This is a genomic window from Micromonospora sp. CCTCC AA 2012012 (assembly GCF_040499845.1).
In the GTDB taxonomy this organism is placed as follows: Bacteria; Actinomycetota; Actinomycetes; order Mycobacteriales; family Micromonosporaceae; genus Micromonospora; species Micromonospora mangrovi.
In genome coordinates, this window is the sequence record NZ_CP159342.1 from 6484213 (window position 1) to 6710520 (window position 226308).

The following is a 226308-nucleotide window of genomic DNA, read 5'->3' on the forward strand; positions in this document are numbered from 1 at the left end:
TCGCCGGTGGCGCGCCGCCCCGGCACCGGGGAGCTGGTGGACATCGGCGGCCAGTGGCCGGTGCGGACGGTGAACGAGGCGGTCTCCGCGGCGCTGGGCGAGGAGGTCACCGCCGACACCGAGGTGGCGACCCTGCGCAAGCTCTGCGACGCCGCGCAGGTGCCGTACGACCCGCGCTGGGAGCGCGGTGCGGTGCTGCTGGAGCTCTATGAGCGGCTGGTCGAGGCGCGGACCGAGGTGCCCACGTTCTATCTGGACTTCCCGACCGACGTGTCGCCGCTGACGCGGCAGCACCGGGACGATCCCCGGCTGGCGGAGCGGTGGGACCTGGTGGCGTTCGGGATGGAGCTGGGCACCGCGTACTCGGAGCTGGTGGACCCGACCGAGCAGCGCCGCCGGCTCACCGAGCAGTCCCTGAAGGCGGCGGGCGGTGACGTCGAGGCGATGGAGCTGGACGAGGACTTCCTCACCGCACTGGAGTACGCGATGCCGCCCACGGGGGGCCTCGGGCTGGGCGTGGACCGGCTGGTGATGCTGCTGACCGGCCGGTCCATCCGGGAGACGCTGCCGTTCCCGATGGTCCGCGAGTCGTCGTGACCCGGGTCGGGCCGGCTCGCGTGCTGCCGGTGGTGACCCTCGGGCTGACCGCGCTCCTCTACTCGTCGTGGCTGCTCGGGCCGCTGCTCAACCCGGCCATCGGCCTCGTCGACGGGTACGCCAGCGAGCTGGCCGCCCGCGACCAGCCGTACCACCTGGTCTTCGGCCTGGGTGACCTGGTGGCCGGGACGGTGGCCTCGGCGGTCGGTCTGGTGCTGGCCCGGCGCGACCGGCGGTGGTGGCGGCGGGCCTGGTGGGGGCTGCTCGTCTTCGGCGTGGCGACCGCCATGGACGGGACGGTGAGCGCGATGGACTGCGCCCCCTCGGCGGAGGCGCGCTGCGCCCGGCTGGAGGAGCTGGGCGAGCTCTCCTGGCGGCACGAGTGGCACTCGCTCAGCTCGTCGGTGGCGATCGCCGGTGGGCTGCTGTCGCTGCTCGCCCTGCTGGTGGCCCTGCGCGGGGCCGGCGCGTCGTTCCGGTGGGGGCTGCTGGTGGCGGCGGTGCTGGCGGTCGGCACGGCGGGCACCCTGGTCGAGGTGTGGCACCCGGGCGCGGCGCTCGGCGCCTGGCAGCGGGTGCAGCTCGTCGGCCTGGCCGGGTGGCTGCTCCTCGCGGGCGTCGCCGCGTCCCGGGAGCGGCCGGTTGCGGACGGCCCGTCCCGGGGGTCGGGGAACCGGTGACGGTGGACCGGCCGGTCGTGGTGCTCTGCGCCGGGATGGCCGAGGGCGCCGACACCTGGGACGCCCTGGTGCCGCTGCTGGCCGACACCCACCGGGTGGTCCGCTTCGACCGTCCCGGCCTGGGCGGGTCCGGCCCGGTGGGTCCGCCACCGACGCTGGCCGGCGAGGTGGCGCGGCTCGCCGCGTTGGTCGGGCGGGAGGTGGGGCGGCCGGTGCTGGTGGCGCACTCGGCGGCGGCCCTCCCGGCGGAGGCGTACGCCCGGACGCATCCGGACCGGTTGGCCGGGTTGGTGCTGGTCGACCCGAGCGTGGTGCCGGCGACGCCTGCGGCGGGGCGGTGCCGGGCGCGGCTGGCCCGACGGGTCGCCGCCCACCCGGCGGTGCCCGGCCGGGTCCTCGACCGCACCGGCCTCGCCCGGCTCGGCCCACCGGTCTGGCGGTGGGTACGCCGTCGTCGCGCCACCGACCCGCCGACGTCGGCGCTACGGGCGGCGGGGGAGCGTCGCTACGGGTCGGCGGCGGTGCTGCTGACGGTGCTGGTCGAGTGGTTGGCGTACCCGGCGATGGCCGCCGCCCTGGCGCGGCTGCGGCGGCGGAGCGCACCGCCGGTGGTGCCGGTGGTGGTGCTGACCGCCCTGGCCGACGTGCCCGGTCGGCGGGCGCGGGCCGCCTGGCGGGCCGGGCACGCGGCGCTGGCCCGGTCGTTCCCCGCCGGCCGGCAGGAGCTGCTGCCGGACGCCCGCCACCTGGTGCAGTGGGACGACCCGGAAGCGGTGCGCGCCGCGATCGTGGCCGTCGGGCGTGACACCGGGTCCTAGGCTGGTCGCGTGCCGGGGTTGCTGATGGCGGTGACGGGGCCGTGGGCGTACGCCCTCGCCCAGCTCACCGTGCTGGCCGACCGCCCGGTCGAGGTGCTCGCGGGCGCGGCGGTCGCTGCCGCGCTGCTGCTGGCGACGCTGCTCGCGTTCCGGGTGCGGGGGGTGCCGGGTGCGCCCCGGTCCGGACAGCGGGCCACCGCGCTGCGGGCGCGGGCCCGGGGCCGGCGGGTGCCGCGACAGGTGGATCCGGACGCCGCCGGCCGGCCGCGTCCCCGCGCACCCGGGCTGCGCCCCTCGGCCGCGTAGCGCCCGCCGCGCGGCCGATTCCGTCGTCCTTTCGTCCCGTCGGGACAGGCTGTCCCGGTCGGGACCTCCGGAATCGGACCGAGGGGTCTTCCCATGCTCGCCTTCGCACCACTGCACGCCGCGGTCTCCGCCGCGGGTTCCGTCGTCACCTGGCTCGCCGACACGCTGACCCCGCTGAGCGGCGGGGCGGCCACGGCCGCCGCCATCGTCCTGTTCACCATCGGGGTCCGGCTGCTGATCTCCCCGCTCACCCTCGCGCAGGTCCGGGGCGAGCGGCGGCGTGCGGCGCTCGCCCCGCAGGTACGCGACCTCCAGCGCCGGCACGCCGACGACCCGGCGACCCTCCAGCGGGAGCTGTTCGCGCTCTACCGGCAGGCCGGGGCCAGCCCCGTCGCCGGCTGTCTGCCGGCGCTGCTCCAGGCGCCGTTCTTCCTGGTCATGTACCGGCTCTTCGCCACCGGCGACGGCCATCCCGGGCTGCTGGCGGGCCGGCTGGCGGGGGTGCCGCTGGGCTGGCACCTCGGTGACGGGCTGACCGGTCCGGTGCTGGCGGTGTTCGGGGTGCTGCTGGCGGCGCTGCTCGCCCTGGCCTGGTACTCGTCGCTGCGGGCCCGACGGGCGGCGCGGGCCACCGGCACCCTGGCCGGTACGCCCACCGAGGGGCCGGGGGCGGCCACCCTGGGGTGGCTGGTGCCGCTGCTGCCGTTCACGACGGTGCTCGTCGCGCTGGTGGTGCCGCTGGCGGCGGTGATCTACCTGGTCACCACCACCGCGTGGACGGCGCTGGAGCAGGTGGCGTTGCGCCGGCCGCAGCCCGCACGCATCGACGAACGTTGACAAGTGCCCGCCGGGCGCGTAGAAAACGCTGGCAGAGAGCGCTCTCTCGATCCCGTCCCCGCAGAGAGGCACCCCGATGAGCCCTGTCCCGGCGGCGTCCGCCGCCCCGTCCGTCGTGCCCCGGTCCCGTCGCCGGCTCGCCCTGGCCGCGACCGTGGTCGCCACCACCACCGCACTGGCCGCCGTGTCGATGACCGCACACGCCGCCGTCCCGGCGCCGCCCGCCGGCTGGAACCTGATGTGGAGCGACGACTTCACCGGTGCGGCCGGCACCCTGCCGTCCTCGACCAACTGGATCATCGACACCGGCACCAGCTATCCGGGCGGCCCGGCGAACTGGGGCACCGGCGAGATCCAGACGTACACCTCGAGCACCGCCAACCTCGCCCACGACGGCGCCGGCAACCTGCGGATCACGCCGCTCAAGGACGGCGCCGGGCGGTGGACCTCGGCCCGGATCGAGACGGTCCGTGCCGACTTCAAGCCGCCGGCCGGTGGCGTGCTCGCGATCGAGGGCCGGATCCAGATGCCGAACGTCACCGGGGCGGAGGCGGCCGGCTACTGGCCGGCGTTCTGGTCGCTCGGCTCGCCCTACCGGGGCAACTACCAGAACTGGCCGGGCGTCGGTGAGATCGACGTGATGGAGAACGTCAACGGCCTCAACCAGGTCTGGGGCACGCTGCACTGCGGCGTGGCGCCGGGCGGTCCGTGCAACGAGTTCAACGGCCTGGGCAACACCCGGGCCTGCCCCGGCAGCACCTGCCAGTCCGCGTTCCACACCTACCGCACCGAGTGGGACGCCTCGGTCAGCCCGCAGCAGCTGCGCTGGTACGTCGACGGGCAGCTCTTCCACACCGTCAGCCAGAGCCAGGTCGGCGAGCCGTACTGGACCCAGATGACCGGCCACGGCGGATACTTCCTGCTGCTCAACGTCGCGATGGGCGGGTCGTTCCCGAACGGCGTCGCGGGCTACACCACGCCGACCGCGTCCACCGTCTCCGGCCGGCCGATGCTGGTCGACTACGTGGCGGTCTACCGCAAGGGCGGCGGCACGAGCCCGAGCCCGACCGCCACGACCGCGCCGCCCGGCGGCACCACTGACGCGTACGGGACCATCCAGGCCGAGGCGTTCAGCGCCCAGAACGGGGTGGTCGTCGAGGCGTGCGCCGAGGGCGGGCAGGACATCGGCTACCTGCGCAACGGCGACTGGGCCCGGTACGACAACGTGGACTTCGGCGGCACCCCGCCGCGGGACTTCCTGGCCCGGGTCGCCTCCGGCGCGCCGGCCGGCGTGAGCGGGCTGGTCGAGGTGCGGGTGGACAGCCCGACCGCCACGCCGATCGGCAGCTTCGCCCTCGCCAACACCGGCGGCTGGCAGAGCTGGACCTCGGTGCCGGGCAACGTCGCCGCGGTGACCGGCCGGCACTCGGTCTATCTCACCTTCACCAGCGGCCAGTCCGGCGACTTCGTCAACGTCAACTGGTTCACCTTCCGCCACTGAGGCCGCCGTCCCCAGCCGGGGCTCCCTCTCGCCGCCGTCGGGCGCGGGAGGGAGCCCCGTTCCATTGCCCGCACCCCCTGGACAGAAATAGTTAACAGTCTTAATAATGAGCGCGGACGTCGACGGTTGTGGATGTCCACCCCCCACCACGTCAGGTCCCTGGAGGCCACCGTGACACTCCGCCGTACCCGCGTGGCGACCTTCGCCGCCGCGCTCGCCGCCGCGCTGGTCGCGGCCACCGTCGTGGCCGCGCCACCGGCCTCGGCCGCCACCGCCGCCTTCGTCCGCACCTCCACCTGGAGCAGCGGGTACGAGGCGAAGTTCACCGTCACCAACGACACCGCGGCCGGCATCTCCTCGTGGAACGTCCAGTTCGACCTGCCCGCCGGCAGCGCCGTCGGCTCGTTCTGGGACGCCCAGCTCAGCACCGCCGGTAAGCACGTCACCGCCGTCAACCAGTCCTGGAACGGCACCCTCGCCCCGGGCGCCAGCACCACCTTCGGCTTCATCGTCAGCGGCACCGGCGACCCGACCAACTGCACCGTCAACGGCGGCTCCTGCACCGGCGGCGGTGGGGGCAACCCGTCCGCCCCGGCCACCCCGGGCGGCCTGCGGGTCACCGGCACCACCAGCTCCTCGGTCTCGCTGGCCTGGAACGCCGTCTCCGGCACGGTCACCGGCTACCGGGTCTACGAGGGCGGCACCGTGAAGGCCACCGGCACCGGCACCTCGGCCACCCTCTCCGGCCTGGCCGCCTGCTCGGCGCACAGCTACACCGTCACCGCGTACAACGCCAGTGGCGAGTCGGCGAAGTCGGCGCCGGTGTCGGCGAGCACCACCGGCTGCACCGGCGGCGGCACCGGGGCGATGGCCGCCGCGCCCTACCTCTACCCGGGCTGGGGTGACCCGCCCGCGCCGTCGACCGTGATGGGGGCGACCGGGGTCAAGTGGTTCACCATCGCGTTCGTGCTCTCCGGCGGCGGCTGCACGCCGGCCTGGGACGGCACCGGCCCGCTCGCCGGCAGCACCTGGGCCAGCACCATCGCGGCGGTCCGGGCGGCCGGGGGTGACGTGATCCCGTCGTTCGGCGGCTGGAGCGGCAACAAGCTCGGCCCGAACTGCGCGTCGTCGGCCGCCCTCGCCGGGGCGTACCAACAGGTGATCAACGCGTACGGGCTGAAGGCCATCGACATCGACATCGAGAACAGCGACGAGTTCGAGAACGAGGTGGTCCAGGACCGGATCCTCGGCGCGCTGAAGATCGTCAAGCAGAACAACCCGGGCCTGCGGACGATCGTCACCTTCGGCACCTCGACCACCGGCCCGTCCTACTACGGCACCCGCCTGATCAACCAGGCCGCCGCGCTGGGCGCCAACATCGACACCTTCACGATCATGCCGTTCGACTTCGGCGGCGGCGCGAACATGTACCAGAGCACGGTGAACGCGGCCGAGGGGCTGAAGAACGCGCTGAAGACCGCCTTCGGCTGGTCCGACGCCACCGCGTACGCGCACATGGGCATCTCCGGCATGAACGGCCTCTCCGACCAGCAGGAGCTGACCTCGCCGGCCACCTGGACGCAGATCCGGGACTGGGCCAAGGCCCGGTCGCTGTCCCGGTTCACGTTCTGGTCGGTCAACCGAGACCGGCCCTGCGCGGGCGGGGGAGTGGTCTCCAACTGCTCCGGCATCGCCCAGAACACCTGGGAGTTCACCTCGATCACCGCGCAGTACTGAGCGGCGGCGTCGCGGTCAGCGACCGGCGGTCACCGACTGCCGGTCGCGCCGCGCGCGGCGCTTGCGGATCTTCTTGGCCACCCAGCTGACGATCATGATGCCGAAGACCACGAAGATCGCGTAGTTGAACCAGCTGCTGTACCGGTCGACCTGCTCCCACTGCGAGCCCAGGGCGAAGCCGAGCCCGACGATCAACGCGTTCCACACCCCGCTGCCCAGCGTGGTGAGCAGGACGAACTCGCCCAGCGGCATGCGGTTCGCCCCGGCCGGGATGGAGACCAGACTGCGGACCACCGGCACCACCCGGCCGATCAGCACCGCCCACCGGCCGTGCCGCTCGAACCAGCGGTCGGCCTGCTCCAGGTCGTCCCGGTCCACCAGCGGGATGTGGTCCAACCAGCGCTTCAGCCGCTCCTCACCCAGCGCCGCGCCGAGCCAGTAGAGCACCAGTGCGCCGAGCAGGGAGCCGGCGGTGGCGGCGAGCACGATCAGCACCACGTTGAACCGGCCCTGCGACGACAGGTAACCGGCCATCGCCAGCACGATCTCGCTCGGAATCGGCGGGACGATGCTCTCCAGGGCGACCAGCAGGGCCACCCCGACCGCGCCCAGCGAGTCGATGACGCTCGCCACCCAGCCGGTCAGCCCGGTGAACTGGTGCGGGTCGACGTTCTGGGCGAGGGCCATGAGCTGCCTTTCCGTCGGGTCGGCGGGATCGAACGGTGGTACCCCGGCAGCGGCGGGTCACACCTGCCGGTGACCGGTCCCACTGGTCGGCCGCTCAGTCCCCGGGATGCAGCGCCTCGTCGGCCGGACCGACCCGCCAGCCGGTGAACCGGACCACCAGCCCGCCCCGGCTGGGTGAGCAGCAGAACGGCCCGGCCGACGCCTCGGCCGCCGGGTCCAGCGGGGCGAGCCGGACCAGCCGCCACGGCTGGCCGCCCGCCCGGGCCCGTACGGTCAGCGCGTCGCCGGCCCGGCTCACCCGGACCGTCACCTCCCGCCCCGACCACTCCGGCACCGGGGCCACCGACCAGTCCGACACCTCCCGGGTGACCACCGCGCCGAGCTGCGGCTGCCCGTCGCTGACCTCCACGCCCGCCTTGGTCCACTGCCGCTCGTCCACCCGGACCAGCACCCCGGCCTGGTCGAACTGCGCCGCGTAGTCCAGCCGGAAGCTCACCTCGACCGCGCTGCCCACCGGGAACGGGGCGAGCAGCGCCGACGCGTCGTCGTGCACGAAGCCGTAGCTGGTCCGCCGCCACAGGTCACTGCCCTCGCGCGGCTCGACGAGCAGCCCGTCGGCGGACTCCTGCGTCCGGACCGGCGGGTGGAGCCAGGTGCCGGTGGACCAGTCGACGGGGTGGGTGTCCGCGCTCATGCCGGCACCGTACCCCGGGGTCGGCGGACGTGCGGCGGTCTCGGGTTTGCCGCGAGCGGCGAGCGGAGAAGTTAGCCGGGCATGGGTGACAGGTGGTACCAGGAGGCGGTCGTCTACTGCCTCGACGTGGACTCGTACGTGGACTCGGACGGCGACGGGGTCGGTGACTTCCGTGGCCTGATCGGCCGGCTCGACTACCTGGCGCGGCTGGGGGTGACCTGCCTCTGGCTCAACCCGATCCACCCGTCACCGAACAAGGACGACGGGTACGACGCCACCGACTTCTACAACGTCGACCCGCGCTTCGGGACCCTCGGCGACTTCGCGGAGCTGCTGCACCAGGCGCAGAACCGGGGCATCCGGGTGATCATCGACCTGGTGGTCAACCACACCTCCGACCAGCACCCCTGGTTCCAGTCCGCCCGCTCCTCGCCCGACTCGCCCTACCGCGACTGGTACGTCTGGGCCGACCACGAGCCGGCCGACCGCCACCAGGGCATGGTCTTCCCCGGCGAGCAGAACGAGACGTGGAGCTACGACCGCACCGCCAAGGCCTGGTACTACCACCGCTTCTACAAGTTCCAGCCGGACCTGAACATCACCAACCCCAAGGTCCGCGAGGAGATCAAGAAGATCACCTCGTTCTGGCTCCAGCTCGGGGTCTCCGGGTTCCGGATGGACGCGGTGCCGTTCATCATCGAGGAGACCGAGCCGGGCAACCCGGACTCGCCGAAGAACTTCGACTTCCTGACCGAGCTGCGCCAGCACGTCCAGTGGCGACGCGGCGACGCCGTCCTGCTGGCCGAGGCGAACGTCGAGCCGGACCAGCTGCCGGTCTACTTCGGCGACGGCAGCGGGTCGGGCAACCGGATCCACATGCTCTTCGACTTCATGCTCAACGGCCGGCTGATGCTCGCCCTCGCCCGGGAGGACCCCGAGGCGATCATCGACGCGCTGCGGGACACCCCGAAGCTGCCCGAGGGCGGCCAGTGGGCCACCTTCCTGCGCAACCACGACGAGATCGACCTGTCCCGGCTCACCGCGGACCAGCGCAACGACGTGCTGGCGAAGTTCGGCCCGACCGAGGAGATGCAGCTCTACGGCCGGGGCATCCGGCGGCGGTTCGCGCCGATGCTCGGCAACGACCGCCGGCACCTGGAGCTGGCGTACGCGCTCCAGTTCTCGCTGCGCGGCACGCCGGTGCTGCGCTACGGCGAGGAGATCGGCATGGGGGAGGACCTGTCGCTGAAGGGGCGGGACGCGATCCGTACCCCGATGCAGTGGTCGTACCAGGCGAACGGGGGCTTCTCCACGGCCGAGCCGGAGAAGCTGGTCCGCCCGGTGATCGACAAGGGCGACTACGCGTACGACAAGGTCAACGTGACCGCCCAGCGCAAGGACCCGCGCTCCCTGCTCGCCTGGTTCGAGCGGATGATCCGGACCCTGCGCGAGGCGCCGGAGACCGGCTCCGGCAGCACCAGCCACATCGACGTACCGATGCCGGCCGGGGTGCTGGCCCACCGGGCCGACGGTCCCACCGGGACGATGGTCTTCCTGCACAACCTGAGCACCGCCGACGTCGAGGTCGACCTGAGCACCCTGCAACCCGAGGCGGACCTGCCGATCGACGTGCTCTCCGACCGGGGCTACGAGGAGGTCGGCAAGCTCGACCGGCTCAAGCTCGCCGGCCACGGGTACCGCTGGATCCGGCTCTGCCGCAGCTGGTCGGTCTGACCCCGCACCGGGCCGTCGCCGCTCGTCGGCGGCGGTCCGGACCGCGTACGCCTGGGTTAAGCTCCTTCGATCGAGCCCAAGTTACCGGGAGGTAATCATGTCGGAGGAGCCCCGCGTCGCCATCGTGACGGGAGCCGCGCGCGGCATCGGTGCGGCCACCGCGCGTCGGCTGGCCGCCGACGGCATGGCCGTCGCCGTCGTCGACATCGACGAGTCCGCCACCAAGGAGACCGTGGACGCCATCGCCGCCGCGGGCGGGCGCGCGCTCGGCGTGGGCGCCGACGTGGCCGAGCGGTCGCAGGTCGAGGCGGCCGTCGAGCGGGTCGTCGCCGAGCTGGGCGCGCCGACCGTGCTGGTCAACAACGCCGGTGTGCTCCGCGACAACCTGCTGTTCAAGATGACCGACGCGGACTGGGACACCGTGCTGGGCGTGCACCTGCGCGGCGCGTTCCTGTTCAGCCAGGCCACCCAGAAGCACATGGTCGAGCGGAAGTGGGGCCGGATCGTCAACCTCTCCAGCACCTCGGCGCTGGGCAACCGGGGGCAGGCGAACTACGCCGCGGCCAAGGCCGGCATGCAGGGCTTCACCAAGACCCTCGCGATCGAGCTGGGCCCGTACGGGGTGACCGTCAACGCGGTCGCGCCCGGCTTCATCGTCACCGACATGACCGCCGCCACCGCCGCCCGGATGAAGGTGGACTTCGAGGCGTTGCAGCAGCACGCCGCCGCCGAGATCCCGGTCCGCCGTACCGGCCGCCCCGAGGACGTCGCCCACACCATCTCGTTCCTGACCAGCGAGGGCGCGTCCTTCGTCTCCGGCCAGGTCATCTACGTGGCCGGCGGCCCCAAGGACTGACCCCCACTCCGCCCCGCCCCGCCCCGCCCCGCCGCAAGGATTGCCCCTCTTTCAGAGAAAGAGGGGCAATCCTGCGTCCGATGGCCTCTCTTTCTCTGAAAGAGGGGCGCGAGGGGCGAGGCGCGAGGGCGCGGGGCGAGGGGCGCGGGGTGGGTCAGGCGGGGGTGGGGCGGGTGCGCCAGAGCCAGAAGAGGCCCAGCACGGGCAGCACCAGCGGGATGTAGCCGTAGCCGCTGCCGAAGTCCGACCAGACCGTCTCGTCGGGGAAGAGCGCCCGGTCGGCCAGGCTGAGGATGCCCACCGCGACCACCCCGACCAGCTCCACCGAGCAGCAGGCCAGGGCGACCCGCCGCCCGGTGTGCCCGGCCCGGGCCAGCCCGACGGCGGCCACGATGTAGATCAGCGCCGCCACGGCGGAGAGCAGGTACGCCACCGGCGCCTCGTCGAACTTGGTGGCGATCTGGAGCCCGGCGCGCGAAGTCGCCGCGATGGCGAAGAGGATGTAGACCGCGATCAGCAGCCGGCCCGGCCCCCGGTTGGTGGCGGGTTCCGGCTCGCGTACCCCGACGGGCTCAGCCACCGAGCACCTCCCAGGTCTGCTGGAGCCGGACCACGACGACCGGGGTGACCAGGCAGATCGCGCAGACGATCGCGGAGCCCCAGCGGGTCGGCTCCATCCGGGCCAGCACCCAGGCCAGCGGCGGCAGACAGACCAGCGTCACCAGATAGCCGAAGAAGGCGCCGGGCTCGCCGGGGCGTTCCCCGCCGCCGATCGCCACCAGCGCCAGCACGGCCAGCACCAGCAGCGCGACCTCCAGCACGGCCAGGCCGTAGAACTGCACCCGGTCCGGCGGCCCGTGCCGGACCGCCGCCACCAGCGCCCACACCGCGAGTACGAGCGACAGCACGATCGTCGCCGTCGCCAGCGGCCCGTCCACCGGTGAGCCGGCCACCGCCGCGCTGGTCATCGGCGGCGTCCCGTCGGAGTCCCGTTCACCGGCACAGACTACTAAGCGGCGTAGTAACGGCCCCCGCCCGGGCCGGCGCGGGCGATCCGGGGCGGTGACCACGTCGGGTGCCGGCGGACCGGCCCCGTCGCCTGCACCGGGGCGTCCGGGCGACTAGCGTGGATCACGGCCACGGGCATCCGTGGCGGGTGACGACGGTGGGGGTCCTCGTGCTGCGGTTCGGCTTGTTCGGCACCGGTCACTGGGCGGCGGAGACCCACGCGGCGGCGATCGGGGCGCATCCGCGCGCCGAACTGGCCGGGGTGTGGGGGCGGGACCCGGCGAAGGCCGGTGAACTGGCCCGGCGGCACGGCGTACCGGTCTTCGACGACGTGGACGCGCTGATCGGGGCGTGCGACGCGGTCGCGGTGGCGCTGCCGCCGGACGTGCAGGCCGACATCGCCGCCCGGGCCGCCACCGCCGGCCGGCACCTGCTGCTGGACAAGCCGCTGGCGCTCAGCCTCGCCGACGCCGACCGGGTGGTCGCCGCGGCCGAGGCGTCCGGGGTGGCGTCGGTGGTCTTCTTCACCCAGCGCTACCACCCGAACGTCACCGGGTTCCTCGCCGCGACCGCCGCCGCCGGCGGCTGGCAGCACGCCCGGGCCACCATGTTCGCCTCGATCTACCAGCCCGGTAACCCCTACGGGAACTCGCAGTGGCGGCGGGACCGGGGCGCGCTCTGGGACATCGGCCCGCACGCGCTGTCGATCATCCTGCCGGTGCTCGGCCGGGTCTCCCGGGTCGCCGCCATGGACGGCCCCAGCGGCCTGGTGCACCTGCTGCTCACCCACGACGGCGGCGCCACCAGCACCCTCTCGCTCACCCTGGACGCCCCGCCCGAGGCGGTCACCCGCGACTTCGTCTTCTTCGGCGAGAACGGCACCGAGATCGTGCCGCCCGGCGACGGGAGCGTGCTGTCGGCGTTCGGCACCGCGATCGACCAGCTGCTGGCGGAGATCGACGCCGGTACCCGGGACCACCGCTGCGACGTGCGCTTCGGTCGCGAGGTGGTGGCGGTCCTCGACGCCGCCGAGACGGCCCGTATCGAGGGGCGCACGGTCACCGTCCCCGACTGACGACACCGGCACAGGTGACACCCATCCGGGCGCGCGGCGGCTCCGAATGCCGGGTGTGCTGGCAGACGGACCGGAGCGAAGGCTTCCCACCATGACGAGCGGCGACCCCACCGAGGGCGGCCCGCCGGACGGTCCGCGGCTGCGGGCCGTACCCGACGGACCCGCCGCGCCGGACCCCCGGGCCGAGGCCGACGCGCTGCTGCGCGCGGTGGCCCGGGGCGACGAGGCGGCCTTCGAGCGGCTGTACGGGATCGTCGCCCCCCGGGTGTACGGGCTCACCCGCCGGGTGCTGCGGGACCCGGCGCAGGCCGAGGAGGTCACCCAGGAGGTGCTGGTCGAGGTCTGGCGGACCGCCGCGCGGTTCGACCCGGCCCGCGGCTCGGCGACCGCCTGGGTGTTCACCATGGCGCACCGCCGGGCGGTGGACCGGGTCCGCTCCGAGCAGGCCGGCGTCGACCGGGCCCGCCGGGTCGCGGCGGGCTCCGGTCACGTCCCGTACGACGAGGTGGCCGAGGAGGCCGCGACGCGGCTGGAACGACAGCAGGTGCGTCGCTGCCTGGACCACCTGACCGAGGTGCAGCGGGAGGCGATCACCCTCGCCTACTACGGCGGGCACAGCTACCGGGAGGTGGCCGACCTGCTCGGCGCCGCCCTGCCGACCGTGAAGAGCCGGATGCGGGACGGCCTGATCCGGCTGCGCGACTGCCTGGGAGTGGAGGTGGCCCGATGACGGAGATCCACGCGCTGGCCGGCGCGTACGTCCTCGACGCGGTGGACGACGTCGAGCGGGCGGCCTTCGTCCGGCACCTGGCCGGGTGCGAGAGCTGTGCGCTGGAGGTGGCGGAGCTGCGCGAGGCGGCGGCCCGACTGGCGGAGCCGACCTGGTCGGTGCCGCCGCCCCGGCTGCGGGCCGAGGTGCTCGCCGCGGTGCGTCGTACGCCGCAGGAGCGGCCGGGCCGGACCGGGACGCGAACGCCGGCCCGCTGGCGACGGCGTACCGCCGCGGCCGTCGCCGCCGGGATCCTGGCCGTGGGTGCCGGTACGGCCACCTGGGTCGTCCAGGAGCAGCGGGTACGCGACGAGCGCGCCGCCACCGTGGCGGCCCGGGCCGAGACGGAGCGGATCCGGGCGGTGCTGGCCGCGCCGGACGCCGTCGTCCGGTCGGCCGTCGTGCCGGCGGGGGGCCGGGTGACCGTGGTGACCTCCACCGGCCGGGACGAGGGCGTGGTGGCGCTGGCCGGGTTGGCGACACCGCCGTCCGGTCGGGCCTACCAGCTCTGGCTCATCTCCGGCGGCACCGCCGTCTCGGCGGGTGTGCTGCCGGCCGGCCGGAACGCCGCGACCGTGCTGATCGGCGGCGTCCGCGGCAAGGGCACCTTCGGGGTGACCGAGGAGCCGGCCGGCGGATCGGGACGGCCCACGATGGACCCGCTGGTGGCGGTCACCCTCACCTGACCTGCTGCGGCGCGCCCCGGCCGACGTCCGGCCGGGGCGCTGCCGTGCGTGGCGTCGACACCCGGAGAACTTTTCCGACCCGCACCCATCCGGGGCGGCACCGGTGCCGAATCACCCACAGAGACAGCGAGTCATGACATGAAGGGATCCATCCTGATGCGTACCACCCGGTTCACCGCCGTCGCCGCGGCCGCCGTGTTCGCCCTCGCCGCCGCCGGCTGCGGCAGCGACGGCGGGGACGACACCGCCGCCGCCCCGGCCAGCAGCGCCCCGATGACCAGCAGCGCCCCGATGACCAGCGCGCCGGCCATGATGGACGGTCAGTTCGGCCCCGGCTGCGCCGCCGTACCGACCGACGCGGCCAACCCGGGCAGCTTCGCGGCGATGGCGAAGGTGCCGGTCGCCACCGCCGCCTCCGGCAACCCGCTGCTGAGCACCCTGGTCACCGCCGTCAAGAAGGCCGGCCTGGTCGACTCGCTGAACGGCGCGCCCGCGGCCACCGTCTTCGCCCCCACCAACGACGCCTTCGCCAAGCTGCCCAAGGCCGACCTGGACAAGGTGCTCGCCGACAAGGCGCTGCTGACGAAGGTCCTCACCTACCACGTGGTGCCGGAGAAGCTCGGCCCCGACCAGCTCGCCGGCCCGCACAAGACCCTCCAGGGCGGCGAGGTGACGGTCGCCGGCAGCGGCACCGAGTTCACCGTCGACGGCAGCTCCAAGGTCGTCTGCGGCAACGTGCAGACCGCCAACGCGACCGTCTACCTGGTCGACACCGTGCTGATGCCGAAGTCCTGACCGGGTCCGTCGTGGAGGGGAGGTCCACCGTGCGCCGCATCTTCGTACCGGCCGGAGCGGGGCTGCTCGCCGCCGCAGCCGGGGTGGCGGTCGCGGAGCTGCTCGCCACGGCGACCCGGCCACAGGCGGCCCCCCTGGTCGCGGTCGGTGCCACCGTCATCGACGGGGCACCGACCCCGGTCAAGGAGTTCGCGGTCCGCACCTTCGGCACGTACGACAAGCCGTTGCTGCTGGCCGGGATCGGCCTGGCGCTGGCCGTGCTGGCCGGCGTGACCGGGGTGCTGGCCCGGCGCCGGGCCCGGTACGGGCTGCTCGGGGTGGCGCTGTTCGGCGCGGTCGGCGTGGCCGCCGCGCTGACCCGACCGGACGCCCGGCCGACCGACGCCCTGCCGGCGCTGGTCGGCGCGGCCGTCGCCGCCACCCTGCTGGGCCGGCTTCCCCTGCCCGGCCTCACCGACGCGTCGCCGGACCCGGGCACGGCCGACCCGTCCGGTACGGGCGAACCGTCCGGTACGGGCGGACCGGTCGGGCCGGGCCGGCGGGAGCTGGTCCGCAACGCCGCGCTGGTGGCGGCCGGGACCGCGGTGGCCGGGCTCGGTACGGCGGTGCTCCGCCGGACCGGGTCGGCCGACGCGGCCCGGTCCCGGGCAGCCGTCCGGTTGCCCGCCCCGAGGGATCCGGCCCGGCCCCTGCCGGCCGGGACCGCCCCCGGCTTCCACACCCGGACCGCCGACTTCTACCGGGTGGACACCGCGCTGACCGTGCCCCGGCTGGACGTCGACTCCTGGCGGCTGCGGCTGCACGGGATGGTCGAGCGGCCGGTCGAGCTGACCTTCGCGGACCTGCTCGACCGTGGCCTGATCGAGCGGGACGTCACGTTGAGCTGCGTCTCCAACGAGGTCGGCGGCCCGTACGTGGGGACCACCCGCTGGCTCGGCGCGCCGCTCGCGCCGCTGCTGCGTCGGGCCGGGATCCGGGCCGGTGCCGACCAGCTGGTGGCCCGCTCCGCCGAGGGCATGACCATCGGCACCCCGCTGGCCACCCTGCTGGACGGCCGGGACGCGATGCTCGCCGTCGGCATGGACGGTGCGCCGCTGCCCTTCGCGCACGGCTTTCCGGTGCGGATGCTCACCCCCGGCGTCTACGGCTATGCGGGCGCCTGCAAGTGGGTCACCGAGCTGGAGGTGTCCACCTTCGACGCGTTCGACGCGTACTGGGTGCGGCGGGGCTGGGCCCGGGACGCGCCGGTGCGGACCGCCTCCCGGATCGACCGGCCGACCCCGTTCGCCCAGCTCGACGCCGGTACGGTCGGCGTCGCCGGGGTGGCCTGGGCGCAGCACCGGGGCATCTCGGCGGTGGAGGTCTCGGTCGACGACGGTCCCTGGCGCCGCGCCCGCCTGCTGCCCACCGCGTCCACCGACACCTGGGTCCAGTGGCGGTACGACTGGCCGGCCACCCCCGGCGGGCACAGCCTGCGGGTACGCGCCACCGACGGCACCGGCGCGACACAGCCGGAGGCCCGCCGCCCGCCCTTCCCCGCCGGCGCCACCGGCTGGCACACCGTCACCGTCACCGTGCGGTGAGCGGGTCGGTCAGGCCAGCGAGTTCAGCGCGTCGCTCAGCTCGGCGGGGGAGTCGAACTCCGTCGGCGGGAGCGCGCGGAGCATCTGCAGCATCTCCGTACTGGCCCCGTTCTCCTGGCCCCAGCGGACCAGGTCCTCGCGGGAGACCGGGTAGTCGAGCCCGGCCAGGTACTCCTGCAACTGCACCCCGGTGACGGTCATGCCGGGCGGCTACCCGTTCCGCCGGCCGGCATGCCGGTTTGTCGGGGCGGGGGTCGGGTAGCCCGCCGCATGCTCGTACAGCGGCTCGGCGCGCCGAGCGACTTCGACCCGTTGCTGGCGCGCGTCCGGGACGCCCGGATCGTGATGATCGGCGAAGCCACCCACGGCACCTACGACTACTACCGGCTCCGGGAACAGCTCACCCGGCGGCTCATCGCCGAGCAGGGCTTCGACTTCGTGGCCGTGGAGGGGGACTGGCCGGACTGCGACCGGGTGCACCGTTCGGTCGTCTGCGCCCCGGGCGGCGCCGCCGATCCGCAGGTCGCCCTGGAACGCTTCGAACGCTGGCCCACCTGGATGTGGTCCAACGCCGAGGTGGCCCGGTTCTGCCACTGGCTGCGGGCCTGGAACCTGGAGCGCCCCGAGGGGCAGCGGGCGGGTTTCCACGGGCTGGACGTCTACAGCCTCTGGGAGTCGATGCAGGCGATCTTCGACTATCTGGGCGAGGAGGATCCGGCCTCGTTGGAGGCGGCGCAGGAGGCGTACCGCTGCTTCGAGCCGTACGGGAAGAAGGTCGAGGAGTACGGCCTGGCGAGCCGGTTCGTCTCCGCCCGCTGCGAGGAGGAGGTCGTACGGCTGCTGGCGCGTACCCGGGAACAGGCCGCGGCGGACGGCCCGGACCGCTTCGCGGCCTGGCAGAACGCGGAGGTGGTGGCCGGCGCGGAGCGGTACTACCGGGCGATGGTCGGCGGCGGCCCGGAGTCGTGGAACGTCCGGGACATCCACATGGCGGACACCCTGGACCGCCTGCTGGACCGGTACGGCCCGGAGGCCCGCGGCGTCGTCTGGGCGCACAACACGCACGTGGGGGACGCCCGGGCGACCGACATGGCCGCCGACGGCATGGTGAACATCGGCCAGTTGGCGCGGGAGCGGCACGGGGCGGAGTCGGTGGCGCTGGTCGGCTTCGGCAGCTATCGGGGAACCGTGGTGGCCGCGCCGCGCTGGGGTTCGCCGGCCGAGGCGATGGTGGTGCCACCGGCCCGGGAGGGCTCGGTGGAACGGCGGCTGCACGAGCTGCTGCCGGAGCGGGCGGTGCTGGTCTTCGGCGGCCCGGACCAGCCCGACTGGGTCACCCGCCCGATCGACCACCGCGCCATCGGGGTGGTCTACGACCCGAGCTTCGAGTCCTGGGGCAACTACGTCCCCACCCGGCTGGGCGACCGCTACGACGCCTTCGTCTGGTGCGACGAGACGACCGCCCTGCACCCGCTGCCCGCCCTCGTCAGTCCCGGCGAGATGGAGACCTATCCGGCGGGCGTCTGACCGCCCGACGGGAGAGGGGCCCCCGCGTGGCGGGGGCCCCTCCGGTCACACGTTGGCGGGTTCGCGGTCGGCGAGGTGGCTGCGGAGGCCCTCACCCTCCACGTCGACGTTGGGCAGGATCCGGTTGAGCCAGCGCGGGATCCACCAGGCGGCGGTGTTCAGCAGCGACATGACGGCGGGGACGATGGTCATCCGGACCACGAAGGCGTCGATGGCGACGCCGATCGCGAGCGCGAAGCCCATCGACTTGATCACCGGGTCGTCGAGGAAGACGAAGCCGCTGAAGACCGAGATCATGATCAGCGCGGCGGCGGTGACCACCCGGGCACCGTGCCCCATCCCGTTGATGGTCGCCTGCCGGGCGGTGTCCCCGTGTACGAAGTCCTCCCGCATCCGCGAGACCAGGAAGACCTCGTAGTCCATGGCCAGGCCGAACAGGATGCCGATGAGCAGGATCGGCAGGAAGCTGATCAGCGGCGCGGGGGTGTCCAGCCCGACCAGGTCGGCCAGGTGCCCCTGCTGGAACACGGCCACCGTGATGCCGAACGTGGCCGCCACGGTGAGCAGGAAGCCCAGCGCGGCCTTCACCGGCACCAGGATCGAGCGGAACACCAGCATCAGCAGCAGGATGGACAACCCGACCACCAGCAGCAGATAGACCGGCAGGGCGTCGGAGAGCTTCTCCGACACGTCGATGCCGATGGCGGTCACCCCGGTCAGCAGCACCTCGGCGCCCGACACGTCGGCGACCTGCCGGCGGATGTCGTGCACCAGCGTCTCGGTGGCCTCGTCGGTCGGACCGGTCTTCGGGATGACCCCGAGCAGCGCGGTCCGGCCGGTCGGGTCCAGCTGCGGCGGGGCCACCGCCAGCACCCCGTCGGTCCGCTGGATCAGGGCGGTGACCTGCGGGACGGCGGCCTGGGTGGCCTGCGGGGAGTCGGCGGTGACGACCACCGCGAGCCGGCCGGTGAAGCCGGGGCCGAAGCCCTCCCGGATCAGGTCGTTGCTGACCCGGGCCGGGCTGCCCTCCGCCGCGGTGGACGCGTCCGGCAGGGCCAGCCGCATGTCCTGGGCGGGCAGCGCGAGCAGCCCGAGGCCGAGCAGGCCGACCAGGATGACCGGGATCCGCAGCTTCGTCACCCAGTGCGCCCAGCGGAAGCCGAAGCCGGAGCGGTCCTCGGAGCCGGTGGCGTCGGACTCGACGGCCTCCCGGCCGCGCAGCCTGCGGGGGAGCACCCGACGGCCGGCGAAGCCGAGCAGGGCCGGGGCCAGCGTGATCGCGACCAGCACGGCGACGGAGACCGTGCCGGCGGCGGCGAGACCCATCACGGTGAGGAACGGGATGTCCACCACCGCCAGGCCGGCCAGGGCGATGACCACGGTCGCGCCGGCGAAGACCACGGCGGAGCCGGCGGTGCCGACGGCCCGGCCGACCGCCTCCTCGGGGGAGAGCCCGTCGAGCAGGTTCTGCCGGTGCCGGGAGGTGATGAAGAGGGAGTAGTCGATGCCGACGGCGAGACCCAGCATCAGGGCCAGGATCGGCGCGGTGCTGGTCAGCTGGACGGCCCCGCTGAGCGCGAAGAGCCCGGCCATGCCGACACCCACGCCGATCAGCGCGTTCAGCATGGTCATCCCGGCCGCGACCAGCGAGCCGAAGGTGATGACCAGGACGATCGCGGCGACCAGGACGCCGAGCGCCTCGGTCGAGCCGACCTCCGGCTCGCCGTTGAGCACCTCACCGCCGGGGGCGATCTGCCATCCCTGCGCCTCGGCCTGCGCGCCGACCTTCTCGTACGCGGTGCGCTGCTCGTCGGTCACGTCGTCCGCGCGGCCGGCGAACTGCACCTGGATCAGCGCGTACCGGCCGTCCGGGGTGAGCGCCTTGACCTGGTACGGGTCGACCGCGCCGACCACGCCGGGCAGGGTGGCCGCCTCCTGGGTGACCTGCTTGACCACCGCCTGTCCCGCCGGGCTGAGCAGCTCGCCGGCCTGCGGGGCCTTGACCGCGATGGTGCCGGTGGCGCCGCTGGCCGCCGGGAAGCGGTCGGCGAGCAGGTCGATCGCGCGCTGCGACTCGGTGCCGGGCATGGTGAAGTTGCTCGCGGTCGGGCCGTGCAGCGTCGCCGCGGCCACGCCGAGGCCGACGAGTACGACGAGCCACACGACGGCGACGAGCCATCGGCGGCGCAACGAGGCCCGGCCGAGCCGGTACAGCAGGGTCGCCATGAAGCTTCCTTTGTCCTCGGGATCGGAACTGGATCAGGTGGTGGGTTCGAGCGCGCGGTGTGCCACGGCCAGCAGGGCCGGCCGCAGCTCGTCGTCGGGGATGTCGAGGAACTCGCCGCAGGTCTCGGCGATCCCGGCGAGGACCACCAGGGCGGCGATCCGCGCGGCGGGACGGTCGGAGTGGCCGGCGAACGCCGCGACCAGGTGTTCGGAGATCTGCTGGATGTGCGCGAAGGCCGGCTGCTGGAGCAGGTCGGGGAACTCGCCACGCAGCAGGGCGATCTCCCGCCGGAAGCGGACCGCGAGGTCGACGAAGCCCTCGGCGGCGACCCGCTGCGCGTCGGCCGGGGTGCACCCGGCGATCCGCGTGTCGAGCGCCTCCAGCAGGGCGATGGCGGGTGCCATCAGCTCGCAGAGCAGGGCTTCCTTGTTGGCGAAGTGGTAGAGCACGGTGGCCTTGGAGCAGCCGACCTCGCGGGCGATGTCCTGCAACGAGGTGCCCTTGTAGCCGGTGACGGCGAATCGCCGCCCCGCTGCGGCGAGGATCTCGCCGTGGGTCTCCGGTATCGCGCGGGCCATGTCCACCAGCATGCCTGACCGATCGGTCAGCACCTGACCGATCGGTCAGACGGATTGGGTGTCGTTCGCCACAGCTGCGCGGACCGTCTCTCGCCCGACCCGCGCCTCTTGTCCCCGGGAAGTGCGCTGCGGCCGTCACTTCTGCCCGCTACGAACTTGATTACAAAGATGAATCAGCGGCCGATCCGGGGCGATTCATCTTTGCCATCAAGTTCGTAGCCTCCGTGGGACCGGCCTGCATCCCGCTCCTGCCGGCCACGCGACCGTCGGACCGTCGGGTGGGACCGGGCCGAACCAGTGCTGCCGAATTGGCCCTCAGCCGGGGCCGTCGACCCGGCGAGAATCGGGCGTATGAGCGAGCTGACCGACCGGGCCGCCGCGCTGCGCGCGCTGCACCGTCCCGGTGACCCGCTGATCCTCCCCAACGCCTGGGACGCCGGCTCGGCCCGCGCGGTCGTCGCCGCCGGCTTCCCGGCCGTGGCCACCAGCAGCGGCGCGGTCGCCGACGCGCTCGGCCACGCCGACGGCGAGGCCACCCCGGTCGGCGAGATGCTCGCCGCCGTGGCCCGGGTCGCCGCGGCCGTCGAGGTCCCGGTCACCGCTGACCTCGAACGGGGGTACGGCCTGCGCCCCGCCGAACTCGTCGAGCGGCTGCTGGCCACCGGCGCGGTCGGCTGCAACATCGAGGACTCCGACCCCCGCACCGGCGTGCTGTACGACCCGCAGGAGCAGGCCGACCTGCTCGCCGGGATCCGGGCGGCGGCGCGGGACGCGGGCGCCGACCTGGTGCTCAACGCCCGGGTGGACGTCCACCTGCACGCCGTCGGGCCGGCCGAGGGTCGGCTCGCCGAGGCGGTCCGCCGGGCCCGGCTCTACCTCGCCGCCGGGGCGGACAGCGTCTATCCGATCGTGCTGGCCGACCCGGACGAGATCCGCACCCTGGTGACCGAGGTGGCCGGCCCGGTGAACGTGCTGGCCCGCCCCGGCGCACCGGCCCCCGCCGAGCTGGCCGCCCTCGGCGTGGCGCGGATCAGCTACGGCTCCCGGGTGTACGCCGCCGCCCGCGCCCGGGCCGCCGATCTGCTCGCCGCGATCCGCGCCGGACGGGACCCGTTCGGCTCCTGAATCCCGCATCGGCCGGGGCGTCGGGTTGCCGAGCCGCCGCCGGGCCGGGATGGTGGGCGGATGGGTGCCGCTGACGAGACCCGGGACGGCGTTGCGCTGACCAACCTCGACCAACCGCTCTTCGACGGGGCCGGGGCGACCAAACGCGACCTGGTCGACTATCTGGACGCCGTGCACGAACGGATCCTGCCCGGACTGCGGGACCGGCCCCTGTCGGTCGTCCGAGTCCGACCCGGGCAGGACCCGTTCATGCAGAAGAACCTGCCGAAGTACACCCCGGACTGGGTGCGCCGCACCTCGGTCTGGGCGGAGGCGTCGCACCGCAGCATCTCGTACGCGCTCTGCGACGACCGGCGGACGCTGCTCTGGTTCGCCAACCAGCGGGCGGTGGAATACCACCCGACGCTCGGTCGCGCGGGGGAGCCGACCCACCCCACCGCCCTGGTGCTCGACCTGGACCCGCCGGAGGGGGACTCGTTCCCGATGGCGGTCCGGGCCGCGCTGCTGGTCCGGCAGGCGCTCGCCGACGCCGGGCTGGCCGGTGCGGTGAAGACCAGCGGCGCCAAGGGGGTGCACGTGATCGTGCCGGTGGACCCGGCGACCACGGCCGAGGAGGCGGCGGCGGCCACCCGCGCCCTGGCCGTCCACGCCGAACGCCTCGATCCCGCGCTGGCCACCACCGCGTTCATCGTCTCCGACCGCGGCGGCCGGGTCTTCGTCGACCCGACCCGGGCGTACGGGGCGACGGTGGTGGCCGCGTACAGCCCACGGGTGCGGCCGGGCACGCCGGTGTCGTACCCGGTGGGCTGGGACGACCTGGCCTCGGTGACGCCGGCCGACTTCACCGTGCGGACCGTGCCGGCGCTGGTCGCCGGGCGGGACCCGTGGGCGGAGGCGCTGCCGGCGCCGCAACTCCTGCCGGCGGACCTGGTCGCCGAGGGGCGGACCATCCCGGTGGCCCGGGTCCAGGCCATGCACGAGGGGAAACGTCGGGCGAAGGCCCGCCGCGAGGCCGGCTGACCGCACCCGGAACCCGGATACGAGGAAGCCCGGACCGATCGGTCCGGGCTTCTCGCGTCTGGTGCCCCCGGCAGGATTCGAACCTGCGCCCCCGCCTCCGGAGGGCGGTGCTCTATCCCCTGAGCTACGGGGGCTCAGCGACCCGAGAAGAGTAGCAAACCCCTTCCCCGATCACCGAATCGGTATCCGGCGCGCCCCGGGGCCGGTTCAGGCGGCCAGCGGTCGGCCGCAGCTGGGCAGCGGGTGCAGGACGATCCGCCGGGGCAACCGGCGGGGCCACTCGTTGCGCGGCCAGGAGCCGTCGACGATCAGGTGCACCGTCCGCTCCTCGGCGCCGCTGAGCCGCAGCACGAAGTCACGGGGCAGCGGCGGGTCGACCGACGGGGTGGTGATCATGAAGCGGACCCGGCCCCGGGACGAGACCGCGGAGATCACGTCGGCCGCCGGCATGGTGCCGCGCAGCCGTACCCGGCCGATCCAGTAGATCTCGGCCAGGTGCTCCTGGGCGGCCCGGGTGATGGCCGGGTATTCGAGGCGTACCCAGCGTTCCACGGCGCCGACGCAGAGCCCGCAGGCCCGTTCCCGTGGTTCCCGCGGGCCCAACCCCCAGGCCCGCAGGTACGCCGACACGGTGCCGGCGTCCATCGCCAGGTCGAACCGGCGCTGGATGAGGCTGGTCAGGCTCTGTCGCGTCCAGAGCTCCTCGTCCAGGCCGAACTCGTCGGGGTGGACACCCCGCAGCACGTCGATCAGTTCGAGTTCCTGTTCGCGGCTGAGCGTTCCCGACTCGCCCTGCCGCTGTCCGCGACGGACGGCTGCCACCGCCCCGTCACCGCCGATGGTGTGGCGTCGGCACCAGCTGGTGACCGAACGCCCTGCGTCTCTGAGTGCAACCCCCACGTCCTGCGCAACGAGCCCGAATCGCAACTGGTCACGATATGTGGGTAGAAAACTCTCCAAGCGACGTAATCGGTTGGACAACCCAAAACGTTATAAAGCGGCATAAGGGACAAAGGTGGGCCTGTGGTCGCGAAGGGGCCCGCGTCGCGGACGACGCGGGCCCCTTCGGACAGGTGGTGCGGTGGATCAGCCGCCCAGGCGCTTCAGCGCCGCCTGAAGGTTGGTCAGATCCGTCTGCTGCGTGTTCTTCATGACCTGTGCGACCGCCAGCACGTCGTCGTCGTGCCCCTCGTCGAGGATCCCCTGGATCATGTGGATACCGCCCAGGTGGTGCTGGATCATCATCTGGAGGAAGAGCACGTCGAACGCACGTCCCCGCGCCTCGCGCAGCTTCGCCATCTGCTCCGGCGTCGCCATGCCCGGCATCAGGCCGTTCTTCACCAGCCCGGCGCCGTCCGGCATCCAGGCCATCGCCGGCTGCTCCCCGGTCGGGTCCAGCCCCCACGAACGCAGCCAGGTCTGCATGGTGCCGATCTCACCCTGCTGGCCGGTGGCGATGTCCCCGCCGATCTGCCGCACCTCGGCGTCCTCGCCCTGCTGGAAGGCCATCAGCCCCATCGCCACCGCCTGGGCGTGGTGAGTGGTCATGTCCCGCGCGAAGCCCGCCTCGGCCGAGTTCTCACCCGGTCGGGTGAACGTCGGGGTGAGCAGGCCGCCCGCGTACCCCAGGAGGAGGCCGACCACGACGGCGGCGGCCAGCGCCAGCGCGCCGAACCGGCGCGCGGAGCCCCGGCCACCGTCGTCGGTGGCCGGCGTCTCCTCCGGCGCGCTCTCCGTCACGGGAGCAGCAGTCATCGCACGTCCTTACTGGGTGGGCTGCTCGGGCATCTGCTGGCCCAGATCGCGCGGCGTCGTGCCGGTCGCCGTGACGCCCTGGGCGCAGTTGGCGGTCGGCCCCTCGATCGAGGCGTTCACCCGCAGCGTCTTGATGAAGTCGTCGATCCGGCCGTCGTCGGCGTTGTCGACCTTGAGCTGGAAGCCCCAGGCCTGCAGCGAGATCGGCTTGTCCAGCCCCTCGTAGGGGCTGAGCATCAGCTTCTCCTTGCCCTGCACCTTGGCCTTCAGCTTGGCCACCTGGTCGGCCGGCAGGTCGGGGCGGTAGGTGATCCAGACCGTGCCGTGCTCCAGGCTGTGCACCGCGTGCTCGTTGGCGATCGGGGCGTCGTAGACGTCGCCCATGCAGTTCTGCCAGGCGTCGTTGTGCGGGCCGGCCACCGGGGGCGACTGGGCGTACTTGAGCGAGCCCTTCTCGTGTCGGCCGCCCTTGACCAGGTCCTTGTCCTTCTTGCGGAAGTCGACCACGCCGTTGATCGAGTCGGCCCGCTCCTGCCAGGGCTGCGACCCCCGGTACGCGGCGAACGCGCCGTACCCGATGATGCCGGCGGCGAGCACGCCGACCGCGACGAAGAGGGCGATCGGACCCCAGGAACGGCCCTGGCTCACCTTGACCGGGGCGACCGGCTTGCGGCCCTTGCCGCCCGCGGTCGGGCGGGGGCTGCCCTTGCCGGCCCCGTTCCCGCCGCCGGACGGCTTGTCGGCAGCGGCCGGCCGGCCGGCGGCCGGCTTCTTGCCGGTGCTGACCACGGTCGGGCGGCGTTCCGGGCCGCCCGGGGTGCTGATGCTCATCGGGCCTCGTCAGGTCGGTCGGTCAGGGGAGCCGGCGGGCCTGTTCACATGCTGGGTCGCCGCCGCGGTGCCCGAGTCTACCCCCGATAACATGGTTCGGTGACTCCCGCAGAACTCGCCGAGGTCGTCCTCTCCGCAGCCCACGCCGTCTTCACCGACCGGGGGCTGGACAGCTCCGCGCTGCCCGCGCAGACGGTCGTCGAGCGGCCCCGCAACCCCGAGCACGGCGACTACGCCTCGACGCTGGCGCTCCAGCTCAGCAAGAAGGTGGGCGTCCCGCCGCGGGAGCTGGCCACCGCGCTGGCCGAGCAGCTCGGCCGGGCGCCGGGGATCAAGTCGGTGGAGATCGCCGGCCCGGGCTTCCTGAACATCCGGCTCGACGCGGCCGCCGCCGGGCAGCTGGCCAAGGTGATCGTCGAGGCCGGCCCGGAGTACGGCCGCAGCGACACCCTCGCCGGCCAGAAGATCAACCTGGAGTTCGTCTCGGCGAACCCGACCGGACCGGTGCACATCGGCGGGGTCCGCTGGGCGGCCGTCGGTGACGCGCTCAGCCGGCTGCTCCGCGCCACCGGCGCCGACGTGGGGACCGAATACTACTTCAACGACGCCGGCTCGCAGATCGACCGCTTCGCCCGGTCGCTGCTCGCCGCCGCCAAGGGTGAGCCGGCCCCCGAGGACGGCTACGGCGGGGCGTACATCGCCGAGATCGCCACCGAGGTGCGCAACCGCCGGCCGGACGTGCTGGAGCGGGACGACGCCGCCGCGCAGGAGGTGTTCCGGGTCGAGGGCGTGCAGCTGATGTTCGAGGAGATCAAGTCCTCGCTGCGCGACTTCGGCGTCGAGTTCGACACCTACTTCAACGAGAAGGACCTGCACGACCGGGGCGAGCTGGACCAGGCGCTGGCCCGGCTTCGCGAGCAAGGGCACGTCTTCGAGTCCGACGGGGCGACCTGGCTGCGCACCACCGACTTCGGCGACGACAAGGACCGGGTGCTGCGCAAGTCCAACGGCGAGTGGACCTACTTCGCCGCCGACTGCGCCTACTACCTGGACAAGCGCGAGCGCGGCTTCGACCGGGTCGTGATCATGCTGGGCGCCGACCACCACGGCTACATCGGCCGGATGAAGGCGATGGCGGCGTGCTTCGGCGACGACCCGGAGCGCAACCTGGAGATCCTCATCGGCCAGCTGGTCAACCTGGTCCGCGACGGCGCCCCGGTGCGGATGAGCAAGCGGGCCGGCACGGTGGTCACCCTGGAGGACCTGGTCGACGCGATCGGCGTGGACGCCTCCCGCTACGCGCTGGCCCGCTACTCCAGCGACTCGCCGATCGACATCGACGTGGAGCTGTGGACCCGGGCCACCCGGGACAACCCGGTCTACTACGTCCAGTACGTCGCGGCCCGTACCGCCAGCGTCGGGCGGAACGCCGCCGAGGTGGGGCTGACCCGGGGTGACGCCGCCGACTTCCACGCCGAGCTGCTCTCCCACGAGAAGGAGAACGAGCTGCTCAAGGCGCTCGCCGAGTTCCCCGCGGTGGTCGCCTCCGCCGCCGAGCTGCGCGGGCCGCACCAGGTCGCCCGCTACCTGGAGCGGCTGGCCGGGGCGTACCACCGGTTCTATGACAACTGCCGGATCCTGCCGCGCGGCGACGAGGAGGTCACCGACCTGCACCGGGCCCGGCTCTGGCTGAACGACGCCACCCGGGTGGTCATCGCGAACGGGCTGCGCCTGCTGGGTGTCTCCGCCCCCGAGAGGATGTGACCGGTGAGCGCGAGGAGTGAGCTTGCGAGCCCCGCAGTCGCGAACGAAAGGCGGCCTTGATGCGCGCGCATGAGGCCGGGGCGCTGCACGGTGACATCGGCAGCCGGCCGCCGTGGCTGCGCCCGCCGGGCGACGTCAACGCCTTGGTGCCGCAGCTCTGGCCGCGACATGTGACCCGGGCCGCCGACGGCGCGCTCACCGTCGCGGGCCTCGACGTCCGCCAGCTCGCCACCGAGTACGGCACGCCGGTGTACGTCCTCGACGAGGACGACCTCCGGTCGCGCTGCCGCGAGTTCCGGGCCGCCTTCCCGGACGCCGACGTCTACTACGCGGGCAAGGCGTTCCTCTGCCGCGCGGTGGTCCGGATGATCGCCGAGGAGGGCATGTTCCTCGACGTCTGCACCGGCGGCGAGCTGGCCACCGCGCTGGCGGCGGACATGCCGGCGGAGCGGATCGGCTTCCACGGCAACAACAAGTCCGTGGCCGAGCTGGCCCGGGCCCTGGACGCCGGGGTGGGCCGGATCATCCTCGACTCGTTCACCGAGATCGACCGGCTCACCGCGCTGGCCCGCGAGCGCGGCGTACGACCCCGGGTGCTGATCCGGGTGACGGTCGGCGTGGAGGCGCACACCCACGAGTTCATCGCCACCGCCCACGAGGACCAGAAGTTCGGCTTCTCCCTCGCCGGCGGGGCCGCCGCCGAGGCCGCCTTCCGGATCCTCGACGAGGGCGTGCTGGAGCTGCGCGGGCTGCACTCGCACATCGGGTCGCAGATCTTCGACGCCAGCGGCTTCGAGGTGTCCGCCCGGCGGGTGCTCGGCCTCCAGGCGCAGATCCGCGACGCGCGCGGAGTGGAGCTGCCCGAGCTGGACCTCGGCGGCGGCTTCGGCATCGCGTACACCACCCAGGACGACCCGGCCACGCCGCAGGAGCTGGCCAAGCGGCTGCACAAGATCGTCGACGCCGAGTGCGCCGCCGAGCAGCTCGCCGTGCCGCACCTGTCCATCGAGCCCGGCCGGGCCGTCGTCGGGCCGGCCGTGTTCACCCTCTACGAGGTGGGCACCGTCAAGGACGTCGACGGCATCCGGACGTACGTCAGCGTCGACGGCGGGATGAGCGACAACATCCGGACGGCGCTCTACGACGCGTCGTACTCGGCGACGGTGGCCAACCGGGCGTCGACCGCGCCGCCGCTGCTCGCCCGCGTGGTGGGAAAGCACTGTGAGTCCGGGGACATCGTGGTGAAGGATGAATTCCTGCCCGCCGACGTGCAGCCCGGAGATCTTGTCGCGGTGCCCGGCACCGGGGCGTACTGCCGGAGCATGGCCAGCAACTACAACCATGTCCCGCGCCCCCCGGTCGTCGCCGTCCGCGACGGTCGGGCGCGTCTGATCGTCCGGCGGGAAACCGAAGAAGACCTGCTCGCATTGGATGTCGGATGACCTCACCTGTCCGCTTGGCGTTGCTCGGCTGCGGCACGGTCGGCAGTGACGTGGTACGCCTGCTGCACGAGCAGTCGGTCGACCTCGCCGCCCGCATCGGCGCCCCCCTGGAGATCGCCGGGATCGCCGTCCGCCGGGTCGGCCGCGACCGCGGCGACCTGCCGGTCGACCCCGCCCTCTTCACCACCGACCCGCTCGGGCTGATCAAGCGGGACGACGTGGACGTCGTGGTCGAGATGGTCGGCGGCATCGAGCCGGCCCGCAGCTGGCTGGTCGAGGCGCTGCGCGCGGGCAAGAGCGTGGTCACCGCCAACAAGGCGCTGCTCGCCGAGGACGGCGCGACGCTGCACGACGCGGCCGCCGAGGGTGGCGCCGACCTCTACTACGAGGCCAGCGTCGCCGGGGCGATCCCGCTGCTGCGCCCGCTGCGCGAGTCGCTGCACGGTGACCGGATCAACCGGGTCACCGGCATCGTCAACGGCACCACCAACTTCATCCTCTCCGCGATGGACGCCACCGGCGCCGGGTTCGCCGAGGCCCTGGAGGAGGCCACCGAGCTGGGGTACGCCGAGGCGGACCCGACCGCCGACGTGGAGGGCTTCGACGCCGCCGCGAAGGCCGCCATCCTCGCCTCGCTGGCGTTCCACACCCGGGTCACCGCCGCCGACGTGCACCGCGAGGGCATCACCGAGGTGACCGCCGCCGACGTGGCCAGCGCCAAGGCGATGGGCTGCACCATCAAGCTGCTCTGCATCGCCGCCCGGGGCACCGACGGCCGGGGCGAGACGGTCAGCGTCCGGGTGCACCCGGCGATGATCCCGTTGAGCCACCCGCTGGCCAGCGTCGGCGACGCGTTCAACGCGGTCTTCGTCGAGGCCGAGGCGGCCGGCCAGCTGATGTTCTACGGCCGGGGCGCGGGCGGCGCGCCGACCGCCAGCGCCGTCCTCGGCGACGTGGTGGCGGTGGCCCGTAACCGGCTCGCCGGCGTGCACGCGGCCAGCGAGTCCGCGTACGCCGACCTGGCGGTGCGGCCGATGGGGGAGGCGCTGACCCGCTACCACATCAGCCTCGACGTGGCCGACCGGCCGGGTGTGCTGGCCGCCGTGGCGGGCGTCTTCGCCCGGCACGACGTCTCCATCGCCACCGTCCGGCAGGGCCCGGCGGGCGGTGGTCCGGCCGGCCGGGGGGACGACGCCGACCTGGTCGTCGTCACCCACGTGGCGCCGGACGCCGCGCTCGCCGCCACCGTGGGTGAGCTGCGCGGACTGGACATCGTCCGCTCGGTGGCGAGCGTGCTGCGGGTCGAGGGCGGGGCGTAGCCTCCCGTCCCGCCTGATGGTTAACCACAGGTGTGCCGGGGGGCGGTGCGGACGGCTGGTCCACGCTTGGTGGACGACGGAGCCGGCAGAGGCGAGGAGAGCGACATGTGGCGGGGCCTGATCGAGACCTACCGGAACCGGCTGCCGGTCACCGACGCCACCCCGGTCGTGACCCTGCACGAGGGGAACACCCCGCTGGTGCCGGCGCCGGTGCTCTCCGCCCGGCTCGGCTGTGACGTCTATCTGAAGGTCGAGGGGGCCAACCCGACCGGCTCGTTCAAGGACCGTGGCATGACCGTCGCCGTCTCCAAGGCGGTCGAGGCGGGCAACAAGGCGATCATCTGCGCCTCCACCGGCAACACCAGCGCCTCCGCCGCGGCGTACGCGGCCCGGGCCGGGCTCACCTGCGCGGTGCTGGTGCCGCAGGGCAAGATCGCGCTGGGCAAGCTGGCCCAGGCGCTCGTCCACGGCGCCAAGCTCCTCCAGGTGCAGGGCAACTTCGACGACTGCCTGGCGCTGGCCGGCAAGCTCGCCCAGGACTACCCGGTGGCCCTGGTCAACTCGGTCAACATCCACCGGCTGCACGGGCAGAAGACCGCCGCGTTCGAGATCGTCGAGGCGCTCGGCGACGCCCCCGACATCCACTGCCTGCCGGTCGGCAACGCCGGCAACGTCTCCGCCTACTGGATGGGCTACTCGGAGGACCTGCACGAGGGCAACGCCACCCGGGCCCCGAAGATGTACGGCTTCCAGGCCGCCGGCGCCGCGCCCATCGTGACCGGTCGGGTGGTGCACGAGCCGTCCACCATCGCCACCGCCATCCGGATCGGCAACCCGGCGAGCTGGACCAAGGCCGTGGACGCCCGGGACGCCTCCGAGGGGCTGATCGCCGCGGTCACCGACCGGGAGATCCTGTCGGCGTACCGGCTGCTGGCCCGCGAGGTCGGGGTCTTCGTCGAGCTGGGCAGCGCGGCCAGTGTGGCCGGTCTGCTCCAGCAGGGCGCCGCCGGCAAGGTCCCGGCCGGTTCGACGGTGGTCTGCACGGTCACCGGCCACGGCCTCAAGGACCCGGAGTGGGCCATCTCCACGGCCCCCGCCCCGGTCACCATCGCCAACGACCCCCTCGCCGCCGCCCGCTCCCTCGACCTCGCCTGACCCCCGCCCACCCCCCCCGGGCACCCCCTCAGGTCGCGGTTGATCAAGAGGTTTGCGTCGGGGTGACCCTGGTCCGGCGACCAGAACCTCTTGATCAACTCGGTCGGGTCGGGGTGGGTCGGGGTGGGTCGGGGTGGGTCGGGCGGCGCAGGGTGGGGAGTGCGCGGGTGGTGGGGCCGGATGGGGCAGCCGGGGGTGGGTGGGTGCGGGCATGATCGGGTCCGGCATGCTTTGCATACCCCGTAGACCCCCTCCTCCAGGAGTGAGCCACGCCGATGTCGCTGCTCGCCAGATTCAGCCTCCTCAACCGAGGGCTGGTCGCCCTCATCGCGCTGGTGATCACGGCGTTCGGGGCGTACGCCGTCCCGTCGCTGAAGCAGCAACTCCTGCCGTCGCTGGAGTTCCCCGCCGCGTTCATCGTGGCCGCCTACCCGGGCGCCGCACCGGAGATCGTCGAGTCCCAGGTCACCGAGCCGATCGAGAACAGCCTCCAGGGCATCCCCGGCCTGGAGAAGATCACCTCCACCTCCCGCGAGGGCTCCACCACCGTCACCGTGCAGTACGAGTTCGGCACCGACCTGGACGACGTGGTCAACAAGATGCAGACCGCGCTGAACCGGATCGACGCGCAGCTGCCCGAGGGGGTCGACCCGCAGGTCCTCGCCGGCAGCACCGACGACCTGCCCGCCGTGGTGGTCGCCGCGACCGGCGGGGACGACGAACGCGCGTTGGCCGAGAAGCTGCGCCGGAGCGTCGTACCCGAGCTGGAGGGACTGGACGGGGTCCGGACGGTCGACGTCACCGGCACCCGCGACCAGGTCGTGGTGGTCACGCCCGACCCGGCGAAGCTCGCCGCGGCCCGGCTCGCGCCCACCGCCCTGGCGCAGGCGCTGAAGACCAACGGCGTCGCGCTGCCGGCCGGCGCGGTCGTCGACGGCAGCCGCTCGCTGCCGGTGCAGGTCGGCACGCCGATCCGCACCGTGGACGACCTGCGCGGCATCGTCGTCACCACCGCCCCGGCGGCCCCGCTGCGCCTCGGTGACGTCGCCAAGGTGGAGCAGGAGCTGGCCCCGGCCACCGCCCTCACCCGCACCAACGGCAGGCCCAGCCTCGGCATCGCGGTCACCGCGAGCCCGGACGGCAACGCCGTGCAGATCTCGCACGAGATCCGGGACCGGCTGGACGACCTGAAGGCCGCCTCCGGCGCCGACCTGACCGTCGTCTTCGACCAGGCCCCGTTCGTCGAGCGGTCCATCGACAGCCTGACCACCGAGGGCCTGCTCGGTCTGCTGATGGCGGTCGTGGTGATCCTGGTCTTCCTGCTCAGCGTCCGCTCCACGCTGGTCACCGCGGTCTCCATCCCGCTGTCGGTGCTGGTCGCGCTGATTACGCTCTGGGCCGGCGACTACTCGCTCAACCTGCTCACCCTCGGCGCGCTGACCATCGCCGTCGGCCGGGTCGTCGACGACTCCATCGTGGTGCTGGAGAACATCAAGCGACACCTGGAGTACGGCGAGCCGAAGCGGGACGCCATCCTCACCGCGGTCCGCGAGGTGGCCGGCGCGGTGACCGCCTCCACCCTCACCACGGTCGCCGTCTTCGCGCCGATCGCCCTGGTGGGCGGCTTCGTCGGGCAGCTCTTCGCGCCCTTCGCGATCACCGTCACGGTGGCCCTGCTCGCCTCGCTGCTGGTCTCGCTGACCGTGATCCCGGTGCTCGCGTACTGGTTCCTGAAGCCGCGCCGGGCCGGTGCCGACGACGTCGCCGCCCGCCGGGCCAGCGAGGAGCGGGAGCTGCGCAGCCCGCTGCAGCGGGCGTACCTGCCGGCGATCGGGTTCGCCACCGGATCCCGCAAGACCCGCTGGATCACCGTCGGGCTGGGGCTGCTGGTGCTGCTCGGCACCTTCGGGCTGGCGCAGAAGTTGGAGACCAACTTCCTCGACGACTCCGGCCAGGACACCCTGACCATCACCCAGGAGCTGCCCGCCGGGACCGGGCTGGCCGGCACCGACCAGGCGGCCGCGCAGGTCGAGCAGGTGCTGGGACGGACCGACGGCGTGCGGACGTACCAGGTGAGCGCGGGCGGCAACGACCAGCCGTGGGCCGGTGGCGGCGGCAACAACACCGCCACCTTCAACGTGGCCCTCGACGAGGACAGCGACGCCGCCGCGATCAAGCGGAAGCTGCGCAAGGAGTTCGACGCGCTCGGGCCGGAGGTCGGTGAGCTGAGCTTCGGCGCGGGGCAGGGCGGTGCCTCGGGTAACCAGCTCGAGGTGGTCGTGCAGGCCGCCGACCCGGAGACGCTGACCCGCGCCGCCGAGGCCGCCCGCGACGCGATGGCCGGTACGCCGGACGTCGAGGACGTCGCCACCAGCCTGGCCGACCGGGTGCCCCGGGTCGACGTGACGGTGGACCGGGTCGCGGCGGCCCGGGTGGGGCTGACCGAGGCGGCCGTGGGGCAGGTCGTCGCGCAGGCGTACCGGGGTGCGCCGTTGGGGCAGGTCGCCCTCGACGGCACCGTGCAGAACGTGGTGCTGCGGGGGGCCGGCAAGCCGCCGCTGACCGTGGCGGAGCTGCGCGCCCTGCCGGTGGGCCCGGTCAAGCTGGACGACATCGCCGACGTGAACCAGGTCGACGGCCCGCAGCAGGTGACCCGGATCGACGGCGAGCGCAGCGTCTCCGTCACCGGTACGGCCACCGGCTCCAACCTCGGTGCCACCACGGCCGAGCTGCAGAAGCGGCTCGACGCCCTGGACGTGCCGGGGGCGACGTTCACCGTCGGCGGGGTCAGCGCGGACCAGAAGGACGCCTTCGCCGACCTGGGGCTGGCGGTGCTGGCCGCGATCGCGATCGTCTTCCTGATCATGGTCGCCACGTTCCGCAGCCTGACCCAGGCGCTGATCCTGCTGATCTCGATCCCGTTCGCGGCGACCGGTGCGATCGCCCTGCTGCTGGTCACCGGCACCCCGCTGGGCGTGCCGGCGCTGATCGGCGTGCTGATGCTGGTCGGCATCGTGGTCACCAACGCGATCGTGCTGCTCGACCTGATCAACCAGTACCGGGCGCAGGGGATGGGCGTGACCGAGGCGGTGGTCGAGGGGGGCCGGCGTCGGCTGCGTCCGATCCTGATGACCGCGGTGGCGACGATCTTCGCGTTGCTGCCGATGGCGTTCGGGCTCACCGGGGAGGGCGGCTTCATCTCCCAGCCGCTGGCCGTGGTGGTGATCGGTGGTCTGCTCACCTCGACGCTGCTGACGTTGATCCTGGTGCCGACCCTCTACACGATGGTCGAGCGCACGAAGGAGTCGCTGCGCGCGCGGCGGGCCCGGCGTACCGGGGGGACGCCGCCGCCGTCGCCGGTCGCGGCACCGGCGGCGACCACGCCGGTCGAGCCGCCGAGGGCCGAGGCGTCCGTCGCCGACCGCCCGGTCGCGGACCCGCCGGCCCGCCCCTCCGCGGCGTTGGTCGACGGTACGGACCAGTTCGAGGTGCTGCGCCTGCCCCGGAGCCGCCGATCGCCGCTGCCCCCGACCGAGTAGCTCGGGTCCCGCGCCCGTCGACCTGAGGGGCCCTGCGTCGGATGTCCGACGTTGTACCGTGAGTGAGTCGGCACATACCCTTTGTGTCGGCTCGCTCTGCACGGGCGAGCCTCCGGAGCGGGAGCGGGGCCATGGGGGAGCACGCGGGCCGATGGGGGAGACGCTCGCTGCTGCGTGCCGCCGGTCTGCTCACCGGCGGCGCCGCGGTGGGCGCCGCGGCCACCACACAGACGACCTGGATCGCCGACCGGCGACTCCCGCTGGCTGGGGGGCCGGCCAGCGCCACCCTGGGCAGCCGCCAGCAGGACGTGGGCGGCGGCGCGGTCGAGGTCTCCTGGGGGGTACGCACCGACGAACGCCTGGTGGCGCTCACCTTCGACGACGGCCCCCTGCCACAGTGGACCCCGATGGTGCTGGACACCCTCGACCGGTACGCCGTACCCGCCACGTTCTTCCTGGTCGGCGCCCGGGCCCGGCAGCACGCCGGGCTGCTGCGCGGCCGGCTGGACCGGCACGAGGTGGGCAACCACAGCTGGGCCCACCACGACCTGGCCCGCCTCGACGCCCACGGCGCGTACGACGACCTGCGGCGCAGCCACGACGCCATCGCGGCGGCGACGGGCCGGGCACCCCGGCTGCTCCGTCCGCCCTGGGGGCACCTGGGCGGGGCGGTGCTGCACGCCGCCGCCCGGCTGGACTACCGGCTGGTGCTCTGGACCCTCCAGATGGTCGAGGGGGAGTTCCCGCACGACCCGGCCGGTCACGCCCGCCGGATCGTCGCCGACGTCCGGCCCGGCACGATCCTGCTCGGTCACGACGTCGGGACGGAGCGGCGGCTGGTCGCGCTCCGCGGGCTGCCCGACATGATCACCGGGCTGCGCGCCCGGGGCTACACCTTCGTGACCGTCTCCCACCTGCTCGGCCGCGCCGCCCAGGTCTGACCGGCCGGGTAGGGTTCCGGCGTGTCGCCCACCGTCTCGGTCCTCGTCCGCAACCGCGACTTCCGTAACCTCTTCCTGGCCGAGCTGGTGGTCTTCGGCGCCGACTGGTTCGTCATGGTGCCGCTGCTGGTGCTGCTGCCCCAGCTCACCGGCAGCGGGGTGTGGGGCGCCCTGGTGCTGGCCGTGGACACCGGCACGGTGGCGCTGCTGCTGCCGTACACCGGGACCATCGCCGACCGGTTCGACCGCCGCAAGATCATGATGTCGGCCAACCTGGCCGCCCTGGCCGGCGTGCTGCTGCTGCTCGGCGTCCGCAGTTCCGGGACCGCCTGGCTGGCCATGCTGGCGATCGGCCTGGTCGCGGTGGCGAAGGCGTTCTACTCACCGGCCGCCCAGGCCGCCCTGCCGAACGTGCTCGACCCCGAGGACCTGGCCGCCGGCAACGCCGTCGCCGGCTCCGCCTGGGGCACCATGACGGTCGTCGGTGCCTCCCTCGGCGGCGTGCTGAGCGCCGCCGCCGGCCCGTACGCCTGCTTCTGGGTGGCGACGGTCGGCCTGGCGCTGGCGGCGGGCCTGGCCGCGCTGATCCGCCGGCCACTGCAGACGCCCCGCGACGCCGACCGGCCGGTGCAGCGCACCTGGCCGGCGATCCGCGAGGCCCTGGGCTACATCGGACACCGGCCGCGGGTGCTGGCCCTGGTGACCGTGAAGTCGGCGGTCGGCCTGGGCAACGGCGTGCTGACCGTCTTCCCGCTGCTCGCCGGGGTGTACGCCGTCGGCGCGGTCGGTACCGGCCTGCTCTTCGCCTTCCGGGGCGCGGGGGCGCTGGTGGGGCCGATCCTGATGCGGCGGGTGCTCACCAACCGTGCCTGGCTGCTGCCCGGCCTGGCCCTGTCGATGTCCCTGTACGGCCTCGCCTACCTGGGCACGTCGGTGGTGAGCTGGTTCCCGCTGGTGCTGGTGCTGGTCTTCCTCGCCCACTTCGGCGGCGGGAGCAACTGGGTGCTGTCCAACTTCGCCCTGCAGGGCGAGGTGCCGGACCGGCTGCGCGGACGGGTCTTCGCCACCGACATGATGCTGGCGACGCTGGCCATCTCGCTCAGCCAGCTGGTGGTCGCGCTGGTGGTGGACAGCGTGGACGAGCGGGTGGTGCTGGCCGGGTGCGGCATGGTCACCCTGGTCTACGCGGTCGGCTGGCGGCTGGCCACCCGGCGGCTCTCCCTCACCGACCCGGCGACGGAACCGGAGCCGACCCCCACCCCGTGAGCCTGGGTTCCGGGCGGCTCGGGGCCTGCGGGCGGAACGGGCGGGGCGGCGGGTCAAGACCCTGCATCCTCGACGCCTCGGCGCGTCTCTCCGGTGCCGTCGGCCCGGCGTTGGGTCCACCACCCGGGCGCTACGAACTTGAACGCATTGATGAATCACCCGCCGCCCGGGCCTCTTCTTCTTCCCTGACTCATCTCTGTAATCAAGTTCGTAGCGTGCGAGCACCAGACCCAGTAGCCGAGCGGTGGCACCGGCGGGCCGAGCGGCGACACCGGCGGCTGCTGCCGGTGCCGCCCTGCGCGGGCCGGCGGAGCGTGCCACCGCGACGACCGATGCCCGTCGAGTGGGCAGGGAGCGGTCAGCCGTGGTCGACGGAGCGCGCCGGTGGGGCCGGGTCGGGAGATTCGGGGCGGGTAAGGCCCGGGCCGGCCCACTGCTGCGCCGCCGGCTCACCGGTCCCCGGCTGCCAGCCGCGCCACTGCGGGGCGGGCGGGGTCGGCGGGCTCGTCCGGCCGGTGAGGGCGGCGGCGACCACCAGGCCGAGACCGAGGGGGTGCAGCAGCGCCAGCAGCGGCCCGACGATCAGGTTCAGCCGGGTCAGCTGGGCGGCTCCGCCGTTCTGCACCACCCGGGGCAGCGCCAGGACCCAGCCGAGGTTGAGCAGCGCCCCGAGCAGCAGCACGGCGATCCCGGCGAGCAGCAGCCCCCGTGGGCCGCGCGGCAGCCGCCGGTGGGTCAGCGCCAGTACGAGGCCGACCACCAGCATCAGCAGCGTGGGGAGCTGAGTGAGCAGCTGCCAACCCGAATAGCCCAGAAATTGCACGTGGCCTCCCGCCGTCGGTGGATCGGCGTCAGGCTAGTGGCATGCCGCAATTCCCAGGGGTCGGGCGGAGCGCCGCGATGTCGGTCCCGGGCCCTAGCATGAGCCGGTGCCGATGACTTTCGCCTCCGGTCCCGTCCGGGTCCGGGTGCCCGCGACCAGCGCGAACCTGGGCCCGGGTTTCGACGCGCTCGGGCTCGCCCTCGGGCTGCACGACGACGTGGCGGCCGAGGTGACCCCGGGCGGCGTACGGGTGACGGTGACCGGCGAGGGTGCCGGTGAGCTGCCCGAGGGCGACCGGCACCTGGTGGTGACGTCCATGCGGGCCGCCTTCGACGTGCTGGGCGGGCAGCCGTCCGGGTTGGCGCTGGAGTGCGTCAACCGGATCCCGCAGGCTCGTGGCCTGGGCTCCTCCTCGGCGGCCATCGTCGCCGGCGTGCTGCTGGCCCGCGGCCTGGTCGCCGACGGGGTCGACCGGCTCGACGACGGGGCGGCGCTGCGGTTGGCCGCCGAGATCGAGGGGCATCCCGACAACATCGCGCCGTGCCTGCTCGGTGGCTTCACCATCGCCTGGACCGAGCCGACTGGGGCGCGGGCGGTGTCGCTGCCCGTGGCCGACGGGGTCCGGCCGACCGTTTTCGTGCCCGCGGAACGCGGTCTGACGGCCACCGCGCGGGCCGCCCTGCCGGCGACCGTGCCGCACGCCGACGCCGCGCTGAACGCCGGTCGGGCGGCGCTGCTGGTGCATGCGCTGACCGCCGAGCCGGCGCTGCTGCTCCCGGCCACGCTCGACCGGCTGCACCAGGACTACCGGGCTCCGGGCATGCCGGCCACGTCGGCCCTGGTGAATGCGCTGCGTGCGGCGGGTGTGGCGGCTGTGGTCAGCGGGGCGGGGCCGACGGTGCTGGCGCTGACCGGGCCGCCCGCGGGCTTCGACGCGGGAACAGAGTGGCAGCGCTGGGAGTTGCCGATAGATGCGAGCGGTGCCCGGGTCACCCGGGGTAGACTTGGACACGCCGAGCGGGACCCTGTTGCCGCAGGTCGGAAGAGTTGATTACGCTCTAGACTCAGCACAGCCGCGAAGCATGCGATCTCCCTGCGGGTCGGCGCACCCCCGAAGCTCTCGGCGGTCAGCCCGTCACCCCTGCCAAGGCCCACGCCGCACCGCAGTTTCCGCAGGTCGCCGCAGACGGCGAGACCTGCTCACCGAGGTTGGTGAGTCGGGAAACCGCCCGGCTGCTGTGTCACAGACTCCCGCGACGCGTCAGTGCGAGGCGGGTGCACCGAGGCCGCCCGGCCACCTGGTTCGACGACTCCGGGCAGTCCCGGCCTATCGAGGGAAGGAATCCATTGAGCGACACCACCGACGTGACGTCGGATGTTTCCAACGTCGCTGGCGATGCCACCACCGCCGCCCCCACGCGTCGTCGGCGCAGTGGTACCGGCCTGTCGGCGATGCTGCTGCCGGAGCTGCAGAGCCTGGCCGCGTCGCTCGGCATCTCCGGCACTGCTCGCATGCGCAAGGGCGAGCTGATCAGCGCCATCTCCGAGCGGCAGGGCGGCGCCGCCGGGACCCCTCGACCGCGGGCCGAGGTTGCGGCCGCGGCCGCTCCCGCCCGTGACGAGGTGCGCGCCGAGGTGCGGGACGACCGGGCCGACACCGAGCGTCGTACCACCGAGCAGGCTCCGGCCGCCGAGGCGACCGAGGGCCGGACCCGGACCCGTCGTGGCCGGGCTGCCACCGCCGAGTCCCGACCGGCCGAGGTGCGTACCGAGGAGACCACCACCGCCGAGACCGGCGAGCGTGGCGAGGGCCGTACCGGTCGCGAGCGGACCGAGCGCACCGAGCGCGGTGCCGAGCGGGCCGAGCGCACCGCCGAGCGGGCCGAGCGCACCGCCGAGCGGGCAGCGCCCGCGGAGCGTGCCGAGCGCGGCGCCGAGCGGACCGAGCGCGGTGCCGAGCGCGGCGAGCGGACCGAGCGCGGTACCGAGCGTGGCGAGCGGGCCGAGCGCGGTGCCGAGCGTGGCGAGCGGACCGAGCGTGGTGAGCGCGGCGGCGAGCGCAACGAGCGGACCGACCGTGGCGAGCGCGCCGAGCGCAACGAGCGGGGCGAGGGCCGGGGCGAGCGCAACGACCGGGGCGACCGTAACGACCGGGGCGAGCGCAACGACCGCAACGACCGTGACCGTAACGACCGGGGCGGCGACCGTAACGACCGTGGCCCCCGCTCCGAGCGGGACAACGACGGTGACGACGACGAGAACGGCGGTCGGCGCGGTCGGCGCAGCCGGTTCCGGGACCGCCGGCGTGGTCGGGGCGACCGGATCGAGGGCGGCAACGAGGGCGGCGGCGGCCGCGAGCCGCAGGTCAGCGAGGACGACGTCCTCGTCCCGGTGGCCGGCATCATCGACGTGCTCGACAACTACGCCTTCGTCCGGACCACCGGCTACCTGGCCGGCCCGAACGACGTCTACGTCTCGATGTCCCAGATCAAGAAGTACGGCCTGCGCCGCGGTGACGCCATCACCGGTGCCGTGCGGGCCGCCCGGGACACCGGCGGCAGCGACCAGCGGCGCGACAAGTACAACCCGCTGGTGCGGCTCGACACCATCAACGGGATGGAGCCGGAGGAGGCGCGGCGGCGGCCGGAGTTCTACAAGCTGACCCCGCTGTACCCGCAGGAGCGGCTGCGTCTGGAGACCGAGCCGCACATCCTGACCACCCGGGTGATCGACCTGGTCATGCCGATCGGCAAGGGCCAGCGGGCGCTCATCGTGTCCCCGCCGAAGGCGGGTAAGACGATGGTGCTGCAGGCGATCGCGAACGCGATCACCCGCAACAACCCGGAGTGCCACCTGATGGTGGTGCTGGTCGACGAGCGGCCCGAAGAGGTCACCGACATGCAGCGTTCGGTGAAGGGCGAGGTCATCGCGGCCACGTTCGACCGTCCGCCGCAGGATCACACCACGGTGGCGGAGCTGGCGATCGAGCGGGCGAAGCGCCTGGTGGAGCTGGGCCACGACGTGGTCGTCCTGCTCGACTCGGTGACCCGGCTCGGTCGGTCGTACAACCTGGCGGCGCCGGCCAGCGGCCGGATCATGTCGGGTGGTATCGACTCCACCGCGCTCTACCCGCCGAAGCGCTTCCTCGGTGCGGCGCGCAACATCGAGAACGGTGGCTCGCTGACCATTCTCGCCACCGCGCTGGTCGAGACCGGGTCCATGGCGGACACGGTCATCTTCGAGGAGTTCAAGGGCACCGGTAACGCCGAGCTCAAGCTGGACCGGAAGATCGCCGACAAGCGGGTCTTCCCGGCGATCGACATCAACCCCTCCGGTACGCGTAAGGAGGAGGTCCTCCTCGCGCCGGAGGAGCTGGCGATCATCCACAAGCTCCGCAAGGTGCTGCACTCGCTGGACTCGCAGGCGGCGCTCGACCTGCTGCTGGACCGCCTCAAGCAGTCCCGCACCAACATCGAGTTCCTGATGCAGATCGCGAAGTCCACGCCGGGGGAGTGACACCGTCCCGGTAGGACGAAGAGGAGGGCACGGCCACCAGGCCGTGCCCTCCTCTTCGTCCGGCGCGCGTGGCTCGCGGAGTTTTCCTTCGCCTCGGCAGCCGGGTCTTGAAACTTCTGTGCGCGATCGGGTTGACTGTCGTCCGCGAGACGACGGCACTGTGACGGCGGCGGAGACACCTGGGGAGGCACCCGCCGCCTGACCGGCCGGCCCCCGGGAGGCGTGGGCGCGACGTGCGTCCCGGGGCCGGCCGCGCCGGTTCCTCAGAAGTCGCCCTCGGCGACCTGAAAGACGGTCAGCCCGAGGGAGCGCCACATCCGCACCACCTGCATCCGGTCGTCGAAGACCCCGACCACCCGGTAGCGGTCCCGGATCTCCCGTTCGTAGATCTCCTGCTTGACCACGGCGTCCCGGCGCTGGTCGCCGATCGCCCGCAGGTGCAGCGCCAGGTAGGGGACCTTGACGTGACGGGCCAGCCACGCCTCGGTGGCGGACCGGGCGGAGGCGTCCCGGCCGGAGCAGAAGACCACCCCGTGCCCGACGGCGTGCATCGCCCGGACCGCGGCGATCACCGCCTCGTTGGGCGCGTCCTCGCCGACCCGGGTCATGTCGTACGGGCTGCGGGAGACGGTCAGCGCGACGGTGCCGTCGATGTCGACCAGCACGATGTCGGGGCGTCCGGTCCCGCCGCGCTCGACCTGGGCGGGGCCGCCGGTGCGGGCCGTGGGCACCGGCAGCGGCAGCGGGCGGTGCGCCAGGTAGCGCTCGTGCAGCCGGCAGATCGCCGCCGCGCCCACCTGCTCGTCCGCCGGTCGCGCCGCGTCGCGCCGCAGGCACTCGGAAAGGGGTACGTCGGTGAAGTCGTGCACCTCGAAGGCGGCCCCGAACCGCTCCGCCAGCTCCGCCCAGTCCCGCAGGATGCGGGAGCGCAGGTTGGTGTCGTCGACGCAGACGCTCACCCGGGCCGCCAGCAGCGCCTCCACCTGGGCCCGTTGGACCCGGGTGACCTGCCCCTCGGCCCACTGGGTGAAGAGCCGTTCGCCGTGCAGCATCCGCCGCAGGTCGTCCCGGTTGACCCGGACCACGCCGGGCTGCAACCGCCGGGCGAAGGTGGTCTTGCCGGAGGCCGGCAGCCCCCGGGTCGCGATCAGGCGGAACATGCCCGCCACCCCCGTTCCGTCCGGTTCCCGGTGCGTGTCGGCTCCCACCGTACGAGGTCCGGAATGCCCGTGGACCGGGCGGGAATGCGTACCCCGGCGGCGGCGTTACGCCTGCCGGACCTGGTGTGCGGCCCGCTTGTCGGGTCGGCGGAAGCCTCTGGCACACTGGTCAATCGGCCACCGGTTCCGGTTCACGCCAAGCCCGTCGCGCACGGCGCGACGGACCACGCTGGCGACCCGGCGACCACCGACGAAAGGACCGAGGCGACATGAAGCCCAACATCCACCCGGAGTGCACGACCACCGAGGTCTCCTGCTCCTGCGGTAACACCTTCTCCACCCGCAGCACCGCCAAGGGCGGCTCGATCCACGTCGAGACCTGCAGCGCCTGCCACCCGTTCTACACCGGTAAGCAGCGCGTTCTCGACACCGCCGGCCGGGTCGCGAAGTTCCAGCAGAAGTACGCCAAGGTTCAGGCGAAGAAGGCCAAGTAGCTCCTGCGACGACGCCCGTGTCCGGCTCCTGCCGGGCGCGGGCGTTCGTCCGTTTCCGCCTCGTTCGTCCGTCGTCCCAAGGAGCACCCGCAGCATGAGCAGTGAGCGCCTGGCCGCCCTCCTCGACGAGTACGCCGAGCTGGAGAAGCGCCTCGCCGACCCGGCGATCCACGCCGACCAGGGCACGGCCCGCCGGGTCGGTCGCCGGTACGCGGAACTCGTGCCGCTGCACAAGGCCGCCGGTGAACTGGAGCAGGCCCGCGCCGACCTGGCCGCCGCCCGCGAGCTGGCCGCCGAGGACCCGACGTTCGCCGCCGAGGCGGACGCGATCGCGGACTCCCTGCCGGCGCTGGAGGAGAAGCTGGCGGAGCTGCTGATCCCGCGCGACCCGCACGACGCCAAGGACGTCATCGTCGAGATCAAGGCGGGTGAGGGCGGCGAGGAGTCGGCGCTCTTCGCCGGTGACCTGCTGCGGATGTACACCCGCTACGCCGAGCGGCACGGCTGGGTCACCGAGGTGATCGACGCGCAGGACTCCGACCTGGGCGGGATCAAGGACGTCTCGCTGGCGATCAAGACCAAGGGCGTACCGGAGGGCGGCAACGGCGTCTGGTCCCGGCTGAAGTGGGAGGGCGGGGTGCACCGGGTGCAGCGCGTCCCGGTCACCGAGTCGCAGGGCCGGATCCACACCAGCGCGGCGGGCGTGCTGGTGCTGCCCGAGGCGGAGGAGGTGGACCTCACCATCGACCCGAACGACCTGCGGATCGACGTGTTCCGCTCGTCCGGGCCGGGTGGGCAGTCGGTCAACACCACCGACTCGGCGGTCCGGATCACCCACGTGCCGACCGGGATCGTGGTCTCCTGCCAGAACGAGAAGTCGCAGCTGCAGAACCGGGAGCAGGCGATGCGGATCCTGCGGGCCCGGCTGCTCGCCGCCGCCCAGGAGCAGGCCGACGCCGCCGCCTCCGACGCCCGCAAGGCGCAGGTCCGGACGGTGGACCGCTCGGAGCGGATCCGCACCTACAACTTCCCGCAGAACCGGATCACCGACCACCGGATCGGCTACACCGCGTACAACCTGGACCTGGCGCTCGCCGGTGAGCTGGACGGCGTCCTGGACGCCCTGGCCGAGGCGGACCGGGCGGCCCGTCTCGCCGGGGGCACCGAACTCACCCGCCGCTGACGCGGGTCGTCGCCCACCGACGGGCTGACGGGTCGGGTCAGGAGGCGCGCAGCCGGGACGACTTGGCCAGCAGCATCTCGCGGTCGGCGGTCTCGAAGGCGGTGACCAGAGCGTCGCCGAGGGTCGAGCCGCCGGCGCCGACCTGGGCGAAGCCGATGCTCACCCCGACCGGGGTGCCGGGCACCAGGGACTCCCAGTCCTCGGTGCGGACGGCCGCCTCGATCCGGCGGGCCACCTCGGCCGCCTCGCCCATCCCGGCCCCGGGCAGCACCACCACGAACTCGTCCCCGCCGTAGCGGGCCACGAAGTCGCCGCGACGCATCACCCGGTTGATCACCCCGGCGATCCGCTGGAGCACCAGGTCACCGGAGTGGTGGCCGTGCCGGGTGTTGACCGCCTTGAAGCCGTCCAGGTCGCAGACGCCGATCACCACCCGCTCGCCGGCCGCCACCACCGCCGCGATGTAGCGCTCCAGCCGTCGCCGGTTGGGCAGGCCGGTGAGCGGGTCGGTCAGCGCCTCGCCCTCGTAGCGGGCCGCCTCGCGGCGCATCTCCTCGTGGCCGATGCGGGCGGCGATGCCGTCGATGTAGACGTCCCGGAGTCGGTCGCTGCGCTGTGCGGCGAGCCGGAACGCGTGCCGGTCGGCCCGGTGCGCGGCGGCGTGGTCACCGGCCCGGGCGAGTGCGATGCTGCGCAGCCGGGCCGGTTCGGCGGCGCCGAGGGTCTCGGTGGAGACCTGCACGGTGTCCAGCCGGGTCACCGCCTCGATCGGTCGCCCGTCGGCGACGGCCAGGCAGATCTGGCCGAGTTGACGCATGTCGCGGGCCCGGGCGCTGTCCCCGCCGTGGGCGAGCAGCCGGACCGGGTCGGCGTCGGTGCCGGAGTCGACCCGGTCGCCGAGGGCGGCCCGGCGGGCGGCGGCGTAGCCGTACGCGGCGAGGCTGCTCGGTCGGATGCTGCCGCCCCGGCCGGCGCGCAGGAACCGGTTGAGGTCCCCGGCGACGTCCCGGAGCACCCGCAGGCAGCCGTCGCTGTCCCCGTTGTGGTCGAGGGCGACCGCGTTGCGCAGTCGGATGCCGGGGGCGGCGAAGGTCTCCTCGGGGATGCCGGCGGCGAGCCCCACCTGCCGGGCCCGTTCGATGGCGCCGAGCGCGTGGCCGTGGAAGCTGAGGTAGGAGTACGCCATCGCCAGGTCGTGCCAGCCCCAGGCGGTGTGCTCGTCCGGGTCGTCCACCGCGCCCAGCGCGCGGGCGGCCTTCACCAGGTGGGTTACGCAGCGGTCCAGCGCGCCCTGGTGGTGCGCGGCGAGTGCGGCCAGCGCGTTGAGGTGCCCGTGCAGGTACGGTTCGGCGAGGTCACGGACGGCGGTGGTGGCCTCCTCGATGGCCCGGGTGTATTCCGCCGTTCGACCGAGATTGATCAGTGCGGAGAGGCGCTGGACCAGGGCGTCGGCCCGGGTGTACGGGTCGCCGGTGCTGCGCAGCACGCGGTCGAGCACCACGCACGCCTCGGCCGAGCGGCTCGCCTCCTGCAGGGTGCGGGCGTGCCGGAGGGCGTCAACCTGGTCGTCGACCCGGTCGAGCCAGCCCACTCGCGACCTCCCTGTCGGTGTGCGCCCGGACGCACCCGCTCGTGCTGTGGCCCGCGACGCTTCATGATTATGGCGTGACCTCCCTCCCGCAACACCCGTCCGAAGGGACAGAACGCGAACGCCCCTCGCTGGTGATCGCCCGGGCGGCCCGGGCGCTCGCCGGGGCCGGTGTCGAGGCTCCCCGGGTCGAGGCGGAGCTGCTGGCCGCGTACGTGCTGGACGTGCCGCGGGGACGGCTGGCCCTGGCCGACGGGTTCACCGCCGCCCAGCGGGCCCGCTTCGACGCCCTGGTGCAGCGGCGGGCCGCCCGGGAGCCGGTGCAGCACCTGACCGGTTCCGCCGGTTTCCGGCACCTGAGCGTGGCGGTCGGCCCGGGGGTCTTCGTGCCCCGACCGGAGACCGAACTCCTCGCCGGCTGGGGGATCGAGGAGGGGCGTCGACGACCCTCGCCGCTGGTGGTGGACCTGTGCAGCGGTTCCGGCGCGATCGCCCTCGCGGTGGCCCAGGAGCTGCCGGGGGCGCGGGTGGTGGCGGTGGAGCGGTCCCCGGCGGCGCTGGCCTGGCTGCGCCGCAACGCCGCCGAGCGGGACGCCGCCGGGGACACCCCGGTCGAGGTGGTCGCCGCCGACGTCACCGACCCGGAGCTGCTGGCCGATCTGGTCGGCCGGGTGGACGTGCTGCTGTGCAACCCGCCGTACGTGCCGCGGTCGGTGGTCGTACCCCCGGAGGTGGCCGCGCACGACCCGGACGAGGCGGTCTTCGGCGGGGCGGACGGTCTGACGGTGATCCGGCCGGTGGTGGCCCGCGCGGCGCAGTTGCTGCGCCCGGGTGGCGTGCTGGGCGTCGAGCACGACGACACGCACGGCGACGCGGTGCCCGCGCTGCTCGCCGCCGACGGCCGGTACGCGGCGGTGCGGGAGCACCCGGACCTGGTCGGGCGGCCCCGCTTCGCCACCGCGTCCCGGCGGGCGGACGGCCACCACCCCGATGCCGGCCCGGCGTGGCAGACTGGCTCCTCGTGATGCTCTACGACTGTCGGGCGCTCGCCGACCGGGACCGCGGCATCGCCGCTGCCATCGAGGCGGTCCGCAACGGGGAACTCGTCGTGCTGCCGACCGACACGGTCTACGGGGTCGGCGCGGACGCCTTCACCCCGTACGCGGTGAAGGCGCTCGCGGACGCCAAGGGCGGCTCGCGGCAGGCGCCGCCGGTGCTGATCGGCTCCCGGCACACCCTCGACGGGCTGGTCTTCTCGCTGCCCCGGGCGGCGCGGGACCTGGTCGAGGCGTTCTGGCCGGGCGCACTGACCATCGTGGTGGAGCACTCGCCGAGCCTCTCCTGGGACCTGGGCGACGCGGGCGGGACGGTGGCGGTGCGGATGCCGCTGCACCCGGTGGCGCTGGAGGTGCTGCGGGAGACCGGCCCGATGGCGGTGGCGTCGGCCAACAAGATCGGCCAGCCGGCCGCGGTCACCGCCGAGGAGGCCCGGGAGCAGCTGGGTTACGCCATCCGTGCCTATCTGGAGGCGGGGCCCGCCGTCGATCCGGTGCCGAGCACGATCGTCGACCTGACCGGCGAGGCGCCCCGGCTGGTGCGGCAGGGCGCGATCCCGCTGGCGAAGCTGCGCGACGTGGTGCCCGACCTGCTCGATTCCCGGGGAGCCTGAGTGCCGCCGTTCACCGTCCTGCACGTCTGCATGGGCAACATCTGCCGGTCGCCGATGGCCGAGCGGCTGCTGCTGCTCGCGGTGCGGGAGCGGCTGGGCCGGCACGGTGCCGATCCGGCCCGCTCGGACGAGCTGGTGCACAGCCACAGCGCCGGCACCGGCGGCTGGCACGCCGGCGAGGAGATGAACCCGCCGGCCGCCCGGCAGGTCACCGCGCGCGGCGGGGACGTGGCGGGTTTCGCCGCCCGTAAGCTGCGGTCGGACCTGATCGACGCCGCCGACCTGGTTCTCACCGCCACCGCCGACCAGCAGGAGTACGTGGTGGCGCTGCGTCCCGACGCGGCGGCGCGCACCTTCGTGCTGGGGGAGTTCGGCCGGCTGCTCGGGCTGGTCGACGCGGCGGCGCTGCCTCCGGTGGAGGCCACCCCGGACGCGGTCCACGCCCGTGGTGTGGCCCTGGTGGCCGCCGCGGACGCGGCCCGGCAGGGTGCCTCGCCGCTGCCCACCGACGACCTCGACGACCCGTGGGGTCGGGGTGACCAGTGCTTCAGCCGGGTCGCCGACGAGATCGAGGAGACGGTCCACCCGCTCGCCTCCGTGTTGCTGCCCTGACGGGTCCTCGCCTCACCTTCTGCCCGGTTTAACCCTTCTCCGTGAAATTCCTGCGGGTTCAGGCGAAGTGGGCGGTTCTGAAGGCCTTTGCGGTCATTCTGAACGGGTCCGCACGTGGCCGGCTCCTGCGGGGAGAGCTGATGAACCGGGCCCATCTCCACAAGGTCTTCACCATTCTGCTCGCCGGCCTGCTCGCCGGGCTGGGGCTGGCGGTGGCCGCACTGCCGGCCGCGCTGGTGCTCGGGCTGGGCGTCAAGGGGCTGCTGCCCTTCAACGAGCTGCCCGAGTCGCTGCGGGCGCCGCAGCCGGCGCAGCGGTCCAACCTCTACGCCAACGACGGCCGCACCCTGATCACCTCCTTCTATCTGGAGGACCGGACGGACGTGCCGCTGGCGGAGGTGGCGCCGGTGATGCGGCAGGCCATCGTGGCCGCCGAGGACGTCCGGTTCTATCAGCACCACGGCGTCGACCTTCGGGGCGTGGCGCGGGCGCTGACCGTCAACAAGCGTGAGGGGGCGGCCCGTCAGGGTGCCTCCACGCTGACCATGCAGTACGTCCGCAACGCGCTGGCCGGTGACCCCCGGCTGACCGAACAGCAGCGGGCCCGGGCCACCGAGATCACCGCCGGTCGCAAGATCCGGGAGATGCGCTACGCGCTGGCCCTGGAACGCGACCTCGACAAGGACCAGATCCTGGGCCGCTACCTCAACATCGCCTACTTCGGCGCCGGCGCGTACGGCATCGCTGCGGCGAGCCGGCGCTACTTCTCCACGAAACCGGCCGACCTCACGCTGGCCCAGGCGGCGCTGCTCGCCGGGCTGGTCCGCGCGCCCGACACCGACGACCCGATCAACGGGGACGCCGACTCGGCGCTGCGCCGCCGGGCGTACGTGCTGGACCGGATGGTGGAGACCGGCCAGCTCCCGGCCGCCGACGCGGCCCGGGCCAAGGCGGAGCGGCTCCGGCTCACCCCGAGCGCGATGCCGAACGACTGCGCGGCGGTGCCCGAGGAGCACAACGACTGGGGCTTCTTCTGCGACTGGTTCACCCAGTGGTGGCGGTCCCAGGCGGCCTTCGGCAGCTCCCCGGACGAGCGGCAGCGGACGCTGCGCCGCGGCGGCTTCTCCATCGTCTCCTCACTCGACCCGGACGTGCAGCAGCAGGCCACCGACCAGGTGCTGCGGATCTACGACGCGGGCAACAAGCGGGCCGCGCCGACCGCCGTGGTGCAGCCCGGCACCGGTCGGGTGCTGGCCATGGCGGTGAACCGGAACTTCAGCGTCGCCCCGAACCCGCGCGGCCAGCGGAACTACCCGAACACCGTCAACCAGCTCGTGGCCGGGGGCGGCGGCATCGTCGGCTACCAGGGGGGCTCCACCTTCAAGCTCTTCGCGCTGCTCGCGGCGCTGGAGTCCGGGCTCCCGCTGGACACCGACTTCAACGCGCCGTCGGTCTTCGTCAGCGACTACCGGGCGGGCGGGGGACCGGCGAGCTGCGGCGGCTACTGGTGCCCGGCCAACGCCAACCCGTCCTGGATGAACGGCCACCGCACCATGTGGAGCGCCTTCGGCCGCTCGGTCAACACGTACTTCGCGTGGCTGACCGAGAAGGTGGGGGCGGACCGGGTGGTGGAGATGGCCGAGCGGTTGGGCATCGTGCTGCGCTCGCCGGAGGACGCCCGGCTGGCCCGTGAGGGCGCGAAGGGCTGGGGCGCGTTCACCCTCGGCGTCACCGCCACCACCCCGCTCGACCTGGCCAACGCGTACGCGACGGTGGCGGCCGAGGGCACCTGGTGCGCGCCCACGCCGGTCACCTCGATCACCGACAGCGCGGGCCACCGGGTGGCGGCCGGGAAACCGGACTGCCGGCAGGTGCTCGACACGGAGGTGGCCCGGGCGGCGGCCGACGCGTCCCGCTGCCCGGTCGGCGACCAGTCGATGTACCGCCGCTGCGACGGCGGGACCGCCGAGGAGCTCCAGCCCCGGCTGGGCCGGCCGTTGGCGGGCAAGACCGGCAGCTCGGAGCGGAACGCCACCGAGACCGTGGTCGCGTTCACCCCGCAGCTCGCGGTCGCCACCATCGCGGCGAACCCGGACGACCCCCGGGACGCCGTCGGTGGTGGCGTGCAGACCCGGCAGATCGACGCGGTGGGCCGGATCCTCGCCGCCGCCCTGCGCGACCAGCCGGTCCAGGACTTCGTGCCACCGAGCGAGAACGTCGCCCTCCGGGTCACCGGCCCGCGCACCGGCAACTGAGCGGGGTCAGGCGGAGCGGGAGACCGGGACGGGGGACTGCTCGGCGCCACGGGCGATGTTGCGGGCCATCCCGCCGAAGACCACCGCGTGGAACGGGGCGACGGAGCCCCAGTAGAGGTGGCCGGCCAGCCCGCGGGGGAGGAAGACGGCGCGCTGGACGTACCGGCTGCGACCCTCGCCGGCCGGCTCGGCGCGCATCTCCAGCCAGGCCCGCCCGGGCAACCGCATCTCGGCGCGCAGCCGCAGCAGCTCGCCGGGGATGATCTCCTCGACCCGCCAGAAGTCCAGCGCCTCGCCGACCTGGAGGTGGTGCGGGTCGCGCCGGCCCCGGCGCAGTCCCACCCCGCCGACCAGCCGGTCCAGCCAGCCCCGCACCGACCAGGCGAGCGGGAACGAGTACCAGCCGTGCTCGCCGCCGACGCCCTCGATGACCCGCCAGAGCGCGCCCGTCGGGGCGTCCACGGCCCGTTCCCGGACGTCGGTGTAGACCGTCCCGCCGGACCACTTCGGGTCGCTGGGCAGCGGTTCGGCGGGCGCGTCCGGCCCGCTCGCGGTCGACCAGCGGGTCTCCACCTGGGCGTCGCGCACCTTGGTCAGCGCCAGCTCGACCGCCCGGTCGAAGCCGGTCAGCCCACCGGGCGGGTCGGGGACGTACCGGGCGATGTCGTGCTCGTGGGCGACCGCCTCGTGCACCAGGCTCTCCACCAGCGGCCGGGCGATGGCGTTCGGCACCGGGGTGATCAGCCCGACCCAGTGCGAGGAGAGCGACGGGGTCAGCGGGCGGACCGGCACGATCATCCGGGGGCGCAGCCCGGCGACCCGGGCGTAGCGCTGCATCATCTCCTGGAAGGTCAGCACGTCCGGGCCGCCGATGTCGAAGCCCCGGTTGACCTCGGGCGGCAGCGACGCGCTGGCCACCAGATAGCGCAGCACGTCCCGCACGGCGATCGGCTGGATCCGGTTGCGCACCCAGCGCGGGGTGACCATCGCCGGCAGCCGCTCGGTCAGGTAGCGGAGCATCTCGAACGACGCCGAGCCGGACCCGATGATCACCGCGGCCCGGAGCACCACGGTGGGCACCCCGCTGGCCAGCAGGATCCGCCCCACCTCGGCCCGGGACCGCAGGTGCGGCGAGGGGACCCCGCCGTCCTTCTTCGGCTCCGGCCCGCCCAGGTAGACGATCCGGCGTACGCCCGCGGCGCGGGCCGCGGTGGCGAAGTTGGTCGCGGCCTCCCGGTCGGCCGCCTCGAAGCCCTCCTGGCCGAGCGAGTGCACCAGGTAGTACGCGACCTCCACGCCGTCGAACGCGGCCGGCAGGGTCTCCGGCTTCCGCAGGTCGCCCTCGGCGATCTCGGTCCGGGACGCCCACGGCACGTCGCGCAGCCGCCCGGCCGTACGGGCCAGGCAGCGCACGGTGTGCCCCTCGGCGAGCAGTCGGGGCGCGAGCCGCCCGCCGATGTATCCGGTCGCACCGGTGACGAGGCATCTCACGGTCTCCAGTGTGCGGCCGAATAGACTCTGGCGCTGTGGAGAACGCGAGGAGCACCTTCTGGGGTCCGGACTTCGAGCAGCTCAGCACCGTCGACCCGGAGATCGCCGGGGTGGTGCTCGGCGAGCTGGACCGGCTCCGGGGCGGCCTGCAGCTGATCGCCAGCGAGAACCTCACCTCGCCCGCGGTGCTCGCCGCGCTCGGCTCGACGCTGACCAACAAGTACGCCGAGGGCTACCCGGGCCGGCGCTACTACGGCGGCTGCGCCGAGGTGGACCGGGCCGAGGAGATCGGCATCGCCCGGGCGAAGGAGCTCTTCGCCGCCGACCACGCCAACCTCCAGCCGCACTCCGGCGCCAGCGCCAACCTGGCCGCGTACGCCGCGCTGGTGCAGCCGGGGGACACCGTGCTGGCGATGGACCTGCCGCACGGCGGGCACCTGACACACGGCAGTCGGGTCAACTTCTCGGGCAAGTGGTTCCACACCGTCGGTTACACGGTCCGGCGGGACACCGAGCTGATCGACTACGACGAGGTGCGGGACCTGGCCCGGGCGCACCGCCCCAAGATGATCATCTGCGGGGCGACCGCGTACCCCCGGCTGATCGACTTCGCCCGGTTCCGGGAGATCGCCGACGAGGTGGACGCGTACCTGATGGTGGACGCGGCGCACTTCATCGGGCTGGTCGCCGGGAAGGCCGTCCCGTCGCCGGTGCCCTACGCCGACGTCGTCTGCGCCACCACGCACAAGGTGCTGCGCGGTCCCCGCGGCGGCATGATCCTCTGCCGTGAGTCGCTGGCGTCCCGGATCGACAAGGCGGTCTTCCCGTTCACCCAGGGCGGCCCGCTGATGCACGCCGTTGCGGCCAAGGCGGTCGCGCTGCGCGAGGCCGCCCAGCCCGAGTTCCGGGCGTACGCCACGCAGGTGGTGAGCAACGCCCAGGCGCTCGCCGCCGGGCTGGCCGACGCGGGGATGCGCCCGGTCTCCGGCGGCACCGACACCCACCTCGCCCTGATCGACCTGCGCGAGGCCGGGGTGACCGGCGCCGACGCCGAGGCCCGCTGCGACGCCGCGGCCATCACCCTGAACAAGAACGCCATCCCGTACGACCCGCAGAAGCCGATGGTCGCCTCCGGCATCCGGGTGGGCACCCCGAGCGTGACCACCCAGGGCATGCGCGAGGGGGAGATGCGTCAGGTCGCGGCCCTGATCGCCCGGGCGGTACGGACCGACCCCGGCGAACCGGGGGGCGCCGACGGGCTGACCCGGATCGCCGCCGACGTGGCCGACCTGGTCGCCGCCTTCCCGGCGTACCCCCGTGGCTGAGCCCGGGGTGCGCGCGGCGCAGGTGACCGGGGAGCGTGGCTGGCGGCTGCGGCACCTGCCGGTGCTGCTGCTCGCCTCGGCGGTGCTGGCCGCGGTGGCCGGCGTGGTCGGCGGGGTGACGGGCGGGGCGGACGCGGCGCTCGGCGCGGCGGCCGGGGTGGCCGTCACGGTGGCCAGCTACACCCTCACCACAGTGGTGCTGGCCTGGGCCGACGCCCGCGACCCGCAGCTGCTGCTGCCCTTCGGGCTCGGGCTCTACGTGGCCAAGATGAGCCTGCTCGGGGCCCTGATGATCGGGGTGGCGGCGACCGGCTGGGGCGGCCTGATCCCGCTCTGCCTGGGCATCGCCGCCGGCGTGGCGGTGTGGACCGGCGTGCACGTCTGGTGGCTCACCACGGTCCATGCCCGACACGTCCGCTCCTGAGGCGATCCCATCCTTCGGGCGGCGCGTCGGTGTGTCCGCGATCGGTCATTCTCTCAGTGGCGAGAGGGGAGTAGCGTGCCTCCAGACGACTTCGCCCGCCCGTGTCCCACACAACCAGGTTGTGCGGGGGGTGAGGCACAGCCTCGTATCCCCGACTGATATCGTTCGCCCCGTCATGGCCGGTGACCAGAAACCCCCCAGCGCTGGCGGCACAGGCGACGTTCCGTCGGGTGCCGGTCAGGGTTGGACCGCGCTCTCGTACCTCATCGGGGGCATGCTCGTCTGGGGTTTCATCGGCTGGCTGGTCGACCAGTGGCTCGACACCGGCGGCATCGCCACCGGGATCGGCGTCGTGCTCGGCATGGCCGGGGGGATCATCCTGGTCGTCCGCCGACTCGGCACGCCTACTTAGGAAGGGACGCGGTGTTCGGACAGGCGAACGTCCTGGCTCAGGGCCAGGCGGAATTCCCACCGAGCGTGGAGGACTTCTACCTGCCCAGCATCCTGCCCTGGGGTGCGCACGACTCGTACTGGTTCACGAAGATCACCGCGATGGTCTGGATCGCCGTCGGCGTGCTGATCATCTTCTTCCTGGCCAGCTACCGGAACCCGAAGCTGGTGCCGACCAAGAAGCAGTGGTTCGCCGAGTCGATCTACGGCTTCGTGCGGAACAACATCGCGGTCGACATGATCGGGCACGCGGGGGTGCGGTTCGCGCCGTACTTCACCACGCTCTTCTGCTTCATCCTGCTGACCAACGCGTTCGCGATCATTCCGTTCTTCCAGATCTCGCCGAACTCGCACATCGCCTTCCCGGCGTTCCTCGCCGTGATCAGCTACGTGATGTTCAACTTCATCGGCATCCGGCACCACGGCTTCGTGAAGTACTTCAAGAACTCCCTGATCCCGCCGGCGCCCTGGTACATCCTGCCGCTGCTGATCCCGATCGAGTTCTTCTCGACCTTCCTCGTCCGGCCGTTCTCGCTGGCCGTCCGTCTCTTCGCGAACATGTTCGCCGGTCACATGCTCCTGCTGGTCTTCACGCTCGGCGGGTTCGCCATGATCAGCGCCAACGTCTGGCTGGCACCGGTGTCGGTGCTGTCCTGGGTGATGACGATCGCGCTGACCTTCCTCGAGTTCCTGGTGATCTGTCTGCAGGCGTACGTCTTCACGGTGCTGACCGCCAGCTACGTGCAGGGCGCGCTCGCCGACGAGCACTGATCCACTCTCTTCCGTACCAACCGTTGTCGTCCCGCGTGACCGTCACGCGTGATAACCAGGAGGAACCGCAATGAGCATCCTTGCCGAGGTAACGGGCAGCACCGCTGCCATCGGTTACGGCCTGGCCGCGATCGGCCCGGGCATCGGCGTGGGCCTGGTCTTCTCGGCCTACATCCAGTCGACGGCCCGCCAGCCGGAGTCGTCCCGGATGACCCTCCCGTACGTCTGGATCGGCTTCGCCGTCATCGAGGCGCTCGCCCTGCTCGGTATCGCCTTCGGCTTCATCTGGGCCGGCGCCTGATCCACCCCCTCTGACCGGGAGGTATCCCATGCACTTCCTCCTTCTCGCCGAGGGTGGTGAAAAGGCGACCCACAACCCGATCATCCCTGCCTGGCAGGAGATCGTCGTCGGTGGCATCGCCTTCATCGTGCTCTGCTTCGTGCTTATGAAGTTCGTCTTCCCGCGCATGGAGCAGACGTTCCAGGCCCGGGTCGACGCGATCGAGGGCGGCATCAAGCGCGCCGAGGCCGCCCAGGCCGAGGCCAACCAGCTGCTCGAGCAGTACCGGGCCCAGCTCGCGGAGGCGCGTACCGACGCGGCCCGGATCCGCGACGACGCCCGGGCCGACGCCGAGGGCATCCGCCAGGACATCCTCGCCAAGGCGCGGGAGGAGTCCGACCGGATCATCGCGGCCGGCAAGGAGCAGCTCGCCGCCGAGCGGGCCACCATCGTGCGCGAGCTGCGTACCGAGGTCGGCACCATCGCGGTGGACCTGGCCAGCAAGATCGTCGGCGAGTCGCTCGCCGACGAGGCGCGCCGCAAGGGCACCGTGGACCGGTTCCTGAGCGGTCTCGAGAGCACGGGGGCCCGCTGATGCAGGCCGCCAGCCGGGAGTCGTACAAGGTCGCGGCCGAACACCTCGACACGTACGTCCGCGGCGCGGAGCCGTCGGCGGTGGCCTCCACCGCCGACGACATCCTCTCCGTCGCCGCCCTGCTGCGGCGCGAGCCGCGGCTGCGCCGGGCGCTGTCGGACCCGGCCCGGTCCGGTGCCGACCGGGCCGGTCTGCTCGGTGGGATGCTGCGCGGCAAGATCAGCGCGGAGGCGCTCGACCTGCTCGCGTCGCTGGTCTCCGGCCGCTGGTCGGCGCCGTCGGAACTGCTCGACGGCACCGAGCGGCTGGGCATCGAGGCGCTCCTGGCGAGCGCCGACTCCTCCGGCGAGCTGGGGGAGGTCGAGGACGAGCTGTTCCGCTTCGGGCAGGTCGTCACCGGCTCCCCGGAGCTGTCCCGGGCGCTCTCCGACCCGGCGACCCCCGCCGAGCAGCGGGGCACGCTGGTCGACCAGCTCCTCGCCGGCAAGGCCCGGCCGATCACCGGCTACCTCGTCGGGGTGGCGCTCGCCGGGTTCGGCGGACGCTCCTTCACCGGGGCGCTCACCCGGCTGGTCGAGCTGGCCGCCGAGCGGCAGGACCGTCAGGTCGCGTACGTGACCGTGGCGGCCCCGCTGAGTGACTCCGAGGAGCGACGCCTCGGTGCCCGCCTCTCCGAGATGTACGGTCGAGAGGTTTCCGTCAAGCAGACGGTCAACCCCGAGGTGCTCGGTGGGGTGAGCGTGCGGGTCGGTTCCGACCTGTACGACGGCACCGTCCTGCGCCGCCTCAACGAGACCCGCAACGCGCTCGCGAAGCGCTGACCAGCGCCTCCGCAGCCCTGATTCGACGCCATCGGACCGGTCGGTACTAGGTATCCCGGGCCCCTGATTTTTAAGGAAGCAGAGGATGGCCGAGCTGACCATCTCGACGGAGGAGATCCGCGGCGCCCTGGAGCGCTACGTCTCCTCCTACTCGACCGACGTCTCCCGCGAGGAGGTCGGCACCGTCGCCGACACCGGTGACGGCATCGCCCACGTCGAGGGCCTCCCCTCGACCATGACCAACGAGCTCCTGGAGTTCGAGGACGGCACGCTCGGCGTGGCGCTGAACCTCGACGTCCGGGAGATCGGTGTCGTCGTTCTCGGTGACTCCGCCAAGCTGGAGGAGGGGCAGCGCGTCAAGCGCACCGGCCGGGTGCTCTCGGTCCCGGTCGGCGACGCCTTCCTCGGCCGCGTGGTCAACGCGCTCGGCCAGCCGATCGACGGGCTCGGTGACATCCCGAACGAGGGCTTCCGCGAGCTGGAGCTCCAGGCTCCGAACGTGATGGCCCGGCAGTCGGTCTCCGAGCCGCTGCAGACCGGCATCAAGGCCGTCGACGCGATGACCCCGATCGGTCGGGGCCAGCGTCAGCTGATCATCGGTGACCGGAAGACCGGTAAGACCACGGTCGCCCTGGACGCGGTGCTCAACCAGCGCGACAACTGGCGCTCCGGCGACCCGAAGAAGCAGGTCCGCTGCATCTACGTCGCCATCGGCCAGAAGGCCTCCACGATCGCCTCGATCAAGGGCATCCTGGAGGAGGCGGGCGCGATGGAGTACACCACCATCGTCGCCTCCCCGGCGTCCGACCCGGCCGGCTTCAAGTACCTCGCCCCCTACACCGGCTCGTCCATCGGGCAGCACTGGATGTACGGTGGCAAGCACGTCCTGATCATCTTCGACGACCTGAGCAAGCAGGCCGAGGCGTACCGCGCCGTGTCCCTGCTGCTGCGTCGCCCGCCGGGCCGTGAGGCGTACCCGGGTGACGTCTTCTACCTGCACTCCCGCCTGCTGGAGCGCTGCGCGAAGCTCTCCGACGAGCTGGGTGGCGGGTCGATGACCGGTCTGCCGATCATCGAGACGAAGGCCAACGACATCTCGGCCTTCATCCCGACGAACGTCATCTCGATCACCGACGGCCAGATCTTCCTCGAGACCGACCTGTTCAACCAGGGCGTCCGGCCGGCCATCAACGTCGGTACCTCGGTCTCCCGGGTCGGTGGCGCGGCGCAGGTCAAGCCGATGCGCAAGGTCGCCGGTTCGCTGCGGCTCAACCTGGCCCAGTACCGCGAGCTGGAGGCGTTCGCCGCCTTCGCGTCCGACCTGGACAAGGCCTCCCGCGCCCAGCTGGAGCGCGGTGCCCGCCTGGTCGAGCTGCTCAAGCAGCCGAACTACTCGCCGTACCCGGTGCAGGAGCAGGTCGTCTCGGTCTGGGCCGGCGTCGAGGGCAAGCTGGACGACATCCCGGTCGGTGAGGTGCGCCGCTTCGAGGCGGAGTTCCTCCAGTACCTGCGGCACAAGCACGAGGGTGTCCTCGCCGGTATCGCCGACAACAAGTGGGACGACGACATCATCGGCTCGCTCGACTCGGCCATCACCGAGTTCAAGCAGGTCTTCCTGGGCAAGGAGGACGAGCACCGGGTCAACGAGGCGCCGGCCACGCCGCTCGAGGGCGAGGAGAACCGCGAGACGGTGACCCGCTTCCGGGACGGCTCGACCGACCGCCCGGCCGAGAGCTGATCCATGGCGGCCCAGGTTCGCGTTCTTCGCCAGCGGATCCGCTCGGCGAAGGGGATGAAGAAGATCACCAAGGCGATGGAGCTCGTGGCGACGAGCCGCATCGCCAAGGCCCAGGCCCGGGTGGAGGCGTCGCTGCCGTACGCCAACGCCATCACCGGCGTGCTCACGGCGCTGGCGTCCAACGCGCGGATCGACCACCCGCTGCTCACCCCGCGTGAGCGGGTGCGGCGGGCGGGCGTCCTGCTGGTCACCAGCGACCGGGGCCTGGCCGGCGGCTACAGCTCCAACGCGATCAGGACCGCCGAGTCGCTGATCGCCCGGCTCAAGGCCGACGGCAAGGAGCCGGTGCTCTACGTCATCGGGCGCAAGGGTGTCGGGTTCTACCGGTTCCGCAACCGCGACATGGCGGCGAACTGGACGGGCTTCTCGGAGCAGCCGTCCTTCGCCGACGCCCGCGAGGTGGGCGAGACGCTGATCAAGGCGTTCTCGGCCGGCGCGGACGACGCGGAGGGGCACGCCGGGGCGGACGGGATCGTCGGTATCGACGAGTTGCACATCGTCTACACCGAGTTCCACTCCCTGATGACCCAGACGCCGGTTGCGAAGATCATCGGCCCGATGCAGGTCGAGGACCGGCCGCGGTCCGAGGGGCTGCTGCCGGCGTACGAGTTCGAGCCGGAGGCGGAGGCGCTGCTCGACGCGCTGCTGCCGAAGTACATCAACACGCGGATCTACGCGGCGTTGATCGAGTCGGCGGCGAGCGAGTCGGCGTCGCGGCGGCGGGCGATGAAGAGCGCCACCGACAACGCCGAAGAGATGATCGAGAAGTACACGCGTGAGATGAACTCGGCGCGCCAGGCCGGGATCACCCAGGAGATCAGCGAGATCGTCGGCGGCGCGAACGCGCTCGCCGCGTCGGGAAGTGAAGTGTGATGACTGCCCCAGTAGAGACCAAGACGGCCACGGGTCGCGTGGTCCGGGTCATCGGCCCGGTCGTCGACGCCGAGTTCCCGCGCGACGCCATGCCGGCCCTGTTCAACGCCCTGAACGTGGACGTGACGCTCTCCGGCGGCGAGAAGACGCTGACCCTGGAGGTCGCCCAGCACCTGGGTGACAACCTGGTCCGCGCCATCTCGATGCAGCCGACCGACGGCCTGGTCCGCGGTGCCGAGGTGCGTGACCGTGGCGAGCCGATCACCGTCCCGGTGGGCGACGCGGTCAAGGGTCACGTGTTCAACGCGATCGGCGAGTGCCTGAACCTCACCGAGGGTGAGACCATCCAGGCCGACGACCGGTGGGGCATCCACCGCAAGGCCCCGGCCTTCGCGGACCTGGAGCCGAAGACCGAGATGCTGGAGACCGGCATCAAGGTCATCGACCTGCTCGCCCCGTACGTCAAGGGCGGTAAGATCGGCCTGTTCGGCGGTGCCGGCGTGGGCAAGACGGTGCTCATCCAGGAGATGATCACCCGTGTCGCCCGGAACTTCGGTGGTACCTCGGTCTTCGCCGGCGTGGGTGAGCGCACCCGCGAGGGCAACGACCTCATCGCCGAGATGACCGAGTCGGGCGTCATCGACAAGACCGCACTGGTCTACGGCCAGATGGACGAGCCGCCGGGCACCCGGCTGCGGGTGGCGCTCTCGGCGCTGACCATGGCGGAGTACTTCCGTGACGTGAAGAAGCAGGAGGTGCTGCTCTTCATCGACAACATCTTCCGCTTCACCCAGGCCGGTTCCGAGGTTTCCACGCTGCTCGGCCGGATGCCGAGCGCCGTGGGTTACCAGCCGACCCTGGCCGACGAGATGGGCGAGCTCCAGGAGCGGATCACCTCCGTCCGGGGCCAGGCCATCACCTCGATGCAGGCGATCTACGTGCCCGCCGACGACTACACCGACCCGGCGCCGGCCACCACGTTCGCCCACCTCGACGCGACCACCAACCTGGAGCGGTCGATCTCCGACAAGGGCATCTACCCGGCCGTGGACCCGCTGGCGTCCTCGTCCCGGATCCTCGCCCCGGAGTTCGTCGGCCAGGAGCACTTCGCGGTGGCCACCGAGGTGAAGCGGATCCTGCAGCGCTACAAGGACCTGCAGGACATCATCGCCATCCTCGGCATCGAGGAGCTCTCCGAGGAAGACAAGATCACCGTGCAGCGCGCCCGGCGGATCGAGCGCTTCCTCTCCCAGAACACCTACGCCGCCGAGCAGTTCACCGGCGTGCCGGGCTCGACGGTGCCGATCGCCGAGACCATCGAGGCGTTCCGGAAGATCAGCGAGGGCGCGTACGACCACTTCCCCGAGCAGGCGTTCTTCATGTGCGGCGGTCTCGAGGACCTGGAGGCCAAGGCCAAGGAGCTGATGGAGGGTTAGACCTCCGTCACACTCAGCGAAGGCCACCCCGGCGCGACCGGGGTGGCCTTCGCCCGTTCGGGGCCGCTGACCGCGGATGTCCGCTTCACCGGTCAGCGGCTCGCCCACGCCCGGGGTACCGTTCCTGACACGACGCTCAGACCAGAGGCGTCGATCTCCTGCAACGAAACGGTCGCTTGCGCCCGTCTTCCAGTCATGGGCGCGACGAATGGAGCTACCTGTGGGTAAGGGCGGCACGGACGGCGGTAAGCGGTCCTTCTGGCGGGGGGTGCCCCGTTGGGCCCGCGTCTGCACCGTCTTCGGCGTGGTGCTCATGCTGCTCAGCGGCGCGGTGCTGGCCGGCTACGAGACCCTGCTGCACCGCTACGAGGGCTCGGTCGGCAAGGGCGACCTCTTCGGCGACCAGGCGGCCGGCGCCAAGGAGCGCAAGAGCAACGTCAAGGGTCCGCTGAACATCCTGCTGGTCGGCATCGACCCCCGCAAACCCGAGACGCCGCCGCTGGCGGACTCGATCATGATCCTGCACGTGCCGGCCGGCATGGACCGGGGCTACCTCTTCTCGCTCCCACGCGACCTGCGGGTGGAGATCCCCGCGTTCCCCAAGGCGAACTACCCCGGTGGCACCGACAAGCTCAACGCCGCCATGTCGTACGGGAGTCGGGTGCCCGGGCAGAACCCGGACGCCAGCCGCGGCTTCGAGCTGCTCGCGAAGACCGTCAGCCAGGTCACCGGCATCCAGCGCTTCGACGCCGGGGCGATCATCAACTTCACCGGCTTCAAGAAGATCGTCGATGCGATGGGTGGCGTCGACATGTACATCGAGCGGGACGTGAAGTCGGAGCACCGCAAGCCGGACGGCACCATGCGCGAGCTGCGTCCCGGCGGCGGGGGCTACCTCGGCCCACAGGCGGAGTACAAGAAGGGCAACGCGCACCTCAACGGCTGGCAGGCGCTGGACTACGTCCGCCAGCGCTACCCGAAGAACGGGGTGCCGGACGCCGACTACGGCCGTCAGCGCCACCAGCAGCAGTTCATCAAGGCGATGGTCGGCCAGGCGTTCAGCGCGGACGTGGTGACCAACCCGATCAAGCTGGACCGGGTCGTCCGTGCCGCCGGGCAGTCCCTGATCTTCAACGGGCGGGGCAACAGCGTGGTCGACTTCGCGCTGGCGCTCAAGGGCATCCGCTCGGACTCGATCGAGACGATCAAGCTGCCGGGGGAGGGGATCGGCACCGGCTCCGCCTACCGCGGTGAACGGCTGCTGCCGGCCGCGCAGGACTTCTTCACCGCCATCCGCACCGAGCAGGTCGACGCCTTCATGCTGGAGCACCCCGACTTCAAGCAGAAGAACAGCTAGCCTGAGCGCGAGCGGGCCCGGTGCACGCCGGGGTCGCCCGCGGGCAACCGGTGCCGCCCCGTGGCGCAGCTCTCGCCACCCGCGTTGGGTGGCACCCGGGGGCGCGACTAGACTTTGGCAATCCGCCGCCGCAGCAAGGAGACAGCGTGGCACAGCAGCTTCACGTCGAGCTCGTAGCCGTCGAGGAGAAGGTCTGGTCCGGCGAGGCCGAGATGGTCGTCGCCCGGACGACCGAGGGTGAGCTGGGTGTGCTGCACGGGCACGCGCCTCTGCTCGGCCAGCTCGCCGAGCCCAGCCAGGTCCGGATCAAGCAGGCCGGTGGCCAGCAGGTCGCCTACGACATCGCCGGCGGTTTCCTGTCGGTGACCGGTGAGGGCGTCACCGTCCTCGCCGAGAGCGCCACCCCCGCCACTCCGGCACGCTGAGCCGACCCGCCGATGGAGATCGTGGAAGGGGTCGGAATCGGCTTCGCGGTGATCCTCGTCGCGGTTCTGATCCTCTTCATCCGGCGGGCTCTCGTCACGCGGAGCGGCGGCATCATCCGGCTCAGCGTCCGGGTCACCACGATGCTCGACGGCCGGGGCTGGTCCCCGGGCTTCGGGCGGTTCGCCGGCGACGAACTCCGGTGGTACCGGATGTTCAGTTTCGCCCTGCGTCCGAAGCGGGTGCTCTCCCGCAAGGTGCTCGCCGTGGAGCGTCGGCGGCTCCCCGAGGGGCAGGAGCGCCTCTCCATGCCGGCCGACTGGGTGATCCTGCGCTGTACCAGTCAGCACGCCCCGGTGGAGATCGCCATGGCGCGGTCCACGGTCACCGGCTTCCTCTCCTGGCTCGAGGCCGCCCCACCCGGGGCGGTCTCGCCTCGTCTCGCCTCCCAGGACTGGCCCGCCGCCTGACGCTTCCCCTGCCAGCCAGCCTGCCGGTGGGTGCCGGGTGTCCGTCGATGGGGGTGCCCGCCGTGCCCGGCTCCGGGCGGTCAGGCGTGATCCCCGCCCCCGGTCACTGCGGGCCGCCTCCCCCGGTCTGGTCGCAGCCGCGCCGGCTCGCGCCCGGCCGGTCTCTCCTCTGGTACGGATTCGGCCCTGACGCCGATCTGACCCGTGGCGGCGATCCCCGGACGTGGTCCCACGCCAGTGTCCGGCGTGTCCCATGTCCACCCGGTCTCTGCCACCGGGTCACGGCTGATTCATTGATGTCATCAAGTTCGTAGCGTCCGTGCCACCCGACTCGGCCTGCGCCGGGGTGCGCCGGTTCGCGGTGCAGGACCGGGTCCCGTGTCCGATGCCCGGGCGGGATGTCCGGTTCCGGGGTGTGACCGGGTGCATCCTGGGGCCGGAATCGTGGCGGGGGCGGGGTCGTTACATCCACCGTACGACCGAGTACCACGGCCCGATCGAACCGGGCCTGGTGAACGGCCCGGCCCCGGAATGCGGGTGGCCGGTCGGTCGTTACACATGGTCCCGGCGCCGCGAAGAGGCCCCCGCCCCGCGAGCCAGCCGGTCGAAGACTTTCCTCTTTTGCGTGTTGAGCGCCTGACGGTGCTTGCGTCTCCACCCCCATGGAGGCGCCGACCCCCGAATGGAGCTACCTCTCATGAACACGATGCTGCGTAAGAGCGTTCTCGGTGTTGCTGGTCTGGCCTTCGCCGGTGGTCTCGCGGCGGGTCCCCTGAACCACGCGGACAGCACTCCGGTGTCGGCGATGAGCCCGGTCGCGGCCGTGCAGGCCGACAAGCCCGACACGTCGAAGCTCATCCCGCACGGCGTCCAGGGCGCGCAGTCGAAGATCGACCTGAACGACGAGCAGACCGCCAACGCCAAGGCGATCATCGCCGCCACGAAGAAGGCGGGTCTGCCGGAGCGGGCCGCGGTGATCTCGATCGCCACGAGCCTGCAGGAGTCGAAGCTGGAGAACCTGGGTCACCTGGGCGACGCCAACGACCATGACTCGCTGGGTCTGTTCCAGCAGCGCCCGTCCAGTGGTTGGGGTACGCCGGAGCAGATCACCGACCCCGAGTACGCGACGCTGGCGTTTGAGAAGGGTCTGAAGCAGGTGGACGGGTGGCAGGACATGCCGCTGACCGAGGCCGCCCAGACGGTGCAGGTGTCGGCCTACCCGGACGCGTACGCGCAGTGGGAGCAGCAGGCCGCCGACCTCGTCGCCCAGCACTGGAACAGCTGACCAACCGAACGAACCGCTGGCCGGCGCCCCGAAACCGGGGTGCCGGCCAGCGGCGTATCCGAATCTTGGACCCGCTGCGGGACGACAGCTGTCCAGGCCTCAGGTGGGATCGGCGACGAGTTCCACCTCGTACCCCTGGTTGTCGGTGAGGTAGGCGGCGTAGCTGGCGGGGCCGCCCGCATGCGGGTGGCGGTCCGGGAAGAGGAGTTCCCAGCCGTGGTCCGGCGCGGCCGCGACCAGCCGGTCCACGGCGGCCGGCGGCCCGGCGTGCAGGGCCAGGTGGTTGAGGCCCGGCGCGAGCCGGTCGTGCACCCGCCCGGAGAGGGCGGGGGACTCCTCCAGCACCAGGTAGGTGGCGCCGAGCCGCCAGGACCGACCGGCCGGCCAGTCCTGGTACGGCGTCCAGCCCAGCTCGCCGAGGAGCCAGCCCCAGCTGAGCGTGGCGGCGGCGAGATCGGGCACCCAGAGCTCGACGTGGTGCAGTGCTCCGACGGTCAGCGCTTCCCGCCCGGAACCCATAGCACATCTCCGTCCGGATTTGCCGTTCTTGACAGGATAAAGAGCAGATCGGAGAGGCGGTTGAGATACTTTGCCGGGAGGGAACTGGTCCGATCGGGGTCGTGCGCGACCAGCGCCCACGCCGCACGCTCGGCCCGCCGGGCGATCGTCCGTGCCACGTGCAGCAGTGCCGCGCCAGCGGTGCCGCCGGGGAGGATGAAGGAGTCGAGCTTGCTCAGGCGTGCGTTGTACTCGTCGCACCAGCCCTCGAGGCGCTCCACGTACTCCTCGGTGACCCGCAGCGGCGGATACTGCGGGTTCGGCTCGACGGGGGTGGCCAGGTCGGCGCCCACGTCGAACAGGTCGTTCTGGATCGACCCCAGCACGGCCCGCAGCTCGTCGTCGAGCTGTCCCAGCGCGAGTGCCACGCCGATCGCCGCGTTGCACTCGTCGACGTCGGCGTACGCGGCGATCCGTGGATCGGTCTTCGGCACCTGCTCGTTGTTGCTCAGCCTGGTCATGCCGGCGTCGCCGGCCTTGGTGTAGATGCGCGTGAGGTGGACGGCCATGACGCACAGCCTACGGATACCGGACCTGACGATCCCGGCGCGGCCGGGCCCGACCGGTCGAGGGGTCGGCCCGGGTGACGCCGACGACCCGACAGTCAGCGACGTCGACGTCATCCGGGTGCACGGCCAGGCGCGACTGGCCGGCACGGTGCACGTGGTCGGCGCCAAGAACTCCGCCCTGAAGCTGATGGCGGCGGCGCTGCTGGCACCCGGCCGGAGCGTGATCACCAACGTTCCCCGGATCACCGACATCGCAATCATGGGTGAGGTGCTGCGCCGGTTGGGCTGCGGCGTCCGGTTCACCGCGGACGAGCCGGTGGACCCGATGGTCGCCCGGGGCGGGACGGCCCGCTCCCGCTCGGTCGTCATCGACGTACCCGAGCAGCCCGGCGCGGAGGCCGACTACGACCTGGTCCGGCGGCTGCGCGCGTCGATCTGCGTGCTCGGCCCGCTGCTGGCCCGGCGCGGCCACGTGCGGGTGGCCCACCCGGGCGGCGACGCCATCGGCTCGCGCGGCCTGGACATGCACATCTCCGGGCTGACCCGGATGGGCGCCGACATCTCCGGCGAGCACGGCTTCGTCATCGCCGCCGCGCCGGACGGGCTGCACGGGGCGGACATCGTGCTGGACTTCCCCAGCGTCGGCGCCACCGAGAACCTGGTGATGGCGGCGGTGCTGGCCCGGGGCACCACGGTGATCGACAACGCGGCCCGGGAGCCCGAGATCGTCGACATCTGCACCATGCTCAGTCAGATGGGCGCCCGGATCTCCGGTGCCGGCACGTCCACCCTGCGCATCGTCGGGGTGCCCGAGCTGCACCCGGTGCGGCACGCCACGGTCGGCGACCGGATCGTCGCCGGGACGTGGGCGTTCGCCGCCGCGATGACCCGCGGCGACGTCACCGTGACCGGCATCGACCCGGCCTTCCTGGAGGTCGCGCTGGACAAGCTGGTCTCGGCCGGTGGCCTGGTGGAGACCCGCGGCGACGCCTTCCGGGTACGGATGGACGACCGTCCCACCGCCGTGGACGTGGTGACCCTGCCCTACCCGGGCTTCGCCACCGACCTGCTGCCGATGGCGATCGGCCTGGCGGCGGTGAGCGACGGCGCGTCCCTGATCACCGAGAACATCTTCGACGGCCGGTTCATGTTCGCCAACGAGATGATGCGCCTCGGCGCGGACATCAAGACCGACGGCCACCACGCCGTCGTACGCGGCCGGGACCAGCTCTCCGGCGCTCCCGTCCGGGCCACCGACATCCGGGCCGGCGCGGGTCTGATCATCGCCGGGCTCTGCGCCGACGGGGTCACCGAGGTCTCCCACGTGCACCACGTCGACCGCGGCTATCCGGACTTCGTCGCCGACCTGCGGGCGCTCGGCGTCGAGGTGGAGCGGGGCACCGCCCCGGAGGCCCCGGACCTCAGCATCTGAGCACCCGAGAAGGGGCTTAGCCGTCGTTCAGGCCCGCCGACTAACCTTCTGCTGACAGACACTCAATCGCAGCGAGGGAGAAGCAGATGGCGGGTCGACTCGCGGTCGTCGGGGCCGGGCTGATGGGCTCGGGGATCGCCCAGGTGGCGGCGCAGGCGGGCTGGCAGGTGACGCTGCGGGACCTGGACGACGCGGCCACCCGACGGGGCGTCGACGGCATCCGGAAGTCGCTGACGAAGTTCGCCGAGAAGGGCAAGATCGAGGCGTCCGAGGTCGAGGCCACCCTGGGCCGGATCACCCCGACCACCGACCTGGAGGCGGTCGCCGACGCCGACATCGTCGTCGAGGCGGTCTTCGAGCGGCTGGAGATCAAGCACGAGGTCTTCCGCGAGCTGGACAAGATCTGCAAGTCGGACGCGGTGCTGGCGACCAACACCTCCGCCATCCCGGTCACCCAGATCGCCGCGGTGACCGAGCGGCCCGAGGCCGTCGTGGGCACCCACTTCTTCTCGCCGGTGCCGATGATGCAGCTCTGCGAGCTGGTCCGCGGCTACAAGACCAGCGACGAGACGCTGGCGACGGTGAAGGCGTTCGCCGAGGAGATCGGCAAGACGGTCGTGGTGGTCAACCGGGACATCGCCGGCTTCGTCACCACCCGGCTGATCTCCGCGCTGGTGGTCGAGGCGGTCAAGCTGGTCGAGTCCGGCGTGGTGTCGGCGGAGGACCTGGACACCGCGTGCCGGCTCGGCTTCGGCCACGCCATGGGGCCGCTGGCCACCACCGACCTGACCGGCGTCGACGTGCTGCTGCACGCCTCGAAGAACATCTACACCGACACGGCCGACGAGAAGTTCTTCCCGCCGGAGCTGCTCCAGCGCATGGTCACCGCCGGTGACCTGGGCCGCAAGACCGGCAAGGGTTTCTACTCGTACTGAGTCGTCCGCTGACGCCCCCGGCCGTCGGTCGGGGGCGTCACGCTCTGCGGGCGGGGGCCAGTGCCCCGCCGACCAGGGCGAACGCGTCCGGGATGACGGTGCCCCAGTAGGCGAAGTTGTGCCGGCCGTCGGCCCACTCGGCGCGGGCCGGCGGCTCGGGCAGCGCCCGGGCCAGTGCCCGGACGTCCCGCAGGAAGGTGTCCTGCCGGCCGCACCAGAGGCCGACGGGGGTGCCGCGCAGCCGCGCCGCCCCGGTGAAGACCGCGTCGCCGGGCCGGACCGCGGGGGAGAAGGCGGCCACGGCACGCAACCACGTCGGGTACGCCTCGGCGAGCAGCAGCGCGCCGAAGCCCCCCATCGACCAGCCCCAGGCCGCCATGCGGCTGGTGTCGAAGCCCCGCCGGGCGCACCAGGTGGGCACCTCCTCGCGCACCATCCGCTGCGGATCGTCGTCGTTCGAGCGGCGCCAGGACAGCCGGCCGCCGGTGGCTCCGGCGAGTGCGAAGGGCGGTACGCCCCGGCGTACCGCGTCGGTGAGGAAGCGGGCGAAGCCGAGCCGGGGAAAGTTCCCGGCGGTGGCGGAGGCACCGTGCAGGACCAGACAGACCGGCAGGCCGCGCCCGTCGCCGTACCCGTCGGGGACGGCCGTCCAGAAGTCGACCTCGCGGCCCCGGGCCCCGGAGTTGATGCGGACGAGCCGCTCGTCACCGACGGGCGCGTCCGGTACGGCGGGCGTCGGCCCGGTCCCGGGACGGGACAGTTCCCGGGCGGTGAGCCCGCCGACCACGGCGACGGCCGCCGTGCCGGCCCCGGCCACCAGCAGGCTGCGCCGGGTCAGTAGGTGAGCCATGCCGGCGAGTGTCGCACCTCAGCCGTCGCGCTTGGTGGTCCAGCGGAAGGTGGTCAGGCAGAGGACCAGGCCGACGACGCACCAGGCGGCCAGCACGAGGGCGACCCGACCCAGCTCGAACGAGCCGCCGGGCTCCTGGGCGCCGAAGCTCTCCGGCAGGAAGACCGAGCGCAGCCCCTGGCACATCCACTTGAGCGGGAAGAGCGCCGCCACCTGCTGCATCCAGCTCGGCAGGCTGGTGAAGACGAAGAACACCCCGGAGATGAACTGGAGCACCAGTGCCACGGGGGTCACCACGGCCGAGCCGCTGCGCGCCGTACGGGCCAGCGACGAGATGGCGATGCCGCAGAGGGTGCAGGCGGTGACGCCGAGCGCGGCGACCCAGCCGAAGGTGAGCCACTTCGCCATGGTGTCGGGCAGCTTCAGGTCGAACAGCAGCACCGCGACGACCAGCAGCAGGGCGGTCTCGGCGATGCCGATCGCGACCACCATGATCACCTTGCCGGCGAACCACACCCACTTGGGCATCGGGGTGCCCCGGTAGCGCTTGAGCACGCCCCGGTCCCGCTCGATCGGGATCCAGATGCCGAGGTTCTGGAAGCTCACCGTCATCAGACCAGTCGCGATCATGCCGGTGATGAAGTACTGGGTGAACTTCACCCCGTTGCCGATCGTGCCGTGGAAGATCGACGCGAAGATCACGATCATGATGATCGGGAAGCCCATCGTGAACACGACGGACTCCCGGCTGCGCAGGAACTGGGTGATCTCCAGCCGCCCCTGCCGCAGCGCGAGGGCCCCCGCCCCGAGCCGCCGGGCCGGTGCGGCGGCCACCGGGGCCGCCGGCTTCGTCGTGGTGGTCATCAGTGTCCGATCATCCGCAGGTAGACGTCTTCCAGGGTCGGCCGGGTCACCGTGAGGCCGGGGACCTCGCCGCCGTACCGCGCGGCCAGCTCCGCCACCAGCGCCGTCGGCGTCGCGCTCTGCGCGGTCTCCGGCGTTCCGTCCGGGGTACGCCAGGAGACCGTCGCGAGCGCCTCCTGCCGGTTGCCCAGCAGGTCGGGCGGGGCCACCTCGACCAGCCGGCCGCCGGCGATCACGCCGACCCGGTCGGCCAGGGCCTCCGCCTCGTCCAGGTAGTGCGTGGTGAGCACGATGGTGGTGCCGGCGGCGGCCAGGTCCCGGATCAGCTCCCAGAACTCGCGCCGGGCCTCCGGGTCGAAGCCGGTCGTCGGCTCGTCGAGGAAGAGCAGCTCGGGGCGGCCGATGATGCCCAGCGCCACGTCGAGCCGGCGCTTCTGCCCGCCGGAGAGGGTGTGCGTACGGGCGGTCGCCTTGTCGGCCAGCCCGACCCGTTCGATCACCTTCGCCGGGTCGTCGGCCTCCGGGTAGAAGCCGGAGAAGTGCCCGACCACCTCGGCGACGGTCAGCTCGTCGAACTCGCCGGTGCCCTGGAGCACGATGCCGACCCGGGACCGCCACTGCGGGTCCGGGTGGGCCGGGTCGCTGCCGAGGACGCGTACCTCTCCGGCGTCGCGCCGACGGTAGCCCTCCAGGATCTCCACCGTGGTGGTCTTGCCCGCGCCGTTCGGGCCGAGCAGGGCGAACACCTCGCCCCGGTGGACGTCCAGGTCCACCCCCGCCACCGCCACGTTGTCGCCGTACGCCTTGCGCAGCCCTCGTACGGAGATCGCGAGCTCGTCATCCATGCCGTCAAGTGTGCGACCTGGCGACAAGCCGGGGCGGCGGGGGGTGTGGTGGTCCCGCCCATGCCGGGCGTTCTCGCCCCGGGTGTCCGCGACATGGACCTGTGTGGTTTTCCACAACCCGTTTTACTGAACGGTAACTTAGACTCCGGCCATGGATGAGAAGGCTCCCTCGGGACGGCTGCCGGAGCGCGACCGGCCCTGGGTGATGCGCACCTACGCCGGGCACTCCTCGGCCGCCGCGACCAACGCGCTCTTCCGCCGCAACCTGGCGAAGGGACAGACCGGGCTCTCGGTCGCCTTCGACCTGCCCACCCAGACCGGCTACGACCCGGACCACGAGCTGGCCTCCGGTGAGGTCGGGCGGGTCGGCGTGCCGGTGGCGCACCTCGGCGACATGCGGGCCCTCTTCGACGGCATCCCGCTCGCCGAGGGCAACACCTCCATGACGATCAACGCCCCGGCGATGTGGCTGCTCGCCCTCTACGGCACGGTCGCCGCCGAGCAGGGCGCCGAGCTGGCCCGCTGCGCCGGCACCACCCAGAACGACATCATCAAGGAGTACCTGTCCCGGGGGACGTACATCTTCCCGCCGGCCGCGTCGCTGCGGCTCACCGCCGACGTGGTCGCGTACACGTTGCGCGAGATGCCGAAGTGGAACCCGGTCAACATCTGCTCGTACCACCTCCAGGAGGCGGGCGCGACGCCGGTGCAGGAGGTCGGCTTCGCCCTCGCCACCGCCGTCGCCGTGCTCGACGCGGTCCGCGACTCCGGCCAGGTGCCCGCCGAGCGGATGGGCGACGTCGTCCAGCGGATCTCCTTCTTCGTCAACGCCGGGGTGCGCTTCGTCGAGGAGATCGCCAAGATGCGCGCGTTCGGCGCGCTCTGGGACGAGATCACCCGCGAGCGCTACGGCGTGCAGAACGCCAAGCAGCGCCGCTTCCGCTACGGCGTGCAGGTCAACTCGCTCGGCCTGACCGAGGCGCAGCCGGAGAACAACATCCAGCGCATCGTGCTGGAGATGCTCGGCGTGACCTTCTCCCGGGACGCCCGGGCGCGGGCGGTGCAGCTGCCCGCCTGGAACGAGGCCCTCGGCCTGCCCCGTCCCTGGGACCAGCAGTGGTCGCTGCGGATGCAGCAGGTCCTGGCGTACGAGTCGGACCTGCTCGAATATCCCGACCTCTTCGAGGGCTCGCACGTGATGACGGCGCTGGTCGACGACATCGTCAGCGGCGCCCGGGTCGAGCTGGACAAGGTGCTGGAGATGGGCGGCGTGGTGGCCGCCGTGGAGACCGGCTACCTCAAGAGCGCCCTGGTCGCCTCGCTGGCCGAGCGGCGTCGACGGATCGAGTCCGGCGCCGACGTGGTGGTCGGCGTCAACCGCTTCACCGAGACCGAACCGTCGCCGCTGACCGCGGCCGGCGCGGAGGCCGTCGAACAGGTCGACCCCGCCGTCGAGGCCTCCGCCGTCACCGCCGTACGCGAATGGCGCACCGGCCGGGACGACGCGGCGGTGGACGCGGCGCTCGCCCGGCTCCGCGCGGAGGCCGCGACCACGACGAACCTGATGCCGGCGACGCTGGAGTGCGTGCGGGTCGGGGTGACCACCGGCGAGTGGGCGGGCGCGCTGCGCCAGGTCTTCGGCGAGTACCGGGCACCCACCGGCCTCGCCGGTGGTGCCGGTGCCGGCGGCGACCCGGGGCTGGCGGCCGTCCGTGAGCGGGTCACCGCCACCGCCCGCGAGCTGGGCAGCGGCCGGCTGCGGCTGCTCGTCGGCAAGCCCGGCCTGGACGGCCACTCCAACGGCGCCGAGCAGATCGCGGTACGCGCCCGCGACGCCGGCTTCGAGGTGGTCTATCAGGGCATCCGGCTCACCGCCGGGCAGATCGTCGCCGCCGCCGTGGAGGAGGACGTCGACCTCGTCGGCCTCTCCGTCCTCTCCGGCTCGCACCTGGCCGCGGTGCCGGCGGTCCTCGACGGCCTGCGCGCCGCCGGCCGGCCCGACCTGCCGGTCGTCGTCGGCGGCATCATCCCCGCCTCCGACGCGGAGACGTTGCGCGCCGCCGGGGTGGCCCGGGTCTTCACCCCGAAGGACTTCGCGCTCACCGGCATCATCGACGACCTGGTCACCGTCATCCGCGAGGCCAACGCCCTGGCGTGAGGCCGGCGGCTGCGGCGGTCTGACGGGTTCAGCGGCTCCGGTAGGTGAGGCAGTCGGCCAAGTCCGCCGCTGGGCCGACGCTGATCGCCGGGGCGTGGCACTCCAGGTCCGAGTTGTGCTGACAGTCCGATCGGGTGCAGGCGCCCACCTGCGCCACGAGCTGGTCGTTGCCGCCGCGTACCGGCATCTCGACGAAGGTGTGGCAGTGGGCGTGGTCGCTGCTGGCGATCGTGATGGCGAAGGCGTGGCAGTCGTTGGTGTGGTTGTAGGCGCAGGACGCGACGGCGCACTCCTGGACCCGGGGCATCTCCATCGCCGCGGTCATGGCGACCCTCCTTAGGCTTATTGCCCCGATTCTAGGTATTCGTCCCATCGGGCACCCACCCTTTCGCCGCCTTCGGGTACGACATCATCGCCAGGTCAGGCGGCAGCGCGGGGACGCTACGAACTTGATGGCATTCGTGTAATCAACCGGGGCTGTGGCCGATCATGGAGTTGTGGTGGCGGAACAAGCCCGTGAAAGCCACCCTTCGGGCGCCACTTATCCATGATCGATGTAGAGCGGATGCCGGGTGGCGGGTGGCGGATGTGCGGTTGTTGGGCGGATGCCGGGGTCGGTGGAACGTCATGGAGGTTTCCGGGGCTCGGTGACCTTCATGCCGTTCCACTGACCGTCCCGCCTCATGGGGGATGCGGGGCCATGTCCGGGTTCCGGGTCGGTTGCCACGTGCCGGCTGGGCGATCCGGGGTGATTGTCCGGTCGGGGTGTGGCCGGGGGCATCGTCAGGCCGGAATCGTGGCGGAGGCGGGGTCGTTACATCCACCGTACGACCGAGTACCTCGGCCTGACGCCGAGCGGCCTGGTGACCGGGGCTGCCGGGCGGGCCGGTAGGTCGCCTGCGGTCCCCGGGTGAGGCCGCCGACGCGGGAATGACGGTGGGCGGCCGGTCGTTGAACATGGTTCCGGCGCCGCGAAGAGGCCCCCGCCCCGCGAGCCAGCCGGTCGAAGACTTTCCCCCTTGCGTGTTGAGCGCCTGACGGTGCTTGCGTTCCCCCGCCCCCTCGGCGGGGAGCGTCGACCCCCGAATGGAGCTACCCCTCATGAACACGATCTTCCGTAAGAGCGTTCTTGGTGTTGCTGGTCTGGCTTTCGCCGGTGGTGTGTTCGCCGGTCCGATCGCCGCCCACGCCGACACCACCCCCGTCACCGCTAGCAAGCCCGTCGCGGTCGCCGTGCAGGCCGACAAGCCCGACAGCGGCAAGCTGATCCCGCACGGTGTGCAGGGCAAGCAGTCGCGCATCGACCTGAACGACGAGCAGACCGCCAACGTCAAGGCGATCATCGCCGCCACCAAGAAGGCCGGTCTGCCCGAGCGGGCCGCGGTCATCTCGATCGCCACCAGCCTGCAGGAGTCGAAGCTGGAGAACCTCGGCCACCTGGGCGACAAGAACGACCATGACTCGCTGGGCCTGTTCCAGCAGCGCCCGTCCAGTGGTTGGGGTACGCCGGAGCAGATCACCGACCCCGAGTACTCCACCCTGGCGTTCCTCAAGGGTCTGAAGCAGGTCGACGGGTGGCAGGACATGCCGCTGACCGAGGCCGCCCAGACCGTGCAGGTGTCGGCGTACCCGGATGCGTACGCGCAGTGGGAGCAGCAGGCCGCCGACCTGGTCGCCCAGCACTGGAACAGCTGACCGGAGCAGTAACCGCCGCTGGCCGGCACCCCGAACCCCGGGGTGCCGGCCAGCGGCGTGTTGACGTGTTGCGTACCCGACGGGTCAGACGCGGAAGCCCGCGGCCCGGGCGGCCTGGCGCTCGCGGCGGCGGTCCTTGCGGCGGCGCAGGAACCAGAAGAGGAAACCCACGAAGCCGATCAGGAAGGCCAGCACGAGCACCGGCAGGAGGATCGCCACCACCGACATGACAACGCTGGTCGCGTCCTCGGCGGTGCTGGCGACGGGCGCGCCGAAGCCGGCCGTGGTCGCGTTGATCACCGGGCGGGCGGCGGACTTGAGCAGGTGCACGCCCAGGGCGATCAGCACACCGGTCACCACCGGCACCCACTGGTGCGAGGAGAAGAAGGTGTCCGGGTTGCTGACCGTGACCGTCTCGGAGGTCGAGCCGGCGCCGAAAGCCAGGCCGCCGGCGGTGGGCCGGACGACGGTCTGCACCACGTCGTTGACGTGGTCGACCACGGGCACCTTGTCGGCCACCACCTCGACGGCGAGCAGCACGGCGAGGATCACGATGACCCAGCCGTTGCCGAGCCACTGCCAGCCGTGGGGCAGGTCGACCAGATCGGTGTAGCGGGCCAGCAGACCCATCAGGAGCAGGGGGATGTATGCGTTCAGGCCGGCTGAGGCGGCGAGGCCGGAACCGGTGAGGACTTCGAGCACCATCTCAATATCGCACCGCCGTGCCAGTGGCGCTCGTCGGCGGCGGCGGGCGTCTCGGCTACCCTCGTCGGGTGCGGCTGGTAATTGCGAAGTGCTCGGTGGACTACGTCGGACGGCTCTCGGCTCACCTGCCGCCGGCCACCCGGCTGTTGATGGTGAAGGCGGACGGCTCGGTGTCGATCCACGCGGACGACCGGGCGTACAAGCCGTTGAACTGGATGAGCCCGCCCTGCCGGCTGGAGGAGGCCCCCGGCGTGTGGCGGGTGGTCAACAAGGCCGGTGAGGAACTGCGGATCACCCTGGAGGAGATCTTCCAGGACACCTCGTACGAGCTGGGTCTCGACCCGGGGCTGCGCAAGGACGGCGTCGAGGCGCACCTGCAGGAGCTGCTCGCGGCGAACCCGGGCACCCTCGGCGAGGGTTACACGCTGGTCCGCCGGGAGTACATGACCGCGATCGGGCCGGTCGACCTGCTCTGCCGGGACGCCAACTCCGGCGCCGTCGCCGTCGAGGTGAAGCGGCGCGGCGAGATCGACGGCGTGGAGCAGCTCACCCGCTACCTGGAGCTGATGAACCGGGACCCGCTGCTCGCCCCGGTGACCGGCGTCTTCGCCGCTCAGGAGATCAAGCCGCAGGCCCGGGTGCTCGCCACCGACCGGGGCATCCGCTGCGTGGTGGTCGACTACGACAAGCTGCGCGGCATCGAGCGGGACGAGCTGACCCTGTTCTGAGCGGACCGGTCAGCGGTTCCGGCCGTACATCAGCTTGGCGACCTTGACCAGGCGGGCGACGTCCGCCGGGGTGCGCTCGAAGGTCATCGACGGCAGCAGTGAGCGGGCCCGGCGTCGGGTGATCGACTTGGCCAGGCCGAACTCGCGCAGCCCGTCCTCGCCGTGGATCCGGCCGATGCCGGAGTCGCCGACACCGCCGAACGGCAGCGTCGACATCCCGGCGAAGGTGAGCGTCGAGTTGACGGCGGCCATCCCGGAGCGCAGCCGCCGCGCGACCGCCACCGCCCGCTTGCGGCCGAAGACCGAACCACCCAGGCCGTACGGGAGGGCGTTGGCCCGTTCGACGGCCTCGTCGATGTCGCGGACCCGGTTGACGGTGATGGTCGGGCCGAAGGTCTCCTCGCGGACCGCGGTCGAGTCCTCCGGGACGTCCACCAGCACGGTCGGGTGGACGTACGGCGGCTGGACCGCGTCGGGCCCGCCGAGCACCGCCCGCCCGCCCCGGGCGACCGCGTCGTCGATGTGCCGCCGGATGATGTCGATCTGGGCCGGCATGGTGATCGGGCCGAGGTCGGCGCCGTCGGGGCCCACGGTCAGCCGGCCGGCGCGGGCCACCACCTTGTCGACGAAGGCGTCGAAGACCTGGTCCACGGCGTAGACCCGTTCGATGCCGATGCAGGTCTGGCCGGCGTTGGTGAGCGCGCCCCAGACGCACGCCTCGGCGGCGGCGTCCAGGTCGGCGTCGGCGTCCACGATCATCGCGTCCTTGCCGCCCGCCTCCAGCAGCACCGGGGTGAGCGTTTCGGCGCAGGCCGCCATCACCTTCCTGGCGGTACGGGTGGAGCCGGTGAAGGCCACCTTCCCCACGCCGGAGCGGCACAGCGCGGCACCGGTGTCACCGAGACCGTGCACGGCGGTGAGGACCGGGTGCTCGGGCACCACCTCGGCGAACCGGTCCACCAGCCACTGCCCGACCGCCGGGGTGTACTCGCTGGGCTTGAAGACCACGGCGTTGCCGGCGGCGAGGGCGTACACGGCGGAGCCGATCGGGGTGAAGACCGGATAGTTCCACGGGCCGATCACGCCGACCACACCGTACGGCTGGTATTCGAGGTGACCGGTGAACTCGGCGAGGATCAGCCGGGACCGGACCTTGCGGGGTCCGAGCACCCGCTGGGCGTTGCGGGCGGCCCAGTCGACGTGTTCGAGCGCGGTGAGGATCTCGACGACCGCGTCGCCGACCGGCTTGCCGCCCTCGACGTGCATCAGCTCGGCCAGCTCCTCGATCTGGCGGGCGAGCACGCCGCGCCAGCGCAGCAGCCGCTCCCGCCGGCCGGTGAAGCCGAGCCCGGCCCACCACTCGCCGGCCGTCCGGGCCCGCGCCACCGCGCGGTCGACGTCCTCGGCGGTCGCCACCGGGAAGCGCCCGGCTTCCGCGCCCGTCGCCGGGCTCGTCGACACCAGTCGTCCGTCCTCGATCGCCGGGGTCCCCGGGGCATGCACAGCCGTCATGGCGGAAGTCTAGACCCGCAGATTACCGGCCGGTAGGGCTCCGACCGGCGGATCGACCCGCCCCGCATCGACGTCGCTGCGCGCCCGCCGGGCCCCGGATTGAACCGTGGACGCCCGCCGAACCGGCGAACGGGAGCTGACCGCCCGGGGGCGAGGAGGTAGCCGGCCGGTGGTGGGACCGCTCATCATGTGGTGGCAGGCTGACGCGGGGCGATCTGTGGGGTGGAGGGCTGTCGATGGAGGATCATCCGGAACTGATGCCGTTGCTGACGGTGGCGGGCGGGCCGACGCGGGGGGTGAACTTCCGGGTCTCGTACCGACCGCAGGTCATCGGGCGGGGGCCGAGTGCCGACATCTCGGTGGCCGATCCGCACCTGAGCCGGCGGCACGCCAGTGTCACGCTCACCGACCAGGGCGTGGTGCTGATGGACCTGGGCTCGACCAACGGCACCTGGCTCAACGACCACCGGATCGGCGGGCCGCAATACCTGACCGACGGTGACGTGATCCGGATCGGCCGCACCGACCTGCGCTTCTTCGACCCCGGGCTGGCCCGGACCGACCCGGTGGGGCTGCGCTTCTCCGCGCCGCGTACCGACCACCACCGGCCGACGGTGCCGCTGCCCATCGCCACGCCGCCCGCGGGGCGGCCGGCCGTCGAGTCGTACGCCGGCGAACCGTTGGCCCTCCCCGGCAGCCGCTGACGGCCCTCCGGGAGCCGCTCGTCCGGTGGCTCCCGGCGACGCCGTCGCGGGGTTCCGCCACCGCCTGCGGCGCGGTGCGTGAAATATCCCACGGCGTCTCGACAACTCAGCGTCACGTGGCAGACTCCGGCGCATAACCTTAGCGGCCGTTCATGTCGGCGGCGCGGAGCTTTCTGGGAGGCCGGTCGTGGCGCGCGAGTTCACCAGCGTGGGTGTGGTGGGTCTGGGCACCATGGGTGCCGGCATCGTCGAGGTCTTCGCCCGCAACGGCGTCGACGTGGTGGCCGTGGAGATCTCGGAGCGTGCGCTGGAGCGCGGCCGGGCCACCCTCACCGGCTCCACCGACCGGGCGGTCGCCAAGGGCAAGCTCGCCGAGGCCGACCGGGACGCCCTGCACTCCCGGGTGAACTTCCAGGTCGGGCTGGACGCGCTGCACTCCGTCGACCTGGTGATCGAGGCGGTCCCCGAGCACCTCGACCTGAAGCAGCGGATCTTCGCCGAGCTGGACAAGGTCTGCAAGCCCGAGGCCATCCTCGCCACCAACACCTCGTCGCTGAGCGTCACCGAGATCTCGGTCGCCACCACTCGGCCGCACCAGGTCATCGGCATCCACTTCTTCAACCCGGCGCCGGTGATGAAGCTGGTCGAGGTGGTTCGTACGGTGGTCACCTCCGCCGACGTGGTGGCCGACGTGGAGGCGCTCTGCGAACGGCTCGGCAAGGTCGACGTGACGATCAGCGACCGCGCCGGCTTCATCGCCAACGCGCTGCTCTTCGGCTACCTCAACCACGCGGTCAGCATGTTCGAGGGGAAGTACGCCACCCGCGAGGACATCGACGCCGCGATGAAGCTCGGCTGCGGCCTGCCGATGGGCCCGCTCGCGCTGATGGACCTGATCGGCCTGGACACGGCGTACGAGATCCTGGACACCATGTACCGGCGCGGCGGGCGGGACCGCCGGCACGCCCCGGTGCCGCTGATCAAGCAGATGGTCACCGCCGGGCTGCTCGGCCGGAAGTCCGGCCGGGGCTTCTACACCTATGAGAAGGCGGGGTCGCCGCGGGTCGTACCCGATGAGCAGACGCCGGCGACCACGGGCGCCGCGCTCGCCGACGGTGCCCGCGCCATCGCGAAGGTCGGCGTGGTCGGCTCGGGGACGATGGCCACCGGCATCATCGAGGTCTTCGCCAAGGCCGGCTACGAGGTCGTCTCGGTGACCCGGGGCGCGGAGAAGTCCGCCAAGGTCTTCGAGACGGTGAAGACCTCGCTCAACAAGGGCGTGGTCCGCGGCAAGCTCAGCGAGGCCGACCGGGACGCGGCGCTCGGCCGGATCAACTGGTCGGCGGTGCTGGAGCACCTGGCCGACGTCGACCTGGTGGTCGAGGCCGTGGTCGAGGAGCTGAGCGTCAAGAAGGCCCTCTTCGCCAGCCTGGACGAGATCTGCAAGCCGGGCGTCGTGCTCGCCACCACCACCTCGTCGCTGCCGGTGATCGACGTCGCGATGGCCACCCAGCGCCCCGCCGACGTGGTCGGCCTGCACTTCTTCAACCCGGCGCCGATCATGCCGCTGGTCGAGGTGGTGCAGACCATCCGCACCTCGGCGGAGACCACCGCCACCGCCCGCGCGGTCTGCGCGGCGCTCGGCAAGACCGGCGTGGTCTGCGGCGACCGGTCCGGCTTCATCGTCAACGCGCTGCTCTTCCCCTACCTGAACGACGCGGTGAAGATGCTGGAGGCCAGCTACTCCACCGCCGACGACATCGACTACGCGATGAAGCTCGGCTGCGGCTACCCGATGGGCCCGTTCGAGCTGCTCGACGTGGTCGGGCTGGACGTCTCGCTGGCCATCCAGCGGGAGCTCTACCTGGAGCTGCGGGAGCCGGGCTTCGCCCCCGCGCCGCTGCTGGAACACCTGGTCACCGCCGGCTACCTCGGCCGCAAGAGCGGCCGCGGCTTCCGCGACCACACCAACCGCTGACCCGGGTCAACACCGGACGCCGGTGACGGCGTCCTGAGGGTGTGACCTTCGAGGAGTACGTCGGCAGCCGCGGCCCGGCCCTGATCCGCCTGGCCCGGCTGCTGACCGGCGACGAGCACCGGGCCGAGGACCTGACCCAGGACGTGCTCGCCCGCGCGTACGTGCACTGGCGGAAGATCGACCGGGCCGACCGGCCCGACGTCTACGTCCGCCGGATGCTGGTCAACGCGAACGCCTCCTGGTGGCGGCGCCGGTCCAACCGTGAGCTGGCCACCGCCACGTTCGAGGACCGGGCGCAGCGCGGCCACCTGGACGACGAGACGGTCCAGCGGGACGAGCTGTGGCGGCTCATCCTCGGCCTGCCCGACCGGCAGCGTGCGGTGCTGGTGCTGCGCTACTACGAGGACCTCGACGACGCGACGATCGCGCAGATCCTCGACTGCTCCCCGGTCACCGTCCGCACCCACGCGATGCGGGCGCTCGCCCACCTCCGGGAGCGCGTCGGCGCCCCGACGACCCAGGGGAGCCGGCCGTGACCGACCTCGACCAGCGGATCGCCTCGGTACTACGGGAACGTGCCGAGGGCGAGGCCGACACCCATCGCCTGCTGCGCGCCGCCCGTGCCCGGGGTCGTCGCCGCCAGCTGCGCCGCAGGGCCGCCACCGGCACCGCGCTGGCCGCCGTCGTGGCGCTCGGCGTGGCCGGGGTGACCGGCACCGACCTGGGCCGGCTGCCCGTCCGGGTGCCGTGGACCGCCGCCACGCCGGCCGCCGCCGGGCCGGTGCCGCCGCGCGCCGACGGGGTGCCGGGTGCCGCCCGGCAACCGGACCTGGTCGGCACCGACGCTCGGGTGCTGCACCTGGGCGTGGACACCGGTCGGGCCCGCTATCTGCGCTGGGGCGTGCAGGGTGTCGGCTCGGCCGGGTCCGTCGAGTCGGTCCAGGTCGACGTCGGTGGCAGGTCGCCGGTCCTGGTCGAGGTGAGCCGCTCGTCGGAGGCGGTCGAGGAACTCCTGCTCGACGGAGTTCCCGTCGAGCAGGGCGCGACCCGGGTGACCTTCGACGGCGTCGTCCGGCAGGTCCCGCAGGGGGGTGGCGGTCTGGTGAGGGGCTGGCAGCCGGTCCCGGGGCTGTACGCCCGGGCGAGCACGCGTGGCGACGACCGGAGCGTGCTGTTGACGGCGGTGCAGGCGATCCGGTGGGACGAGGCACGGCGGTGCGACGGGCCGCTGCGATTGGGCGTGCTGCCGGAAGGCGCGCAGCTGGTCGCCTGTTCCGTCGACGCCACGGCCTTCCCCGGGGGCTTCACCGTCGAGCTGATCCTCCATCGGAAGCCGTTGGCGCACATGCAGGTGCGGCTGCTGTACGGGGCGCAGATCACGCGGACCACCACCGAGGGCAACCGGGTGGTGGCCGGCCGTCCCGCCGCCCTCTCTCCGGACGGTCAACTGCTCGAACTGCTCGGCATCCCCAAGGCGCACCTGACCGCCCAGTTCGGCTGGCAGTGGCCGGACGCCCCGCCGAAGGGGCAGGTCGACTTCACCGAGGCCGACGCGGCGAGCGTGCTGGCCGGGGCGCGGGTGCCGACGGCGTTGGCCGACCCGCAGACCTGGAAGTGAGGCCGTCGGGCGGGCCGCCCGACCCGGGCCGGTCCGCCCGGCGGCCCGTACGCTTGGTGACCGTGAGCCCCCGTCGCAACCGCCCCCGCCGGGACGAGTCCGTCCACCTGGACTCCGACCGGGCCCGCCAGGGCGTGCCCACCGTGCAGCAGTGGCGCGACGGCGACTGGCAGGTACGCGGGATCAGCGGCGGGGCGTCGACCAAGACGTACCGGTGTCCCGGCTGCGACCAGGAGATCCGCCCCGGCGTGGCGCACCTGGTGGCCTGGCCGGCGGACGAGCGGGGCGACCTCACCGACCGGCGGCACTGGCACAGCGGCTGCTGGCGGGCCCGCGACCGGCGCGGACCGGTCATCCAGCGCGGTCGCAGCGCCCCCCGGCACGGCTGAGCGATCTGGATCACGCTGTTTCCGCCCGGGCGGGCGGGACCGGCCGGGACGCGCGAGACTGGGACGGTGAGCACACCGATCCGCGCGTCGACGATCCTGCCCGGTCGCCGGGAGGACATCGAGCTGCACACCGCCGACGGGCTGACGCTGGTCGGCGAGCTGGCCCTGCCGCTGGAGCGGGAGCCCGCCGGCACCCTGGTCTGCCTGCACCCGCTGCCCACCCACGGCGGCATGATGGACAGCCACGTGCTCCGCAAGGCGGCCTGGCGGCTGCCCGCGCTGGCCGACCTGGCCGTGCTCCGGTTCAACACCCGGGGCACCAGCAGCGTCCGGGGCACCAGCGAAGGTGCCTTCGACAACGCGGTCAGCGAGCGCTTCGACGTCGCCGCCGCGATCGAGTACGCGGAGTTCGCCGAGCTGCCGAACATCTGGCTGGTCGGCTGGTCGTTCGGCACCGACCTGACCATTCGGTACGGCTGCGACCCGGCGGTGGCGGGCGCGATCCTGCTCTCCCCGCCGCTGCGCTACTCGGCGCCGGACGACCTGACCCAGTGGGCCGAGAGCGGCAAGCCGCTCACCGCCCTGGTGCCGGAGTTCGACGACTACCTGCGGCCCGACGAGGCGCGGGAGCGGTTCGGGGTGGTGCCGCAGGCCGAGGTGATCGGCGTGGACGGCGGCAAGCACCTCTGGGTCGGCAACGCGGAGACCGCGCTCGACGAGATCGTCCGCCGGGTCAACCCGGCGGTGCCGGTGCCGCTGCCGACCACCTGGGACGGCCCGGTGGAGACCGGCGACGTCAGCGCGTACGCGGACCGCACGGTGGCCTCCTTCGCGGACACCCCCGTCCCCGGGCCGGCGCAGCGCCGGGCGGGCTGAGCGTCAGCGGGACTCCTGCCGGGGCAGGACCACCTCGCGGAGGATGAGCTGGAGGGCGGCCACCGTCGGGATGGCGAGCAGGGCGCCGACCACCCCCATCAGCGACACCCCGAGCAGGGCCGCCAGCAGCGCGGCCACCTCGTTGACCGCGACCGAGCGGCGCATGATCTTCGGATAGATCAGGTAGTTCTCCACCTGCTGGTAGACCACGAAGAAGGCCAGGCTGGCGATGCCGACCGGCAGGTCGGTGGCGAAGCCGACCAGGGTCACCACCACCGCGCCGAGGGTGGCCCCGATCTGGGGGATCAGATCGGTCACCGCGACCACCACCGCCAGCGCGAACGGGTACGGCAGCCCGACCACGAGGGCGAAGACGAAGGTGCTCGCCCCGGCCAGCACGGCGATGCTCAGCGCCCCCACCATGTACGCGCCGACCTTGGTCAGGATCTCGTCCCCGATCAGCTGCACCCGCCGTCGGCGGGAGCGCGGCACCAGCGCGTACCCGAGGTCGCGCAGCCGGTCGAAGTACGCCATGAAGTAGATCGTCAGCACCAGCACGGTCAGCGCCCGGAAGATCGTGCCGAAGATCAGTTGAGCGCCGCCGAGCACCCCGCCCAGGGCCCGGCCGACGTTGTCCGCGTTCGCCGCGGCGCGGACCCGGTCCAGCACGTCGTACCGCTCGACCAGGTCGTTGACGGTGGGATTGCGGCGCAGCTCCTCGATGTAGTTCGGCAGCTGCTCGAGGAACTGCCCGGACTGCGTCACCACCGGCGGCACCAGCGCCAGCACCGCGCCGACGATCAGCAGCAGCACGGTCAGCGCGACCGTCGCCACGGACAGCCCGTGCGGCAGTCCCCAGCCCCGTAGCCGGACCACCGCCGGGTGCAGCCCGACCGCCAGGAAGAGCGCGATCACCACCAGCACCAGGATGCCGGCGGCGTTGCGCAGGCCCAGGAAGACGGCGTACGCCCGCGCCGGTGAACCCGACCAGGAAGCTGCTGCGGCGCAGCGGTCGCCCGGGTCGGCCGAACCGCCCGCCCGCCTCGAACTCGGTCGGGTCGGGGAGCGGTGCGGTGTCCTGCGGCGCGGTCGGGTCGTCGTGAGGAACCGGGTCGTCGGGGACGTGGTCGTGGGGGACCGGGTCGTCGTCGGGGACGTGGTCGTCGTGGGGGACCGGGTCGTCGTCGGGACGGAGGACGGCGAACGGATCGTCGTCGTCCGGCCGGGCGCCGCCCGACGGCCCGTCCTGTGCCACCCGACCTCCCCGGATCCCGCTCCGGCGGACGCGGCCGGAGACGCTGCGCCGGCCCGACGCCGGTGACCGGACCGCCCGGTCGGCAGCCGCCGGAATCCGGGCGGCGCGGGCCTCTGCCCGGAGGTTAGCGGCCGGCGGCGGTGCCCACCAGCCCCTCGCCCGCCCGGTGCCCGTCGGGTGCGGGCGCCGGTGGAATCAGTCGGACTCGACGGTGACGGTGCTCGGCTTGGCGCTGCGTTCGTCGACCGTGGGCTTCGTCGGCCGCTTGCCGCTCTCGCCGGTGCTGGTGATCTTCGTGGGGGTGGCGCCCCGACCGCCCTCGCCGGGGACCGCGGCCACGGTCGGCTCACCGTCCACGCCGGCCGTCGCGCCCGCCCCGTCCACGGTGGTCACCCGTTCACCGACCGGCCGGGCCTTCGCCGCGCCGGCCTCGGCGGCCGCCTCCTTCGTGGCGGTGGCGGGCTCCCTGACCGGCTCCTTCACCCCGGCGGCGGGCTCCCTGACCGGCTCCTTCACCCCGGCGGCGGGCTGCTTCGTCTCGGCGGCGGACTTGCGGCCGATGCCATCCGGGGAGACCGGGGTGGCCGCGAGGCCGCCGCCGACCTTTCCGGTGGTCGCCTGGAGCTGAAGCTCGGCCAGCTTGCGCTGGAGGTCGTCGGACTCCTGGCGGGACTTCCACGTCTCGGTACGCAGATCCGCCAGCTCCTGCTGCGCCTGGGCGATCTCCAGCATCACCTGGGCCAGCTGCTGCCGGCCGGCGGCCACCTCCTGCTGGGTGGCGGCGAGGTGCTGCTGGGTGGTGGCCAGGTGCTGCTGGGTGGTGGCCGCGTACTCCTCGAACTGGCGGCGGGACGCCGCGACGTGCTCGTCGGCCTTGCGGCGCCGGTCGCTCGCCTCCGCCTCGGCCCGGCGCAGCAGCTCGGCGGCCTCGTCCTCGGCGCGCTGCCGCAGGGTCGACGCGTCGGTCTCGGCGGCCTCGCGGATCGCCGCGGCCCCCTGCTCGATCTCGTTGCGGCGGGCCGTGTACGCCTGTTCCAGCTCGGCCTGCCGGCTCGTGTGCACCTTCTCCAGCTCGGCGTGCCGGGTGCTGTGCTGCCGGTCCAGCTCGTCGCGGCGCTTGGCGAACTCCTGCTCGGCGGCGGCGCGGCGCTGGGCCAGCTCCTTGGCGGCCGCCTCCCGCTGGGAGTTGACCTCCTTCTCCACACCGGCCCGCCAGGCACCCAGCTCCTGCTGGGTCTGGGCGCGGGCGTGCTGCACGTACGCCTCGGTCTCGCTCCGCATCCGCTGGACGTACGCCTCGACCTCGGCCCGGTTCCGCTTGCCGGCCTCGACGGCCTCGGTGGTCAGCCGGTTGGCCTCGGTCCGCGCCCGGCCCCGGGTCGCCTTCGCCGCCTCCTCCGCGTCGTCGACGACCTTCTTGGCCTCCTGGAGAGCCTTGGCGTGGGTGGCCCGGCCCGCCTCGGCGGCGGACTCGGTGAGCCGCTTCGCCTCCTGCTGCGCCTTGGCGTGCACCTCCTTGGCCGCCTCGCGGAGCTGGGTGGCCTCCTGCTGCGCCTTGGCGACCGCCTCCTTGGCCGCCTCCCGCAGCCGGGTGGCCTCCTGCTGGGCCCGGGCGTGGATCTCCTTGGCGGTGTCCCGGAGCTGGGTGGCCTCCTGCTGCGCCTTGGCCAGGGCCTCCTGGGCGGTCTTGCGCAGGGCGTTCGCCTCGTCGCCGGCGTCCTTGCGGAGCTTGCCGGCCTCTTCCCGGGCGGCCTTGAGCGTGGCCTCGGCCTCGGCCTTGCGGGCGGCGGTGTGCCGCTCCTCCTCGGCGCGCCGGCCGGCTAGGGCGATCTCGAAGTCCTTGAGGGCCTGGGCGGCCTGCTCGCGGGCCTCGGCGACGATGTGCTCGGCGGCGGCCCGGCGGGCCTCGATCTCCTCGTTGGCGGCGGCCAGGATGTCGTCGGCTTGCTCCTCGGCCATGGCGAGGATCTGCTCGACCCGGGGACCGAGATGCCGGAACGAGGCCCGGTCCACCACGCCCACCTGCTTGCGTACCTGGGCGAGGTCGCGTTGCAGCACCTCGACCTGCCCGGCCAGCTTGTGGATCTGGGTGTACGCCTGTTCCCGCTCGGTCGCCAGGGTCGCGATCTCGTGCTCCGCACGAGCGACGTACCGGTCGACCTGTCGTTTCTCGTACCCCCGCAGAGCGGACTCGAAGCTGGGCTCCGTGGTCACGTCCCCGCCGAGAGCGAACAGTTCCTCGCCGTGCGACATGCCCCCATCCTCACACGCATCCGGCTCTGCGGGGGCGATACGGACGCCCCTGTTGGGACGTACTTCACTGATGCGACGGAACGGACGGGGAACACATGACGGCGCGGGGATCCACCGGTCACCCGGTGTCACCCCGCGCCGTGGATCATGCCCCGATGCGGGTGGTGCTCAGCTGGCGGATTCGGCGGCGACCCGCTTCTCGGCACCCTCCGCCTTGGCCGGCTCCGGCTTGGCCGCGGCCGCCGGCACGCCCGGCACGATGCCGGCGAGACCGGAGAGCATCTGGCCGAGCTGGGAGGTGACGGCATCCTTCTGCCGGGTGAGGTCCTCGACCTCGCGGCGGGCCGCCTGGGTGGTCAGCTCGGCCTCGGTGCGGGCCTCGCTGAGCAGACGCTGCGACTCGGCCTTCGCCTCGGCGAGGGTCTTCTCGGCCAGCGCCTTGGCCTTCTCGACCGTCTCGTTGGCGGTGCGCTCGGACTCGACCCGGCGCGCCTCGGCCCGCTGCTCGATCTCCTTGGCCCGCTCCTGGGCGGCCCGGGCCCGCTGCTCGGCCTCGCCGACCAGCTTCTGGGTCTGCGCGACCTGGGCGGCGTGCCGCTCCGACTCCTCGCGCTCGGCCTTCTCCCGCCGCTCGGCGAGCTGCAGCTCCAGGGCCTGCAGGTCCTTGTCGCGCTTGTCGCGGGCGTCGGTGAGCAGCTTCGTCGCCTCGGCGCGCTTCTCCTCGGCCTCCCGGGCGGCCTTCGCCCGCTGCTGGGTGATCTCCCGCTCGGCGGTGGCGCGCAGCGTGGCGACCTCGCGCTCGACGGTGGACTTCAGCTCGGCCACCTCGTGCGCGGTGACCGTACGCAGCTGCTTGGTCTCGCGGTCGGCGTCGGCGCGCAGCGTGTCGGCCTCGCGGCGGGCCTGCACCCGGACCTCGGCGGCCTCGCGCTCGGCGGTGGTGCGGACGTTGCCCGCCTCCCGCTCGGCGGTGGCCTTCATCGCGGCCGCCTCGGCGCGCGCCTTGTCGGTGATCTCGCGCGCCTCGAGGCGGGCGGCGGAGAGGATGCCCTCCGACTCCCGCTTGGCCTCGTTGCGGTGGTCGTTGGCCTGCTCCTCGGCCAGCCGGAGGATCTGCTCGACGCGGGTGCCGAGGCCGGAGAGGGTCGGCCGGCTGTTCTCCTCGAGCTGCTTGTTGGTGTCGGCGAGCTTCTGCTCCAGCCCGGTCTGCCGCTGCTCGGCCTGCCGGAGCCGACGCTGGGCGTCGTTCATCCGCTGCTCGGCCTCGGCGCGGGCCTGCTCGGACTGGGTCAGCGCGGCGGTCAGCCGACCGATGAAGTCATCGACCTGGCCGGTGTTGTATCCGCGCAGGCCAACGGTGAAATCGGGCTGTGAGTTCGCGTTATCGAAGAACGCAAGAGGGGAGGACTGCTGCTGGGGCATTGGGACATACTCCCAGACCCCCCGGGGTGCTTCGCAAGAGCGGTACGGAGCTTTCGTGTCCTCATTACATGGTCAACTCGGGCGCGCGACGGGACCGGACCAAACGGCGATCTTGGCAGCTCCCGGGGCGGGTCGGGCGTCACCCGGGGTGAGCGGGAAAAGGGCCGCGGGGTCACGCCCCGCGGCCCTTTGTCGCCGACTCACTCGAATGGTCTCCCGGCGCGGTGGAAAGGCATTGGCCCGCTCACCGCAATGGTCACGTCGGGATCGTCCGGTCGGATCAGTGGCCCCGGAACCGGTTGATCGCCGTTTCGTGCCGGGACCGCAGCTCGGTGTCCCGCACGCCGAGGCCGTCGGCCGGGGCGAGGCAGCGGACGCCGACCTTGCCCTGGTGCGCGTTGCGGTGCACCTCGTACGCGGCCTGACCGGTCTGCTCCAACGGATAGGTCTTCGACACCGTCGGGTGGATCTGGCCCAGCGCGACGAGCCGGTTGGCCTGCCAGGCCTCGTGGTAGTTGGCGAAGTGGCTGCCGACGATCCGCTTGAGGTGCATCCACAGGTAGCGGTTGTCGTACTGGTGCAGGAAGCCGCTGGTGGAGGCGCAGGTGACGATGGTGCCGCCCTTCTTGGCGACATAGACGCTGGCGCCGAAGGTCTCCCGGCCCGGGTGCTCGAACACGATGTCCGGGTCCTCGCCGCCGGTCAGCTCGCGGATCCGCTCGCCGAAGCGGCGCCACTCGTCCTGGTCCTGGGTCTGCTCGTCCTTCCAGAACCGGAAGCCCTCGGCGGAGCGGTCGATGACCAGCTCGGCGCCCATCTTCCGGCACAGCTCGGCCTTCTCCGGGGAGGAGACCACGCAGACCGGGATCGCCCCGCCGTTGAGCGCCATCTGGGTGGCGTAGCCGCCGAGGCCGCCGGAGGCGCCCCAGATCAGCACCACGTCGCCCTGCTTCATGTTGGCCCCGTGGTGCGAGACCAGCTGCCGGTACGCGGTGGAGTTGACCAGCCCCGGGCTGGCCGCCTCCTCCCAGCTCAGGTGGCGGGGCTTCGGCATCAGCTGGTTGGCCTTGACGACGCAGAGCTCGGCGAGGCCGCCGAAGTTGGTCTCGAAGCCCCAGATCCGCTGCTGCGGGTCCAACATGGTGTCGTCGTGGCCGGCCGAGTCCTCCAGCTCGACGGAGAGGCAGTGCGCGACCACCTCGTCGCCGGCCTTCCACCTGGTCACGCCCGGCCCGGTCCGCAGCACCACGCCGGCCGCGTCCGACCCGACCACGTGGTACGGCAGGTCGTGCCGGCGGGTCAGCTCGGAGAGCCGGCCGTAGCGCTGGAGGAACTTGAAGGTGGACATCGGCTCGAAGATGCTGGTCCACACGGTGTTGTAGTTGATGGCGCTGGCCATCACGGCCACCAGCGCCTCGCCCGGGGCGAGCTCCGGGGTGGGCACCTCCTGGACGTGCAGCGCCTTGCGGGGGTCCTTGTCACGGGTGGCCATCCCGTCGAACATCCTGGTGTCCTCCGCGCGGACCACCACGCCCCGGTAGCTCTCCGGTACCGGCAGGCCGGCCAGGCCGGCGAGTTCGCGCTCCGGCTGCGCCGAGCCCTCCGCCGCCATGATCGCTTCGAGGATGTCCTGCACGGTGACCTCCCGTTCGTCCGCACCCCGCGCCGGGCGGGTCGCGGTGCTGCCATAGTCGGCGCCGGTACGCCGGGACCGCCATGTCGGTGATCGACACATCCGCACCGGTCGCCGCTCCTGTGGGGGCGGACGTTACTGAACGGTAGCTAGGGCCGGAAGTCCTCTGTGAAAAACTGCATCGACCGATGCGTGGAGCTGTCCGTGGGAACGCGGAACCGCGCACTGCCGCGCCTCTTCCCACTGTTCGGGAAGTTGTCCGTCCCGCCCGCTCCCCGGGTGCCCGCCGACCAGGTCGGCGGTGACGCCGACGGGTGCGTCCCCGGTCGTCCGAGCGACCGGAGACGCACCCGTTGCGCGCGCGAGGTGGGGTGAGGCGGTCAGTGACCCTCGGCGGCGGGCTCGACCAGTTCGACCAGGACGCCACCGGCGTCCTTCGGGTGGACGAAGTTGACCCGGGAGCCGGCGGTGCCGCGCTTCGGGGTCTCGTAGAGCACCCGGACGCCCCGGTCGCGCAGCGCCTTGCAGGCCGCGTCGATGTCCGCCACCGTGTACGCGACCTGCTGGACCCCCGGACCGTTGCGGTCCAGGAACTTCGCGATGGTGGACTCCGGGGAGAGCGGGGCGAGCAGCTGCAGGTAGCCGCCGTCCGCGGTCGGGCCGACGGCCAGCATCGCCTCCCGGACGCCCTGCTCGGCGTTGGTCTCGGTGTGCACGCAGCGCATCCCGAAGGTGCGGTGGTAGAAGTCGATCGCGGCGTCCAGGTCGGCCACGGCGATCCCGACGTGGTCGATGCGGCGCAGCCCGATGTCTGTGACGTAGTCCGCAGCGGGCTCGACGGGGGAGTTCTCAGCCATGGCGCTAGTCTGACCGAACAATCGTTAAGGCGTACAGGTCGGCACCCCCCTCGGAGGCAGGCAATGGCTTCGGTGATCGTCAGCGGCGCGCGGACCCCCATGGGGCGCCTGCTCGGCAACCTCAAGGACCTCCCGGCGACCAAGCTCGGCGGGGTGGCCATCAAGGCCGCGCTCGAGCGGGCGGGCGTCGCCCCGGAGCAGGTCCAGTACGTGATCATGGGCCAGGTGCTCCAGGCCGGCACCGGCCAGATCCCGGCCCGTCAGGCGGCCGTCGAGGCGGGCATCCCGATGTCCGTGCCGGCGCTGACCATCAACAAGGTCTGCCTCTCCGGCCTGGACGCGATCGCCCTGGCCGACCAGCTCATCCGGGCCGGCGAGTTCGACATCGTGGTGGCCGGCGGCATGGAGTCGATGACCAACGCCCCGCACCTGCTGCTCGGCCAGCGCACCGGCTACAAGTACGGCGACGTCACGATCAAGGACCACATGGCCCTCGACGGGCTCACCGACGCCTGGGACTGCTGCTCGATGGGCGAGTCCACCGAGCGGCTCGGGGCGAAGCACGGCATCACCCGCGAGGAGCAGGACGCCTTCTCCGCCGCCAGCCACCAGCGCGCCGCCGCGGCCCAGAAGAACGGCCACTTCGCCGACGAGATCACCCCGGTGATCATCCCGCAGCGCAAGGGCGACCCGCTGGCGATCAGCGAGGACGAGGGCATCCGGCCGGACACCACCACCGAGTCGCTGGGCAGGCTGCGGCCGGCCTTCACCAAGGACGGCACCATCACCGCCGGCAGCTCCTCGCCGATCTCCGACGGCGCCGCCGCGGTGGTCGTGATGAGCAAGGCGAAGGCCAAGGAGCTGGGGCTGACCTGGCTCGCCGAGATCGGTGCCCACGGCAACGTGGCCGGCCCGGACAACTCCCTGCACTCGCAGCCGTCCAACGCCATCCAGCACGCCCTCAAGAAGGGCGGCCTGAGCGTCGGCGACCTCGACCTGATCGAGATCAACGAGGCCTTCGCGCAGGTCGGCATCCAGTCCGCGCGGGACCTCGGGGTCAGCACCGACAAGATCAACGTCAACGGCGGCGCGATCGCGCTCGGCCACCCGATCGGGATGTCCGGCGCCCGGCTGGTGCTCACCCTCGCGCTCGAGCTGAAGCGGCGCGGCGGCGGCACCGGCGCGGCGGCGCTCTGCGGTGGCGGCGGCCAGGGCGACGCCCTGATCATCCACGTGCCCACCGGTGCCGAGACCGAGTGACGACCCCGCCCGGCGAGCCTCGGCGTCCTGAGTGAGAGTGGTGCAGTGAGCGAAGCGGTCGACCACGCCCCGACCGCGGCCACCGGTTCGGTGCGCCGCAGTCGGGACGTACCCATGCTGGTGGAACGGGCCCGCGAGGGTGACCCCCGCGCGGTGGCCCGGCTGATCACCCTGGTCGAGTCCGGCGACGAGGTGCTGCCGCAGGTCGCGGCGGCCCTCGCGCCGTACGCCGGGCAGGCCCAGGTGGTCGGGTTGACCGGCTCGCCGGGCGTGGGCAAGTCCACCACCACCAACGAGCTGGTCCGGGCGCTGCGGGCGCGCGGCCACCGGGTCGGGGTGCTGGCCATCGACCCGTCCAGCCCGTTCACCGGCGGGGCGATCCTCGGCGACCGGGTCCGGATGCAGGACCACGCCACCGACCCGGGCGTCTACATCCGCTCGATGTCCAGCCGGGGTCACCTCGGCGGGCTCTCCGCGGCGACGCCGCAGGCGGTCCGGGTGCTGGAGGGCGCCGGCTGTGACGTGGTGCTGGTGGAGACCGTCGGCGTGGGCCAGGCGGAGGTCGAGGTGGCCTCCCTCGCGGACACCACGCTGGTGCTGCTCGCCCCCGGCATGGGCGACGCGATCCAGGCGGTCAAGGCGGGCATCCTGGAGATCGCGGACGTCTTCGTGGTCAACAAGGCCGACCGGGACGGCGCCGACGCCACCGTCCGCGACATCCAGGGCATGATCGCGCTGGGTGAGCGCGGCCCGGGGGAGTGGCGACCGCAGGTGGTCCGTTCGATCGCCGCCCGGGGCGAGGGCATCGACGACATCGCCGCCGCCATCGACAAGCACCGCGGCTGGCTGGAGCAGCACGACGAGCTGCGTCGCCGCCGCCAGACGCGGGCCGCCGCCGAGATCGAAGCCATCGCGCTCGGCGCGCTGCGCGCCCGGATCGGTTCGCTGCGCGACGGTACGGAGCTGTCGACGCTCGCCGCCAAGGTGGCGCAGGGGGCGCTCGACCCGTACGCGGCGGCCGACGAACTGCTGGCGCAGCTCGGCTCCTGAACGCGCCGTCCACCTAGTACGCTCGCACCGCCTCACGGGACCCGTGGGGCGGTGCGACGTTGTGGGGAGAGCATGGCGGACGAGGCGACCCAGGAGTTGTCGGTGGTGCCGAGCGCGGTGGCGGGCGGCGCGACGCACGTCTCCGACGAGGTGGTGGAGAAGATCGCGGTGGCCGCCGCGAAGTCGGTGCCCGGGGTGGCCGAGCTGGGCGGCGACGTGGCCCGGTTCTTCAACGCGGTGCTGGACCGGGTCGGGCTGGACCAGGTGGGCGACGCGACGCGGGGCTGCTCGGCGCACGTCACCGACGGGGCAGCCGTGATCAACCTGGTGCTGGTCATCTCCGGTGGTCGGCCGGTGCCCGAGGTGACCGACGGGGTCCGGGCCGCGGTGACCTCGGCGGTCGAGGCGTACGGGCTGCGGGTCGACGAGATCAACATCCGGGTGGACGACGTGGCCCTGGGCGGTCCGGCGGTGCCCTCGGCCTGACCCTGGTTACCGGCGGGTACGAACTTCCTTAGCGATCGTTCAGGCAGCCGTTCTACACTCGGTCTTCAGTCGAGGACTCGAGGAGGAGCTCCGCGGATGAACGCCGACGAGATCGCCGCCGGACGGGCACGCTGGCAGGCCCGCTACGACGCCGCCCGCAAGCGCGACGCGGACTTCACCACCCTGTCCGGAATGCCGGTGGAGCCGGTGTACGGGCCGCCGGAGGGCACCGCCTACCCGGGCTTCGAGCGGATCGGCTGGCCGGGCGAGTTCCCGTACACCCGGGGGCTCTACCCGACCGGCTACCGCGGGCGGACCTGGACCATCCGGCAGTTCGCCGGCTTCGGCAACGCCCAGCAGACCAACGAGCGCTACAAGATGATCCTCGGCGCCGGTGGTGGCGGGCTCTCCGTCGCCTTCGACATGCCGACGCTGATGGGCCGCGACTCCGACGACCCGCAGGCGCTCGGTGAGGTCGGGCACTGCGGCGTGGCCATCGACTCGGCCGCCGACATGGAGGTGCTCTTCGACGGCATCGACCTGGCCGGCGTGACCACCTCGATGACCATCTCCGGTCCGGCCGTGCCGGTCTTCTGCATGTACCTGGTCGCCGCCGAGCGGCAGGGCGTCGACCTGTCCAGGCTGGACGGCACGCTGCAGACCGACATCTTCAAGGAGTACATCGCGCAGAAGGAGTGGCTCTTCGACCCCGAGCCGCACCTGCGCCTCATCGGCGACCTGATGGAGTACTGCGCCGCCGAGATCCCGCGCTACAAGCCGCTCTCGGTCTCCGGCTACCACATCCGCGAGGCCGGCTCGACCGCCGCGCAGGAGCTGGCGTACACCCTGGCCGACGGGTTCGGCTATGTCGAGCTGGGGCTCTCGCGCGGGCTGGACGTCAACGTCTTCGCCCCCGGCCTGAGCTTCTTCTTCGACTCCCACGTGGACTTCTTCGAGGAGATCGCCAAGTTCCGCGCCGCCCGCCGGATCTGGGCCCGCTGGCTGCGCGACGAGTACGGCGCCACCAGCGAGAAGGCGCTCTGGCTGCGGTTCCACACGCAGACCGCCGGGGTGTCGCTGACCGCTCAGCAGCCGGTCAACAACGTGGTCCGGACCGCCGTCGAGGCGCTCGCCGCGGTGCTCGGCGGGACCAACTCGCTGCACACCAACGCCCTGGACGAGACCCTCGCCCTGCCCACCGACGAGTCCGCCGAGATCGCCCTGCGTACCCAGCAGGTGCTGATGGAGGAGACCGGGGTGGTCAACGTGGCCGACCCGCTCGGCGGCTCCTGGTACGTCGAGGCGCTCACCGACAAGATCGAGGCCGAGGCGGAGGAGATCTTCGCCCGGATCCGCCAGCTCGGCGGCGAGGGCCCGCACCAGATCGGCCCGATGACCTCGGGCATCCTGCGCGGCATCGAGGACGGCTGGTTCACCGGCCACATCGCCGAGTCCGCCTTCGTCTACCAGCAGGCGCTGGAGAAGGGCGACAAGCGGATCGTCGGCGTCAACTGCCACACCGGCACCCTCGCCAAGGACCTGGAGATCCTGCGCATCTCGCACGAGGTGGAGCTGGAGCAGCGCCGGGTGCTCGCCGAGCGCAAGACCGCCCGGGACGACGCGGCGGTCAAGGCCGCCGTCGCCCGGATGGTCGAGGTCGGCCGGACCGACGGCAACATGATCCCCGCCATGCTCGACGCGGTCCGCGCCGAGGCCACCCTCGGCGAGATCTGCGACGCGCTGCGCGCCGAGTGGGGCGTCTACCGCGAGCCCGCCCGCTTCTGACGGTCGGCAGGGGCCCCTCGGCGACGAGGGGCCCCTTTCCGCGTCCTGGCCAGGCGTGAGAGTTGCAACTGTCGCCGTCGCGGTTGATCTGAGTTGAGCGGGACACGTGCGAGACTAGGTAACCATGAGCGACCCACGGATCACCTCGTCGATCTTCACCCGCGGCGCGGTCGACCTCAGCGCGCTGCGCAGCACTCCGGCCCCCGCCCGTCCCACCACACCGACCCAGTCCGGGCCGCCCACCGGCCTTCCGGGTGCCCCCACAGGCGGCGGCGGGGTGGCCGTGATCGACGTCTCCGAAGCGACATTCCAGTCGGAGGTGCTGGAGCGATCCCTCAGCACCCCGGTGATCGTGGACTTCTGGGCCGAGTGGTGCGAGCCGTGCAAGCAGCTCTCCCCGGTGCTGGAGCGGCTCGCCGCCGAGGGCGACGGCGCGTGGGTGCTGGCCAAGGTCGACGTGGACGCCAACCCGCGGATCGCCCAGATGTTCCGGGTGCAGGGCATCCCGATGGTCTACGCGGTGGTCGGCGGGCAGCCGATCGACGCCTTCTCCGGCGTGGTGCCGGAGGCCCAGCTGCGCCAGTGGATCGGCGCGGTGCTCAAGGCCGGCGGTGTCGCCGTGGCCGAGCCGGAGGACCCCCGCCTCGACGAGGCCGACGACGCGCTGATGAGCGGCGACCTGGAGGCCGCCGAGCGGGCGTACCGGAAGATCCTGGCCGAGACCCCGGCGGACGCGGCGGCCGAGGCCGGCCTCGCCCAGGTCGGCCTGGCCCGCCGGGTCGCCGGCGCCGACCCGCAGGCCGCGCTCACCGCCGCCGAGGGCGCCCCCGACGACGTCGAGGCGCAGCTCCTCGCCGCCGACATCGAGGTGCTCAGCGGCATGGCCGAGCAGGCCTACCGCCGGCTCGTCGGCCTGGTCCGGCGGACCGCCGGAGACGACCGGGAAAAGGTACGCCAGCACCTGGTCAGCCTCTTCACCATCGCCGGACCGGAGGACCCCGCCGTCGCCTCGGCGCGTCGGGCCCTGGCCAGCGCCCTGTTCTGAGTCCACGCACGCCAGCGCGGGCCGGCGTTCCGGCCGGCCCGCCCACCATCGAGGACGGGAGCCCATGATGCGCCGGATCGCCGTCCTCGACGCGCCGACGAACCTCGGCCTGCGGCCACCCACCGCCACCTCGGTGCCCGGCTGCGCCAAGGCCCCGGGCGCGCTGCGCGACCACGAGCTGCTCGCCCGGCTGCGGGCCCGCGACGCCGGCTGCCTCACCCCACCCCGGTACGACCCCGGTGACTGGCGCCCCGGCGACGGCGTCTGCCACGCCCGGGAGATCTCCGACTACTCGGTCACGTTGGCCGACCGGATCGGCGCCATCATCGACCGCGGGGAGTTCCCGCTGGTGCTCGGCGGTGACTGCTCGGTGCTGCTCGGCTCGGCACTGGCCATGCACCGGCTCGGCGAGGCCGTCGGCGGCCGGATCGGGCTGGTCTTCGTCGACGGCCACTCCGACTTCCGGCACCCCGGCAACGCCTCGTACGTGGGTGCCGCGGCGGGGGAGGACCTGGCCCTGGTGACCGGGCGGGGCCAGGCGGACCTGGCCGCCATCGAGGGGCGCCGCCCCTACTTCCGCGACGTCGACGTGGTGGTCCTCGGCATCCGGGCCCAGGACGAGTACCGCCTCGACCTCCAGGCCGCCGGGATCACCACCCGGCCGGTGCCGGCGCTGCGTGCCGAGGGGGCCGCGCGGACCGCCCAGTGGGCGCACGAGCAGCTCGCCGACTGCGCCGGCTACTGGGTGCACATCGACGTGGACGTGCTCGACCCGGCGGTCATGCCGGCGGTCGACGCCCCGGACCCGGGCGGCATCGCCTTCGCCGAGCTGGAGATCCTGCTCGCCGGCCTGGTGGACACCCCGCACTGCCTCGGCGTCGAGCTCACCGTCTTCGACCCCGACTACGACCCCGACGGCTCGTACGCGGCCGAGATCGTCAACACCGTGGTGGCCGGACTCGCCCCGGTCTCCGCGCCGACCGCCGTACCGCCCCGGCTGCTGCCGGCCGCGCCCTCACCCCGGCGGGGCAACGGGCGCCCGGCCGAGCGCCCGGTCCTGCCGGCGGTCGCTCCGGTCCCCGCGGTCGCTCCGGTCCCCGCGGTCGCTCCGGTCCCCGCGGTCGCTCCGGTCCCCGGGGGTGCCCCGGTTTCCGATCCGGCTCCGTCGGACAACGGGGAGCGGGGCGGCCCGTTGCCGTCGACCGAGGCCGGTCCCGGCCTGCTCGCCCCGAGGGGCGCGGAGGCGCTGCCCGAGGCGGCCGAGCCCGTCGGCCCGCCGGCGTCGGCCGGGCCGGGTCTGCTGCGCCGGGCGCCGGACGAGGATCCCTCGGCGTCGGTCGGGCCGGGTCTGCTGCGCCGGGCGCCGGACGAGGATCCCTCGGCGTCGGTCGGGCCGGGTCTGCTGCGCCGGGTTTCCGGCGAGGCGCAGACCGGGTCGGACGAACCCGCCGCGTCGGTCGGACCGGGTCTGCTGCGCCGGGTGCCCGTTGCGGACGAGGCGACCGCCCCCACCGACGACGCGACCCCGTCGAAGCCCGGCCTCGACATCGCCTGAGCGTCGAGCGCCCCCGCCCCACAAAGATCGCGCTCGATCCTGGAAATTGTTCCCTCGCTGCCACGACGAGGCCACCACTTCCACGATCGAGCGCGATCTTGCGCTTCCTGGGCGTGCGGGTCTGCGGGTCAGCGGGGCGGGAGGGCGCGGAGGAAGCGCTCGGCGATGGGGACCGCGCTGACCGCGCTGGAGCCGCCCTGCTCGACGAAGACCGCGAACACCACGTCGCCCTGCCAGCCGACGAACCAGGCGTGGGTGTGCGCCGGGTTGTTGTCGTACTCGGCGGTGCCGGTCTTGCCGTACACCGGCTGGCCGGGGACGTCCTTCAGCGCGCTGCCGGTGCCGGCGGTGACCACCTCGCGCATCATGGTCTTCAGCGCCGCGACGGACTCCGGCTTGAGTGGCGGCCCGGCCGGGGCCGGCTGCTGCGGGGCCGGGTCGAGCACCAGCTTCGGCTGCTCCCAGTGGCCCCGGGCGACCGCGGCGGTGGCGCCGGCCATGGCGAGCGGACTGACCACGGTGGTGCCCTGGCCGATCGCGGCGGCGGCCTGCTCGGTGGCGGAGCCGCCGGTGGAGACCTTCCCGGTGAAGACGTCCACGCCGAGGTCCCAGGTCGCCTCCAGACCGAGGGTACGGCCGGTGCCGGCCAGCCCGTCCGGGCCGAGCTTCGGTGCCAGCGAGGCGAACGCGGTGTTGCAGGACTTCGCGAAGTCGGTGCGGAACGGCACCGGCCCGAGGACGAAGTCGTCCGAGTTCTTGAACGAGCGGCCGTCCACGACGAACGTCTTCGGACAGGCGACGGTCGCGTCGGCGGTCACCGCGCCCCGGTCCAGCAGCCCCAGCGCGCTGACCACCTTGAACGTCGAGCCGGGCGGCACCTGGGCGGTGAACGCCAGGTTCTCCCCGGCGGGGCCGGGACCGTTGGCGGCGGCGAGCACCGCGCCGTCACCGACCCGGACGGCCACCAGGGCGGAGCGGTGCTGCTCCCCGCGCAGCGCCGCGTCGGCGGCGTTCTGGGTGGCCACGTCGAGGGTGGTCTTCAGCGGCTGGCCGGGCTGCGGCGCGCTGCGGAACACCTCCGTGCCGGTCGCCGTCCCGGGCTCGCCGGGCTTGGGGCGTTCGGTGACCACGGTGAGCCCGGGTGCGCCGCGCAGACGGTCGTCGTAGCGGCCCTGGAGGCCGCCGTGGCCGACCAGGTCACCGGCGACGTAGCGGTCGGGGTGGGCCTTCAGGTCGTCGGCCTGGGCGGGGTCGACGGAGCCGAGCAGCGCCCGGGCGAACTCCCGGGTCGGCGCGAGGTCCAGCGTGTCGGCCTGGAACTTGGTGCCCGGCAGGTCGTAGATCCGCGACTTGATCTGGCGGTACGCCTCCTCGCGCAGCGTCACCACCTCGACGAAGTCGCCCGGTTCGGCCTCGCTGACGCGCTTGGGCAGGTCCGACAGGTCGACGGGTGGGGTGAGCGCCGGCTTGACCGCCGCGAACGCGGCACCCAGCTGCCGACTGAGCCCCTTGACGTCGGTGACCTCGCTCGGCTGGACGCCGACCCGGACCACCGGGCGGGGGGCGACGACCGGGTTGCCCGCGCCGTCCAGGATCCCGGCCCGGGTGCCGGGTTGCCGGCGCAGGGCCAGCCGGTCGCCCTCCTCCAGCTTCTCCTGGACGATCTGCGGCTCCCAGATCACCTGCCACTGGTCGTCCTTGCCGCGCTTGAGGCGCACCGGCCGTTCGTACGCCCAGCGGGTCTTTCCGGGCAGCGCCCAGGCGACCTCGACCTTGGCGGTCGCGATGTCAGCGGTGATCGTGGCGTCGCCGCGGCGGGTCAGGGCCGGCGGGGTGGCCGCCAGCTCGCCGGAGAGCGCCCGGAGCTTCTTCGCCACCTCGGCGGCCGGCACCCGGGCCCCGGTCGGGTCGATGAAGCCGACCGCCTGGAGGTCGCCCGAGTGCCAGCCGGCCAGGAACGCGTCGACGCTCTTCTCCGGGCCGTCCTCGCCGGAGCACCCGGTCAGCGCGCCGGCGGCCAGCACGGTGGCGGTCAGCGCCGCCAGTCCCCGGCGGGAAGGGGAGAAGCGGCCACGAACGGGGTACGACAGGGGCATGAAACGGTCCCTCCGGTGCGAAACTGCCCTGCACGCTAGTACGCCGCCGGCCCCCGCACCGCCCCGCCACGGGCTCGACGTGCGGAAAGAGGGGCCGGGGCCAGTGTGATGAACATCCCGGCGGGGTACTCCGCGACCGGCCGACCTCGGACCCGCAACGGGTGAAAGGACAAAGTCCCGATCCGGACGTCCGGCCAGTGGTCCGCCGACGAACGGACAGAGCGGCAGGCCTAGGCTGGGCGGCAGAGTGACCCACAACGCGGTGGGTCGAGGGGAGTGGCACCGATGGACCGGCGTCCGGCGATCAAACCGGGACCCGACCTCCGGCAGGCTGACACCGGCCGGGACGACAGCTTCGATTCGGCGACCGACGGAGACGGCTACGGCCGTCTCGACACAGGAGTGACCGGGATGACCGGTTCGAGTATCGACACCCTCTACGATCTCGGTCTGCCAGCACAGGCGCTGGGCGACGACGTGGAGGACGCCGAACTCGACGAGCCGGTGCCCAACGCGGAACGCCTGGTGGCCCAGGCCGTCGCGCTGGCCGGTGACGACCACGACGCGGCGACCCTGGTGGACCGGTTCTGGCGGTTCGCGCCGGACGAGGAGCTGATCGGCTTCACCGCCGAGGAGATGCTCGACGCGGCCCGGGCGCATCGGGACCTGGCCCAGCAGCGGGTACCGGGCGAGCTGAAGCTGCGGATCCACGAGCCGCACGCCGACCAGCACCACACCGTCATCGAGATCGTCACCGACGACATGCCGTTCCTGGTGGACTCGGTGACCGCGCTGCTCAACGCGCACCACCTCGACGTGCACCTGCTGGTGCACCCGCTGGTGGTGGTCCGCCGGGAGCCGCTGGGTCGACTGACCGAGGTCTCCGCCGACGTGGAGCCGGACGACGCGATCGCCGGTGACCTGGTCGAGAGCTGGATGCGGGTGGAGATCGACCCGGTCCGGGACCCGGCCGAGCGGGAGAAGGTGCGCCGCGAACTCCAGCGGGTGCTCACCGACGTCCGCGAGGCCGTGGAGGACTGGCCGAAGATGCGGCAGCGCGCCCTGGCGCTCGCCGACGAGCTGGCCGCCGCCCGGACGTCGGACAACCGTCCGCCGGTGCCGGAGAAGGACATCACCGACTCGGTCGAGCTGCTGCGCTGGCTGGCGCACGACCACTTCACCTTCCTCGGTTACCGGGAGTACCGGCTGGTCGACACCGACCGGGCGGCCGGTGGCCAGGCGTTGGAGGCGGTGCTCGGCACCGGGCTGGGCATCCTGCGGTCCGACTCGCCGGAGGCGCGGGCGCTGAGCTCGATGACGCCGGAGGCGCACGAGCGGGTGCTGGAGAAGCGCCTGCTCATCATCACCAAGGCCAACTCCCGGGCCACCGTGCACCGGTCGGCCTACCTGGACTACATCGGCTTCAAGATCTTCAACGAGGCCGGCGAGGTGGTCGGGGAGCGGCGCTTCCTGGGTCTCTTCTCCACCGCGGCCTACCGGACCAGCGTGCAGGAGCTGCCGGTGGTCCGGCGGAAGGTCGCCGAGGTGCTGGACCGCTCGGGCCTGAGCCTGCGCAGCCACTCCGGCAAGGACCTGCTCCAGATCCTGGAGACCTACCCGCGCGACGAGCTGTTCCAGATCAAGACCGACGACCTGTACCACGCGGTGATCGGCGTGCTGCGGATGGCGGGGCGCCGGCAGCTGCGGGTGTTCCTGCGGCGGGACGCGTACGGGCGGTTCATCTCCTGCCTGATCTATCTGCCCCGGGACCGGTTCACCACCCAGAACCGGCTGCGGATGCAGGACATCCTGCTGCGCGAGCTGAACGGCGTCGGGGTCGACTACACCACCCGGGTCACCGAGTCGATGCTCGCCCGGGTGCACTTCATCGTCCGGACCGACCCGACCAACCCGCCCGGCGACATCGACGCCGACCTGCTCGCCGAGGAGCTGGCGGACGCCACCCGGCTCTGGGACGACGACTACCGGCTGGTGCTGGAGCGCAAGCTCGGTGACGAGCAGGCCAAGCACCTGTTCGCCCGGTACGCCGACGCGTTCCCGGAGGGCTACAAGGACGGGCACACGCCGTACGAGGCGATGAAGGACCTGGCCAAGCTGGAGCTGCTGGAGGAGTCCGGCCAGCTCGAGATGCACCTGTTCCGCAAGCAGCTGGCGCCCCGGACCGCCCGGGCCGGCGAGGCCGACGTCGACGAGACGATGGACGTCCGGTTCAAGGTCTACCGGTACGGCGAGCCGATGATGCTCTCCGCCGTGCTGCCGGTGCTGCACTCCCTCGGCGTCCGGGTGGTCGACGAGCACCCGTACGAGGTGGACCGGATCGACGGCCGGGTCTTCCTCTACGACTTCGGGCTGCGCCTGCCGGAGGGGCACCAGGAGCTGGCCGAGGTGCGCCCGCACGTGGAGAACGCGTTCGCGGCGGCGTGGCGCGGCGAGGCCGAGGTGGACGGCTTCAACGAGCTGGTCCTGCGCGCCGGGCTGACCTGGCGGCAGGCGGTGGTGCTGCGGGCGTACGCGAAGTACCTGCGCCAGACCGGCACGGTCTTCTCCCAGGACTACATGGAGCAGACCTTCATCGCGTACCCGCGGATCGCGGGGCTGCTGGTGGAGCTCTTCGAGGTCCGGTTCGCGCCCGGCGCGGCCACCCTGGACGAGCGCCGGCAGCGCAGCGGCGAGCTGGTCACCGCGATCGGCGAGGCGCTGGACGACGTGGCCAGCCTGGACCAGGACCGGATCCTGCGGTCGTACCTGACGTTGATCCAGGCCACCCTGCGGACCAGCTTCTACCAGAAGCCGGTCGGCGGGCGACCGAAGCCGTACGTGGCGTTCAAGCTGGACCCGCAGGCGATCCCGGACCTGCCGGCGCCGCGCCCCAAGTTCGAGATCTTCGTGTACTCGCCCCGGTTCGAGGGTGTGCACCTGCGCTTCGGGCCGGTGGCCCGGGGTGGGCTGCGCTGGTCCGACCGGCGGGAGGACTTCCGTACCGAGGTGCTCGGCCTGGTCAAGGCGCAGATGGTGAAGAACGCCGTGATCGTGCCGGTGGGCGCCAAGGGCGGCTTCGTGCTGAAGCAGAAGCCGGGCGACCGGGACGAGGCGGTGGCCTGCTACAAGGAGTTCGTCGGCGCGCTGCTCGACGTCACCGACAACATCGTCGGCGGCGAGATCGTGCCGCCGGACGACGTGGTCCGGCACGACGCGGACGACCCGTACCTGGTGGTGGCGGCGGACAAGGGCACCGCGACGTTCTCCGACATCGCCAACGAGATCTCCGCCGCGCACCAGTTCTGGCTGGGTGACGCGTTCGCCTCCGGCGGCTCGGCCGGTTACGACCACAAGCGGATGGGCATCACCGCCCGGGGCGCGTGGGAGTCGGTGAAGCGGCACTTCCGGGAGCTGGGGCACGACACCCAGACCCAGGACTTCACCGTGGTCGGTGTCGGCGACATGTCCGGTGACGTGTTCGGCAACGGGATGCTGCTGTCGGAGCACATCCGACTGGTGGCGGCCTTCGACCACCGGCACATCTTCCTGGACCCGGAGCCGGACGCCGCCACCTCGTACGCCGAGCGGAAGCGGCTGTTCGACCTGCCCCGGTCGTCCTGGGAGGACTACAACCCGGAGCTGATCTCGGCCGGCGGCGGGATCTTCCCGCGTACCGCGAAGTCGATTCCGCTCACCCCGCAGGTCCGGGCGGCGATCGGGCTGGACGACGACGTCGCGCAGCTCTCGCCGCAGGAGCTGATGAAGGCGATCCTGACCGCACCGGTGGACCTGTTCTGGAACGGCGGCATCGGCACCTACGTGAAGGCGTCGACGCAGACCAACGCCGAGGTGGGGGACAAGTCCAACGACGCGATCCGGGTGGACGGCAAGAGCCTGCGCTGCCGGGTGGTCGGCGAGGGCGGCAACCTGGGCTGCACGCAGCTCGGCCGGATCGAGTACGCGTTGACCGGCGGCCGGATCTACACCGACTTCATCGACAACGCGGCCGGGGTGGACTGCTCCGACCACGAGGTGAACATCAAGATCCTGCTGAACACGGCGGTCGCCGACGGGGCGCTGGACGTGCCGCAGCGGGACGAGTTGCTGGCCCAGATGACCGACGAGGTCGCCGAGCTGGTGCTGCGGGACAACTACGACCAGGCCCGGGCGATCAACAACGCCCAGGCGCAGGCCGCCTCGCTGCTCCCGGTGCACCGCCGGATGATCAACGAGCTGGAGCGGGCGGGCCAGCTCGACCGGGCGCTGGAGGCGCTGCCGCCGGACGAGGAGTTGGCGGTCCGGACCGAGTCCGGACTGACCGCGCCCGAGTTCGCGGTGCTGCTGGCGTACGTCAAGATCGTGCTGGAGCGGGAGATCGTGGGCGAGGGGCTGGCCGACGAGGAGTGGACGGCCGACATCCTGGTCAACTACTTCCCGACGCCGCTGCGCGAGCGGTTCGCCGACCGGATGGGTCAGCACCGGCTGCGCCGGGACATCGTCACCACCGTGCTGGTCAACGAGGTGATCAACCGGGGCGGCATCTCGTTCGTCTTCCGGGTGGTCGAGGAGACGGCCGCCTCGGCGGCGGACGTGCTCCGCGCCTACGTGGTGGTCAGCGAGGTGTTCGGGCTGCGGGACCTCTGGGACGCGGTCGAGGCGCTGGACAACCGGGTCTCGCCGGAGTTGCAGACGAACGTCTACCTGGACACCCGGCGGCTGCTCGACCGCGCTGTGCGTTGGCTGGTGACCAACCGGCGCTCGCCGATCGACGTCCCGACGGAGATCCGCCGGCTGCGGGACGGCGTCGCCCGCCTGCTGCCCGGTCTGGAGAACCTCTTCTACGGCAGCGAGCGGGAGGCGATCGTCGCCCACATCGACGCGATGACCGCCAAGGGGCTGCCGCGGGAGCTGGCCGAGCAGGCGACCCGGCTGATGTACAGCTTCGGTCTGCTCGACGTGGTGGAGACCGCGCAGGCCACCGGCCGGGACGTCAACGAGGTGGCCGGGGTCTACTTCGTGCTGTCGGACCGGTTCCGGGTGGACTCGCTGCTGTCGAAGATCTCCCTGCTGCCGCGGGAGGACCGCTGGCAGACGCTGGCCCGGATGGCGCTGCGCTACGACCTGTACGCCGCGCTGGCCGCGCTCACCGCGGAGGTCCTCGACTCCACGGCGGACAGCCTGCCGCCGCACGAGCGGGTGCAGGAGTGGGAGCAGGCGAACGCCACCTCGATCCACCGGGCCCACCGGGCGATGGGGGAGTTCGACGAGTCCCGGGCGGACCTGGCCGCCCTGTCGGTGCTGCTGCGGCAGATCCGTACCCTGGTGCGGACCTCCGCCGCGGCCTGACCCGCACGGAGACGCCGGCGCGGCCCGGCGGTCGGGGAACCGACCGCCGGGCCGCGCCGTGTGGTCACCTCACGGGGCGAGGGTGGCGTAGACGACGATGTTGTTCAGGTAGCTGCCGGCGGACCGGTCGAAGACGCCACCGCAGGTCACCACCCGCAGGCCCGGCTTGTCCGCGGGACCGTAGACCAGCTCGGTGGGGAACGCCGTCTTCGGGTACGACCTGACCTCGTCGACGGTGAAGGTGGCCTGGGACCCGTCCTCCCGGCCGACCGTGATCGTGTCGCCCTGCTTCAGCGAGCCGAGGTTGAAGAAGACCGCCGGCCCGAGCTTGGCCGAGTCGACGTGGCCGACGATGACGGCGTTGCCGACCTCGCCGGGGCTGGCGCCGGGGGAGTACCAGCCGGCCCGCTGGGCCTGGTCCAGCGGGGGGACCTGGACGGTGCCGTCGGGGTTGGTGCCGAGCGACATGATCTCGGCCTGCACGCCGATCCGGGGGATCGAGATGGTCGTCGGGGTGGACCGGGGCAGTCCGGCGGGGGCGGTGTCCGGGGTGGCGGCGTCCGTCGCCGGGTTCTCGGCGGGCGCCTCGTCGGCGGCCTCCGGGTCGGTGCCGTCGGCGCTCTCCGGCGCGGTGGTGACCGGGTCGGCCGGTCCGGCCTGGGCGAGCGGCTGGGGCGGGCGGGGCGGCGGCACGGTGCGGACGGACGCACCGATCATGCCGGAGCCCGCCATGGCGAGCAGGACGACGACGGCCGCGCCGGCGGCGCGCCACGGTCTCCCGTGACGGCCGCCGGCCGGTGTCGCCGTCAGGTCAGACGAGCCCATTGGCCCGGCGCCGACGCATCAGCACGATGCCGCCCAGGGCGGCCGCGCCGACCATGCCCGCCCCGCCGGCGGCCATGCTGCGGTCGGTGCTGGTGGTGGTCATGCCACCGTCACCGCCGTCGACGTGACCCCTGGGCAGGACGACCAGCTCGCCCTCGCCGCACGAGCCCTTGAGCTCGTACGTGCCCGGGCGGGCGTCCTCGGAGACGTGGGCCTCGCCGTAGTAGACGAAGTCCTTCTGGTGCTCCCAGCCGCTCTCGTCCTTGCCGCGGCCGTACTCCTCGTCCGTGCCGTACTGCCCGTGGCCCTTCTTCGAGTACTGGCCGTACTCGCTCTCCTGGCCGTACTCGGACCCGTGGCCGTACTCGGACCCGTGGCCGTACTCGGACCCGTGGCCGTACTCGGACCCGTGGCCCTTCATCGAGCCGTACTTGTCCTCCTGGCCGTACTCGTGGCCCTTCGTCGAGCCGTACTCGGACTCGTAGTCCTTCTTCGCGCCGTACTCGGACTCGTAGCCCTTCTTCGCGCCGTACCCGGACTCCTCGCCGTACTCGGAGCCGTGGCGCATCTTGCCGTCCTTGCCGTACTCGTCGGCCTGGTCGGCCTCGTCGTGGCCCGCCCAGTCGTTGCCGGCGTCGGCCGCCATGCCGCCGCCCTTGCCGCCGGGCGCGGGCGGCTGGCCGCCGTGCTCGTCCTTGCCCTGCTCCTCGCCCTTGCCGTGCTCGTCCTTGCCCTGCTCGTCACCCTTGCCGTGCTCGTCCTTGCCGTGCTCGTCCTTGCCCTGCTCGTCACCCTTGCCGTGCTCGTCCTTGCCCTGCTCCTCGCCGCGGCCCTCTTCCTCACGGCCGTGCCGGTCCTTGCCGTCGGGGCCCTGGTCGGCGTCCTCCTCGCCCTTCCAGCCGTGCCGGTCCTTGCCGTCGGGACCCTGGTCGGCGTCCTCCTCGCCCTTCCAGCCGCCGTGCTCCTCGCCGCGGTCCTCGCGCGCCGGGTGGAGCTTGACCTTCCCGGTGACCTTGGACCAGACGAAGGCGTGTTCCTGCGCCTCCGGGCAGATCTCGAGCAGCTTGACCTCGTCGCCGGCACGCACGGCGTGCGGCTTCGCGAAGACCTTGCCTTCGTCCTCGCTGTGGTGGCCGTCCGCGTACGCCATCGCGGGGCTGAACACCAGCAGGGACGCGCCGCCGAGGGCGGCACCCGCGACGACCTTCCCGAGCATCTTGTTAGCCATGACTTGCGTCACTCCATCCCTGTTCGTCCTGAGCCCGACGACAGTCGAGCTACGTCCGACGTTAGACCGATTCATGACTTATCCGGGGAAAGATTCGCGTATTGGAGTTTACGGAGGGTAAGGCGCATAGGAGTGCTACGCGACAATATGGCGGGCTTCCGCCCCGCGTGGTGACTCTGGGGTCGTTGCCGGCGCGACGGGCCTGACCAGCGGGTTCCGGGGTTGATGGGGGAGCGCCGACGTGGTCGTGCCTTGCTGTCCGGTCACCGGCAGGTGTCCGGGAAGTATCGAGCCATTGCCATGGAAGCGCTCCCATGTAAGAATCGCTGCACGCGGTTCGGGGAGCCACACCGCGAGGTCAGATGTCGAGGGCAGCCGGGTCCACCGGACGACATCGGGCAGTCCGGCCGGCCGTCGCGCCGGTCGCGTCACCACCACCACCCGTCCGACCGTCCGGGTCGGGCATCCCCCGAAATACACCCCCGTGGTGCCGACGGTCGTCCGTCACTCGGACGGCCAGCGGGCCATTCCGCCGGGCCGTACGCGGATCCGGTCTCGCCCAAGGAGATCAGTGGCATGAATGTGTGGAGAAGGCTGTCCGGCCGAAACCGGGCGATCGCGCTGACCGGCGCGAGCGTCCTGGTCGCGGGCGGACTGGTGACCCTCCCGGTCACCGCGGCGCAGGCCGCGACGCAGTGTCAGGTGGACTACACCACCAGCGACTGGCCGGGTGGCTTCACCGGCACCGTCACCATCAAGAACCTCGGTGACCCGCTGAGCACCTGGAACCTCGGGTTCACCTTCCCGAACAGCGCCCAGAAGGTGGTGTCCGGCTGGTCGGCCAAGTGGTCCCAGTCCGGCCAGAACGTCACCGCCACCAACGAGTCGTGGAACGGCTCGCTGGCCGGCGGTGCCAGCACCACCATCGGGTTCAACGGCGCGTGGAGCGGGACCAACCCGAAGCCCACGCAGTTCACCCTGAACGGCACGGTCTGCAACGGCGGCACGCCGCCGACCAGCACCCCGCCCACCAGCACGCCGCCGTCGAGCCCGCCCCCGTCGAGCCCGCCGCCCTCCAGCCCGCCGCCGTCGAGTCCGCCCCCGTCGAGCCCGCCGCCCACCACCACCCCGCCGGGGCAGAAGGTGGACAACCCCTACGCCGGGGTCAAGGGGTACGTGAACCCCGAGTGGAAGGCCAAGGCGGACGCGGAGCCGGGCGGCAGCCGGGTCTCCAGCAACCCGACCGCGGTGTGGCTGGACCGGATCGCCGCCATCAACGGCACCACCGGCAGCAGCTCCAACGGCTCGATGGGCGTCCGGGACCACCTGGACAAGGCCCTGGCCCAGGGTGCCGGCTACATCCAGTTCGTCATCTACAACCTGCCCGGCCGGGACTGCGCCGCGCTCGCCTCGAACGGTGAGCTGGGCCCGGACGAGCTGGCCCGCTACAAGACCGAGTACATCGACCCGATCGCCGCGATCCAGGCCGACCCGAAGTACGCCGGCCTGCGGATCGTCAACATCATCGAGATCGACTCGCTGCCGAACCTGGTGACCAACACCTCCGGCCAGCCGGGTGGCACCGCGATGTGCGACACGGTCAAGGCCAACGGCGCCTACGTGAACGGTGTCGGTTACGCCTTGGCCAAGCTGGGTGCGATCGGCAACGTCTACAACTACATCGACGCCGCGCACCACGGCTGGATCGGCTGGGACAGCAACTTCGGCCCGACCGCCAACCAGCTCCTCGCCGCCGCCACCGCGTCCGGCAGCACGGTGCACAACGTCGCCGGCTTCATCACCAACACGGCGAACTACTCCGCGCTCAAGGAGCCGTACATCAAGATCACCGACTCGGTGAACGGCCAGACGGTGCGGCAGTCCAAGTGGATCGACTGGAACCAGTACGTGGACGAGCTCTCGTTCGCCCAGGCGTTCCGCAACAAGCTGGTCTCGATCGGCTTCGACAGCAACATCGGCATGCTGATCGACACCTCCCGCAACGGCTGGGGCGGCACCGCCCGGCCCACCGGCCCGGGCGCGACGACCAGCGTCGACACGTACGTCAACGGTGGCCGCATCGACCGTCGGATCCACGCCGGCAACTGGTGCAACCAGGCCGGAGCCGGTCTGGGCGAGCGTCCCAAGGCCAACCCGGAGCCGGGCATCGACGCGTACGTCTGGGTGAAGCCCCCGGGTGAGTCGGACGGCTCCAGCTCCCTCATCCCGAACAACGAGGGCAAGGGCTTCGACCGGATGTGCGACCCGACCTACACCGGCAACGCCCGCAACGGCAACAGCATGACCGGTGCCCTGCCCAACGCGCCGATCTCCGGCGCCTGGTTCTCCGCGCAGTTCCAGCAGCTCATGCAGAACGCCTACCCGGCGCTCTGACGGGCAACCGGCAGGCCTACCCGCCGCGGCGGGAGTGAGGCACCGCCGCGGCAGGTTCCCACGGGCCCCTGGGTCGACCGTCCACCGGTCGCCCCAGGGGCCCCCGCCGTGCATGGACGCGGGAGGGATCGGGTCAGGGGACGGTCTTCTCGATGGCGGCCTGGCCCTGTTCCGCCAGGTCGCGGCGGGCGCGGTCGATGTTCTCGGGGGTGAGGTCCTGGCCTCGCGCCATCACCAGGTCCTCCGGCTCCCACGGCTGCTCCGCGCCGGTGCGGATGTTGTCCCCGCCCGCGCCGGTGCCCGTCCCCGTCGCCCCGGTGCCGGCCGCGTACGGGTCACCGAGCAGGTCCGGCGACCCGGTGTCGGGGACCGCGCCGTCCGGCTCGGTGAAGACGGGGTTGTCCGGGTCGCCGGCGCCACCGGTCCGCAACTGCGGCACGGTGCTGTCGTCGTCCACCGCGGCGGCCGCCTCGGGCGTCTCCTCCAGCGGTCGGTCCCGATCAGTCATGATGACCCTCCTCGTCCCCGGACACGTTCCCTCGTCCCGGGTACCCCGTCGAGGGCGGGCCATGCGGCCGGTCAGACCTCCCGGGCCTCCTCCGTGGTCGGCGGTTGCAGCGGGCGCAGCCACTGCCAGAGCAGCATCAGCAGCCCGAAGGCGAGCATCACCAGGCCGGCCCAGAGGTTGATCCGTACCCCCTGGGCCTTGTCGATCTCGGCCGCCGAGTCGAAGATCCCGACCAGGCCGACGATCAGCCCGTACGCCACGAAGAGCCCACCGATCACCCGGCGGATGTCGAAGAGCCGGGCCGCGGCGGACCGGGCGCGTTCGCTCTCGGTCTCCTCGACCTGCGGGTCGTGCGCCCGCTCGTTGCGGTGGTCCATGGTCAACCTCCTCAGGGTGGACGGCCGGGTCAGAAGACCGGGATGTAGAAGAGCGCGGCCAGCACCACCGCGATCGCGCCGAGCAGCACCGGCGAGCGCCACCAGACCCGGTCGCCGGCCAGCACGTCGCCCTTGAGGTCGACCCCGCCCATGCCGTACACCAGGCCCTCCAACTCCTCGTTGCGCTTGGGGCGGGTGAGCGGGGTGATCACCGCGGCCACCACGGCCACCGTGACGAAGGCGAGGCCGGCACCCCAGAAGCTCTCCTCCAGGTCGGAGTTGAAGCTCAACGCCCCGAGCTTGTAGAGCAGGTAGGTCGCCACCGCCACCACGGTGCCGGACAGCAGCGACCAGAAGCCGGCCAGCGCGCTCATCCGCTTCCAGAACATGCCGATGATGAAGGTGGCGAAGAGCGGCGCGTTGAAGACCGAGAAGAGCGCCTGGATGTAGTTCATGATGTTGCTGAAGCCGGCGGCGATGAACGCCGTGCCGATGCCGGCGACCACCCCGACCACCGTGGCGATCCGCCCGATCCGCAGGTAGTACTCGTCCGAGCGGTCCCGTCGGACGTACGCCTGCCAGATGTCGTACGTGAAGACGGTGTTGAAGCCGCTCACGTTGGCCGCCATGCCGGCCATGAAGGACGCGACCAGGCCGGTCACCGCGACGCCCAGCACGCCGTTGGGGAGCAGGTCGCGCATCAGCAGCGGGATCGCGTTGTTGTAGACCAGGTCGCCGGACTCGGCGCCCAGCCCCTTCACGGTGACCAGGGCGATCAGGCCGGGGATCACGGTGACCGCCGGGATCAGCAGCTTCGGGTACGCGGCGATGATCGGCGTACGCCGGGCGGCGCTCATGTTCTTGGCCGACAGCGCGCGCTGCACCTCGGCGAAGTTGGTGGTCCAGTAGCCGAAGGAGAGCACGAAGCCGAGCCCGAAGACGATGCCGAGCCAGTGCGCGCCGAGCGGGTTGTCGGTGCTGCCGGTGCCCTGCCAGGCGTGCAGGCCGGCCTCGCCGAGCTTCGAGCCGCGGACGGCGTCCATCAGGCCGTTCACCCCGCCGACCTTCACCAGGCCGAGCACCGTGATCGGCACCAGACCGGCCACGATCACGAAGAACTGGAGCACCTCGTTGTAGATCGCGCCGGAGAGCCCGCCGATGGTGATGTACGCCAGCACGATCACCGCGCCGATGATGATCGCCACCCAGAGCGGCCAGCCGAGCAGCGCCTGCATGATCAGCGCCAGGGCGTACAGGTTCACCCCGGCGATCAGCATCTGGGCCACCGCGAAGGTGATCGCGTTGAGCAGGTGGGTCGGCCGGTTGAACCGCAGCCGCAGGTACTCCGGGACGCTGCGGACCCGGGAGCCGTAGTAGAAGGGCATCATCACGATGCCGAGGAAGACCATCGCCGGCACCGCGCCGATCCAGTAGTAGTGGACCGTCATCGCGCCGTACTGGGCGCCGTTGGCCGCCATCCCGATGATCTCCAGGGCACCGAGGTTCGCCGAGACGAACGCCAGGCCGGTCACCCAGGCGGGCAGCGAACGCCCGGAGAGGAAGAAGTCGACGCTGGTCCGGATCGCCCGGCGGGCGGCGAAGCCGACCCCCAGCACCGTGACGAAATAGAGCGCCAGAATGCCGTAGTCCAGCGCGTTCATGTTCAACCGCAGCCCGCTGCCGTCACCCATCCGGTCACCCCTCGATCACGCCGCGCCACTGGTGCGCCCGCTTCTACCCCGGATCCGGACTTTCATGCCTGGCGGGACGGAAGCGGACAGCCCGACGCCCCCGACCCGAATCGGCCGGGGGCGTCCGTCAGCGGTTCAGCGACCGAGGACCCGGTCCAGGAAGTCCCGGTAGCCGCGTACGGCCACCCGCAGCTGCTCGGTGTCCGCCGAGCCGGACTCCTGCCAGCCGCCCAACGTGCTCTTCTGCGCGCGCAGGGCGGCCGAGAGCGCCTCGATGGCCTCCTCGACCAGGGACTGCGCCTCACCGACGGCGGCCCGCGGATCGTCCACGAAGCGGAGCTGGACGTTGCGCCAGCGGTCCCGGAAGCCCTGCGCGGTCGCCGGCTCGAAGAGCGTGGCGGCGTCCGCCGGCACCGCGCCCGGCGTGGGGCGGGCCGCCCCGGCCAGGGCGCCGGCCGCCGCGGCGCCGGTCAGCCCCGCGCCGGCCGTCCCGGTCTCCGTGTCCGGGTCGACCATCGTGGGTTCGGCGCTGCCGTACCCGACGGCCCCGGCGCGCACCGCGTCGTCGTCCCGGTCGCCGGTGTGTTCGGCCTCCCAGCGGTGCCGGTCGTGCAGCCGGTCGCCCGCCGTCGGGTCGGCCCGCTCGTCGTCGAACGCGTCGGTCCGCCCGGGTGCGCCGTCGCCCGGCATGGCGGTGTCCTCGTTCCGCGGGTCCCGCTCGTCCTCCGGACGGCCGCTCGCCATGGCCGAGGCGGCCACCGCGTCGCCGACCGTGGTGGCGCCGAAGGCGGTCGGCAGCGGGGCGGGCTCGTGGAACTCGGGTCGACCGTCCCGGTCGGCGTCGGCCGCCTCCGTGTCGCGGAGCTCGCGGGCGTCGTACCCCCGGGTCTCGTCCAGCTCGGCGTCCCGACGCCCGTCGGCGACCGCCGGGTCGTCGAAGGTGCCCCGGTCGTCCAAGGCGTCCTCCGGTACGTCCGCGCGGGCGGCCCGGTCGTGCCGGGTCCCGCCCGGAACGTCACCCGGGGGCGGCACCGGTACCGGCGCGGACCGGACGGCCTCGGGGTGCTCGTTCGTCACCTGCTGCTCTTCCTGACGCATCGCGGTCTCCTCAGCGGCTCGTGACGTCGTGCTCGTGGTCGGGGTGGTGCTGCTCCGGCGGCTGGTGACCGACCGGGTCGGTGCCGAGCAGGTCGGCGAAGAGGGCCCGGTAGTGCACGAGCGCCTGACGCAGCTCCTCGGTGCTGGCCTCGCCGCGCTCGTTGCGCAGCCGGATCTCGTGGGCGTCCCGGTAGTGGGTGAGGGTGCGGGCATGCTCCACCGACAGGTGGGCGATCTGGTCGGAGAAGTCGCCGGTGGGGTAGCCCCGCTCGGCGATCAGGCGGCTGACCAGCTCGTCGGCGTCGCCGACGGTCTCGGCCGGGGAGTCGACGAAGCGGACCTGGAGCTCCTCCCAGGCGGCGGCGTACTTCGTACGGGATTCGGGGCTGAGCGGGGTGAGTTCCAGCTCGGCGTGCCGGCGCTCCCGGTCCCGCAGCTCCCGCTCGGCGGCGCTGCGGCTGTCCCGCTCCTGCACGACCCGGTCGTACTCGGGCCCGAAGCGCTGCCTGAGGGCGCGGCGACGGCTCGCCACCACGGCGAACGCGGCCAGCGCCGCGAGCACCAGAACAACGACGACTATGACGACTACCTGCGTGGGCGACATGGCTCCTCCTTCGCCCGCTGGTATTCCCTCCGTCCGGTGATCGCCAATCCCGATCCGGGCCACTTTCCTGCCGATTCCCCACCCGGGCGGCTTTCAGGCCTGGCGGGGCGGCCGGTAGTGCATCGCGAAGGGATTACGTATCCTTCGCAGGGTGCCCGAGCCGGGGCCCGGCGCCGCGGCCGGGACACCGCCCGGTCCGGTGCCGGCGCCACCCCTGCGACACCTTCCGGGCGAGGTCTGATGAACACCCGCGACTGGCCGATCCGCGCCAAGCTGACCGCGCTGGTCATCGGGCCGGTGAGCGCGCTGCTGGCACTGTGGATCTTCGCCACCACGCTCACCTTCGGACCCGCCCTGAACCTGCTCGCCGCCCGGACCCTCCTCTATGACCTCGGCCGTCCCGGCGAGACGGTCGTCGCCGAGCTGCAACGCGAACGCCGCCTCTCGGTCGTCGAGCTCGCCGGCACGACCGACCTGCCGGCCCTGGCCGAGCAGCGGCAGCGCACCGACCGGGCGGTCGCCGACCTGCGCCGCCGGATCGACGGCGAGGATCTGCGGGACGCCGCCAACGACCTGCTCGACACCCGACTGGACCAGCTCGCCGGCGCGCTGGACGCCCTGCCCGCCGGGCGCGGCTTCATCGACCGGCGGCAGGTGGACCGGGCCGGGGCGCTCGGCCTCTACAGCGGAATGATCTCCTCGGCCTTCCAGGCGTTCTCCGCCATGGCCACGCTGCCGGACACCCAGCTCAACCGGGAGGCGCTGGCGCTCACCGCGCTCGGCCGCTCCCGTGAGCTGCTCGGCCAGACCGACGCCCTGCTGGCCGGCGCGCTCACCGCCGGCCGGTACGCCGACGGCGAGTACGCGCAGCTCGTGCAGACCATCAACAACCAGCGCTTCCTGGCCGAGACCGCCGTCGCCGACCTGCCCGACACCGGCCGCGCCGGCTATCAGCGGCTCACCGAGGGGGAGGCCTTCATCCGGCTGCGCGCCCTCCAGGACACCCTGGTCCGCGCCCCCGAACTGCCGGCCCGGCTCGACGTGCGCACCTGGGAGACCAGCCAGGCGACCGTCCAGCGGGAACTGCGCGACTTCGAGCTGAGCCAGGCCGACGGGCTGGCCGAGCGCTCCGTCCCGATGGCGGTCGGCATCCTGACCCGGCTCGCCGCCGCCGGGGTGCTCGGACTCGCCGCGATCGTGGTCTGCGTACTGGTGGCGCTCCGGGTCGGCCGGTCGCTGGCCCGCCGGCTGACCGGGGTGCGTACCGCCGCGTTGGAGATGGCCGAGGAGCGGCTGCCCGACGTGATCACCCGGCTGCGCCGCGGCGAGGAGGTCGACGTCGCCCGGGAGGCTCCCGAGCTGGACCACGGCGGCGACGAGATCGGCCAGGTCGCACGGGCCTTCAACGAGGTACGGCGCACCGCCGTCCAGGCCGCCGTCGACGAGGTCACCCTGCGCCGGGGGCTCAACGAGGTCTTCCTCAACATCGCCCGGCGGAGCCAGGGGCTGGTGCACCGGCAGCTCGCCCTGCTCGACCGGATGGAACGGCACGCCGAGGACCCGGACGAGCTGGCCGGCCTCTTCCAGGTCGACCACCTCGCCACCCGGCTGCGCCGGCACGCCGAGGACCTGGTCATCCTGGCCGGCGCCGCGCCCGGCCGGGGCTGGCGCAACCCGGTCGCCACGGTCGACGTGATCCGCGGGGCGATCTCCGAGGTGGAGTCGTACGACCGGGTCGACGTCGGTACGGTGCAGCCCGCGGGCGTGCTGGGCCGTGCGGTCGGCGACGTGATCCACCTGCTCGCCGAGCTGCTCGAGAACGCCACCGCCTTCTCCCCACCCGGCACCCGGGTCGACGTCACCGGCCAGGCCGTCCCCAACGGGTACGCCATCGAGATCACCGACCACGGGCTGGGCATGTCGCCGCAGGCGCTCGAGGACGCCAACCGGCGGCTGTCCCGCTCCCCGGACTTCGACCCCGCCGACAGCGCCCGGCTCGGCCTCTTCGTGGTGGCCCGGCTCGCCGCCCGGCACGGGGTCCGGGTCAACCTGCGCCCGGCCACCCCCGGCGGGGTCACCGCCGTCGTCCTCGTCCCGGCCGACCTGGTCACCGACGAGCCGGCACTCGGGTCCGCCCGGGACGGCGCAGCGGCCGACGACCAGCGAATGGCGAAGGTGACCCGGCTCAGCACCCTGCCCCGGCCGCGCACCGCCCGCCCGGCCCGGGAACGCCACGAGTCGGGCACCCCCGTGCTGCCCTTCGCGGCCGGGCGGGGCTCCACGGTCGAGGCGCCCCCCGACGGCGACGGCCTGCCCCGCCGGGTACGCCGACGCGGGCCCGCCCGACCCCGCCCGGCCGCCGCGGAGACCCCGGCACCCCGCCCGCCCGAGGAGGTACGCCGGACGATGTCCGCCCTCCAGGCCGGCACCGCGCGGGGCCGGCGGGACGGCACCCGGGCGATGACCGCCCCGACCGTCCCGCTCGCCCAGGTCACGCCGATCGCGCCGGAGCAGCCCGCCGAGTCCTCCCCGCCGGAGCCGTCGGCGGTTCCGGATCCCCTGACCGCAACTGAGAGGGACGCCTAGTGGTGAACACGACGAGGCAGAACGCCGATCTCGACTGGTTGCTCGACGAGTTGGTGGACCGGGTCCCCGCCGCCCGGGAGGCGGTGGTGCTCTCGGCGGACGGGCTGCTGCTCGGGGCCTCCGCCGCGCTGGACCGGACCGACGCGGAGCACCTCTGCGCGCTGGCCTCCGGCTTCTCCAGCCTGGCGAAGGGCGCCACCCGGCACCTGGGCGGCGGGGCCGTCCGGCAGACCGTGGTGGAGATGGACTCCGCGTACCTCTTCGTCACCGCGGCCGGGCAGGGCGCCTGTCTCGCGGTGGTGAGCGAGGCGGACGCCGACATCGGCCTGGTCGCCTACGAGATGGCGATGCTGGTGATCCGGGTGGGCGAGAACCTCAGCGCCCCGGTGCGTTCCGCGGCGGGTGCGGCCGATGCGGGCTGAGTCGCCGGGACCGCAGCACGAGTGGCTCGACGGGGCCGCCGGGCCGGTCGTCCGCCCGTACACCCTGACCGGTGGCCGGGTCCGGCCCCCGGTGGAGGGCTTCGACCTGGTGGCCTTCGTGCTGGCCACGCCGTCCGCCGACCCGGCGGGCCAGCCGGGGTTGCAGCCGGAGCACCGGCGCCTGGTCGAGCTGGCCCGACGTCCGGTGGCGGTGGCCGACCTCGCGGCCGACCTCGACCTGGCGGTCGGCGTGGTCCGGGTGCTTCTCGGTGACCTGCTGGCCCGCCGGCTGGTCACGGTGCACCGGCCGCCGGCCGCCGCCCACCTGCCCGACGACAACATCCTCAAGGCGGTGGTCAGTGGACTCCGTGCGCTATGACCTGGACGGCACCGGCCGGTCGGTCCCGCTGGCCCTGAAGATCCTCATCGCGGGTGGCTTCGGTGCCGGCAAGACGACGCTGGTGAGCGCGTTGAGCGAGGTCCGGCCGTTGCAGACCGAGGAGGTGCTGACGGACGCCGGGATCGGCACCGACGACCTCTCCGGGGTGGAGCAGAAGTCGACCACCACGGTGGCGATGGACTTCGGCCGGATCACCATCAACGACGATCTCCAGGTCTATCTCTTCGGCACGCCCGGCCAGGACCGGTTCTGGTTCCTCTGGGACGAGCTGGCCTTCGGCGCGCTCGGCGCGGTGGTGCTCGCGGACACCCGCCGGCTGGCCGACTGCTTCCCGTCGATCGACTACTTCGAGCAGCGGGGCATCCCGTTCGTGGTCGGGGTGAACTGCTTCGACGGGTCCCGCCGGTTCAGCCTGGAGGCGGTCCGGGACGCGCTCGACCTGGACCCGGACGTGCCGATGGTGCTCTGCGACGCCCGCGAGCGGCAGTCCGGGAAGCTGGTGCTGATCTCGCTGGTCGAGCACGTCGCGCGGCAGCGGGGCGAGCCGGTCCCGGTCGGCTGAGCCGACCCGGCGGACGCGGCCCGGGGGGTCGGCGGCGGGGCGGTCGCGCGTCCGGCGGCGAACCGGTCGCGGAAAACACGCCTGAACCGCCGGCTCACCGGGAAGCCTCTGGTTGGATCGACGCAGACACGGCGGAAGGTGGGACCCGGTGACCGGTCAGGGCGAGGTCGTCCACATCGGCGGCTACACGGCGCACAGCGGCGGGCGCGCCGCGGGGATCGAGGTCGCCCGGCGCGACCCCGCGTCGGGGGAGCTGGCCGTGGTCGGCACGGCCGCGGTGACACCGTCGCCGTCGTTCCTCGTCCGGCACCCGGAGCTGCCGGTGGTCTATGCCGTCAACGAGCTGGCCGAGGGGCAGGTCAGCGCCTTCCGGGCCGCCCCGGACGGCGAGCTGACCGAGCTGGGCGTACGGCACACCGGCGGCGCCGAGCCGTGTCACCTGGCGGTCGCGCCGGACGGCCGGCACCTTTTCGTCGCCAACTACGGCGGCGGCAGCGTGGCCGTCTTCCCGCTCGACGCGCGGGGCGTCCCGGGGGACCGCAGTGACCTGGTCCGGCACGAGGGGCACGGCGCGGATCCCGAGCGGCAGGACCGGGCGCACTGTCACATGGTCTCGCCCGATCCGGCCGGTGGTCCGCTGCTCGTCGTCGACCTCGGCACCGACTCGGTCTACCGGTACGACCTCGACGCCGCCTCCGGTCGGCTGGTGCCGCGCGCCCCCCGGGTGCGTACCCCGGCCGGGACCGGCCCCCGGCACCTGGCCCGGCACCCCGACGGCCGACGCTGCTGGCTGGTCGGTGAGCTGGACGGCTCGGTGACCGCGTACGCGCTCGCCGACGGGGTGCTGCACCAGCGGGACCGGGTGGACGCCAGCGGGCGGCCCGGGCACGTGCAGCCGTCGGAGGTCGCCGTCGGGCCGGACGGCCGGTTCCTCTACGTCGGCAATCGGGGCGTCGGCACCGTCTCGGTCTTCTCGCTGGCCGCCGAGGCGCCGGAGCTGGTGGCCGAGGTCGACACGGGTGGCGGGTGGCCGCGGCACTTCGCGCTGGCCGGGGAGCACCTCTATGTCGCCGACGAGCGCGCCGACATGATCAGGATCTTCCGGGTGGACCCGGTCAGCGGGGTGCCGGAGGCGGTGGGGGAGCCGGTGGCGACCCCCAGCCCGACCTGCGTACTGCCCTGACGGCGACCGCTCCCGGGGTCGCCGGCGGACTCTCCGGAGTGGACGCTGACACGCCAGGAGACTGACTGGTCACTCACCGTAGCAGTTTTGCGATCAACTGTTTCTCCTGCGTAACTTTCGTCCGAACGGTTGTGGCAGTAACCCCACGAGATACGCAAGATGGTCAGCGTGTCTGGCCGCCATCGCATGCGTTCAAGCCTCCGCGGGGCAGGTGCCGCAGCAGCGGCGACTGCGCTCGTCGCCGTCATCGCCGGTTCCTGGTTCGGTTACCAGCAGCTGGCCGGCCCCTCGTGCTCCGGGCAGATCCAGCTGTCGCTCGCGGCCGCCCCGGAGATCGCCCCCGCCGTCAAGGCGGCGGCGGACCAGTGGGTCGCCGACGGGGCCGCGGTCGGCCCGACCTGCATCGCCGTGAACGTGACCGCCGCCGAGCCGGTGGACGTGGCCGCCGCGGTGGCGAGCAAGCACGGCGCCACTCTGGCCGGCGTCGGTCAGGCCAGCGGCACCGCGGTCACGCCGGACGTCTGGGTGCCGGACTCCTCGACCTGGCTGCTGCGGCTGCGCAACGGCGGGGCCACGGCGTTCGCCCCGGCCAACGGCGCGTCCATCGCCCGCAGCCCGATCGTGGTCGCGGTCCCCGAGCCGGTGGCCTCGGCCCGGCTGAACTGGCCGGACAAGAAGCTGACCTGGACCGATCTGCTGCGCCAGGTGACCAGCAGCAAGCCGCTGCGGGCCGGCATCGTCGAGCCGACCCAGGACGCGGCCGGCCTCTCCGGGCTGCTCTCGCTGACCGCCGCCGCGAGCGGGGCCGGCGGCGACGCGCAGAAGGCGATGACCGGGGCGTTCCGGGCGCTGGCCACCGGCCGCTCGGCCCTGCGGCAGGACCTCCTCGCCCGCTTCCCGCGCTCGTCCGACCCGGCAGCGATCGCCAACGGCCTGGGTGCCGCGGCGCTCTCCGAAGAGGACGTGATCGCGTACAACCAGACCAAGCCGCCGATCCAGCTCGCCGCGCTCTATCTGGAGCCGTCGCCGATGCCGCTGGACTACCCGTTCGCGGTGCTGCCCGGCATCGAGCCGGCGAAGGCGTCGGCCGCGAAGGTGCTCTTCGAGCTGCTCACCACTCCCGGCTTCCGGAACCGGCTGGCCGCCCAGTCGCTGCGCGGGCCGGACGGCAACTGGGGTGACGGGTTCAAGGCGCCGCAGGGTGCGCCGAGCCCGGCCAACGGCGGCGGGAACGCCGTGCCGGCGATCGGTCAGGGCGGCACGGCCGGCCTGGACCCGGCCGCGATCCAGCGGGCCACCGCTACCTGGTCCGTGGCGACCCAGTCCGGTCGGATGCTCTGCGTCATCGACGTCTCCGGTTCGATGAAGCAGGTCGTGCCGAGCGCCGGCAAGGCGACCCGCGAGCAGGTCACGGTCGAGGCGGCCCGGCGGGGTCTGGGTCTGTTCGACGACTCCTGGTCGATCGGGCTGTGGACCTTCTCCACCAAGCTCAGCGGCAACACCGACTACAAGCAGTTGGTGGGGATCAACCCGCTCTCGGGCAACCGGGGCGCGCTGGAGCAGGGCCTGGCCGGCATCCGACCCTCCGACGGCAACACCGGTCTCTACGACACCATGCTCGCGGCCTACAAGGAGGTCCAGCGGGAGTGGGAGCCGGGCAAGGTCAACTCGGTGGTGCTCTTCACCGACGGCAAGAACGACGACGACAACGGGATCTCGCAGGCGGAGCTGCTCAAGCAGCTCGCCAAGATCCAGGACCCGGAGCAGCCGGTGCAGGTGGTCATCATCGGTATCGGCGCCGACGTCAGCCAGGCGGAGCTCAAGTCGATCACCAAGGTCACCGGCGGAGGCGCCTTCGTCACCGAGGACCCGGCCAAGATCGGTGACATCTTCCTCCAGGCGATCGCGCTGCGGCCGAACGCTCCCCGCTGAGTCGCCAGTCAGGATAGGGTGTGCCGCCGTGCCGGGAATCCGGTACGGCGGCACGCTTCCCGGCCGTGGACCGGCCGAGGAGAAGTGACGGTAATACGTCCGAATCAATCGGCGTCCATAATTGTCGAGGCAAGATATGTCGACGTGCTCCGGCGCCGCCGGCCCCGACCGGGTCCGGCCTGAGCGAAGTGGGGAGGGCCGGTGACCTCGGCGACGCTGTTGACCCCCGCCAGGACCCCGACGGGACCGGGCGGCCACCGTCCCGGGCCGGCGGGTCGCGCCGACGAGCGGGCGTACGTCCGGCTCCTGGTGGTCCTGGACACCGCCGTGCTGGCCCTGGCCATCCTGGTGGGATACGTCGCCCGGTTCGGTGAGGAGGAACCGAGCGGCTCCAAGATCCCGTACGTGGTCGTGGCCCCCGGCCTGCTGCTCATCTGGCTGATCTCCCTGCGGGCCCTGCGCTGCTACGACGACCGGGTGCTCGGCTACGGCGCCGACGAGTACCGCCGGGTCAGCTCGGCCAGCCTCCGCCTGGCCGGCGGCATCGCGATCGCCGGTTACATCGCCGACGTCGGTGTCTCCCGGGGCTTCCTCGCCATCTCCTTCGCGGTCGGCACCCTCGGCCTGGAGGTGACCCGGTTCGCGGCCCGCAAGCGGCTGCACCGGGCGCGCGACCGGGGCACCGGCTGGTCCCGCAAGGTGCTGGTGGTCGGCGACACCGCGCACGTGCTGGAGCTGGTGCACACCCTGCGCCGCGAGCCGTACGCCGGCTACCAGGTGGTCGGCGCCTGCATCCCCGACGCCCTGCTCGCCCCGGTGCCGCAGCGCCTCGGCGACGTGCCGGTGGTCGGCTCGTTCCGCGGCATCCCCGAGGCGGCCACCGCCATCGGCGCCGACACCGTGGCCGTCACCGCCTCCGGCGAGCTGACCGCGACCCGGCTGCGCCGACTCGGCTGGCAACTCGAGGGCACCGGCGTCGACCTGGTCGTCGCGCCCGCGCTGACCGACGTCGCCGGCCCCCGCATCCACACCCGCCCGGTCGCCGGCCTCCCGCTGATCCACGTCGAGGCGCCCGAGTTCCGGGGGGCCCGCAAGCTGGTCAAGGGCTTCGTCGACCGCTCCATCTCGTTCGTGGCGCTGACCCTGCTGCTGCCGGTGGTGCTGGTGATCGCACTCGCCATCAAGCTGGACAGCCGGGGGCCGGTGCTGTTCCGGCAGGTCCGGGTCGGCCAGGGCGGCAAGGAGTTCGGCGTCTTCAAGTTCCGCACCATGGTCGTCAACGCCGACGCGCTGCTGGCCGAGCTGGCCGCCCGCAACGAGACCGACGGCCTGATGTTCAAGATGCGCGACGACCCCCGGGTCACCCGGGTCGGCAAGCTGCTGCGCAAGTGGTCGCTGGACGAGCTGCCCCAGCTGGCCAACGTGCTGTTCGGCCAGATGAGCCTGGTCGGCCCCCGCCCGCCGCTGCCCAGCGAGGTGGCCCGCTACGACGGCGACGTGGCCCGCCGCCTGCTGGTCAAGCCCGGCATGACCGGGCTCTGGCAGGTCAGTGGCCGCTCCGACCTGAGCTGGGAGGACGGCATCCGGCTGGACCTCTACTACGTGGAGAACTGGTCGCTCGCCGCCGACCTCACCATCCTCTGGAAGACCTTCGGCGCGGTCGTCAACAGCCGCGGCGCGTACTGAGCCGAGCCCAGGCGCTCCGCTGAGCCCCGCCCCGGCGCGCGACCGCGCCGGGGCCGGCCGGCGGTCAGGGCTGCGGACCCAGCCAGTCGAGGCAGACCACCACCGCGTCGTCGACCAGGTCACCGGCGACGAAGGCCCGCAGGTCGCCGATGAGGGAGCGGACGGCGTCCAGCGGCTCCATCGGCCCGGTCCGGCGCAGGAACCGGTCCAGCGCCGTCTCGCCGTACCGGATCTGCTGGCCGGTGGCGTCGATGACGCCGTCGCTGACCACGAAGAGCCGGTCCCCGCGCTGGAGCTGGAAGTGCTGCTCCCGGTAGTCGGTGTCCTCGAACATCCCGAGCGGGAACTGCTTCTCCAGCGTCTGCTCGCTGACCTCGCCGTCGCGCAGCAGGAGCAGCCGGGGCGAGCCGGCGTCGACCGCGGTCAGCCGGCCCTCGGCCAGGTCCAGCTCGATCATCAGCGCGGAGAGGTGCTGCGCGCCCCGGTGCAGGGCATAGACCGCCTGGTCGGCCAGGGCCGCCTGGTCGGCGAGGCTCAGCTCGGCCCGGCGGGCGTTGCGCAGCGCGTGGGTCGCCAGCGTGGTCAGCAGCGACGCGGCCACCCCCTCCCCGGAGCCGTTGATCGTGGTCAGCCAGAGCCGGTGGCCGTCGTCGGACCAGTCGAAGCTGTCGCCCCGCACCGCGTACGCCGGTTCGAGCTGGCCGGCGAGGCTGAACGACGGCCGGATCCGGCTGCGGCCCGGCAGCAGCTCCCACTGCATCTCCGCGGCGAGCGTGAGCCGTCGGCTGCGCCGGGCGGTCAGGTAGACGTCCGTGCTGGCGGTCACGGCGGCCACCTCGTGCCCGAAGGCGGTGGCGATGCCGTCCAGCGTGTCGACGACGGCCGGGTCGGTGGGGACCGGTGACAACTTCAGCACGCCGCGCCGCTCACCCCGCATACCCACCGGGAACCAGCCGGTGCCGTCGTTGAGGATCGGCTCCTGGTGGTCGAAGCACCGCCAGGCGGGATGCCCCGGCCCGCTGATCGGCTCCCCGCCGCTCAGCGGGAGCAGCACCGACAGTCGGTAGTCGACCTGGTACAGCTCCGCCTCGGTGATCCCGTACGACCGGGCCAGCTCGGCGGCGAGCCGATCGAGCAGCAGATCGGCCGGCGCCTCGGTGAGGGTGCGCCGGGCCCGATCATCCGGTCCGCTCATCTTTGCTCCTTTGCACAGGTCGTCGGCCTGATGGGCGAGGTAGTCTCGGGCCCACCATGGCCGAAGAACACGGTCCGTACGGACCAGAAGCGAGTATGGCTGCCGCTCTCGACGAGACGGCGGGCACCCTGCTGGCTGTCTGGGAGGCGGCCCGGGAGCGGACCACCCGGCTCTCCGGCGCCCAGTTACGCGCCGTCATGGTCGTCGAGCAGCATGACGGGATCAACCTCCGCCGGCTCGCCGGGCAGCTCGACATGTTGCTCTCCTCCGCCAGCCGGCTCTGCGACCGGCTCGTCGCGGCGGGCATGCTGGAGCGGGAGCCGGGCCGGTTCGACCGGCGGGAGATCTCCCTGCACCTCACCCCGGAGGCGGTCCGCCTCCTGGCCGAGCTGCGGGCCGCCCGCAAGGACCGGCTGGAGCGGGTGCTGGCCGGGATGAGCCCGGAGGGAAGGGCGGCGCTGTCCCGGGGGATGGCGGAGTTCCACGAGGTGGTCCGGCGCCGGTCGGCCCCGGAGGGAGGCTGGCCGGTCCTCCAGTCCGCCGGGGAACCGTCGACCGAGCCGGCCGGCGACCCGCCGGTGGCGCGTACCGCCTGACCGGGCCGCGCTCAGCCGCCGGTGGCGCGACCGCGCTCAGCCGTCGGTGGCCGCGACCCGCGCCAGCCGCAGGTGGTGGCCCGCTCGGGGATGCTCCGACAGGGCCCGCTCGCAGCTGGCGAGCACCACGTCGAGCAGCCGCCGTCCGCCGCGGGCGGTGAGCACCTCGTCCTGCCAGCGCACGAAGTCGATCAGCAGCTCCGGGTCGCGGACCCGCAGCGACGCCGCCAGGGCGTCGACCAGGTGGGCCACCCCGGTGGCGATGTCGTCGGCGGTCTCCTCGGGCGGGTCGACCGCGCGCAGGGCCGCGTGGACCACCTCCCGCCGGTGACGCAGCACGGCCACGTACTCGTCGTCGGGAGTCGGCGCGCTCGGGCCGGTCGGGTGGCCGGTGAAGACCTGCCGGTCGAGCAGGCGGACCGCGTCCCGGGCGGTGGCGCCCCAGGCCGCCGCGCCGACCGCGGCGGCCCACCGGCCGTCCGGGCCGAAGCCGGGGCCGCCCGCCACGACCGGCACCCCGGCGGCCCGGCAGGACTCCACCATCCGGGCCGCGCGGACCAGCCGGGTCGGCTGCACGCAGCTCAGCAGCACCGCGTCGGGCCCGCTCTGGTGCAGGTAGGAGACCAGGTGCCGGGCGGGCACGCTGGCGCCCAGGAAGGTCACCCGCCAGCCGGCGGCCCGGACCACCTCGGCCACGATGCGGGCGGCCAGCGCGTGCCACTCGCCCTCGACACAGGCCGTCACGACGTGGCCGAGCCGGGGGGCCGCGGTGATGCGGGCGGCCACGGCGCCCACCACCACCTCGCTGACGTGCGTCGCGGCGTGTTCCTGGGGGACGCTCCACGACCCGGTCAGCCAACGCCGACCGATCTCCCGCTGCGCCACCGCGACCACGTCCACCAGGACGTCCGTCACCGGGACACCGGCGTCGAGCAGCCCGAGGGCCAGCCCGACCGCGCCGGCCTGGTCGGCCCGGTCCAGGCGGTCGAGGTACGCCTCGACGACGTCCGACCCGATCCCGCCGGTGGCCGTCCCGCCGTCGTGGCTTCCGCTCACGCCGCCGCCACGACCAGCATGGCGATGTCGTCGTGGACCTGCCCGTCCAGCCACTCGTCGACCAGTTGCAGCAGCCGCTCGACCAGCACGGCCGGCGGCAGCCCGGCCGCCTGGGCGACCGCCTCGCGCAGCCGGCCGTCGCCGAACATCTCCAGCTCGGTGGGGCCGCCCCGCGCCTCGGTCACCCCGTCGGTGTACGCGAGCAGCAGCTCACCGGGGGCCAGCCGGACCTGCGCCTCGACGAAGCGGGCCGTGGCGAACGCGCCGACCGGCATGCCACCCACCTGCACCGGCTCGACGGTCCCGTCGGCGCGGACCACCAGCGGCGACGGGTGGCCGCCGCCGGCGAGGGAGAGCAGCAGGCCGCCGTCCGCCTCCCGGGTGAAGGCACCGAGCAGCAGGGTGGTGAACTGGCTGCGCCGGGCGGCGTCGGGCGCGTCGAGCAGCGCCCGGTTGAGCAGCCGGATCAGCTCCAGCGGGCGCTGCTCGACCAACCGCAGGGTCTGCAGGGACTGACGTACCCGGCCGGTCAGCACGGCCGCGCCGACGCCCTTGCCGCAGACGTCGCCCAGGGCGAACATCGCGCCGCCCCCGGTGCGGAAGACGTCGTAGAAGTCCCCGCCGATGCGCAGGCTGTCCCCGGCGGCCCGGTAGCCGCCGGCCAGCCGCGCGCCGGGGACGGTGGGCAGCTCCGGTGGGAGCAGGCTGTTCTGCAGGACCCGGGCCAGGTGGGCCTGCTCGCCGTAGAGGTCGGCGGCGGCCAGGGCGGCGCCGGCCCGGGCGGCGAACTCGCGGGCCAGGTCGATCTCCCGCTGGTCGAAGCCGGGGCGTCCGGCGCGGCGGACCAGCAGCAGCGCGCCGGCCGGCCCGCCGGCGCTGAGCATCGGGCTGATCAGCAGCGTGCCGGGGCGGCCGAAGCCGTCGGGCAGCAGGTCGGCCAGGTCGGCCAGTTCGGCGGTCAACCACGGGCTGGGCTCGGTGGCGTCGCCGTGGAGCGCCTCGACGAGGCCGGGGACGCTGCCGGCGATCGCCCAGGAGGCGATGCCGGTGACGGGGACGCGGTCGCCGTCGGCGTACCGGACCCAGTGCGGCTCGTCCTCGGCGGGCGCGGGCGGGCGGTGCACGACCAGTGCGGCGTCGCCGAGGTAGGGCACCGGGAGGGTGGCGGCCGTACGCAGCGTCTGGTCCCGGTGCAGCGAGAGGCCGAGCCGGCTGCCGGCCTGGGCCAGGAAGGCGGTGCGGGAGCGCTCGGCGAGCAGCGCGTCGGTACGGGCCTGCTCCTCGGTGACGTCCCGCACGTACCAGGCGCAGCCGCCGGTGGCGAGGCTGCGGCGGACCCCGCGCAGCCGGCGGCCCCGGTGCTCCAGGTCGACGGTGTCGATGCCGGAACGCACCGCGCCGGCCAGCGCGTCGATCGCGCACCGGGCCAGGTCGGTGCCGGGGGTGAGGTCGGGGAGGAGTTCGACCGCCATGGCGTTGACCAGGGTCACCACGCCGGCCTGGTCGGTGGTGACGATCGCCTCGGCGAGCCCGTCCAGCAGTTCCCGGGCCAGCCGTGAGTCGGCCGGGAGCGGGGTCCCGACGGTACGCCGGGGGCGGGACCGGGACACCTGCCCGCCGCCGCTGACCGGTCCGGCGAGACCGCCCCGGCGGCCGGCCGTCACCGCTGCTCGCCGGGCGCCCGGGTCCGTCGACCTGTGCGCATGCTGTTCGTGGACTCCTCGTTCGCGTGCTTGTCTGCGCGCAAGCGTACCGACGTGGGCTGGTGATCGCCCATCGAGCAGGTGCGCGGTCAGCCCGTACGGGTCAGCCAGCCGGCCGGGCGGTCGATGATCCGGCGGACCACCGAGCTGGCCCCACCGACGGCCGCCGACCGGGCGCCGAGGGCCGCCGGACGGACCGTTACCGGGGACCAGGCGGCGGTGAGCACCCGGCGGGACAGCTCGGCCACCACCGGCGGGCGCAGCCACGGCGCGAGGGGGGCGTATCCGCCGCCGAGGACCACGGTGTCCAGATCCAGCAGGTTCACCACGCCCGCGACGGCGACCCCGAGGGCGGTTCCGGCGTCCGCCAGCGCGGCCAGGGTGGCGGGGTCGCCGGCCTCGGCCAGCTCGGCCAGCCGGCTCGCGGCGGTGTCGGCGGGCAGGTCCGCGCCGGCCAGTCCGGCGGCGGCGAGGACGGCTTCCTGGCCCGCGTACCGCTCCAGGCAGCCCTGGCCGCCGCAGCGGCAGGGCCGGCCCTGCGGGTGCACCGGGATGTGACCGATCTCGCCGCTCCAGCCGCGGGCGCCCCGGTAGAGCGTGCCGTCCAGGACGATCCCCGCGCCGATCCCGATCTCGCCGGAGATGTGCAGGAAGCTGGCGGAGCCGGGCGGACCGGCGTGCAGCTCGCCGAGGGCGGCCAGGTTGGCCTCGTTCTCGACCACCAGCGGCGGGATCCCGTCGACGGCTTCGGCCAGCCGGTGACCGGCGAGCAGGCCGGGGACGTCGACGTCCCGCCAGCCGAGGTTGGGCGCGAGCCGGACCATGCCGCCGGCGCCGACCAGGCCGGGCACGGCGAGGGCCACGCCGGCCGGGGTCAGCCCGTCCCGTACGGCCGCGGTGTGCGCGTCGGCGGCCAGCGCGGCGAGCCGGGTCAGGGCGTCGGCGGGGGAGACCGGGCGCAGGTCGGCGCGTTCCACCACGTGGTGCCGGACCGCGCCGGTCAGGTCGACCACGCAGGCGGCCAGGTAGTCGACGTTGACCTCCAGGCCGAGCCCGGCCGGCCCGTGGTCGGCCAGCACGAGGCCGCGGGCGGGGCGACCCGCTCCGGTACGCGGTGCCGGCTCGGCCTCGGCGACCAGCCGGCCGCCGATCAGGTCGTCCACGACGGCCGAGACGGTGGCCCGGGTGAGCCCGGTGGCGGCGGCGAGGTCGGCCCGGGACGGCGGGCGGTCGGCGCCGGCGATCCGGCGGAGCACCACGGCGAGGTTGAGTTCCCGGAGGCTGCCCTGCCGGACGGCTCCGGCGGTGCTGACGCTGGTCACCGCTTGACAGTGCCACATCGTGGCCATTTAATTCAACCACTGAACAAATTTGCGGACGACACCACCGGAGGTCTGCCATGGCACCCCGTCCCACCCCCGCCGACAAGTTCTCCTTCGGTCTCTGGACGGTGGGCTGGCAGGCCCGCGACCCGTTCGGCGACCCGACCCGTCCCGCGCTGGACCCGGTCGAGGCGGTGCACCGGCTCGCCGAGCTCGGCGCGTACGGCATCACCTTCCACGACGACGACCTGGTCCCCTTCGGCGCGGACGCCGCCACCCGCGACGCCCACCTGGCCCGGTTCCGCAAGGCCCTCGACGAGACCGGCCTGGCCGTCCCGATGGTCACCACCAACCTCTTCACCCACCCCGTCTTCAAGGACGGCGGCTTCACCAGCAACGACCGCGACGTCCGCCGGTACGCGCTGCGCAAGGTGCTGCGCAACGTCGACCTCGCCGCCGAGCTGGGCGCGAAGACGTTCGTCATGTGGGGCGGCCGGGAGGGCGCCGAGTACGACCTGGCCAAGGACGTCCGCGCCGCGCTCGACCGCTACCGGGAGGCCGTCGACCTGCTCTGCCAGTACGTCGTCGACTCCGGCTACGACCTGCGCTTCGCCATCGAGCCCAAGCCGAACGAGCCGCGCGGCGACATCCTGCTCCCCACCGTCGGGCACGCGCTCGCCTTCATCTCCACCCTGGCCCGCCCCGAGCTGGTCGGGCTCAACCCGGAGGTCGGCCACGAGCAGATGGCCGGGCTGAACTTCACCCACGGCATCGCGCAGGCCCTCTGGCAGGGCAAGCTGTTCCACATCGACCTCAACGGCCAGCGCGGCATCAAGTACGACCAGGACCTGGTCTTCGGCCACGGCGACCTGCTCAACGCGTTCGCCCTGGTGGACCTCCTGGAGAACGGCGGCCCCGACGGTGGCCCGGCGTACGACGGTCCCCGGCACTTCGACTACAAGCCGTCCCGCACCGAGGACATGGCCGGGGTGTGGACGTCGGCCGAGGCGAACATGCGCACGTACCTGCTGCTCAAGGAGCGGGCCGCGGCGTTCCGGGCCGACCCGGAGGTGGCCGAGGCGCTCGCCGCCAGCCGGGTCGCCGACCTGGCCACCCCGACGCTGAACCCGGGGGAGGGTTACGCCGACCTGCTCGCCGACCGGTCCGCGTTCGAGGACTTCGACCCGGAGCCGGCCGGGGCGAAGGGCTTCGGCTTCGTGCGGCTCAACCAGCTCGCCGTCGAGCACCTGCTCGGCGCGCGCTGAGGCGGGCCGCCATGCCGCTCGTCGCCGGGGTGGACTCCTCCACCCAGTCCTGCAAGGTCGTCGTCCGGGACGCGGAGACCGGCGCGTTGCTGCGGCAGGGCCGCGCGCCGCACCCGGACGGCACCGAGGTCGATCCGGAAGCCTGGTGGGTGGCCCTGCTGGCGGCCGTCGAGGCGGCCGGCGGGCTGGCCGACGTGGCGGCCGTCTCGGTGGCCGGCCAGCAGCACGGGATGGTCTGCCTCGACGAGGCCGGCCGGGTGGTCCGACCGGCGCTGCTGTGGAACGACACCCGCTCGGCCGGCGCGGCCGACGAGCTGATCACCGAGGCGGGTGGCGGGGCGGTCGGTCGCCGGTTCTGGGCCGACGCGGTCGGCTCGGTCCCGGTGGCCAGCTTCACCGCCACCAAGCTGCGCTGGCTGGCCCGGCACGAGCCGGCGAACGCCGAGCGGGTGGCGGCCGTCTGCCTGCCGCACGACTGGCTGACCTGGCGGCTGGCCGGCGCGCCCGGGCTGGCCGCGCTGCGCACCGACCGGGGCGACGCCAGCGGCACCGGCTACTGGTCGCCGGCCACCGGTGACCACCGCCTCGACCTGCTCGAACGGGCCTTCGGGCGGCGGCTGCACCTGCCCGTGGTGCTCGGCCCGGCCGAGCCGGCCGGTCGGCTCGACCCGGCGGCCCTCGCCGCTGCCCGGCCCACCGACCGGGCGTCGGCGGGCGGGTCGGAGGTGCTGCTCGGCCCGGGCACCGGGGACAACGCCGCCGCCGCGCTCGGCGTGGGCGCGGGCCCCGGCGACGTGGTCGTCTCGATCGGCACCTCCGGCACGGTCTTCGCGGTGGCCGACGCGCCCGCCGCCGACCCGTCCGGCGCGGTCGCCGGCTTCGCCGACGCCACCGGCCGGTTCCTGCCGCTGGTCTGCACGCTCAACGCCGCCCGGGTGCTCGACGCGGCGGCGGCCCTGCTGCGGGTCGGCCTCGACGAGCTGGGCGAGCTGGCGCTGGCTGCCCCGCCCGGCGCGGACGGGCTGGTCATGGTGCCCTACCTGGAGGGCGAGCGGACCCCGAACAAGCCGCTGGCCACCGGCGCGGTGCACGGGCTGACCCTGGCCAACACCACCCCCGCCCACCTGGCCCGGGCCGCCGTGGAGGGGATGCTCTGCGCGCTCGCCGACGGCCTCGACGCGCTGACCGCCCAGGGGGCGACCGTCCGGCGGATCATCCTGGTCGGCGGCGGCGCCCGCTCGGCGGCGGTGCGCCGGATCGCCCCGCAGGTCTTCGGCCGGCCGGTGGTGGTCCCGCCGCCCGGGGAGTACGTCGCCGACGGCGCGGCCCGCCAGGCCGCCTGGGTCGCCCTGGGCGGCGCGGCGCCACCGGCGTGGACCCTCACCGACACGCAGGAGTACGCGGCCGACCCCGTCGGCGTCATCCGCGAGCAGTACGCGCAGGCCCGCGGCCTGGTCGTCGACCGTCACCGGGGCGCGGACGGATAACCGGCTGGCCGGCTGGGGTCCCGGCTGGCGATGATCGGATCATGCATCCCGTTTCGCCCGACGCCGGCCTGCCCTCCGTGCTCCAGTACGACGACTCCGACTCGCCCTGCGACGTGGTGGACGCGTTGGCGTTGACCGACTTCGTCACGGGCCGGCATCCGTGGGCCCGGACCGTCCGGCTGTCCCGGCTGCGCCACGACGCCGCGCTGACCCCGGCCGACGGCCGGGAGTTGCGGGTGGCGATCGAGCACCGGCGTCGGTACCGCCTGCTCGCCGGTGAGGGGTGGACGGCGCGGGTGGTCACCTGGAACGGGCGGGACGCCGAGGTGACCGTGACCGCGGTGACGGGCGAGGTGGGCCAGGCGGCGCTGGACCGGATCGTCGCGGGCGCCGCCGAGCCCGAGGACCCGGACACCGGCCGGATCGGGTTCTGGCACCACGACCCGCGGCGCGGCGCCCGGCGCGACGTCCGGTCGATCGTGGCGCCGGACTGGGCGGCGATCCGGGGGAACTACGCCGAGGCGGCGCGGACCGGCCTGGACCGGCTGATGAAGGTCACGCCGGACGCGGTCACGGGCCGGCTGGTGCTGCTGCACGGGGCCCCCGGCACGGGCAAGACGACCGCCCTGCGCGCGCTGGTCCGCCAGTGGCGCGAGTGGTGCCAGGTCGATGCCGTCCTCGACCCGGACGTGCTCTTCGACGACGCGGCCTATCTCTCCGACATCGCGGTGGGGGACGACGACGAGGAGGGCGGTTCGGGGCGTCGCTGGCGTCTGCTGATCCTGGAGGACTGCGACGAGCTGATCCGCGGTGAGGCCAAGCAGGCGACCGGGCAGGCGCTGTCCCGGCTGCTCAACCTGACCGACGGGCTGCTCGGTCAGGGCCGCGACGTGCTGGTGGCGATCACCACCAATGAGGACCTGTCCCGGCTACACCCGGCGGTGACCCGTCCCGGTCGGTGTCTGGCCCGGATCGAGGTCGGCCCGTTGTCGTACGCCGAGGCCGACGAGTGGCTCGGTGGTTCGGCGGGGGTGCCGCCGCAGGGCGCCACCCTGGCCGAGCTGTACGCGCTGCGCGCCGGCTCCGCCCCGGTGAGCGTCGTCCCCGCCGAGATCGGCGGCTACCTCTGAGCCGGGGGGTCGTCACCGGGCCGTGATCTGCTCCTGGTTGGCTGCCGGACATGACCGGCAGCAGGACGTCCCGACGCGGGAACGCGGCGCACCGCCTCTACAGCGTGGTGGTCTTCGTGCTCCTCGCGTCGCTGGACAACGTGGCGATCGGCCTGGTCCCACCCCTGTACGGGCCGATCTCCGCCGGGCTGGACGTGTCGCAGCGCCTGCTCGGCCTGGTCACCGCGGCGAGCTTCCTGGTCAGCGCGGTGGCCGCGGTGGCGTGGGCGTACGTCGGGGACCGCACCGACCGCAAGCCGTTGCTGATGGTCGGCACGCTGATCTGGGCCGCCGGCACCGGTGGCAGCGCCCTCGCCGGGAGTTACCCGGTCTTCCTGGCCGCCCAGCTGCTCGCCGCGGTCGGGCTGGGCGCGGTCGGCTCGGTCGGCTTCTCGGTGGTCACCGACCTGATCTCGCCTCGGCGGCGCGGCCTGGTGATGAGCTTCTGGGGACTGTCCCAGGGGATCGGCACCCTCGCCGGCACGCTGACCGGGGGCATCCTCGGCGCCACCGACTGGCGGCGGCCGTTCGCGCTGCTCGCCGTGCTGGGGCTCGCCGCCACCGCGGCGTACCTGTTCACCTACGACGTACGGCGGGGCCAGAGCGAACCGGAGCTGGCCGGGGCGATCGACGCCGGGGCCGAGTACGACTACCGGATCAGCCGCGCGGACCTGCCCCGCATCTTCGCCCGCCGGACCAACCGCTGGCTGGTCCTCCAGGGGCTCACCGCGCAGGCGGCGTTCGGCTCGCTGGTCTGGCTGCCGGTGCTCTTCGCCGAGCGGGCCCGGGCGCAGGGCTACTCACCGGCGACCGCCGTGGTGGTGGGCAGCGTCTTCGCCACCCTGTTCCAGCTCGGCGGGGTGCTCTCGATCGTGGGTGGTCTGGTCGGCGACGCGCTGCAACGGCGTACGCCCAGCGGCCGGGCGCTGGTCGCCGCGGTGGGCATCCTCGCGGCGCTGCCGTTCTACCTGGTGCTGTTCCTCGTGCCGGTCCGGATCGACGTGCCCGACGGCGCCGGCTCCGGCGCGGTGGTGGCCGCCGTGCTGGCCAGCGTGTTCACCGAGCCCACGGTGGGATTGAGCCTGCTCACCGCCGTGGTCGCGCTGGCGCTCACCTCGGCGAACTCGCCGAACTGGTTCGCGTTGATCGCGGACGTCAACCCGCCCGAGCACCGGGGCACCGTCTACAGCCTGGGCAACCTGGTCAACGGGGTCGGCCGGGCGGCCGGCAACGGGCTGGTCGGGGTGGCCTTCCACGGGCTCCGGGCGGCGTTCCCGCCGCCGTTGAACTTCGCCGTCGGGTTGGCCGCCTTCCAGCTCTTCTTCATCCCCACCGGGGTCATGTACTGGCTCGCCGCCCGCACCTCACCCGGCGACATCGACTCCGTGCACGCCCTCCTGCACACCCGTGCCGACCACCTCTGACCGCCCGCCTCCGCCCGGCCCGGAGCGCCCTCGTTCACGGAAAGAGTGGCCTCCCCGCGCGGGAAGGCCACTCTTTCCGGGAAACTGTCGCGTCCGCGCGAGGCGTCAGGCGCGGAACCAGACCGTCACGTCGGTGGGGACGCGGCCGTCGTCGTCGAGGGGGGCGCTGGTGACCAGCAGCTCGGCGCCGGGCGGCACCGGCACGGGGGCGGCGCCGAAGTTGGTCAGCACGGTGAGCCCGCCGTTGGTGAAGGTCAACACCTCGTCGCCGGAGGAGAGCCACTTCAGCGGCCCGCGGGCCAACGCGTGCTCGTGCCGCAGCCGCAGCGCCGTCCGGTACAGCTCGTACGTCGAACCGGACACCCCCTCCTGCCGGTCCCGGGCGTACTCGGCCCAGGAGTCCGGCTGGGGGAGCCAGCTCGCGTCGGTCGGACCGAAGCCGTACGACGGGGCGTCGGCCTCCCACGGGATCGGCACCCGGCAGCCGTCCCGGCCCCGCTGGGTGTGGCCGCTGCGCTCCCAGGTCGGGTCCTGTCGGGCCTCGTCGGGCAGCGTGGTGTGCTCCGGCAGGCCCAGCTCCTCGCCCTGGTAGAGGTAGGCGGAGCCGGGCAGGGCCAGCATCAGCAGGCTGGCCGCCCGAGCCCGGCGCAGGCCGAGCGCCGCGTCCGGCTGCGGGTCGCCGATGCCGATGCCGTTCGGGCGGCCACCGCTGATCGGCAGTCCGAGCCGGGAGGCGTGCCGGACCACGTCGTGGTTGGAGAGCACCCAGGTGGTCGGGGCGCCCACCGCGTCGGTGGCCTCCAGCGAGCGGGTGATCACCGCGTACTGGGCCGGGGCGGTCCAGGAGGCGAGCAGGTACTCGAAGTTGAACGCCTGGTGCATCTCGTCGGGGCGGACGTAGCGGGCCAGTCGCTCGGCCGGCTCCACCCACGCCTCGGCGACGAGGATCCGCTCGCCGTCGTAGGAGTCGAGCAGCCGTCGCCACTCCCGGTAGATCTCGTGCACGCCGTCCTGGTCCCACATCGGCGGTCGCGGCTTGTCCACCTCGTTGCCGGAGAGGATCTCCTGCGGCTCCTGCCAGTCGGCCAGGTCGGCCTGCTTGATCAGGCCGTGCGCCACGTCCACCCGGAAACCGTCGACGCCCCGGTCCAGCCAGAACCGCAGCACGTCCAGGAACTCGGTGCGGACCTCGGGGTTGTCCCAGTTCAGGTCGGGCTGGCCGGTGTCGAACAGGTGCAGGTACCACTGCCCGTCGGCCACCCGGGTCCAGGCGGGTCCGCCGAAGACGCTCTGCCAGTCGTTCGGCGGCTCGGCGCCGTCGGGGCCCTTTCCGTCCCGGAAGACGTACCGCTGCCGGGCGGGGCTGCCCGGCGCGGCGGCCAGCGCCTCGACGAACCAGCGGTGCGCCGACGAGGTGTGGTTGGGCACGAGGTCGACGATCACCCGCAGGCCGCGGCTCTTCGCCTCGGCGATCATCGCGTCGGCGTCGGCGAGCGTGCCGAAGAGCGGGTCGACGTCCCGGTAGTCGGCCACGTCGTAGCCGGCGTCGGCCTGCGGCGACGGATAGAACGGCGACAGCCAGACCGCGTCGACGCCCAGCTCGGCGAGGTGGCCGAGGCGGGCGGTTATGCCGGGGAGGTCGCCGATCCCGTCGCCGTTCGAGTCGGCGAAGGAGCGCGGATAGATCTGGTAGATGACGGCCTCGGTCCACCAGCCGGTGGCCGGGGCGCCGGCCGTCTCCTGCTGCGTCGCGTTCACGTCGGTGTTCAGAGCCTTCTCCCCTTGTGTCGTGCCGTGCCGTCCGGGCCTGGACGGGCTGGTGCGTCCGGCCGCCGGCGTGGGCGGACGGATCCGTTCAGTGTGCCCGCGGCGGCGCGGTCGATTCGCGTACCACCAGTCGAGTGGGCAGGATCACCGGTGCCGCCGGCTGGTCGCCGTCGGTGCGCGGCCGGGGCACCTGACCGGCGTACGGGTCGGCGCTGCGGGCGCCCAGCGGGTCGAGCAGGATCCGCGCGGCGAGCAGCCCCTGCTCGGCCGCCGGTTGCGCGATGGTGCTCAGGCCCAGCACCCCGGCCAGGTCGTGGTCGTCGATGCCGATCACGCTGACGTCCTGCGGCACCCGCAGGCCGGCGTCGCGCAGCGCGGTCATCGCGCCCATCGCCATCTCGTCGCAGGCCGCGAAGATCGCGGTCGGCGGTTCGCCCCGGGCCAGCAGCTCGGCGGTCGCCCGGTTGCCGCCGTCGATGGTGAACCGCGACTCCACGTCCAGGCTCGGGTCGGCGCGGAGCCCGGCCGCCCGCAGCGCCTCCTGGTAGCCGCGCCGCCGGTCCAGGTGGGTGGTGAAGGCCAGCTCGTCGTCCGGGTCGCCGGAGATGTGGGCGATCCGGGTGTGGCCGAGGTCGAGCAGGTGCCGGGTGGCGGTCCGGGCGGCGGCCACGTCGTCTATCCGGACGCAGGGCCAGCCGGGAACGCCGCTGCCGGAGCTGATGGTGACGCCGGGGATCTCCAGCTTGGTCAGCGCGGCGACGTCGGCGGGCCGCAGCGGGGTGGCCACCAGGATGACCGCGTCCACCCGCTTGTGCAGGCTGGCCGTCCGCAGCACCCGCTGCCGGGTCTGCTCACGCCCACCGAGGTTGTAGAGGAGCAGGTCGTAGCCGGATTGGTGGAGGAACTCCTCGACCGACTCGACCACGGTGCCGAAGAACCACCGGGTGATCCGGGGGACCACCACGGCGACGGTGCCGGTCCGGCCGCCGGCCAGCCGGGACGCGCTCGGCGAGACCGCGTACTGGAGCTGCTCTGCGGCGGCGAGCACCCGGCGGCGGGTCGCGGCCGACACCGTCGGCAGGCCCCGCAGCGCCCGGGAGACGGTGGCCGTGGAGACCCCGGCCAGGCGGGCGACATCGTCAATCTTCGTCATCGTTTCCCCGCTCCGCCCCGTGCCCGCCGCCGCCGGGGGTCCGGCGGCGGCGGCGCAGCGGTCAGCCCTTGACGCTGCCGGCGAGCAGGCCCCGCACGAAGTAGCGCTGGAGGGACAGGAACACGATCAGCGGTACGACGATCGACACGAACGCGCCGGCCGTGAGCCGCTGCCACTCGTTGCCCCGGGTGCCGGCCATCTCGGCCAGTCGGACGGTGAGCGGTGCGGTCTCGTTGCCGCCACCGGCGAAGATCAGCGCGACCAGCAGGTCGTTCCAGACCCAGAGGAACTGGAAGATGCCGAACGCCGCCAGGGCCGGGGTGATCAGCGGCAGGACGATGGTCCGGAAGATCTTCGGGTGGGTGGCCCCGTCGACGCGGGCCGCCTCCATCAGGTCCCCGGGGAGCTGCGAGATGAAGTTGTGCAGCAGGAAGACGGCGAACGGGAGCGCGAAGCAGGTGTGCGCGAACCACACCTGGGCGAACTTCTGCTCGTCGACCAGGTCCCACGCCGGCATCAGGGTCACCCCGCCGACGCTGACCCCGGTGGAGAAGAACTTCAGCAGCGGCACCAGGGCCATCTGCAACGGCACGATCTGCATCGCGAAGATCGCGATGTAGAGCCAGTCGCGCCCCTTGAAGTTGATCCAGGCCAGCGCGTACGCGGCCAGTGACGCGAAGGCGAGCGGGAAGAGCACCGACGGGATGGTGATCGCCAGCGAGTTGATGAAGTAGCTGGCGAGCTGCCCCGACGAGGAGGAGCTGCTGAACAGCACCTCCTTGTAGTTGTCCAGGGTGAACTGCGGGTTGGTGAAGACCGTCCACCAACCCGTGGTCTTGATCTGGTCCTCCGGCCGCACCGAGGAGACGAGCAGGCCGAAGGTGGGGATGGTCCAGACCAGTGCGATGACGATCGAGACCAGGGTGGCCGTACGGCTGTTGAGCCGCTTGCGGACCCGGGCGGCGCGGGTGGTCGGCCCGGTGGCCTGGGTACCCGCGGCGACGGTGGGCGTGGCGGTGGTCATCTCAGCCCTCCCGCTGCTGACGCAGGTTGCGGATCTGGTAGATCACGATCGGGATGACCAGGACGAAGAGGAAGACCGCGAGGGCGGAGCCCTGCCCGTTCTGGCCGTAGCGGAACGCCTGGTTGTACATCTCGTTCGCGATGACGCTGGTGTCGTAGTTGCCGTTGGTGGCGGTCCGGACGATGTCGAAGACCTTGAGCGTGGCGATCGAGAGCGTCACCACCACCACGATCAGCGCCGGCCGGATGCTCGGCATGGTGATCCGCCAGAACATCTGCCACGGGGTGGTCCCGTCGAGCCGGGCCGCCTCGACGATGTCGGCCGGGATGGCCTTGATCGCGGCGGAGAGCACGACCATCGCGAAGCCGGCCTGGATCCACACCATGATCACGATGAGCAGGAAGGTGTTCAGCGGCGATTCCAGCAGCCACTGCTTCGGCTCGCCGCCGAGGCTGACCACGATCTGGTTGAGCAGGCCGATCTGGTCCTGACCGTCGCCCCGGAACGCGTAGACGAACTTCCAGATGATGGTGGCGCCGACGAACGAGATCGCCATCGGCAGGAAGATCAGTGACTTGGCCACCGCCTCGAACCGGGCCTTGTCCACCATCACCGCGTAGAGCAGGCCGAACGCGGTCGCCACGAGCGGGACCAGGAGCACCCAGATCAGGGTGTTGATCAGCACCCGGATGATCGAGGACTCGGAGAACATCCAGCCGTAGTTCTCCAGGCCCACCCAGTTGTTGCTGCCGGCATCCATGAAGGAGAGCAGCGTGGTGCGGATCGCCGGGACCACGAGCCCGACGGTGAGCAGCAGCAGCGTCGGCAGCAGGAAGAAGAGCGCGAAGACGCCCTCCCGCTGCTTGCGTCGGCGGGGCAGCGGGGCGCCGCTCGCCGAGGCGGCGACCAGCGCGGCCTCCCGGCGGCGGGCGAACCAGGCCGGCACCACGTCGAGGAGCAGGAGCAGACCGCCCACCACCGCGACGAAAGCGATCAGCCCGTACATCAGCATGAGGAACTTGGGCTGTTCCTCCGCGAAGTCGAACTCCATCGACCCTCCTTCAAGGGATCGGGTTGAGGGCGGTGGCCCGGCCCACGAGTGTGGACCGGGCCACCGCCTCAGATCACTTCCAGCTGGACTCGATGCCGTTGAGCACCGTGGCGGTGTCCTTGCCGTTGATCCAGTCGACCATGCCCTTCCAGAAGGTGCCCGCGCCGACCGCGGCCGGCATCAGGTCCGAGCCGTCGAAGCGGAAGACGGTCTTCGGGTCCTGGAGGATCTGGACGGAGAGCTTGTCCACCGGGTTGGGGACGTTGTTGATGTCGAGCTTGTTGTTCGCCGACACCCAGTCGCCGATCTTGGCGCGGCTGTTGGCGTACTCGCCGGAGGCCAGGTAGGTCTGCACGGCCTGGACCTCGGGACGGTCGGCGAAGGCCGCGACGAACTCGCCGCCACCCAGCACCGGCTTGCCCTTGGCCGGGTCGACGGCCGGGAAGTAGAAGGCGAAGACGTCGCCGTCCTCGGCCACCTTGGTGCCCTTCGGCCACTGGTTGGCGTAGAAGGAGGCCTGGCGGTGCAGGGCGCACTTGTTCTTGAGGATCGGCGTGCCGGCCTCCTGGAAGGAGGTGGTGGCGATGCTCTTCACGCCGCCGAAGCCGCCGTTGACGTACTTCTCGTTCTTGAGGATGGTGCCGGCCTTGTCGACCGCCTCGGCGACCTTCGGGTCGTTGAACTTGATGCCGTGGGTGGTCCACTGGTCGTAGACGTCCGGACCGGCGGTCCGGAGCATCATGTCCTCGATCCAGTCGGTGGCCGGCCAGCCGGTGGCGTCACCGGACTCGATGCCGGCGCACCACGGCTTGGTGCCGCTGGCCGCGATGGTGTCGCTGAGCTTGATCAGCTCGTCCCAGGTGGTCGGGACGGTCCAGCCCTTCTCCTTGAAGGTCTTCGGCGAATACCACACGAAGGACTTCACGTTGGAGCCGAGCGGGGCGCCGTAGAACTTGCCGTCCACGGTGCTGTACTTCAGCCAGTCGGGGGAGTAGTTCTGCTCCGCCATGGCCTTGGTGTCGTTGCCGGCCGGCTTGAGCTTGCCCGAGTCGACGAACCGCTTGAGCAGACCCGGCTGCGGGATGAAGGCCAGGTCGGGGGCGTTGCCGCCGTCCACCCGGACACCCAGCTGGGCCTCGAACTCGCCGGAGCCCTCGTGGTCGATCTTGATGCCGGTGCAGTCCTCGAACTGCTTCCAGGACTGCTGCAGGCGGTCGGCCTCGATGTCCCGGATCGACGAGTAGATCGTGACCTTCTTGCCGTCGTGGCCCTGGTACTTCTGGTAAGGGGCGCACTCGGGCTTGCTCGCGCTGTCGCTCTTCTTGTCGTTGCCGGTGCCGCAGGCGGTGGCGGTGAGCGCCAGCCCCAGTACGCCGGCGATCGCGAGAGCCTGGCGTGATCTGGCAAACGCCATGCCGTTCTCCTTCCTTGCCGGCGCGTGGGGGAGATCGAACCCGCGCCGGTCCGATGTGTCGTCCCCACATGTAAGCGCTTGCATCCCCTCCGGTCCAGCCCTGGGCGGACACGGCCCGGTAACAATCCCGAAACCCGCTCACCGGCTGTGGGCGCGCTCCCACGGCACGTGGTTCCCGCAGCTGGCGGACCCTTCCCATCGATGGCAGTTTCTGTCAGGCTGATCGCCTCTGATCGAAGGATTTCGACATAGGAGGTGCTGGATGCGTAGACGGTGGTTCAGCCTCGCGGCGACCGGCCTGCTGATCGCGGCGACCCTGCTCCCCGCGGCCCCGGCGATGGCCGCGCCGACGTTCAAGGTGCCCTTCCCCTGCGGGCAGTCCTGGTCCGGACAGACCCGCACCGACCACAGCCCGGCGAACGCGATCGACTTCAACCGCACCGACGACCTCGGTGATCCGGTCGTCGCCAGCGCGCCCGGAACCGTCGACCGGGTGACCGACCTCGGCGGCACCAGCTACGGCAGGTACGTCCGGATCGACCACGGCGGCGGTTGGACCACCTACTACGCCCACCTCAACGGCTTCAACGTCTCCGTCGGCCAGAGCGTCGGGTACGGCAAGGTGATCGGCTGGGTGGGCAGCACCGGCGGCTCCACCGGCCCGCACCTGCACTACGAGCAGCGGCTCAACGGCAACGACGTCCAGGCCCGGTTCAACGGCGCGCTCGCGCTCTACTGGGGCACCCGGACCTACACCAGCGACAACAACTGCGCCTCCGGCACCGGCTCCGGCACGGTGAACACGGCCGGCGCCGACCTGACCGTCCGGTCCGGGCCGGGCACCGGCTACACCGCGGTCGGCTCGGTGGCCGACGGCACCCGGGTCACGATCTACTGCCAGACCAGCGGCACCAGCGTCACCGGCACCTACGGCACCAGCTCGATCTGGGACCGGATCGGCTCCGGCCGCTACATCGCCGACGCGTACGTCTACACCGGCTCCGACGGCTACATACCGAACGTCCCCCGCTGCTGAGCGCGGTGCGCAGGGGCCCCACCGAGGGCCCCTGCGCACGCCTCAGGCGTTGAGACGCCAGATGGCGAAGTTGAGGGCGGCGGCGAAGGTCACCCAGGCCCAGTACGGCAGCATCAGCGCCGCCGCCGGCCGGGAGACGCGCAGGAAGAGCGCGACGGTGACGCCGATCGCCAGCCACATCAGCACGATCTCGGCGAACGCCAGCCCGTACTGGCCGGCGCCGAAGAAGAGCGGGGTCCAGATCGCGTTGAGCACGAGCTGGACGACCCAGGCCCAGAGCGCCGGGCCGAAGCCGACCCGCCGCCACACCAGCCAGCCGGCGACGGCGATCAGGGCGTAGAGCACCGTCCAGACGGGGCCGAAGAGCCAGGACGGCGGGGCCCACGAAGGCTGCTGGAGGTCGGCGTACTCCTGGGAGGTGCCCTGGACGCCGAGGCCGCCGGCGGCGGCGGCCACCGTCACCGCCGCGCCGAAGCCGAGCAGCGCCCACCACTTACGCGCGCCGGTCGTCCGCCGGCTGCCCTCCGATATCTCCATGGTCGAGAGGTTTCCGCCTGCGGCGGCCGGTAAACGTCACCGGGCCCGGCACACAGAACGCCGGGGTCGCCGTGCCCGGGCTCTCCTGTCTGGGAGGACGGAGATCCGGACCCGACGACCCCGGCGGGTCGAGGTGGATACGAACGGGCGTTAACTGAAGATGCTGACGCCACCCGGGCCGACCAGAAGACCGACCACGATGAGGACGATGCCCCACAGGATCTGCCGGCGGAACAGCGCGAAGATGCCGGCGACCACGAGTACGACTGCGAGAATCCAAAGAAGCAGCTCCATGACTGCTGAATACCCGCCCCGTCGTTCCCAGAAACCTGGTTCAGCCCACTAGATGATCTCCCAGGTGGAAGATGCTGTACGCCTGCTTGATGACCGGGTGGGCGACGTTGCGGACCCGTACCCCGCCCGGCGTGGTGCCCCGTTCCGTGCCGGCGTGCGCGTGCCCGTGCAGGGCCAGCGCGGTCGGCGCCGAGTCGATCGCCTGCCCCAACTGGTACGACCCCAGGAACGGGTAGATCTCCAGCGGCTCGCCGGCCAGGGTGTCCGGCACGGGGGAGTAGTGGGTGAGCGCGACCAGCAGGTCGCAGTCCAGCTCGCGCAGCGCCTTGCCCAGCGCCTCCGCGCTCTCGTTGGTCGTCCGGACGAAGGCCTTCATCTCCGGCTCACCGAAGTCGCTGGCGCAGCGGCCGGCGAAACCACCGCCGAAGCCCTTCACCCCGGCCACACCGAGCCGCCCGGCGGGGGTCTCCAGCACGGTCCCGGTCCCCTCCAGCACGGTGATCCCGGCGTCCTCCAGCACCTTCACCACCTGTGGCACCTGGTCGCACTGGTGGTCGTGGTTGCCGAGCACGGTGATCACCGGTACGCCCAGCCCGCCGAACTCCTGCGCCACGCAGCGGGCCTCCGACTCGGTGCCGTGCCGGGTCAGGTCGCCGGCGAGCAGCAGCACGTCCGCGCAGTCCGGCAGCTCCTCCAGGGCCGGCCGGAACCGGCCGACCACGTCCTCGTCCAGATGCACGTCGCCGACGGCGGCGATCCGGATCACTGGTGCACCTCCCTCATGGCAGCTCCTCGACCTGGGTGGGCGCCTGCGCCCGGATCACCCCGATGTCGCTGGTGACCGGCACGTCGGGGAAGCGTTCGGCGACCCGGCGCAGGATCTCCTCGCGCCGGTGCGGGCTCTCCACCTCGCCGTAGAGGACCAGGCCCCGCTCGCGGCGGACCACCGTGATCCCCTGTTCGGCGACGGCGGGGTCCTCGGCCAGCAGCCGGTGGATCTCCGCCTCCACGTACTCGTCCGGCGGTGCGGCGCCGCCGTGCTGCTCGGTCACGGTGTCTCCCTTCCTCCCGGTGCGCCGGCGTGCGGCAGCACGTCCAGCCGGTCGAGCAGCACCAGGAAAGCCTCCGCGTACGGCGAGTGCTGCGTCTCCTTCCGTACCCGTTCCCAGTCGATCTGTTCCCGCAGCGACCGGGCCAGCGGCAGGGCCCGGGCGAAGTCGCAGTAGTGCTGGGAGAAGCTGAGCAGCTTGTGCACCATGAGCTGACTGGCCGAGAGGACCGGCATGTGGATGGCGTCGACCGGCCGCACGATGGTGTCGGCGAAGGTCTCCTCGGTCACCGGCGTCTCGATCGGCCGGTGGATGAGGTCCACCATCCGACCCTCGTCGTAGACCTTCACCAGCCAGTCCTCGGGCGGACGCTCGGCGGTGAAGCCGGCCTCGACGAGCGCCGCCAGGGCCCGGTCGACGTCCTGCTCGCGCAGGAGGAAGTCCACGTCGTGTTCGCTGGAGTGGCCGCCGTGCGCATAGACGGCGAAGCTGCCGCCGAGCGCGAACGGGATCTCGGACTGCTTGAGCACGGCGGCGACCTTCTTGAGCGTGTGCACCAGGGTCTCGTCCCCGCGCTCGGCCATCTCGGTCTCCCGTCGTCGTGGGTGTGGCGGTGGGAATTGAAGTTGCGTACCCGGCGATCTGGCCGGCCACACCTGTCCCGCTACGCGACGGGTCGCCAAGCGGACGAAGTCGGACATTCCGCCCGGCTGGCGGGCGCGGGTCGGATAATCTGTGGAGGGTGGCTGACTCACGGCGGGCGCGGCGCGGCGGGGCCCGGTTGCGCGCCGTCGCCCTGATCGGCATCGACGGATCGGGCAAGACCACCCAGGCGCACCGGCTCGCCGAGGCGCTCACCGCGGCCGGTCGCCCGGCCACCTACCACCGCAACGCCAGCGGCCGGCGCTGGCTGGGCCGGCTCGCCCAGCGGCTCGGTCGGCCGGACCCGCAGCGGCTCGTCGGCCGCAACGGGGTGCTCGCCGTGGAGTCCGTGCTGCGCTGGCTGGCCATCGCCGCCGCGCTGCTGACCTGCCTGGTCACCGGACGGACCGCGGTGATGGACCGCTACTCCGCCTGCCAGTACGCCAGCATCCGGGTGCACGGCGGTCAGCGCTGGGAGCGGCTGGCCCGGGCCGGCTACCGGATCTTCCCCGCCCCGCAGGTCACCTTCCTGCTGACCGTGGACCCGGCCGAGGCGTACCGGCGGATCGAGCAGCGGGGGACCGACCACGAGAGCATGGGCTGGCTCACCGCCGCGGACACCGCGTACCGGACGTTGCCGGAATATGCGGGTTTCGTGGTGGTGGACGCGGGCGGCTCGCCGGAGGAGGTGTCCCGGCGGATCCGGGCCCACCTCGCCGAATGGCTGCCCGGCGACCCGTCACGGGCCGACGACGAACCGCCCCGGGCGGGTGCCACCCCGGCGACCGGGTGGCGGCCGACGCCGGTCCGCCGGTAGGCCGGGACGCCGCTGCCTGCGCCGCCGGCCCCCGGCCGTCCGGCGGGCCGGTCGGACCCGTCCGGCCGGTACGGGGTGGACGACGGCCGGTCCCCGACCCGGCCGGGACGGGGAGTCGACCGGAGCGGGGGAGGCGGCCGGGCTGCGGCAATGGGATCCTGGCCAGGAGAGGGTCACTCGGAAGGCGGTACTTTTCCGGATAGGTGCGGTCGTGGTTGACGGTCACGCCTCGTGAAAGTAAGTTTCATCCGTGGCGAAGAGTCCGAAGATTTCTGTGAGTCACGAGCCCGGTGGACTGATCGTCCACATCAGTGGCCTGCTCCCGTCGCTGTCCCCGGCCGAGCAGCGGGTCGCCCGGCTGGTCGTCTCCGACCCGGCCGACGCCGCCCGGCGCACCATCACCGACCTCGCCACCGCCGCCGAGACCTCGGAGGCGACCGTCATCCGGTTCTGCCGGTCGGTCGGCATGGACGGCTACCCGCAGCTGCGGATCCGGCTCGCCGCCGAGGCGGCCCGCCGGATCGAGCCGCCGGACGCCCGGGTGGTGGGTGGCGACATCCCGCCCGGCGCCGACCTGGCCCAGATCATCGCGACCATCGCGTTCAACGACGCGCGCGCCGTCGAGGAGACGGCCGAGCAGCTCGACCCGGCCGTCTGCGAGCAGGTCGTCGAGGCGATCGCGGGAGCCGGTCGGATCGACGTCTACGGGGCCGGCGCCAGCGGCTTCGTCGCCTCCGACTTCCAGCAGAAGCTGCACCGGATCGGCCGCATCGCGTTCTACTTCCCGGACGTGCACACCGCGCTGACCTCTGCCGCGCTGCTCGGTCGGGGCGACGTGGCGATCGGCATCTCGCACACCGGCACCACCTCCGACGTCATCGAGGTGCTGGAGCAGGCCCGGGCGCGGGGCGCGACCACGGTGGCGCTGACCAACTTCCCCCGGTCGCCGATCACCGAGGTGGCCGACCACGTGCTCACCACGGCGGCCCGCGAGACCACCTACCGCTCCGGCGCGACGGCCAGCCGGCTGGCCCAGCTCACCGTCGTCGACTGCCTCTTCGTCGGGGTGGCGGCGCGTAACCGGGCCCGGGCCAGGAAGGCGCTGGAGGCGACCGCCGAGGCGGTCCAGTCCCATCGGGTCGGACCCGGCCGGAGGCGGGCGTGACGGCCCGCCCGGTGGAGCGCGACGAGGTGGCCCCGGTGGCGTCGGCCCGACCGGTGGTCCGGGTCGGCTCGCCCACCGAGCGGCGCAACCCGCTCAGCGTCGACCTGGACCTGATGTCCACCCGCGACGTGCTCACGGTCATCAACGAGGCCGACCGTCGGGTGCCGGCCGCGGTGGCCGCCGTCCTCGACGAGATCGCCGAGACCGTCGACCTGGCCGTGGCGGCGCTGCGCGGCGGTCACCGGGTCCACTACTTCGGCGCCGGCACGTCCGGCCGGCTGGGCGTGCTCGACGCCGCCGAACTGGCCCCGACCTTCAACTCGCCGCGGCACTGGTTCTGCTCCCACCTGGCCGGCGGTCCGGAAGCGATGTGGCGGGCCGTGGAGGACGCCGAGGACGACCAGCGCGGCGGCGCCGCCGAGGCCGCCGAGTGCGTACGCCCCGGCGACCTGGTCGTCGGGCTGGCGGCCAGCGGGCGCACCCCGTACGTCCTCGGGGCGCTCGCCACGTCCCGTGCGCAGGGGGCCGGTACGGTGCTGCTCTGCGCCAATCCGGAGGCCGAGGCCGCCCCGTCGGTGGACGTCTTCATCGGGGTGGACACCGGACCCGAGGTGATCACCGGCTCGACCCGGATGAAGGCGGGCACCGCGCAGAAGCTGGTGCTGAACACGTTCTCCACCGCCGTGATGGTGCGGCTGGGCCGGGTCTACTCCAACCTGATGATCGACATGGTGGCCACCAACGCGAAGCTGCGCGGCCGGATGATCTCGATCCTGATGGAGGCCACCGGCTGTGCCGAGGAGGTCTGCCGGCGGGCCCTGCACGAGGCCGACGGCGACCTGAAGACCGCGCTGGTCTCCCTGGTCTCCGGCGCCGAGGTCTCCGCCGCCCGGGCCGCGCTGGCCCGCTCCGCCGACCAGGTACGCGACGCGCTGCACCTGCTCGCCTCCTGACGCCCCGCCCGCCTCCTGGTACTCCGCCCCGCGGGCGCTCCGTCGGTGCATCCGGACACCGGGTGCGACGCGTATCACGCTGTGGAGGGGACGTCTCTCCCGGAGCGGATTGTTCAACCAGGCGTGGGGTAATCATGATCCGTGGCTGAACCAACCGGGCCACCGACGCGTATCTGGCAGTGACCAGGATCGCAACCCGGCGGTGACGCGGATCGCTGTGTTCATGGAATTCGCAATGGTGCGATTCCATGGGCGGATGACGATTCCGCTGATCCGTCCTCCTGTTCACGCAGCTTACGGGGGCGGCCGGGGCGAGGGCCCTGACAGCAAACGTGGACCGGGCTCTCAGCTACTACTCAGGCATTCGTGACACTTTCGACTCACGAACTGGAATCCCCGACGCGTCTCATCTGTTGTGTAGGTGTCAGCACCGAGGGCACAACGGAGGTACGGGGAAGGGCTGACGGACGTGGGGATGGCAAGGAACCGGGCAACCGGCGCGAGCGAGGGGACCGTGGGCATCGTGGACAAGAACATCGGCATGCGTACCGACGAGGTCGCCGAGGAGCGTGACCTGGTCGGCGTCTACCTGCACGAGATCTCCCGGACGCCGCTGCTGGACGCCGCCAAGGAGGTCGACCTCTCCAAGGCCATCGAGGCGGGCCTCTACGCCGAGCACCTGCTCGGCGAGGACCGCGTCCCGGCCGGCGTCGACCGGGAGGACCTGGAGCGACTGGTCGTCGAGGGCGAGCGGGCGAAGGACCTCTTCATCCGCGCCAACCTCCGGCTGGTCGTGTCGATCGCCCGGCGCTACGTGCGCTCCGGGATGCCCATGCTGGACCTGATCCAGGAGGGCAACACCGGCCTGGTGCGGGCGGTCGAGAAGTTCGACTACGAGCGGGGCTACAAGTTCTCCACCTACGCCACCTGGTGGATCCGGCAGGCGATCAGCCGGGCCATCGCCCAGCAGGAGCGCACCGTACGGCTCCCCGTGCACCTGGTGGAGGACGTCAACCGGATGCGCAACGTGGCCCGGCAGCTCACCCGTGAGCTGGGTGGCGACCCGGAGCCGGAGCAGATCGCGGCCTCCCTCGGCGTCACCGTCGAGCGGGTCAACGAGCTGGTCCGCTGGTCGCAGGACACCGTCTCACTGGACACCCCGGTGGGCGACGACGGCGACACCAACCTCGGTGACCTGGTCGCCGACAGTGACGCCCCGTCGCCGGAGGACATCGTCCTCACCGGCCTGGAGCGGCAGCGGATCGAGGGACTGCTCAACCACCTCGACGACCGTTCCGCCGGCATCATGCGGGCCCGCTACGGCCTGGAGGACGGCCGGGAGCACTCGCTGACCGAGGTCGCGTCGCGCTTCTCGCTCTCCCGCGAGCGGATCCGCCAGCTCGAGATCCAGGCCCTCGGCCGGCTCCGTGAGCTGGCCCGGGCGGAGGGGCTGCAGGCGGCCTGACCTGGTAGTAATGACGAACGAACGGCCGGCGTCCGATAGGGGGACGCCGGCCGTTCGCCATGTGCGGGTCAGTGAGGTCGGGGTCAGCGCACCCGGCCGTACCCGGCGATCGGCATGATGTCCATGCCCCGCTTGCTGACGTTGCGGCCCGCGCTCGGCGCGTCGATGATCTGACCGCCGCCGACATAGAGCGCGACGTGCCCCAGGCCGGAGTAGAAGACCAGGTCGCCCGGTTGCAGAGAGCTACGGCTGACGCGTGAGGTGGCGTCCCACTGCATCGCCGCGTTGTGCGGCAGCGACTTGCCGGCCGCCCGCCAGGAGGCGAGCGTCAGGCCCGAGCAGTCGTACCCGTCGGGACCGTCCGCCCCCCAGACGTACGGCTTGCCGACCGCGCCGTAGGCGTACCGGACGGCGGTGCCGGCCGAGCCGGAGATCGCCGGGGCGCTCCCCGCGGACGACTTCGCCCTGGGCGGTGGGGCCTCGGTGGCCCGGCCGTAGGCCTGCCGGCGCAGCTCGTAGAGGCGCTTCAGATCCGTCTCGATCTTCTGCTTGCCGATGGTGAGCTGCTTGGCCTGGGCGGCCTGGCGGGCCAGCGTGGCGTCCAGCCGGGTCTTCTGGTCGATCAGCTTCCGCTGGTCGGAGGTGAACCCGGCGATGGTCTCCTGGCGCTGCCGGGTCAGCTGGTCCAGGGTGCCCAGCCGCTCCATCATGGCGCCGGAACCGCCCGGCAGGAGCAGGGCCTCGGCCGTGCGCAGCTTGCCGGTCTTGTACGCGGTCGCGGCCATCGCGCCGACGTCGGCGCGGCTCTGCTCGGCCTGCGCCTGCAAGGGACCGATCTTGACCTGCAACGCGGCCACCGTCTTCTGGTTGGCCTTGATCTCCTCGCTGAGCTTGTTGTAGGACTCGACGATTCGCTCCAGCTCAGTCGAGGACTTCTCGATCTGCTTCGTCAACTCGGCGGGGGTGGGCTCGGCCCGAGCCACCGCAGCCGGGGCGAGCAGCACGGCCGAGAGACCGGCCACCGCCAGCGTGCGCAGCAGGATCCGTAAGGACGACAAGAGCGGAAAGCTCCTCTCCACCTCCTCGCCACGGCGGGTCCTCGCCGGGGCGACACCGGCCCGGGGCCATCCGGGTGGATGGCGGTCTACCGGGTGCGGCCTGCCCAACCTAACCCGTTGCGCGATTGGATGGCAGTTGAAGCAGGGGCGAATGTTGGCAAAGCGTCAGCAAATGCTCCTGGGACCGGTGACCGTTCGTGTCCGGATTTTCGGCGTCCCGTCGTGGCCGACGGCACGGTTGGGCGGTACGCGCGGCTGGTCCGATTCGTCGTTCTGGACGGATGTCGCCAGCGAGCACAGCGCGAAGTCCGGACAAAGGCGGAAATGGATTCTGTTTGTCGGCATGCCCGGTCGGCCGGTACGGACCCCGCCGGGACCGATCCGGCTGCCGCGCTGGCGCGTTCGCCACACAATGAAGCCCGCAGCCGGGAATCCCGCAGGGCGACATCACCGCAGCTCGCCGGCGGGGGAGCAGGGAACCGGCGCGCCCGGCCCTGGGAGGACGCCGTGCAGATCGATGGCTCCGCAACCCACCCACCCCGATCGCCGAAGGCGACCGCCGCCCCGAACCTGCTCTACGCACGGCCCGGGATCGTCGTCACCACCGAACGCTTCACCGTCGGCCACCGCAGCTGGCCGGTCGCCGAACTGACCCAGCTCTGGACCACCCGCGGGCCGCACGACCGGCTGGCGGTCCGCGCCGTCGCGGTCACCGCCGCCACCATCGGCGCGGTCGGGGTGCTGCTCGGCTTCACCGGCGGGCTGGAGCGGCTCACCGCCGGGGCGTACCTGGCGCTGGGGGCGGTCGGCCTGCTGCCCGTGCTGCTCGTGCTGGCCGGCGACCGCTGGCGACCGCCCGCGTACGAGCTGTGGGGGCGGCACCGGGGCGTCGAGGTGCTGCTGTTCAGCAGCGACGACGAGCGACAGTTCGGTCAGGTGACCCGGGCGCTGCGGCGGGCCCGCGAAGGGCTCCGCCACGGCGGGTGGGAGGACCCGCTGGCCGGCGCCACTCCGTGGCGGCCACACCGCTGACCGGGCCGCCGCACCGTCGGCCGGGTGCCGGCCGCGCCGGGCGGCGTCAGCCGGCCACCGGCTCCGGGGTACGCGGCTGCTCGGCGGCGAGCCAGTGGGTGACCCGGCGCTCGGCGTAGAAGGAGACGAACGGCACCGTGCCGGCGAGCATCACCAGCAGCATCCGCTTCAACGGCCAGTCGACCCGGCGGGACAGGTCGAACGTGGCGGCCAGATAGAGCATGTAGAGCCAGCCGTGCGCGGTGCCGACGACGGCCACGACGGTGTCGTCGTGGAACACGTACTTCAGCGGCATACCGATCAGGACCAGCACCACCAGCGCCACGCCCACGATCCAGGCGATCGCGCGGTACCGGGTAAAGGCTCCGCCCACCGTCGTCCGTCCTTCCGAACCGGCCTCAGCCGGGATAGTCACCGGGCCTTGCGCCCGGGTTGGCGTTCAACCATGACAGGTAGCGGTTGTACTCGGCGAGTTCGCCGTCCTCGGGGCCGGCGACCCCGACCCGGGCGACCCGCACCGGTCGGCGTACCCCGGGGGAGCCGGCGGCCGGCGCGGCGTCGGCGGTCGCCGACGGGGCGGGCGGGGCGTCGGTCCCGGGCGGGCGGCGCAGCGCGTGCCGCACCTCACGCCACCAGACGAAGACCACGAAGGCGGCGAAGACCGGCCACTCGATGGCGTATCCGAAGCTGAGCGCGTTGCCCTCGGCGGCCCGGGTGACCTGCCACCAACCGAGCCCGAGAAAGCCCACGACCAGCGCGACCATGGCCACGTGGCGGGCGATCCACGCCGGTGTCCAGAGCCGCTTCATGGCATCGAGGGTACCGGGGCGGACGGGCGTCTCCGACGCGGTGTCGTAGTCGCCGCGCCGGCCCAGGGTTTGGTGACACACGGTGTGGGCATCCGTCTAGTCGCCAGCCCGAACGAGACGAGGGGGCGACGATGACCGAATCAGTACGCCAGACCGGTGACGCCAGCCCGGAGCAGCGGATGCCCGAGTGGGACGGCGACCACGTGCAGGAACCCGTCGGCCCGGACGCCGACGGTGAGCTGCTCGGCGTGGACCCGTCCGAGCTGGGCGACGAGGATCTCATCCGCGAGATGCAGAGCCTGCACCGCACCCGGCTCGACACCCTGCGGCACGCCGCCGACTCCGCGCTCGCCAACCACCTGCGCCGCACCGCCGAGCTGGAGACCGAGTACCTGGCCCGGCACCCGGGCCGCGAGGTCGACCCGAGCCGGCTGCGGGGCGCCTGATGGCCGCGCACGCCGAACGGGGCATGTCCGCGCCGCCCGAGGTGGTCTTCAGCACCGCCACCGACCCCCACCGCGCGGCGGCCTGGCTCCCCGCACCGCTGCGCCAGGACGGCGGCGCCCGCCCCGAGGTGACCAGCGCCGACGAGCTGCGGGCCCGCTGGGCCAGTGACTCGGCACCCGGCTGGTCGGCGGAGATCCAGGTGCAGCCGGCCGACGCCGGTGGCGCCCGGGTCCGGCTCGACCTGGCCGGCGGGGACGGCGACGGACTGGCCGACGAGACCCTGGCCAACCTCGCCCGCGAGGTGGCCGACAACCTGACCGCCGGCTGAGCCGGCACGGCGACGAACCGAGGAGACCGGGTGACCCAGGGTGGCCTGAAACAGAAGGTGGCGCGCCTGCGCCAGGCGTACGCGCCGAACGAGCAACGACCGCTGGGCGGCTACCTGGTGGCGATGGGCACCTACGCGACGGTGACCGCGTCGCTGGTGGGCCTGGTCAAGGCGACCGGCCGACCGGTGCCCGAGCGGCCCGCCCCGGCCGACGTGGTGCTGCTCTCCATCGCGACGCACAAGCTCAGCCGGCTGCTCTCCAAGGACGCGATCACCAGCCCGCTGCGGGCCCCGTTCACCCGCTACGACCACCCGATCGGCAGCGGCGAGGTGATGGAGCAGGTCCGCGACCAGGGCAGCTCCACCCGGCACGCCCTCGGCGAGCTGCTCAGCTGCCCGTTCTGCCTGGCGGTCTGGGTGGCCACCGGACTCACCGGCGGTCTCGTGCTGGCACCCCGGCTGACCCGGCTGGTGGCCACCGCGCTCACCGCCGTGGCCGCGTCCGACTTCCTCCAGATGGGCTACGCGGTCGCCCAGCAGGCGGCCGAGGGCGGTCACCACGACGAGAAGTGAACCCCGACGGAAAAGGGGGCCGGCGTCCGCGCCGGCCCCCTTTTGCGTACGTCGGTCAGGTGGGGGTGGTGCCGTGGTCCTCGCCGGCCCAGCCGCGCGACGCCTCGGGCTCCCGCTCGTCCTCGTCGGCGCCGGTGACCACGTCCCGGTCCACGGCGGTGCGGTCGTGCTCGTTGGCGAAGTCCGGCTCGGGCAGGGTGTCCCGTCCGCCCGGGGGCTGGCCGAGCGCCTCGAGGTGCTCGTGGTGCTCGTGGTCCTGGTCGCGCTCGGTCATCGGGCTGTCCTCTCCGTCGTCCGGCTCAGGCGACCGTGCCGCCCAGCAGGTCGGCCGCCTCGTCCGCCGCGTACTCGCCCTGGGGGAGGGCGGCGATCCGGGTCAGCAGCTCCGCGGGAAGCTCCGCGGCGACCGCCCGGCGGTAGATGTCCGCCTGGCTGATCCGCTCCTGACCGCGGTAGAGGTCGTCGAGCAGGTCGTCGAGCCGCCGGGTGTCCGGCTCCTCCGGCACAGCCACGTCATCGGTCACAGCGCTGACCTACCCGACCCCGAACCGGTCAAACTCCCCACCGTCCCCCCGCCCCGACGCCGGTGATCATGAGGTTGGCGGCGGTGTGGATCTCCGGAACTGACGCCAACTCCATGATCACCGGAGGAGGGAGGGGGAGGGGTCAGGCGGGGGTGGGGAGGGTGGCGCGGCGGGTGCGGACGGCGGCGGCGAGGGCGGTGAGGACCTCGGCGGTGCTGTCCCAGCCGAGGCAGGCGTCGGTGACCGAGCGGCCGTACTCCAGCTCCCGGGTCGGGTCCAGGTCCTGCCGGCCGGGGAGCAGGAAGCTCTCCAGCATGATGCCGACGATGCCGCGCTGGCCGGCGGCGAGCTGGCCGGCCACGTCCGCCGCGACCTTCGGCTGGTTGCGGTGGTCCTTGCCGCTGTTGGCGTGGCTGGCGTCGATCACCACCCGCTCCGGCAGCCCGGCCGCGCGGAGCAGGTCCAGCGCCCCGACCACCGACTCGGCGTCGTAGTTCGGCCGGCCGCCGCCACCGCGCAGCACCAGGTGGCCGTCGGCGTTGCCCCGGGTGTGCATGATCGCCGGGGTGCCCGAGAAGTCGATGCCGGGGAAGACGTGCGGCACGCCGGCCGCCCGGATCGCGTCCACCGCCGTGGCGATGCTGCCGTCGGGACGGTTCTTCATGCCGATCGGCATGGAGAGGCCGGAGGCGAGCTGCCGGTGCACCTGGCTCTCCACCGTCCGGGCGCCGATCGCGCCCCAGCCGACGGTGTCCGCGATGTACTGCGGGGTGATCGGGTCGAGGAACTCGCACCCCACCGGCAGGCCCAGGCGCAGCACGTCCAGCAGCAGCGAACGGGCGGTCCGCAGGCCGGTGTTGACGTCGCCCGAGCCGTCCAGCCCGGGGTCGTTGATCAGGCCCTTCCAGCCCACCGTCGAGCGCGGCTTCTCGAAGTAGACCCGCATCACCACCAGCAGGTCGTCGGCGAGCTGATCGGCCACCTCGCGCAGCCGGCCCGCGTACTCCAGGGCGGCGGCCGGGTCGTGCACCGAGCACGGGCCGACCACCACCAGCAGGCGGTCGTCCGTGCGGTCCAGCACCCGGCTGACCGCGCGCCGACCGGCCAGCACGGCCTCGGTGAGCGTGGCGTCCAGGGGCAGGTGGTGGTGCAGCAGGGCCGGGGTGGTCAGCGGAACGACACGGTCGATCCGCTGGTCGATGACCTGATGGGAGTCCGGGGTCGTCACGGTGGGGTTCCTTCCGCCGACCGTGCCCCCGGTGCCGGCGCCCGGGGTCGAGCCGGCTGCTCGTACGCAAAAGGGCAGGGACTCAAGGCCCTGCCCAGCCGGCTCGAAGAGGAGTGACGTCAGTTCATGGTGAAGTCACCGGCTCCTCCAGCCGGCTGCCTAAACCATCGATACGACCGCGTCACGTCGGCCAGCGTACCCGACGGGTCGGGCAGCCCTCACCCCATCGTCGGGCAGACACCGCTCCGCGTTCACCTTCGTCGATGCTACGCTCGGTGCGGTCGGCGACACCGAACGCGCCTGTGGTGGAGGTGTCGACGGCGGGGCCTGCTCCGCGGCCGGTACCGGCCGGATCCATGTCCCGAACTCTGAGAGGTCGACCACCGGCGGGACGATTTCCGCGGCGTACCGGATTCTGGGAAACGCGGACCGGGACTCCGCCCACCGGCGGGATCACCTGGGAGGTGCGTGGCCCGTTCCGCTGGGCCGCCACCGGGGTATGCAGGCCGGCATGACCGAACAGCAGAACGACTCCGACCGGGTGGAGTCCCGGGCCCACCTGCTCCCCGAGGAGGCAGCGGTGGGCAGCGACGACCCGGAGGCCCAGGCCGACGTCATCCTCACCGAGTCGGACCTGCGGGAGGCCGACCAGAACGCCGCGCCGGACACCGTCCTGGAGCACCGTACGTCCGATCAGACCGTGACCCCGATCGAACCGCTCGACTGAGCCGACGCGCCGCGGGCCCGGCGGGAACCGGAGTAGGTCCGGTCGCGCAGCCGCGCGATCGGGCCCACCGCCCGCAGCCCCGGCGGCAGGTTGCCGATCGGATCGAAGGCCAGCGCGGCGTCCTCCCGGGCGTCGCGCTGGCCGTCCAGGCAGACCTGCCCGAACGGCCGCCACGGCCCGACCCCGGACGCCACCGCCAACACCAGTCGCGGCTCCCCGGTGCCGGCCGCCGCCGACAGCTCCGCCAGGCCGCGACCCAGGTCCGGTGAGTCCGGGTCCGCCAGCGCGGCCAGGAACAGCCGCCGCCGGCCCGCCCGGAAGGACATGATCGAGGAGTACGTCCCGGTGAAGCCCCGCCGGGGCAGCGGCAGGTTCCGCAGCACCGGGGCCGCCCCGCTGGACGAGACCAGCAGATCCACCGGCCGCTCCGGATCCCGGTGCAGCCGCACCCCGAAGCCCAGCAGGTCCGGCCAGCTCCCCGGGGTCGGCACCCCCTTCGACAGGCGCACCGTCGCCGGATAGCGGCCCGGCAGGTCGAGCAGCGGCACGCCGGTCGGTGGCCCCGGCGTACCCCAGATCATCACCTCGGCGCCGAAGGTGCGGCCGGCCGGGTGCAGCAGCCGGGCGTGCCGCCAGCGGGCCAGCCCGGCGGCCGCCCGTTCGACGGGGGAGGAGACGGGGGTGGGCATGCCCGCCGAGTACCCCGACGCGCGCCGTCGATGCCTCCCGCTCGTCCCCTTTCCGCCCCCGAGATCGGATAGCGTCGTGCCATGCCCGACAGCGGTTACCCCTGGCCCATCGAAACGACCCGACTGGACAACGGCCTGCGCGTGGTGGTCAGCGAGGACCGCACCGCACCGGCGGTCGCCGTGAACCTCTGGTACGACGTCGGCTCCCGGCACGAACCGGAGGGGCAGACCGGCTTCGCCCACCTCTTCGAACACCTGATGTTCGAGGGCTCCGTCAACGTGGCGAAGACCGAGCACATGAAGCTCGTCCAGGGCTCCGGCGGCTCGCTCAACGCCACCACCAACCCGGACCGGACGAACTACTTCGAGACGGTCCCGGCCGAACACCTGGAGCTGGCGCTCTGGCTGGAGGCCGACCGGATGGGCGGCCTGGTGCCGGCGCTGACCCAGGAGACCCTCGACAACCAGCGCGAGGTGGTCAAGAACGAGCGCCGCCAGCGCTACGACAACGTGCCGTACGGTGACGCGTGGCTGCGGCTGCTCCCGCTGCTCTACCCGCCGGGCCACCCGTACCACCACGCGACGATCGGGTCGATGGCCGACCTGAACGCCGCCGACCTGGCCACCTTCCAGGCGTTCCACACCACGTACTACGCGCCGAACAACGCTGTGCTGACCGTGGTCGGGGACGCCGACGCCGCCGAGGTCTTCGCCCTCGCCGACAAGTACTTCGGGGCCGTACCGGCCCGCGAGGACATCCCCGCCGCGCCCGACGGGCGGACCGTCGCGCGGACCGGCCGGCCGGTCGCCGAGACCGTCACCGCCGACGTCCCCGCCCCCCGGGTGTACGTCGCGCACCGCACCCACCCCTTCGGCACCCCCGGGTACGACGTGGCCACCGTGCTGTCCACCGTGCTCGGCAGCGGCCGGGGCAGCCGGCTCTACCAGCGCCTCGCCCACGGCGAGCGGCTCGCCCAGCCCGACCTGGTCGGGGCGTACGGGGTGGACCTGGCGCACGCGCCGGCACCGCTGATCGCCACCGCCACCGCCCGCCCCGGGGTGACCGCCGAACAGCTCGCCGCCGGGCTGGCCGAGGTGGTCGACGAACTCGCCACCGTGCCGGTGACGGCCGCCGAGCTGGACCGGGCCAAGGCGCTGCTCAGCACCACCTGGTGGCGGCAGATGTCCACCGTCGACGGCCGCGCCGACACGCTCGGCCGGTACGCCACCCAGTTCGGTGACCCGGCGAAGGCCGCCGAGCGGCTGCCGGCCTGGCAGGCGGTCACCGCCGAGCAGATCGCCGAGCTGGCCGCCGAGCTGCTGCACGCCGACGACCGGGTCACCCTGACCTACCTGCCCGAGGAGACCTCATGACGCTGATCACCGAACGTCCCGGCCCGGGCGCCGCCCGCCCGTACCGGTTCCCGCAGGTGGTCCGCCGGGGGGTCGCCGGTGGTCAGGTCGTCGCCGCGCACCTGCCCGGGCAGAACCTCGCCGTCGCGCTGCTGCTGCTCGACGCCGGCGCCGCCCGCGAACCGGTCGGCCGGGAGGGGCTCGGCGGTGTGCTCGCCAAGGCGTTGGAGGAGGGCACCGCGCAGCGCGACACGACCACCTACGCGCTGGCCATCGAGGCGCTCGGCACCGAGCTGGTGACCTCGCTGGACTGGGACTCCTTCCAGGTCAGCGTGCAGGTGCCGGTGGAGCGGCTGAGCGCCGCCGTGGAGCTGCTCGCCGAGGCGGTCCGCACGCCCCGGCTCGACCCGGAGGACGTACGCCGGGTGCGCGACGACGAGGCGACCGCGCTGCGGATGGACTGGGCCAACCCCGGTCCCCGGGCGGACGCCGCGCTGCGCGCCGACCTCTTCGGCGCCGAGAACCGCTGGGGCCGCCCGATGTACGGCGATCCCGACTCGGTCGCCGGCCTGGACGTCGAGGACGTCACCGTCTTCCACTCCGAGTGGTTCCTCCGCCCCGGGACGCTGGTCGTCGCCGGTGACCTGGACCGGATCGACCTGGACGCGCTCGGCGCTGCGGCGTTCGCCGGCACCGGGGGCGGTCCGGTCGGCAAGGGTGACCCGATCGAGGTGCCGCTGCACGACCGGCGGCGGATCATCCTGGTGGACCGGCCCGGGTCGGTGCAGTCGACGCTCCGGCTGGGGCACCCGGCCCCGCACCGCGCCCACCCGGAGCACGTGCCGATGGCCCTCGCGGGCACCGTGCTGGGCGGGGCGTTCACCTCCCGGCTCAACCACCTGATCCGTGAGGTGCGCGGCTACACGTACGGCATCCGCGGCGAGTTCGCCTCGTCCCGCCGGTTCGGCCGGTTCGCGGTCGCCTCCGGGGTGCAGACCGCGGTGACCGCCCCGGCGCTGGTCGAGGCGGTCGGCGAGATCACCCGTACCCAGCTGACCGGGGTGACCGAGGACGAGCTGGCGGTGGCCCGGTCGTGGCGGGCCGGGCAGCTCTCGGTGGAGCTGCAGAGCCCCCGGGCGATCGCCTCCGCGCTGACCACGCTGGTGGTGCACGACCTGCCGGACGACTACCACGCCCGGCTGCGGGAGTCGCTGCTCGCCGCCGACGTCGCGCAGGTCTCCGCCGCGGCGGCCACGCACCTGCACCCGCACGCGCTCACCCTGGTCGTCGAGGGGGACGCGGCGGTCATCCGGGACGACCTCGTGGCCGCCGGCCTCGGTGAGGTCGTCGACCACGCCGGCTGACCGGCCGGTGTGACGTCGGTCGCGGTCCGGGCGGTGGGAAAGGCTTCCCCGCCCGGCCGCCGACCTGGGTAGCCTCGCGGACATGAGGATCGGCATTGTGGGGGCCACCGGCCAGGTCGGTGGCGTGATGCGGCAGGTGCTGGCGGAGCGGGACTTCCCGGCGGAACAGGTGCGGCTCTTCGCCTCGGCCCGGTCGGCCGGGCGCACGCTGCCCTGGCGGGACGGCGAGGTCACCGTCGAGGACGCGGCCACCGCGGACTACCGCGGACTGGACATCGTGCTCTTCTCCGCCGGCAAGGGGACCGCCAAGGAACTCGCCCCCCGCGTCGCCGAGGCCGGCGCGGTGGTCATCGACAACTCCTCGGCCTGGCGGATGGACCCCGAGGTGCCGCTGGTGGTCGCCGAGGTCAACCCGCACGCCGCCGCCGACCGGCCCAAGGGGATCATCGCCAACCCCAACTGCACCACCATGGCCGCGATGCCGGTGCTGCGCCCGCTGCACGAGGAGGCGGAGCTGGTCGGGCTCGTCGTCTCGACGTACCAGGCGGTCTCCGGCGCCGGGCTGGCCGGCGTGGCCGAGCTGGACGAGCAGGTACGCAAGGTCGCCGAGCACGCCAGCGGGCTCGCCTTCGACGGCGACGCCGTCCAGTTCCCGGAGCCGCGGTCGTTCGCCCGCCCGATCGCCTTCAACGTGCTGCCGCTGGCCGGCTCGATCGTCGACGACGGCTCGTTCGAGACGGACGAGGAGCAGAAGCTCCGCAACGAGAGCCGCAAGATCCTGGAGATCCCCGGGCTGAAGGTCTCCGGCACCTGCGTCCGGGTGCCCGTCTTCACCGGCCACTCGCTTCAGATCAACGCGCGCTTCGCCCGGCCGATCAGCCCGGCCCGGGCCCGGGAACTGCTCGACGGCGCGCCCGGCGTGGCGCTGGCCGACGTGCCGACCCCGTTGCAGGCCGCCGGGCAGGACCCGACCTTCGTGGGGCGGATCCGGGCCGACGAGACCGTCGAGCACGGGCTGGCGCTCTTCTGCTCCAACGACAACCTGCGCAAGGGTGCCGCGCTCAACGCCGTGCAGCTCGCCGAGCTGGTCGCCGCCGAACGCCGCTGAGCCGCCGACCCACGGCCGGCGACGCTCCGCCGGCCGTGGGTCGTCGCCAACGCCGCGTCGATGCGGTGAGATGGAACGCGGCAGCGACGCATCGACGTGGAGGATCGCATGGCCGACGACAAGAGCCGGGACGCCCTGACCGAGCTGATCGCGGGCCGGTGGCTCGGCGTACTGGCCACCATCAAGCGGGACGGCCGGCCCCAGCTGTCCAACGTGGTCTACTCCTTCGACCGGGAGCGCGGCCTGATCCGGGTGTCGGTGACCGAGGGGCGGGCCAAGACCGCCAACTGCGCCGCGACCCCCGCGCCAGCTTCCACGTCAGCAGCGACGACGGCTGGGCGTACGCGGTGGCGGAGGCGCGGGCCGAGCTGACCCCGGTGGCCGCGCGGGCGGACGACGAGACGGTCGAGGAACTCGTCGGTCTCTACCGTGCGGTGCAGGGCGAACACCCCGACTGGGACGACTTCCGGGCCGCCATGGTGGCCGAGGGCCGGCTGGTGCTGCGGCTGCACGTCGAGCGGGTGTACGGGATGCCCCCGCGCGGCTGACCCCCGTCCGGCGGGGCGCGTTACCGGTCGACGGCGACGGGTAGACGACGCCTGCCGACACCGAGAGGGGAGCACCATGACAACGGTCGGAGAGTTCATGACGACCCGGTTGGTGACCATGGACGGCAGCGACACGCTCACCGCCGCGGCGCAGGAGATGCGCGACAGCGCCATCGGCGACGTGGTGGTGACCGAAGGAGACAACGTGGTCGGCATCGTCACGGACCGGGACATCACGGTTCGCGGCGTCGCCGAGAACATGAACCCGGACTCCACCACGCTCAACCAGATAACCAGCCGTGACGTGATCACCGTGAGCCAGTACGACGACGCGGTTGCCGCCGCCGACCTGATGCGGACGTACGCCGTACGCCGGTTGCCGGTGATCGACGACGGCCGGCTGGTCGGTCTGGTCTCGATGGGCGACCTGGCGGTCGAGCGGGAACCCCAGTCGGTGCTGGCCGACATCAGCGCCGACGAGCCGAACAACTGACCCGTCCGCACACCGCACGACGCCGGCACCCCGGTTCGGGGGCCGGCGTCGTCGCGTCGGGGGCCTGCCCGGCGCCGTTCACCCGATCCGGGCGAGGTTGACGCCGTACCCGGTGGGGACCCCTTCTCCGACGTCGAGGGCCGCGGCTCGCGGGAGGAGTGGAACCGATGGTGGACGCGACCACGAGGTTCTTCGAGGACCTGGACCGGCGGGGGTTCGAACCCCTGTTGGCGAAGACCTCCGGAACCCTGCGCTTCGACCTGCACGAAGGGGTGCAGACCACGCACTGGATGCTGGAGATCGACCGCGGCAGGCTGGCGGTGAGCCGGGAGGACCGGGAGGCGGACACGGTCGTGGGGACCGAGCCGAGGTTCTTCGGCGACCTGGTCACCGGCGACGAGAACGCCATCGCCGGCCTGCTGCGCGGCGAGATGACCGTCACCGGCGACCTGCGTCTCGTGCTCCAGGTCGAACGGCTGTTCCCCGGGCCGCCGAACTCCCGCGGTCCGCGACACGCGTTCCAGGGGGAGGTGCGCTGATGGGTGCCAGCAACACGGTACGGATCCTGGACGGAAACACCTTCGTCGTCTCCGAGGACACCGGCGACATCGAGGCCACGCCGAGCGAACCGACCGGCCTCTTCTCCATCGACACCCGGTTCCTGTCCAAGTGGGTGCTCACCGTCAACGGGGAACGGCTCAACGCGCTCTCCTACGACGACCTGCAGTACTACGAGGCGCGGTTCTTCCTGGTCCCCGGCATGGCGACGCACTACGTCGACGCCAAGCTCTCGGTCATCCGGGAGCGGATGGTGGGCGGCAGCTTCCGCGAGCAGCTGACCATCCTCAACCACGACGAGAAGGCGGTCGACCTGGAGATCAGGATGGACGCCGGGTCGGACTTCGCCGACCTGTTCCAGGTCAAGGACGAGATCGTCAACAAGAAGGGCGAGCTCTACACCGAGGTGGAGGCGGACCGGCTGCGGCTGGGCTACCGGCGCGGGAACTTCAAGCGGGAAACCGTCATCACCTCCTCCGTGCCGGCCCGGTACGACCGGAACGGCTTCGCCTGGACCATCCACCTCGAACCCAACGAGCAGTGGGACAGCAACATCGACGTGCAGACGTTCGCGGTCGGCCCGGGCGGGCGCGACCTGCGGATGGGACTGCGGGCGCACGGCACCGAGCGGCTCGCCCTCCAGAACGACCTGGAGGAGTGGATCGCCAAGGCGCCCAAGGTGAACAGCCAGCACGGCCGGGTCTCCGCCACCTACCGGCGCAGCCTGATCGACCTGGCGGCGCTGCGCTTCTCGCCGCTCTCCCTCGGTGGGCAGACCCTGCCGGCGGCCGGCCTGCCCTGGTTCATGACCATGTTCGGGCGGGACAGCATCCTGACCTGTCTCCAGGTGCTGCCCTTCGCGCCGGACCTGTCGAAGACGACGCTGCGGATCCTCGGTGCGTTGCAGGGCACCCGGTTCGACGACTTCCGGGACGAGGACCCGGGCCGGATCCTGCACGAGATGCGGTACGGCGAGACGTCCGCGTTCGAGGAACAGCCGCACTCGCCGTACTACGGCTCGGTGGACGCGACGCCGCTGTTCGTGGTGCTGCTCGACGAGTACGAGAAGTGGAGCGGCGACGTCGCCCTGGTCAAGGAGCTGGAACGGGAGTGCCGGGCGGCGCTGAAGTGGATCGACGACTACGCCGACCTGGTCGGCAACGGCTACATCTGGTACGAACGGCGCAACACCGACACCGGCCTGGAGAACCAGTGCTGGAAGGACTCCTGGGACTCGATCTCCTATTCCGACGGCACGCTGCCCCCGTTCCCGCGGGCCACCTGCGAGGTGCAGGGGTACGCGTACGACGCGAAGATGCGGGCGGCCCGGCTGGCCCGGCAGTTCTGGGACGACCCCGGCTACGCCGACCAGTTGGAGCGGGAGGCCGCCGAGCTGAAGGCGCGGTTCAACCGGGACTGGTGGGTGGAGGAGGGGGAGTTCTACGCCCTCGGCCTGGACCCGGACGGCCGGCAGATGGACGTGCTCAGCTCGAACATCGGGCACCTGCTGTGGAGCGGCATCGTCGACGACGACCGGGCGGGGAAGATCGCCGCGCACCTGGTCGGCCCCCGGCTCTTCTCCGGCTGGGGGGTGCGCACCCTCGCCGAGGGGGAGGTCCGCTACAACCCGATCGGCTACCACAACGGCACGATCTGGCCGTTCGACAACTCGTTCATCGCCTGGGGTCTGCGCCGGTACGGCTTCGCCGAGGAGGCGGCCACCATCGCCAGCGGAATCCTCGACGCGGCCACCTACTTCGACGGGCGGCTGCCGGAGGCGTTCGGCGGCTACCAGCGGGAGCTGACCAAGTTCCCGGTGGAGTACCCCACCGCGTGCAGCCCGCAGGCCTGGTCCACCGGCACCCCGCTGCTGCTGATCCGCACCATGCTGGGGCTGGAACCGCACGAGGGGCACCTCTCGGCCGACCCGAGGCTGCCGGTCGGCATGGGCCGGATCGAGGTGCTGGACATCCCGGGCCGCTGGGGTCGGGTGGACGCCTTCGCCCGGGGCCGGCTGGAGCTGCACAAGCTCGGCGACTGACGCGTCAGTGCCCGGGCGGCAACGCGTCCCCGTGCGCCTCGGTGCGGGGGAGCAGGCAGAACTCGTTGCCCTCCGGGTCGGCCAGGACGGTCCAGCGGGGAAGTTCCCGGACCACCGTCGCCCCGGCCTCCAGCACGGCCGCGCGTTCCTCGGCGTCGCCGACCAGGTCGAGGTGGATCCGGCCCGGTGCCGGCAGGTCGGCGGCGGCCGGGCTGATCCAGACGTCCGGGCGGTGGCCGGCCGGGTCGCGCAGCAGCACCGCCTCGGTCGGCCCGAGGGCGTGGTCGGCCAGCTTCGCCTGGTCCTCGTCGGCGACCGGCAGCCCGGTGACCGCGCTCCAGAACGGCGCGAGCAGGTACGGGTCGCGGCAGTGGATGACGATCGCGGCGAGGTCGGGCATGCTCTGACGGTAGTCGGGCCGGAAACCTACGCGGGGTAAAGTTGCCGGATGCCGGAACTCGTGTACCCACCCGTGATCACCGCCGCCAAGACGATGTTCCGGGTCCTCGACCTGCGCCTGACCGTGGAGGGCAGCCACCACGTCCCGCGTACGGGTGGCGCAGTCCTGGCCAGCAACCACGTCAGCTACCTCGATTTCATCTTCTGCGGCTACGGCGCGCACGAGTCCCGCCGACTGGTCCGCTTCATGGCCAAGCACGAGGTCTTCGCGCACAAGGTCTCCGGCCCGCTGATGCGCGGCATGAAGCACATCCCGGTGAACCGGTCGGCCGGCGCCGGGTCGTACAGCACGGCCGTGGACGCGCTCCGGCGCGGCGAGGTGGTCGGCCTCTTCCCGGAGGCGACGATCAGCCGCTCGTTCCTGGTCAAGGAGCTCAAGAACGGCGCGGCCCGGATGGCCCAGGAGGCGGCCGTGCCGCTGCTGCCCGTGGCGCTCTGGGGCACCCAGCGGCTCTGGACCAAGGGCCGCCCGAAGACCCTCACCCGCCGGCACACCCCGATCACCATCCTGATCGGCGAGCCGATGGACCCGACCGCCTACCCCGACGCCAACGCCATGACCGCCGAGCTGAAGACCCGGCTGAGCGCGCTGGTGGACCGGGCGCAGCGGGAGTACCCGGACCAGCCCTCCGGCGACGACACCTGGTGGCAGCCGGCGAGCCTCGGCGGCACCGCGCCCACCCTGGAGGAGGCGGTCGAGCTGGACCGCCGGGCCCGCCGCAAGTCCACCGCCTGACCCGGCGCTCCTGTTCCACGTCGGGTGGAGCGGGCGTTCCGGCGCACCGAGCCGGCCTTCTGGCGCGCGTAGCGGTGCCGGACCGAGCCTCGCAGGTCGGTCCTCGGTCTGGAGGCTACGAACTTGATGGCAAAGATGAATCAGCCGTGTGACCCCGGGCGCCCCTCGTCCGGGCCTTTTCCGGGCCGAAGTGCGTGCCGGACCTGTCGGTGAGGTGTTGTCCGGTCGTCGGCATCGTCCGACCGTGCTCTAGGGTGTCGCCCGAGCGTGGTTGCGGTGCGCGGTGTTCCCCGGCAGCGTGTCGGCTGGCCGGTCGAGTCGTGATTCATTGATGTAATCAAGTTCGTAGCGGCTGGACGGGCAGTCGGCGGTCGGGGCGACGAACCGGGCTCTCGGGCCCCGCTACCGCCTCCGGTGCGCACCGTCGGGGGACCGCCTGGGGCGGCCCTGGGGACGGGGTCGGGGCGCAGCGAGGATCGAAGCTGGTCGGCACCCGCCGGAGCGGAGCCCGTCCTCCGCCCGAGCCGGTCCGCCCCCGGTCCGCCCCCGGGCGAACCCCACCGGACCCGGCCGTCCCAGGCCGTCCGCCGGCGCCCAGGGTTCAGCAGGCGGAGCCGGGGCGGTTGCGTCGGGTGACCTCCCGCGGCCAGGTGGGCGGCTCGTCGGATTCCGGGCGGTAGTAGTCGTCGCGGGAGAGGAACTCGACCGGCAGGGAACCGGGCAGCGTGACCGGCCCCGGACCGGGGGACCAGGCCGGGCCGACGCGGCTCGCCAGCGCATCCCGCTCCGGCGGGGAGAGGTCCACCAGTTCGGGGTGGAGCAGCCGGAACGCGGCCACCGCCCGGCGTACCCGCGCGGCGAGGTCACCGATCAGCCCGGCCGGGCCGGCCAGGGCCAGCGCCGGCTGCCGGATGGTGCGCAGCGCGTCGCAGACCACCAGCAGCTCCACCGTCCCCGCCGGATCGTCGGCCCGCAGCTCCAGGCGCGACGGCCACTGCCAGCGGACCTGACCGCTGACCAGGCGGGACAGCCGGGCCGGACGCCGGTGCCGGGCGTCGGCCGGGCTGTCCCGCCCGGGGACCAGGGCCAGCTCCGAACCGGAGCAGACGTACGTGAGCCGGCGGTCGGTCACGGTCACCGTGGCCGGTGTGGGGAGGGTCCACCGGCGGGTGCTCTCGGTCGGGCCGAGCAGGTCGCCCGAGACGCCCAGCAGGTGCTGCCCCAGCACCTGCTCACCCGGCTCGGGCACCAGGGCGTACCGCCGGTCGAGCAGCGGCCGGTCGGTGTCGTCGTGCGCGTCGAAGCGGTGCGGCCCGATGAAGAAGGGCGAGACGTCCTCCTGCACAGTCACCTCCCGGGACGGTTGGCGGTACGCCCCAGCCTGGTCGACCGCACCACCGGCTGTCATGACACCCGTTAGGGGGTCGGCCGGTCGGTCGACGCGTGCGACCGGTAGATGCCGATCTCCTCCGGCCGGACGAGGCCGTCCTCGATCGCCCGGGCGAGGAGGGCCGCCTTGGTGGCCGCCGGTCGACCCGCCCGGGTGTACTTGATCCGCGCCCGGTCGACGTACTGCTTGACGGTGTGCTCGCTGATCCGCATCCGGCGTGCCACCGACGCCTTCGACATGGACTGGAACCACAGCAGCAGGGCCTCACGCTCCTTGTCCGACAGGGCCGGCCGGTCCGGCCGGGGATCACCCACCATCGCCCCGGCCAGCGCCGGTGGCACGTACGGGCGGTCGCTGGCGGCGGCGAGCACGGTGGCCACGCAGTGCTCCCGCCCCTCGTGCTTGGCCAGGAACGCCACCGCCCCGGCATCCAGCGCGGCGAGCATCGTCTCCGGCTCGGTGTGCTCGGAGTAGACCACCACCCGGCGGCCGGCGGCGCTCAACTCGGCCAGCTTGTCGATCACCATCCGGCCGTGCAGCCGCAGGTCGAGCAGGATCACGTCGGCCTCCGGCGCGGCCCGCAGCACCACCTCCGGGTCGTCCCCGGTGGCCAGCACCCGCAGTCGCGGCTCGCTGGACAGCCAGGCCCGCACCCCGTCGACGACCACCGGATGGTCGTCCACGATCGACACCCCGATCGGCTGCCCGCCCGTCACGTCCTGCGCCACCGGGTCTGCGTCCACCTGATCTCCCCGTCCCGTTCCTCCAGAAGTTCCACCGGACCGTGCTGGTCGGCCGGGGCCGGCGGGCCGGTCGCCTCCGGACCGTCGTGATCCGGCGTGACCAGGCTGATCACCACCTCGTCGGGCTGCGCGACGACGGTCAGCCGGGCCCCGTCCCGGGCGTCGGCGAGCACCGCCGTGAGCGGGTCGACCAGGTGCCGCCGGACCTCCACCGGCAGCTCCGGCGGCACCCCGATGGCGACCAGGTCGATCGGCACGCCCTTGCGTTCCGCCACGTCGGCGGCGGCCCGCAGCTCGTGCAGCAGCGGATCGGGCACGTCGTCCGACTCGGCGATCAACCGGCGCAGCCGGGCGGCGGCGAGCACGCAGCGGCGGCGTACCTCCGGGTCGGCCGGGTCGGCGTCGCCGGCCGCGAGGGCGGCCAGCACCTCCTCGGCGGTGCCGCTGGCGACGGCGAGCCGGGCCCGCCGCTCCGTCCGCGCCTGTTCCGCCGCGCCCCGTTCCGTCTCCACGGCGAGCGCGGCGGTGGCCGTACCGGCCCGGTCCCGGGCGAGGGCGGCGATCGCGGCGGCACCGACGAAGACCGCCACCGGCAGCGAGGAGGTGCCGTAGGCGTACATCGCGTAGCGGGTCAGGTCGGCGGGGGCGGTCGCGCCGTCCCCGAGCACGGCCACCAGGGCGATCACCGCGTGCGCCCCGAGCAGCGCGAGCAGCCAGCCGACCGGCCGCCGCCAGAGCACCAGCAGGAAGAACCAGGCCAGCCCGCCCCACACCCAGTTCGCGGTGGTGAACAGGTACGGCTTGCCGGCGGCGGCGAAGACCGCGGCGTCGACCGCCAGCAGCAGCACCGCCAGCCGCCGCGCGGGTGGCTGGCCGCCGCGCCGCAGGCGTACGCCGACGCCCACGCCGACCGCCGCGGTCACCAGCCAACCGGCGGCCACCACGGTCGGCGCGGCGAGCCCCGACCAGGCACCCAGCATCGCCGGCAGGCTGATCGCCCCGTGCCAGGCCAGCGCGATGGCCACCGCCGCCACCCGGGCCCCCCGGTCGGACGCGTGCGCCACCGCGGCCGCCGCGGCACCCGCCGCGACGGCCCCACCCGGGGCGTCGGCCCCGACCGGGGGAGGGCCGGCTGCGGTCGGGCCGACCGTCGGCGCGGGCAGCCGCGGGCGCGGCGTCGCGCCGCCGAGCAACGGCGCGTCGAGATCAGCGGACACCAGGCCACTCCAGTCGGATCCGGGTCCCGGCACCAGGGGCGGAGGTCACCTCTGCCCGACCGCCCACCGTGGCCATCCGGCCGAGGACGGACTCCCGCAGCCCGTACCGGTGGGCCGGGACGGCGGCCGGGTCGAAGCCGGGACCGTCGTCGGCCACCTCCAGCACGACCGCGTCGCCCTCCCGGGTCAGGCGCAGCGTGACGGTCGCCCCCGGGGCGTGCCGGGCCACGTTGGACAGCGCCGCCGCCGCGCTCTCGGCGAGCGCCCCGGCGACCTCCGCGGGCAGCACGCAGTGCGGCAGCGACGCCGTGACCGGCAGGTCCGGCAGCCGCCCCAGCACGGCCCGCAGCCGGTCGTCCAGCGCCACCGGCCCGAGCGCCGGCGCCGACCGCGCGTCGGCCAGGGCGGCGAGGGTACGCAGATCCGCCGCGCACCGTTCGCGCAGGGCGGCCGACGGGCCGGAGACCGCACCCAGCCCCACCATGGTCAACGTGGCGAGGACGGTGTCGTGCAGGTCCCGGTTCTGCCGCCGTTCCGCCTCCCGGGCGGTCCGCGCCAGCACCGCCTCGCGCGCCAGCCGCTGATAGTCCGCGAAGGCCCGGTCGGCGTGCCCGATCCGCCGCCGCATCACCACGGTCATCATCGCCGCGCAGGCGGTCTGCACCAGCAGCGTCGCCGCGTGCGCCCGCGCCTCGACCGGGTTGCCGGCGGCCACCGCGCCGGCCGCGTACGCGGTGAGGACCAGCAGGCCGGCCGGGACGGACCAGAGCGCCGGGGCGGTCGCCTGGGTGTTGATCACCGTGGTGCTGGCCAGCACCGCGAGCCAGCTCCCCTCGCCGGGCAGCACCTCCGGCGCGACCAGCCACGGCATCAGCAGACAGGCGACGCCGGTCAGCGCGACGTCCCCGACGACCAGGGCCGGGCCGACGCGGTGCGCCAGCGCGCGCCGGGCGTACCAGACGGACCAGGCGGTGAGCGCGACGACGGCGGGCACCAGCAGACCGACCCGGACCGGCGGGGTGCGGACGGCCAGGGCCGTCACCACGCCCACCACGCCGCAGGTGAGCCGCAGCAGCGCCGGCAGAGTGGTGAAGATCAGCGAGAACGCGCCGCCCGCCGGCCGGTCAAACGGGGGCGGCGGCGAGATCGTGGCGGCAACGACCGGCATCGGGGGAGGCGTCCTTCCGGCAACGACCCGGTCGGGTCCGCGCGGCACAGATCGACGCCGGAGAATAGCATGCGTGACGACAACCGGTCACCCACGGTACGCGTCGCGTCGCTGCGCCTCCGTGACCCGCTGGGTGGGCGGTACACCGGGCGGTTCCGGCGCCGATGCGGTTGACTGCCGGTATGGGCAGCGACGCACGGCGACTCCGGGTCGCCTTCCTCGGACTCGGCCGGATGGGCACCCCGATGGCGCGGCACGTACGCGACGCCGGCCACGATTTGACCGTCTGGAACCGTACCCCCGGAAAGGCCGACGCCCTCGCGGCGGCCGGCGCCACCGTGGCCGACACGCCCGCCGCCGCCGCGGCCGGCCGGGACGTGGTGGTGCTGATGCTGGCCGACCCGGAGGCGGTCGAGCAGGTGCTGCTCGGCCCGGACGGGGTCGCCTCCGGCGCGGAACCCGACACCCTCGTGGTGGACGCCAGCACGATCGGCCCGGACGCCTCCCGCCGGATGGCAGACCGGCTGCGCGAACACCGCCTGCGGTACGTCGACGCCCCCGTCTACGGCTCGGTCGGGCCCGCCACCGCCGGCACGCTGGGCGTCCTCGCGGGCGGCGCGGAGGCGGACGTGGCGGCGGCCCGCCCGCTGCTGGAACTCTGGGGCGACCCGGAGCAGGTCCGGCACGTCGGGCCGGTCGGCGCGGGGAGCGCCGCGAAGCTCGTCCGCAACCTCAGCCTGGGCCTCGCCCTCGCCGGGATCGGCGACGCGCTGCGGCTCGCCGCCACCCTCGACCTCCCGGCCGACGTGGTGGACGAGCTGATGGCCGCCGGCCCGCTCGGCGCGGCCTTCCCCGGCGTCCGCGAGATCCTCGCCTCCGGTCCGCCGGAGACGGCCGGCTTCACCGTCGACATGCTCACCAAGGACCTGCGGCTCTGCCTCGCCGTCGAGCCCCGACTGCCGCTGGTCGACGCCGCCCGCCGGGTGGGGGAGGAGGCGCACGCCACCGGCCACGGCCAGGACGACACCCGCACCCTGCCGGTGTGGCAGCGCGACGCGTCCTGACCCGACCGCCCGCCCGCGGGTGCGGCCGGCCGACCCCCGGGTCAGGCCGGGCAGTCGTGGTACGCCTCGACCCGCCAACCGGCGTGCCGCCGGGACAGCACCCAGGTCGCCCGCCGGCACCGGTCGGCGGGCGGGATCTCCTCCCCGGCGTACGTGCCGGACACCGGGCAGGTCTTCACGGTCGGCGGGGCGGGGATCAGTTGATCGGCAGCGCCTTCGTCCCGCCACCCTTGATCGACCGGGTCAGCTTCTCCCCGCCGGACCAGAAGAAGCAGCGCACCCCGCGGTCGCCCCGGTTCCACGCCTCCTCCGCCGGCAGCAGGAACGAGGTGCCGGCACGGTAGCGCAGCTTGCCGTCGACGGGGACCTTCGCATAGCGGGCGACGAGGGTGCGGCAGCCCGCGTGGATGCTCTCCTCGTGCCGGTCGGCGTCGGCGAACCGGCCGTCCGGGACGGTCCACGCGCCGACGTACTCGTACTCGTGGCCCTTGTCGCAGGTCGTCTGCGCGAAGTCGCCCGACTCGTCCTCGGTCAGGCAGCCGTACGCCAGCGGCGACGGTCCCTTGAGGGCGTCACGCAGGGTGCCGCGACGCTCGACCGGATAGTCGTCCGGGCGGCTGATCCGGGTGCCGCCCTCCACGGCGGCCAACTCGAACAGGTCGCAGCGGAACCAGCGGCTGCCGCCGGTCCAGCCGGCCGGCGACGGCGGCACCACCTGGAGGGCCAGCCGGGCACCCCGCCAGTCACCGCCGACGAAGGCCGTCGCCGTGGCGTCGCACTCGGCGAACGCGGGGCGGATCGCCGCCGAGCCGAGCGGTGGCGGGGTGGGGCGGGCGGCGAGCGCGCCGGTGAAGGTGCCGAGGTGGAAGGTCTCCACCAGGTGGGTCTTCGCGCACTCGACCGGCTGGTAGCCGGTGAGATAGCTGGACGGGTCGGCGCTGAGCTGGCAGTCGCCCACCTTCGGGCTGAACTGGGTCGCCCGGCCGACCGGCCGCCAGTCGTCGGTGAGGTCGCCGTCCGTGCCGGCCGGCGTGCCGCAACCGGCCAGCACCACCGTGATCAGGGCGGCCCCCGCCGCACCCCGCCACCGTCGCATGTCACTCTCCCCCGAGGCCCCCCGTGTGGACGCCGGCAGCATATGCGAGCGGGCGCACCGGCGACGCCCCCCGACGGTGGACGCCGGCATCATCCGGCAGCGGCGATCGTTCCGTCGCTGTCCGTCCCGGTCCGGACGCCGCACGGTGACGGTGTGACATCCGGCGGCGGTCCGGCGCTGAGGGGCACGAGATGAACGCACAGACCCTGCCATCGATGGACCTGCGGCGTCACCGGCTGCTCACGCAGCGGTGTCCCCGTCAGGTGGCGACCGGCGCCAGCCACCCCCGGCCGGCTCCCCGGTGGACCGTGCGCGCCTCCCGCCCCCACGTCACCGCGCCGAAGGAACCGCAGCTCCGCCCGGCACACCTGGTGACACATCGTCCTTCCGATCCCCCCACGGAGCTGTTCGATGCTTGAGACCGCCCTGGCGAAACTCCTCACCCTCAAGGCCGGCGCCGTCGTGCTCGCCGTCGCCGCCACCGGTGGGGTCGCCATCGCCGCCGGCAACGGCACCCTGCCCAACCCGCTCGGCGGGGCGACCGCCACGCCGTCCGCGCACGCCACCGGCAAGCCCGCCGCCACGGCCGGCAAGGGCAAGGCGTCGCCGTCCGCCGGAAAGGGCACCCCGTCGCCGAACCTGGTCGGGCTCTGCCGGGCGTACCGGGCGGGCGCGGGCGACAACCCGGGCAAGGCGCTGGAGAACCCCGCCTTCCGCGTCCTGATCACCACCGCCGGTGACCAGGAGAAGGTGGCCGCCTACTGCGACACCCTCCTGGCGGACGCCAAGGGCCGGCCCAGCGGCAAGCCGGCCCCCACCGCCACCCGGAGCCACCCCACCGGCAGGCCGGCCACCCGCCCCACGCCGGCACAGACCCAGCGCACCGAAGTGCCCGGCGGCCACAGGCCGACCCCACCGCCCACCAACTGACCATCGACGCCGGGCGGGAGCCTCACTCCTGCCCCCTTCGCCCGCCCGGCGTCGACACCGTGACGCCGTACGGATGTCCTTCCCCCCCCTGGCCATCCGTACGGCGTCACGATCCGCGCCCTCCCCGGCGCGGCGAGGCGGCGGCCGGCCCCCCCCGGCCGCCGCCTCACCAACGTCGTCGACCGCTCTACAGTCGACCCGTGCCCTCTCTCGTCACGCCCGCGGTGCCGGCCGGCTCGATGGCGGCGCTGCCGCAACCCGAGATCCCGGCCGACGGCGTGCTCCTGCGCCCCTGGCAGCCGGGGGACAGTTCCGCCGTCGTCGCCGCGTACGCCGATCCGGCGATCCGGCGCTGGCACTGCCGGTCGATGGATGACCGGGAGGCGGCCGACTGGATCACGGCCTGGTCGGGCCGGTGGCGCGGCGAGACCGGCGCGGGCTGGGCCGTGACCGACGGGGGTGCGATGGTCGGGCAGATCGGCCTGCGCCGGCTGGACCTCCACGAGGGACTCGCCGAGGTCTCCTACTGGGTGCTGCCGGCGGCGCGCGGGCAGCGCGTCGCGCCACGGGCGTTGACCGGGCTGACCGACTGGTGCTTCGCCGCGCTGCGGCTGCACCGGCTCGAACTGTCCCACTCCACGGCCAACCCGGCGTCCTGCCGGGTGGCCCGCCGGGCCGGTTTCACCGCCGAGGGTACGAAGCGCGGCGAGGGCCGGCACGCGGACGGCTGGCACGACATGCACCTGCACGCCCGCCTCGCGAGCTGAGGTGCCGGTCAGGCCGAGACCGTGACGATGACGGCTTCGTCGTACGCGGCAGCCGCGCGGAAGAGTGCCACCATCTCGCGTGCGTCGTTGAGGACCTGCGCGGCCCAGTCGCCGTCGAACGGTCGGTGGTATCCCAGCGCCTGTGCCTGGCGGGTCGACCGAGCCTCTGCCTGCCGGCGAGCGGCGGAGCCTGAACGGCGGCCGCACCGGTCAGTGCCGTACCGCGATGCCCGTGAATCCGTCGGGGTTACGCTGACCCGGTGACGAGGGACAAGTGGGCCCAGTGGCTCCTGACCCGCCGGGACGGCGACAGCGCGGGCCTGCGCGCCCGCAACGCCCTCGATCTGGCGGCGTTCCGGGACGGCGTCCTTGCGGGAGCCGACCTGGCGGCCGACGACGTGGTCCTCGACGTGGGCTGCGGCACCGGACTGATCGGGTTCGGCGCACTGGACCGACTCGGCCCGGACGGTCGTGTCATCTTCAGCGATGTCTCACCGGACGTGCTCGACGAGTGCCGGCGCACCGCCGGTGGCGACGAGCGGTGCAGCTTCGTGGTCGCGTCGGCCGATGATCTCGTCGGCGTCGCCGACGCCTCTGTCGACGTCGTGACCACCCGGTCGGTGCTCATCTACTCCGATCGCAAGGCCGCCGCCTTCGCGGAGTTCTTCCGGGTCCTGCGGCCGGGTGGGCGGATCTCGCTGTTCGAACCCATCAACGGCTTCGTGGCGCGGCTCCGGCCGGATGACCTGTTCGGCACGGGCGACTCGCCCGTGACCGACCTGATCACCAAGGTCAGCGAGGCCTACCGGAGCACCACCGAGGAAACCACGCGGCCGATGATGGACTTCGACGAGCGTGACCTCGTCGACTGGGCGTTGGCCGCCGGGTTCGAGGCGGTGGAGCTGGACTACCGCGCCCAGGTCGACGTGCCCGCCGACCCGATCGGCGACTGGGAGACACTCAAGCGCGTGGCGCCCAACCCCCTGGTCCCCACGTACGGCGAAGCGATCGCCGCCGCCCTGTCCGACGACGAACGCGAGCGTCTCGACACGTACATGACCGCCCTGGCCGCGGCCGGCACGCCGACGCGGCGCACGATGGCCTCGGCGTTCCTTCGCGCACGGCGAGCGGCGTGAGCGGGCACTTCGCCACGCCGGTCTCCGCTGGCCGAGGCTACGCGGGGAACAGCTTCCTGTGCCCCGCGGAGACGACCTCGACGGCGTCGCCGGGCACGTTGCCGGCCGTCGCACCTGGGTAGCGGCGTCCGGCCGGTGGTGAAGCGCCAGGACGAGGCCGGCTCGCCCGTGGGGTGGCACGCCGTGGGGATGCAGAGGGCACTGGAGCCGCCGATCCCGACCGGGGAGCGGAACGCCGCTGATCCTCGGTGCGGGGAAGGGTGCGCCCGGCAGGATTCGAACCTGCGGCCTTGGGATTAGAAGTCCCCTGCTCTATCCGCTGAGCTACGGGCGCGCGTCGTGGGGTGTCGCGCCAAGAGGGTACCGCCGTCCCCGGGCGGGGCAACGGAACGGGTGGTCGCGGCACACCGCGATCAGGGTCGCACGGGACACCCACCCGCGGCACCCCCGTTCCGGCGGGCGGTCGTACCCTCGTCGGATGCTGCTTGACCCGGAGACCGAGAACGAGATCGTCTTTCAGCTGTGCCAGCTCCTCGGGCGCGCCATCCTGCCGATCCGCCAGGTCGGCCCGGCTGGCACACCGGGCACCGCCTTCTTCTGGAACGAGCTGATCGGGGCCACCGACGACGGCGAGGTGGTGCACGAGTACCTGCTGACGGCGGACGTGCTCACCGACGCCGCCTTCGGCGAGATCGGGGTGCGGCCGAGCGTGACGGAGCCCGCGGGGGTGGCCTCGGACGAGATCGTGATGCCCGACTTCGCCGAGCAGTGGCTGCACCTGCCCGAGGTCGGGGTGGCCGCCATGCCCACCGGTGGCCTGCACGGGCACGCCGAGGACCGGGGCTGGCGGTGGCGCACCCAGCAGGTCACCGACGGGGTGGCCGCCCGGGCCGACGCCGTGGCCCGGGTCGGCGCGGAGCCCGCCTCGGCGTTCGTCCTGGCGCTCGGCGTCGCCGACGACGGGTCGCGGCCGCTGGAGGCGGTGATCGCGCGCGTCGTCCGGGACGGCGACGACGTGCGGCTCACCACCGAGCTGCCCGCGGGCTACGCCGGCGCGCCCGTCTTCCAGGTGGAGGTCGGCGCCGACGGGGATCCCGTGCTGCGCTGCCTCGGTCTGGTGCTGCCGGGTGAGGGCGGCCACCGGATCGCGACGTTCGACCGGATCCGGTCGGCCGTCGCGGCGGCGACCGCCGACTGGCGCTGACGCCGGGTCGGATCAGCCCTCGGCGGTCGCCCCGGCCCGGTCGTCGGTCGGCCGCCGCGCGGCCGGCGCGGCCGTCGGCTGCTCCGGCGTGGGGCCCGCGCCGAGGAATCCCTCCGCCCACCGCCCGGCCTCGGTGAAGACCTTCTCCCGTACGGCGGGACTGGAGAGCGTGAGGTCGTGCAGCCCGCCGTCGAAGCGGGCCAGGGTCACGTGCGGGCCGAGCCGGGGCGCCCAGCGGACCATGTGCTCCACGTCGAGCACCGCGTCGGCGAGGGTGGCCGACTCGTGCCACTTGGTGCCCCGGTAGCTGCGGGTCGAGCAGGCCAGCAGCACCGGCACCTGGATGTCCAGTCCGGCGCGGAGCTGCCGCTGGCCGGCCCGGATGGCGTTGATCCAGCCGGCCCGGACGGGGAACCCGGCGAGCGGCTTCCAGGCCAGGTCGTAGCGCCACTCGCCGCGGTGGTCGGCGTGCAGGCTCTCGCCGTACACGGTGCCGAGCCCGAACGGGAGGATGCGGTGCGGCGCCCGGCGGCCCAGCCGGGAGACGGCGGCCGCGAGGGGTCGACGGACCAGCCAGGGGGCGTTGATGTCGAAGAAGGGGCTGTTGAGGAAGAGGCCGTCGACCAGGCCGGCCTCGCGGCGGGCGTGCGCCCAGAGCGAGATGATCAGGCCGCCGGTGGAGTGGCCCATCGCGAGCAGGGTGTCGTGCCCGTCGTCCTCGCGGATGGTCTTCGCGGCGGCGTCCAGCTCGGGGAAGTAGTCGCTCAGGTCGTGGCAGAAGTTCGGGGTCTGGCCCGGCAGCAGGCTCCGACCGTACTTCCGCAGGTCGAGGGCGTAGAAGTCCCAGCCGCGCTCGGCGAAGAAGTCGGCCACGTGGGTCTGGAAGAAGTAGTCGACGAAGCCGTGCACATAGAGCACGGCCCGGCCGGTCGGGCGCTCCGCCCGCCGGCGGACCAGGGTCGCGACGACCGGTCCCTCGTCGTCGGTGCCCAGGTCGATCGTCTGCCGCTCGTACGGCGGCCCCAGCACGTCCGGTTCCACGACCGCGACGGTACGCCGCCAAGCTACCCGGCGGTAGCCCCCCGCGCCCCGTCCACCCGCTCCGGGTGGACGGGGCGCGTCAGGTATCAGGCGGTTTCCGCGTCGGCCCGGCTCGGGTCGGCGGCGGGCAGCTCGTCCGGGTCGCCGGCCTGGGCGGGCACGACCTCGGGCAGGCCGGTGTCGCGCAGGTGCTTGTTGCTGCGCGGCTCCTGCCGGGTCTTCGCGTCGTTGAGCTTGCGACGCAGGTCGTCCCGGACGTCGTTGAGCGCGGCGTGCAGATCCTCCTCGGAGGAGGTGGTGACGATCTTCTGGCGGCCCGCGATCCAGCACTCCAGGGTCACCTTCTGCCCCCGGGCCTCGCGGTCCTTGACCGAGACCTCCAGCTCGGTGGCGTCGGCGTGGAACCCGGCCAGCCGGGCGTCCAGCGTCGCGAACTGCTCCGCGATCCAGTTCCGGTCCCCCTGGGAGAACCCGGCGCCGACCCGTAGGCACTCGCCCACGGTGGCGGGGTTCGCCACGGCGCTCATCGCCGCACCTCACCCTGGGTGCGGACGGAACCGGTCGTACGACCTGAGCAGAGGATCATCATCGCTGCCCTTTCTCTCGGTTGATCAACTCCATACCCAGTCGGCGTCCCGCCGGAACCCGCCGCGGCGCCATTGACCGGCTGGCGTTTCCGATCATGCGCAGCCGCAGGCCGGGACCCCAGGGCCCGTCGGCCCTAGCAGACGGGACCTTGATCAGGTGGTTGTCCACAGGGCGGTCCGTCGTCCACAGGCCGGCCGGCGCGGCTGGCTCGGGTGGTCCCCGTGGCCGCAGGCTCGGCACCGGGTCGACCCACCACGGCAAGTCCGGATCTCCCCTGGAGGGACGATGTTCGACACCTACGTCACGATCGTCGGCAACGTGCTGACCGCGCCCGAGTGGCGCCGCACCACCCAGAGCAACACCCTGGTGGCCAACTTCAAGGTCGCCTCCACCGCCCGCCGTCTCGACCGCGACAGCGGTCGCTGGGTCGACGGCAACAGCCTGCGGGTCCGCGTGAACTGCTGGCGCAAGCTGGCCGAGGGGGTGGCCGCCTCGGTGATGGTCGGCGATCCGGTGATCGTCGCCGGCCGGCTCTACACCCGCGACTGGACCGACGACGCCGGGAACCACCGCACGCTCTACGAGCTGGAGGCCGTCGCGGTGGGGCACGACCTGTCCCGCGGGCGGGCTCGGTTCCTGCGCAACCGACCCGGCGCCACCACCAGCACCGTCGAGGACGCCGAGGCGGAGCACCGGGTGCACGGCGAGGCGACCGAGCCCGTACCGGCCGGGGAGGCCCCCGCCTCGTTCGACCCCCGGCCCTTCGACGACGAGGCCGAGCTGGGCGGGTTCGTCCCGCCGCGTGCCGGGCACGGGCTGCCCGCCGGTGAGCTGCCCGGCCGCCGGTTCGACGGCTCCGACGAGCTGGCCGACCCCTTCGACGGCCTCGCTCACGGCCGATCCGACAGCGACGACTTCGACGGCGGCGACCTCGGCGACGACGGCGACGACCTCGGCGACGACGGCGACCCCGACAGCGCCGACGTGCTCGACGGGGACGGGCTGGAGGGTGCCGGGCTGGACACCGGCGGGCTGGGCGGTGCGGGGGTCGCCGCACTCGCCGAGCCCGGCCCCGCCGGGACGGACGCGGTCACCGGCGTCACGCCGACCGGCCGGGGTCGACGTGGCCGGGGGCGGGCCCCGGTGCCCGCCTGACGTCGAGTGGGTCGTACACGGGGGAGCGGGGTGGCGACGCGGACGTGGCCACCCCGCCGTACGACTAGGCTGGCCGGCCGGAGGTGGTGCGGGGTGCGGCAGACGACCGCGGTGGCGGACGCGGCGGGACTGGTGGCGGGATACGCCCTGGACACGCTGTTCGGTGACCCGCGCCGGTGGCACCCGGTCGCCGGCTTCGGCCGGGCGGCCGGCGCGCTGGAGCGTCGTGTCCACCGGCCTGACCGGGCGGCCGGGGCCCTCTTCGCCACGGTCGCGGTCGGTGCGCCCGTGCTGCTCGGCGTCGCCGCCAGCCGCGCCACCCGGCGTCGGCCGGTGGCCCGGGCGGCGCTGGTGGCCGCCGGCACCTGGACGGTCCTCGGCGGTCGCACCCTGCGCCGGGAGTCCCGGGTGATGGGCCGGGCGTTGCGCGCGGGTGACCTGCCCGCCGCCCGGCGCCGGCTCGGTCACCTCTGCGGCCGGGACCCGTCGACGCTGGACGAGCCCGAGCTGGCCCGGGCCACCGTCGAGTCGGTCGCCGAGAACACCTCCGACGCGGTCGTCGCCCCGCTGCTCTGGGGCGCCGTCGCCGGGCTCCCCGGCCTGCTCGGCTACCGGGCGGCGAACACGCTCGACGCCATGGTCGGCCACCGCTCACCCCGGTACGCCCGCTTCGGCACCCCGGCCGCGCGCCTCGACGACCTGCTCAACCTGGTGCCCGCCCGGCTGACCGGGCTGCTCACCATCGCCGTCGCGCCCGTCGCGCACGGCGACCGGCAGCGCGCCTGGCGGGTGTGGCGGCGGGACCGCAACGACCACCCCAGCCCCAACGCCGGGCAGTGCGAGGCGGCGATGGCCGGAGCGCTCGGCGTCCGGCTCGGTGGGCGCAACGTCTACTTCGGCCGGTCCGAGGTGCGGCCGTTCCTGGGCGACGGGCCACGCCCGGAGGGTCGGCACCTCAAGCGGGCCGCGCGGATCTCCGGCGCGGTCGGGCTCGCCGCGCTCGGCATCGCGGCGGCCTACCCGCTCACCGCCGGGCGCCTGGTCGGCGCGCTCGGACGGGCCGGCCTGCGCGGCACACGCAAGGCGGTCCTCCGCGCTCGCGGGTCGGCGTTGCCGACGCTCGGCGCGGAGACGGTCGGGGGAGTGCGGGCCGTGGGCCTGCGGGAGGCGGCCGGGGCGGTCGCGACAAGGGCTGCGGGCGCGCGGGGGAGGGGGCGGTGAGCGGCGGGCTGCTGGTCGCCGGCACCACCTCCGACGCCGGCAAGAGCGTGCTCACCGCGGGGATCTGCCGCTGGCTGCACCGTAAGGGTGTCCGGGTGGCCCCGTTCAAGGCACAGAACATGTCCAACAACTCCGCCGTGGTGGTCGGCCCCGACGGGCGGGGTGGCGAGCTGGGCCGGGCCCAGGCGATGCAGGCCGCCGCCTGCGGGCTCGCCCCCGACCTGCGGTTCAACCCGGTGCTGCTCAAGCCGGGCAGCGACCACGCCAGCCAGGTGGTGCTGCTCGGCGAGGCCGTCGACACGGTCACCGCCGGCAACTTCCGCACCCTGCGGCCCCGGCTCGCCGAGACCGCCTACGCCGCGCTCGCCGAGCTGCGGGCCGCGTACGACGTGGTGATCTGCGAGGGGGCCGGCAGCCCGGCCGAAATCAACCTCCGTGCCGGGGACTACGTCAACATGGGGCTGGCCCGGCACGCCCACCTGCCCACCATCGTGGTCGGCGACATCGACCGGGGCGGCGTCTTCGCGTCCATGTTCGGCACGGTCGCCCTGCTCGACCCGGCCGACCAGGCACTCGTCGCCGGCTTCGTGATCAACAAGTTCCGGGGCGACCTGGGGCTGCTCCGGCCGGGGCTGGACATGCTGCGCCAGGTCACCGGCCGACCGACGTACGGGGTGCTGCCCTGGGCGCTGGACCTCTGGCTGGACGCCGAGGACTCGCTCGCCTACGGCCGGGTGCTGGGCCGCCCGGCCGGGCCGTACGGCACCGACTGGCTGGACGTGGCCGTGGTCCGGCTGCCCCGGATCAGCAACGCCACCGACGTCGAGGCCCTCGCCACCGAGCCCGGCGTCCGGGTCCGGCTCACCGTCGAACCCGCCGAGCTGGCCGCCGCCGACGTGGTGGTGCTCCCCGGTTCCAAGTCGACCGTGGCCGACCTCGCCTGGCTCCGGGAGACCGGCCTCGCCGACGCCGTCGGAGCACACGTCGCCGCCGGAAAGCCGCTGCTGGGCATCTGCGGCGGCTTCCAGATGCTCGGCCGGGCGATCCACGACCCGGTGGAGAGCCGCCGGGGCAGCGTCCCCGGCCTGGGGCTGCTGCCCGTCGAGATCACCTTCGACCCGCGCAAGACCGTCCGGCGCGCCACCGGCACGGCGGCCGGTGACGTCCCGGTCGAGGGCTACGAGATCCACCACGGGTACGTCTCCGCCGCCGACCCGACCCTGCCACCGCTGCTGCGCCACGCCGACGGCACCGCTGAGGGCGCGCTGCTCGGCGCGGTACACGGCACGCACTGGCACGGCGCGTTCGAGTCCGACGAGTTCCGCCGCCGGTTCCTCACCGAGGCCGCCCGGCTCGCCGGCCGGACCGGCTTCCGGGTCGCCCCGGACACCGTGTTCGCCGCCGCCCGGGAGCGCACCCTGGACCTGCTCGGCGACCTGGTCGAGGAGCACCTCGACACGGCCGCCCTCTGGCGGCTGATCGAGTCCGGCCCGCCCGCCGACCTGCCCTTCGTCCCACCCGGCGCGCCGCCCGGCTGAGCGGGCGCCCCGGCGGTGAGCCGGGCCGGCGGGGGATCAGAGGCGTACGTCGGCGGGGCGGTCGGAGAGCGGCAGTCCCGCCTCGCGCCAGGCCTCCACCCCGCCGATCATGTCGGTGGCCCGGCGCAGGCCGAGCACCTGGAGGCCGGCCGCCGCCAGGCTGGAGCTGTAGCCCTGCCGGCACACCACGATGACCTCGCGGTCGTACGCGGTGGCCTCCGGGATCCGCCAGGCGCTCGCCGGGTCCAGCCGCCACTCCAGCACCGTTCGGTCGATCACGATCGCCCCGGGCAGCTCGCCCTGCTCGCGGCGCTGCACCTCGGTACGCGTGTCGACCAGCAGCGCACCGGCGCGGACCGCCTCGACGGTCTCGTGCGGGGTGAGCCGGCGCAGCCCGGCCCGAGCCTGTTCCAGCAGGGCGTCGACGCCCGGACTCATCACGTCATGCAGCACTCCCCGATGATGCCGGTGGCGCACCGGGTCCGCCCGTCGAACGCCCGGCTGCCCCGCAGGATCCCGCCCACGGGGGACGGACCGGCCGACACGACCGCGAGGCCGCCCGGGTGGGGCGCTAGCGTCGGGCGGGTGACGGTGGCGGTGGTCGAGGCGTACGCCGGGCTGGCCCGGCGGGTGCTGGCCGGGCCGGCGCGGTTGGGGCGTACCCGACTGGTGGCGGTCGACGGGCCGAGCGGCGCGGGGAAGAGCGTCTTCGCGACGCGCCTCGCGGACGCCCTCGCCGCGCTGCCCGGCGGCGTCCGGCCGCCGGTGGTCCACACCGACGACCTGCTCGACGGCTGGGACGACCAGCTCACCTTCTGGCCCCGCCTGGCCGACGGGGTGCTGGCGCCGGTACGGGCCGGCCGGTCGGGCGGCTACCGCCGGTACAGCTGGGTGCGGCGTCGCTTCCTCGACCGGGTGGTGCCGGTGCCGGCCGGACCGGTGCTGGTGGTCGAGGGGGTGAGCACCGCGCGGGCGGTGGTCCGCCCGGAGCTGACCCTCGCCGTCTTCGTGACCGCGCCGGCCGCGCTGCGGCTGTCCCGCGCGGTCACCCGGGACGGGCCGGAGATCCTGCCGGAGCTGCGCCGCTGGCACGCGGGGGAGCGGGCGCACTTCGCCGCCGACGGCACCGAGGCGGCGGCGGACCTGGTGGTCGACGGCGCGCCCGCGCTGCCCCACGACCGCACCCGCTACTACGTCCGCCGGCCCGGCCCGGGTCCCGCCCCGACGGGCGCGGGCGGTGCCGCCCGGTAAGGCCGTCATACGATGCCGGTCATGACCACACCGATCATGTCCGAGTCCGAGGTACGGGCCGCCGTCGAGCGTGAACTGCCCGGAGTCCGTGCCGACCTCGAACGCCTCGTCCGCATCCCGGGCATCGCCTTCGAGGGCTTCGACCACTCGCACGTGGAGCGTTCCGCCGAGGCGGTGGCGGAGCTGCTGCGCGGCTGCGACCTCGACGTCAAGATCGTGCGTTCCGGGGGCCAGCCGGCCGTGATCGGGAAGAAGGCCGCCCCGCCCGGCGCCCCCACCGTGCTGCTCTACGCCCACCACGACGTGCAGCCGGTCGGCGACCGTGCCCTCTGGGAGTCCGACCCGTTCGAGCCGGTCGAGCGGGACGGCCGGCTCTACGGCCGGGGCGCCGCCGACGACAAGGCCGGCATCATGGCGCACGTCGCCGCGCTGCGCGCGTTCGGCGACCGGCTGCCGGTCGGCGTGGTGCTCTTCATCGAGGGCGAGGAGGAGTACGGCTCCGACTCGCTGGAGCGGCTGCTGGACGAGCACCGCGACGAGCTGGCCTCCGACGTCATCGTGATCGCCGACTCGGGCAACTGGGACGTCGGCGTACCGGCGCTGACCACCTCGCTGCGCGGCATCGTCAACTGCTTCGTCGAGGTCCGCACCCTGGACCACGCCGTGCACAGCGGCATGTTCGGCGGCGCGGTGCCGGACGCGCTGACCGCGCTGGTCCGGCTGCTCGCCACCCTGCACGACGACGCGGGCGACGTGGCCGTCGAGGGGCTGGTCGGCCGGGAGGGCGCCGCGGTGGACTACCCGGAGGACCGGTTCCGCGCCGAGGCCGGGCTGGCCGAGGGCGTGGAGTTCATCGGGACCGGCCGGATCACCGACCGGTTGTGGACCAAGCCGGCCGTCGCCGTGCTCGGCGTCGACGCCCCGGCGACCGGGGAGGCGCCGAACGCGCTGGTCCCGTCGGCGAAGGCGAAGCTGAGCGTCCGGCTGGCACCGGGCGACGACCCCAAGAAGGCGTACGCGGCGCTCGCCGCCCACCTGGAGCGGCACGCCCCGTGGGGGGCCCGGGTGACGGTGACCTTCGAGCACGACGGCGAGCCGTGCGTGATCGACGCGACCGGCCCGATGTTCGACGCGGCCCGGGCGGCCTTCAAGGGTGCCTGGGACGGCACCGACCCGGTGGACATCGGCGTCGGCGGCTCGATCCCCTTCATCGCCACCTTCCAGGAGATGTTCCCGCAGGCCGCCATCCTGGTGACCGGCGTCGAGGACCCGCACGCCCGGGCGCACGGCCCGAACGAGAGCCTGCACCTCGGCGAGTTCGCCCGGGTCTGCCTGGCCGAGGCGCTGCTGCTGGCCAGGGTCGCCGAGGTGGGCGCGAACCGGAGTTAGGTGTCGGAACCGTAACTTCGGGGTCGATGTCGGAGTTTCCGGTGTGTCGGGCGCGGGGCTGTTATAGCCTTTCGAACATGCGTACGAACGACGTGATGTCACGGCTGGAAGCCGCCGTCAGTGCTCTGGGGGACGTCGACGTCTCCGCGTGGCCCGAGGAGACCCTCAAGGAACAGCTCGGCGAGCTCTCCGCGGCGCTGGTCTCGCTCGACACCCTGCTCACCCGGGTCGCCGACGAGGTGCGCGCCCGCGGCCTGCGCATCGAGGAGCCGGTCTCGGCCTGACCGGGGCCGGCTCCGCCGCGTTCCGCCACGGATCGCCTCCGGCGCGGCTGACGTTCGACCGCGTCGGGTGCTGATCGGGCCCGGCGCGGGGCCGGGCCGCCGTCGGGAGCCGGCCGGGACCGGGTGACGCGCGGGACCCGTCACCCGGTCGGGATGCCCCGCCGTGTCGGGGGTGACTGGCAGGATGAGGGGCGTGCGGTTCCTCGACCTGGCGGCCACCTCCGCCGCGGTGGGCGCCACCAGCGGCCGGCGGGCCAAGGTGGAGCTGCTGGCCGCCGCGCTCCGGGCGCTCGACGCTTCCGAGGTGCCGGCCGGTGCCGGCTATCTCGCCGGTGAGCTGCGTCAACGCCAGACGGGGGTGGGCTGGGCGGCCCTTCGTGAGCTGCCCCCGCCGGCCGCCGAGCCGACGTTGACGGTGGCCGGCGTGGACGCCGCGATCGACGGGATCGCCGCCGTCCGTGGTGCCGGCTCGCAGGCCCGACGCCGGGAGCTGCTGCACCGGCTCTTCGGCACGGCCACCGCCGAGGAGCAGCGGCTGCTGGTCGGCCTCTTCAGCGGTGAGCTGCGCCAGGGCGCCCAGGCCGGGCTGCTCGCCGACGCGGTCGCCCGGGCCGCCGAGGTGCCCGTCACCGCCGTACGCCGGGCGCTGCTGCTCGCCGGCGACCTGCGGGCCGTCGCGGTCGCCGCGCTCGCCGGCGGGGCCGACGCGCTGGCCCGGTTCGGGCTCCAGGTGGGCCGCCCCCTCGCCCCGATGCTGGCGCAGAGCGCCCCCTCGGTGGACGAGGCGCTCACCGCCACCGGGGTCCCGGCGGTGGTGGACGTGAAGCTCGACGGCATCCGCATCCAGGCGCACCGCTCCGGCGAGGACGTCGCGATCTTCACCCGCAGTCTGGACGACATCACCGCCCGGCTGCCGGAGGTGGTCGCCCTCGTCCGGGCGCTGCCCGCCCGGGAGCTGGTGCTCGACGGCGAGGCGATCGGGCTGGACGCCACCGGCCGCCCGCTGCCGTTCCAGCAGACCTCCAGCCGGGCCGCCCGGCGCGCCACCGGTTCCGTGGTCGTCCCGGCCGCCGAGGGCGCCGACGGGACGGTGCTGACACCGTACTTCTTCGACCTGCTGCACCTCGACGGCGTGGATCTGGTCGACCTGCCGGGGCGGGAGCGGTGGGCCGCCCTGGCCCGGGTGGTCGACCCGGCGCTGCTGGTCGGTCGGGTGGAGGTGGACGGGCCGGAGCAGGCCGGCGCGGCGTTCGCCGCCGCGATCGACGCCGGTCAGGAGGGCGTGGTGGTCAAGGACCCGGCGGCGCCCTACGACGCCGGCCGACGCGGCTCCGCCTGGGTGAAGGTCAAGCCGCGGCACACCCTCGATCTGGTGGTGCTGGCCGTGGAGTGGGGCAGCGGTCGACGACAGGGCTGGCTCTCCAACCTGCACCTCGGGGCCCGCGACCCGCGCACCGGCGAGTTCGTCATGCTCGGCAAGACCTTCAAGGGGCTCACCGACGAGCTGCTGCGCTGGCAGACCGAACGTTTCCTCGGCCTGGCGGTGGAGAAGGGCGACTGGGTGGTCCGGGTCCGGCCCGAGCAGGTCGTCGAGATCGCGTTCGACGGGGTGCAGACCAGCAGCCGCTATCCGGGCGGGATGGCGCTGCGCTTCGCCCGGGTGGTGCGCTACCGCGACGACAAGACCGCCGCCGAGGCCGACACCATCGACGCCGTACGCGCCATCCACGCCGGTCGGGTGACCGGCTGACGCCGCCGGGGGCCGGCGCTCGACCCCCGACGGCGGGCCGTCAGCCCAGCGACAGCGTGCGGGCGTAGTTGACCTGGTTGTTCAGGTGCTGCACCTGGCTCTGGTCGACGACCGGGATGCGGGCCACGTACTGGTGCGCGCCGTTGGTGACGGTGACCTGCACGGTGCCGTGGTGCCGGGTCTCCTTGACCAGCAGGAAGAGCAGGCTGAAGAAGGTCAGGCAGAAGAAGCCGAGGACGGCGCAGACCAGCGCCCAGGTGGCGATCTTCTCCTCCTTCTGCCAGTGGTCGGCGACGTGCCAGCTCGCCCCGGCCAGCGGCAGCACGCCGGCCGGCGTACGGATCACCGGCGGGGTCACCATGATCTCGCCGATCTGCACGGCCACCACGGACTGCCCGACCGGATGGGGCGGCACGGTCACCGGAACGGCCGACATCGGGGCCGGCGGGTACGGCCCCGGCCGGGGAACGAGCGCCGCCGGGGGCGCCGAGTGCGGAGCCGGTGGCGCGGAGAACGGCGGGGTGGAGAACGGCGCGCTCGTCGGCGGGGCGGTGAAGCCGTTCGGCGGGGTGGAGAACGGCGTGCTCGTCGGCGGGGTGGTGAACCCGTTCGGCGGGGTGTGGAACGCCGCCGGAGGTGCCGGGAACGGCGCCGGGGGCGGCAGGACCGGCTCCCCGGCCGGCGGGGCCGGCAGCGCGCCCGACGGATTCGGGGGCGCGGAGAACGGCGGCGCAGCGACCGGCGGCGCGGAGAGCGGCGGGGCGGAGGGTGGCACCGCGGTCATCGGCGGCCAGGTGTCGGCGGGCGGTCCCGCGGGCGCGGCGGGTGCCGGGAACTGCTCGGTGGCCGGCGCGGCGGCGTAGGTGCGCGGCTGGGGCGTCACCTCCCACGGATCGTGGGAGGGCGGCAGGGGCATCGTGGGCTCAGGGGTCACCGCGACCCCGCACGGTCGGTGATCATCCAGCGCACACTACAACGTCCCCTGTCGTCCGGGGACCCACCGGCTGTCCGGTTCCGGACGGTCCGGCCGGCGCCGGGGCGGGGGTCAGACGGAGGCGCTGGGCGTCGGTTCGGCGGCCCGGTCGACGGGCTGGCGGGGGCGGTCGAGACCGGCCGCGCGACGTGCCTCCCGGCGGGCCACCCAGCCGTAGCCGACCAGGCTCATCCCGGCGAAGAGCCACCACTGGACGACGTAGCCGAAGTTCTGCCAGTTGTTGGTGTGCCCGATCGGCACCGCCTGGAACGCCGGGTCGGCGGCCGGGGTCTGCTGGTCGAGCAGGACGTACCCGCCGTGGACGGCGTAGGGCAGTTGCTTCGCCAGCCGGGGGATGCCGATCCGGCGGGTCTCCAGCTTGCCGTCGCGCCGGTCCACCCCGCCGCCGCCGCTCTCGCTGGACACCACCCGGCCGGTGACGGTCACCTCGCCACCGGGAGCGGCCGGCACCTGCGGCTGGGTGGTCGCGCCCGCGCCCGGGGCCGGGGGGATCCAGCCCCGGTCCACCAGCACCGCCGTGCCGTCGGTGAGGACCAGCGGGGTCAGCACCTCGAAGCCCACCGTGTTGTCGACCGTCCGGCCCCGGACCAGCACCAGGTTGGCCGGGTCGTAGCGGCCGGTGACGGTGACCCGGGTCCAGGTCAGGTCGTCGGCGGGGGCCGGGCCGGCGGTGCCGGGGCCGCCGGTGGGCGCGGGCATCGCGTCGCGCAGCGGGGCGGGGGCCATCGTCGCGCCGGCGTCGATCCGATCGTTGATCGCCGTACGACCGCGGTAGCGGTCCAGCTGCCAGTTGCCGAGGAACACCATCACCGCGGCGGCGACCAGGGTCAGCGCGAGCCAGCCCAGCCAGCGTGGGGTCAGCAGGAACCGGTACACGGGTCGAGGCTACCCGCTGTGCCGACCGCGCCGACCTGCGCGGGGCCGGATCCGCCTGTTCGGCGGCAACCGTCCCTCGGTCGGGCCGGGTATGGTCACGCGGGCGGAACGGGCTCCACGGGCCGCCGCCCGCCCGCCGTACCGTCGCCCGTGAGGAGTCGATGATGACCGTCGTGCCGCGCGTCGTGTTGAGCGCGCCCTCCTCCGGGCACGGCACCAGCGCGCTCGCCCTCGGCCTGCTCGCCGCCGTCGCCGATTCCGGCGTCGACGTGGCCGGCTTCAAGATCGGCCCGGACCAGGTGGACGCGGCCTACCTGGGGCTGGCCGCCGGCCGTCCCGGCCGCAACCTCGACCCGAGGCTGGTCGGCCCGGAACGGATCGCTCCGCTCTTCGCGCACGGCGCCGCCGGGGCCGGGCTGGCCGTGGTGCAGGGCACCATGGGGCTCTACGACTCGATCTCCGGGCACCCCGAGACGGAGTCCACCGCCGCGGTCGCCACCGCGTTGCGCAGCCCGGTCGTGCTGATGGTGGACGTCGCGGCGATGGGCCAGTCGGTGGCCGCGCTGGTGCACGGCTTCCGGGCGTACGACGAGCAGCTCTGGCTGGGCGGGGTGATCCTCAACCGGGTGGCGTCGCCCCGGCACGAGGCGATGCTGCGCGAGGCCCTCGACGACATCGGCGTCCCGGTCTACGGGGCGTTGCGCCGGCACGAGCTGCCGCCGGTGCTGCCCGCCCGGCGGCACGGCATGGTGCCCGTCGTGCAGGGCGACGGCGAGGCGACCCGGGCGGTGCGTCGGCTGGGCGAGGCGGTGGCCGCGACCGTCGACCTGGAGCGGCTGCTCGGGCTGGCCCGCTCGGCGCCCGAACTCACCGTCGACGCCTGGTCACCGGCGCCGGCCGACGGCCCGCCCGCCGGGGAGCGCCCGGTGGTGGCGCTGGCCGGGGGACCGGGCGGCAGCTACAGCCACCCGGAGACCGCCGAGCTGCTCCGGGCCGCCGGGGCGGAGGTGGTCACCGTCGACCCGCTGCGGGACGAGGCGCTCCCCGCCGGCACCCGCGCGCTGGTCGTCGGCGGCGGGCTCCCCGAGTCGTACGCGGAGCAGCTCTCCGCCAACCGGCGGCTCTGCATCGCCGTCGCCGAGCTGGCCCGGACCGGCCGGCCCGTGATCGCCGAGGGGGCCGGCCTGCTGTGGCTGGCCCGCGAGCTGGACGGGCTGCCCATGTGCGGGGTGCTGGACGCGATCGGGGCGAGCCGGGACGGCATGGTGATCGGCTACCGGGAGGCGACGGCGCAGGCCGGGAGCGTGGTGGCGCCGGCCGGTGCGGTGGTGGTGGGGCACAAGCAGCACGCCGCCGTGGTCACTCCCCGATCCGGTGACCGACCGGCGTGGAGCTGGGACGGCGGCTCGCCGGAGGGCTTCGTCTGGCGCGGCGTGCACGCCTCCCAGCTCGTCCCCCACTGGGCGGCCCACCCCGAGATCGCCGCCCGCCTCGTCGCCGCGGCCCTCCACGACCCGGCCACCGTGGAGACCCCGGCCTGACCGGCCACCTTCTCGTTGTTGATCAAGAGGTTCGCGTCGGGGATCACGGGGATCCTGGACGCAAACCTCTTGATCAACTAGCCCGGGCGCACCCCCGGGCGGTTCGGGGTGGTGGGTGGGGTGGGTGGGTGGGGTCAGCCGACCATTTGGTCGGAGGGTGGGGTGAACTGGCGGGTGGGTTGGCCCTTGAGGGCGTCGCGGAGGGTGTTCGCCACCGCGTTGACCGGGATCTGGGACTGGCCGTCACCCACCGCGTTGAACGGGTTGTCCGGGTCGGCGATGAAGCTCGCCGCCGCCAGCTCCGGCGTGTAGCCGACGAACCAGGCGGACCGGGTGCTGTCCGTCGTACCGGTCTTGCCGGCGACCGGGCGGCCGACCGTACCCCGGACGCTGTCGGCCGTCGACCAGCCGCCGCAGCTCCCCCGGGCCGGGGTGTCGCCGGTCGGGCAGCGGGCCGCGTCGGTGGCGGCGCGGGCGGCGTCGGCGTTGACGACCTGCCGGCAGCGCGGCTTGGCGATCTCCCGCTGCACCCCGCCCGCGGTGGTGTACGTGGCCGGCGTGCCGTCCCGGTTGGTGATCGACATGACGGGGATGGCCTCGCAGTACCGCCCGTCGGCGGCGACCGCGGCGTAGGCGTTCGCCATCTCCAGCGGGGTGGCGTCGGAGACGCCCAGGGTGAACGCGCCCCACTTCTTCGCCTTGCCCGGCGACGCCTGTTCCTTGTCCACGTCGGTGCGCCAGCGCAGCCCGAGCTGCTCGGCGAGGCGGACCGCGCTGTCCGCGCCGACCTGCTCCTCCAGCTGCACGAAGTAGGTGTTGACGGACTTGCCGAAGCCGGACCACATGGTCTGCCGTCCGGTCATCGCCCCGCTGGCGTTGGACGGGGCCCACCCGTCATAGACGGCCGACTTGTAGCGGTACGGCGAGTCGTACGCGGTGGAAAGCGGCATCCCGGCGTTGAGCGCGGCGAGCATCGGGAACATCTTGAACGTCGAGCCCGCCTGATAGCCGGGGAGCGAGCCCCCGCCGAGCAGTGGGGCGACCGTGTTCGGGTAGTTGGCCTTCATCTTCGGGTCGGCCTCGGGATTGGAGCTGGGCCCGTTCTCGCTGAGGTCCAGCGAGTAGTTCCGGTTCACCGCCATCGCCTTGATCCGCCCGGTGCCCGGTTCGGCGACCACGATCCCGTTGGCGAACGGGCTGCCGGTGTTGTCCTTCGCCCCGACGTTCGTCTCGGCCGCCGACTGGATCTTCGGGTCGATGCTGAGCACGATCCGGTAGCCGCCGCGGCGCAGCTTGTCCATCCGTTCCAGCCGGTTCTCCCCGAACGCCGGCTGCGCGCTCCACCAGTTCTTCAGGTAGTCGCAGGCGAAGCCCCAGCTGCGGTACTGCTGGGTGATCGAGGCGCAGTCGTTGGGCGGGTTGGTGAGCTTGAGCCGGATCGGTTGGCTCTTCGCGGCGGCGACGGCGTCCGGTGAGAGATAACCGAGTCGGGCCATGTTGTCCAGCACGTAGTTGCGCCGGCCGGTGGCGTCCTTCTGGTCCGAGGTGATCGGGTCGTACTCGGAGGGGGACTTGACCAGGCCGGCGAGGGTGGCTGCCTCGACCGGGGAGAGGGTGGCCGGGGTCTTGGAGAAGAAGATCTCCGAGGCGGCGTAGATGCCGTACGCCCGGTGGCCGAAGTACGCGGAGTTGAGGTAGCGCTCCAGGATCTGCTCCTTGGTCAGCTCCTTCTCCACGTCCAGCGCCATCCGCATCTCCTTGACCTTGCGCAGGCTGGTCTGCTGGGTGGCCTCCTGCACCTCCTTCGGGGTGCTGGCGCTGTCCCGCAGGGCCATCCGGACGTACTGCATGGTCAGCGTGGAGGCGCCCTGGGAGACGCCGCTGGAGCGGGCGTTGGCGACGAAGGCGCGGGCCACGCCCTTCGGGTCGACGCCGCGGTGCTGGTAGAAGCGGTTGTCCTCGGCGGCGACGATGGCCTGCTGGATGTTCGGGGACATGTCCTGGATCTTGGTGTACTGCCGGTACTCCTCGTAGAACATCGTCAGTACGGTCCGGCCGTCCGGCGCGTACAGGTACGACGTCTCGGCCGGCAGCGCGGTCTTCAGGATGCTCGTCTTCTGCTCCACGGCGTGCGCGGTGGCCTTGGCCCCGATCCCGGTCACGGCGGCGAGCGGGTACGCCGCGGCGGCGACCACGATGCCGGCGATCAGTCCGGCGCGGAGGAGGGGAACGGCACGACCAGCGGAAGCAAGGGGTCGGTTGCTCACAGGGTCAAGCTATGACATTTCCGAATCAGAAATGAGAAGAATTCATAAACGGGCGAGCGGGTGGCCGGGTGGTGACGCGGCCCACGCCGGGATCCGCTGTCCCGCACGGCAGCTTCCCGGCAGGATCGCGGACATGCGCGCTGAGCTGATCGGGACGCCGGCCCCCGGCCCGGACCCGGCGACCGGGCACGAGCCGGACCTCGCCCACCACGGCGACGTCGAGGCGACCCCCGGCCTGGTCGACCTCGCGGTCAACGTCCGGCGCGCCCCGATGCCCGACTGGCTCGCCGACCCGGTCGTCGCCGCCCTCGGCGATCTCGCCGCCTATCCCGACCCGGCGCCCGCCCGCGCCGCGGTCGCCGCCCGGCACGGCCGTCCCCCGGAAGAGGTACTCCTCACCGCCGGTGCCGCCGAGGGTTTCGTGCTGATCGCCCGGGCGCTGCGCGGGGCCCGCCGGCCGGTGGTGGTGCACCCGCAGTTCACCGAGCCGGAGGCCGCCCTGCGCGCGGCCGGTCACTCCGTCGAGCGGGTGCTGCTCGACCCGGCCGACGGCTTCCGGCTCGACCCGGCCCGGGTGCCTGCCGACGCCGATCTGGTGATGATCGGCAACCCCACCAACCCGACCTCGGTGCTGCACCCGGCCGGCGCGCTGGCCGCGCTGGCCCGGCCCGGCCGGGTGCTGGTGGTCGATGAGGCGTTCGCCGACACCACCCGGGCACCCGGCGTCGAGGGCGAGCCGGAGTCCCTGGCCGCCCGCCGCGACCTGCCCGGCCTGGTCGTGGTGCGCAGCCTGACCAAGACCTGGGGCCTGGCCGGCCTGCGGATCGGCTACCTGCTCGGCGAGGCCGGGCTGCTGGCCCGGTTCGCCGCGGCCCAGCCGCTCTGGGCGGTCTCCACCCCGGCGCTCGCCGCCGCGACCGCCTGCGCGAGCCCGGCCGCCGTCGCGGCCGAGCGCGAGATCGCCGCGACGCTCGCCGCCGACCGCGACCACCTGGTCGACCGCCTGTCCGGCCTGCCCGGCGTACGCGTCGCGGGCCAGCCGGCCAGCGCCTTCGTGCTGATCCACCTTTCCGGCGCCGACCGGGTACGCGAACGGCTGCGCGAGCGGGGCTGGGCGGTCCGCCGGGGCGACACCTTTCCGGGGCTCGGCCCGGACTGGCTGCGGATCGCGGTGCGCGACCCGGCGACCAGCGACGCGTTCACCGAGGTACTGGCGGAGATCCTGGAGGCATGATGTTGGAGTCCACCGTCGCGGCGATCGGCCCGCTGGACGAGACGGCGATGGCGGCCGCCCGCGACCTCCAGAGCCGGCTGACCAAGCCGGCCGGTTCGCTCGGCGCCCTCGAACCCCTCTCCGTACGCCTCGCCGGCCTGGCCGGGAGCTGCCCGCCGCCGCTGCCGGAGCCGGCCGCGGTGGCGATCTTCGCCGGTGACCACGGCGTGCACGCCCAGGGGGTGACCCCGTGGCCGCAGGAGGTCACCGCCCAGATGATCGGCAACTTCCTGGCCGGCGGCGCGGTCGTCAACGCCTTCGCCCGGCAGGCCGGCGCCTCGGTCACCGTGGTCGACGTCGGCGTGGCCACCCCGCTGCCGTTCGACCCGACCGACCAGACCGGCTCGGGAGGCGGGGTCGGCGAGGTGGGCGGGCCGCGGCTGCTGCGGGCCAACGTCCGCGCCGGCACCCGGGACCTGACCGTCACCGCCGCGCTCACCCGGGACGAGGCGCGGGCGGCCGTGGAGACCGGCATCCGGGTCGCCGGTGAGCTGGTGGACGCGGGCGCGGGCATCCTGCTCACCGGGGACATGGGCATCGGCAACACCACCCCGGCGGCCGCACTGATCGCCGCCTTCACCGGCGTCGACCCGACCGAGGCGACCGGCCGGGGCACCGGGGTGGACGACGAGACGTACGCCCGGAAGGTCGGCGTGGTCCGCGCGGCGCTGGACCGGCACGCGCCGGACCCGGCGGACCCACTGGGGGTGCTGGCCGCGGTCGGCGGGCTGGAGCACGCCGCGCTGGCCGGGCTGATCCTGGGCGCCGCCGCCCGTCGCGTCCCGGTGCTGCTGGACGGCGTGATCGCGGTCAGCGCCGCGCTCGCCGCCGCGGCCTTCGCCCCCGACGCGGTCGGCGCGATGGTCGCCGGGCACCGCTCGGCCGAGCCGGGCGCCACCGCCGCGCTGCGGCACCTGGGCCTCGACCCGCTGATCGACCTGGGGCTGCGCCTCGGCGAGGGGACCGGTGCGCTGCTCGCGTTGCCGGTCGTCACCGGGGCGGTCCGGGTGCTGCACGAGGTGGCCACCTTCGACTCGGCCGGGGTGGCCGAGAAGTGAGCGGGGCAGCGAACCCCTACCCGCTCGGCCTGCGGCTCGCCGGCCGGCGGGTGGTCGTGGTGGGTGGGGGAGCGGTCGCCACCCGGCGGGTGCCCGCCCTGCTCGACGCCGGCGCCGACGTGCTGCTGGTCTCGCCGGAGCTGACCCCGGCGCTGCAGGCGCACGTGGACGCCGGCCGGCTGCACTGGGAGCCGCGCCGGTTCGCCCCCGAGGACCTCGACGGGGCGTGGCTGGTCCAGGTGGCCGTCGACGACCGGGCCGCCGCCGCGTCCGTCAGCGCCGCCGCCGCCGAGCGCCGGATCTTCTGCGTCCGGGCCGACGACCGGACGGCCGCCAGCGCGTGGACCCCGGCGGTGACCCGGCACGGCCCGGTCACCGTCGCCGTCCTCGGTGGCGGTGACCCGCACCGCGCGATGACCGTCCGCGACGCCATCCGCGCCCTGCTGGGCGAGCGGACCGGCGCGCTGGTGCCGCCCCCGGTCCCGCCGCGGCCCCCGGTCGAGGCCGGCGCCGGGGACCGGGCCATGGGGCGGGTGGCGCTGGTGGGGGCGGGGCCGGGCGACCCGGAGCTGATCACCGTGAAGGGCTGGCGGCTGCTCACCGAGGCCGACGTGGTGGTCGCCGACCGGCTCGTGCCGGGGCTGCTCCTGGACGAGCTGCGGCCCGACGTCGAGCTGGTGGACGCCTCCAAGATCCCGTACGGCCCGTCCCGGACGCAGGAGGAGATCAACCGGATCCTGGTCGACCGGGCCCTGGCCGGGAAGGTCGTGGTCCGGCTCAAGGGCGGCGACCCGTACGTCTTCGGGCGCGGCGGCGAGGAGCTGCTGGCCTGCGCGGCGGCCGGCGTGCCGGTGACCGTGGTGCCGGGCGTGACCAGCGCGATCGCGGTGCCGGCGGTGGCCGGCGTACCGGTCACCCACCGGGCGGTGGCGCACGAGTTCACCGTGGTCTCCGGGCACGTCGCGCCGGACTCGCCCGCCTCGCTGGTCCGCTGGGAGTCCCTCGCCGGGCTGCGCGGCACCCTGGTGATCCTGATGGGGCTGAAGAACCTGGCGGCGATCGCCGACACCCTCACCGGGCACGGCAAGGACCCGGCCACCCCGGTCGCCGTCATCCAGGAGGGCACGACGGGCGCCCAGCGCTCGCTGCGCTCCACCCTCGGCGCGGTGGCCGCGGACGTCGCCGCGGCGGGAATCCGCCCACCGGCGATCGTGGTCGTCGGCGACGTCGTCGAGGCCCTCGCCTGATCGGCCCGGAACGCCGACGTGGCGGTGCCCGGGTGACCGGGACACCGCCACGTCGGCGTTGAGGAGCGGTCCTACTGCTTGAGCATGTTGTCCAGCAGCAGGGCGCAGCGGATCAGCCCGAGGTGGCTGTACGCCTGCGGGTGGTTGCCCAGCCCGCGCTCGGCCAGCGGGTCGTACTGCTCGGGGAGCAGCCCGGTCGGGCCCGCCGTGAGCACCATCTGGGCGAACAGCTCCTCCGCGTCGGTCCGCCGCCCGGTGCGCAGGTACGCCTCGATCAGCCACGCCGTGCAGATGTGGAAGCCGCCCTCGCGGCCGGGCAGACCGTCGTCCCAGTGGTAGCGGTAGACGACCGGGCCGCTGCGCAGATCCGCCTCGATCTTGAGCACGGTGGAGAGGAAGCGCGGGTCGTCGCCCGGGAGCAGCCCCGACAGACCGATCCAGAGCGAGGAGGCGTCCATGTCCTCGTGCCCGTACGCGACGCTGTACGCCTCGGCGTCGTCGTGCCAGCCGTGTTCGAGGACGTTCGCGCCGATCCGGTCCCGCAGTTCGACCCACTCGGGGCGGTCCTCGCCGCCGTGCTGCCGCACCACGTGCAGCGCCCGGTCGACGGTCATCCAGCACATCACCTTGGAGAAGATGTGGTGCCGCGGGGGGAGGCGGGCCTCCCAGATGCCGTGGTCGGGCTCGTGCCAACGGCGGCGGACCGCCTCGACCATGTTCTCCAGCACCCGCCACTCGTCCTCCCGGACGGTGCCCCGGGCGTCGGCGACGGCGGCGATCAGGTCGGCGATCGGGCCGAAGACGTCGAGCTGGAGCTGGTGGTTGGCGAGGTTGCCGACGCGTACCGGGCGGGAGCCGGCATAGCCGGGGAGGGTGTCGATGACCGCCTCGGCGCCCAGCTCGTACCCGTCCACGGTGTAGAGCGGGTGCAGCCGCTCCGGGTGCCCGCCGGTGCGCTCGATGCAGCCGTCGACCCAGCGCAGCAGCGCCTCCGCCTCCTCGGTGGAGCCGAGGTCGACCAGCGCGCGGGCGGTCATCGCCGCGTCCCGCAGCCAGCAGTAGCGGTAGTCCCAGTTGCGGACGCCGCCCAGCTCCTCGGGGAGCGAGGTGGTCGCCGCGGCGAGGATGGAGCCGGTGGCCTCGTGGCAGAGCCCGCGCAGGGTGAGCGCGCTGCGGGCCACCAGGTCCCGGGCGGTGGTGGGCAGCCGCAGCGAGGCCACCCAGTCCTTCCAGGGCTGCTCGGCGTTGGCCTGCCGCTCGTGCACCGGCACCCGGTGGTGTTCCAGGCTCTGGGTGCCGAAGCGCAGCTCCAGCACCACCTGGCCGCCGGCCGCCGACAGGTCGACCACGGCCTTCGCCGTCTCGTACCCGCCGTCGTTGGTGACCTCCCAGGTCACGCCGGGGGAATAGAGCGCGACGGGCTCGTTGGAGCCGAGCACCAGCAGCCCGTCGTCGAGCGGCTGGAGCTGCACCTGGACCTGACCGAACTCCGGGCGCGGGGCGAACTCGATGCGGACCTTGCCGCGACCGTCGAGCACCCGGACCATGGTCGAGTCGCCGGTGACGACGGCCGGGCCGTCGGGGGTGGTCTCCCTGGCCGGCAGGTCCAGCCAGTCGGTGACCGTCAGCCCCGACCAGCGGGTCTCCACCGTCATCGTGCCGTTGCGGTAGCGCTGGCCGAGCGGGATGCCGCCGCGCTCCGGGGCGACGCTGAAGTGCCCGGCGGGGCTGCCGCCGACCAGGTCGGCGAAGATCGCCGCCGAGTCGGGCTTGGGGTGGCAGAGCCAGGTGACCTTCGCCTCGGGCGTCAGCAGCGCGACCGTACGGCCGTTGGCCAGCATCGAGTGGCGCTCGATGGGGACCGCGCGCTCGCCGAAGAGCCAGTGCCGCCGGGTCTCCAGCAGCAGGCCGAGCGCCCGGGCCGCCTCGATCGGCTCGGCGACCCGGTGGTCGGCCCGGGTCTCGCCCGGACCGATCTTGATGCCGACGTCCGGGCCGTGCAGGTTGCCGAAGGCGTTCTCGTCGGTGACGTCGTCGCCGATGAAGAGCACCGCGCTGGCGGCGAGCTGGGTGCGGAGCTGGTCGACCGCGGTGCCCTTGTGGGTCGCCACGACGGACAGCTCGATGACCTCCTTGCCCTGGGTGACGGTGACGTCGTCCCAGGTGGCGGGGCCGCTGCGGACCGCGTCGACGGCGGCGGCGGCGACCTGCGGGTCGAGCCCGCGGGTGTGCACCGCGACGCTGGCCGGCTTGCGCTCCAGGCGTACGCCGGGGTGGGCCGCGGCGATCTCGCGCAGCGCCTCGCGCAGCCGGGTGCGGACCGCGATCAGCTCGGGGGTGAGCCGCTCGACGAAGCCGATGTCGAACTCCGAGCCGTGGCTGCCGACGAGGTGGACCTCGCTGGGCAGCCGGGAGAGCGTGGCCAGGTCGCGCAGCGCCCGGCCGGAGACGACCGCGACGCTGGTCTGCGGCAGCGAGGCCAGCGCGCGGATCGCGGCCACCGACTCGGGCAGCGGTACGGCCTTGCTGGGGTCCTCGACGATCGGGGCGAGCGTGCCGTCGTAGTCACAGGCCACCAGGAGCTGCGGGACCCGGGCGATGCGGCCGATGGCGGCGCGCAGCTCCGGGTCCATCACGGCGGCGTGGGTGGTGGGGGAGTTCACGCAACCTCCGTATCGGGCACGCCGAGTTCGGTCAGGAAGGACTTGGCCCAGTGGCCCACGTCGTGGGTGCGCAGGTGTCGCTGCATCACCCGCATCCGACGGCGGGCCTCCGGTTTCTCGACGTGCACGGCGCGCAGCAGCGCGTCCTTGACCGCGTCGGGGTCGTGCGGGTTGCAGAGGAAGGCCTGGCGCAGCTCGGTGGCGGCGCCGGCGAATTCACTGAGCACGAGCGCGCCGCCCTGGTCGGCGCGCGATGCGACGTACTCCTTGGCCACCAGATTCATTCCGTCTCGCAGCGGGGTCACCATCATCACGTCGGCCGCGACGTACATCGCGGCCAGTTCGGAGCGACTGTACGACTGATGCAGATAATGCACGGCAGGCACGCCGACCCGGCCGAATTCGCCATTAATCCGGCCAACCTCGCGTTCCACCTTGACGCGTAGTGCCTGGTAGTGCTCCACGCGCTCGCGGCTGGGCGTGGCGACCTGCACCATAACCGCGTCGGGAACTGTCAACTTTCCGTCAGAGAGGAGTTCCCGGAAGGCCTTGAGACGGAGTTCGATGCCCTTGGTGTAGTCCAGCCGGTCCACGCCCAGGATGATCGTCTTCGGGTTGCCCAGCTCCTCGCGGATCTGCTTGGCGCGGGCCTGGATCGCCGGGTCCTCGGCCAGCCGCTCCATCTCCTTGGTCTCGATCGAGATGGGGAAGGCGCCGGCCTTCACCTGCCGCCCGTCGACCTGGATCATCTGGCCCTCGTAGCGCAGCCCGAGCAGGTGCCGGGCCAGCCGGACGAAGTTCTGCGCGGCCAGCCGCTGCTGGAAACCGACCAGGTCGGCGCCGAGCAGACCGCGCAGGATCTCGGTCCGGAACGGCATCTGCATGAACAGCTCGATCGGCGGGAACGGGATGTGCAGGAAGAAGCCGATCTTCAGGTCCGGCCGCAGCTCGCGCAGCATCGCCGGGACCAGCTGGAGCTGGTAGTCCTGCACCCAGACCGTCGCGCCCTCGGCCGCGACCTCCGCCGCGGCCTCCGCGAACCGGGCGTTGACCAGGCGGTACGCCTCGCGCCACCGGCGCTTGTAGGCCGGGGTCTCCACGGCGTCGTGGTAGAGCGGCCAGATGGTGGCGTTGGACTGGCCCTCGTAGTAGCGCTCCAGCTCCTCGGCGCTCAACGGCACCGGGTGCAGCCGGATCCCCTCCAGGTCGAACGGCTCGGGGGCGGCACCCGTGCCACCGGCCCAGCCGACCCAGGTGCCCTGGTGCTCGGCGAGCACGGGGTGCAGCGCGGTGACCAGCCCGCCGGGGCTGCGTCGCCACTGCCGTCCCTCGGGTGTGCTCACCTCGTCGACCGGCAGTCGGTTCGCCACTACGACAAAGGAGCTACGGACGGTCACGATCGGCCACCTCCGGGTGCTGACGGGTCCACCGCGATGAGCGTACTGAGCGTAGCTGCGGCGTCTGTTGCCCCGTGCCGGAGTCACCTACCCGTCCCACGGTTGCTGAACCCTCGGCGTGATCTTGTCGACATCGCCTGGTCAGAGGTCGATGATCGGCCACTCCTTCGGCAGCACCTCACCGAGCAGCTCGCGCCGGTCGGTCATGATCGGGCTGGTGGCCCGCGCGGCCTCCAGGGCGGCCTGGGCGAGGTCCATGCCGCCGAGGGTGCGCGACCAGCCGCCGAGGAACATGCACATGTCGTGCGTGACGGACGCGACCTCCACGTGGGCGAGGTCGCCGAGGGTGTCCAGGAGTCGCCAACCGTCGGTGTGCACCCGCCGGTACGCCTCCGCCAGGCAGAGTGCCGGGATGATCACCGACTGCCGGCGGTCGGCGACCTCGGCAATCTGCTCGCCGACCGTCTCGGTGCCTTCGCAGTAGGCCAGCAGGCACGCGGTGTCGAGCACCAGCCCGGCGTCAGTCACGGACGGTCAGCCGCCCGCGGGATGACTCGCTCAGCAGCGCCGCTGCCTCGGCGCGCAGGTCGGGCGTGATCCTCGCCTGCGCCTCGTCGAGGGTGCGGCCGGCCTTGGCGAGCCCCTCTTCGGAGAGTCGGAAGCCGACCTGACGCAGGGCTCGCCTCGTGCGCTCACCCGCCATCCGCTGTCGCACGCTGTCGGTGATGAAGGCGGAGACGTTGGGCTCCTCGGCCAAGCGCTCGGCCACGTCGTCCGGGACGCTGATCGCGATCTTCTTGGTCATACCGCGGAAGCTAGTTGGTTATACCGTCGGATGCAACGCGCCACGCGTACTGCTCGGGCGGGGTGATGTGGGCGGAGCGGGTCGTACCTGTCAGGATTGACGGCGGCGTGCGCGCGGCCGGCTCCCGGCCGGCGGCGGCGGGCGGCAGTCGCCGCCCGCGCCGCGCCGCACCAGCTCGCGATCGCAACCGACGGAGGTAGCCCGCACCGTGGCCCAGTTCATCTACGTCCTGGAAAAGGCGCGCAAGGCGCACGGCGACAAGGTCGTGCTCGACAACGTGACGCTGAACTTCCTGCCGGGGGCCAAGATCGGTGTGGTCGGCCCGAACGGTGCCGGTAAGTCCAGCCTCCTCAAGATCATGGCAGGGTGGGACCGGCCGAGCAACGGCGAGGCCCGGCTGATGCCCGGCTACACCGTCGGCATGCTCGCCCAGGAGCCCGCGCTCAACGACGCCAAGACCGTCCTCGGCAACGTCGAGGAGGCCGTCGCCGAGACCAAGGCCAAGCTGGAGCGGTTCAACAAGATCGCCGAGCAGATGGCGACGGACTACTCCGACGAGCTGATGGAGGAGATGGGCAAGCTCCAGGAGGAGCTGGACCACCTCGACGCCTGGGACATCGACTCCAAGCTCGAACTGGCCATGGACGCGCTGCGCTGCCCGCCGCCGGACGCCGACGTCACCCAGCTCTCCGGTGGTGAGCGCCGCCGGGTCGCGCTCTGCAAGCTGCTGCTCGAGGCGCCCGACCTGCTGCTGCTCGACGAGCCCACCAACCACCTGGACGCGGAGAGCGTCTCCTGGCTGGAGCAGCACCTGGCCAAGTACGCCGGCACCGTCATGGCGATCACCCACGACCGGTACTTCCTCGACAACGTGGCCAACTGGATCCTGGAGCTGGACCGCGGCCGGGCCTACCCGTACGAGGGCAACTACTCCACCTACCTGGAGAAGAAGGCCGCCCGGCTCGCCGTCGAGGGTCGCCGCGACGCCAAGATGAAGAAGCGGCTCACCGAGGAACTGGAGTGGGTCCGCTCCAACGCCAAGGCCCGGCAGACCAAGTCCAAGGCCCGCCTCGACCGGTACGACGAGATGGCCAACGAGGCGGAGAAGACCCGGAAGCTGGACTTCGAGGAGATCCAGATCCCGCCGGGCCCGCGCCTGGGCAGCACCGTCATCGAGGCGCACCACCTCAGCAAGGGCTTCGGTGACCGGCTGCTGATCGACAACCTGTCGTTCTCGCTGCCGCGCAACGGCATCGTCGGCATCATCGGTCCGAACGGCGTCGGCAAGACCACGCTCTTCAAGACCATCGTCGGGCTGGAGCAGCCGACCGGCGGCGACGTCCGGGTCGGTCCCACCGTCTCGCTGTCGTACGTCGACCAGAACCGGCAGGGCCTGGCCGGTGACAAGACGGTCTGGGAGGTCGTCTCCGACGGCCTGGACTACCTGATGGTCGGCAAGGTCGAGATGCCGTCCCGGGCGTACATCGCCGCGTTCGGCTTCAAGGGGCCGGACCAGCAGAAGCCCACCAAGGTGCTCTCCGGCGGCGAGCGGAACCGGCTCAACCTGGCGCTGACCCTCAAGATCGGCGGCAACGTCATCCTGCTCGACGAGCCGACCAACGACCTGGACGTGGAGACCCTCTCCAGCCTGGAGAACGCGCTGCTGGAGTTCCCCGGCTGCGCCGTGGTCATCTCCCACGACCGGATGTTCCTGGACCGGGTCGCCACGCACATCCTGGCCTGGGAGGGCGACGACGAGAACCCGGCCAAGTGGTTCTGGTTCGAGGGCAACTTCGAGGCGTACGAGAAGAACAAGGTCGACCGGCTCGGTGCCGACGCGGCCCGCCCGCACCGGGTGACCTACCGCAAGCTCACCCGTGACTGACCGGTTCGTCTACCACTGCACGCTGCGCTGGTCCGACCTGGACGCGTACGGCCACGTCAACAACTCGCGCTTCCTCACCCTCTACGAGGAGGCGCGGGTCGCGCTGATGTTCGCCGGTGGCCGGGCGTGGGGGGTGGGCTCGTTCGCCGACGGGGTGGTCATCCGTCGGCACGAGGTCGACTACCTGCGCCCGGTCGACTACGCGCTCGGCCGGGCCAGCGCGGAGGCGGCCCCCACGGTCCGGATCGAGCTGTGGATCTCCGACGTCCGGGCCGCCTCCTTCACCGTCGACTACGAGCTGTACGACGGTGAGGTGCTGGCCAGTCGGGCCCGCTCGGTGCTGGTGCCGTTCGACCTGACCGCGCAGCGGCCCCGCCGGATCAGCCCGGAGGAGCGCGCCTTCCTGCTCCGGTACGCCCCCGGGGCGGACGTGTCATGACCGGGCACGGGCTGGCCGGGGTGGCCGACGCGGGCGCCTTCCTGGCCCGGCTGGTCCGGCTCGACCCCGCCACGGTGGTCCGGCTCCGGCCGGTGCCGGGCGCGGGGCGTACGGCCCTGTGGGCGCGGCTGCCGTGGGGGGTGCTCGTGGTCCGGACGGTGGCCGGGGTGGCGCCCGGTGACGTGACCGTCGCGGCGGGCGAGCTGCTGGCCGAGCTGTCGGCCGGGGGCGCCGCCCTGCCCCGCCGCCGCGACGAGCTGTGGCGCTGGCCGCTGCCGCCGCTGGCGAGCCGGGCGGTGGAGCTGCTCCCCGCGGCCGACGTACGCCGGATCGCCGCCGCCGCGGCCGGCACGCTGCGCGAGGCAGCCACCCACGGGGTGGGGGGCCGGGCGGTGGGGCAGCGGGTGCTGCGGGACGCGCTGCTCGACCACGTCGCGGTGGTGGTCACCCCCGACGACGCGCCGGAGGCGCCGGTGGAGGTGTCGCAGCGGTTGGTGCAGGGGCTGGTCCGGATGGGCTTCCTCGGCGACGGCGACGTGCAGGTACGCACCGCCGGCCGGTGGGTCGGACTGGTGGGACCGTATGGAGCAGCGTGGTCGCGGAAGGTCGCGGAACTCGCCCTGACGCCCACCGGTGATCGTCCGAACGGATGACCCCGGCTCATTCTTCCGGGCTGGGGCAGCCGTTGGGGGGATGCCTCAACCCGGCTGTCCGGGTACCGTCCATCCTCGGATCCAACGCACCGTAGGCGGCTGGATCCGCTGGGGAGTGAGGTGCGCGAGCGATGCCGTGGTGGTCATGGCGCCCAGGTCCCGCCGGTGGCGGCGATCCGGAAACTCGAAGCGGGATCACAGTGGATGACACCGTCCGGGTCGGACCACCGACCCCCCGTCAGCCGGGGGACGACGCCCCGGCCGCCGACCGGGCGGTGCGGAGCGAGATGCCGGCGACGGTAGCGCCGGTCACCCTCGGTCGGGTCTGCGACGCGCTCGACCTGCTCGACGTGCGTTACCTGGCCGACGGCGACGGCAACCTGCTGGCCATGTGGGAGCGGCACGCGGTGCTGGTCACGCTGGAGGGTCCGGAGGACGAGATCCTGGTGATGCGGGCTCGTCCACACGCGACGGTGCCGCCGGACTGGGCGGACCGCGCCTACCGGGTGGTCAACGAGTGGAACCACACCCGACGGTTCTGCAAGGCCTACATCGGAGACCCGACCGAGCGGGGTCAACTGCCGATCTACGCCGAGCTCCAGGTGCCGCTCGGCGCCGGGACGCACGACGCGCTCCTGGTCGAGATGCTCGACTGTGGCGCGGCGGTCGCCACCACCTTCGTGGACTGGCTGCACGACGAGGGCGCCCTGCTCTGAGTGCGCCGGCCGGGCCGGTCGCCCGGCCGCGCCGGTCCGGCCGTCGGTGTCACGCGCCGGCGGCCGGGCCCTCCATGGCGTTGACCATGAAGTACGCGGCCCGCTCCAGGTAGTCCCAGAGCGCGGTGGCGATCTCCGGCGGCAGGTCCAGCCGGTCCACCGCCCGGCGCATGTGGTGCAGCCACGCGTCCCGCTCCGCGGCGCCGATCCGGAACGGAGCGTGCCGCATCCGCAACCGTGGGTGACCACGCTGCGCCGAGTACGTGTTCGGGCCGCCCCAGTACTGCATGAGGAAGAGGGTCAGCCGGTCGGCGGCCGGCCCGAGGTCCTCCTCCGGGTACATCGGGCGCAGCAGCGGGTCGGTGGCGACGCCGGCGTAGAACTCGTCGACCAGCTTGCGGAACGTCGGCTCGCCGCCGACCGCCTCGAAGAGGGTGACGGGGGTTCCGGGCCGGTCGGATTCACCTGCGGGATTCACCGTTCCATCCTGCCAGGCTGCCCCGGGTGCCGACCGGTGCCCACCGGTCGGTGGTGGTGTCGATCAGGTCACCGCGTGGCTGTGCCGGCCCCGGTCGCCCGGCCGCTCGTCCACCGGCGTACGCGCCGGAGGGCTCGCGGGGGCCGCGCCGGCGGCGTTGTCCCGCGTGGCCTGGTCGACGGCGGCCTGCACCGATTCGCGGCTCGGCCAGGTCAGGGTGGCCAGCAGCATCAGCCCCACGCCGGCCGCGCTCCACATGCCCACCACCAGCGGGATCCGGAAGCGCTCGGCCAGCAGGCCGGTGACCAGCACGGCGAGCCCCTGGATGATCTGCATGCCGCTGGCCATCACGCCGAACGCGCGGGCCCGGTAGCCGTCGGGCAGGGCCCGGACGAAGAGCCCGTTGGCCATCGGCAGCAACCCGGCGACGGCGAACCCGCAGATCGCCGCCAGCACGGCCACCACCAGCGGCGGCGGGTCGAGGAGCGCGGGGACCAGCACCAGCGGCGCGAGGACCGCCAGCGGTCGCATCAGCGCCAACCGACGGTCCGGCGAGAGCGCCCGGCCGACCAGCAGGCCGCCCAGGATGAAGCCGACCGGGTTGGCGGCCATGATGACGGCCTGCGCGACGCCGGTGTCCACGCCGTCGCCGGCCCGCTCGGCGGCCCACGCCGCGGCGAGCCCCTCCGGCACGATGGAGAAGAGCATCGCGCTGAAGACCAGCACGGCGATGGCGCGCAGCACGGGGCGGCCGAAGACGATCTGGAAGCCCTGGCCGGTCTCCCGCAGCAGGTGGCTGCGGTGCGCCGGGCTCATCACCGGCGGCCGGTTCCGCAGGCCGAACCGGACCAGCAGGGCCGACGCGCCGAAGGTCGCCGCGTTGATCAGCAGGGCGAGGGTCGGGGAGACCACGGCGATGGTCGCGCCGACCAGGTAGCCGACGACCTGTGCGGCCTGGCCGACGCTGGCGTTGATCGAGAGCCCGACGACCAGCCGGTCACCGGCGAGGATGAGCGGCATCAGCGCGGACCGGGCGGCCTGGCTCGGCGGGTTGGCCAGGGTGGCGGCGAAGAGCAGGGCGAGGATCAGCCACGGCGGGTTGCCCGGGATGGCGACCAGCAGCATCAGCGCCATCCGGAGCAGATCGCAGGTCACCATCACGCTGCGGTAGCGGTGCCGCTCGGCCAGCGTGGCCAGCAGCGGGCCACCCACCAGCCAGGGCAGGTAACTGACGGCGAACGCGGCGGCGGAGAGCGCCACCGAGTCGGTCTCCCGGTAGACCAGGACGGTGACCGCGGCCTTGGCGATGTAGTCGCCGATCCAGGAGAGCGTGCTGGCCGCGAATACGGCGCGATATTCGACCTGGGCGAACACTTCACGGAAGGTGGCGGGCCCCTCCCGGGCGGGTCGCTCGTCGGACACCGTCGCCTCCATCGTTCCCCAAGATCGGCCACTCGTGATGACCAGCCCGGGAACCGTCGTCAGATCTACGGATCAGCGAGGACACGAGCACGCTCCTCGAAGGAGCGTGTTTCACCGGATTCTGCCCGATCGTCTGACAACTGGCTAGGGTGAACGGATTGATCGTCGCATCTCCGACTGAACGAACGGACGATACCCGAGGGGCCGGGCGTCCGCGACCCCCGATCGTCCGGCCCGGTCGGTCCGGCCCCGACGGCTCAGGTCGGTCCGCCGGCACCGGTCTCGCCCGCTCCGGGGAACCTCGCCGGTGCGCCCTGATAGAGCCGGGCGGCGGCGATCCGGGCCGTGATCCCGGAGTTCTCCAGCGCCTCGGCGAGCCGGCGACGCAGCTCCCGGCCCACCGAGAACTGCCCCTCGGCGGTGGTCTTGACGACCGTACGGATCACCGCGCCGTCGACCGTCATCTGCTCGACGCCGAGCACCTCGGGCTCCTCGACGATCTGCGGTGCCAGCTCCGGGTCCATCGCCATCGAGGCGGCGGCCGTACGCAGCACCGCGGTGGCCTCCTCGGTGCCGGCGAACCCGATCGGCAGGTCGACCACCACCAGGGCCCAGCCCTGGCTCTTGTTGCCCACCCGGACGATCTCGCCGTTGCGGATGTACCAGAGCACGCCCCGGCCGTCGCGGACCGTGGTGACCCGCAGCCCCACCGACTCGACCACGCCGGTCGCCTCACCGAGGTCGACGGTGTCGCCGACCCCGTACTGGTCCTCGATCAGCATGAACAGGCCGGCGATCAGGTCCTTGACCAGGCTCTGCGCGCCGAAGCCGAGCGCCACACCGGCGATGCCGGCGCTGGCCAGCAGCGGTGCCAGGTCGAAGCTGAACTCCTTGAGCACCATCAGCAGCGCGATGCCGAAGACGAACGCGGTGACCATGCTGCGCAGCACCGAGCCGATCGCCTCGGCGCGCTGCCGCCGCCGCTCCGGCACGAACTGCTCCGGGTCGAGCGAGGCGCTCGGGATCCGCTCGCGCAGCGGCCGGAGCATGGTCGGCACGGCACCCTCGGTGGTGGTGCGGACCAGCCGGTTGATGGTCCGGTGCAGCGCCCAGCGGGCGGCGATCGCCAGCAGCAGGATCAGCACCACCCGCAGCGGCTTCAGCACGATCCAGTAGCTGCCCTCGGCGAACCAGGCCGAGTTGGTCAGTTCGTAGACGTTCTTGCACCAGGGGTCGGTCCGGCAGTCGACCGACGGTGTCGGGCCCGGAGTCGGGTCCTCGGCGGCGGACAGGGCGAGAAGCAGCAGACCGGTGGCACTCACCGTGTCTTCGTACCGCACGGCCGTGGGGGACCGGTCGCCGCCCCACCGGCCCGGCCGACGGAGATCAAGCCGGGCGGAACCGGTCATCCTGACACGGCCGGGGGAAGGTTCCGGAGGGGACCCCGGATTAGTACGTGCAATCCCGGTTCCGATCAGGGACTATTGGCGCAACGGACGTCGGTGATCCGGCCGGCGCCGGTGTGGTTCCCCGCTGCCCGCGGGGGCGGCACCGGTGCGACAGCGGCAGGAGCGGCTGGACCGGGAGGGTGAGCACGATGCCTGACATACGACCCACGGCGGGCTCCGGCGCGTTGGTCCTCAACGCCACCTACGAGCCGCTGTGCGTCGTGTCCGTGCGTCGGGCCGCGATCCTCGTCCTCTCCGCCAAGGCCGTCTGCGTGGCCGACGGCGAGGGCGTCCTGCACAGCGCCCGGGACGCGCTTCCGGTGCCGTCGGTGGTCCGGCTGACCCGCTTCGTCCGGGTGCCCTACCGCACCCACGTCGGGCTCTCCCGCCGGGCGATCTTCGCCCGGGACGGCTGGCGCTGCGCCTACTGCCGGGGTCCGGCGGAGACCATCGACCACGTCTTCCCGCGCAGCCGCGGTGGCCGGCACGCCTGGGAGAACGTCGTCGCGGCCTGCGCCCGGTGCAACCACACCAAGGGCGACAAGACCCCGGCCGAGCTGGGCTGGCGGCTGCACAGCCTGCCGGCCCCGCCGAAGGGGACGGCCTGGCGGGTGCTCGGCCACCGGGCGCCCGACCCGCGCTGGGCGGACTGGCTCGACCTGCGCGAGCCCGAGGCCGCCTGAGTCACGGCCCGCGCGCCTTCACCAGCGACGCGTAGACCACCACGTTGTCGGCGTACCCGGTCTCGCCGCCCACCCACTTGCCCCCGCAGGTGATCAACCGCAGGTTGGGTCGGCTGAAGTCGCCGAAGACCTCGTCCGCCGGCAGCCGGTCCTTGCCGTACCGCCGTACCGAGGTGACCTCGAAGACGGCCACCGAGTGGTCCTGCCGGGTCACCTCCACCCGGTCGCCGTCGTCGAGGCTCTTCAACCCGTGGAAGACCGCCGGTCCGGTGGTGGTGTCGACGTGCCCGACGATCACCGCCGGACCGTACTGGCCGGGGGTCGGGCCCTGGTCGTACCAGCCGGCCTCGCCGGCCTTGCCGACGTCCGGCACCGCGATGCTGCCGTCGGGCGCGAGCCCCACCCGGTGTACGGGCGCCCGCAGGTCGATCTTCCCGATCGCGATGTCGGTCGGCGGGCTCGCCGGCAGCACCGGGAACTTCTTCGGCGGTGGCCGCAGCCCGGCGCTCCACTGCTCCGGCAGCACGCTGACGCCGGTGATCCGCTCGACGCCGAGCATCGCCACGATCAGCACCATCAGCGCGGCGATCGCCAGTACCGGGGCGCCGGGACCGGCCGACCCGACGGTCCGCCACCGGCCCGCCGCCGCTGCCCGCCGACGGACCGGGACCGGTCGGGCCTGCGGGTCGGCCGTGGTGACGCTGGCCGAGAAGGCGTGCCCGGCCACCCGGACGAACCGGCGGGACGCCCGGGACAGCAGCCGGACGCCGGCCCGTGTCCGCCTCCGCCGGTCGCCTGAGCGGGACATGGCCGCGGTCCCGTCAGGCGCGGGGCGCGGCCCTGCGACGGGTGCCGACGGCGCCGAAGCCGGCCGCCACCGCCACCACGGCGAGCCCCCCGACCAGCAGCAGCGATCCGCCGCCCCGGCCGCCCGCCGTGCCGCCGCCACCGGTCGCCGGCCCCTTGCTCGGCTGCGCCATCTGCAGCACGGTGAGCATGGTCTGCGCGCTGCCGCCGTTCGAGCAGCTCAGGTCGACCGGATAGTCGCCGGGCGCCTTGTTGTTCGGCACGGTCACCGCACCGGTCAGGAAGCCGTTGTCGGGCCGGAGCACCACCCGGCCGAAGGCGTCCGAGGTGACCTGGGCCTGCCGGTCGTTGTTGCTGTCGCAGCTGGCCCGGATGTTCACCCGGCCGCCGGCCTGCACGCTGTTCGGTGTGACCTCGATGAAGACGGTCGTCCCGGCCCGGGCCGGCGTGCCGGTCGTGAAGACGAACGCCCCGACCAGGCCGAGCACGGTCAACACGGCCGCCAGGGCGCGATGTGACAGAAGCCCCCGCATGATTCCCCCCTCCCGGTGCGGTGCACCGGAATCCTGCTGACGGGCAGTGCGGCGTGCATTCCCACCGCAGCCCGCCGTGAACCTCTACTTCCGGCGGGCCGGGGGTGCGAGGGGGGTGACGGGGTGCCAGTCCAGCGGGGTGGAGAGGACCATCGTGCTGGACGGCTGGCCGTACGGGGCGAGCCGGTCGATGACCCGCTCGAACTCGCCGATCGACCCGGCCGCGACCTTGAGCATGCTGCACGCGTCCCCGGTGATCCGGTGGATCTCCAGGATCTCCGGCCAGCCGGCCACCTCCGGGTCGTGCAGGATGCAGCGCGGGCCGTAGCAGGACATCCGGATCATCGCGACCACCGTGCGACCGGCCCGGGTCAGGTCCACGTGCGCGTGGTAGCCGGTGATCACCCCGGACTCCTCCAGCCGACGCACCCGCTCGGCGACCGCGGGCGGCGACAGGTGCACCCGGCGGGACAGCTCGCTGAAGGAGAGCCGCGCGTCGGTCTGGAGCTCCCGCAGCAGCGCCCAGTCCATGTCGTCCATGCGTGACCTTTCCTTCGTGAAGCCGGACCCGATTCCGCTTTCGATCCGGCAGGTCCCGTCACAGTACCGCCGTTGAACAGGCATTCCATCTGCCGATCCACCTGCGGGACCATGTCGTCCAACCGGCGTACGGAGGGAGATGACGGTGGAACACGTGACGGCGGCCGTACGGCCGGCCACCCCGCGACAGCGGGCGGCCCGGGCGGCGCGCAACGGCGGCGAACCGACGCTGGAGTTCGCCGAGCGGGTGCCCTACGACGCGTACGTGCACGCCAGCACGTTGCACGGGTTGCAGCAGCCGCTCAGCGACGACCCCGGCGAGATGTCCTTCCTGATGGTCAGCCAGATCATGGAGCTGTACTTCGGGCTGACCTGCCACGAGCTGCGGCACGCCCAGCGGGAGCTGCGGGCCAACCGGATCTGGGACGCGCTGCCCCCGCTGCGCCGCGCCGCGCTGCACCTGGAGGGGCTCAACGCCGCCTGGCAGGGCCTGCGCTGGATGACCCCGGCCGACTTCAACCGGTTCCGCAACCTGCTCGGCGAGGGCTCCGGCTTCCAGTCGGCCATGTACCGGCACCTGGAGTTCCTGCTCGGCCTCCGCGACCCGGCGCTGATCCGCCCGTTCCGCCGGCAGACCGAGGTGTACGCGGGGCTCACCGCCACCCTCGAAGCGCCGAGCCTCTGGGACGACGTGGTCGCCCTGCTCGCCCGCCGCGGCTTCGCCGTCCCCGCCGACCTGCTCGACCGGGACGTGGCGGCCGAGCACGAGTCGCACCCGGCCGTCGAGGCGGCCTGGGTGCGGATCTACGCCGACGGCGGCCCCGACAACCACCTGCGGCTGCTCGGTGAGGCGCTGACCGAGGTGGCCGAGCGGTTCGGCGACTGGCGCTGGCACCACCTCAAGGCGGTGCAGCGCGCGATGGGCGCGAAGGTCGGCAGCGGCGGCTCCGCCGGGCTGGCCTGGTTGCAGCGCAGCATGGCCCGGGTGGTCTTCCCGGAGCTGTGGTCGGCCCGGACCGCGATGTGAACGGGGACGCGATGAACAGCACCGAGAAGGAGGCCCACCGCCTCGACGCGGCCGACCCCGGGCACCGGCACCTGTTCCACGTGCCGCCCGCCGAGGGGGGCCGCTACCCGCAGGTCGCGTACCTGGCCGGGAACTCGCTGGGGTTGCAACCCCGGGCCACCCGGGACGAACTCCTCGCCGACCTGGACGACTGGCGTCGGCTGGGCGTGGAGGGGCACGTGGAGGCGGGACGGCCCTGGCTGCCGTACCACGAGCTGTTGACCGGCCCGGCCGCGCGACTGGTCGGCGCCCGGCCCGCGGAGGTCGTGGTGATGAACTCGCTGACGGTCAACCTGCACCTGCTGATGGTGAGCTTCTACCGGCCGGCGGGGGAGCGGACCCGGATCGTCATCGAGGACAGCGCCTTCCCCTCGGACAGCTACGCCGTGCGCAGCCAGGCCCGCTTCCACGGGCTCGACCCGGACGCCACGGTGGTCCGGCTGCGGCCCCGCGACGGCGAGGACACCCTGCGGACACGGGACGTGCTCGACTTCCTCGCCGCCGAGGGGGACACCGTCGCGCTGGTGCTGCTCGGCGGGGTCAACTACCTCACCGGCGAGCTGATGGACATCCCGGCCATCACCGCGGCCGGCCGGGCCGCCGGTGCGGTCGTCGGCTGGGACCTCGCGCACGCGGTCGGCAACGTGCCGCTGGCCCTGCACGACTGGGACGTCGACTTCGCCGCCTGGTGCTCCTACAAGTACCTGAACTCGGGGCCGGGGGCCCTGGCCGGCGTCTTCGTCCACGAACGACACCTCGGCGACCCGGAGCTGCCCCGCTTCGAGGGCTGGTGGAGCACCGAGGCGACCACCCGGTTCGAGATGACCCCGGTCTCCCGGCCGCCGGCCACCGTCGAGGCGTGGCAGGTCTCCAACCCGCCGATCTTCGCGATGGGGCCGGTCCGCACGTCGCTGGAACTCTTCGACTCCGTCGGCATGCCGGCGCTGCGGGAGCGCAGCCTGCGGCTCACCGGCTGGCTGGAGCGGCTGCTGGACGAGGTGACCGCCGACCGGCCGCTGACCGTGGTCACCCCGCGCGACCCGGCCCGGCGGGGCTGCCAGCTCTCGGTGCGGATCGGGGTGAGCGCGAGGAGTGAGCCGGGTCTGCGAGCCCCGCAGTCGCGAACGGAAGGCGGCTGGGCCGGCAGCGCCAACGAGCTGACCAAGCGGCTGCGGCACGAGCACGGCGTGATCGCCGACGCCCGGGAGCCGGACATCGTCCGGTTCGCCCCGGTGCCGCTCTACTCGACGTACCACGACTGCTGGCGGGTCGCCGACGCGCTGGCCGCCAGCGTGGAGGTGCAGCGGTGAGTGCCGAGCGCGAGGAGATCGCCGTCGTCGGGGCCGGGCTCGCCGGCTGTCTGCTGGCCTGCTTCCTGGCCCGGCGCGGCTACCAGGTGGCGCTCTACGAGCGGCGGCCGGACCCGCGTACCGGCACGGTCGAGCGGGGGCGCTCGATCAACCTGGCGCTGTCGGAGCGGGGGCTCGACGCGCTGCGCCGGATCGGGCTGGACGGGCAGGTGATGGCGGACGCGCTGCCGATGCGCGGCCGGATGATCCACCCGGTGGCGGGGGAGCCGCAGTTCCAGTCGTACAGCGGGACCGGTGACCGGGCGATCAACTCGATCAGCCGGGGCGCGCTGAACAACGCGCTGCTCACCGCCGCCGCCGCGCTGCCCGGGGTGCGGATCGCCTTCGACCACCGGCTGGTCGGCCTCGACCCGACCACCGGCGACATGACGTTCGAGACCCCGCAGGGCAAGGTCGCCGAGACCGCGTCGGTCGTCCTCGGCGCCGACGGCGCCGGCTCCGCGGTGCGCGGGCAGCTCCTCGGGTACGGGGTGCTGACCGAGAGCCTCGACTTCCTCGACTACGGCTACAAGGAACTCACCATCCCGCCGATCGGTGGCGAGTTCGCCCTCGACCCGGACGCGCTGCACATCTGGCCGCGCGGCACCTCGATGATGATCGCCCTGCCCAACCCGGACCGGTCGTTCACCTGCACGCTCTTCTGGCCCACCCACGGCACCGCGAGCTTCGCCTCGCTGGGCAGCCCGGCCGCCATCGAGCAGCACTTCGCCACCCACTACCCGGATTTGCCCCCGCTCGCGCCGAACCTGGTCGACGACTACCAGCACAACCCGGTCGGCGTGCTCGGCACGGTCCGCTGCACGCCGTGGCAGGTCGACGGGCGGGTGGGCCTGCTCGGCGACGCCGCGCACGCCATCGTCCCGTTCTACGGCCAGGGCGCGAACTGCGCCTTCGAGGACGTGGTCGAGCTGGACCGCTGCCTGGACGAGTGCGACGACGAGTGGTCGGCGGCGCTGCCGCTGTTCCAGCAGCGCCGGCAGGCCGACGCGGAGGCGATCGCCCGGATGGCGCTGGCCAACTTCGTGGAGATGCGCGACAAGGTCGCCTCGCCGGTCTTCCGGACCCGCAAGCGCGTCGAACACGCCCTGGAACGGGCCCTGCCCGGCCGGTACGTTTCGCAGTACGAGCTGGTGTCCTTCTCCACCACCCCGTACGCCGAGGTGCGCCGCCGGGTGCGCCGGCAGTACCGGGCGGTGGGTGCGGTGGCGGTGGGTGCGGTGGCCCTGCTGGCCGCCGGCGCGGCGGCGCTCGCCCGAGGGAGGCGCGGATGACGCTCTGGGATCCCCGGCTGATGGCCGGGCACGCGCCCGACGGGCCGGGCCTGCTGCGCAACTTCGTCGGCGGCGAGTTCGTCGCCGACGGGCGCCGCTTCACCAAGCGCAGCCCGGTGACCGGTGAGCCGGTCTTCGAGGTGGCCGAGGCGTCGTCGTCGGTGGTGGACGACGCGGTGGCGGCGGCCCGGGCCGCGCTGCGCGGGCCGTGGGGCCGGATGGGCGAGCGGGAGCGCGCCGAGGTGCTGCGCCGGGTCGCCGACGAGCTGGAACGCCGCTTCGACGACCTGGTCGCCGCCGAGGTTGCGGACACCGGCAAGGCCATCTCGCAGGCCCGCACCCTGGACATCCCGCGCGGCGCGGCCAACTTCCGGGCGTTCGCCGAGATCGTGGCGACCGCGCCGACCGAGTCGTTCACCACGGTCACCCCGACCGGTGGGCGGGCGCTCAACTACGCGGTCCGCAAGCCGGTCGGCGTGGTCGCCGTCATCGTGCCGTGGAACCTGCCGCTGCTGCTGCTCACCTGGAAGGTCGCCCCGGCGCTGGCCTGCGGCAACGCCGTGGTGGTGAAGCCCAGCGAGGAGACCCCGGCGTCGGCGACGCTGCTGGCCGAGGTGATGGCCGCCGCGGGCGTACCGGACGGGGTGTTCAACCTGGTGCACGGCTTCGGGCCGGACTCGGCGGGGGAGTTCCTCACCCGGCACCCGGGCGTCGACGCGATCACCTTCACCGGGGAGTCGGCCACCGGCAGCGCCATCATGCGCGCCGCCGCCGACGGGGTGAAGGCGGTCAGCTTCGAGCTGGGCGGCAAGAACGCGGGGCTGGTCTTCGCCGACGCCGACCTGGACGCGGCGGTCGCCGGTTCGGTCCGCTCCAGCTTCACCAACGGTGGTCAGGTCTGCCTCTGCACCGAGCGGATCTATGTCCAGCGGCCGGTCTTCGAGGAGTTCACCGCGCGGCTGGCGAAGCGGGCCGGTGAGCTGGCGTACGGCTGGCCCGCCGACGAGGCCACGGTGAACATGCCGCTGATCTCGCACACCCACCGGGACAAGGTCCTCGGCCACTACGACCTGGCCCGCGCCGAGGGCGCCGAGATGCTGGCCGGGGGTGGGGTGCCGCGCTTCGGCGACGCCCGGGACGGCGGCGCGTACGTGCAGCCGACCGTGTTGACCGGGCTGGGCCCGGACGCCCGCACCAACACCGAGGAGATCTTCGGCCCCGTCGTGCACGTCGCCCCCTTCGACGACGAGGACGAGGCGTACGCGCTGGCCAACGGCACCGAGTACGGCCTGGCGGCGACGGTCTGGACCCGGGACGTGGGTCGGGCGCACCGGGCCGGAGCCCGGCTGGACGCCGGCATCGTCTGGGTCAACACCTGGTTCCTGCGGGACCTGCGCACCCCGTTCGGCGGGGTGAAGGCCTCCGGCATCGGCCGGGAGGGCGGCGTGCACTCGCTCGACTTCTATTCCGAACTCACCAACGTCTGCGTGGACCTGTCATGAGCGAGCGCAGCGAACGAAGCGTCAGGCAGAGCATGATCGACATCGAAGCGGCGGCGCGGGAGCTGGCCGGGGCGCGGGAGGGCGGCAAGCCCTGCCCGCCGCTGCGCGGGCGGCTGCTGCCCGAGGGGGACGTCGAGTCGGCGTACCGGGTGCAGCAGCGCCAGGCGCAGGACTGGTGGGACCGGGGCGAACGCCGGGTGGGCGCGAAGATCGGGCTCACCTCCCGGGTGGTGCAGGAGAACTTCGGCGTCTACCAGCCGGACTTCGGCGTCCTCACCGACGTCATGGCGGTCGGCGACGGCGTCGAGGTGCCGATCGACCGGCTGCTCCAACCCCGGGTGGAGGCGGAGATCGCCTTCGTGCTCGGCGCGGACCTGACCGACGAGCGGGTCACCACCGTCGACCTCATCCGGGCCGTCGACCACGTGCTGCCCGCCATCGAGATCGTCGACTCGCGGATCGCCGGCTGGGACATCTCCATCGTGGACACCATCGCGGACAACGCCTCCAGCGGCCTCTTCGTGCTCGGCACCACGCCGCGCCGGCTCGCCGACGTGGACCTGCGGCTGGCCGGGATGGTGCTGGAACACGCCGGGGAGCCGGTCTCGGTGGGCGCCGGGGCGGCCTGCCTGGGCAACCCGCTGCACGCGCTGGAGTGGCTGGTCGGCACCATGGCCCGCGCCGGTGACCCGTTGCGCGCCGGTGACGTGGTGCTCTCCGGGGCGCTCGGCCCGATGGTCCCGGTGACGCCGGGCGCCGCGTACGAGGCGCGGATCTCCGGGCTCGGCTCGGTGCGGACCTGTTTCAGCACGGGGAGCGACCGGTGAGCGTCGGCGTGGCGGTGCTCGGGTCCGGCAACATCGGCACCGACCTGATGATCAAGGTGCTGCGGCTCAGTGACCGGCTGCGGATGGTGGCGATGGCCGGCATCGACCCGGACTCCGACGGGCTGGCGCGGGCCCGGCGGCTCGGCGTGGCCACCACCGCCGACGGTGTGGACGGCCTGGTGGCGATGCCCGAGTTCGCCGACGTCGAGCTGGTCTTCGACGCCACCTCGGCCGGCGCGCACCGGCGGCACTTCGAGGTGCTGCGCGCGCACGGCCGGACGGTGGTGGACCTGACCCCGGCCGCGATCGGCCCGTACGTGGTGCCGCCGGTCAACCTGGACGAACACCTCCACGAGGCATGCGTCAACATGGTGACCTGCGGCGGGCAGGCGACCGTGCCGATCGTCGCCGCCGTCGGCCGGGTCACGCCCGTGGCGTACGGGGAGATCGTCGCCTCGATCGCGTCGAGGTCCGCCGGGCCGGGCACCCGGGCCAACATCGACGAGTTCACCGAGACCACCGCCCGGGCCATCGAGGTGGTCGGCGGCGCGGGCCGCGGCAAGGCGATCATCGTGCTGAACCCGGCCGACCCGCCGCTGCTGATGCGGGACACCGTCTACTGCCTCTGCCCGGACGCCGACGCCGACCGCGCCGCCATCGCCGCCTCGGTGACAGACATGGTGCAGACCGTGCAGGAGTACGTGCCGGGCTACCGGCTCAAGCAGGACGTGCAGTTCGACCGGGTGGACACGTACGTGCCGACGCTGGGGCGGCACCTGACCGGGCTCCAGGTGTCGGTGTTCCTGGAGGTCTCCGGCGCGGGGCACTACCTGCCCGCGTACGCCGGGAACCTGGACATCATGACCTCGGCCGCGCTGCGCACCGCGGAACGCCTGGTCGCCCTGCGCACCAAGGGGGTACCGGCATGACGGACCTCTACCTCCAGGACGTCACGCTGCGCGACGGCATGCACGCCGTCGCCCACCGCTACACCGTCGACCAGGTACGCATCATCGCTGCCGCGCTGGACGCGGCCGGGGTGGCCGCCATCGAGGTGGCGCACGGCGACGGCCTGGCCGGCTCCAGCGTCAACTACGGCCACGGCGCGGCGAGTGACGCCGACTGGATCTCCGCCGCCGCCGAGGTGCTGACGACCGCGAAGCTCACCACCCTGCTGCTGCCCGGCATCGGCACCGTCGCCGACCTGCGGGCGGCGCAGGCGCTCGGGGTGACCAGCGTCCGGATCGCCACCCACTGCACCGAGGCGGACATCTCCGCCCAGCACATCTCCTGGGCCCGGGAGAACGGCATGGACGTCTCCGGGTTCCTGATGATGTCGCACATGGTCGACCCGGCCGGGCTGGCCGCCCAGGCGAAACTGATGGAGTCGTACGGGGCGCACTGCGTCTACGTCACCGACTCCGGCGGCCGGCTGCTGATGTCCGACGTGGCGGAGCGGGTCGACGCGTACCGGCAGGTGCTGGAGCCGGAGACGCAGATCGGCATCCACGCCCACCACAACCTGTCGCTCGGGGTGGCCAACAGCGTCGTCGCCGTCGAGCACGGCCGGATCCTCGGCGCCGGGCCGCTCGGCTCCCCGTCGGGGCGTACGGTCCGGGTGGACGCCTCGCTGGCCGGGATGGGCGCGGGCGCGGGCAACGCCCCGCTGGAGGTCTTCGTCGCCGTCGCCGAGCTGCACGGCTGGCGGCACGGCTGCGACGTGTTCGCGCTGATGGACGCGGCCGACGAGATCGTCCGCCCGCTCCAGGACCGGCCGGTCCAGGTCGACCGGGAGACGCTCTCCCTCGGGTACGCGGGCGTCTATTCCAGCTTCCTCCGGCACGCCGAACGCGCCTCCGCGAAGTACGGCGTCGACGTCCGCTCGATCCTCGTCGAGCTGGGCCGGCGCCGGATGGTCGGTGGCCAGGAGGACATGATCGTGGACGTGGCGTTGGACCTCGCCGGTAAGGAGACCTCATGATCGGGCCGGACATCGCCGGGATCGCCGAGAAGCTGGGCGCGGCGGCCGACACCGCCACCGCCATCCCGCAGGTCGCCGCCGAGACCGGTCTGGACGTCGACGCCGCGTACGCGGTGCAGACCGCGCTGGTGCAGCGCCGCCTCGACCGGGGCGAGCGGCTGGTCGGGCTGAAGATGGGGCTGACCAGCAGGGCGAAGATGGCCCAGGTCGGGGTGGACGAGGTGATCTGGGGCCGGCTCACCGACGTGATGCGGGTCCCCGACGGCGGCAGCGTCGATGTCGGCGACTTCATCCACCCCCGGGTCGAGCCGGAGGTGGCGTTCCTGCTGGACCGGCTCCCCGAGCCCGGTGAACCGGTCGGTGCCTTCGCCGACGCGGTCCGGGCGGTGGCCCCGGCGATCGAGCTGATCGACTCCCGGTACGCCAACTTCACCTTCTCCCTGCCGGACGTGGTCGCCGACAACACCTCGGCCGCCGCGTTCGTGGTGGGACCGTGGTCGCCGGTGCCGGACGGGTTGGAGAACCTGGGCGTACTGCTGGAGATCGACGGTCGGGTCGCGCAGGTCGGCTCGACGGCGGCGATCCTCGGCGACCCGCGCCGCGCACTCGACGAGGGCATCCGGCTGGCCGGTCGGCACGGCGTCCGGCTCCGCGAGGGCTGGATCTTCCTGGCTGGTGCCGCCACGGCCGCCGTCCCGCTGCGCCCCGGCGCGCACGTCCGGGCCGTGGTCGAGAAGCTCGGCACCGCCGCGCTCCGGGCCGCCTCGTGAGCGCGAGGAGTGAGCCGGGGTCGCGAGCCCCGCAGTCGCGGACCGAAGGGCGTCCGACCGGGCGGGTGGTGGCCGGGAAGGCCGTGCCGCGCGGGGCGTTCCCGCACGTCAAGGTCGCGGGCGGCTTCGTCTTCGTCTCCGGTACGTCGTCCCGCCGGCCGGACAACACCTTCGCCGGCGTCGCGGTGGACGAGTTCGGGACCACCGACCTCGACATCCGGGAGCAGACCCGGGCGGTCATCGGCAACATCGGTGACCTGCTGCGCGCGGTCGGCGCGGACCTGGCGGACCTGGTGCAGGTGACGTCCTACCTGGTCAACATGAACGACTTCGGTGGTTACAACGAGGTGTGGTCGGAGTTCTTCGACGCGTCCGGGCCGACCCGGACGACGGTGGCGGTGCACCAGCTGCCGCACCCGCACCTGCTGATCGAGATGCAGGCCGTGGCCCTTCTTCCGTCGGGAGGTCAGTCGTGAGTGAGATCGCCGAGCCGTTCAGTTTCCCCGGGTGGATCGCGGAGAACCAGCACCTGCTGAAGCCGCCGGTGGGCAACAGGGAGATGTTCCCCGGCGGGGACGACTTCATCGTGATGGTGGTGGGCGGGCCGAACCAGCGCACCGACTTCCACGTCGACCCGTACGAGGAGTTCTTCTATCAGGTCAAGGGCAACATGCACATCAACCTGATGACGCCTGCGGGGCCGCGTACGGTGCACGTGCGCGAGGGTCAGATGTGGATGCTGCCGCGCAACACCCCGCACTCGCCGCAGCGGCCGGAGGCTGGCTCGATCGGCGTGGTGGTGGAACGGGTCCGCGAGGAGGGCACGCTGGAGAAGTTCCGGTGGTACTGCCCCGAGTGCGGGCACCAGGTGCACGAGGTGGAACTCCAGGTCCGCGACATCGCCGCCGACCTGCCGCCGGTGTTCCAGGCGTTCTACGGCGACGAGCAGGCGCGCACCTGCGAGCGGTGCGGCGCGCTGCACCCGGGCAAGGGCTGATGGGGACACCCGTCGTCGACGTGCACACGCACGTCGTACCCAAGGGATGGCCGGACCTCGGCGCGGCGTGCGGCGGGTCCGGCTGGCCCTGGTTGCGGGTCGACTCCGAACGCGCCGCCATGATCATGGTGGGAAAGACGGAGTTCCGGCCGGTCGGCGCGGAGTGCTGGGACGCGCCCACCCGGCTGGCCGACATGGCCGCCGACGGCGTCGACGTGCAGGTGGTCTCGCCGACGCCGGTCTTCTTCTCCTACGACCGCGCTAGTGACCAGGCGGCGAAGGTGGCGCGGATCTTCAACGACCTGGCGCTGGAGGTGACGGCGGCCGGCGGTGACCGCCTGGTGCCGTTCTGCCAGGTCCCGTTGCAGGATCCCGACCTGGCCTGCGCGGAGCTGGACCGCTGCCTGGCCGCCGGGCACGCCGGTGTGGAGATCGGCAACCACGTCGGCGACCGCGACCTGGACGACGCGGGCATCGTGCAGTTCCTGACCCACTGCGCCGAGGTCGGCGCCCCGGTCTTCGTGCACCCGTGGGACATGCCGGGCGGGCCCCGACTGGACCGGTGGATGGCCCGCTGGCTGGCCGGGATGCCCGCCGAGACCCACCTGTCGGTGCTCGCCCTGATCCTCGGCGGGGTCTTCGACCGGGTGCCGGAGAGCCTGCGGATCTGCTTCGCGCACGGCGGCGGCAGCTTCCCGTTCTGGCTGGGGCGGGCCGACAACGCCTGGCACCGCCGCGGCGACCTGGTACGCGGCGCCTCCACCGCCCCGCCCAGCTCCTACGTCGACCGGTTCAGCGTGGACTCGGTGGTCTTCGCGCCCGCCGCGCTGCGGCTGCTGGTCGACACGATGGGGGTCGACCGGGTCATGGTCGGCAGCGACTACCCGTACCCGCTGGGGGAGCGGCCGGTCGGGCGGGTGGTCCGGGACGCCGACTTCCTCACCGCCGACCAGCGCGACAAACTGCTGGGCGGCAACGCCCTGCGCTTCCTGCACGCCTGATCCTGCCGGCCGCCATCGGCCTGACACTCCTCGCCCGGCGCCTTTGCTCTGCTGCAGCCACCGCAACACTGGGAGCGGTTCCGTGTTGCGTGGGTTGCAGCAGAGCAAAGGCGGCGCGGAGCGGTCGACCGGGCTCGTGGTCCGGGTTCCGGGAGTTCGACCGTCCGGCGGACGCTCCGCGCTCCGGGCAGCGCGAGGCGTCCGACCGGGTCGGGAGGTCAGGAGTGCGGGCAGGTGTCGCGGTACTCCTCGATCGCGGACCCGCTCGGTGCCGGGCAGAGGAACTGCTCGTAGCGGGTGTCGTCGTCCACGAACCGCTTCAGCCAGGAGATGCTGTACTTCGCGATGGTCACGTTGGGCGACGTGGGCGCGGAGTGGGTGGCGCCGTTCAGTTCGAGGTATGCCTTGTCCAGCGTGGCCGGCAGGCTGGTGTAGAAGGGCTCCGAGTGCGACGCGACCGGGGCGATCGAGTCGTACTCCGCGCCGACGACCAGCGTCGGGACGCGTACCGTGGACCAGTTCTTGGTGGTGTGCCAGCCGGTCAGCGGGATCGCGGCCTGCAGCGTCGGCCGTGTGTTCGCCGCGGAGAGGCTGCCGCCGCCACCCATCGAATGGCCCATCACGGCGAGCCGGTACCGGTCGATCCGGCTGCGCACCGAGCTGGCGTTGGTCAGGTAGTCCAGCGCGGCCAGCAGTTGGCTGCCCCGGCTGGCCGGTTGGTCGTAGCGGGACAGGGTGTCGATGGTGATGACGACGAAACCCTGCGAGGCGAGGCGGGGGCCGAGCCACGCCACGCTGGACTGCGTCGCGGTGTAGCCGGGTGAGACAGCGACCGCGCCGAAGGTCCCCTCGGCGGTGCTGGTGGGGTAGTAGACGGTGCCGCCGCGGAAGCCGCTGACGCTGGAGGCGGCGACGGTGGTCTGGGCGATGGCGAACGGGCCACGGGTCGCCTCGATGCTCGCCACGGTCGGGTCGGGGCCGCGCTGGTAGGGGTTGACGGCGGCGTGGGCGGCCGGTGCGGCGGCCAGCCCGGCGCCGACCAGGAGGAGGGTGAGCACGGACCGGGCCAGGGCGGTGGCCCATCGGCGGTCCGGCCCGGACCGGGCACGGGGGACGGTGGGTACGGGTTGCATGTGGTCGCTCCCTGCGGGGGTGAGCAGCCGACGGTCCCGAGGGTGGTGGACGGCGGAACCGATCGATGCGTGTCCATCGGTTTCTGCATCGTCCGTCCTGGTGGCGGTGACGGCCAATCCCGGCCGGTCCCTGTCACCGCGATATGTGCCAACCGGCGCCGCCCGGTCCGGCGGTCGGTCGTGTCGCCGCCACGGGTGACGTCAGAGCGGGCAGGATGGGGGGATGGCCGAGCCGCACGACCTGACCGCGCTGGAGCAGGCCGCCGCGATCGCCCGGGGCGAGCTGTCCAGCGTGGAGCTCGTCGCCCACCACCTGACCCGCGTCGACGCGCTCGGCGACACGGTCGGGGCGTTCGTCACCGTCACCTCGGAACGGGCCCTCGCGGCGGCCCGGGCCGCCGACGGCGTACCGGCCGGGGAACGGGGGGCGCTGCACGGCGTTCCGACCGCGATCAAGGACCTGACGCTGACCGCGGGGGTGCGCACCACCTTCGGATCGGCGGCCTTCGCCGACTTCGTGCCGCCGGTCGACGCCGACGTGGTGCGCTTCATGACGGCCGCCGGACTGGTCAGCCTCGGCAAGACCACCACCTCCGAGCTGGGCTGCTCGCTCTACTCCGAGGGGCTGGTCGCGCCGCCGGCCCGGAACCCCTGGGACCTGTCGTACACGGCGGGTGGGTCGAGCGGTGGCGCGGCGGCGGCGGTGGCGGCCGGGCTGGTCCCGGTCGCCCAGGGTTCCGACGGCGGCGGGTCGCTGCGCATCCCGGCGTCGCTCTGCGGCCTGGTCGGCTACAAACCCAGCCGGGGGCTGGTCTCCGGCGGGCCGCTCGGCTCCGGCGCGTTCGGGCTGCCGACCGCCGGCCCCATCGGGCGGACCGTCGCCGACGTGGCCGCGCTGCTCGACGTCATGGCCCAGCCGGTGCCCGGCGAGCCCTACCTCCCGCCGGCCCGGCCCGCCGACGGCTACCTCGGCGTGGCCCGCCGCGCCGACCCCGGCCGGCTGCGGATCGGCCGCTTCACCACCCCGATGCTCGCCGACGAGCCGGTCCACCCCGACTGCCTGGCCGCCGTGGACCGGGCCGCCGCGCTGCTGGCCGCCGCCGGCCACGAGGTGGTCGAGGTGCCCGCGCCGCTCGGCCCCACGGCGTGGCCGCTCTTCGAGACCATCTGGTACGTCCTGGCGCTCGCCCCGCTCCCGCCGGAGCGGGAGGGCCGGCTGCTGCCGCTGACCCGGTTCCTCCGCGACCGGGGTACGGCCGTCGGCGCGGGGGCGCTGCTGGCCGCGCTCGGTGAACTCCAGGCCCAGGTACGCCTCGGCGCCCAGCGGACCGCCGGTTGCGACCTGCTGCTCTGCCCCACCCTCGCCGCGCCGCAGGCGCCGGTCGGCGCGTTCGCGGCGCTGCCCCCGGCGGAGGATTTCGACCGGCAACGCCGGTTCTCGCCGTACTGCGCCATCTTCAACGTCACCGGTCAGCCGTCGGTTTCCCTGCCGGTGGGCCGCACCGCCGACGGGCTCCCCGTCGGGGTGCTCCTCACCGGCCGGTACGGCGACGACGCCACGCTGACCGCCACTGCCGCGCAACTGGAGCACGGATGTGGCGGATGGGATCACCACCCCGCAATCTGGCGGGCCGTCGACTCCGCTAACGTGAATACCACAAGCGGAGTCGGGCGGTCGGCGCCATGATCGTCCACCCGACCCGGAATTCCTGGTCTCTCTTTCCGCCTGGGGGCGTTGGGATTGTCTGTTACCGAGACGTTGCTGGTCTTCGTCGGCATCCCGGCGGCCGCGGTGCTGGTGATCGCCGGACTGGCACTCGCCGGCGGCCGTGGCGGCGGTGGCGGCGCCAAGCGCTACCGGCCGGGCCGGCCCTTCGACTTCACTCCGGTCTGGTTCCTGGGCCGTCCGGAGCAGCTGGCCGACTCGGCCGGCACCGCGCTGGCAGCGGGCGCGCAGGCGCCGGCGCTGACCAGCCACAAGCAGGAGAAGGCCGGCATCGAGGCGCCGGCCGGTGGAACCGGAGGCGCAAGTGACCGTTGGTGAGAAGCAGGCCGAGACGGGGACGGGCACCCCGCCCGACGTGCTGGACGGGCCCTTCTCGACCCGCCAGCTGCTCCGCATCGACGAGGCGCTGCGCCTGGCCGACCAGGGCACCGGCCTGGTCTTCTCGGTCTATGTGGGCGGTCTCGACGAGCCGATCCGGGAGCACGCCCAGCGGCTGCACCGCCAGCTCGCCGAGCCCGACAAGTCGGTGCTGATCGCCGTGTCGCCCAACCAGCGGCAGCTGGAGGTCGTCACCGGCAGGTACGCCCGCAAGCGCATCCCCGACACGTACGCCAAGCTGGCCGCGCTCTCCATGGTGGCCTCCTTCGGCGGCGGCGACCTGGCCGGCGGCATCATCCAGGGCCTCGACCAGCTCGCCAGCCACGCCGGCAAGGGCTGACCCTTCCCGTACGACGAAGCCCGGCCCGCGATCACGCGGGCCGGGCTTTCTCGTGTCGTCAGCCGCACCACAACGGCCCGGGGCCGGCGCGGGCTCCCACCCATGCCGGCCCCGGGCCGCGTACCCCTTGGTCAGGCGCTCTGGGCGTCCTTGGCGCGGGCCTTGAGGGCCCGGACCACGCCGTCGCGGCCCTCGGCCACCAGCCGGCGCAGCGACGCCGGGTGACCCTCCTGCGCCAGCCACGCGTCGGTGGCCGCCACCGTGTCGTCGTCCACCAGCTGGGTCGGGTAGCCGAGCTGCGCGAACTCCTGCGCCGGCTCGCTGTCCCGCTGCGCCCAGACCTGGCCGACGACGGCGAAGTACTTCTCCCGGTACGGCGCGGTGAGCTCCACCTGCGCCGGGTGGGTGAGACCCTGCAGCAGCGCCCGGTTGCGCCAGTTCGGCAGCGATTCCGGCCCGGTGAGCTGCGCCCAGACCGCCGCCTTGTTCTCCGCGGTCGGCACCAGCGCGTGCGCGTACGCGGCCTCCCGCTCGCCGCTGGTGGTGCGGTCGCCGGCCAGCTCGGCCTCCACCTCGGCGGCCCCCGCCGCCCCGTTGGCCACCAGCGCCTGGAGCACCGTCCAGCGCAGCTCGGTGTCCACGGTCAGCCCGGCCGGCACGTCGCCGCCGTTCAGCCAGCCGCGCAGCGTCGCCAGGTCCTCCGGCGAGCGGGCCGCGGAGGCGAACGCCCGGGCCCAGGCGAGCTGGAAGCCGCTGCCCGGCTCGGCCGCCGCCAGGGCCGCCCGCGCCGTCCGGGCCAGCTCGGCCCAGCCGGTCGGCGCCCACGCCGCGTCGGCGTAGAAGGTGAGCGCGGTGGTGGCCTGCCGCAGGGTGGCGGTGACCAGGTTGATGTCGGTCTCGGCGGGCAGCCCGGCCAGCACCAGCGCCACGTAGTCGCGGGTGGCGAGTTCGGCGTCGCGGGTCATGTCCCAGGCGGCGGTCCAGCACAGCGCCCGGGCCAGCGACGATTCGAGGCCCGCGATGTGCTGCACCACGGTCGCCATCGACCGCTCGTCCAGCCGCAGCTTGGTGTACGTCAGGTCGTCGTCGTTGAGCAGCAGCACGTCGGCGGCCCGCGTGCCGTGCAGCGCGGACAACTCGGTCCGCTCGCCGGCCACGTCCACCTCGATCCGCTCCCGGCGGACCAGCCGGCCGTCGGTCAGGTCGTAGAGGCCGACGCCGATCCGGTGGGTCCGCAGCGTCGGGTGCCCGGCCGGGGCCTCCTGGCGGACCAGCACCCGCTCGTACGCGCCGTCCGCGCCGATGGTCACCTCGGGGCGCAGCGTGTTGACCTGCGCGGTCTCCAACCACTGGGCGGCGAACTTGCGCAGCTCCCGGCCGGAGGCCGCCTCCAGCTCCGAGAGCAGGTCGTCGAAGGTGGCGTTGCCCCAGGCGTGCTTGCCGAAGTACGCCCGCAGCCCGGCCCGGAACGGCTCCTCACCGACGTACGCGACGAGCTGCTTGAGCACGCTGGCGCCCTTGGCGTACGTGATGCCGTCGAAGTTGACCTCGACCGCCTCCAGGTCCGGCATCTCGCAGTAGACCGGGTGGGTGGAGGAGAGCTGGTCCTGCCGGTAGCCCCAGTTCTTGCGGATCGACAGGAAGGTCGTCCAGGCCTCGGTGAACCGGGTGGCGTGGGTGTTGCACCAGTGGCTGGCCCACTCGGCGAACGACTCGTTCAGCCACAGGTCGTTCCACCAGCGCATGGTGACCAGGTCACCGAACCACATGTGGGCCAGCTCGTGCAGGATGGTGTTGGCCCGCTGCTCGTACTCGTAGTCGGTGACCTGCGAGCGGAAGAGATAGAGCGACTCGGCGTGCGTGACGCAGCCGAAGTTCTCCATCGCGCCGGCGTTGAAGTCCGGCACCCAGAGCTGGTCGTACTTGGGCAGCGGGTAGCGCACCCCGAACTGCTCGTGGAAGAAGTCGAAGCCCTGCTTGGTGACCAGGAACAGGTCGTCCGAGTCGAGGTACTGCGCCATCGAGGCCCGGCAGAACACCCCCAGGTCGATGCCGTCGTGGCTGTCCCGCACCTCGTGGTACGGCCCGGCGCAGAGCGCGGTGATGTAGGTGCTCATCCGCGCCGACTCGGCGAAGTGGACGGTCTTGAGCCCCTCGCCGGCCGCCTCCTCGCGGGCCACCGGCATGTTGGAGACGACCCGCCAGTGCTCCGGGACGGTGGCGTGCCAGGTGTAGACGCTCTTCAGGTCGGGCTGGTCGAAGCAGGCATAGACGCGCTGCGCGTCCGCCGTCTCGAACTGGCTGTAGAGGTAGGTCTCGCCGTCGACCGGGTCCACCGTGCGGTGCAGGCCCTGACCGCTGTTGGAGTACGCGAAGTCCGCCTCCACCAGCAGGGTGTTCTCGGCGGCCAGGTCGGTGAGGGTGAGGCCCTTCTCGGCGGACCAGCCGGACAGCTCCACGGGGCGGCCGTTCAGCGTCGCCGTGTGGACCGTCTCGGCGGCCAGCTCGATGAAGGTCGCCGCGCCGGGCTCGGCGCAGCGGAACCTGACCTCCGTCCGGGAACGGAAGGTGCGGCCCTCGGCCTGCACGGCGGTCGACAGGTCCAGGTCGATGTCGTACCCGGTGACCTCGAGCAGGCGGGCCCGCTCGGTGGCCTCCACCTGGGTCAGGTTGCGCACTCCCGGCACTCTTCGTCTCCATCCCACTCGCGCCGCCGCCCCGGCGGCCCCGGCCTCGCCGGCCTGCTCGTGACGGCCGGTCCGAGACCGAGTCTTCCATGCACCGGCACCTCCGGTGGTCGAGGTCACGCTCTCATTCCGGTACCGGTCGATACCGTGCGGGGTGAGGATCGGAAGGGAACGCGCCGGTGCTCCGGCGCTCGAATCGTGAAGGGACTCACCGTGACCGAACGTGTCGCCGTGGACATGTGGTTCGACCCGCTCTGCCCGTGGGCGTGGATCACCTCCCGTTGGCTGCTGGAGGTCGAGCAGGTCCGGGAGGTGGACATCCGCTTCCATGTGATGAGCCTGTCGGTGCTCAACGAGGGTCGGGACCTGCCCGCGGAGTACCAGGAACTGATGCGGAACGGCTACGGCCCGGTGCGGGTCTGCATCGCCGTCGAGCAGGCCCACGGGTCGGAGGTCCTGGCGAAGCTCTACACCGCCATGGGCACCCGCATCCACCTCGGCAAGGAGCCGCTCGGCCGGGACATGCTGGTCGGCGCGCTCACCGACGTCGGGCTGGACCCGGCGCTCGCCGACGCCGCCGACTCCACCACGTACGACGAGGCGCTGCGGGCCAGCCACGAGGCGGGCATGCGGCCGGTCGGCACCGACGTCGGCACCCCGGTGATCCACGCCCCCGGCCCGGACGGCGACCAGGTCGCCTTCTTCGGTCCGGTGATCACCCCGGCGCCGAAGGGCGAGGCGGCCGGCCGGCTCTGGGACGGCGTGCTGCTGGTCGCCGGCACCCCCGGCTTCTACGAGCTCAAGCGCTCCCGTGAGCAGGGCCCCATCTTCGACTGAGCGGTGGGCGGGAGACACGCGGGCCCCGCGTCACCCCGGTGGCGCGGGGCTCGTTTCTCCGGGTGTCCCAGCCGGCGGCCCCCGGGGCCGCACCCTGGCAGCTCCTGGAGGCATTCCGATGGGTAAGCACCGCCGTACGTCCGACGACGCGCCGCCGCAGCCGGCGACCGGGGACTCCGGTGCGACGTACTGGTCCGTGGACGACGCCGACTGGCCGGCCGTCCGGCCCTGCCTGCCGGCCGAGATGGTCGACCTGCTGG

Annotated in this window: 207 protein-coding genes, 2 tRNA genes and 6 pseudogenes (2 of these 215 cut by a window edge); 132 read left to right on the forward strand and 83 right to left on the reverse strand. The window is 73.2% G+C overall.

What is annotated here, in order from left to right; all coding sequences use genetic code 11:
• The 7 genes from lysX to ABUL08_RS29445 all read left to right on the forward strand — a co-directional run.
• Positions 1-597, forward strand: the end of a protein-coding gene (lysX, locus tag ABUL08_RS29415; RefSeq protein WP_350933306.1) for a bifunctional lysylphosphatidylglycerol synthetase/lysine--tRNA ligase LysX. Its footprint begins 2712 nt before the window's first position; only the last 597 of its 3309 coding nucleotides appear in the window; the start codon falls outside the window, past its left edge; the stop codon is at positions 595-597.
• On the forward strand, positions 594-1277 hold the full coding sequence (locus ABUL08_RS29420) for a DUF998 domain-containing protein (RefSeq protein ID WP_350933307.1): 684 nt from the start codon (positions 594-596) through the stop codon (positions 1275-1277). The genes lysX and ABUL08_RS29420 overlap by 4 nt, the downstream gene beginning before the upstream one ends.
• A gap of 2 nt (positions 1278-1279) precedes the next feature.
• On the forward strand, positions 1280-2095 hold the full coding sequence (locus ABUL08_RS29425) for an alpha/beta fold hydrolase (protein WP_350933308.1): 816 nt from the start codon (positions 1280-1282) through the stop codon (positions 2093-2095).
• A 9-nt stretch (positions 2096-2104) separates the two neighbouring features.
• A complete protein-coding gene (locus ABUL08_RS29430; protein WP_350933309.1) occupies positions 2105-2401 on the forward strand; it encodes a DUF6412 domain-containing protein in 297 nt (98 codons plus the stop codon).
• A 93-nt stretch (positions 2402-2494) separates the two neighbouring features.
• The gene (locus ABUL08_RS29435) at positions 2495-3238 is read left to right on the forward strand and encodes a YidC/Oxa1 family membrane protein insertase (protein ID WP_350933310.1); all 744 of its coding nucleotides are present in this window, start codon (positions 2495-2497) and stop codon (positions 3236-3238) included.
• Between the two features lie 76 nt (positions 3239-3314).
• Positions 3315-4739: a carbohydrate-binding protein gene (locus tag ABUL08_RS29440; protein ID WP_350933312.1), complete on the forward strand. Its 1425-nt coding sequence runs from the start codon at positions 3315-3317 to the stop codon at positions 4737-4739.
• 171 nt (positions 4740-4910) lie between these two features.
• On the forward strand, positions 4911-6476 hold the full coding sequence (locus ABUL08_RS29445) for a cellulose binding domain-containing protein (protein ID WP_350933313.1): 1566 nt from the start codon (positions 4911-4913) through the stop codon (positions 6474-6476).
• 15 nt (positions 6477-6491) lie between these two features.
• Here the strand turns inward: ABUL08_RS29445 and ABUL08_RS29450 are convergent, their stop codons facing one another.
• On the reverse strand, positions 6492-7163 hold the full coding sequence (locus ABUL08_RS29450; RefSeq protein ID WP_350933314.1) for a DedA family protein: 672 nt from the start codon (positions 7161-7163) through the stop codon (positions 6492-6494).
• Between the two features lie 94 nt (positions 7164-7257).
• On the reverse strand, positions 7258-7857 hold the full coding sequence (locus ABUL08_RS29455; protein WP_350933315.1) for a DUF1349 domain-containing protein: 600 nt from the start codon (positions 7855-7857) through the stop codon (positions 7258-7260).
• A gap of 81 nt (positions 7858-7938) precedes the next feature.
• On the opposite strand from ABUL08_RS29455, the gene ABUL08_RS29460 reads away from it, so the two are divergent.
• Complete coding sequence (locus tag ABUL08_RS29460; protein WP_350933316.1) at positions 7939-9591, forward strand: alpha-amylase family protein; 1653 nt, start codon at positions 7939-7941, stop codon at positions 9589-9591.
• A gap of 97 nt (positions 9592-9688) precedes the next feature.
• Positions 9689-10447, forward strand: coding sequence for a 3-oxoacyl-ACP reductase FabG (fabG, locus tag ABUL08_RS29465; RefSeq protein WP_350933317.1), 759 nt, complete (start codon positions 9689-9691; stop codon positions 10445-10447).
• Between the two features lie 154 nt (positions 10448-10601).
• On the opposite strand, the gene ABUL08_RS29470 is transcribed toward fabG, so the two are convergent.
• Together ABUL08_RS29470 and ABUL08_RS29475 are read right to left on the reverse strand one after the other, a co-directional pair.
• The gene (locus ABUL08_RS29470; RefSeq protein ID WP_350933318.1) at positions 10602-11027 is read right to left on the reverse strand and encodes a hypothetical protein; all 426 of its coding nucleotides are present in this window, start codon (positions 11025-11027) and stop codon (positions 10602-10604) included.
• A complete protein-coding gene (locus ABUL08_RS29475) occupies positions 11020-11415 on the reverse strand; it encodes a hypothetical protein (RefSeq protein ID WP_350933320.1) in 396 nt (131 codons plus the stop codon). The genes ABUL08_RS29470 and ABUL08_RS29475 overlap by 8 nt, the downstream gene beginning before the upstream one ends.
• 209 nt (positions 11416-11624) lie before the next feature.
• Here ABUL08_RS29475 and ABUL08_RS29480 point away from each other — a divergent pair, with 209 nt between their 5' ends.
• The 5 genes from ABUL08_RS29480 to ABUL08_RS29500 all read left to right on the forward strand — a co-directional run bounded on the left by ABUL08_RS29480 (position 11625) and on the right by ABUL08_RS29500 (position 16363).
• Positions 11625-12530: a Gfo/Idh/MocA family protein gene (locus tag ABUL08_RS29480; protein ID WP_350938908.1), complete on the forward strand. Its 906-nt coding sequence runs from the start codon at positions 11625-11627 to the stop codon at positions 12528-12530.
• 91 nt (positions 12531-12621) lie between these two features.
• Positions 12622-13260, forward strand: coding sequence for an ECF RNA polymerase sigma factor SigK (sigK, locus tag ABUL08_RS29485; RefSeq protein ID WP_350933321.1), 639 nt, complete (start codon positions 12622-12624; stop codon positions 13258-13260).
• On the forward strand, positions 13257-13985 hold the full coding sequence (locus tag ABUL08_RS29490) for an anti-sigma factor (protein ID WP_350933322.1): 729 nt from the start codon (positions 13257-13259) through the stop codon (positions 13983-13985). Before sigK ends, ABUL08_RS29490 begins: the two co-directional genes overlap by 4 nt.
• Before the next feature lie 138 nt (positions 13986-14123).
• Entirely contained in the window at positions 14124-14780 is a 657-nt protein-coding gene (locus ABUL08_RS29495) for a fasciclin domain-containing protein (RefSeq protein ID WP_350933323.1), read from the forward strand.
• A 29-nt stretch (positions 14781-14809) separates the two neighbouring features.
• Positions 14810-16363 carry a molybdopterin-dependent oxidoreductase gene (locus ABUL08_RS29500; RefSeq protein WP_350933324.1) on the forward strand — a complete coding sequence of 518 codons (1554 nt, stop codon included), beginning with the start codon at positions 14810-14812 and terminating at the stop codon, positions 16361-16363.
• Between the two features lie 9 nt (positions 16364-16372).
• Here the strand turns inward: ABUL08_RS29500 and ABUL08_RS29505 are convergent, their stop codons facing one another.
• On the reverse strand, positions 16373-16564 hold the full coding sequence (locus ABUL08_RS29505; protein WP_350933325.1) for a DUF2795 domain-containing protein: 192 nt from the start codon (positions 16562-16564) through the stop codon (positions 16373-16375).
• A gap of 69 nt (positions 16565-16633) precedes the next feature.
• On the opposite strand from ABUL08_RS29505, the gene ABUL08_RS29510 reads away from it, so the two are divergent.
• Positions 16634-17890 (forward strand): erythromycin esterase family protein, encoded by a 1257-nt coding sequence (locus ABUL08_RS29510; protein ID WP_350933326.1) that lies wholly within the window; start codon positions 16634-16636, stop codon positions 17888-17890.
• Positions 17891-17935: 45 nt separating this feature from the next.
• Here ABUL08_RS29510 and ABUL08_RS29515 read toward each other — a convergent pair whose 3' ends face one another.
• Together ABUL08_RS29515 and ABUL08_RS29520 are read right to left on the reverse strand one after the other, a co-directional pair.
• A complete protein-coding gene (locus ABUL08_RS29515) occupies positions 17936-20116 on the reverse strand; it encodes an MMPL family transporter (RefSeq protein ID WP_350933328.1) in 2181 nt (726 codons plus the stop codon).
• A gap of 33 nt (positions 20117-20149) precedes the next feature.
• Positions 20150-20695 carry a TetR/AcrR family transcriptional regulator gene (locus tag ABUL08_RS29520; protein WP_350933329.1) on the reverse strand — a complete coding sequence of 182 codons (546 nt, stop codon included), beginning with the start codon at positions 20693-20695 and terminating at the stop codon, positions 20150-20152.
• Positions 20696-21046: 351 nt separating this feature from the next.
• On the opposite strand from ABUL08_RS29520, the gene ABUL08_RS29525 reads away from it, so the two are divergent.
• A complete protein-coding gene (locus ABUL08_RS29525) occupies positions 21047-21820 on the forward strand; it encodes an isocitrate lyase/PEP mutase family protein (RefSeq protein WP_350933330.1) in 774 nt (257 codons plus the stop codon).
• A gap of 60 nt (positions 21821-21880) precedes the next feature.
• Positions 21881-22840, forward strand: coding sequence for a DNA polymerase domain-containing protein (locus ABUL08_RS29530; protein WP_350933332.1), 960 nt, complete (start codon positions 21881-21883; stop codon positions 22838-22840).
• 59 nt (positions 22841-22899) lie between these two features.
• On the opposite strand, the gene ABUL08_RS29535 is transcribed toward ABUL08_RS29530, so the two are convergent.
• From ABUL08_RS29535 to ABUL08_RS29550, 4 genes are all read right to left on the reverse strand, one after another.
• Positions 22900-22974: transfer RNA gene (locus ABUL08_RS29535), tRNA-Arg, on the reverse strand.
• 73 nt (positions 22975-23047) lie between these two features.
• Positions 23048-23740: a winged helix-turn-helix domain-containing protein gene (locus ABUL08_RS29540; protein ID WP_350933333.1), complete on the reverse strand. Its 693-nt coding sequence runs from the start codon at positions 23738-23740 to the stop codon at positions 23048-23050.
• Positions 23741-23926: 186 nt separating this feature from the next.
• Positions 23927-24595 (reverse strand): DUF305 domain-containing protein, encoded by a 669-nt coding sequence (locus ABUL08_RS29545; RefSeq protein ID WP_350933334.1) that lies wholly within the window; start codon positions 24593-24595, stop codon positions 23927-23929.
• A gap of 9 nt (positions 24596-24604) precedes the next feature.
• Positions 24605-25426 (reverse strand): DUF3105 domain-containing protein, encoded by an 822-nt coding sequence (locus ABUL08_RS29550; RefSeq protein ID WP_350933335.1) that lies wholly within the window; start codon positions 25424-25426, stop codon positions 24605-24607.
• Between the two features lie 99 nt (positions 25427-25525).
• Here ABUL08_RS29550 and argS point away from each other — a divergent pair, with 99 nt between their 5' ends.
• The 7 genes from argS (at position 25526) to ABUL08_RS29585 (ending at position 36852) form a co-directional block, all read left to right on the forward strand.
• Positions 25526-27190 carry an arginine--tRNA ligase gene (argS, locus tag ABUL08_RS29555; RefSeq protein ID WP_350933336.1) on the forward strand — a complete coding sequence of 555 codons (1665 nt, stop codon included), beginning with the start codon at positions 25526-25528 and terminating at the stop codon, positions 27188-27190.
• Between the two features lie 59 nt (positions 27191-27249).
• Positions 27250-28632: a diaminopimelate decarboxylase gene (gene lysA / locus ABUL08_RS29560; protein WP_350933337.1), complete on the forward strand. Its 1383-nt coding sequence runs from the start codon at positions 27250-27252 to the stop codon at positions 28630-28632.
• Complete coding sequence (locus tag ABUL08_RS29565) at positions 28629-29951, forward strand: homoserine dehydrogenase (RefSeq protein WP_350933338.1); 1323 nt, start codon at positions 28629-28631, stop codon at positions 29949-29951. The genes lysA and ABUL08_RS29565 overlap by 4 nt, the downstream gene beginning before the upstream one ends.
• A 105-nt stretch (positions 29952-30056) precedes the next feature.
• Positions 30057-31106 (forward strand): threonine synthase, encoded by a 1050-nt coding sequence (gene thrC, locus ABUL08_RS29570; RefSeq protein ID WP_350933339.1) that lies wholly within the window; start codon positions 30057-30059, stop codon positions 31104-31106.
• Positions 31107-31381: 275 nt separating this feature from the next.
• The gene (locus ABUL08_RS29575) at positions 31382-34645 is read left to right on the forward strand and encodes an efflux RND transporter permease subunit (RefSeq protein WP_350933341.1); all 3264 of its coding nucleotides are present in this window, start codon (positions 31382-31384) and stop codon (positions 34643-34645) included.
• 131 nt (positions 34646-34776) lie between these two features.
• Entirely contained in the window at positions 34777-35586 is an 810-nt protein-coding gene (locus ABUL08_RS29580) for a polysaccharide deacetylase family protein (protein WP_350933342.1), read from the forward strand.
• A 21-nt stretch (positions 35587-35607) separates the two neighbouring features.
• A complete protein-coding gene (locus ABUL08_RS29585; protein WP_350933343.1) occupies positions 35608-36852 on the forward strand; it encodes an MFS transporter in 1245 nt (414 codons plus the stop codon).
• Positions 36853-37210: 358 nt separating this feature from the next.
• On the opposite strand, the gene ABUL08_RS29590 is transcribed toward ABUL08_RS29585, so the two are convergent.
• On the reverse strand, positions 37211-37675 hold the full coding sequence (locus ABUL08_RS29590) for a hypothetical protein (protein WP_350933344.1): 465 nt from the start codon (positions 37673-37675) through the stop codon (positions 37211-37213).
• Between the two features lie 112 nt (positions 37676-37787).
• Here ABUL08_RS29590 and thrB point away from each other — a divergent pair, with 112 nt between their 5' ends.
• Together thrB and rho are read left to right on the forward strand one after the other, a co-directional pair.
• Positions 37788-38726, forward strand: coding sequence for a homoserine kinase (gene thrB, locus ABUL08_RS29595; RefSeq protein WP_350938910.1), 939 nt, complete (start codon positions 37788-37790; stop codon positions 38724-38726).
• Between the two features lie 296 nt (positions 38727-39022).
• Positions 39023-41191 carry a transcription termination factor Rho gene (gene rho, locus ABUL08_RS29600; RefSeq protein ID WP_350933345.1) on the forward strand — a complete coding sequence of 723 codons (2169 nt, stop codon included), beginning with the start codon at positions 39023-39025 and terminating at the stop codon, positions 41189-41191.
• A gap of 263 nt (positions 41192-41454) precedes the next feature.
• Here the strand turns inward: rho and ABUL08_RS29605 are convergent, their stop codons facing one another.
• Entirely contained in the window at positions 41455-42351 is an 897-nt protein-coding gene (locus ABUL08_RS29605) for a phosphatase domain-containing protein (protein WP_350933346.1), read from the reverse strand.
• A gap of 269 nt (positions 42352-42620) precedes the next feature.
• On the opposite strand from ABUL08_RS29605, the gene rpmE reads away from it, so the two are divergent.
• Complete coding sequence (gene rpmE / locus ABUL08_RS29610) at positions 42621-42845, forward strand: 50S ribosomal protein L31 (RefSeq protein WP_350933347.1); 225 nt, start codon at positions 42621-42623, stop codon at positions 42843-42845.
• A gap of 94 nt (positions 42846-42939) precedes the next feature.
• Entirely contained in the window at positions 42940-44028 is a 1089-nt protein-coding gene (gene prfA, locus ABUL08_RS29615; protein WP_350933348.1) for a peptide chain release factor 1, read from the forward strand.
• A 37-nt stretch (positions 44029-44065) separates the two neighbouring features.
• Here prfA and ABUL08_RS29620 read toward each other — a convergent pair whose 3' ends face one another.
• Positions 44066-45619 carry a GGDEF domain-containing protein gene (locus ABUL08_RS29620; RefSeq protein WP_350933350.1) on the reverse strand — a complete coding sequence of 518 codons (1554 nt, stop codon included), beginning with the start codon at positions 45617-45619 and terminating at the stop codon, positions 44066-44068.
• Positions 45620-45693: 74 nt separating this feature from the next.
• Here ABUL08_RS29620 and prmC point away from each other — a divergent pair, with 74 nt between their 5' ends.
• The 4 genes from prmC to ABUL08_RS29640 all read left to right on the forward strand — a co-directional run bounded on the left by prmC (position 45694) and on the right by ABUL08_RS29640 (position 50152).
• Complete coding sequence (gene prmC, locus ABUL08_RS29625; RefSeq protein ID WP_350933351.1) at positions 45694-46641, forward strand: peptide chain release factor N(5)-glutamine methyltransferase; 948 nt, start codon at positions 45694-45696, stop codon at positions 46639-46641.
• Positions 46641-47285, forward strand: coding sequence for an L-threonylcarbamoyladenylate synthase (locus tag ABUL08_RS29630; RefSeq protein ID WP_350938912.1), 645 nt, complete (start codon positions 46641-46643; stop codon positions 47283-47285). The genes prmC and ABUL08_RS29630 overlap by 1 nt, the downstream gene beginning before the upstream one ends.
• On the forward strand, positions 47286-47897 hold the full coding sequence (locus ABUL08_RS29635) for an arsenate reductase/protein-tyrosine-phosphatase family protein (RefSeq protein ID WP_350933352.1): 612 nt from the start codon (positions 47286-47288) through the stop codon (positions 47895-47897). It begins immediately after the preceding gene.
• Between the two features lie 140 nt (positions 47898-48037).
• On the forward strand, positions 48038-50152 hold the full coding sequence (locus ABUL08_RS29640) for a transglycosylase domain-containing protein (RefSeq protein WP_350933353.1): 2115 nt from the start codon (positions 48038-48040) through the stop codon (positions 50150-50152).
• Positions 50153-50158: 6 nt separating this feature from the next.
• Here the strand turns inward: ABUL08_RS29640 and ABUL08_RS29645 are convergent, their stop codons facing one another.
• Positions 50159-51643: an SDR family oxidoreductase gene (locus tag ABUL08_RS29645; RefSeq protein ID WP_350933354.1), complete on the reverse strand. Its 1485-nt coding sequence runs from the start codon at positions 51641-51643 to the stop codon at positions 50159-50161.
• A gap of 35 nt (positions 51644-51678) precedes the next feature.
• Here ABUL08_RS29645 and ABUL08_RS29650 point away from each other — a divergent pair, with 35 nt between their 5' ends.
• The 14 genes from ABUL08_RS29650 (at position 51679) to ABUL08_RS29715 (ending at position 63951) form a co-directional block, all read left to right on the forward strand.
• Positions 51679-52968, forward strand: a complete 1290-nt coding sequence (locus ABUL08_RS29650; RefSeq protein WP_350933356.1) for a serine hydroxymethyltransferase — start codon at positions 51679-51681, stop codon at positions 52966-52968.
• The gene (locus ABUL08_RS29655; RefSeq protein ID WP_350933357.1) at positions 52961-53392 is read left to right on the forward strand and encodes a hypothetical protein; all 432 of its coding nucleotides are present in this window, start codon (positions 52961-52963) and stop codon (positions 53390-53392) included. The genes ABUL08_RS29650 and ABUL08_RS29655 overlap by 8 nt, the downstream gene beginning before the upstream one ends.
• A gap of 175 nt (positions 53393-53567) precedes the next feature.
• On the forward strand, positions 53568-53804 hold the full coding sequence (locus ABUL08_RS29660) for an AtpZ/AtpI family protein (RefSeq protein WP_350933358.1): 237 nt from the start codon (positions 53568-53570) through the stop codon (positions 53802-53804).
• A gap of 11 nt (positions 53805-53815) precedes the next feature.
• Positions 53816-54613, forward strand: a complete 798-nt coding sequence (atpB, locus tag ABUL08_RS29665) for a F0F1 ATP synthase subunit A (RefSeq protein ID WP_350933359.1) — start codon at positions 53816-53818, stop codon at positions 54611-54613.
• A 70-nt stretch (positions 54614-54683) separates the two neighbouring features.
• The gene (locus tag ABUL08_RS29670; protein ID WP_350933360.1) at positions 54684-54914 is read left to right on the forward strand and encodes a F0F1 ATP synthase subunit C; all 231 of its coding nucleotides are present in this window, start codon (positions 54684-54686) and stop codon (positions 54912-54914) included.
• A 28-nt stretch (positions 54915-54942) separates the two neighbouring features.
• On the forward strand, positions 54943-55488 hold the full coding sequence (locus ABUL08_RS29675) for a F0F1 ATP synthase subunit B (RefSeq protein ID WP_350933362.1): 546 nt from the start codon (positions 54943-54945) through the stop codon (positions 55486-55488).
• The gene (locus tag ABUL08_RS29680) at positions 55488-56309 is read left to right on the forward strand and encodes a F0F1 ATP synthase subunit delta (RefSeq protein WP_350933363.1); all 822 of its coding nucleotides are present in this window, start codon (positions 55488-55490) and stop codon (positions 56307-56309) included. Before ABUL08_RS29675 ends, ABUL08_RS29680 begins: the two co-directional genes overlap by 1 nt.
• A gap of 85 nt (positions 56310-56394) precedes the next feature.
• Complete coding sequence (gene atpA / locus ABUL08_RS29685) at positions 56395-58047, forward strand: F0F1 ATP synthase subunit alpha (RefSeq protein WP_350933364.1); 1653 nt, start codon at positions 56395-56397, stop codon at positions 58045-58047.
• A 3-nt stretch (positions 58048-58050) separates the two neighbouring features.
• On the forward strand, positions 58051-58980 hold the full coding sequence (locus ABUL08_RS29690; RefSeq protein WP_242794116.1) for a F0F1 ATP synthase subunit gamma: 930 nt from the start codon (positions 58051-58053) through the stop codon (positions 58978-58980).
• On the forward strand, positions 58980-60416 hold the full coding sequence (gene atpD, locus ABUL08_RS29695; RefSeq protein ID WP_350933365.1) for a F0F1 ATP synthase subunit beta: 1437 nt from the start codon (positions 58980-58982) through the stop codon (positions 60414-60416). Before ABUL08_RS29690 ends, atpD begins: the two co-directional genes overlap by 1 nt.
• A 208-nt stretch (positions 60417-60624) precedes the next feature.
• Entirely contained in the window at positions 60625-61773 is a 1149-nt protein-coding gene (locus tag ABUL08_RS29700) for an LCP family protein (protein WP_350933367.1), read from the forward strand.
• 146 nt (positions 61774-61919) lie between these two features.
• Positions 61920-62198, forward strand: coding sequence for a F0F1 ATP synthase subunit epsilon (locus tag ABUL08_RS29705; protein ID WP_350933368.1), 279 nt, complete (start codon positions 61920-61922; stop codon positions 62196-62198).
• Positions 62199-62210: 12 nt separating this feature from the next.
• Positions 62211-62666 carry a DUF2550 domain-containing protein gene (locus tag ABUL08_RS29710; RefSeq protein WP_350933369.1) on the forward strand — a complete coding sequence of 152 codons (456 nt, stop codon included), beginning with the start codon at positions 62211-62213 and terminating at the stop codon, positions 62664-62666.
• A gap of 697 nt (positions 62667-63363) precedes the next feature.
• Positions 63364-63951 carry a hypothetical protein gene (locus ABUL08_RS29715; protein ID WP_350933370.1) on the forward strand — a complete coding sequence of 196 codons (588 nt, stop codon included), beginning with the start codon at positions 63364-63366 and terminating at the stop codon, positions 63949-63951.
• Between the two features lie 99 nt (positions 63952-64050).
• Here the strand turns inward: ABUL08_RS29715 and ABUL08_RS29720 are convergent, their stop codons facing one another.
• The gene (locus tag ABUL08_RS29720) at positions 64051-64470 is read right to left on the reverse strand and encodes a VOC family protein (protein WP_350933371.1); all 420 of its coding nucleotides are present in this window, start codon (positions 64468-64470) and stop codon (positions 64051-64053) included.
• Positions 64446-65018, reverse strand: coding sequence for a cob(I)yrinic acid a,c-diamide adenosyltransferase (locus ABUL08_RS29725; RefSeq protein ID WP_350933372.1), 573 nt, complete (start codon positions 65016-65018; stop codon positions 64446-64448). The genes ABUL08_RS29720 and ABUL08_RS29725 overlap by 25 nt, the downstream gene beginning before the upstream one ends.
• Between ABUL08_RS29725 and murA the strand changes: the two genes are divergently transcribed.
• Together murA and ABUL08_RS29735 are read left to right on the forward strand one after the other, a co-directional pair.
• Positions 65017-66450 carry a UDP-N-acetylglucosamine 1-carboxyvinyltransferase gene (murA, locus tag ABUL08_RS29730; RefSeq protein WP_350933373.1) on the forward strand — a complete coding sequence of 478 codons (1434 nt, stop codon included), beginning with the start codon at positions 65017-65019 and terminating at the stop codon, positions 66448-66450. The two genes, ABUL08_RS29725 and murA, sit on opposite strands and share 2 nt — an antisense overlap.
• Before the next feature lie 86 nt (positions 66451-66536).
• Entirely contained in the window at positions 66537-67385 is an 849-nt protein-coding gene (locus tag ABUL08_RS29735; RefSeq protein WP_350933374.1) for a 3-hydroxyacyl-CoA dehydrogenase family protein, read from the forward strand.
• A 37-nt stretch (positions 67386-67422) separates the two neighbouring features.
• On the opposite strand, the gene ABUL08_RS29740 is transcribed toward ABUL08_RS29735, so the two are convergent.
• Genes ABUL08_RS29740 through ABUL08_RS29750 form a run of 3 tightly spaced genes read right to left on the reverse strand, consistent with a single transcriptional unit; the run spans position 67423 to position 69944 of the window.
• Entirely contained in the window at positions 67423-68235 is an 813-nt protein-coding gene (locus tag ABUL08_RS29740) for an alpha/beta hydrolase (protein ID WP_350933375.1), read from the reverse strand.
• Positions 68236-68253: 18 nt separating this feature from the next.
• Positions 68254-69099 (reverse strand): ABC transporter permease, encoded by an 846-nt coding sequence (locus ABUL08_RS29745; RefSeq protein ID WP_350933376.1) that lies wholly within the window; start codon positions 69097-69099, stop codon positions 68254-68256.
• Positions 69099-69944 (reverse strand): ABC transporter ATP-binding protein, encoded by an 846-nt coding sequence (locus tag ABUL08_RS29750; RefSeq protein WP_350933377.1) that lies wholly within the window; start codon positions 69942-69944, stop codon positions 69099-69101. Before ABUL08_RS29750 ends, ABUL08_RS29745 begins: the two co-directional genes overlap by 1 nt.
• Before the next feature lie 151 nt (positions 69945-70095).
• On the opposite strand from ABUL08_RS29750, the gene ABUL08_RS29755 reads away from it, so the two are divergent.
• Positions 70096-72102, forward strand: a complete 2007-nt coding sequence (locus tag ABUL08_RS29755; RefSeq protein WP_350933378.1) for a protein meaA — start codon at positions 70096-70098, stop codon at positions 72100-72102.
• Between the two features lie 28 nt (positions 72103-72130).
• Here the strand turns inward: ABUL08_RS29755 and ABUL08_RS29760 are convergent, their stop codons facing one another.
• Positions 72131-72427 carry a DUF1540 domain-containing protein gene (locus ABUL08_RS29760; protein WP_350933379.1) on the reverse strand — a complete coding sequence of 99 codons (297 nt, stop codon included), beginning with the start codon at positions 72425-72427 and terminating at the stop codon, positions 72131-72133.
• Between the two features lie 776 nt (positions 72428-73203).
• Here ABUL08_RS29760 and ABUL08_RS29765 point away from each other — a divergent pair.
• Positions 73204-73797: a hypothetical protein gene (locus tag ABUL08_RS29765; RefSeq protein ID WP_350933381.1), complete on the forward strand. Its 594-nt coding sequence runs from the start codon at positions 73204-73206 to the stop codon at positions 73795-73797.
• An 84-nt stretch (positions 73798-73881) separates the two neighbouring features.
• On the opposite strand, the gene ABUL08_RS29770 is transcribed toward ABUL08_RS29765, so the two are convergent.
• Entirely contained in the window at positions 73882-74499 is a 618-nt protein-coding gene (locus ABUL08_RS29770; protein WP_350938914.1) for a DUF4126 domain-containing protein, read from the reverse strand.
• A gap of 71 nt (positions 74500-74570) precedes the next feature.
• Between ABUL08_RS29770 and nucS the strand changes: the two genes are divergently transcribed.
• A complete protein-coding gene (nucS, locus tag ABUL08_RS29775; RefSeq protein ID WP_242794068.1) occupies positions 74571-75230 on the forward strand; it encodes an endonuclease NucS in 660 nt (219 codons plus the stop codon).
• 9 nt (positions 75231-75239) lie between these two features.
• Here the strand turns inward: nucS and ABUL08_RS29780 are convergent, their stop codons facing one another.
• Positions 75240-76742, reverse strand: coding sequence for an aldehyde dehydrogenase family protein (locus ABUL08_RS29780; RefSeq protein ID WP_350933382.1), 1503 nt, complete (start codon positions 76740-76742; stop codon positions 75240-75242).
• 236 nt (positions 76743-76978) lie between these two features.
• On the opposite strand from ABUL08_RS29780, the gene ABUL08_RS29785 reads away from it, so the two are divergent.
• The 6 genes from ABUL08_RS29785 (at position 76979) to ABUL08_RS29810 (ending at position 82307) form a co-directional block, all read left to right on the forward strand.
• Positions 76979-77446 carry an FHA domain-containing protein gene (locus ABUL08_RS29785; protein ID WP_350933383.1) on the forward strand — a complete coding sequence of 156 codons (468 nt, stop codon included), beginning with the start codon at positions 76979-76981 and terminating at the stop codon, positions 77444-77446.
• 187 nt (positions 77447-77633) lie between these two features.
• A complete protein-coding gene (locus ABUL08_RS29790; protein WP_350933384.1) occupies positions 77634-79424 on the forward strand; it encodes a 3-hydroxyacyl-CoA dehydrogenase family protein in 1791 nt (596 codons plus the stop codon).
• Positions 79425-79465: 41 nt separating this feature from the next.
• Positions 79466-79960, forward strand: a complete 495-nt coding sequence (locus tag ABUL08_RS29795; protein ID WP_350933385.1) for a SigE family RNA polymerase sigma factor — start codon at positions 79466-79468, stop codon at positions 79958-79960.
• Positions 79957-81042 carry a hypothetical protein gene (locus ABUL08_RS29800; protein ID WP_350933386.1) on the forward strand — a complete coding sequence of 362 codons (1086 nt, stop codon included), beginning with the start codon at positions 79957-79959 and terminating at the stop codon, positions 81040-81042. Before ABUL08_RS29795 ends, ABUL08_RS29800 begins: the two co-directional genes overlap by 4 nt.
• A gap of 62 nt (positions 81043-81104) precedes the next feature.
• Positions 81105-81431 (forward strand): hypothetical protein, encoded by a 327-nt coding sequence (locus tag ABUL08_RS29805; protein WP_350933387.1) that lies wholly within the window; start codon positions 81105-81107, stop codon positions 81429-81431.
• A 66-nt stretch (positions 81432-81497) separates the two neighbouring features.
• Positions 81498-82307 (forward strand): alpha/beta hydrolase, encoded by an 810-nt coding sequence (locus ABUL08_RS29810; RefSeq protein WP_350933388.1) that lies wholly within the window; start codon positions 81498-81500, stop codon positions 82305-82307.
• Between the two features lie 3 nt (positions 82308-82310).
• Here ABUL08_RS29810 and ABUL08_RS29815 read toward each other — a convergent pair.
• From ABUL08_RS29815 to mce, 5 genes and pseudogenes are all read right to left on the reverse strand, one after another.
• A pseudogene (locus ABUL08_RS29815) lies at positions 82311-83352 on the reverse strand (AI-2E family transporter); the annotation flags it as partial.
• A gap of 405 nt (positions 83353-83757) precedes the next feature.
• Positions 83758-85815: a coiled-coil domain-containing protein gene (locus tag ABUL08_RS29820; protein WP_350933389.1), complete on the reverse strand. Its 2058-nt coding sequence runs from the start codon at positions 85813-85815 to the stop codon at positions 83758-83760.
• Positions 85816-85983: 168 nt separating this feature from the next.
• The gene (locus ABUL08_RS29825; RefSeq protein ID WP_350933390.1) at positions 85984-87237 is read right to left on the reverse strand and encodes a DivIVA domain-containing protein; all 1254 of its coding nucleotides are present in this window, start codon (positions 87235-87237) and stop codon (positions 85984-85986) included.
• Positions 87238-87517: 280 nt separating this feature from the next.
• Complete coding sequence (gene ccrA / locus ABUL08_RS29830) at positions 87518-88873, reverse strand: crotonyl-CoA carboxylase/reductase (protein ID WP_350933391.1); 1356 nt, start codon at positions 88871-88873, stop codon at positions 87518-87520.
• A 377-nt stretch (positions 88874-89250) separates the two neighbouring features.
• On the reverse strand, positions 89251-89727 hold the full coding sequence (gene mce / locus ABUL08_RS29835; RefSeq protein WP_350933392.1) for a methylmalonyl-CoA epimerase: 477 nt from the start codon (positions 89725-89727) through the stop codon (positions 89251-89253).
• A gap of 63 nt (positions 89728-89790) precedes the next feature.
• Here mce and ABUL08_RS29840 point away from each other — a divergent pair, with 63 nt between their 5' ends.
• From ABUL08_RS29840 to ABUL08_RS29865, 6 genes and pseudogenes are all read left to right on the forward strand, one after another.
• Positions 89791-90987 (forward strand): acetyl-CoA C-acetyltransferase, encoded by a 1197-nt coding sequence (locus ABUL08_RS29840; RefSeq protein ID WP_350933393.1) that lies wholly within the window; start codon positions 89791-89793, stop codon positions 90985-90987.
• A 114-nt stretch (positions 90988-91101) separates the two neighbouring features.
• Entirely contained in the window at positions 91102-92037 is a 936-nt protein-coding gene (meaB, locus tag ABUL08_RS29845) for a methylmalonyl Co-A mutase-associated GTPase MeaB (RefSeq protein WP_377521971.1), read from the forward strand.
• Positions 92038-92109: 72 nt separating this feature from the next.
• The gene (locus ABUL08_RS29850) at positions 92110-92523 is read left to right on the forward strand and encodes an Asp23/Gls24 family envelope stress response protein (RefSeq protein ID WP_350933395.1); all 414 of its coding nucleotides are present in this window, start codon (positions 92110-92112) and stop codon (positions 92521-92523) included.
• Positions 92524-92619: 96 nt separating this feature from the next.
• Positions 92620-94308, forward strand: a complete 1689-nt coding sequence (locus ABUL08_RS29855) for an acyl-CoA mutase large subunit family protein (RefSeq protein WP_350933396.1) — start codon at positions 92620-92622, stop codon at positions 94306-94308.
• A 124-nt stretch (positions 94309-94432) separates the two neighbouring features.
• Positions 94433-95353, forward strand: a complete 921-nt coding sequence (locus ABUL08_RS29860) for a tetratricopeptide repeat protein (protein WP_350933397.1) — start codon at positions 94433-94435, stop codon at positions 95351-95353.
• 64 nt (positions 95354-95417) lie between these two features.
• A pseudogene (locus tag ABUL08_RS29865) lies at positions 95418-96569 on the forward strand (arginase family protein); the annotation flags it as partial.
• A gap of 467 nt (positions 96570-97036) precedes the next feature.
• Here ABUL08_RS29865 and ABUL08_RS29870 read toward each other — a convergent pair.
• On the reverse strand, positions 97037-99004 hold the full coding sequence (locus ABUL08_RS29870) for a penicillin-binding transpeptidase domain-containing protein (protein ID WP_350933400.1): 1968 nt from the start codon (positions 99002-99004) through the stop codon (positions 97037-97039).
• A gap of 285 nt (positions 99005-99289) precedes the next feature.
• On the opposite strand from ABUL08_RS29870, the gene ABUL08_RS29875 reads away from it, so the two are divergent.
• On the forward strand, positions 99290-104350 hold the full coding sequence (locus ABUL08_RS29875; protein ID WP_350933401.1) for an NAD-glutamate dehydrogenase: 5061 nt from the start codon (positions 99290-99292) through the stop codon (positions 104348-104350).
• A 69-nt stretch (positions 104351-104419) separates the two neighbouring features.
• On the opposite strand, the gene ABUL08_RS29880 is transcribed toward ABUL08_RS29875, so the two are convergent.
• Both ABUL08_RS29880 and ABUL08_RS29885 read right to left on the reverse strand, forming a co-directional pair.
• Positions 104420-105160, reverse strand: coding sequence for a class F sortase (locus ABUL08_RS29880; protein WP_350938916.1), 741 nt, complete (start codon positions 105158-105160; stop codon positions 104420-104422).
• 1 nt (position 105161) lies between these two features.
• The gene (locus ABUL08_RS29885; protein ID WP_350933402.1) at positions 105162-106403 is read right to left on the reverse strand and encodes a hypothetical protein; all 1242 of its coding nucleotides are present in this window, start codon (positions 106401-106403) and stop codon (positions 105162-105164) included.
• Between the two features lie 576 nt (positions 106404-106979).
• Between ABUL08_RS29885 and ABUL08_RS29890 the strand changes: the two genes are divergently transcribed.
• A complete protein-coding gene (locus tag ABUL08_RS29890; protein WP_350933403.1) occupies positions 106980-108797 on the forward strand; it encodes a glycoside hydrolase family 6 protein in 1818 nt (605 codons plus the stop codon).
• A 133-nt stretch (positions 108798-108930) separates the two neighbouring features.
• Here ABUL08_RS29890 and ABUL08_RS29895 read toward each other — a convergent pair whose 3' ends face one another.
• The 5 genes from ABUL08_RS29895 to ABUL08_RS29915 all read right to left on the reverse strand — a co-directional run bounded on the left by ABUL08_RS29895 (position 108931) and on the right by ABUL08_RS29915 (position 113075).
• Positions 108931-109305 (reverse strand): hypothetical protein, encoded by a 375-nt coding sequence (locus ABUL08_RS29895; RefSeq protein WP_350933404.1) that lies wholly within the window; start codon positions 109303-109305, stop codon positions 108931-108933.
• Between the two features lie 71 nt (positions 109306-109376).
• Complete coding sequence (locus ABUL08_RS29900) at positions 109377-109682, reverse strand: hypothetical protein (RefSeq protein WP_350933405.1); 306 nt, start codon at positions 109680-109682, stop codon at positions 109377-109379.
• A gap of 29 nt (positions 109683-109711) precedes the next feature.
• Positions 109712-111373: a sodium:solute symporter family protein gene (locus tag ABUL08_RS29905; RefSeq protein WP_350933406.1), complete on the reverse strand. Its 1662-nt coding sequence runs from the start codon at positions 111371-111373 to the stop codon at positions 109712-109714.
• A 135-nt stretch (positions 111374-111508) separates the two neighbouring features.
• Positions 111509-112471: a hypothetical protein gene (locus tag ABUL08_RS29910; protein WP_350933407.1), complete on the reverse strand. Its 963-nt coding sequence runs from the start codon at positions 112469-112471 to the stop codon at positions 111509-111511.
• A 10-nt stretch (positions 112472-112481) separates the two neighbouring features.
• Complete coding sequence (locus tag ABUL08_RS29915) at positions 112482-113075, reverse strand: hypothetical protein (protein ID WP_350933408.1); 594 nt, start codon at positions 113073-113075, stop codon at positions 112482-112484.
• Between the two features lie 240 nt (positions 113076-113315).
• Here ABUL08_RS29915 and ABUL08_RS29920 point away from each other — a divergent pair, with 240 nt between their 5' ends.
• From ABUL08_RS29920 to ABUL08_RS29950, 7 genes are all read left to right on the forward strand, one after another.
• The gene (locus tag ABUL08_RS29920; RefSeq protein ID WP_350933409.1) at positions 113316-115661 is read left to right on the forward strand and encodes a sensor histidine kinase; all 2346 of its coding nucleotides are present in this window, start codon (positions 113316-113318) and stop codon (positions 115659-115661) included.
• Positions 115661-116083 carry a roadblock/LC7 domain-containing protein gene (locus tag ABUL08_RS29925; protein WP_350933410.1) on the forward strand — a complete coding sequence of 141 codons (423 nt, stop codon included), beginning with the start codon at positions 115661-115663 and terminating at the stop codon, positions 116081-116083. The genes ABUL08_RS29920 and ABUL08_RS29925 overlap by 1 nt, the downstream gene beginning before the upstream one ends.
• Positions 116073-116462, forward strand: coding sequence for a DUF742 domain-containing protein (locus ABUL08_RS29930; protein ID WP_350933411.1), 390 nt, complete (start codon positions 116073-116075; stop codon positions 116460-116462). Before ABUL08_RS29925 ends, ABUL08_RS29930 begins: the two co-directional genes overlap by 11 nt.
• Positions 116443-117045: a GTP-binding protein gene (locus tag ABUL08_RS29935; RefSeq protein ID WP_350933412.1), complete on the forward strand. Its 603-nt coding sequence runs from the start codon at positions 116443-116445 to the stop codon at positions 117043-117045. Before ABUL08_RS29930 ends, ABUL08_RS29935 begins: the two co-directional genes overlap by 20 nt.
• Before the next feature lie 148 nt (positions 117046-117193).
• Entirely contained in the window at positions 117194-118228 is a 1035-nt protein-coding gene (locus ABUL08_RS29940; RefSeq protein WP_350933413.1) for a lactonase family protein, read from the forward strand.
• A 186-nt stretch (positions 118229-118414) separates the two neighbouring features.
• Positions 118415-120160: a VWA domain-containing protein gene (locus ABUL08_RS29945; RefSeq protein WP_350933414.1), complete on the forward strand. Its 1746-nt coding sequence runs from the start codon at positions 118415-118417 to the stop codon at positions 120158-120160.
• Between the two features lie 201 nt (positions 120161-120361).
• Positions 120362-121846 (forward strand): sugar transferase, encoded by a 1485-nt coding sequence (locus ABUL08_RS29950; RefSeq protein ID WP_350933415.1) that lies wholly within the window; start codon positions 120362-120364, stop codon positions 121844-121846.
• A gap of 64 nt (positions 121847-121910) precedes the next feature.
• Here the strand turns inward: ABUL08_RS29950 and ABUL08_RS29955 are convergent, their stop codons facing one another.
• Positions 121911-123041, reverse strand: a complete 1131-nt coding sequence (locus ABUL08_RS29955) for a PP2C family protein-serine/threonine phosphatase (protein WP_350933416.1) — start codon at positions 123039-123041, stop codon at positions 121911-121913.
• 95 nt (positions 123042-123136) lie between these two features.
• Between ABUL08_RS29955 and ABUL08_RS29960 the strand changes: the two genes are divergently transcribed.
• Positions 123137-123637: a MarR family winged helix-turn-helix transcriptional regulator gene (locus tag ABUL08_RS29960; protein ID WP_350933417.1), complete on the forward strand. Its 501-nt coding sequence runs from the start codon at positions 123137-123139 to the stop codon at positions 123635-123637.
• 36 nt (positions 123638-123673) lie between these two features.
• On the opposite strand, the gene ABUL08_RS29965 is transcribed toward ABUL08_RS29960, so the two are convergent.
• The 3 genes from ABUL08_RS29965 to ABUL08_RS29975 form a co-directional block, all read right to left on the reverse strand.
• On the reverse strand, positions 123674-124693 hold the full coding sequence (locus ABUL08_RS29965; RefSeq protein WP_350933418.1) for a cobalamin B12-binding domain-containing protein: 1020 nt from the start codon (positions 124691-124693) through the stop codon (positions 123674-123676).
• Positions 124690-126357: a PP2C family protein-serine/threonine phosphatase gene (locus ABUL08_RS29970; protein ID WP_350933419.1), complete on the reverse strand. Its 1668-nt coding sequence runs from the start codon at positions 126355-126357 to the stop codon at positions 124690-124692. Before ABUL08_RS29970 ends, ABUL08_RS29965 begins: the two co-directional genes overlap by 4 nt.
• A gap of 128 nt (positions 126358-126485) precedes the next feature.
• A complete protein-coding gene (locus tag ABUL08_RS29975; protein WP_350933421.1) occupies positions 126486-127745 on the reverse strand; it encodes an ROK family transcriptional regulator in 1260 nt (419 codons plus the stop codon).
• Positions 127746-127795: 50 nt separating this feature from the next.
• Between ABUL08_RS29975 and xylA the strand changes: the two genes are divergently transcribed.
• From xylA to ABUL08_RS29995, 4 genes are read left to right on the forward strand one after another with little or no spacing between them, the layout of a single operon-like run.
• Positions 127796-128983, forward strand: coding sequence for a xylose isomerase (xylA, locus tag ABUL08_RS29980; RefSeq protein WP_350933422.1), 1188 nt, complete (start codon positions 127796-127798; stop codon positions 128981-128983).
• Positions 128984-128994: 11 nt separating this feature from the next.
• Positions 128995-130470: a xylulokinase gene (gene xylB / locus ABUL08_RS29985; protein WP_350933423.1), complete on the forward strand. Its 1476-nt coding sequence runs from the start codon at positions 128995-128997 to the stop codon at positions 130468-130470.
• A gap of 41 nt (positions 130471-130511) precedes the next feature.
• Complete coding sequence (locus ABUL08_RS29990) at positions 130512-131600, forward strand: DUF5925 domain-containing protein (RefSeq protein ID WP_350933425.1); 1089 nt, start codon at positions 130512-130514, stop codon at positions 131598-131600.
• A 50-nt stretch (positions 131601-131650) separates the two neighbouring features.
• A complete protein-coding gene (locus ABUL08_RS29995) occupies positions 131651-133063 on the forward strand; it encodes an MFS transporter (RefSeq protein WP_350933426.1) in 1413 nt (470 codons plus the stop codon).
• Positions 133064-133168: 105 nt separating this feature from the next.
• Here the strand turns inward: ABUL08_RS29995 and ABUL08_RS30000 are convergent, their stop codons facing one another.
• The 5 genes from ABUL08_RS30000 to ABUL08_RS30020 form a co-directional block, all read right to left on the reverse strand.
• Positions 133169-134833 (reverse strand): glycoside hydrolase family 13 protein, encoded by a 1665-nt coding sequence (locus tag ABUL08_RS30000; protein ID WP_350938918.1) that lies wholly within the window; start codon positions 134831-134833, stop codon positions 133169-133171.
• 85 nt (positions 134834-134918) lie between these two features.
• Positions 134919-135983, reverse strand: a complete 1065-nt coding sequence (locus ABUL08_RS30005) for a LacI family DNA-binding transcriptional regulator (protein WP_350933427.1) — start codon at positions 135981-135983, stop codon at positions 134919-134921.
• 61 nt (positions 135984-136044) lie between these two features.
• Positions 136045-137007, reverse strand: coding sequence for a carbohydrate ABC transporter permease (locus ABUL08_RS30010; RefSeq protein ID WP_350933428.1), 963 nt, complete (start codon positions 137005-137007; stop codon positions 136045-136047).
• Between the two features lies 1 nt (position 137008).
• Entirely contained in the window at positions 137009-138058 is a 1050-nt protein-coding gene (locus tag ABUL08_RS30015; protein WP_350933429.1) for a carbohydrate ABC transporter permease, read from the reverse strand.
• 73 nt (positions 138059-138131) lie between these two features.
• Positions 138132-139472 carry an ABC transporter substrate-binding protein gene (locus ABUL08_RS30020; RefSeq protein WP_350933430.1) on the reverse strand — a complete coding sequence of 447 codons (1341 nt, stop codon included), beginning with the start codon at positions 139470-139472 and terminating at the stop codon, positions 138132-138134.
• A gap of 262 nt (positions 139473-139734) precedes the next feature.
• On the opposite strand from ABUL08_RS30020, the gene ABUL08_RS30025 reads away from it, so the two are divergent.
• Positions 139735-140508: a peptidoglycan DD-metalloendopeptidase family protein gene (locus ABUL08_RS30025; RefSeq protein WP_350933431.1), complete on the forward strand. Its 774-nt coding sequence runs from the start codon at positions 139735-139737 to the stop codon at positions 140506-140508.
• A 42-nt stretch (positions 140509-140550) separates the two neighbouring features.
• On the opposite strand, the gene ABUL08_RS30030 is transcribed toward ABUL08_RS30025, so the two are convergent.
• From ABUL08_RS30030 to ABUL08_RS30050, 5 genes and pseudogenes are all read right to left on the reverse strand, one after another.
• Complete coding sequence (locus ABUL08_RS30030; protein ID WP_350933432.1) at positions 140551-141045, reverse strand: TspO/MBR family protein; 495 nt, start codon at positions 141043-141045, stop codon at positions 140551-140553.
• A gap of 150 nt (positions 141046-141195) precedes the next feature.
• A complete protein-coding gene (locus tag ABUL08_RS30035) occupies positions 141196-141339 on the reverse strand; it encodes a GPGG-motif small membrane protein (RefSeq protein ID WP_350933433.1) in 144 nt (47 codons plus the stop codon).
• Positions 141333-142105 (reverse strand): annotated as a pseudogene (locus tag ABUL08_RS30040) (metallophosphoesterase family protein); the annotation flags it as partial. The gene ABUL08_RS30035 and the pseudogene ABUL08_RS30040, both read right to left, overlap by 7 nt.
• A 13-nt stretch (positions 142106-142118) precedes the next feature.
• Positions 142119-142391 (reverse strand): hypothetical protein, encoded by a 273-nt coding sequence (locus tag ABUL08_RS30045; RefSeq protein ID WP_350933436.1) that lies wholly within the window; start codon positions 142389-142391, stop codon positions 142119-142121.
• Positions 142388-143089: a nucleotidyltransferase gene (locus ABUL08_RS30050; protein ID WP_350933437.1), complete on the reverse strand. Its 702-nt coding sequence runs from the start codon at positions 143087-143089 to the stop codon at positions 142388-142390. The genes ABUL08_RS30045 and ABUL08_RS30050 overlap by 4 nt, the downstream gene beginning before the upstream one ends.
• A gap of 41 nt (positions 143090-143130) precedes the next feature.
• Here ABUL08_RS30050 and ABUL08_RS30055 point away from each other — a divergent pair, with 41 nt between their 5' ends.
• The 4 genes from ABUL08_RS30055 (at position 143131) to ABUL08_RS30070 (ending at position 147430) form a co-directional block, all read left to right on the forward strand.
• On the forward strand, positions 143131-143847 hold the full coding sequence (locus ABUL08_RS30055; RefSeq protein ID WP_350933438.1) for a dTMP kinase: 717 nt from the start codon (positions 143131-143133) through the stop codon (positions 143845-143847).
• A gap of 250 nt (positions 143848-144097) precedes the next feature.
• A complete protein-coding gene (locus tag ABUL08_RS30060; RefSeq protein WP_350933439.1) occupies positions 144098-145012 on the forward strand; it encodes a MurR/RpiR family transcriptional regulator in 915 nt (304 codons plus the stop codon).
• Entirely contained in the window at positions 145009-145965 is a 957-nt protein-coding gene (murQ, locus tag ABUL08_RS30065; RefSeq protein WP_350933441.1) for an N-acetylmuramic acid 6-phosphate etherase, read from the forward strand. The genes ABUL08_RS30060 and murQ overlap by 4 nt, the downstream gene beginning before the upstream one ends.
• A 475-nt stretch (positions 145966-146440) precedes the next feature.
• Entirely contained in the window at positions 146441-147430 is a 990-nt protein-coding gene (locus tag ABUL08_RS30070; RefSeq protein ID WP_350933442.1) for a sigma-70 family RNA polymerase sigma factor, read from the forward strand.
• 83 nt (positions 147431-147513) lie between these two features.
• On the opposite strand, the gene ABUL08_RS30075 is transcribed toward ABUL08_RS30070, so the two are convergent.
• Positions 147514-148488, reverse strand: a complete 975-nt coding sequence (locus ABUL08_RS30075; RefSeq protein WP_350933443.1) for a C40 family peptidase — start codon at positions 148486-148488, stop codon at positions 147514-147516.
• A 507-nt stretch (positions 148489-148995) separates the two neighbouring features.
• On the opposite strand from ABUL08_RS30075, the gene ABUL08_RS30080 reads away from it, so the two are divergent.
• Entirely contained in the window at positions 148996-149520 is a 525-nt protein-coding gene (locus ABUL08_RS30080) for a DUF6232 family protein (protein WP_350933444.1), read from the forward strand.
• A gap of 46 nt (positions 149521-149566) precedes the next feature.
• On the opposite strand, the gene ABUL08_RS30085 is transcribed toward ABUL08_RS30080, so the two are convergent.
• Entirely contained in the window at positions 149567-149893 is a 327-nt protein-coding gene (locus ABUL08_RS30085; RefSeq protein WP_350933445.1) for a DUF3817 domain-containing protein, read from the reverse strand.
• Positions 149894-149918: 25 nt separating this feature from the next.
• Positions 149919-150329: a hypothetical protein gene (locus ABUL08_RS30090; RefSeq protein ID WP_350933446.1), complete on the reverse strand. Its 411-nt coding sequence runs from the start codon at positions 150327-150329 to the stop codon at positions 149919-149921.
• Positions 150330-150460: 131 nt separating this feature from the next.
• On the opposite strand from ABUL08_RS30090, the gene ABUL08_RS30095 reads away from it, so the two are divergent.
• From ABUL08_RS30095 to ABUL08_RS30105, 3 genes are read left to right on the forward strand one after another with little or no spacing between them, the layout of a single operon-like run.
• On the forward strand, positions 150461-150775 hold the full coding sequence (locus tag ABUL08_RS30095) for a DUF6158 family protein (RefSeq protein WP_350933447.1): 315 nt from the start codon (positions 150461-150463) through the stop codon (positions 150773-150775).
• Positions 150775-151104, forward strand: coding sequence for a hypothetical protein (locus ABUL08_RS30100; RefSeq protein WP_350933448.1), 330 nt, complete (start codon positions 150775-150777; stop codon positions 151102-151104). Before ABUL08_RS30095 ends, ABUL08_RS30100 begins: the two co-directional genes overlap by 1 nt.
• Positions 151105-151134: 30 nt before the next feature.
• Positions 151135-151677, forward strand: a complete 543-nt coding sequence (locus ABUL08_RS30105; RefSeq protein ID WP_350933449.1) for a DUF1360 domain-containing protein — start codon at positions 151135-151137, stop codon at positions 151675-151677.
• A gap of 55 nt (positions 151678-151732) precedes the next feature.
• On the opposite strand, the gene ABUL08_RS30110 is transcribed toward ABUL08_RS30105, so the two are convergent.
• From ABUL08_RS30110 to ABUL08_RS30120, 3 genes are all read right to left on the reverse strand, one after another.
• On the reverse strand, positions 151733-151951 hold the full coding sequence (locus ABUL08_RS30110) for a hypothetical protein (protein WP_350933450.1): 219 nt from the start codon (positions 151949-151951) through the stop codon (positions 151733-151735).
• 25 nt (positions 151952-151976) lie between these two features.
• Entirely contained in the window at positions 151977-152201 is a 225-nt protein-coding gene (locus tag ABUL08_RS30115) for a hypothetical protein (RefSeq protein WP_242793948.1), read from the reverse strand.
• A 142-nt stretch (positions 152202-152343) separates the two neighbouring features.
• Positions 152344-153429, reverse strand: a complete 1086-nt coding sequence (locus ABUL08_RS30120) for a 3-deoxy-7-phosphoheptulonate synthase (protein ID WP_350933452.1) — start codon at positions 153427-153429, stop codon at positions 152344-152346.
• A 511-nt stretch (positions 153430-153940) separates the two neighbouring features.
• Here ABUL08_RS30120 and ABUL08_RS30125 point away from each other — a divergent pair.
• The gene (locus ABUL08_RS30125) at positions 153941-154156 is read left to right on the forward strand and encodes a hypothetical protein (RefSeq protein WP_350933453.1); all 216 of its coding nucleotides are present in this window, start codon (positions 153941-153943) and stop codon (positions 154154-154156) included.
• On the opposite strand, the gene ABUL08_RS30130 is transcribed toward ABUL08_RS30125, so the two are convergent.
• Complete coding sequence (locus ABUL08_RS30130; protein ID WP_350933454.1) at positions 154123-154845, reverse strand: phosphodiesterase; 723 nt, start codon at positions 154843-154845, stop codon at positions 154123-154125. The genes ABUL08_RS30125 and ABUL08_RS30130 overlap by 34 nt on opposite strands.
• Positions 154846-154926: 81 nt before the next feature.
• Here ABUL08_RS30130 and ABUL08_RS30135 point away from each other — a divergent pair, with 81 nt between their 5' ends.
• From ABUL08_RS30135 to ABUL08_RS30165, 7 genes and pseudogenes are all read left to right on the forward strand, one after another.
• Positions 154927-156219, forward strand: coding sequence for a M16 family metallopeptidase (locus ABUL08_RS30135; RefSeq protein WP_350933455.1), 1293 nt, complete (start codon positions 154927-154929; stop codon positions 156217-156219).
• On the forward strand, positions 156216-157562 hold the full coding sequence (locus tag ABUL08_RS30140) for a M16 family metallopeptidase (RefSeq protein WP_350933456.1): 1347 nt from the start codon (positions 156216-156218) through the stop codon (positions 157560-157562). Before ABUL08_RS30135 ends, ABUL08_RS30140 begins: the two co-directional genes overlap by 4 nt.
• Before the next feature lie 82 nt (positions 157563-157644).
• Positions 157645-158670: an aspartate-semialdehyde dehydrogenase gene (locus ABUL08_RS30145; RefSeq protein WP_350933457.1), complete on the forward strand. Its 1026-nt coding sequence runs from the start codon at positions 157645-157647 to the stop codon at positions 158668-158670.
• Positions 158671-158778: 108 nt separating this feature from the next.
• Positions 158779-159218: pseudogene (locus ABUL08_RS30150) on the forward strand (PPOX class F420-dependent oxidoreductase).
• Between the two features lie 76 nt (positions 159219-159294).
• Positions 159295-159711 carry a CBS domain-containing protein gene (locus ABUL08_RS30155; protein WP_350933458.1) on the forward strand — a complete coding sequence of 139 codons (417 nt, stop codon included), beginning with the start codon at positions 159295-159297 and terminating at the stop codon, positions 159709-159711.
• A 167-nt stretch (positions 159712-159878) separates the two neighbouring features.
• On the forward strand, positions 159879-160250 hold the full coding sequence (locus ABUL08_RS30160; RefSeq protein WP_350933459.1) for an SCP2 sterol-binding domain-containing protein: 372 nt from the start codon (positions 159879-159881) through the stop codon (positions 160248-160250).
• Positions 160250-162310: an amylo-alpha-1,6-glucosidase gene (locus ABUL08_RS30165; RefSeq protein WP_350933460.1), complete on the forward strand. Its 2061-nt coding sequence runs from the start codon at positions 160250-160252 to the stop codon at positions 162308-162310. Before ABUL08_RS30160 ends, ABUL08_RS30165 begins: the two co-directional genes overlap by 1 nt.
• Before the next feature lie 4 nt (positions 162311-162314).
• Here the strand turns inward: ABUL08_RS30165 and ABUL08_RS30170 are convergent, their stop codons facing one another.
• Positions 162315-162710 (reverse strand): VOC family protein, encoded by a 396-nt coding sequence (locus tag ABUL08_RS30170; RefSeq protein WP_350933461.1) that lies wholly within the window; start codon positions 162708-162710, stop codon positions 162315-162317.
• Between the two features lie 48 nt (positions 162711-162758).
• On the opposite strand from ABUL08_RS30170, the gene ABUL08_RS30175 reads away from it, so the two are divergent.
• On the forward strand, positions 162759-163505 hold the full coding sequence (locus ABUL08_RS30175; protein ID WP_350933462.1) for a lysophospholipid acyltransferase family protein: 747 nt from the start codon (positions 162759-162761) through the stop codon (positions 163503-163505).
• A gap of 601 nt (positions 163506-164106) precedes the next feature.
• Here the strand turns inward: ABUL08_RS30175 and ABUL08_RS30180 are convergent.
• From ABUL08_RS30180 to ABUL08_RS30195, 4 genes are all read right to left on the reverse strand, one after another.
• Positions 164107-164850, reverse strand: a complete 744-nt coding sequence (locus ABUL08_RS30180; RefSeq protein WP_350938920.1) for a hypothetical protein — start codon at positions 164848-164850, stop codon at positions 164107-164109.
• A gap of 71 nt (positions 164851-164921) precedes the next feature.
• Positions 164922-165638, reverse strand: a complete 717-nt coding sequence (locus ABUL08_RS30185) for a response regulator transcription factor (protein WP_350933463.1) — start codon at positions 165636-165638, stop codon at positions 164922-164924.
• A complete protein-coding gene (locus ABUL08_RS30190; protein ID WP_350933464.1) occupies positions 165608-166855 on the reverse strand; it encodes a hypothetical protein in 1248 nt (415 codons plus the stop codon). Before ABUL08_RS30190 ends, ABUL08_RS30185 begins: the two co-directional genes overlap by 31 nt.
• Complete coding sequence (locus tag ABUL08_RS30195) at positions 166845-168023, reverse strand: sensor histidine kinase (protein ID WP_350933465.1); 1179 nt, start codon at positions 168021-168023, stop codon at positions 166845-166847. Before ABUL08_RS30195 ends, ABUL08_RS30190 begins: the two co-directional genes overlap by 11 nt.
• Positions 168024-168205: 182 nt before the next feature.
• On the opposite strand from ABUL08_RS30195, the gene ABUL08_RS30200 reads away from it, so the two are divergent.
• Positions 168206-169087, forward strand: a complete 882-nt coding sequence (locus ABUL08_RS30200; RefSeq protein WP_350933466.1) for an NAD(P)-dependent oxidoreductase — start codon at positions 168206-168208, stop codon at positions 169085-169087.
• Positions 169088-169128: 41 nt separating this feature from the next.
• Here ABUL08_RS30200 and ABUL08_RS30205 read toward each other — a convergent pair whose 3' ends face one another.
• Positions 169129-169251 (reverse strand): hypothetical protein, encoded by a 123-nt coding sequence (locus tag ABUL08_RS30205; RefSeq protein WP_350933467.1) that lies wholly within the window; start codon positions 169249-169251, stop codon positions 169129-169131.
• Between the two features lie 32 nt (positions 169252-169283).
• Positions 169284-170183, reverse strand: a complete 900-nt coding sequence (locus ABUL08_RS30210) for a septum formation family protein (protein ID WP_350933469.1) — start codon at positions 170181-170183, stop codon at positions 169284-169286.
• Between the two features lie 411 nt (positions 170184-170594).
• On the opposite strand from ABUL08_RS30210, the gene ABUL08_RS30215 reads away from it, so the two are divergent.
• From ABUL08_RS30215 to ABUL08_RS30225, 3 genes are all read left to right on the forward strand, one after another.
• A complete protein-coding gene (locus ABUL08_RS30215; protein WP_350933470.1) occupies positions 170595-171113 on the forward strand; it encodes a hypothetical protein in 519 nt (172 codons plus the stop codon).
• Between the two features lie 200 nt (positions 171114-171313).
• Positions 171314-171880, forward strand: coding sequence for a GNAT family N-acetyltransferase (locus ABUL08_RS30220; RefSeq protein WP_350933471.1), 567 nt, complete (start codon positions 171314-171316; stop codon positions 171878-171880).
• A gap of 260 nt (positions 171881-172140) precedes the next feature.
• Positions 172141-173016: a class I SAM-dependent methyltransferase gene (locus ABUL08_RS30225; RefSeq protein ID WP_350933472.1), complete on the forward strand. Its 876-nt coding sequence runs from the start codon at positions 172141-172143 to the stop codon at positions 173014-173016.
• 261 nt (positions 173017-173277) lie between these two features.
• On the opposite strand, the gene ABUL08_RS30230 is transcribed toward ABUL08_RS30225, so the two are convergent.
• Positions 173278-173350 (reverse strand) — tRNA-Arg (locus ABUL08_RS30230).
• A gap of 144 nt (positions 173351-173494) precedes the next feature.
• Here ABUL08_RS30230 and ABUL08_RS30235 point away from each other — a divergent pair.
• On the forward strand, positions 173495-174220 hold the full coding sequence (locus ABUL08_RS30235) for a hypothetical protein (protein WP_350933473.1): 726 nt from the start codon (positions 173495-173497) through the stop codon (positions 174218-174220).
• A gap of 12 nt (positions 174221-174232) precedes the next feature.
• On the opposite strand, the gene ABUL08_RS30240 is transcribed toward ABUL08_RS30235, so the two are convergent.
• Together ABUL08_RS30240 and ABUL08_RS30245 are read right to left on the reverse strand one after the other, a co-directional pair.
• Positions 174233-175261: an alpha/beta hydrolase gene (locus ABUL08_RS30240; RefSeq protein ID WP_350933474.1), complete on the reverse strand. Its 1029-nt coding sequence runs from the start codon at positions 175259-175261 to the stop codon at positions 174233-174235.
• A gap of 86 nt (positions 175262-175347) precedes the next feature.
• Complete coding sequence (locus ABUL08_RS30245; RefSeq protein ID WP_350933475.1) at positions 175348-175788, reverse strand: HPF/RaiA family ribosome-associated protein; 441 nt, start codon at positions 175786-175788, stop codon at positions 175348-175350.
• Positions 175789-176134: 346 nt separating this feature from the next.
• On the opposite strand from ABUL08_RS30245, the gene ssb reads away from it, so the two are divergent.
• The 3 genes and pseudogenes from ssb to ABUL08_RS30260 all read left to right on the forward strand — a co-directional run bounded on the left by ssb (position 176135) and on the right by ABUL08_RS30260 (position 179763).
• Positions 176135-177004, forward strand: a complete 870-nt coding sequence (gene ssb / locus ABUL08_RS30250; protein ID WP_350933476.1) for a single-stranded DNA-binding protein — start codon at positions 176135-176137, stop codon at positions 177002-177004.
• A gap of 93 nt (positions 177005-177097) precedes the next feature.
• Positions 177098-178093 (forward strand): annotated as a pseudogene (locus tag ABUL08_RS30255) (cobalamin biosynthesis protein); the annotation flags it as partial.
• 128 nt (positions 178094-178221) lie between these two features.
• Positions 178222-179763 (forward strand): cobyric acid synthase, encoded by a 1542-nt coding sequence (locus ABUL08_RS30260; RefSeq protein ID WP_377521904.1) that lies wholly within the window; start codon positions 178222-178224, stop codon positions 179761-179763.
• Between the two features lie 36 nt (positions 179764-179799).
• Here ABUL08_RS30260 and ABUL08_RS30265 read toward each other — a convergent pair whose 3' ends face one another.
• Positions 179800-180201 (reverse strand): rhodanese-like domain-containing protein, encoded by a 402-nt coding sequence (locus tag ABUL08_RS30265; protein WP_350938922.1) that lies wholly within the window; start codon positions 180199-180201, stop codon positions 179800-179802.
• Between the two features lie 6 nt (positions 180202-180207).
• Here ABUL08_RS30265 and ABUL08_RS30270 point away from each other — a divergent pair.
• The 4 genes and pseudogenes from ABUL08_RS30270 (at position 180208) to ABUL08_RS30285 (ending at position 184437) form a co-directional block, all read left to right on the forward strand.
• Positions 180208-181088 (forward strand): annotated as a pseudogene (locus ABUL08_RS30270) (uridine kinase family protein).
• Positions 181051-182403 carry a dipeptidase gene (locus ABUL08_RS30275; protein WP_350938923.1) on the forward strand — a complete coding sequence of 451 codons (1353 nt, stop codon included), beginning with the start codon at positions 181051-181053 and terminating at the stop codon, positions 182401-182403. Before ABUL08_RS30270 ends, ABUL08_RS30275 begins: the two are co-directional and overlap by 38 nt.
• 77 nt (positions 182404-182480) lie before the next feature.
• Positions 182481-182687: a hypothetical protein gene (locus ABUL08_RS30280; protein WP_350933478.1), complete on the forward strand. Its 207-nt coding sequence runs from the start codon at positions 182481-182483 to the stop codon at positions 182685-182687.
• A gap of 193 nt (positions 182688-182880) precedes the next feature.
• The gene (locus ABUL08_RS30285; RefSeq protein ID WP_377521902.1) at positions 182881-184437 is read left to right on the forward strand and encodes an ATP-dependent DNA ligase; all 1557 of its coding nucleotides are present in this window, start codon (positions 182881-182883) and stop codon (positions 184435-184437) included.
• 40 nt (positions 184438-184477) lie between these two features.
• On the opposite strand, the gene ABUL08_RS30290 is transcribed toward ABUL08_RS30285, so the two are convergent.
• Together ABUL08_RS30290 and ABUL08_RS30295 are read right to left on the reverse strand one after the other, a co-directional pair.
• The gene (locus ABUL08_RS30290; RefSeq protein WP_350933480.1) at positions 184478-185320 is read right to left on the reverse strand and encodes a hypothetical protein; all 843 of its coding nucleotides are present in this window, start codon (positions 185318-185320) and stop codon (positions 184478-184480) included.
• A 162-nt stretch (positions 185321-185482) separates the two neighbouring features.
• Positions 185483-186307 carry an SURF1 family cytochrome oxidase biogenesis protein gene (locus ABUL08_RS30295; RefSeq protein ID WP_350933481.1) on the reverse strand — a complete coding sequence of 275 codons (825 nt, stop codon included), beginning with the start codon at positions 186305-186307 and terminating at the stop codon, positions 185483-185485.
• 164 nt (positions 186308-186471) lie between these two features.
• On the opposite strand from ABUL08_RS30295, the gene ABUL08_RS30300 reads away from it, so the two are divergent.
• Entirely contained in the window at positions 186472-187848 is a 1377-nt protein-coding gene (locus ABUL08_RS30300) for a cobyrinate a,c-diamide synthase (protein ID WP_350933482.1), read from the forward strand.
• A gap of 134 nt (positions 187849-187982) precedes the next feature.
• On the opposite strand, the gene ABUL08_RS30305 is transcribed toward ABUL08_RS30300, so the two are convergent.
• On the reverse strand, positions 187983-190115 hold the full coding sequence (locus ABUL08_RS30305) for a transglycosylase domain-containing protein (RefSeq protein ID WP_350933483.1): 2133 nt from the start codon (positions 190113-190115) through the stop codon (positions 187983-187985).
• Positions 190116-190248: 133 nt separating this feature from the next.
• Here ABUL08_RS30305 and cobC point away from each other — a divergent pair, with 133 nt between their 5' ends.
• From cobC to cobA, 3 genes are read left to right on the forward strand one after another with little or no spacing between them, the layout of a single operon-like run.
• Positions 190249-191349, forward strand: a complete 1101-nt coding sequence (cobC, locus tag ABUL08_RS30310) for an Rv2231c family pyridoxal phosphate-dependent protein CobC (RefSeq protein ID WP_350933485.1) — start codon at positions 190249-190251, stop codon at positions 191347-191349.
• Positions 191349-192446 carry a nicotinate-nucleotide--dimethylbenzimidazole phosphoribosyltransferase gene (gene cobT, locus ABUL08_RS30315; protein ID WP_350938925.1) on the forward strand — a complete coding sequence of 366 codons (1098 nt, stop codon included), beginning with the start codon at positions 191349-191351 and terminating at the stop codon, positions 192444-192446. Before cobC ends, cobT begins: the two co-directional genes overlap by 1 nt.
• Positions 192443-193693 carry a uroporphyrinogen-III C-methyltransferase gene (gene cobA / locus ABUL08_RS30320; RefSeq protein ID WP_350933486.1) on the forward strand — a complete coding sequence of 417 codons (1251 nt, stop codon included), beginning with the start codon at positions 192443-192445 and terminating at the stop codon, positions 193691-193693. Before cobT ends, cobA begins: the two co-directional genes overlap by 4 nt.
• Positions 193694-193764: 71 nt before the next feature.
• Here the strand turns inward: cobA and otsB are convergent, their stop codons facing one another.
• The 4 genes from otsB to ABUL08_RS30340 form a co-directional block, all read right to left on the reverse strand.
• The gene (gene otsB, locus ABUL08_RS30325; RefSeq protein WP_350938927.1) at positions 193765-196326 is read right to left on the reverse strand and encodes a trehalose-phosphatase; all 2562 of its coding nucleotides are present in this window, start codon (positions 196324-196326) and stop codon (positions 193765-193767) included.
• 26 nt (positions 196327-196352) lie between these two features.
• Positions 196353-197753, reverse strand: coding sequence for an alpha,alpha-trehalose-phosphate synthase (UDP-forming) (locus ABUL08_RS30330; RefSeq protein ID WP_350933487.1), 1401 nt, complete (start codon positions 197751-197753; stop codon positions 196353-196355).
• A gap of 141 nt (positions 197754-197894) precedes the next feature.
• Entirely contained in the window at positions 197895-198281 is a 387-nt protein-coding gene (locus tag ABUL08_RS30335) for a hypothetical protein (RefSeq protein ID WP_350933488.1), read from the reverse strand.
• Positions 198274-198558 carry a hypothetical protein gene (locus ABUL08_RS30340; protein WP_350933490.1) on the reverse strand — a complete coding sequence of 95 codons (285 nt, stop codon included), beginning with the start codon at positions 198556-198558 and terminating at the stop codon, positions 198274-198276. The genes ABUL08_RS30335 and ABUL08_RS30340 overlap by 8 nt, the downstream gene beginning before the upstream one ends.
• Positions 198559-198766: 208 nt before the next feature.
• Between ABUL08_RS30340 and ettA the strand changes: the two genes are divergently transcribed.
• From ettA to ABUL08_RS30360, 4 genes are all read left to right on the forward strand, one after another.
• A complete protein-coding gene (ettA, locus tag ABUL08_RS30345) occupies positions 198767-200443 on the forward strand; it encodes an energy-dependent translational throttle protein EttA (RefSeq protein ID WP_350933491.1) in 1677 nt (558 codons plus the stop codon).
• The gene (locus ABUL08_RS30350; protein WP_350933492.1) at positions 200436-200882 is read left to right on the forward strand and encodes an acyl-CoA thioesterase; all 447 of its coding nucleotides are present in this window, start codon (positions 200436-200438) and stop codon (positions 200880-200882) included. The genes ettA and ABUL08_RS30350 overlap by 8 nt, the downstream gene beginning before the upstream one ends.
• Positions 200879-201535, forward strand: coding sequence for a hypothetical protein (locus ABUL08_RS30355; RefSeq protein ID WP_350933493.1), 657 nt, complete (start codon positions 200879-200881; stop codon positions 201533-201535). The genes ABUL08_RS30350 and ABUL08_RS30355 overlap by 4 nt, the downstream gene beginning before the upstream one ends.
• A 131-nt stretch (positions 201536-201666) precedes the next feature.
• Positions 201667-202251, forward strand: coding sequence for a type III secretion system chaperone family protein (locus tag ABUL08_RS30360; RefSeq protein WP_350933494.1), 585 nt, complete (start codon positions 201667-201669; stop codon positions 202249-202251).
• 49 nt (positions 202252-202300) lie between these two features.
• Here the strand turns inward: ABUL08_RS30360 and ABUL08_RS30365 are convergent, their stop codons facing one another.
• The 3 genes from ABUL08_RS30365 to ABUL08_RS30375 form a co-directional block, all read right to left on the reverse strand.
• Positions 202301-202729: a globin gene (locus tag ABUL08_RS30365; RefSeq protein ID WP_350933495.1), complete on the reverse strand. Its 429-nt coding sequence runs from the start codon at positions 202727-202729 to the stop codon at positions 202301-202303.
• Between the two features lie 63 nt (positions 202730-202792).
• A complete protein-coding gene (locus ABUL08_RS30370) occupies positions 202793-204163 on the reverse strand; it encodes an MFS transporter (RefSeq protein ID WP_350933496.1) in 1371 nt (456 codons plus the stop codon).
• A gap of 245 nt (positions 204164-204408) precedes the next feature.
• Complete coding sequence (locus ABUL08_RS30375) at positions 204409-205491, reverse strand: mechanosensitive ion channel family protein (protein WP_377521896.1); 1083 nt, start codon at positions 205489-205491, stop codon at positions 204409-204411.
• A 257-nt stretch (positions 205492-205748) separates the two neighbouring features.
• On the opposite strand from ABUL08_RS30375, the gene ABUL08_RS30380 reads away from it, so the two are divergent.
• The gene (locus tag ABUL08_RS30380; RefSeq protein WP_350933498.1) at positions 205749-206282 is read left to right on the forward strand and encodes an HNH endonuclease; all 534 of its coding nucleotides are present in this window, start codon (positions 205749-205751) and stop codon (positions 206280-206282) included.
• Between the two features lies 1 nt (position 206283).
• On the opposite strand, the gene ABUL08_RS30385 is transcribed toward ABUL08_RS30380, so the two are convergent.
• The 3 genes from ABUL08_RS30385 to ABUL08_RS30395 all read right to left on the reverse strand — a co-directional run bounded on the left by ABUL08_RS30385 (position 206284) and on the right by ABUL08_RS30395 (position 208162).
• On the reverse strand, positions 206284-207090 hold the full coding sequence (locus tag ABUL08_RS30385; RefSeq protein WP_350933499.1) for a class F sortase: 807 nt from the start codon (positions 207088-207090) through the stop codon (positions 206284-206286).
• A 13-nt stretch (positions 207091-207103) separates the two neighbouring features.
• Positions 207104-207622, reverse strand: a complete 519-nt coding sequence (locus ABUL08_RS30390; protein WP_350933500.1) for a hypothetical protein — start codon at positions 207620-207622, stop codon at positions 207104-207106.
• An 84-nt stretch (positions 207623-207706) separates the two neighbouring features.
• Entirely contained in the window at positions 207707-208162 is a 456-nt protein-coding gene (locus tag ABUL08_RS30395; RefSeq protein ID WP_350933501.1) for an Lrp/AsnC family transcriptional regulator, read from the reverse strand.
• 139 nt (positions 208163-208301) lie between these two features.
• On the opposite strand from ABUL08_RS30395, the gene ABUL08_RS30400 reads away from it, so the two are divergent.
• The 11 genes from ABUL08_RS30400 to ABUL08_RS30450 all read left to right on the forward strand — a co-directional run bounded on the left by ABUL08_RS30400 (position 208302) and on the right by ABUL08_RS30450 (position 218947).
• The gene (locus ABUL08_RS30400; RefSeq protein WP_350933502.1) at positions 208302-209189 is read left to right on the forward strand and encodes a tryptophan 2,3-dioxygenase; all 888 of its coding nucleotides are present in this window, start codon (positions 208302-208304) and stop codon (positions 209187-209189) included.
• An 11-nt stretch (positions 209190-209200) separates the two neighbouring features.
• Positions 209201-210538, forward strand: a complete 1338-nt coding sequence (kynU, locus tag ABUL08_RS30405) for a kynureninase (protein WP_377521892.1) — start codon at positions 209201-209203, stop codon at positions 210536-210538.
• Positions 210535-211869 (forward strand): FAD-dependent oxidoreductase, encoded by a 1335-nt coding sequence (locus ABUL08_RS30410; RefSeq protein ID WP_350933504.1) that lies wholly within the window; start codon positions 210535-210537, stop codon positions 211867-211869. The genes kynU and ABUL08_RS30410 overlap by 4 nt, the downstream gene beginning before the upstream one ends.
• 20 nt (positions 211870-211889) lie before the next feature.
• The gene (locus ABUL08_RS30415; protein ID WP_350938929.1) at positions 211890-213371 is read left to right on the forward strand and encodes a 2-hydroxymuconic semialdehyde dehydrogenase; all 1482 of its coding nucleotides are present in this window, start codon (positions 211890-211892) and stop codon (positions 213369-213371) included.
• A gap of 32 nt (positions 213372-213403) precedes the next feature.
• The gene (locus ABUL08_RS30420) at positions 213404-214198 is read left to right on the forward strand and encodes a 2-keto-4-pentenoate hydratase (RefSeq protein WP_350933505.1); all 795 of its coding nucleotides are present in this window, start codon (positions 213404-213406) and stop codon (positions 214196-214198) included.
• The gene (locus ABUL08_RS30425; RefSeq protein WP_350933506.1) at positions 214195-215127 is read left to right on the forward strand and encodes an acetaldehyde dehydrogenase (acetylating); all 933 of its coding nucleotides are present in this window, start codon (positions 214195-214197) and stop codon (positions 215125-215127) included. Before ABUL08_RS30420 ends, ABUL08_RS30425 begins: the two co-directional genes overlap by 4 nt.
• Positions 215124-216179: a 4-hydroxy-2-oxovalerate aldolase gene (gene dmpG, locus ABUL08_RS30430; RefSeq protein ID WP_350933507.1), complete on the forward strand. Its 1056-nt coding sequence runs from the start codon at positions 215124-215126 to the stop codon at positions 216177-216179. Before ABUL08_RS30425 ends, dmpG begins: the two co-directional genes overlap by 4 nt.
• A complete protein-coding gene (locus ABUL08_RS30435) occupies positions 216176-216949 on the forward strand; it encodes a 2-keto-4-pentenoate hydratase (RefSeq protein ID WP_350933508.1) in 774 nt (257 codons plus the stop codon). The genes dmpG and ABUL08_RS30435 overlap by 4 nt, the downstream gene beginning before the upstream one ends.
• Positions 216950-217014: 65 nt before the next feature.
• Positions 217015-217425, forward strand: a complete 411-nt coding sequence (locus tag ABUL08_RS30440; protein WP_350933509.1) for a RidA family protein — start codon at positions 217015-217017, stop codon at positions 217423-217425.
• A complete protein-coding gene (locus tag ABUL08_RS30445; RefSeq protein ID WP_350933510.1) occupies positions 217422-217946 on the forward strand; it encodes a 3-hydroxyanthranilate 3,4-dioxygenase in 525 nt (174 codons plus the stop codon). The genes ABUL08_RS30440 and ABUL08_RS30445 overlap by 4 nt, the downstream gene beginning before the upstream one ends.
• Positions 217946-218947 carry an amidohydrolase family protein gene (locus ABUL08_RS30450; protein WP_350933511.1) on the forward strand — a complete coding sequence of 334 codons (1002 nt, stop codon included), beginning with the start codon at positions 217946-217948 and terminating at the stop codon, positions 218945-218947. The genes ABUL08_RS30445 and ABUL08_RS30450 overlap by 1 nt, the downstream gene beginning before the upstream one ends.
• A gap of 218 nt (positions 218948-219165) precedes the next feature.
• Here ABUL08_RS30450 and bdeA read toward each other — a convergent pair whose 3' ends face one another.
• The gene (gene bdeA / locus ABUL08_RS30455; RefSeq protein WP_350933512.1) at positions 219166-220080 is read right to left on the reverse strand and encodes a bis(hydroxyethyl) terephthalate hydrolase; all 915 of its coding nucleotides are present in this window, start codon (positions 220078-220080) and stop codon (positions 219166-219168) included.
• A 223-nt stretch (positions 220081-220303) separates the two neighbouring features.
• Here bdeA and ABUL08_RS30460 point away from each other — a divergent pair, with 223 nt between their 5' ends.
• From ABUL08_RS30460 to ABUL08_RS30470, 3 genes are read left to right on the forward strand one after another with little or no spacing between them, the layout of a single operon-like run.
• The gene (locus ABUL08_RS30460) at positions 220304-221767 is read left to right on the forward strand and encodes an amidase (protein ID WP_350933513.1); all 1464 of its coding nucleotides are present in this window, start codon (positions 220304-220306) and stop codon (positions 221765-221767) included.
• Between the two features lie 54 nt (positions 221768-221821).
• A complete protein-coding gene (gene ctaJ / locus ABUL08_RS30465) occupies positions 221822-222124 on the forward strand; it encodes an aa3-type cytochrome oxidase subunit CtaJ (RefSeq protein WP_449288906.1) in 303 nt (100 codons plus the stop codon).
• Positions 222111-222524, forward strand: coding sequence for a DUF5130 family protein (locus ABUL08_RS30470; protein ID WP_350933514.1), 414 nt, complete (start codon positions 222111-222113; stop codon positions 222522-222524). Before ctaJ ends, ABUL08_RS30470 begins: the two co-directional genes overlap by 14 nt.
• 131 nt (positions 222525-222655) lie before the next feature.
• On the opposite strand, the gene pepN is transcribed toward ABUL08_RS30470, so the two are convergent.
• A complete protein-coding gene (gene pepN / locus ABUL08_RS30475; RefSeq protein WP_350933515.1) occupies positions 222656-225202 on the reverse strand; it encodes an aminopeptidase N in 2547 nt (848 codons plus the stop codon).
• Between the two features lie 222 nt (positions 225203-225424).
• Between pepN and ABUL08_RS30480 the strand changes: the two genes are divergently transcribed.
• The gene (locus ABUL08_RS30480) at positions 225425-226048 is read left to right on the forward strand and encodes a DsbA family protein (protein ID WP_350933516.1); all 624 of its coding nucleotides are present in this window, start codon (positions 225425-225427) and stop codon (positions 226046-226048) included.
• A 118-nt stretch (positions 226049-226166) separates the two neighbouring features.
• Positions 226167-226308: the 5' portion of a hypothetical protein gene (locus ABUL08_RS30485; RefSeq protein ID WP_350933517.1), read on the forward strand. The gene runs 266 nt beyond the window's last position; only the first 142 of its 408 coding nucleotides appear in the window; it begins with the start codon at positions 226167-226169; the stop codon falls past the right edge of the window.

Coding starts and splice junctions, on each gene's coding strand:
- ABUL08_RS29870 (WP_350933400.1), bottom strand. CDS start 99,004: ATGCCCCTGTCGTACCCCGTTCGTGGCCGCTTCTCCCCTTCCCGCCGG.
- ABUL08_RS30030 (WP_350933432.1), bottom strand. CDS start 141,045: ATGGAGATATCGGAGGGCAGCCGGCGGACGACCGGCGCGCGTAAGTGG.
- ABUL08_RS29840 (WP_350933393.1), top strand. CDS start 89,791: ATGGCTTCGGTGATCGTCAGCGGCGCGCGGACCCCCATGGGGCGCCTG.
- lysA (WP_350933337.1), top strand. CDS start 27,250: ATGCGCGCGCATGAGGCCGGGGCGCTGCACGGTGACATCGGCAGCCGG.
- ABUL08_RS29930 (WP_350933411.1), top strand. CDS start 116,073: ATGCGGGCTGAGTCGCCGGGACCGCAGCACGAGTGGCTCGACGGGGCC.
- ABUL08_RS30095 (WP_350933447.1), top strand. CDS start 150,461: ATGACCGAATCAGTACGCCAGACCGGTGACGCCAGCCCGGAGCAGCGG.
- ABUL08_RS29690 (WP_242794116.1), top strand. CDS start 58,051: ATGGCGGCCCAGGTTCGCGTTCTTCGCCAGCGGATCCGCTCGGCGAAG.
- ABUL08_RS30145 (WP_350933457.1), top strand. CDS start 157,645: ATGAGGATCGGCATTGTGGGGGCCACCGGCCAGGTCGGTGGCGTGATG.
- ABUL08_RS29495 (WP_350933323.1), top strand. CDS start 14,124: ATGAAGGGATCCATCCTGATGCGTACCACCCGGTTCACCGCCGTCGCC.
- ssb (WP_350933476.1), top strand. CDS start 176,135: ATGTTCGACACCTACGTCACGATCGTCGGCAACGTGCTGACCGCGCCC.
- ABUL08_RS29525 (WP_350933330.1), top strand. CDS start 21,047: ATGAGCGAGCTGACCGACCGGGCCGCCGCGCTGCGCGCGCTGCACCGT.
- ABUL08_RS29895 (WP_350933404.1), bottom strand. CDS start 109,305: ATGACTGATCGGGACCGACCGCTGGAGGAGACGCCCGAGGCGGCCGCC.
- ABUL08_RS29675 (WP_350933362.1), top strand. CDS start 54,943: ATGCACTTCCTCCTTCTCGCCGAGGGTGGTGAAAAGGCGACCCACAAC.
- ABUL08_RS30215 (WP_350933470.1), top strand. CDS start 170,595: ATGCTTGAGACCGCCCTGGCGAAACTCCTCACCCTCAAGGCCGGCGCC.
- ABUL08_RS29660 (WP_350933358.1), top strand. CDS start 53,568: ATGGCCGGTGACCAGAAACCCCCCAGCGCTGGCGGCACAGGCGACGTT.
- ABUL08_RS30130 (WP_350933454.1), bottom strand. CDS start 154,845: ATGCCCACCCCCGTCTCCTCCCCCGTCGAACGGGCGGCCGCCGGGCTG.
- ABUL08_RS30025 (WP_350933431.1), top strand. CDS start 139,735: ATGCGTAGACGGTGGTTCAGCCTCGCGGCGACCGGCCTGCTGATCGCG.
- ABUL08_RS30385 (WP_350933499.1), bottom strand. CDS start 207,090: ATGTCCCGCTCAGGCGACCGGCGGAGGCGGACACGGGCCGGCGTCCGG.
- ABUL08_RS30210 (WP_350933469.1), bottom strand. CDS start 170,183: ATGCGACGGTGGCGGGGTGCGGCGGGGGCCGCCCTGATCACGGTGGTG.
- meaB (WP_377521971.1), top strand. CDS start 91,102: ATGCTGGTGGAACGGGCCCGCGAGGGTGACCCCCGCGCGGTGGCCCGG.
- ABUL08_RS30100 (WP_350933448.1), top strand. CDS start 150,775: ATGGCCGCGCACGCCGAACGGGGCATGTCCGCGCCGCCCGAGGTGGTC.
- ABUL08_RS29875 (WP_350933401.1), top strand. CDS start 99,290: ATGGACCGGCGTCCGGCGATCAAACCGGGACCCGACCTCCGGCAGGCT.
- prfA (WP_350933348.1), top strand. CDS start 42,940: ATGAGCAGTGAGCGCCTGGCCGCCCTCCTCGACGAGTACGCCGAGCTG.
- ABUL08_RS30340 (WP_350933490.1), bottom strand. CDS start 198,558: ATGACCAAGAAGATCGCGATCAGCGTCCCGGACGACGTGGCCGAGCGC.
- ABUL08_RS30140 (WP_350933456.1), top strand. CDS start 156,216: ATGACGCTGATCACCGAACGTCCCGGCCCGGGCGCCGCCCGCCCGTAC.
- xylB (WP_350933423.1), top strand. CDS start 128,995: ATGCCGCTCGTCGCCGGGGTGGACTCCTCCACCCAGTCCTGCAAGGTC.
- ABUL08_RS30235 (WP_350933473.1), top strand. CDS start 173,495: ATGCTGCTTGACCCGGAGACCGAGAACGAGATCGTCTTTCAGCTGTGC.
- ABUL08_RS29440 (WP_350933312.1), top strand. CDS start 3,315: ATGAGCCCTGTCCCGGCGGCGTCCGCCGCCCCGTCCGTCGTGCCCCGG.
- ABUL08_RS30090 (WP_350933446.1), bottom strand. CDS start 150,329: ATGAAGCGGCTCTGGACACCGGCGTGGATCGCCCGCCACGTGGCCATG.
- ABUL08_RS29630 (WP_350938912.1), top strand. CDS start 46,641: ATGCTCTACGACTGTCGGGCGCTCGCCGACCGGGACCGCGGCATCGCC.
- cobT (WP_350938925.1), top strand. CDS start 191,349: ATGTTGGAGTCCACCGTCGCGGCGATCGGCCCGCTGGACGAGACGGCG.
- ABUL08_RS29715 (WP_350933370.1), top strand. CDS start 63,364: ATGAACACGATGCTGCGTAAGAGCGTTCTCGGTGTTGCTGGTCTGGCC.
- thrC (WP_350933339.1), top strand. CDS start 30,057: ATGTGGCGGGGCCTGATCGAGACCTACCGGAACCGGCTGCCGGTCACC.
- ABUL08_RS30460 (WP_350933513.1), top strand. CDS start 220,304: ATGGCCGAGCCGCACGACCTGACCGCGCTGGAGCAGGCCGCCGCGATC.
- ABUL08_RS30280 (WP_350933478.1), top strand. CDS start 182,481: ATGCGTACGAACGACGTGATGTCACGGCTGGAAGCCGCCGTCAGTGCT.
- ABUL08_RS29910 (WP_350933407.1), bottom strand. CDS start 112,471: ATGCGTCAGGAAGAGCAGCAGGTGACGAACGAGCACCCCGAGGCCGTC.
- ABUL08_RS30155 (WP_350933458.1), top strand. CDS start 159,295: ATGACAACGGTCGGAGAGTTCATGACGACCCGGTTGGTGACCATGGAC.
- ABUL08_RS29745 (WP_350933376.1), bottom strand. CDS start 69,099: ATGACCACCACGACGAAGCCGGCGGCCCCGGTGGCCGCCGCACCGGCC.
- ABUL08_RS30400 (WP_350933502.1), top strand. CDS start 208,302: ATGACGGTGGAACACGTGACGGCGGCCGTACGGCCGGCCACCCCGCGA.
- ABUL08_RS29885 (WP_350933402.1), bottom strand. CDS start 106,403: ATGGCTAACAAGATGCTCGGGAAGGTCGTCGCGGGTGCCGCCCTCGGC.
- ABUL08_RS29920 (WP_350933409.1), top strand. CDS start 113,316: ATGAACACCCGCGACTGGCCGATCCGCGCCAAGCTGACCGCGCTGGTC.
- otsB (WP_350938927.1), bottom strand. CDS start 196,326: ATGGACCCGGAGCTGCGCGCCGCCATCGGCCGCATCGCCCGGGTCCCG.
- ABUL08_RS29530 (WP_350933332.1), top strand. CDS start 21,881: ATGGGTGCCGCTGACGAGACCCGGGACGGCGTTGCGCTGACCAACCTC.
- ABUL08_RS30265 (WP_350938922.1), bottom strand. CDS start 180,201: ATGAGTCCGGGCGTCGACGCCCTGCTGGAACAGGCTCGGGCCGGGCTG.
- ABUL08_RS30395 (WP_350933501.1), bottom strand. CDS start 208,162: ATGGACGACATGGACTGGGCGCTGCTGCGGGAGCTCCAGACCGACGCG.
- ABUL08_RS29785 (WP_350933383.1), top strand. CDS start 76,979: ATGGAGGATCATCCGGAACTGATGCCGTTGCTGACGGTGGCGGGCGGG.
- ABUL08_RS29510 (WP_350933326.1), top strand. CDS start 16,634: ATGCTCGTACAGCGGCTCGGCGCGCCGAGCGACTTCGACCCGTTGCTG.
- ABUL08_RS29860 (WP_350933397.1), top strand. CDS start 94,433: ATGAGCGACCCACGGATCACCTCGTCGATCTTCACCCGCGGCGCGGTC.
- ABUL08_RS29905 (WP_350933406.1), bottom strand. CDS start 111,373: ATGGGTGACGGCAGCGGGCTGCGGTTGAACATGAACGCGCTGGACTAC.
- ABUL08_RS29435 (WP_350933310.1), top strand. CDS start 2,495: ATGCTCGCCTTCGCACCACTGCACGCCGCGGTCTCCGCCGCGGGTTCC.
- atpA (WP_350933364.1), top strand. CDS start 56,395: ATGGCCGAGCTGACCATCTCGACGGAGGAGATCCGCGGCGCCCTGGAG.
- ABUL08_RS29995 (WP_350933426.1), top strand. CDS start 131,651: ATGACCGGCAGCAGGACGTCCCGACGCGGGAACGCGGCGCACCGCCTC.
- ABUL08_RS29825 (WP_350933390.1), bottom strand. CDS start 87,237: ATGCCCCAGCAGCAGTCCTCCCCTCTTGCGTTCTTCGATAACGCGAAC.
- ABUL08_RS30360 (WP_350933494.1), top strand. CDS start 201,667: ATGCCGTGGTGGTCATGGCGCCCAGGTCCCGCCGGTGGCGGCGATCCG.
- ABUL08_RS30050 (WP_350933437.1), bottom strand. CDS start 143,089: ATGTCCGACTTCGTCCGCTTGGCGACCCGTCGCGTAGCGGGACAGGTG.
- ABUL08_RS30010 (WP_350933428.1), bottom strand. CDS start 137,007: ATGACCACCGCCACGCCCACCGTCGCCGCGGGTACCCAGGCCACCGGG.
- ABUL08_RS30300 (WP_350933482.1), top strand. CDS start 186,472: ATGACCGTCGTGCCGCGCGTCGTGTTGAGCGCGCCCTCCTCCGGGCAC.
- ABUL08_RS29765 (WP_350933381.1), top strand. CDS start 73,204: ATGAACACGATCTTCCGTAAGAGCGTTCTTGGTGTTGCTGGTCTGGCT.
- ABUL08_RS29990 (WP_350933425.1), top strand. CDS start 130,512: ATGCATCCCGTTTCGCCCGACGCCGGCCTGCCCTCCGTGCTCCAGTAC.
- ABUL08_RS30450 (WP_350933511.1), top strand. CDS start 217,946: ATGGGGACACCCGTCGTCGACGTGCACACGCACGTCGTACCCAAGGGA.
- thrB (WP_350938910.1), top strand. CDS start 37,788: ATGACTTTCGCCTCCGGTCCCGTCCGGGTCCGGGTGCCCGCGACCAGC.
- ABUL08_RS30370 (WP_350933496.1), bottom strand. CDS start 204,163: ATGGAGGCGACGGTGTCCGACGAGCGACCCGCCCGGGAGGGGCCCGCC.
- ABUL08_RS29515 (WP_350933328.1), bottom strand. CDS start 20,116: ATGGCGACCCTGCTGTACCGGCTCGGCCGGGCCTCGTTGCGCCGCCGA.
- ABUL08_RS29725 (WP_350933372.1), bottom strand. CDS start 65,018: ATGGCCGTCCACCTCACGCGCATCTACACCAAGGCCGGCGACGCCGGC.
- mce (WP_350933392.1), bottom strand. CDS start 89,727: ATGGCTGAGAACTCCCCCGTCGAGCCCGCTGCGGACTACGTCACAGAC.
- ABUL08_RS30160 (WP_350933459.1), top strand. CDS start 159,879: ATGGTGGACGCGACCACGAGGTTCTTCGAGGACCTGGACCGGCGGGGG.
- ABUL08_RS30415 (WP_350938929.1), top strand. CDS start 211,890: ATGGCCGGGCACGCGCCCGACGGGCCGGGCCTGCTGCGCAACTTCGTC.
- ABUL08_RS30200 (WP_350933466.1), top strand. CDS start 168,206: ATGGGCAGCGACGCACGGCGACTCCGGGTCGCCTTCCTCGGACTCGGC.
- rpmE (WP_350933347.1), top strand. CDS start 42,621: ATGAAGCCCAACATCCACCCGGAGTGCACGACCACCGAGGTCTCCTGC.
- ABUL08_RS29955 (WP_350933416.1), bottom strand. CDS start 123,041: ATGAGCGGACCGGATGATCGGGCCCGGCGCACCCTCACCGAGGCGCCG.
- ABUL08_RS29605 (WP_350933346.1), bottom strand. CDS start 42,351: ATGTTCCGCCTGATCGCGACCCGGGGGCTGCCGGCCTCCGGCAAGACC.
- ABUL08_RS29720 (WP_350933371.1), bottom strand. CDS start 64,470: ATGGGTTCCGGGCGGGAAGCGCTGACCGTCGGAGCACTGCACCACGTC.
- kynU (WP_377521892.1), top strand. CDS start 209,201: ATGAACAGCACCGAGAAGGAGGCCCACCGCCTCGACGCGGCCGACCCC.
- ABUL08_RS29820 (WP_350933389.1), bottom strand. CDS start 85,815: ATGTCGCACGGCGAGGAACTGTTCGCTCTCGGCGGGGACGTGACCACG.
- ABUL08_RS29520 (WP_350933329.1), bottom strand. CDS start 20,695: ATGGCCCGCGCGATACCGGAGACCCACGGCGAGATCCTCGCCGCAGCG.
- ABUL08_RS29915 (WP_350933408.1), bottom strand. CDS start 113,075: ATGTCGCCCACGCAGGTAGTCGTCATAGTCGTCGTTGTTCTGGTGCTC.
- ABUL08_RS30195 (WP_350933465.1), bottom strand. CDS start 168,023: ATGCCGGTCGTTGCCGCCACGATCTCGCCGCCGCCCCCGTTTGACCGG.
- ABUL08_RS30420 (WP_350933505.1), top strand. CDS start 213,404: ATGATCGACATCGAAGCGGCGGCGCGGGAGCTGGCCGGGGCGCGGGAG.
- cobC (WP_350933485.1), top strand. CDS start 190,249: ATGCGCGCTGAGCTGATCGGGACGCCGGCCCCCGGCCCGGACCCGGCG.
- ABUL08_RS29850 (WP_350933395.1), top strand. CDS start 92,110: ATGGCGGACGAGGCGACCCAGGAGTTGTCGGTGGTGCCGAGCGCGGTG.
- ABUL08_RS30275 (WP_350938923.1), top strand. CDS start 181,051: ATGTCCGAGTCCGAGGTACGGGCCGCCGTCGAGCGTGAACTGCCCGGA.
- ABUL08_RS29490 (WP_350933322.1), top strand. CDS start 13,257: ATGACGGAGATCCACGCGCTGGCCGGCGCGTACGTCCTCGACGCGGTG.
- ABUL08_RS30110 (WP_350933450.1), bottom strand. CDS start 151,951: ATGACCGAGCGCGACCAGGACCACGAGCACCACGAGCACCTCGAGGCG.
- ABUL08_RS29550 (WP_350933335.1), bottom strand. CDS start 25,426: ATGAGCATCAGCACCCCGGGCGGCCCGGAACGCCGCCCGACCGTGGTC.
- ABUL08_RS30125 (WP_350933453.1), top strand. CDS start 153,941: ATGACCGAACAGCAGAACGACTCCGACCGGGTGGAGTCCCGGGCCCAC.
- sigK (WP_350933321.1), top strand. CDS start 12,622: ATGACGAGCGGCGACCCCACCGAGGGCGGCCCGCCGGACGGTCCGCGG.
- dmpG (WP_350933507.1), top strand. CDS start 215,124: ATGACGGACCTCTACCTCCAGGACGTCACGCTGCGCGACGGCATGCAC.
- ABUL08_RS29975 (WP_350933421.1), bottom strand. CDS start 127,745: ATGGCCACGATGTGGCACTGTCAAGCGGTGACCAGCGTCAGCACCGCC.
- ABUL08_RS30020 (WP_350933430.1), bottom strand. CDS start 139,472: ATGGCGTTTGCCAGATCACGCCAGGCTCTCGCGATCGCCGGCGTACTG.
- ABUL08_RS29670 (WP_350933360.1), top strand. CDS start 54,684: ATGAGCATCCTTGCCGAGGTAACGGGCAGCACCGCTGCCATCGGTTAC.
- ABUL08_RS29460 (WP_350933316.1), top strand. CDS start 7,939: ATGGGTGACAGGTGGTACCAGGAGGCGGTCGTCTACTGCCTCGACGTG.
- ABUL08_RS29710 (WP_350933369.1), top strand. CDS start 62,211: ATGGAGATCGTGGAAGGGGTCGGAATCGGCTTCGCGGTGATCCTCGTC.
- ABUL08_RS30165 (WP_350933460.1), top strand. CDS start 160,250: ATGGGTGCCAGCAACACGGTACGGATCCTGGACGGAAACACCTTCGTC.
- ABUL08_RS30175 (WP_350933462.1), top strand. CDS start 162,759: ATGCCGGAACTCGTGTACCCACCCGTGATCACCGCCGCCAAGACGATG.
- ABUL08_RS29960 (WP_350933417.1), top strand. CDS start 123,137: ATGGCTGCCGCTCTCGACGAGACGGCGGGCACCCTGCTGGCTGTCTGG.
- fabG (WP_350933317.1), top strand. CDS start 9,689: ATGTCGGAGGAGCCCCGCGTCGCCATCGTGACGGGAGCCGCGCGCGGC.
- ABUL08_RS30135 (WP_350933455.1), top strand. CDS start 154,927: ATGCCCGACAGCGGTTACCCCTGGCCCATCGAAACGACCCGACTGGAC.
- ABUL08_RS29565 (WP_350933338.1), top strand. CDS start 28,629: ATGACCTCACCTGTCCGCTTGGCGTTGCTCGGCTGCGGCACGGTCGGC.
- ABUL08_RS29680 (WP_350933363.1), top strand. CDS start 55,488: ATGCAGGCCGCCAGCCGGGAGTCGTACAAGGTCGCGGCCGAACACCTC.
- ABUL08_RS29545 (WP_350933334.1), bottom strand. CDS start 24,595: ATGACTGCTGCTCCCGTGACGGAGAGCGCGCCGGAGGAGACGCCGGCC.
- ABUL08_RS30015 (WP_350933429.1), bottom strand. CDS start 138,058: ATGGAGTTCGACTTCGCGGAGGAACAGCCCAAGTTCCTCATGCTGATG.
- ABUL08_RS29735 (WP_350933374.1), top strand. CDS start 66,537: ATGGCGGGTCGACTCGCGGTCGTCGGGGCCGGGCTGATGGGCTCGGGG.
- ABUL08_RS29760 (WP_350933379.1), bottom strand. CDS start 72,427: ATGACCGCGGCGATGGAGATGCCCCGGGTCCAGGAGTGCGCCGTCGCG.
- ABUL08_RS29855 (WP_350933396.1), top strand. CDS start 92,620: ATGAACGCCGACGAGATCGCCGCCGGACGGGCACGCTGGCAGGCCCGC.
- ABUL08_RS29740 (WP_350933375.1), bottom strand. CDS start 68,235: ATGGCTCACCTACTGACCCGGCGCAGCCTGCTGGTGGCCGGGGCCGGC.
- ABUL08_RS30245 (WP_350933475.1), bottom strand. CDS start 175,788: ATGAGCGCCGTGGCGAACCCCGCCACCGTGGGCGAGTGCCTACGGGTC.
- ABUL08_RS29755 (WP_350933378.1), top strand. CDS start 70,096: ATGGATGAGAAGGCTCCCTCGGGACGGCTGCCGGAGCGCGACCGGCCC.
- ABUL08_RS30390 (WP_350933500.1), bottom strand. CDS start 207,622: ATGCGGGGGCTTCTGTCACATCGCGCCCTGGCGGCCGTGTTGACCGTG.
- bdeA (WP_350933512.1), bottom strand. CDS start 220,080: ATGCAACCCGTACCCACCGTCCCCCGTGCCCGGTCCGGGCCGGACCGC.
- ABUL08_RS29475 (WP_350933320.1), bottom strand. CDS start 11,415: ATGACCAGCGCGGCGGTGGCCGGCTCACCGGTGGACGGGCCGCTGGCG.
- ABUL08_RS30170 (WP_350933461.1), bottom strand. CDS start 162,710: ATGCCCGACCTCGCCGCGATCGTCATCCACTGCCGCGACCCGTACCTG.
- ABUL08_RS29640 (WP_350933353.1), top strand. CDS start 48,038: ATGAACCGGGCCCATCTCCACAAGGTCTTCACCATTCTGCTCGCCGGC.
- xylA (WP_350933422.1), top strand. CDS start 127,796: ATGGCACCCCGTCCCACCCCCGCCGACAAGTTCTCCTTCGGTCTCTGG.
- ABUL08_RS29900 (WP_350933405.1), bottom strand. CDS start 109,682: ATGGACCACCGCAACGAGCGGGCGCACGACCCGCAGGTCGAGGAGACC.
- ABUL08_RS29450 (WP_350933314.1), bottom strand. CDS start 7,163: ATGGCCCTCGCCCAGAACGTCGACCCGCACCAGTTCACCGGGCTGACC.
- atpD (WP_350933365.1), top strand. CDS start 58,980: ATGACTGCCCCAGTAGAGACCAAGACGGCCACGGGTCGCGTGGTCCGG.
- ABUL08_RS29780 (WP_350933382.1), bottom strand. CDS start 76,742: ATGACGGCTGTGCATGCCCCGGGGACCCCGGCGATCGAGGACGGACGA.
- ABUL08_RS30380 (WP_350933498.1), top strand. CDS start 205,749: ATGCCTGACATACGACCCACGGCGGGCTCCGGCGCGTTGGTCCTCAAC.
- ABUL08_RS29700 (WP_350933367.1), top strand. CDS start 60,625: ATGGAGCTACCTGTGGGTAAGGGCGGCACGGACGGCGGTAAGCGGTCC.
- ABUL08_RS30070 (WP_350933442.1), top strand. CDS start 146,441: ATGGCAAGGAACCGGGCAACCGGCGCGAGCGAGGGGACCGTGGGCATC.
- ABUL08_RS30355 (WP_350933493.1), top strand. CDS start 200,879: ATGACCGGGCACGGGCTGGCCGGGGTGGCCGACGCGGGCGCCTTCCTG.
- ABUL08_RS29890 (WP_350933403.1), top strand. CDS start 106,980: ATGAATGTGTGGAGAAGGCTGTCCGGCCGAAACCGGGCGATCGCGCTG.
- ABUL08_RS29945 (WP_350933414.1), top strand. CDS start 118,415: ATGCGTTCAAGCCTCCGCGGGGCAGGTGCCGCAGCAGCGGCGACTGCG.
- ABUL08_RS30435 (WP_350933508.1), top strand. CDS start 216,176: ATGATCGGGCCGGACATCGCCGGGATCGCCGAGAAGCTGGGCGCGGCG.
- ABUL08_RS29505 (WP_350933325.1), bottom strand. CDS start 16,564: ATGACCGTCACCGGGGTGCAGTTGCAGGAGTACCTGGCCGGGCTCGAC.
- ABUL08_RS29750 (WP_350933377.1), bottom strand. CDS start 69,944: ATGGATGACGAGCTCGCGATCTCCGTACGAGGGCTGCGCAAGGCGTAC.
- ABUL08_RS30005 (WP_350933427.1), bottom strand. CDS start 135,983: ATGACGAAGATTGACGATGTCGCCCGCCTGGCCGGGGTCTCCACGGCC.
- ABUL08_RS29580 (WP_350933342.1), top strand. CDS start 34,777: ATGGGGGAGCACGCGGGCCGATGGGGGAGACGCTCGCTGCTGCGTGCC.
- murA (WP_350933373.1), top strand. CDS start 65,017: ATGACGCACAGCCTACGGATACCGGACCTGACGATCCCGGCGCGGCCG.
- ABUL08_RS29455 (WP_350933315.1), bottom strand. CDS start 7,857: ATGAGCGCGGACACCCACCCCGTCGACTGGTCCACCGGCACCTGGCTC.
- ABUL08_RS29575 (WP_350933341.1), top strand. CDS start 31,382: ATGTCGCTGCTCGCCAGATTCAGCCTCCTCAACCGAGGGCTGGTCGCC.
- ABUL08_RS30035 (WP_350933433.1), bottom strand. CDS start 141,339: ATGGAGCTGCTTCTTTGGATTCTCGCAGTCGTACTCGTGGTCGCCGGC.